The organism is Pseudoalteromonas sp. SG45-3, from assembly GCF_014164075.1.
In the GTDB taxonomy this organism is placed as follows: Bacteria; Pseudomonadota; Gammaproteobacteria; order Enterobacterales; family Alteromonadaceae; genus Pseudoalteromonas; species Pseudoalteromonas distincta.
This window is the reverse complement of record NZ_JACJEN010000005.1, coordinates 57672-288357: the sequence shown is the minus strand read 5'-3', so window position 1 is coordinate 288357 and position 230686 is coordinate 57672. Positions and strand designations below refer to the sequence as shown.

Here is a 230686-nt window from a genome sequence, read left to right as displayed (position 1 = left end):
ATTTGGTTTTCATGTCGTTGCCGGTTTCAAGCATGGTTTTAATCACTTTATCAAGTGATACCTTTTGCTCGCCACTGCCACGAATAGCTAAACGTGAGGCATTAATTGCTTTAATCGCGCCCATTGCATTACGTTCAATACACGGTACTTGTACTAAGCCTCCAACAGGGTCGCACGTGAGGCCTAAATTATGTTCCATACCAATTTCTGCTGCGTTTTCTACTTGCACAACATTGCCACCAACAATTTCTGTTAATGCGCCTGCAGCCATTGAGCATGCAACGCCCACTTCACCTTGGCAACCTACTTCAGCACCCGATATAGAGGCATTCTTTTTATATAAAATACCAATAGCAGCAGCCGTTAATAAATAACGTGTGGCTATATCGCGGTCTACTTCTTTCACAAATGTGTGATAGTACATAAGCACAGCCGGTAAAATACCCGCAGCACCATTAGTTGGTGCGGTAACTACACGGCCACCTGCCGCATTTTCTTCGTTTACGGCAAGGGCAAATAAATCAACCCAGTCCATTGCACGAAGTGGGTCGTTACTGACCTCTATATTTAGTTTTAAGTATAGGCTTGGCGCACGGCGCTTTACTTTTAAGCCGCCAGGTAAAATACCTTCGGTACGCATACCACGCTCAATACAGGCCATCATTACTTTCCAGATATGAAACAGCGTGTCTTTTATTTCATCTTCAGTGCGCAGTGTTTTTTCGTTCTTCATCATCAAGCTTGAAACACTAAGCCCTGACTCTTTACACATCTCTAGTAGCTCTTTTGCGCTACTGAAAGGAAAAGGAGCTGGGTTTTCTTCTCTAATATCGAGGGCCGCCTGTTTTTCGTTTTCAAACTCTTCATCAGTAACAATAAAGCCACCGCCAATAGAGTAATATACTTTGCTGTAAACTTTTTCGCCGTTGTTTGAGGCGATAATTTCCATTGCATTAGAGTGCTTAGGCAGCGTTTTGCGACGATGAAAAACAATAGCGCCTTGTTTTGGAAACTTAGCTTTGTGTGTTTTGTTTAGATAAATAACCTGATCTTTTTCGATGGTCGCTAAAATGTCGTCGACTAAATCGGCATCTATAGTTTCAGGGTCATAACCGGCTAAACCAAGAATTACGGCTTTACCCGATCCATGGCCAACACCTGTTTGTCCCAAAGAGCCATAAAGCTCTACTTTAATATCGGTAACATTTGCTAATAATTGTTGTTCTTGTAGGTCATTAACAAATAAGCGTGATGCGCGCATTGGGCCAACGGTGTGTGATGACGAAGGGCCAATACCAATGCTAAACATATCAAATGCACTGATCATAATGTGTGTCTCTACTTTGTTTTATCAGCACGAAGCTGCTCTTTGAACGGTCGAGCATGATAACGTGGAATTGTGATTGTGTAACTACTAATAACGAAGATTTAAACTGGTAAGGCGAGTTGTTTTGTAAAGTTTTTTATAATGCTTGCAGTCGCACCCCAAAGTAAACCATGTGGGGTTTTAAAACCTTGCAAAATAACCGCTTTCCCAAATCGTTGAAAAGGTAAGGGTTGCCAATTAGCTTCGTTATTTAACTCAGTGACCGAGAGTAAAAAGCTCGCTTGTACTTCATTATAGTCATTTTCCCAGGTGGTGCCTTTATTAAGTAAACCCACATAGGGGCTAATACTAAAACCCGTTAATGTTGAATACTCAGGTAAGTGACCTATTACATTAACGTTGTTTTGGGCAATATTTAGCTCTTCTTTTAGTTCGCGAAGGGCTGTGGTGCGAAGGGTAATGTCGCTTACTTCAAACTTACCCCCTGGCAAACAAATCTCCCCAGGGTGATGGTGTAAATAAGTAGGGCGTTTACACAGTAAGATATGTGCATGATTATCTATATCAATAATTGGCAGCATAACAGCGCTAGCACGTTTTTTACGCGTGTCTTTTAACTGGTTTGGCGCAGCTGTAGGGCTTAACAGAAACCGCGCCATAATGTGTTCACTATTCAAAGCGATCTACTGTTTTAATAAAGGGAGGATTTTATTTACTTTATCGTAAGTTTCTTGATATTCCAATTCGACTTTAGAATCAGCTACTATTCCGCCGCCTGCCCAGCAGTAAATTTGCGCTTTGTGGCACACCAAGGTACGAATAGTGATACTCGTATCCATATTTCCACATGCACTTAAATAACCAATTGAACCACAATAAATGCTGCGGCGATGTGGTTCTAGTTCTTCAATTATTTCCATCGCTCTAATTTTGGGCGCACCGGTGATTGAGCCACCCGGAAAAGCCGCTTTTAACTGATCGACCGCTGTTTTGCCTTCATCAAGTTCTGAGGTTACCGTGCTTACTAAATGATGCACTGCCGGAAAGCTTTCAATAGCAAAAAGGGAAGGGACGTGGACGCTGCCAGGTTTTGCCACTTTGCCTAAGTCGTTACGCAGTAAATCAACAATCATTACGTTTTCAGCGCGATCTTTAGCTGATGCTGCGAGTATTTGGGCTTGGCGTTGATCCTCCAGCGCATCCGCTTTTCGCGGCAGAGTGCCTTTAATAGGTTTGGTTTCTACAACGTTATTATTTACAGATATAAAGCGCTCAGGGGAAATTGATAAAATTGCCCCTTGAGGGTGATTTATAAAGCTCGAAAATGGCGCTTTATTTGCCTCACGCAGTTTAATATAAGCCGCCCAAGGGGAGCCTTCAAACTGAGCGTTAAAGCGCTGCGCTAAATTAATTTGGTAACAATCGCCACTTTTTAGATACTCCTCAATTTGGGCAAACTTTGCAGCGTATTCCGTTTCGCTCATATTTGATTGCCAGTCGCTGTTTAGGGCAAAGGACTGCGTATTAACTTGGGAGTTAGCGTGTGTATTTAAGTATTGCTCATAAAGCGCTAATCGATCGGTGTTTGGCTGCGATACATAAAACCAGCTTTGTTGCTGCTTGTCGTAAAGAAGGGCATCTAAGTAAAGACCAATAGCCATTTGGGGAAGATTAATATCTTCAATAGCACGAGTGGGGATGTTTTCAATTGTACGCCCTAAGTCGTAGCCAAAGTAGCCAAGCCAGCCGCCGTTAAAGGGTAAATCGTAATCGGCTTTTGTTTTAGCAAGATGCGAAAGCTCATTATTCATAATTTCAAAGCAGTTATCACTACTTTCTATATTATTTAAAAAGCTTTTATTATTTTTTACTTCAAGGGTACTTTGCGGCTCAATAGCAACAATATCAAAACGGCTGTTTATATGATTACTATTTGCAGAATCTAATAGAATTGCATAAGGCAAATGTGAAAAATGCGCAAAAACGTCAATGCAGTTTTGTGTTATGCCTAATTTAATACAATTTTTTTTATTGTTTAGCATTTACTGCCCCTTTAAGAACTGGCTCGAAACGGGCTGGGAGGGTATCATAAGTCAAATTTTTTGGCAGCACTAAGCTGCAAAAAACAGTGCAAACCACCGTCACCGGTTTGATTTAGATTACGCGACAACGCGTAACGGTAACTTAAGGAACCACTATGAGTACAATTTGTCAGCAAGACTTTATTGATAGCATTGAAGATGCATTGCAATATATTTCGTTCTATCACCCACTTGATTTTGTTCAAGCTCTCGAAAAAGCGTACAACAAAGAACAAAGTAAAGCGGCTAAAGACGCCATTGCACAAATTTTAATTAACTCACGCATGTCGGCTGAAGGCAAGCGTCCACTTTGCCAAGACACCGGTATTATTACCTGTTTTGTTAAAGTAGGTATGGATGTTAAGTGGGATAAAACAGATTTAACCGTTCAACAAATGGTTGATGAAGGTACTCGTCGTGCATATTTGAATCCAGATAACCCTTTACGTGCATCTATTGTTGCAGACCCTGCTGGTACGCGTAAAAATACTAAAGATAATACGCCTTCGGTTGTGCATATTGATTTAGTAGCGGGTGGAAAAGTAGAAGTAATGGTTGCGGCTAAAGGCGGCGGCTCTGAAAACAAAAGTAAAATGGTTATGTTAAACCCGTCAGATGATGTTGCTGCATGGGTAGAAAAAACACTACCAACAATGGGTGCTGGTTGGTGTCCGCCAGGCATGCTAGGTATAGGTATTGGTGGTACGGCTGAAAAAGCAGCAGTAATGGCTAAAGAGTCGTTAATGGATCCGGTTGATATTCACGAGTTAATAGAACGCGGCGCAGAGACAACTGAAGAAAAACTGCGTTTAGAAATTTTTGATCGTGCTAATAAATTAGGTATTGGCGCACAAGGCTTAGGCGGTTTAACAACGGTTGTTGATGTTAAAATTAAAACAGCACCAACGCATGCAGCTTCAAAACCTGTAGTAATGATCCCAAATTGTGCGGCAACTCGCCATGTACATTTTACACTTGACGGTTCTGGCCCTGCTAATTTAAAAGCACCTAAGCTAGAAGATTGGCCACAAGTAACATTTGAAGTGGGCGAAGGCACACGTCGCGTTGACTTAAATACACTGACTAAAAAAGATGTTCAAGAATGGAAAATGGGTGAAACCGTTTTACTTTCGGGCACTATTTTAACAGGTCGTGATGCAGCGCATAAACGTTTGCAAGATATGATCAACTCAGGTGAAGGTTTACCTGAGGGCGTAGACTTTGATAATAAATTTATTTATTACGTAGGCCCTGTGGATGCGGTACGCGATGAAGCAGTAGGTCCTGCTGGCCCTACAACAGCCACTCGCATGGATAAATTTACCGATATGATGCTAGAAAAAACAGGCATTGTAGGCATGATTGGTAAAGCTGAACGTGGCCCTGCGACTGTTGAGTCTATTAAAGAGCATAAATCAGTTTATTTGATGGCTGTAGGCGGCGCAGCTTACTTAGTATCTAAAGCGATTAAAAAAGCGCGTGTTGTAGCTTTTGAAGATTTAGGTATGGAAGCTATTTACGAATTTGAAGTAGAAGATATGCCAGTGACTGTTGCAGTAGACAGTGAAGGCGCCAATGCGCATACACAAGGCCCTGCTATCTGGAAAGCTAAAATTGAAGAGCTTGATAGCAAGCTAAAATAACGTACGTTTTGTGTTTTTAAAAAGCGAGCCTAGTGCTCGCTTTTTTGTTTTTTTAAATAGGGTTATTAGTAAGTTTACAGCTCTGACCAGTTTGCGAAAAAGCTCACTTTTTACTGAAAACCTATAGGCAGCGGTACGTAGCGGCCAGGTAGCACTTGTATATTAAACTTTACATGCAACAATTGTATTACGTTCACGTAAACGTAAGTCGGTGTGGTTCTTATATTTATAGTATTTAAAACTTAAAAATGACGGTTTTGTAAATTTTTTATCTATATAAAAGTTTTAATTAGGTTATTTAATTTAAGCTTAATGTTTTCATTGGTTTTATCATCTGTGAGTATAGCGAACACGTATATGAAGTGATAAAGTCTCGGCAATTTCCAGCGCGCATACCCTCTCACGGGTTAACTATTTCGGAGTATTTTAAGTGGCTGTGTTTAATCGAGTTGAATTTGATAACCATGAACAAGTGGTTTTTTGTTCTGATGAAGAGTCGGGTTTAAAAGCAATTATTGCTGTACATAATACCAACCTAGGTCCTGCAGTTGGCGGATGTAGAATGTGGGATTATGCGAACGACGAAGATGCTGTTTATGACGTGCTACGTTTATCAAAGGGCATGACTTATAAAAATGCAGTTGCGCGCTTACCCTTTGGTGGTGGTAAATCTGTAATTATAGGTAACGCGAAAGAAATTAAATCTGAGCAATTATTCCGTGCATTTGGCCGCCAGTTAGAGCGATTAAATGGCAGCTATTACTCAGCAGAAGATGTAAACATCACATGTGCTGATGTAGCTATCATGAATAAAGAAACTAATTACGTACTGGGTCTTGAAGGTAAAAGCGGTAACCCATCGCCATTTACAGCATACGGTACGTTTTTAGGAATTAAAGCAGCGCTACAGCATCAACGCGGTCATCAAAATTTTGCAGGTGTGAAAGTGGCTGTTCAAGGTTTAGGTGCTGTTGCTTATGGTTTATGTAAACATTTACATGATGCGGGCGCTGAGTTGTTTGTAACTGATATTAACCAAGCTGCCATTGACCGTGTAGTAAGTGATTTTGGTGCAACTGCGGTTGGCATTGATAACATTTACGACTTAGATGTTGATGTTTATGCACCTTGTGCATTAGGTGCAACCGTTAACGATTTAACGATACCGCGTTTAAAAGCGACTATTATTGCAGGCTGTGCTAACAATCAGCTGGCAGAATCTCGCCACGGTGAAGTTATTCGTGAAAAAGGCATTTTATATGCACCAGATTACGTAATTAACGCCGGTGGTATTATTAATGTTTATTACGAAACAGCGCCAGATGGTTACAGTGCAGCAGCGTCTAATAAACATGTTGAAGGTATTTTTAATACGTTAACTGAAATCTTTGCCCGCAGCGAAAAAGAGCAAAAATCAACGCATTTAATTGCTGACGAATTAGCGCAAGAGATCATTAAAAACGGTCTGTAATTTAAGTTCTAATTTATATAAGGGTGTGCAATTGCACACCTTTTGTTTATCTGTAAGTTAATGCAATTGTTACTGAACAGCGGTACACTTTATTTTTAATTTTGTGCGGCAAATTATGACTCCCTCAACTTCTCTCATGCAGCCTATCGATTTAGATAATTGGCCTAGAAAGCAACACTTTGAATTATTTAAACACTTTTCTCAGCCTTATTTTAATGTGTGTGTGCGTTTAGATGCTCAAGCACTTTACGACTATTGCAAAACCAATCAATTTTCTTTTTTTCAAGCATATGTATATTGCACCTTAAAAGCGTGCCATGAGTACGATTCAATAATGCTACGTATAATAGATAGTAGGCCTTGGTTACTTAACAGTGTTCGCGCAAGTGTGGTTGAGTTGTCTGAAAACGATACGTTTGTTTTTAGTTATTTTAACAGCGCAAGCGATTTTAAAGAGTTTGCATATCATGCAAGTGACGTAAGCAAAAAAGCGAAATTACAGCCGTTATTTTCTGATGCATTTGCTCAAACAGAAGGGCAGGCCGACTTAATTCATATATCTGTTTTGCCGTGGCTGAATTTTAGTGCGTTTTCGCATGCATTTAGTGAAGGGGAGAGTTTAGGCATTCCTAAATTTGTATTTGGTCAGTTTGATAAACACACAGGTACAATACCTTTAGCTATCGATGTACACCACTCATTAATGGATGGTTTGCACGTAGCGAAATTTATAAACACATTGCAGGGTACATTTGACTCCTTTTGCAAAGGTTAACTTTAAACACGTCATTTAACGGCAGTGCAAGCAGTAATTAACCTGAACTCTGGATAATAAATCTATCTCAAGCAGCTATTTTTAGCGCTAACTGCGTTGAATTTACTTGCAATAGGCCCGCTATTGACGCGTAAATTCGCCTTGTTTTCACTAAAAATCTCTGGCTAGAGAAAATAAATTTAAATATCACCATGATCCAATACATTAGTAAATCTCTTAACCAAAGTTCAGGTTAAGTAATCTATAAGCAATGCGATGTGAATTACTTTATATTCAAATACATAACCTTATATGCTTGAAAAGCACATGTGCTGGACATATTTATATACCATACCTTAGCTCAGGAAATCCCCATGATAAATGGACTGTTAATTGTTGTTTTAATTCTTTTTGTGGTGATTTTCTGGCGTTGGCCATCAATTCAAAACCGATTATGGCGCAGTAAATATAAAGACTTTGCTTTAAATTCACAGCAAAAAGATATTTTACTGCGTTGCATGCCCATCTATAAAAAAATGACCGACGCTGACAGAGAAAAGTTAGAGCGACATATTACGTGGTTTTTAAACGAAAAACGCTTTGTCGGTTGTGATGGCTTAAGGCTAACGTCTGCAATGAAGTTAATTGTAGCCGCCGATGCGTGTGTATTAGTGCTTAATAAACCGTGGCCGTTATATAGAAATGTAAAAGAAATTTTATTATACCCAAGTGCTTATTATGCTCCGCAATCAACTCGCGATAGTGCAGGACTTGTGAGTTACCACAATACGGTAAGACTAGGCGAGTCATGGCCTGGCGGCACACTTGTACTCAGTTGGCATGACGTGCTTGAGGGTAATCGTTTACCAAGCGATGGACATAACCTGGTATTTCATGAGTTTGCGCATCAACTTGATCAGGAAACAGGTAAAACAACGGGTACGCCCATTTTAAAAAGCTCAGCAGATTACAAAGAGTGGGGCCGAGTATTTAGCCGTGCTTTCACCCAGTTAAAAAGCCATGTTGCTTATAGCATGCCACACGTTATTCACAGCTATGGCGCAACTAATGAAGCTGAGTTTTTTGCTGTACTCACCGAAACTTTTCTCGAAAAACCCGCAGAGCTTCGCCGATACGATCCTGAAATTTACAGTATGTTAGTTAATTACTATCAATTTGACCCTATTGTTTGGCATTAAACCTACATAAACCGCGCTTTATCATATAACGCTGGCAAGTTGCGTTTGTTTTTGTTGCAATCATGTGAAATAGTTTTTACTGCAACAATAACAAGCGAGAAACGCATGAAAAAAATGCTTCATACAGTATTAGCATTGTCGGTGTCATTAGCGATAGGGCAGGTAAATGCCGCCGAAAAAGACGAACAAAAATGGCAAGTAGATTCACCTAAAGGACAATTTGTTGACGCTGCAATTAGCGTTGAGCAAGGCACATGGATGAATATAGATGTTAGCCCTGATGGTAAAACCGTGGTGTTTGACTTACTTGGCGATATTTACACTATGCCAATGAGTGGTGGTACAGCTACAAAGCTCACCTCTGATATTGCATGGCAAATGCAACCTCGTTTTAGTCCTAGCGGCAAAAGTATTGCGTTTACCTCCGATCAAGGTGGTGGCGATAACATTTGGATAATGGACTTAAATGGCGAAAACCAACACGCTGTTACCGATGAAACCTTTAGATTACTAAATAGCCCTGCATGGAGTCCTGATGGCGACTACTTAGTTGCGCGTAAACACTTTACAGCTAGCCGCTCATTGGGAGCAGGTGAAGTGTGGTTGTATCACAAAGCGGGTGGCAAGGGCGTACAGCTTACAAAACGCGAGAACGATCAAAAAGATTTAGGTGAGCCAATGTTTTCACCTGATGGTCGTTATGTATACTTTTCGCATGATGCAACACCCGGTAAAACCTTTCATTATTCAAAGGATTCTGTAGCGGGCATTTATAAAATTAAGCGCTACGACCGTGAAACGGGTGAAATTGAAACCATAATCGATACGATGGGCGGTGCTATTAGGCCTACACCGTCACCTGATGGAAAAAAACTGGCTTATATAAAGCGTGATGATTTTCAAACTAGTCTTTATTTATATGACTTAACCAGCGGTGAGCACACTAAGCTTTACGATAAGCTTGAGCGAGATATGCAAGAAACATGGGCTATTCATGGTGTATACCCAACCATTGCATGGACACCAGATAACGAAGAACTGGTGTTTTGGGCTGGTGGCACAATTCACAAGCTAGATGTTGCAGAGAAATCTGTTAAAACCATTCCTTTTAAAGTGCAAACAAGTAAAAAAATTCAAAAAGCGGTGCGCTTTACACAAAACTTAGATACTGATGAGTTTGATGTAAAAATGCTGCGTAATGTGCAAGTAAGCCCAGATGGCGAAACGGCAATTTTTGAAGCGCTTGGACATATTTATAAACGTGATTTAGAGTCGGGTAAAATTAAGCGTTTAACAAAGCAAACAGATCATTACGAATTATTTCCACAGTACTCTCGCGATGGTAAAAAAATAGTTTACACCACATGGGATGATAACAAACAAGGGTCAGTGAGAGTTGTGTCTGCGCGCAGTGGTCGTGGTGATACAGTTACTAAAGAGCCTGGCAAGTACGTAGAGCCAACGTTTAGCCCAGATGGTAAAACGGTTGTTTATCGAAAAGCCACTGGCGGCAGTATTCTAAACCCTAAGTGGTCACTTAATCCGGGGGTTTATAGCGTAAGCGAAAAAGGCGGTAAAAGTGAGCTTATTTCAAAAAGTGGTTATCAACCACAATTTGGAGATGCAAACGATCGCGTTTTTATAATGAGTCCTTGGCCAAAACCAACGCTTAGCGTAGTTGAGCTTGAAAGTAAAAAAGTTCGCAAACTGTACGAGTCAGAACATGCGACAGAATTTAGAGTATCACCAGATGGGCAATACCTCGCTTTTGCTGAGCGATTTAAAGTATTTGTAACGCCGTTTGTTCAAAGTGGTAAAACAATTAATATTGGGCCTAAAGACAGTCAATTTCCAATAGAGCAGTTATCGGTACGTGCTGGTGAAAACATTAGCTGGAGTGCTAAGAGCAACACGCTTTATTGGACATTAGGGCCTGAGCTTTATCATGCAAGCCTTGAGGGGATGTTTGCCATTAACAAAGCCGAAGATGCCGACTTTAAGGTGAAAAGTGGCGATAATATCGGTTTCAGTAAAAAAATGGCAGAGCCTAAAGGCATGATTGCGCTCACTGGTGCAAAAATTATTACTATGGACGGCGAAAAGGTTATTGAAAATGGTGTTATTATCACCGATGGCAAGCATATCAAAGCAATTGGTACAGCCAGCGAGATAAGCATCCCTAAAGGTGCTGAGGTTATTGATGTAACAGGCAAAACAATTATGCCTGGTATTGTTGATGCTCATGCACATGGCTCGCAAGCAAGCGGTGAAATTATACCTGAGCAAAACTGGAAAAACTTTGCAGGTTTAGCGCTGGGTGTAACTACAATTCACGATCCATCAAACGATACCTCTGAAATATTTACCGCAAGCGAAATGCAAAAGGCAGGCATGATTGTTGGCCCGCGTATTTTCTCAACGGGTACTATTTTATATGGCGCAAATATGCCAGGTTATACGTCGCATATTGACTCGTTAGACGATGCTAAATTTCATTTAGAGCGCCTTAAAAAAGTAGGGGCGTTTAGTGTTAAATCGTATAACCAGCCACGCCGAGAGCAGCGCCAACAAGTTATTGAAGCAGGCCGTGAACTTAAAATGATGGTTGTCCCTGAAGGTGGCTCATTATTACAACATAACTTAAGTATGATTGTAGATGGACACACAGGTATTGAGCATTCAATCCCTGTAGAGAACATATACGACGATATAAAGCAGTTATGGTCGCAAAGTGATGTTGGTTACACACCAACACTTGTAGTGGCTTATGGTGGCATTTGGGGTGAGAACTACTGGTACGATAAAACTGATGTGTGGAATCACCCGCGTTTAAGTAAATTTGTGCCAAAAAATCAATTATTACCACGCTCTATGCGCCGCATTAAAGCGCCCGATCATCACTATAATCACTTTAATAACGCACGCGTTGCTGCTGAGCTGCAAGACCTAGGTGTATTAGTTAACTTAGGTGCGCACGGTCAGCGTGAAGGCTTAGGTGCACACTGGGAGATGTGGATGTTTGCACAAGGCGGAATGGCACCGCTTGAGGCAATACGTGCATCAACACTCGATCCGGCTAAGTATTTAGGACTTGATAAAAACGTAGGCTCGCTTGAAGTGGGCAAACTGGCTGATTTAATGGTTATAGATGGCGATCCGCTTAAAAATATTCGAGATTCGGATAAAGTAGATTACACCATGATCAATGGTCGACTATTCAATGCAGAGACAATGAATGAAGTGGGTAAAAAAGAACGCGAACCACTTTATTTTGAAGAACTGTAATTTATTTTAAACTTTGTTAAAGCGGCTACATAGCCGCTTTTTTTAGCCTTACACAACTTATAAAGCTTTATATTTTTGGCAAATAATGGATATAAAAAAACCGCTTAACGCGGTTTCTTTTAAAAATCATAAATGTTGATTAAACAACACCGCGCGGTAAGCGACAGTCATGATCTTTACGAGCTAAAATTACAATCCAAAGTTCTTCCGCTGTGTAACCTTCTTCATTTTCGGTAACAACAGTGAATGGCGCTTTTTTCTGTGCTTTAACAGGAGCAGCTGCTTTTGGTTTTTTCGTTTTAGTTGTTTTACCAGAGTTTAATTTTTTAGTAAGCTCTGCTACGTCAGCTAGGCGTAAATTTTTACCGCCATCAATGCTGTACCAACCAGGTTTGGTTGTGATTTCAGGTTTTTTACCATTGGCAGTTTCGTACGCTGCTTCAAAGGCAGATAACACTTCTGTTTTGTCTAGTTTGCTCATCAGAGACCCTATACGTTGTGAACACAGATAAAGAAGAGGTATTTATACCTATTTTAAAACAGTTTTTCAATTTTTTGCGATTTTCCTTCCATTTTAGGCCTATAAACGCCAAAATTTGCACAAAATTCAGTGCTAAGTAAGGTAAGTTGTATGCAACGTAGAGAATTTAACCAACTCCTAAATGACATTTTGAAACCTCATTTAATAAAAGATTTTTGCCCAAATGGTTTACAGGTCGAAGGTACAAACGAAATTAAAAAAATTGTGACGGGTGTAACCGCAAGTCAAGCTTTAATAGAAGCTGCCATTGAGCAACAAGCAGATGCTATTTTGGTTCATCATGGTTTTTTTTGGAAAGGGGAATCTCAACCAATAACGGGTATGAAAAAGCGTCGCATAGGCGCACTACTAGCAAACGATATTAATTTATTCGGCTATCACTTACCACTCGATATTCATCCAGCAGTTGGCAATAACGCACAACTTGCAAAGTTATTAGATATTGAAATTGAAGCAGGGTTAGAGCCAACTTCAAATAGCGTAGCAATGAAAGGGCGTTTAAAAACACCATTAAGTGGTGAAGATTTTGCAGATAAAATTGCAAAAGTGCTTAATCGAACCCCGCTCACAAGCTTAGTACGCTCAGCTAAAATAGAAACCATTGCACTGTGTACTGGTGGTGGGCAAGGATATATTGACTTAGCAGCAGAGCAAGGCATTGATGCTTATTTAACGGGTGAAGCATCGGAGCAGACAATTCATAGTTCTCGTGAGCAAAACATTGATTTTTTTGCAGCTGGGCATCATGCAACAGAGCGCTATGGTGTAAAAGCACTAGGTGAGTTACTTGCTCAAGAGCATGGTTTTGATGTGACATTTATAGACATAGATAACCCAGTTTAATTAGGCTATATAAGTTACAGCGCCTCTGGATCTATCCAGCGGCGCAAACTTATCCATATATTTCCTACTACTTCGTGACTGTATTGCGTAACCACAAGTAAAGCATGAGCATTGGGAATAAACTGCTTGCTCCATGGAAGTGCAGCAAAATTATGATAATCTGTGGCTGCGGTAACTACTTCAATACCTTGAGCATTAAATAAGTCTTTGGCACGGGGCATGTGCAGTACAGATGTTACTAGTGCAACTTTAAAGTCGACTAATTTTGATGCCAGTAATTTAGCTTCTTCACCTGTATCCATTGCTTTTGGATTTTGGAAAATACGGCTATTATTAACGCCTAAACTAATTGCCGTTTGATACATAAGCCCGCTATTAGTGGTATTTTTATAACCCCCGCCTGAAACGATAAGCTCTGCATTAGGGTAGTGTTTCGCCAGTTTTACACCTTCGACTAAGCGCGTTAGCGCACAATTACCTAATTGATTATTTGAACTTAAAGCCGAATTTGGGTTTATATCGCAACCTAGTACAACTATTTTGTCTATTTTTGGATGCTTTAGAGTATTAAATGCAAGCGACGCTGGTTCATTATTTTGGATAATTAAATTGGCGATAAAGGGTGTGCTCAATGCAAGTAATACAATTAAGCTTAAAGTAGACAAGAAGAGAGCTGATTTGCGGCCTTTAAATGCCAGTAGGAGCATCAGGCACGCAAATAAACCAAATAGAGGCAGTGGCATAAGTAAACCACCAATCATTTTTTTAATAACAAACATAAGAGTTAAACGCTGTAGAGTTAATTACAGCGATATTACTTATTATATTGATGATTATCGACCGTTATTTAGCTTACATGTATTTAAAAAGTGACGATAAACAGGGTTATCTTTCATGTCTTTTTTCATCGCTAAATACATAGGACGAGTAAGGCCAAGAGCGCCCAGAGGAATTGATTTAATTAAGCCTTGGCTTTCATAAGGTGTAACTAGCCAATCAGGTAAAGCGGCAACGCCCATGCCGGCACTTACTAGTTGAAAAATAAGTAATCCTTGGTCAACCGTTTTTAATGTACCGTCAAAACGTGCATTTTGAATGAAATGCTTAAATATATCTTGGCGTTCTCGCGGGATAGGGTATGAAATAATAGTTTCGTTTTTTAAATCAAGCGCTGTTACATACGCTTTTTTAGCAAGTTCATGATCCGGTGCCACAATAAGCTTCAATTTAAAATCAAATAAGTGCGCGTATTCTAATGTGTCGGGTTCGCGTATGTCAGACGTTAAAACTAAATCGAGCTCATCGCTTAGTAAGTCAGGAATAGCGTCGTAACTAAAGCCACGTTCATAATCAATTTTTATATCAGGCCAAAAGTTATTAAATTCTTTAATAGTAGGTAATAACCAATGAAAACATGCATGGCATTCCACGCTCAAACGTAGTTGAGAAATAGGCTGGTTTAAGCTTTCTTTTAAACGACATTTAGTCGCTTCCATTTTTGGCAATATTTCGTGAGCTAATTCAAGTAATAGCATTCCCTGAGGGGTAAAGCGGACTGGTTGAGTTTTACGCTCAAATAATTGGCAATCCAATTTATTCTCTAAATCTTTGATTTGATGAGATAAAGCAGACTGTGTCAAAAATAACTCTCGTGCTGTATTAACCAAAGATCCTGTTTCTTTTAGGGTTGCTATGGTTTTTAAATGTTTAATACCAATCATCTTTAAAAATTCTCATGGGAAAAGTGAGTTCAGCTCAGATTAATTACATACTACGCCTATATAAAAAACGTTTCAACGTCTAGATGGCTAAAGTTATGCGTTTTATTGCAGTTTATTGCTATGAATCGTGAAAATATTAGAGTTAGTAATGATAAAAGTCATTTGAAAACTGGTTTGATGAGTTTTAGATGAGTTTGCTTCATGTTGTATTTTAAATATAACGATTGCTGTGCGTTTTAGCTCAGCGTGAGTTTTAACCATGCTGATAACGGTATGAGGTGAGGTTTGTTGAATGCTTACTTTAGATTGTGCTTTAAAAAATAGAGTCGTTTTGCCTTATAGCTTAAGTTTAGCCCAATGGGAGAGTATATGCGTAATACCTAAGCCAGCGACCTACTCGCTGGCTCTTTTTATAAGGGTTTATTAATTAGTAATATGGCTTCTTTGGCAGTAACAGGTTTTGATTTTAAAAAGCCTTGACCATAGTCGCACGCGGTGGATTGCAAAATAGTTAATTGCTCAACTGTTTCTATTCCTTCAGCTACAACTTCAAGTTTTAATGATTGCGCAAGTGATAAAATGGCTTCAACAAGTGGGTTAGTAGAATCCTGTAGATGGTCAATAAAGCTTTTATCTATTTTTAAAATATGAATAGGCAGTTGGTGCAAGTAGCCTAGTGCTGAATAACCTGTTCCAAAATCATCAAGACATAATTTTACTTTTAAAGGTGAAAGACCTTCAATTATTTGAGTGGCGAGTTCTAGATTTTCTATTAAGCCAGATTCGGTAATTTCTAAGCATAAAGAACCAAGAGGTAATTGGTACTTATTATAAATGGAATGTATTTGCGCTACAAAATCGAGGCTTGCAAAGTGTCGTGACGATACATTAACGGTGACTTTTAAAAAGCGATGGCCTTGTTGGTGCCAATTTGAAATATGCTGGGCCGCCAAATCAAGTAAATGTAAATCAAGATTTATAATTTGCCCTGTAGTTTCAGCTATCGGTATAAAGTCATTAGGGGGTACAAACCCTTTTGTAGGGTGATGCCAACGAACAAGTGCTTCAAAGCCGATAACTTCACTGGTAGTAATTGTGAAAATTGGTTGAAAATAAAGTTCAAACTCGTTGTGTTCAATACCGTGTTGTAAGTCGTTTTCTATATCGGCATGGGTTTTAAGTTTTTTACGCATCGTGTTATTAAAAAACTTTACCTGACCACGTCCGGTTGACTTAGCTTCATACATAGCGGCATCGGCTTGTTGCAGTAATATATAAGCTTTGTCGTTTACGTTATCTGTATAGGCAACCCCAATACTCGTTGATGCTTGGAGTAAGTGGTTATCTATATTTAAAGGTTTTGATAATGCGTTTTTAATGCGGTTTAAAGCTTCATTAACTTGGTTTTTATGCGTGATGTTTTCCATAAAAATTGCAAATTCATCGCCGCCTAAACGTGCAAATGTATCCGTGCTTCGTACTGTACCTTTAATCAAGTCGCATATTTTTATAAGGAAGTGGTCCCCAACTTCATGCCCGAGCGAATCATTAATACTTTTAAAACGGTCAAAGTCTAGATACAACAGGGCATGGCTAGTACTCTTTTTAGCACGCGTTAAACGTAAAATAGCATGTTTTATACGTTCAATAAGTAGTGAGCGGTTAGCAAGGCCTGTAAGCTCGTCATGTAATGCTTTGTGCTCAAGTTCTTGGCGGGCTAATTGCCTATCAATTGCCATACTTATTTGGCGACTTACATACGTTAGAAGAGTACTATCGTGTTCGTTGTAATGCAGTGTTTTATCGTAGCTTTGTACAACGATAACCCCGCTTATACGATCACTTGTTTGAAATGGAACACCTAACCAAGACTCAGATTGCCGACCTACCATTTTAAAATCACCGTTATTAATGTGACTTTGAAAGGCATTTTTGTTGAGTAATAGGGTTTGCTCTGTTTTTAGAAGGTAATATGAAGCGGTGTCTTTAAGTTGTTCTTTAGATATTTTTTGATGGGTTTTAGTGTTTATACCTTCTTCGACTATATAAACGAGGTCAAGTATATCTACTTTTTTGTCGTATAGAGCGATAAAAAAGTTATCGGCTCGAAGTAAGTTATTTATGATTGAATGCAAGGCTTTAAAAAATGTATCTAGGTCATTCGCTTTGTAAGTTAGGTTAGCTATTTGTAATAAGCTGTTTTCTAATTTTTGTGCATTGTTGAGTTGCTCAACTGTTTTTTGTAAGTTGTTTACTGTATTAACCTGGTTAATCTTGGCACTGAGTAAGTGAGCAACTGTTGTAAGAATTTCAAGGTGTGCATTGGTAAAATAACCTTTGATTGGGTGCTCACAATCAATAACACCTAAAACTTGTTCTTTATATATAAGGGGAACACATAGTTCTGATTGAGCAGGGCGTTCATCAGCGATATAACGGCTGTCTTTCGTTACATCGTTAATAATTACCGCTTTTCCGGTCGTTGCAACTGCGCCCGTTATACCTTCACTAAAACGTATTATTTTACGTTCCGCTTGATATTTGTCCCGCGCGTGTGCAATACCCATTGATGCAACTTGGTTTAATGTATTTGCATTATTGTCAGCTAGATATATGACACAATCAACAAACCCTAAGCGATTTACAACGTGTGTTGTAACATACTCAAACAATTCTTCTAATGTATCGAGTTGCAATAGACTAGATGAAAATTGATTAATGATACTTAGTTGATCAGTTTTTATCTCAAGCGCTCTAGTCGCATCAGTTTTATAAGACATAGGCAATTTATATTATTCTTGTTATTTTTAAATTCACAGTTAAGTTAACCTAATCTTGGGTTTTTGTACAAATTAAAGCGATGAGTGGTTTCAATACTCTGTAAAGTTTTAATATAGCGAGTTTTAATTAATCATAAATCATTACAATAAGCTAATAGCATTGAATTTGCTCATTGTGCTTTTAAATAGTACCTCAGTAATTTTATCCATATAAAAACTTTATTTTTAATAAAATCTTTACTCGAAAACATCATATGCCTATGATCGGATAAATTCAGCCGTGGAACAAAGTAATGACAAGTAATAATACAAACTCTGTAACAACCCTTACTATCACTCGCCCTGATGACTGGCATGTACATTTACGTGATGGTGACCAGTTAAAAGACACTGTACGGGATATTAGCAGGTACATGGGCCGCGCTATTGTTATGCCAAACCTTGTTCCGCCAGCAACGTGCACAGATACGGCATTGTCGTACAGAGAACGCATTATGTCTGCAAATCCACAAGGCAACTTTGAGCCATTAATGGTTTTGTATCTCACGGATAAAACTACACCAGATGAAATAATAAAAGCTAAAGCGACAGGTAAAATAGTAGCAGCTAAGCTTTACCCTGCTGGCGCTACCACTAATTCTGACTCGGGTGTTACATCAGTAAAAAATATTTATCCAGCTTTAAAGGCAATGCAAGAAGTAGGCATGTTGCTGTTAGTGCATGGGGAAGTGACAGATTCGTCGATTGATATTTTTGACCGTGAAAAAGTATTTCTGGATACAATTTTAGGAGATGTAGTAAATGACTTTCCTGAGCTTAAAATTGTACTCGAGCATATTACGACTAAAGATGCAGTAGAGTTTGTAGTTAATGCACCTAGCAATGTAGCGGCAACAATTACAGCGCATCACTTGCTTTATAACCGCAATCATATGTTAGCGGGTGGAATTCGCCCACATTATTACTGTTTGCCAATTCTCAAGCGTAACATTCACCAGCAAGCATTAATGGCTGCAGCAATAAGTGGAAATAAAAAATTCTTCTTAGGAACTGACTCTGCACCACATTATAAAGATAAAAAAGAAGCAGCTTGTGGGTGTGCTGGTGCATACACGGCTCATGCCGCTATTGAATTATATGCTGAAGCATTTGAGGATGCAGGAGCTTTGGACATGCTTGAAGGGTTTGCAAGCCACTTTGGCCCTGATTTTTACGAATTGCCGCGTAATACAGATACAATTACATTACAAAGAAAACCGTGGAAAGTACCTGCAAGTTATACATTGGGCGACTCTGAAGTTGTGCCTATAAAGGCTGAAAATACAATGGATTGGTCTGTCGAATAACCAATAATATATTTAAATCTAAAGCCGCTTAATTTTTAATGCGGCTTTTTTGTTTGTGCTTTTGATATTATTGAAGCGTAATTCGACGACAGGGTGGTTGTAGGTGGCTTTTGATCTCGCTTACAGCAATAAATATTACAATAATACTTATAGTTTTTTGCTTGTAAATTAGTCAGTTAAAGGCGATTTAAAACAAATTTATATTTTTAAGAAATAATTCCTAATTAATAGAGCGAAAAAAAATATAATGTGTTAATCTTACCTTGCTTTGAGTTTTTATGTATTGAATTTACGGATATTGTGCTGCGTTTAAGGTTACCGGTTAGGTTATTACTTGTTCCTGTACTGTACCTCCATATTTTTGAGCATTGACTCAGGGAGGATATTGCCATAATAATATGGCTGAATTTTAATTATTGACTTACAGGAAAATTTAGTATGTCGGTTACTGGTAAAGTAAAGTTTTTCAACGAAGCTAAAGGCTTTGGTTTCATTGAACAAGAAAATGGTCCTGACGTGTTTGTACATTTCAGCGCAATCACTGGTTCTGGTTTTCGCACTCTTAGCGAAGGTCAAGCAGTGACATTCAGCATCAAACAAGGTCAAAAAGGCCCTGAAGCTGAGAACGTAGAAGCAGCATAATTTATTATGTGAACTCTAGTTCATCTTGGTGAAGCAGGTTTCTGTTTCACCATAATTCCCCTTCCTTAAATCTATTTATTTCACACCTCAAATTCTCCTTTTTTTAAACTTAAAAAACTACTCAAACATTCTATCTTTGCAAAGCTAAACAACTAATAATCTAACGGACAAAACAATCCTCTAATACTTTTAAAAACCATTCATAAGAATTTATTCAATGGGCCTGATACCAGCTTAAATAAAATCGATGCTCAATATCAATCCATGCAAATTCTGTTTCAAGCTTACTCTGTGTGACGAAGGCTACTCATTGATAAGGGCTTCTAGGTGCTTCTATTACTTTATTATGTGAACGTAAAGCTTCATTTATAGTGTATTACTAATAAAGTAGGGTAACTCTTCATGATTAACTTAATTACTGAATTAACCTTAACGTTAAAATAGTATTAAAGAATACTTTAAAGCGGTAAATACAACCTGTTTAATTATCAAAAGCTTTTATGCTGCTAAAAGAAATGCATTGTTGAGTTTATTATTACTATTTATGGAAAAACACGTTTTAAAATAGTTTTAAAAGTAACGTATATAAAGCGTAAGTATCCGATATTAAATATTATCCAGTGTTGTTTTTTTGTGCGACAAATGGTTTGTTTTTTCAGATGAAGTGTAACTGAGGCGATAAAACACGATAAAATCGTGTAAAAAATAACTTTTGTTATATCAATTTATATTTTTTTTAGTTTTTTTTCAGTGCGAATTCAGCTTTAGCTAAATGTTGCAATAATGTTGTTTTATGTCAGTGCAATGCGAATAAATACACCCCTTAAAAGGCTTTAATAGAAATATTAAGAAAAAGCTTCGTTGCAATAATGTTAACTGTTGTGGGCTGGTACTTTCGTTTAAGCATTAACTTAGCTATTTATTTACTGAGATTAGTAAACATCAAGTTGACAGCGCTAATTGCATTTAGCATTATTGGAAGGTTGATATCTATTAAAAGATATCAGGGTTGTTCTCCTCGGAGGATAATTAAATTATAAAAGTAACATTACTTAATTGGTTGGGAACTATGTCTGTTAAAATCAGAAAGAGTCTTGTAGCAACTGCGTTGGTTGGCGCATTTGCATTTGCAAGCAGCAATGTGATTGCAGATCCTTTGAATGACGTGCAAAAAGCAGGTCAACAAATTCAAAAGGCTGCGGTTAAGTCTCAAACTAAAATTGACAATGTATATGGTCAAACTCAGGAGCTAATCGCTGAGTACCGTAGCGTTGTTGATGAGACTGAACTTATGAAAGTGTATAACGATCACGTGTCGCGCTTGGTTGATAGCCAAAACGCTTCAATTGAATCGTTTGATCGTCAAATCGCGACTATTGATAACACTAAACAAAACGTTGTGCCTTTGATGTATCGCATGATCGATACGCTTGAGCAATTCATCAAAGCGGACGTTCCATTTAATCTTGAAACGCGTTTAGGACGTGTTGAAAGACTACGTGAGATCATGGTTTCTGCGTCTGTAACGACGTCTGAAAAATTCCGTCAAGTACTTGAAGCTTACACTATTGAAACAGCATACAGCTCTCTTGTATCTGCTTCACAAGGTACTCTAGAAGTTGATGGTAAAAGCATTAACGTTGATATCGGTCAGTTAGGTCGTATCACTTACGTTGCTCAGTCTTTTGACTTGAAACATGCTTGGGTGTGGGATAACAACACTAAACAGTGGAAAGAATTAGGCGAAGAATACCTAAAACCTGTTAAAGAAGTTATTCGTATGGCGCGTAAGCAAGCGACATTAGAACTTGTTAAACTACCTATCTTTGGCGCGGAGTAATCAATAATGAAGAAACTATTTAAAGGTTTTGCTGTTGCAGCAGTACTAACTGTTTCTGCAGGTACCGCGCTTAATGCACATGCAAATACTGGAGCTCTAGATAAAATTCTTGAGCAAGTAAAGCAAGAGCGTATCTCTGAAGGTAAAATCAATAAGCAACGTGAGCAAGAGTTCTTATCAGAACGTGCTGACAAGCAAGCATTACTTAACAAAGCTAAAAGCCAACTTGCTTCTGAGAAGTCTCGTGGTGAAAGCTTAGCTAAGCAATATGCACAAAACGAAAATACGCTAGCTGAAAAAGAAGCAGCTCTTCAAAGTGCCCAAGGTACTTTAGGTGAGATGTTTGGTGTTGTACGTCGTGCAGCTCAAGATGCTATCGGTTCTATCGAAGCGTCACTAGTTAGTGCTGAAAAACCAGGTCGCGCTGAAATCTTACGTTCGTTAGCAGCTGCTAAAGAACTTCCTACAGTTCGCGAACTTGAAGAACTTTGGATTTCACTTCAAACTGAAATGACAGAATCAGCTAAAGTTTCAACTTTTGAAACTGAAGTTGCTGGTCTTGACGGTAACCCGTCAATGAAAAAAGTAACACGTATCGGTAACTTTAACTTAGTTACAGACGATGGTTACTTAATTTATTCACCAGAGACTAAGTCTATCCAGCCTCTAGGTAAGCAACCAGACGGTTATATCTTAGACGGTATCACGGCTCTAGAAAATACATCACCAGATAACTACGCTGGTGTTTACATAGATCCGACTCGTGGTGCTATCTTACGTATCAACACTCAAAAAGCGACCCTTATGGAATACTTCCATCAAGGTGGTGTAGTTGGTTATATCATCACGGCTTTACTTGGCCTAGGTATGCTAATTACTCTAATCCGCTTTGTTGACCTTACACTTACTACTAGTAAGATTAAGAGCCAGCTTAAAAATGTTGCTACACCGAATACAAATAACCCACTGGGTCGTATTCTTAAAGTGTACCATGACAACAAGAACCAAGATGTTGAAAACCTTGAGCTTAAACTTGATGAAGCGATTCTACGTGAAACGCCACGCATTGAAGCTGGTATCAATATAATTAAGATTCTTGCTGCAATCGCACCGTTACTAGGTCTACTAGGTACAGTAATCGGTATGATCTTAACGTTCCAAACAATCACATTGTTCGGTACGGGTGATCCGAAGATCATGGCAGGTAACATCTCTCTAGCACTTGTAACTACAGCGCTAGGTCTAATTGCTGCATTACCACTAATTCTACTTCATGCTCTTGTAGCTGGTCGTAGTAAGTCGGTATTACACATCCTTGATGAGCAAAGCGCGGGTATCGTTGCTACTCACGCGGAGAAGGAGAAAGCCTAATGCTAGTCCTGATGGAGATATGGGAATCTATCAGGGATTTTGTTGGCACAGGCGGCCAGGTTTTATACGTGGTCGCGATAGCACTCTTTCTTATGTGGGTTTTAATGATTGAGCGCTATTGGTTCCTACTTGCAGAATTTCCTCGCACAGCGAAAGAAATTGTAGCAAAGTGGGATGCCCGCCAAGACACTACGTCTTGGTACGCACACAGAATCCGTGAAGCATGGATTTCTGAAGCGTCTGAAAAATTAGATCAGCGTATGTTGTTGATTAAGACATTAGTAGCTGTTTGTCCTTTAATAGGTTTACTTGGTACTGTTACTGGTATGATCTCGGTTTTTGAAACCATGGCCAACCAGGGTACGGGTAACGCACGTTTAATGGCATCAGGTATTTCAATGGCAACAATCCCAACAATGGCTGGAATGGTTGCGGCACTATCTGGAGTATTTTTTAGCTCACGTCTTGAGACAAAAGCTAAAATGGTGAAAGCCAAACTTATTGATAGTATGCCTCATCACTAGAGAGAGAATTAAATATGGCACGTAAACAACGTTTTCGTGAAGAAGAAGAAGCAGCGGTTGATATGACGCCAATGCTTGACATCGTATTTATCATGCTTATTTTCTTTATCGTAACTACATCGTTCGTTAAAGAGGCTGGTATCGAGGTCAATAAACCTAAAGCGGCTCAAGCTACTAAGCAAAAAAATGCTAACATTTTTATTGCTATTCGTAGTAACGGCGAGATCTGGATTGATAAACAGCAGGTTGATGTTGAACGTATTTCAGCAAAAATCGAAAGTTTATTAGCAGAACAACCTACTGAAGTTGTAATTTTGCAAGCTGATAAAGAAGCAAAACACGGCGTAGTGGTTAAAGTTATGGACCAGATTAAAGCGACGGGTGATAACCTGAGAATTTCAATAGCTGGAGATCAGTAATGATTCGTTTTCTGTTTTCACTGATTGCAGGTGGGGCAGTTACTTTCGGCTTGTTCTACTTCATGGCATTCCTCATCTCTGGTGGGGCTGACCGTAATACGGAACAAAAAGAGCAGATCATAGTCGAAATAATGACGAATCCGCCTGAATCTAAGGTGCAGGAGAGGAAGCGTGTACCGCCTCCTCCTCCGCCACCGCCAAAGCAGCCGCCTAAACCGCAGCCGCCACAGCCGGAAAATAATAATCCAAATCCTGGTGCTATGTCATTTAATATGGGAAGCATTGATGTTGGTAGTTCGGCAGGTGGACTAAGTGGTCCTGGTGCATTTGGACGAGATGGTGATGCGACACCTATCGTTCGTATAGAACCAAAATATCCAACGCAAGCAGCACGTGATGGTAAAGAAGGTTGGGTTCAACTTTCATTCACAATTGATGAGCTAGGTGGAGTAACTGACGTTGAAGTAATTGACGCAGAACCGAAACGTATCTTTGACCGTGAAGCTAAACGTGCACTGCGTAAGTGGAAGTACCGTCCTAAGATCATTGACGGAAAACCACAGAAACAACCAGGTTTACAAGTTCAATTAGACTTTAAACTTAACCAAGGCAACTAAGGAGGCGAGTAATGAGAAATTTTTCTAAAGTAACTGCTCTTGCAATTCTTATGTCTGTGTCGGGTGCTACTTTAAGTGCATCTGTTTTAGCAGCGCCGGATTACGCAAAGATTGAAGAGCGTAAAAAAGCAAAAACTAAAATCATGGGCGAGCGTACTGGTAAAAAAGTAATTAAAGCATTTGATTTGTACAACGAAGAAAAAGTTGATGAAGCAATTGTTTTGCTTAGAGAAATCGAGCCTTCGAATGACTTTGATAAAGCGACCGTAAATCGTTACTTAGGTAGCATGTACGCTCAAAAAGAAAAGTATGACGAAGCGATCAAGTACTCTAAGCAAGCCGTTGCACCTGATGTTTTAAACTTTGCTGATCAAGAACAAACTCTTAAGTTGTTAGGTGACTTATACGCTGGTACAGAAAAGTTCCAAGAAGCTAAAAAAGCATATGTAGCTTGGATGGACTTTACCGGTGAAGAGGACCCTACGGTTTATACACGTATTGCTCAAGCTAACTATCAGTTAGAGCAATACCGTGATGTTTTTGAACCAGCAGATAAGGCAATAAAACTTCAAAAAGAGCCTAACAAAGGCCCTTACCAATTAAAACTTGGCGCATACTTTGAGCTTAAAGATTATGCAAACATGGTTAAAATTGGCGAAGAAATTGTTCGTGTATGGCCTGATGATAAAAAAGCTTGGGTTAGCTTAGGTAAATATTACCTACAAACTGAAGATTATTCTAAAGGTTTAGCAACTATGGAAGTTGCATACAAGAATGGTTACTTTGAAAATGAAGTTGAGTATAAAGTCTTATCTAACTTTTACTCTCTAAATGAGATCCCTTATAAAGCAGCTGTAACGCTAGAAAAGGCCATTAAGAGTGAAAAAGTAGAACGTACAAAGCAGAATGTTAGCGCGATTGCGAGTAATTACCATCGTTCTAAAGATTTAGAAAAAGCTGCTAAGTACTACGAAGATGCTGCTAAATTTGATGACGACGCTGAGCTTTACCGCAAAGCAGGTTCATTACTTTTACAATCTGAAAAATTCAGTGCTGCTATTGTTCGCTTGAACAAAGCATTAGAGCTTGGCTCTGACAAAAAAGGCACAATTTATTCAGATTTAGCTGAAGCGTATTACTACCAAGGTAAGTATAAGCAAGCATATGCTGCAATTACTAAAGCTATGGATGACCCTCGCACACGTAAGTTTGCAAAAGGTTGGTCTACATATATTAAAGATAAAGCCGCTCGCAACGGTGTTAAAATTTAATTTTAATTAGCTTAAGCAACTTATAAAAAGCCCCTCTGGGGCTTTTTTTATTGGAACTACTATGTATAAAAAGCTCTTTTTATCATCACTACTGTGCCTATTTTTAGCTGCATGTTCAAAGCAGCCTCAACCTTATGAGTCGTTTGAGGACGCACAAGTCGCTTTAAAAGCTTTAAACATGGCGCTTGTACAAACAGGTGCTACTAAAGGCAATAACATTGAAAAAGATCAATTGGTTTTCTCTGATGCTTACTTAACAAAACGCCATACTATTTATCAGAGCCTAATGGGTATGGAGCTTAATCTAAATCAAATTGCGCAAGTAAACTATTTGGTAATTGCAGAGCGTTTCCCTGAACGCTACTTTAATTGGCCAGCCCAAGTAAATGTTTTAGAAAACATGCTCGCTTTTGAAGGCTCAAAAAACACACCGGATAATGTTATTACTTGGCTCAAGTTAACCCAAGATACCCTAGACAGTGCTCAACAAAGCAATTTAAAGCTGAACAAGGTTGAACTTACATTGTTACAAAGCTATGTATTAAGTGCGATAGCAAGTAACCATGTTCAACCAGCGCTTAAAAGCCATATAAGAGCTTTTAGCGATTATTTAGCTAGTTATAAGCCAAGAGGAAGTGTGGGTCTAAGAGGTCTGCCAAATGGCACTCAGTGGTATCAGAGCAAACTTAATTACTTTAGTGGCGAAGTACATTCACCGTTAGAATGGGTTACTCTTTTAAACGAAAAAATAAAAGTATTAGATCGTGTTGCATTCGACAGTAAGCTGCCAACTTCTCACCAAAAATCGTTTTTAGTTCAGTATTTATCTGATGAAAAATTAATAGAAGGCTTAGATTGGCAGGCTAACTATCAAGACTTACCTGCAATGGCGAGCGCTATGGATATGTCTAATAAAGATAAAACATTGATGCTTGCGATGATGGAATCAGATATAGGTATTCACTACCATGCGTGGACTTTGCCTCAAGCAAAGGTAAACCTTATAAAGCGCCTACAAATTAGTCCAGAAGAGGCCCAGTACTTGGTTGAAGATATAATTCTCTACCCAGGGCAATCATTTAGCTTTATACAACACATTATATAATGATTTGAAAGTGCGCTTATTGTGCGCACTTTGTACACCGTTGAGTTGCGGGGTCTAGTTCAAGTGACTTAGCTGATATTTTTTCTTCACAATCACAGCAGTAGCCATACTGGGCAATTTCTATTTGACTTAGTGCGGCTTCTAGTTTGGTCATGCGACTGATTAAAAGTGCATACTCAGGGCCTAACTTCTCTGCTGCGCAGTCTAACCATTCATTATTTGCTGTATCAGCTAAAATTTGTATTAAATGGTGATGTGCAGGGTAAGCTGATTTAGAAAGCATGGTTAATATATTTAATTTAACTTGTGCTATTTCATCGTTAAGTCTTTTTTGATGATGCATTATCAGTACAACCTTATTAAATGGGCTTTACGTTATTCTGATATTATCTAGAGTCTTTAAGTTAGTCGTTATGATTTGAATCAAGTTGAGGTGCTTTGGCATATTTATTTAATACGCTCGCCACATCTTCTTTACTTTTTAAACGTCTGATTTCATCAAACAAATCGATAGCTTGCGGGTACTGGCGTTTTAGATAACCAAGCCATTGTTTAGTACGTGAAGCAAAGTATTTTTCATCCTTCGCGGGGTCTTGATGAATAGCTGAGTGAATTAAGTGATAAATAATATGCTCCCACTCAAGGCTATCATATTGCTCATTATTTACATGAGCTTTAATTTTTTTTGCTAAATCAGGGTGCGAAAGGGCGCCACGACCAAGCATTAAATCAGTGCACCCACTTCGTTTTTGACAAAGCATTGCGTCCTCTACTTGCCAAATTTCACCATTGGCAACAACGGCAATATTCTTACCTTTTATTATTGGTGGAATTTTTTCCCAATAAGCTGGCGGGTTATAACCATCTCGTTTGGTTCTGGCGTGAATAGCTACACTATTTGCACCTGCACTTACCACAGCATCAACAATTTCTTGGCTGTTACTGTCATCATCAAAGCCTAAGCGAATTTTTGCACTTACTTCATGTTTATCATCTACAGCATCTCGGACTGCTTTAATAATCGTATACATATGGTCAGGGTCTTTAAGCAGTACAGCCCCCCCTCGGCTACGATTAACTGTTTTTGCTGGGCAACCAAAATTTAGGTCGACCCCATGGGACCCTAATGCGATTGCTCTTATTGCATTTTCGGCTAACGGATTTGCTTCTTGACCGAGTAATTGAACACGCACAGGAGTACCTGCTCGTGTAAATCCATTATTATGTAGTTCAGGGCAAAATCGATGAAAAACTTTGTCAGGTAAGCATGTTTCAACCACTCTTACAAACTCTGTAACGCACAAATCGAACCCACCAATGTCTGTGAGTAATTGGCGCATTTTAAAATCAACGACACCTTCCATAGGTGCTAAAACAAGTTTCATAAAGAGATTAATTTTGATAAAAAACTGGAGGCATAGTTTACCTGTAAATCACACATTGATAAATCTGTAATTACCGCCCATATTTGATGTATAAATTGCAAAAGTAAATATTATGAAAATAAATGAAAGTTTTTATTTTTGTACGGGTCTACTTAAGCATACAAGCAATTTAAAAATACATTTTTATTGCTGAGATTTACAATCCTTGATTAAAGAGAGTCATAAAATGAATACAGTTAAAAAAAATACAATCGCGTTAACTTTAGGTGCAGTAGTAGTTGGCTCTGCAAGTTTTGTATCTGCAGATGTACAAGCTAACCCATTTGAGTTTCAACAACTAGTAACAGGTTACCAATTAGATGCTGCAGAAGGTAAGTGCGGTGAAGGCAAATGTGGCGGTGACGCAAAAGATAAAAAAGAAGGTAAATGCGGCGAAGGCAAATGTGGTGGCGACGCAAAAGATAAAAAAGAAGGCAAATGCGGCGAAGGCAAATGTGGCGGCGATGCAAAAGGTAAAAAAGAAGGTAAATGCGGCGAAGGCAAATGTGGTGGCGACGCAAAAGATAAAAAAGAAGGTAAATGCGGCGAAGGTAAGTGTGGCGGCGATGCAAAAGACGCAAAAGCTAAAACAGAAGGCAAATGTGGTGAAGGTAAATGTGGCGGCGACGCTAAAAAAACTAAAAAAGAAGGTAAGTGCGGCGAAGGTAAATGTGGTGGCCGTTAATATCTTATTCTAAATAAGTTATGCTAAAAGGGCCCTAAGGCCCTTTTTTGTTAAGTTAGAGGTAGTTATGATACAAACTCAAAGTAAAGATTTTGGGATGGTGGGCCTTGGCCTACGACGAGAAATGCTTGATGAGCTGCTTGAGCATGTACCTAATCAAGTAGACTTTTTAGAAGTTGCGCCAGAGAACTGGTTAAAACTGGGTGGACGCTTTAAAAAGCAATTTAAAACATTAACCGATGCTAATAATTTTGTGTGTCATGGATTATCACTGTCTATCGGTTCTCCCGAACCTCTTGATGTTGAATTTGTTAAGTCTTTAAAAGTGTTTTTTGAAGAGCACAATATAAAAATTTTTAGTGAGCACTTAAGTTACTGCTCCGGTACAGGGCATATGTATGACTTAATGCCCATTCCATTTACACAAGATGCCATAGCACATGTTGTACCTCGCATTAAACAAGTTCAAGACATACTAGAGCAGCAAATTGCGATAGAAAATGTTTCCTATTATGGTGCTCCTGGACAGCAATTATCAGAGCTTGAATTTACGAATATTATTTTAGAGCAAGCTGACTGCAAGCTTTTACTTGATGTGAATAACATTTATGTTAATTCGATAAATCATGGCTACAACGCGCAAGCATTTTTAACTGGGTTACCCTCTAATCGTATAGCCTATGGGCATGTTGCTGGCCATTATAATGAGGCTGATGACTTAATTGTTGATACACATGGCGCTGATGTGATTGATCCTGTTTGGGAGCTACTCGATAAAGCATACGAAGTGCATGGCGTATTTCCAACCTTGCTTGAGCGCGATTTTAATATTCCTACCATGAATGTTTTAACCAAAGAGTTAGATATAATTCATGATCTACAAGCTAAACACTTTGATTCAACTGTTTCAAAACAACGAGCTTAATATAAGCCTTTATCAACATTAAAAGAGTGCCTAGTTATGAGCTTTATTGAAATACAAAACGAATTTATGGCGCATATTCGCGAGCCTCAAAAAAATAAAAAGCCCAGCGGTATCGAAGACAGGCGTATGGCTATTTATCGCGACCTATTTTTTAATAACATTGAAGGTTTTATATCATCAGGTTTTCCGGTATTAAAAACGTTATATACCCAGAAGCAATGGCAAGCCCTCGTACGCCAGTTTTTTAGCGAATATGATTGTCATTCGCCGTACTTTTTAGACATAGCAGGGGAGTTTATTAATTACTTATCAAGTGATTATAAAATGAAAAAATACGATCCCGTGTTTATGCTTGAGCTTGCCCATTATGAATGGGTAGAGCTAGATGTATCCATTGCACACGAAGATGAGCAAGAGAAAAAATTACAAACAACAGCGCTCACTAGTTCAGCTTTATATTTATCGAAAACGGCAAGAAATTTAAGTTATCAATTTCCGGTTCAAAATATTAGCAATCGCTTTAAACCAAAAGAGCCATCACCTCAGCCTAATTATTTTGTTGTATATAGAGACGAAAATGACGACGTTCAATTTCTGGCTACGAATGCGATGACAGCTTTGCTATTGTCAATCATAGAGGCAAGCGAAGGCGCGACATTTGACAACGTCTGCCAACAGGTATTAGCTCATGCACCACAATTTAATGCAGAGCAAATTACTCAAGGTGCACTGGTTACTCTTAATGCTATGGTTGAACGAGGGGTAATTGTGACAAAAAATCAAGACTAAGGTCTTTATTGATGATTTTACATCGTCTATTATGGCAGCCTTACTTGCCGTGCTTAATAAAAGGTTGTACCAATGTCAGATGATAAAGACTTTAAAGATCCGTTCAACGCTACTTACTTTCTTGCTTTTTTAGCTGTATTTGCAGGGATTGGTTGTTTAAATGCAATATTAGGCTGGATCACTAGCTTAACGTAAAATGTATAGCGTTTATTAAGGCTGTTGCTAACTTCAGCCTTGAACCACTTTATTTTAATTACCCCTTCCATATTTAATACTTCTTTTATAATAACGCCAAACTCGCAATTAAAGGTTAGTTAAGGTTATAATCACCTGCTTTGTAATATAAACAATTGAGCAGTTAAAATTATGACTCAAGTAACACCAGCAATTATCAAAAACAGCATAACTACAATTGCTGATTATCCAAAAGCGGGCATTATGTTTCGCGATGTAACCACTTTAATGGCAAATCCAGAAGCCTTTAAAGCAACTATTGACGCGTTTATCGCAGAATATAAAGATCAGGGCTTTACTAAAATCATAGGCACAGAATCACGTGGTTTTATTTTTGGTGCGCCATTGTCTTACGCGTTAGGCATTCCGTTTATTCCAGTACGTAAACCAGGTAAGTTACCACGCGAAGTTATTCGCCAAGATTACTTACTTGAGTACGGTGAAGACACGCTAGAACTGCATGTAGATGCAATTGTACCTGGCGACAAAGTATTACTAGTTGATGACTTATTAGCAACTGGTGGCACAATTGAAGCCACTGCTAAGTTAGTTAATAAACTAGGTGGCGAAGCCACAGATGCAGCATTTGTTGTATCACTACCAGAACTTGGTGGCGAGCAGCGCATCAAAAAAATGGGTATTAAAATCCTAAAATTGGTTGAATTCGAAGGCGAGTAATCGATGAGTTATCAGGTTCTAGCGAGAAAATGGCGTCCTCAAACCTTTCATGAATTGGTTGGGCAGTCTCATGTTAAGCAAGCGCTTGTAAATGCGCTTACGCAAAATAGACTGCATCACGCTTATTTATTCACTGGAACCCGCGGTGTAGGTAAAACCACCATTGCACGTATTTTTGCTAAAAGCTTAAATTGCGATGAAGGTATATCTGCAAATCCGTGTGGACAATGTAGCAGCTGTTTGGATATAGAAGCAGGGCGCTACATTGACCTACTCGAAATAGATGCGGCTTCTCGTACAAAAGTAGAAGACACTCGCGAAATACTTGATAATGTTCAATATGCACCAACGCGTGGACGTTATAAAGTATACCTAATCGATGAAGTTCACATGCTTTCTAAGCACAGCTTTAATGCGCTTTTAAAAACGCTTGAAGAGCCACCAGAGCATGTGAAATTTTTATTGGCGACCACCGATCCTCAAAAACTACCAGTTACTATTTTATCTCGCTGTTTACAATTCAATCTAAATGCCTTGTCGCAAAGTGAGATTAAAACACAGCTTGAACACGTACTTACTCAAGAACAGCTTAGCTTTGATACCGATGCACTTAGCATTATTTCAAAAGCCGCTGATGGCAGTATGCGTGATGCGCTTAGCTTAACCGACCAAGCTATTGCGCAAACAAATGGTGATATTAATAATCAAGCAGTACAAACAATGCTTGGTTTAATGGATACTCATTATAGCCAAAGCTTGCTTGCAGCATTACTTGCACAAGATGGCGCTGCGCTAATGGATGAGATTGCGCAGGTGGCAAGTCGTAATCCTAATTATGTGGCATTGCTTGATGATTTAATTGCACTTACGCATTTGACCCAACTAACCCAGTTAGTGCCAGAAGCGGCAGGGCTAGATGAAAAAAATGTAGATTATATTGCTCATGTTGCACAACATACGAGCTCACAACAAATTCAAATTTATTATCAGTTACTGTTAAATGGTAAAAAAGATTTACAATGGGCACCAGAGCCTCGCTTAGGTTTTGAAATGATTATGCTAAGATTATTAGCATTTAAGCCTACAGACGCGCAACAAACTGTACACACAGCAAACGAAGAGCCGGCCCCAAATAAACAAGGCCGTGCAAATGCACTGCGAGATATATTAAATAAAAATAAAACATCGCAAAACACCGTAGCTGGCCAAAGCAGTGCTCCAGTAAATAATATTAAGCCAGTTAGCAATGCAGAGCAGCCTAAAGCCGTTGAGATAGAGCCTTCAGCTAACGCAGCCGCTCAGTCATCAAATAATGAAGTCGTGCAAAGTAATAATGAGCCTGCCCAAGTTGCAGTAGAGCAACCGGTTCAACAAAGTGAAAACGCTTCAAAGCAACAGGCTTTAGCTAAAGAGCAACCACAAACCAATGTTGTTTCAGATGCTCAAGCCCAGCGACAAAGTGAAGATGAAGCTTATATGCTCCATAGTGATGCTGAACAAACGCTGGCCTCGCAATTTGACGATATAATGAGTAGCGCTGTAGATCAGGGTTTTAACCCTGCACCTACTGCAAACTCAGAGTCTTCACCAGAGCCCTTAACAAATCACAATGCAAGTACGCCAATAGCTGAACAAGAAGCGCAGGCGCAATCTGCCATTGCTCGTATTTTACGTGATAGAAACATATCCGGTGCGGGTAGGTTATCAAGCAAGAGTACAAGCACCTCTGCAAATAATGTAGCAGCGCAGCCAAACCAAGCACCCGCTAAAAAGCCAGAGCATCACGCAAGAATGCCTAAAGCTCAAAGTGTTAACCAAGATAGCACCGCTGAAAATACAAACGAGCTCAACAGCGTTACAAACGTAGCACCTAGCGATCCCCCACCTTGGGTGAATGATAGTGCAGATGCAAGTGAAAAAAAGCATGAGCTCCCACTAACAGGGAGCGAAAGCCAGGCACATGGTCACGCTAATACAAAACCAGCACGAAAAGTTGATTTTAAAGAAAAGCATCAAACAATTACCGAAAATCTAGCGCCAGAGCTACTTGAGCAAATAAACCCTCAAAAAGTACCTGAAGCAGCGCCCGAGGAAATTAGCGTTCCCGTGCCTGATGATTTTCAAAGTCCAATTAGTGAAATTAGATTTGCACATCAACAAGATGAATGGGCTTATTTAATTAAACGTATGGGACTGGGTGGTCGTATGCGCCAATTTGCGTTGCATTCAATATTTACCAAGCAAGGCAACAGCTTACATATAGACGTTGATGAATCACAAAAGCATTTAGATACACCGATGCTTCGCCAAAGATTAGATGCCGCATTGTCGAGTATTTATGAGCATAACGTGTCGTTAAGTATTAATTTTGCTAAGGGAGTTATTGATTCTCCTTATCTTATTCAGCAAAAAATAGATGCAGGACGTCAACAACAAGCAATCGATGTGATCACATCGGATGAAAACATAGTACAATTTCAGCAAGTATTTAGCGCCGAAATTGACGAAAACAGTATTCAGGCATTGTAATTACTTACAATCGCCCTTATGTTCATGTTAATTAATGTATTAAAAGAAAGAGAGAAAGTTATGTTTAAAGGTGGAATGGGCAACATGATGAAGCAAGCGCAGCAAATGCAAGATCGCATGCAAAAAGCCCAAGACGAAATCGCAACTCTTGAAGTTGTTGGTGAAGCTGGTGCAGGTTTAGTTAAAGTAACTATGCTTGGTAACCACAATGTACGTCGTGTTCAGCTTGATGAAAGCTTGATGGAAGACGACAAAGACATGATTGAAGACTTACTTGCAGCAGCATGTAACGATGCTGTTCGCCGTGTTGCAGAAGAAACACAAGAGCGTATGGGTAAAGTAACTGGCGGTATGCAATTACCACCAGGTATGAAAATGCCGTTTTAAGTCAATAATGCAACTTTCAGATAGTTTAAATCAGCTTATAGAAGCACTGCGCTGTCAACCTGGCATTGGTCCAAAGTCAGCGCAACGTATTGCTTTTCACCTGCTTGAGCGCGACCGAAAGGGAGGCACTCAGCTGGGCAATGCACTCACTAAAGCAATGACCGCCATAGGGCACTGTCAGTCTTGTCGTACTTTTTGCGAACAAGCTCAGTGCGATATTTGTTTAAGTACAAAACGCCAAGACAGCGGTATATTATGTGTTGTTGAATCGCCTACTGACGTACTTGCCATCGAGCAAACAGGTCAGTATTTAGGTCTATACTTTGTATTAATGGGTCACTTATCGCCAATAGACGGTATTGGTCCTAAAGAGATTGGCTTAGATGTTTTAGAGCAAAAGCTTGCTCAAGGCGATATTAATGAGGTTATTTTAGCGACTAACCCTACGGTTGAAGGCGATACTACCGCACATTATATTGCTCAGCTTTGTCATAAATACAAAGTAGGCGCTTCACGTATTGCCCATGGTATTCCTGTGGGAGGTGAGCTTGATTTAGTAGATGGTAGAACACTTATGCATGCCTTTAGCGGCAGGCGCCTAGTTACTCAAGACTAGCTCTAAGTCACTATTTGAAAACAAATTACCAAAGCCTACATGATTAAATCATGTAGGCTTTTTCGTTTTTAAGGTAAGCTTAAAAACAATCTAATTTATTTTTGGGCTATGTCTCTAATTAGTAAGGAATACAATGAAAGATAACCAACCCTATCAAGGTGCATTACTCGGTAGTAAGCGTTTTTTACCGCTTTTTATTACGCAGTTTTTCTCAGCGATAAACGATAACGTGTATAAGCAATCAGTGCTTATTCTATTAATATTTCAGGCTGCAACGCTTGCAGATGGCGCACTTTATTCAAATATTGCTGCTGGGTTATTTATTCTTCCGTTCTTTTTATTTTCAGGGATGGCAGGGCAGCTTGCAGAAAAAACAGAAAAATCAAAATTGATTAGAATCGTAAAACTATGTGAAATCCCTATTATGGTTGTTGGGGCAGTTTCTATTTTAACTCAGTATGTGTGGCTAATGTTAGCCACCGTATTTTTAATGGGCGTGCAAAGTACGTTTTTTGGTCCATTAAAATATTCTATTTTACCGCAGCACGTAGCACCGAATGAATTAACAAAAGCGAATGGTTTGGTTGAATCAGGCACGTTTGTGGCGATACTAATGGGTACAATTTTTGGCACTTATTATATTACTCAATCAGTAGGGCCTACGCTTATAAGTATTGCAGTATTAGTATTGGCCGTGATGGGTTATGTGAGCAGTCGCTTTATACCCACTAGTGAAGCAAACGAGCCTAACTTAAAATTTACCTATAATATATTTTCATCGACAAAAAACGTATTTTCAGCACTTAATTCGCAAACAGAATCGGTTGGTAAATCAGTACTTGGGATCAGTTGGTTTTGGTTAATTGGTGCCATCGTTTTAACGTCCCTACCAAATTATGTAAAACACACAATGGGCGGCGATGAACTGGTTGTAACTAGCGCGCTTGTTGTGTTTTCACTAAGTATTGCTATTGGTTCGTTACTGTGTGAAAAGCTTTCTCGCTCTCGAATAGAATTAGGAATTGTGCCTTTTGGCGCTATCTTAATTACCTTGTTTTTATACTTACTGAGCCAAGAGCCAGCCATTAGCTCTTATTTACCTCAACACCCTGAGTTAATGACGCTTCAGGAGCTATTAAAAACAGGCGATATGGTGTGGCACTTTGTATGGATGGCAGGCATTGGTATTGGCTCTGGTTTTTACACTGTACCGCTGTATGCGCTTATTCAACAGCGTACTGAAGAGTCGAGTCGCTCACGAGTTATAGCGGCTAACAATGTATTAAATGCACTGTTTATGGTGGGCAGTGCTGTTTTAAGTATTGTAACGCTGTCTGTTTTTCAGTGGAGTATTTCAGAGTTGCTACTGTTACTTGCTGGGCTAAACTTGCTTATCTCTGTTTATATTTATACCAAAGTACCAGAGTTCTTTTTACGATTTATTATATATATTTTAGCTATTTGTATGTACAGAGTGCGTACAAAAGGTGAAAGTAATATACCTGATGCAGGCGCTGCGGTTGTCGTGTGTAATCATGTCAGCTTTGTTGATTGGATGTTTATTTTAGCCGCATCACCAAGGCCTATCCGGTTTATGGTATTTGCCCCTATTTATTATTCGCCGGCCCTACATTGGTTATTTAAAATGGCTAAGGCTATTCCCATTAACAGTGAAAAAACCAATCCAGAAGCGTTTAAAAAAGCCTTTGACGAAGTAGCTGCTGCGCTTAATAAAGGCGAACTTGTTGGTATTTTCCCTGAAGGAAAACTAACCAGTGACGGCTCAGTGGATATTTTTCGCCGTGGAATCGAGCGCATTATTGAGCGCTCACCTGTGCCCGTTATTCCTGTGCACTTAGGTGGTTTATGGGGCAGCATTTTTAGTCGTAAAGCTAAGTGGCAATTGCCTCGATTAAAATGGTCTTTGGTGTCGGTTGCAGTCGGTGCCCCGATTGCTGCTGATAAAGTAGTAGCAGATGATTTACGTGAAAAAGTATTGGCTTTAAAAGCGCTTCATTCAAAAGATAGTGACTAATTTAATGATTAACTTAATGGCTAACTCAACATCGCAAACACCTTCAGAACAACCCATTATAGTTGATGATTTTGTAGCCCCTAAGTGCGACGGGTTTATTGAAATATTATATCAAGATGACGATATTTTACTGATCAATAAACCCAGTGGACTATTAAGCTTATCAGGTAAAAATCCGCTTAATTGGGACTCAGTGCATTACCGCTTAGTAAATGGTCAAAAGGGCTTAACAGCTGCATTTGCAGAGGCTAAGTTACCGCATCGGCTAGATTTGGGCACATCGGGCATTATGATTGTTGGGTTAAACGCGATTGCGTCAAAGCACCTTAATAAGCAATTTCAAGCGCGTACTATTCAAAAGCGTTATGTAGCCATGTTAGAGGGATGCTTGGCTGTTGATGAAGGGCAAATTACTGCGCCAATTGCAAAAGATAAACTGCTTTTTCCGCGTGTTAAAATTTGCCAATCGACAGGTAAAACAGCGCTGAGTGAATATAAAGTACTTGAGCGGCTCAGGCAGCCGTGCAGAACCTTAGTGCAATTTACACCTATTACTGGGCGTACCCATCAATTACGAATACACAGCCAGTTTATAGGGCACCCAATTTTAGGCTGTGATTTATATAAAAGTGCGCAAAGTGAACATATGGCACGGCGGTTACAATTACATGCCAGCGATTTATATTTTGAACATCCAACAACTGGTGAAAAGATTCATATTAATTGTCCGCATTCGTTTTAAACAAATTAATGGTTCTTTGTTTTCGTTTCACCTTTTTTAAATTTTTCCCTTGAAGTTCTAACACCTCACCCCATATTAAGTGCATAACGCAGACACTTTGCAAATTGGAGATATATAAATGACTGCAGCACAAAAAGAAACATTAGGCTTTCAAACAGAAGTAAAACAATTATTAAACTTAATGATTCATTCTCTTTATTCTAATAAAGAAATATTTTTACGTGAGCTTGTGTCAAATGCATCAGACGCAGCAGACAAGTTACGCTTTTTAGCATTATCTCAAGGTGACCTTTATCAAGGTGATGCCGATTTACGTGTTCGTATTAGTGCAGATAAAGAAGCAAATACAATTACCATTTCAGATAATGGTATTGGTATGACGCGCGATGAAATCATTAGCTCATTAGGTACTATTGCAAAGTCGGGTACTGCTGAGTTTTTCAAAAACTTAACGGGTGATCAAAGTAAAGATTCACAGTTAATTGGTCAATTTGGTGTAGGTTTTTACTCTGCATTTATTGTTGCTGATTTAGTAACTGTTCGTACACGCAAAGCTGGTGAAACAACCGCTTATGAGTGGGAATCTCAAGGTGAAGGCGAATACACACTTCAAGAAATTGAAAAAGAAGGCCGTGGTACCGACATTATTTTACATCTTCGCGATGAAGAAAAAGAATTTGCTGATGACTGGCGCCTACGTAGTATCGTTACTAAATACTCTGATCACATCTCAACGCCAGTACAAATGTTTAAAGCAGAAGTGCCAGAATCTGAAGGCGAAGACGGCGAAAAAATTCCAGCAGTACCAGGTGAGTGGGAAAGCATTAACCGTGCAACTGCATTGTGGACGCGTGATAAGTCAGAGCTTTCTGATGATGAATACAAAGAGTTTTACAAGCATGTAAGCCATGATTGGGAAGAGCCACTTAGCTGGGCACATAATAAGGTTGAAGGTAAAACTGAATACACTAGCCTTTTATATATTCCTAAAAAAGCACCTTTCGACTTATGGAACCGTGAACGTCAAAGTGGTTTAAAACTTTACGTACAACGTGTGTTTGTAATGGATGATGCTGAGCAATTCATGCCAAGCTACCTTCGCTTTGTAAAAGGCTTACTAGATTCAAACGATTTACCACTGAACGTATCTCGTGAAATTCTACAAGACAACAAAGTAACGCAAGCTATTCGTAAAGGGTGTACATCGCGTATTATTAAAATGCTTGAGCGTATGGCTAAAAACAAAGCTGACGATTACCAAGTATTTTGGAATGAGTTTGGTCAAGTAATGAAAGAAGGCCCAGCTGAAGATGCTGCCAATAAAGAAGCTATTTGTAAGCTACTTCGTTTTTCTTCGACACACACTGATTCACAAACACAAGATGTGTCGCTTGAGCAATATGTTGAACGCATGAACGAAGGCCAAGACAAAATTTACTACGTAGTAGCTGATACATTCACCGCTGCGAAAAACTCACCGCATTTAGAGATTTTCCGCAAAAAAGGCATTGAAGTATTACTACTAAGTGACCGTGTTGACGAGTGGATGATGAGTCACCTAACTGAATTTGCTGATAAGCAACTACAGTCGATCACACGTGGTGACTTAGATTTAGGTAAGCTTGACGACGAAGAAACTAAAAAAGCGCAAGAAGAGTCTGAAAAAGAAATGGCTGGGCTTGTTGAACGTATTAAAACAGCACTAGGTGATGACGTTAAAGAAGTGCGCTTTACGCACCGCTTAACAGATTCTCCAGCATGTGTTGTAAGCGACGACAACGACATGAGCTCACAAATGCAAAAGCTAATGGAGTCTGTTGGTCAAGCAGCCCCTGAAGCAAAACCTGTGTTTGAGCTAAACCCAGAGCATCAACTTGTTAAGCACTTAAATGACGAACAAGATGAAGATAAGTTTGCGCAGTGGTCACACGTTTTACTAGATCAAGCGCTACTTGCAGAACGCGGTACACTTAAAGATCCAACAGGATTTGTTACTCGCTTAAATAAATTGATGCTTGAACTAAGTAAATAAGCTAATAGCTATTTACTCAGTTAATAAAGTATAAATTATGTACTTTAAATAAAAGGGAACGTGTGTTCCCTTTTTTAATGCCCTGTAAACACCCCAACGGCTCATCAATTAGTATAAGTTGCTTGAGTATCGGCGGCGCTTGTGGAAGAATTCAGGCTTTAAAATAAATATCCATACTAGGGGACAATAATATGCGCATTATTCTTTTGGGCGCGCCGGGTGCAGGTAAAGGTACTCAAGCTCAGTTTTTAATGGACAAATACGGTATTCCACAAATTTCTACTGGCGATATGTTACGTGCGGCAATTAAAGAAGGCACGCCACTGGGTCTAGAAGCAAAAAAAGTAATGGATGCTGGTCAACTAATTTCTGACGATATTATTATTGGTTTAGTTAAAGAGCGTATTACTAAAGCGGATTGTGAGAAAGGTTTTTTACTTGATGGCTTCCCGCGTACAATCCCGCAAGCGGATGCAATGAAAGAAAATGGCGTAGTGGTTGATCACGTTATTGAATTTGACGTGGCTGATGAAGTCATTGTTGAGCGTATGGGCGGACGTCGCGTTCATCCTGGTTCTGGTCGTGTTTACCACGTTGTTTATAATCCACCAAAAGTGGAAGGTAAAGACAACGAAACTGGCGAAGACTTAATTGTTCGCGCTGATGATACTGAAGAAACAGTACGTAAACGTTTAGGTATTTACCACGAGCAAACTATGCCATTGGTTGATTACTATCAAGCAGAAGCGGCTGCTGGTAATACTCAATACCATAAACTAGATGGTACACAAGCTGTTGAAACTGTTAGCCAACAACTTGGTGAACTTTTAGGTTAATTATAAAAGCACATTAAAAAACCGCCAATTGGCGGTTTTTTGTTTTAAGGCTATTTAGCATTGCTTAATTAGTGCTACTTAATGGACTTTACAATGTTTTAAGTTTCTCAATTACGCTGTTGTATTCTGGTTCAGTTGAAAGGCTACTAACTAACTGTTTATAAATGACGTTATGGCTTTCATCTAAAATAAAGACTGTTCGCGTTAGTAAGCCCATATCTTTAATAATCAATCCGTATTTCTGACCAAAATCACGCCAAACAGAATCTGATAACGTAGTGATTTTATCGATATTTTCAGCTTTGCAAAAACGCTTTTGAGCAAATGGTAAATCAGCACTAATTGTTAGCATAACTACACTTGGGAATTGTGAGGCTACTTTTTCATTAAAGTGCTTAGTTTGCAGGCTACAAATGCCGGTATCTAGGCTGGGTACTACACTTATTAATACAGCTTGGCCTTTATAATCCTCAAGTGTCACTGGAATAAAGTTGTCATCAACAACTTTAAAGTTTGGCGCACTATCTCCAATTGAGATACCTTGACCTAATAAAGTGACTGGTTTGCCTTGTGCGGATACTTTTCCTGCATCAAGTGTGTTTTCTGGATAGTCGGCTGCAATAGCCACAGAACAAAATGAACTCAAAGCAAAGGCAAGTGAACGTAACATAAGGTATTTCCTTTTAAATTAACGCAATGGGCGTCAGTGTATTATACTGGGCTTTAGTTACCAAGTGATTAAACCTGCTTAATAGAGTGGGTATTAGCTCTGAAATATAAAAATTGTAACTATGCTAAACTTTGATTAACATGAAGTTACAAAAGATATCTTCAATAATAAAAATAAAAACCATCATAAAATGATTTTAATGCTCATTACTGGTTTAGAAACAGAGAGATAATATGTCAACATCGGTATTAATATGTGATGACTCGAAATTAGCTAGGCGTCAGCTAGCTCGCTCATTACCTGAAGATTGGGACATTAAAGTTGAATTTGCACTTGACGGCGTTGATTGTATAAAGCAAATAAAGTTAATTGAACCAGAGATACTTTTTCTCGATTTAAACATGCCAGAAATGGACGGTTATGAAGTTTTAATCGCTATGAAAGAACAGGGGCTTAATATTCTCACTGTTGTTGTCTCTGGTGATATACAACCAAGTGCACACCAAAGAGTGCTTGAGCTTGGTGCTATCGATTTTATTCAAAAACCATGTTCTCCCGAAAAACTAGCCAGCATAATTGAACACCATGGGATTAAAGATAAAGCCATGCGTGAGCGTCTCTCTCATTCGCTAGGAGAGCAAGTCGACCCTGATGTTCGGGATATATACCAAGAGCTAACTAACGTTGCTATGGGGCAGGCTGGGGATTTACTTGCACGTCTTCTTAATGTATTTGTAGAGTTACCAATTCCTAATGTGAATATTTTGGAAGTTAATGAACTCGATATGGCGCTGCAGTCTATAGATAATAACGCAGCTACATCGGGTGTGTGCCAGGGCTTTATTGGCGGTGGTATTTCGGGCGAGGCGCTATTACTTTTAAATGATTCAAGCTTTAAAGAAATAGCTTCTTTGATGAACTATGACGGCGAGTTAAACGATAAAGTTGAACTTGAGTTGCTTATGGATATTAGTAATATTTTGATAGGCGCGATTTTAACGGGTCTTTCAAAACAGCTCGATATGTCATTTAGCCAAGGGCACCCGATTGTACTTGGCCAACACAGAGATGTATCTGAGTTGGTTAAATCAAACAAGTCACGTTGGCAACGCACCCTTGCAATAGAGATTAGTTACGGTATTGAAAACCATGATATAAATTGCGACCTCATGCTGTTATTTACTGAAGATTCACTTAAAACTTTGAAATACAAAGTTGCTTACCTATTAGAAGATTAAGTTATGGCCGCTGATTTAGAAATGAATGAGATCCATTGGTTAATGGATATGTTTAATACCGTTGATGTAGGCCTTGTGGTACTCGATAGGGATTATAAGGTGTGTGTATGGAATGGTTTTATGGAAAACCATTCAGGGCTTCTACCAAGCGCAGTAAAAGATAAAGATCTATTTGATTTATTTCCTGCAATAGACGAAAAATGGTTTAGAAGTAAATCTGAGTCGGTTTTTGTTTTAAAAAACCGCTCTTTTACGATTTGGGAGCAGCAGCCATACATTTTTAGGTTTAAAAATTATCGACCTATTACTGGTAAAGCTGATTACATGTATCAAAATGCGACATTCATCCCTCTTACCAATACGATGGGCGAAGTTAGCCACATTTGTATTATTTTGTATGATGTAACAGATGTCGCGGTAAATAAAAAAGAGCTTGAAGAGTTAAATAAAAAATTAGAACAAGTAAGTCAAACAGATAGCTTAACGCAGCTTGCAAACCGTGGACACTGGGAAGGTACGCTACGCCAAGAGTTTTTAAGAGTTAAGCGAAGTGGTGGCTGTAGTACATTATTAATGTTTGATATTGATCACTTTAAAAAAATAAATGATGAATATGGTCATAGCTGTGGTGATGAATCGCTTCGTCACTTATCTAACTTACTACGTACGACGCTGCGCGAGACTGATGTTGCAGGGCGCTATGGCGGTGAAGAGTTTGCAGTGACATTGCTTGATACAGATAAAGAAGGCGCTTTTGTATTTGCTGAGCGTTTAAGGGTATTGATTGAAACTAACCCTGTTAAGTATAAACACTTTGAAATAACAATGACGGTAAGTATAGGGCTGGCTGGTAGCAGTAATGATTTTAAAAATCATGAGCGCTGGATAGAGGCTGCAGATAAAGCACTGTACCAGTCTAAAAATACAGGGCGAAATAAAGTAATAGCCTACGAAGATATAAAAAATGACGCTTAAGCGTCATTTTTTATATCCAGAATTTAGGGTTAAATAATACCGTATTTTTTTACAATCTGCTGAGCAAATCCAATCAGTATGGAAATTGTATTGCCCTTCATTATTGTGTTGTGTGTCGAGAGTCATCTATTGGGCATTGACCAATCATTGAAACCTCACCAGAATTTGACTCTTGCTCTAGTTTTACTTTAAAGCCCCATAATCTGTAAAGATGCTTAAGCACTTCCTCGTGCGAGTTTGCTAAAGGAATATTGTTATGAGGTACATAGCGTAGGGTTAATGAACGGTCACCTCTAATATCAACATCATACACTTGAATGTTAGGCTCATGATTACTTAAATTGTACTGCGCTGAGAGTGCTTCTCTCACTGCCTTATAGCCGTTGTCGTTATGTATTGCGCCAATTTCTAGATGGGGATTATTAGTATGGTCAATAATAGTAAATAATTTAAAATCACGAATTAACTTAGGCGATAAAAACTGGCTAATAAAACTTTCATCTTTAAAGTTTTCCATTGCAAAATACAGTGTATCTAGCCAGTTACTACCTGCATATTCAGGAAACCAGCGTTTATCTTCTTCAGTTGGGTGTTCACATATTCTGCGAATATCAACCATCATATTAAAGCCTAAAGCATATGGGTTAATGCCTGAATAATACTTACTGTTATAAGGTGGCTGATAAACTACGTTGGTGTGGCTTTGTAAAAACTCTAACATGAAAGAGTCGGTGAGCTTTCCCTCATCATATAAGTGATTAAGGATGGTGTAATGCCAAAAAGTTGCCCAGCCTTCGTTCATTACTTGAGTTTGCTTTTGTGGGTAAAAGTATTGCGAAATTTTACGAACAATACGTATCACTTCACGTTGCCAAGAATCGAGTAATGGGGCATTTTTTTCAATAAAATACAAAATATTTTCTTGAGGTTCAGAAGGGAAATGGCGAACTTTCTTTTTGGTTTCTTGCTGTTGCTCAGGAATAGTTCGCCATAATTCGTTTACTTGCGATTGAAGGTAGTCTTCGCGCTCTTGTTGGCGTTTTTGCTCTTCAAATAGCGATATTTGTTGTGGACGTTTGTAGCGATCGACCCCGTAATTCATTAATGCATGACATGAGTCGAGTAGGGCTTCTACTTGTGTAATACCATGCTTTTCTTCACAGCGGCTTATGTAGTTTTTAGCAAATACCAAGTAATCAATAATTGAACCTGCATCGGTCCAGGTTTTAAATAAGTAATTACCTTTAAAAAATGAGTTATGTCCGTAACACGCATGTGCCATTACAAGCGCTTGCATAGGTAGGGTGTTTTCTTCCATTAAGTACGCAATACAAGGGTCTGAATTTATCACTATTTCGTAAGCGAGACCCATTTGTCCGCGCTTATAATTTTGCTCTGTTTGAATGAACTTTTTACCGTACGACCAATGACTGTAGCCAATAGGCATACCAACGCTTGAATAAGCATCCATCATTTGCTCTGCGGTTATCACTTCAATTTGATTAGGGTAGGTGTCTAACCTGTAGTGAGCTGCAACACGGGCAATTTCACCTTGGTACTCATCTAATAAATCAAAGGTCCAATCTGGGCCATCACTCAATCGTTTATCATTCATAATACTACCTCGCTTTTGGCTATGCAGAGTTTTGCTGTTGACGACCTTTTTTAAATAGCTCCCTAAAAATTGGGTAAATATCTTCAACGCTTTGAATATGCTGTATGGCGAAATTATTATGGCTGTGTGTTATAGATTCATATTCGCGCCATAGGCTTTGATGAGCACGAGTGGTTATTTCAATATAAGCAAAATAGCGTACTGCGCTTAAGAGCTTATTACGTAATATTTCACCACACTGCGGCGTGTCATCCGCCCAGTTATCGCCATCAGAGGCTTGTGCGGCGTATACATTCCACTCATTTGCGTGATAACGCTCTTTTATTATTTCGTTCATTAATTTAAGAGCGCTCGAAACAATGGTACCGCCAGTTTCTTGGGAGTAAAAAAACTCTTGTTCGTCAACTTCTTTAGCCTGTGTGTGGTGGCGAATATAAACAACTTCTATGTCTTTATAGCTGCGTGTTAAAAATTGATAGAGCAAAATATAAAAACGCTTTGCCATGTCTTTTGTTGGCTGATCCATTGAGCCTGACACATCCATAATACAAAACATCACGGCTTTGCTGGTGGGGTGAGGGCGCTTTTCGTAATTACGAAAACGTAAATCGTAGTTATCAATAAACGGAACCGACTTAATTTGCACTTTTAATGCTGCAATTTCTTTTTGTAATAAAGCAATTGCCGCTTTATCGTTATGTGGACCAGCAAGCAGCAGAGCAAGTTGTTCTTCGAGCTCTTTTAAACGGCGTTTTTTACCTGCACTCATGGCAACACGCCGTGCAAGCGAGCCTTGAAGAGAGCGTACAATGTCAATATTACTTGGCATGCCGTCGCTACAAAAACCTGCGCGATGGGTTTTCATTTGCACTAACTTATCAAGCTGGTTCTCTTGTAAGTTAGGAAGTTCTAGATCTTCAAACAGTAAATCAAGGTATTCATCTTTTGATATTGAAAATACAAACTCATCTTGTCCCTCGCCCGAATCGCTGGCGTCACCTTCACCGGCACCACCGCCTTGTCCGCCTTTAGGGCGCTCAATTTTATCACCTGTAGAAAACTGATCGTTACCAGGGTGAATTTGTTCTCTATTCCCGCCTTGCCCTTGATGAAATGTAGGTTCGCTGATATCGCGTTGTGGAATAGAAATACTCTCACCAGAGCTTGAATCGGTAACGCTGCGTTTGTTAATCGCATCTGAAACCGCTTCTTTAATTTGTTTTTTATAGCGCCTAATAAAGCGCTGGCGATTAAGCGTACTTTTATTTTTTCCGTTTAAACGCCTATCTATAAAATGCGCCATATTGACCTCCTATATACTACGACTATGAAGGTTATTGCGATTTTCTAACCCGTAAATACCACTCAGAAAGCAAGCGAACTTGTTTTTGTGTATAGCCTTTTTCGACCATACGGTTCACAAAGTCTTCGTGCTTTTGCTGATCCTCTGCAGACGTTTTAGTATTAAACGAAATAACAGGGAGTAAATCTTCGGTATTAGAGAACATTTTTTTCTCAATCACCGTGCGTAGTTTTTCGTAGCTTGTCCATAGTGGGTTTTTACCGTTGTTGTGTGCACGGGCACGCAGTACAAAGTTCACTATTTCATTACGAAAATCTTTAGGATTAGAAATACCCGCTGGCTTTTCTATTTTTTCAAGTTCAGCATTTAGCGCTGCGCGGTCAAATAGTTGCCCTGTATCGGGGTCGCGATATTCTTGGTCTTGTATCCAAAAATCTGCATAAATAACATAACGGTCAAAAATATTTTGTCCGTATTCTGAGTACGATTCTAGATAAGCGGTTTGCAGTTCTTTACCTATAAACTCGACATATTGTGGAATTAAATAGCCTTTTAAAAAGCTTAAATAACGCTCTTCTATTTCACTTGAAAATTGCTCGCGCTCTATCTGTTGCTCAAGCACATAGAACAAATGCACCGGATTTGCAGCAACCTCAGTGGTATCAAAGTTAAACACACGGGACAAAATTTTAAACGCAAAGCGGGTAGAGAGCCCCGTCATACCTTCATCAACACCTGCGTAATCACGATACTCTTGATACGATTTTGCTTTAGGGTCGGTGTCTTTTAGGGTCTCGCCATCGTATACCCGCATTTTAGAATAGATACTTGAATTTTCTGGCTCTTTTAAACGTGATAGCGTCGTAAATTGCGCCAATGTTTTGAGTGTACCCGGTGCACATGGCGCGTTGTATAGCTCGCTGTGCTCAAGTAATTTGTCGTAAATTTTAATTTCTTCAGTCACACGTAAGCAATAAGGGACTTTTACAATATAAACACGGTCTAAAAATGCTTCGTTGTTTTTATTGTTTTTAAAGGTTTGCCACTCAGACTCATTAGAGTGAGCGAGGATCATGCCATTAAAGGGCAGGGCGCTAATACCTTCTGTGCCGTTATAGTTACCTTCTTGGGTGGCGGTAAGTAAAGGATGCAGCACTTTAATAGGCGCTTTAAACATTTCTACAAATTCCATCAGCCCTTGGTTAGCTAAACATAAAGAGCCAGAGTAGGCGTATGCATCAGGATCGTTTTGGGCAAAGTGCTCAAGCTGGCGAATATCGACCTTACCAACCAGTGCTGAAATATCTTGGTTGTTTTCATCTCCTGGTTCGGTTTTGGCAATGCCTATTTGGTTTAAAATAGAAGGGTAGCGTTTAACCACTCTAAACTGGCTAATATCACCATTGAATTCTTTTAAGCGTTTGCCAGCCCAAGGCGACATAATGGTTTTTAAGTAGCGCGGTTTAATACCGTATTCTTTGCTGAGTACGTCTGCATCTTCGATAGGATCAAACAAGGAGAGGGGGTGGTCGTTTACAGGAGACCCTTTAATTGAATAAATAGGCACTTGTTGCATTAAATACTTTAGTTTTTCAGCAATGGATGATTTACCCCCACCAACAGGTCCAAGTAAATAAAGCACTTGTTTGCATTCTTCAAGCCCTTGGGCGGCGTGTTTTAAATAAGAGACTATTTGCTCAATGGCGTCTTCCATACCATAAAAATCAGCAAAGGCAGGGTAGCGTGCAACTACTCTATTAGAAAATAACCGGCTTAGTCGTGCATCCGTTGCGGTATCTACCATGTTTGGTTCGCCAATTGCCATGAGTAGGCGTTCTGGTGCGCTGGAGTAGGCAGACTTATCGGTTTTACAAATCTCAAGAAATTCAGCGATACTGTATTCTTCTTCCTGTGCCGCTTCGTATCGTGCTTGGTAATGCTCAAAAATCGTCATAATAACCTCCGAAACCCGCTGTAAAAAGGTGCTTACCTTTTAAAGTCTAGTCACGAATGTATATTTTTGTGCAATAAAATTAAAAATTTAAGTGAAAAAAGATCATGTTACTAAAAGCGTTTTATTAAATGATGAGGCGCTTAGGTGTGATAAACAACAAACAAAAAAAGACGCCTAAGCGTCTTTTTTACATTAGCGTTTAAAGGCTAATTAAGCGAAGTTAGCGTTCGCGAATTCCCAGTTAACAAGCGACCAAAAACCTTTAAGGTAATCTGGACGAACGTTACGGTAATCGATGTAGTAAGCGTGTTCCCATAAATCCACTGTAAGGATTGGAGTAACGCCATCATCAGTTAATGGTGTAGCAGCGTTAGATGTATTAACGATGTCTAGTGAACCATCAGCAAGCTTAACTAACCACGTCCAGCTTGAACCAAAGTTATTTACTGCTTTGTCATTTAATGCATCTTTAAACGCATCAAAAGAACCCCATTTAGCGTTGATTGCATCAGCAACTGCGCCAGTAGGCTCGCCGCCGCCGTTTGGAGATAAGCTGTTCCAGTAAAAAGTATGGTTCCAGATTTGTGCTGCGTTGTTAAATACGCCGCCTTCTGATGAACATACGATCTCTTCTAGAGATTTGTTTTCAAACTCAGTACCAGGGATTAAACCATTAAGCTTAACCACGTAAGTGTTGTGGTGTTTGCCATGGTGAAACTCTAGCGTTTCTTTTGAAATATGTGGCTCAAGTGCGTCGATTGCATATGGTAGTGACGGTAGTTCAAATGCCATTTTTTTATCTCCATCTTCTTTGGTTGATAGTCCATTTGGTAATACGTAATGCCTGTTGAAACAGAGCAGTTACCTATACCAAGCGGTAATATAGTGTTACTATAATTGTTGAGTATTTTACTCAAGTTTAAGCAAACAGCAATGCTATTGCGAAAGACTATTTCAATTGCGGCTTTATTTGCCCATTTTAAGTTATATATTTGTGGTCACGATGAGTTATTTTCAAGACCTAAATATATTTAGCTATCGTTACTTTGAGGTTGTAGATGGAAACCATTGATAAAATTAAACAGCAAATTTCAGAAAATCCAATAATCCTTTTCATGAAAGGGTCACCCAAATTACCAAATTGTGGTTTTTCTTCACAAGCATCGCAAGCGTTAATGTCATGTGGTGAACCATTTGCATACGTTGATATTTTACTTAATCCAGACATTCGTGCTGAGCTTCCAGCATACGCAAATTGGCCAACATTCCCACAACTTTGGGTAGATGGCGAATTAGTTGGTGGTTGTGACATTATTATCGAAATGTTTCAACGCGGTGAATTACAGCCGTTAATTACAGAAACTGCTGCTAAATATAAAGAAGCTGACGCAGAGTAATTTATTACTCAACCTGAACTCAGGTTATTAAGCTCTTTAAACACAAAGCCACTTTTTAAGTGGCTTTGTTGTTTTTAACTCTTATGAATTTACGAATAAGGAAGGCTCACTTGTACGTTTAAGCCGCCCTCTATTTTGTTATGTAAACTTATATGCCCTTGGTGCGCTTCTGCTATTTCTCTGCATAAAGCTAGCCCTAAACCACTCCCCGTACTTTTTGTAGAATAAAAGGGCACTAAAGCATTTGCCATTACTTGCTCGCTCATTCCTTTGCCGCAGTCGCTTACATTTATAACACATGCTTGGGGTACAAACTCGACCTGAATATGTATTTCACTGGCGTTGGAACCTGACTCGTGTGAATTTTTTAATAGGTTTATGAGCAGCTGCTCGAGTTGTGTTTGATCAGCTTGTAATTCATTGTGTGAATTTTTTATTTCGTAGCTAAATTGCCAGTGGTTTTTTAAATTATTGAGGGTGTTTTGCCAGTTAACTAGCGTTTTTTGTGGCTGCGGTAATTTAGCAAACTTGCCATAGCCTTGTACAAATTCAGTTAAGTGACTAATTCGCTCATCAATAGTTGCAAATACACGGGCAAGACGAGGCTCATCAACTTTATTTGCGAGCAATTGTGCGCTGTGTAGCATGGATGACATAGGGCCGAGTGAATTATTTAATTCGTGGCTAATAATGCGTATTACTTTTTTCCACACCGCAACTTCTTGGCGACTAAGTTCACGGGTTAACTGTTTAAATATATATAAATGATGCTTTTGATTATTGAGTAAAAACTCCCCAGTGGCTAAATGCCAAGTTTGCGAGTCTTGATTCTCTATTTCTATATTAAAGAGGCCATCAATACCGTGCTCTATAGCTGCTACTAATTGCAGAGGCGAATTTTCGAGTAATTTACTTAGTTGCATACCTTCAAGGCGAGTTGCGCTATTAAATAAACTACGGCTAATTAAATTACTAAATACCACCGTATTATTATCATTGACCAGTAATAACGCTTGCGGCGAGCTTTGCAATACTTTATCAAGCATTAACTCGCGCTGGTAAATCCATTGTTTTTCTTGGCGAAGCTGTTTTGCGGTTTGATTATAAAGTTGGCATAGTTTTCCAAGTTCATCATTACTTTTATACGCTAGTAAGCTGGAGAGCTCACCATCTTTAAAATTAAGTAATCCTGTTTCAAGCGATTGCATGCCAAGCTTTATTGGCTTGGTGAGAGTTCTTGAAAGCAGAGTGCTAAATGTAAGCGTTAGTAATATTAAAAACAGAGTGTAGTAAATATCAAAGCCACTTAGCGCGGCAATAATAACAATAGGCAGCGCGCTACAAAGCCCGCAAATTAATACAACCTTTTGGCTTAGGGTAAAGTTGCTAATAATGTTTGGCATTAATAATCAATACCCATTTTTTGTAATCGACGATAAAGCGCTTGTCGGCTTAAACCAAATTCACGGGCCACTTTGGCTATAACACCTTGATGAGCGCGCATTGCGTGTTCTATTTCCTGTTTGGTCGGCTCTGCTTTTGCTTCTTGTTGAGCAGTGACCGGTGACGATAGTGCAAAGTCATCGACTGTAAGCGCACCTGTAGGTTTTAGTACCGCTACACGCTTACAAGCGTTTTCTAGCTCTCGAACGTTACCTGGCCATTTGTAGTGTTGAAGTGCTTGCTCTGTGTTTATAGTCAGCTCTCGGTGAGGTAAAAAATGGCTAATAAGTGCTAAAACATCATCTTGTCTTTCGCTTAGGGAAGGCACATTGAGCTCAATTACATTAAGGCGATAATATAAGTCTTCCCTAAATCGACCTTGCTCAATTGCTTGTAGTAAGTTTTCGTTAGTGGCCGATATAACCCGCACATTTACCTTTCGTGTTTGTGTTGAGCCTAAACGTTCAAACTCGCCGGTTTGTAGTACACGTAGTAATTTTATTTGTCCTGAAAGTGGTAAATTACCAATTTCATCTAAAAATAACGTACCGCCATCAGCTGCTTCAAATCGACCAATACGTTGTTTGGTTATCCCCGTATATGCACCGGCTTCAGCGCCAAAAAGCTCGGCTTCTATAAGTTCTTGCGGTAGTGCACCGGCGTTTACCTTAATAAAAGGCTGCGATACAAGCGGGGAGTTTTTTTGAATAATATGCGCAATACACTCTTTGCCACTACCATTAGGGCCTGTAATTAATGCAGATATATCAGATTTAGCCACTTGAAGCGCCATAGTAACCAGTCGTTCCATCGCAGTACTTTTAAATATTAGCCCAGCAAGGTCTGCATTTTTAAATGTACCTTCACGTTCTTGTTGATGGCGATTATGCGTCGCCATTATTTTTTTAGCACTGCCTAGCTCTATTAAATTACTGATACAAACTAGTAGTTTTGCATCATCCCAGGGTTTTGGTAAGTAATCAGCAGCACCGGCTTTTACAAGCTCAATGGCGGTGGCAAGTTCGGTCCAGGCTGTAATAAGTATAATAGGTAGGTGTGGGTTTATTTCTCGTAGTTCATAAAACAACGCTTTACCTTCTTCGCCAGAGGTGGTGTCGCTGGTAAAGTTCATGTCTTGAATTACAAGCTCAATTCGTTGATAGCGAACTATTTGCAGAGCATCAAACGGATTTGTTGCAGTGACTACCGAAAAGTCGTGGATCTCGAGCAACAATGAAAGTGCGTCGAGTACTGCTTGGTTATCATCAACAATGAGTATTTTATGAGTCATAGGTTATTTTTATAATTTTTTGATGGCTACACTGCCTTACTAAGCAGTGTAGCATAGTGATTTACATATAATTAAATAGTGCGAGTTGCAATACTGGGCGAAATATTGGCAGCGCGTTTAGCCGGCGCTAATACTGCAAGTAAACTCATTAAAAATACGGCAATGGCGGTAACGGCTATATAACTTGGCGGTAGTGCGGCTACAGAAAAATACTGCATTAACATTTTCCCAAGTAGTATTGCTGTTACTACACCTAAGGCTAAACCTAGGCTACAAATTAATGCATTTTCTACTAAAAAGTAGCTAACAATAGCTGACTTTCTTGCGCCAAGTGCTCTGCGTGTACCAATTTGCTTAGTACGTTTGCTAATATTAAATAAGGTTAAGCCAAAAATACCGAGAGCGGTTATAAGCACTAAAATAGTGATTAATACTATGAGCATGCGCATCATAAGGCGATCTTGAGCGGTATACTCATTTTTTAATTCATCAAGCCCTTTAATGTTGTTAATAACGCGTTTGCTGTAATTTTCGAGCATGGCATTTTCTATTTCTTTCATTACAGCTGCTCGCTGACCAGGCTTAGTACGAACGGCAACTTGTGCATAACTTGCTGCTTTAATATAAGGAATTAACGCAAGATTATCGGGTTTACTGTCTTTGAGCCACGGGCCTTTCATTTTTCCGATCACGCCAATAATTTTAAGTGGTAGGTCGCCAAAATAAACTATTTTTCCTAAACCATCTCCATCAGGGTAGAGCTCATCAAGTAAGGCTTTAGTGACTATAGTGACGTTGGTGCGCTTTTGTGTAATTTCGTTTGTAACGAGCACTTCATCTTCGGTAAAGTTTCGCCCTGCAATTAAGTTAACGCCGTAGGTATTAATTGCGTGGTCATCTATAAAAAAATAAGCGGTCCTGACACTTAGGCCTTCTTGTGGGGCAGGTTTTAAATTAAAGCTCGAAGCGCTGCCACTCCCTGATAGTGGAATACTACTGCTTAATGCGGCATCGACCACGCCTGGCATTTTTCTAAGCATGCTTTCATCAAGCTCAAACTGCTGACTTAAGTTAATATCAGTACCAAAGGTCATTACATTAAACTTAAATATATCTTGTTCAGGGTAGCCCGTTTCTTGGTTTAAATAGCTAATTCTATCTTGAATAATAAACGCAGCGTTACTGACTATAGCTGTGGTAATTGCAATTTGAATTAGCAGTAATACAGCGCCCACCTTTGAGCGGCATAAGGCGTTAAATATAGGTTTTATTTCTAACATTGTGACATTCCTTATTGGCTCTTAAGATAAATAGCAGGATTGGTTTTACACACTAACCAAGCTGGGTATAAACCAGCTAAAATGCAGGTTGTAATTGCAATCAATGGGGCGCTCAATAGCATGGTTAAATCCATTGTCGCTAAGTTTTCATAGTAGTCGTAGCTTTGCCCTACGCCCATTAAGCCAAGTTGTGCTAGTACAATTCCTAGCATGCCACCTATAAAGCCAAGCATGGCGACCTCAACTAAGTGCTGTAAAAATATTTGCCTTTTACTAGCACCTAATGCGCGTCTTACACCTACTTCTGGCGCTCTGCGTAAAAACTTAGCTAAAAGTAAACCTAAAATATTGGCTAAGCAGACACCTAAGAACATAAAGCTCAGGCCCACTAAAATTTTATTGTCTTCGGTGACGACGTTGTTATATTGCATCCATTGGTTTACATCGCGAAGTTTATACTCAAGTTCTTTACGATTAAATCGTCCACGTTTATGTTGTTCTTGCATATAGGCTAATAAGTAATTTTGATAGGCTTGTTTTTGTGCAAGCGTATTTAGCTCTGCCCAAAACTGGATCCATACTTGCTCAGATTGCAGTTTATCTGCAAAGGTTGGTGTGTTTTCGTGTTTCCATCCATTGCTATTGCCCCAACTTACGAGCTCTTTTGTCTTTATTAAGCTAAAGGGCATAAATAACTCTTCTACTTGATTAAATGCACCGTTATTTAAATCATAATATTTAATATTGAGAGGCCAATGTTTAATAACACCAACTACTTGATAGCTTGCATCATCTAAGTAAATCAGTTCTCCGACAGAGTTTTTTCCAGCAAATAGTTTATCGTTTATCTCTTGGGTAATAACAACCACAGGTGCGGCAGAGTCTTCTTGCTCTTTGCTCCAAGCCCCCCCGTATAAAAATGACAAATTAAACATGCTAAAAAAGTCAGGCGTTGTCATGCGAGCATTACCTATAAAAGGTTTTATTTTGTCGGAGTCTAAATAAACTGAAAAGCCGGTACGCATCATAGCCACTTTTTTCTCTGACGTGGGTGCGTTTAATAAGTTCTCTGCATCTTGATAGGTCAGTTGCAGTGGCATGTTATCTTCTGTCCACCACGTACTACCATCGTCCATTGTTTGTAATTGCACACTGTAAAGTTGGCTGCTTTTTTCAGGGATAGGATCGGCTGACATCATGTGATAAACACTAAGGCTGGTCATTGTTATGCCTATACCTATCGCAATGGCAAGTACCATTAAAAAGCTAACCAGTGGGGTGCGCTTGAAGCTGCGCCAACTTAAATCTAAATAATGAATAAACATTAGTTAAACCCCCGTTGCTATTTTTATAGTTTGCGAGCCCTGATAAAGCGTAAAGTCGGCAAGTTGCCCATCAACTACTTGAATATTACGCGGAGCACGGCGGGCTAATTCGCTATCATGCGTTACCATTACAATAGTGGCACCGTCGCGATTGATTTGTTCAAGTAACTCCATAACTTGGCGAGCCATTAAGCTGTCAAGGTTACCTGTTGGCTCATCGGCAAGTAAAAAACGAGGTTCACCAGCAAGCGCACGAGCTATTGCCACACGTTGTTGCTGGCCACCAGAGAGTTGTTGAGGTAAGTGTTTAGCGCGAGATGCTAAACCAACTTGTTCAAGGCATTGCTCAATTCGACGTTTTCGCTCATTTGCTTTAATCCCTCTGTAGCGAAGAGGAACTTCTATGTTTTCATATAAATTTAAATCGGGGATCAAATTAAAGCCTTGGAATATAAAGCCAATTTTTTGATTACGTAAATCAGCACGTTGGTTATCGTTTAGGCTGCCAACATTAACGCCATCTAACAGGTACTCACCTTCGTTAAAAGGCTCGAGCATACCTGCAATATTTAAAAAGGTTGTTTTTCCTGAGCCGCTAGGACCGGTAACAGCAATAAATTCGCCTTCGTTTACTTGCAGGTTAAAGTCTCGAAGCGCATGGGTCTGTACCATTTCTGTTTGGTATACTTTACTTACATTGTTCATTTGTAACATGGTTGTTCCTAATTATTTTTAGTGTTGGTTGAGAACGTCTGTTTAATTTAATAAAATCGTATCGGCTTGCTTAAAGTCGCTGTAGCTTGAAATAATAATTTCATCGTTTTCTTTAACACCGCTTAAAAGTTCAACCGCATTAATGCTGGTGGCGCCTATTGTAATAGGTATGCGCTTTGCAATATTGCCTTCTACCTTATAAGCAAAAATTCCGCCTTGCTGCATAAAAGCGCCGCGTTTTACCTGCATTACACCTTCTCGGTTGTCGAGTAAAATACGTGCAGTTAAGCGTTGGTTTTGACGAATGTTGTTAGTAACACCTTTAAATCGGACGCGTGCTGTTACTTCACGATTATTAACTTCTGGTGATATGGCGGATAAATTCCCCACCACTGTTTCATTGCCTAACTTAAGCTCTACTTCCATACCGAGCCCTAATTCGTTTGCGTAACTTTCAGGTACTTGAAGTTCCGCTTCAAAATTACTTAAGTCGACGAGAGTCATAAGAGGTTGGCTTTGCGTCACTGCGGCTTTTTGTTGCACTAATAGGTTACCCACGATCCCTGTAACGGTAGCTTTAATAGATAGGTTGCTTACTTTTCGGATTAAGTCATCAACAATAAGTTGTTGGCGGGTTACATCACTTTTAGCAGCTTGTAGTTCAAAAGCGAGCGTGTCTTTGGCAAGCAATACCTCTTGCTGCGCATGCTTATAGGAGAGCTTAGCACGTGATAAATCATCAACTGCTTTTTCAAGATCAATTTGGCTAATTAAGTGCTTTTGAATTGATAACTGCGCCCGGCGATTTTCGCGCTCAGCGGCGTTAAGCTCAACTTGTGCCATATCGAGTGTTTTATTTAAAGTGAGTGTTTGGCGTCTTGCTTGCAAATGCTGCCTTTGCTGCTCGCCTTGTAGTCGTTTAAGCACAGATTCTTGTTGCTTTAATTCGTTAGTTAACTCAGGGCTTTGTAGCAGGGCAAGTGTGTTGCCTTGCTTTACTGTATCGCCGGCCTTTACTTTTAAATCTATAAATCCACGTTCTGGACTGTAGATTTTAGGAGCATTAGCAGCAACAATTTTACCACTGGCGGCAATGTCTCGAATGAGCGCTTTAACATGTACTTTTGCAACCTGTACTTTTGAGCGGCTAATAGAGCTTTTAGCGCTATGGTTAGTTAAAAAAATATAAGCAACTGTAGAGACCACAATGAAAACAATCGCAGTGATTATCGCGTATTTTTTATAGCTTATAGGTGCCTTTACTTGTACGTCTTGTGCGCTGGTATCTTTAATCATTTAATTCCCCCTACATTGCTTTTATGTATTTTTCGCACAGCAGTAATAAAGCTGCTGTGCAAATGGCGGCAATAGGAGAGAGCAAAAATAAGCTTAGAGTAAACATGGTAATTCCAATTAGCGATTATATGTAAAGCTATACGATTAATATGCCAACTATTATCACATTGATATTAAAGTGTTTTTTGTTTTTTGTTCATGAAAATGATGTCCGCGGACAGTTTTTATGTCCGCATCGGACACCGCTTTAAATAAAAATTCACTATTAATGTACAAAAAAGGACATGAACTTTCATAACTATACTAATGAGCAGCAATAATCGGGGATGTTAAGCCATTAAAGTAATGAAATAGCATAAAACTATCTAAATGTTAACTGAATAGCCCTTCATTTGTTGAATACTTATTCACTTTTGCTCGCCTTTACGTTTACGTAAGCTGCACCTTTGGGTGCTTGTGTTTTTTACAATATGTTAAACTTGACACCAGTGTCATGAAAAAATAGTGGTTAAAATAACGCTAAATGTTAAAAATAATGATAAAAAGAAATCTTGCTATGAAGTGAGAAATATTCAAGAATGTGAATATGTATTCAAAGTGCTATTGACTCTATTTAAGATAGAGGCTAGTTTTGTCCGTCTGTTAGCAAATCGTCGAGCAGTTCATCCACGCTAACAGTGCAGCAAGGGGAGGGGTCTATGTTATACGACTCAAAGTTAGAAAAAGAAAATTGTGGCTTTGGCTTAATAGCCCAAGTTAATGGTCAGGCTAGTCATAGGCTTATTCGTACTGCTATTACGGGGCTTGATCGCATGCAGCACCGTGGCGGTATATCTGCCGATGGTAAAACAGGTGATGGCTGTGGTTTATTATTACAAAAACCAGATAGCTTTTTCCGTGCAATTGCCAGTGAACATAATTGGCACTTAGGCAAAAACTACGCAGTGGGTATGATATTTTTAAATTCAGACCCTGTTTTAGCACAAGCTGCAAAACAAATACTTAGCGAAGAATTAGAAAAAGAAACGCTAAATATTTTAGGTTGGCGTGTTGTACCAACCGACCCATCTATGTTGGGTCCTATTGCTGTACAGCAATTACCAGGTTTTGAACAAATTTTTGTTAGCGCGCCAGAAGGTTGGCGTTCTAAAGACTTAGAGCGTCGCTTATATGTAGCACGCCGCCGCGCTGAAAAGCGCATTGTTGATGATGAAGCTTTCTATATCGCAAGTTTATCTGGTTTGGTAACTATCTATAAAGGCTTAATGATGCCTGCGGATTTACCTAATTTTTACCTAGATTTAGCTGATATTCGTATGACGAGTGCGATTTGTGTTTTCCATCAGCGCTTTTCTACTAATACTCAGCCGCGTTGGCCTTTAGCTCAACCTTTCCGCTATTTAGCACACAATGGTGAAATTAATACTATTGAAGGTAACCGCCAGTGGGCACGCGCACGTTCTTATAAGTTTGCGTCACCGCTTATTCCTGACTTACAAAGCGCAGCGCCGTTTGTAAACGAAACCGGTTCTGATTCATCAAGCCTAGATAATATGCTTGAGCTATTTTTAGCTGGCGGCATGGATTTATTCCGCGCTATGCGTATGCTCGTTCCGCCTGCATGGCAGAAAAACCGTGCAATGGACGACGATTTACGTGCATTTTACGACTTTAACTCTATGCATATGGAACCATGGGATGGCCCGGCAGGTATTGTTATGTCGGATGGTCGTTTTGCGGCGTGTAACCTTGACCGTAATGGACTTCGCCCAGCACGTTATGTAATTACACAAGATGGTTTTATTACGCTTGCATCAGAAGTGGGTATTTGGGATTACACTGCCGATGAAGTGGTTGAAAAAGGCCGTGTTGGTCCAGGTGAATTATTAGTTATTGATACTAAACTTGGCAAAATCTGGCACTCGGATGAAATCGATCAAGATTTAAAATCTCGCCATCCTTATAAGTCATGGCTTGAAGAAAACGTTAAACGTTTAGTTCCATTTGAAGAACTTACTGAGCAAGACGCTGGTAATCGCTCATTTGATGACGAAACGCTAGCTAAATATCAAAAAATGTTTGGTTATACCAACGAAGAGCTAGATAGCGTTATTCGTGTAATGGGTGAAAACGGCCAAGAAGCGACAGGCTCAATGGGTGATGACACGCCATTTGCTGTGCTTAGTGAAGGGCATCGTTCACTTTATGATTACTTCCGCCAAAAATTTGCGCAAGTAACAAATCCACCTATCGATCCACTACGTGAAAACCATGTAATGTCGCTTGCAACCTGTATTGGTAGTGAGCAAAACGTATTTAACGAAACAACAGGCCACGCTAAGCGCCTACAGTTTGATACACCAATTTTAATGTACGCAGATATGCAGCAGCTATTAAATGCTGATGAAGCGCACTACAGCTACTGTAAAATTGATATTACCTACACAGTTGAAGAGGGTTTAGAAAACGCGGTTACGCGTATTTGTGACCAAGCACAAGAAAAAGCAGCTGCGGGCTGTATCATGCTTATTTTAACTGACCGTAACTTTGATGAAATAAATTTACCAATTCCAGCAGCTATGGCTGTAGGTGCGGTACAAAAACGCTTAGTTGATAACAACTTGCGCTGTGAATCAAATATTATCATTGAAACTGGCAGCGTGCGAGATGCGCACCAATTTGCTGTGCTATTAGGTTTTGGTGCTACGGCAATTTATCCATACCTTGCGTATGAATCGTTAGTTGCGATGAGCGACAGCAAAATTATTGATAAGTCGTATTGCGAAGTGACCCTTGCTTATCGTAAAGCCATTAATAAAGGCTTATACAAAATTATGTCTAAAATGGGCATAAGTACGGTTGCGTCTTATCGTTGTTCAATGTTGTTTGAAGCGGTGGGATTATCTGATGCGATTATTGAAATGTGCTTTAAAGGCGTTGCAAGTCGCATACAAGGTGCATGTTTTACCGACTTTGATGACGATCAGCAAAGTTTGCACAAACTTGCTTTAAGTAAGCGTAAATTATTAAGCCACGGTGGTTTATTTAAGTACGTTCACGGTGGTGAGTATCATGCTTATAATCCAGATGTTATTCAAACACTGCAAAAAGCGGTTCGCTCAGGTGATTATAAAGACTACAGTGCGTACGCTGATTTAGTTAATAATCGTCCAATTGCGACTTTGCGCGATATGTTAGCGCTTAAATTACCTGAGCAAGGTATAAGCATTGATGAAGTAGAGTCTGCAGAAAACCTATACAAGCGTTTTGACTCAGCAGCAATGAGTATTGGTGCGTTATCACCAGAAGCGCATGAAGCGCTAGCAATTGCAATGAACCGCTTAGGTGGTTGTTCAAACTCGGGTGAAGGCGGTGAAGATAAACTGCGTTATGGTACAGAAAAAAACTCGCGTATTAAGCAAGTCGCTTCAGGTCGATTTGGTGTAACGCCTCATTACTTACGCAGTGCTGACGTTATTCAAATTAAAGTAGCGCAAGGTGCAAAACCAGGCGAAGGTGGACAATTACCAGGTGAAAAAGTAACGCCGTATATTGCTAAGCTTCGTTATTCGGTACCAGGTGTTACGTTAATTTCGCCACCACCGCATCACGATATTTACTCAATTGAAGATTTAGCACAGCTAATTTTCGATTTAAAACAAGTAAACCCTAAAGCACTTATTTCTGTAAAACTTGTTTCAGAGCCAGGTGTGGGAACCATTGCAACAGGTGTTGCTAAAGCATATGCCGATTTAATTACTATTTCTGGCTACGATGGCGGTACAGGCGCAAGCCCACTTACTTCTGTTAAATATGCGGGTAGCCCATGGGAGCTTGGACTTGCTGAAACACAGCAAGCACTAGTTGAAAATGGCCTTCGTCATCGCATTCGCCTGCAAACAGATGGTGGCTTAAAAACAGGTTTAGATATTATTAAAGCGGCAATTTTAGGTGCTGAAAGCTTTGGTTTTGGTACTGGTCCAATGGTTGCCCTTGGGTGTAAATACTTACGTATTTGTCACTTAAATAACTGTGCGACCGGTGTTGCAACACAAGATGAAACACTTCGTCAAAAGCATTATCACGGCTTACCAGAAATGGCGATGAACTACTTTAAGTTTATAGCGCAAGAAGCGCGTGAAATTATGGCTAGCCTAGGCGTTGCAAATTTAACTGACTTAATTGGCCGTTTAGATTTATTAGAAGAAATTGAAGGCAAAACTGCAAAGCAGAAGAAAATTGATTTATCGTCTGTTATTGCTCAGCCGAACAACCCAACTGGCGAAACGCTTTATTGTAGTGCGCCTAACAGTTCGCATTATCTAGGTAAGTTAAACGAAAGTTTATTAGCTAAAGCGCAAGAGGCAATTGATACGTCAAGCGGTATCTCGCTTGTGAGTCGTATTTGTAATACTGACCGCTCTGTAGGTGCAATGCTTTCGGGTTATATTGCTGATAAACACGGTAATCAAGGTATGGCGGCAGACCCCGTAGCAATTGAATTACACGGTACGGCGGGTCAATCGTTTGGTGTTTGGAATGCCGGTGGTCTTGAAATGACATTGGTTGGCGATGCTAACGATTACGTAGGTAAAGGCATGGCAGGCGGTAAGTTAGTTATTCGTCCACCACTTGGCTCATCTTTTGAAAGCCATAAAGCAACCATTGCTGGAAACACATGTTTGTACGGCGCTACAGGCGGAAAACTGTTTGCAGCGGGTTGTGCCGGTGAGCGCTTTGCAGTTCGTAACTCAGGTGTGCAAGCGGTTGTTGAAGGTGTAGGTGACAACGGTTGTGAATACATGACCGGTGGCGTTGTGTGTGTACTTGGTAATGTAGGTGTTAACTTTGGCGCGGGTATGACTGGTGGTTTTGCTTATATTTTAGATGAGCGAAATGATTTTGAAAAACGCATTAATCCAGAGCTTGTAGAAATAGTAACACTAGACGAATTAACGTCGCATCAAGAACATTTACGCGGCTTAATTGCTGAGCATTTAGAGCTTACGGGTTCGTGCAGAGCAGAAAGCATTTTAGCTAACTTTGAACTGTACTTACCGATGTTCAAATTAGTAAAACCAAAATCAAGCGACGTAAAAAGTTTACTCGGGCATCGCGCTCGCAGTAGTGCCGAACTACGTGTTCAGGCGCAATAAGGGGGCAGTATGAGCGAAAATGTATATCAATTTATAGACGTGCAGCGTGTAGACCCACGCAAAAAACCAATCTCGTCACGTAAAAAATCTTTCGTAGAAATTTACGAACCCTTTTCAGAAAATCAGGTTAACTCACAAGCTGATCGTTGTTTAGATTGTGGTAACCCGTATTGTGAGTGGAAGTGCCCAGTACATAACTACATTCCACAATGGTTAAAGTTAATACGCACAGGTCGTATTATAGAGGCAGCAGAGCTTTCTCATCGTACAAATAGCTTACCAGAAGTGTGTGGGCGTGTTTGCCCACAAGACCGCTTGTGTGAAGGTTCGTGTACATTAGATGAAGAGTTTGGTGCGGTTACAATTGGTAATATTGAAAAATACATTACCGATGAGGCATTTAAAATGGGCTGGAAGCCTGATATGTCTTATGTAACTTGGACCGACAAAAAAGTAGCTATTATTGGTGCAGGCCCAGCTGGTTTAGGGTGTGCTGATATTTTAGTTCGTAACGGCGTAAAACCAGTAGTGTTTGATCGTCACCCAGAAATTGGCGGACTACTCACGTTTGGTATTCCTTCTTTTAAACTTGAAAAAGAAGTGATGCAAAAGCGCCGTGAAATTTTCACTGAAATGGGCGTGGAGTTTAAGTTAAATGTTGAAGTAGGTGTTGATATTACGCTTGATCAAATTTTAGCTGATTACGACGCCGTATTTTTAGGAGTTGGTACGTATCAAAGTATGCGTGCAGGTCTTGAAAATGAAGATGCACCAGGTGTTCACGATGCACTCCCGTTCTTGATTGGTAACACTAACCGTGTAATGGGCTATGACGAGACTAAGCAGCCGTGTATTGATATGGCTAACCAAAAAGTAGTTGTACTTGGTGGTGGTGATACAGCGATGGACTGTGTGCGTACGTCTATTCGTCAAAATGCTGCAAAAGTAACGTGTGCTTATCGTCGTGATAAAGAAAATATGCCTGGTTCTAAACGTGAAGTTAAAAACGCCAAAGAAGAAGGCGTTATATTTACCTATAACGTTCAGCCTAAAGGCATTGTATTGAGCGATAAAGGTAAAGTAGCTGGCGTTAGAATGGTTAAAACTAAATTAGGCGAACCTGACGCAAATGGCAGAAGTCGTGCTGAAGAAGTACCTGGTTCAGAGCATGTGATAGAAGCTGACCAAGTTATTATGGCATTTGGTTTCCAGCCTCACAAAATGGATTGGCTAGAAAAATACGATGTAGAAATAAATCACTGGGGCGGCATTAATGCACCAGAACAGGGTGAATTTACACATCAAACAACGAACCCTAAAATATTTGCTGGTGGCGATATTGTGCGTGGTTCAGATTTAGTGGTAACCGCTATTTTTGAAGGACGTAATGCTGCAGAAGGTATTATGGATTACTTAAAAGTTTAATTGTTCGTATTAATAAAATAAATAAGAAGCAAGCCAACTGGCTTGCTTTTTTTATTTTTTTATTCGAATGTAATGTCAACGTAGTTAGCCACAAACGGTATTATATTAATATCACCTGTAGCATAGCTTTCTTTAGCGACACCTTGAGCTTTTACCTTTAGTGTAACTACCAAGAGGGATTATTATGCTTTAGTGTGGGTGAGCTTGTTTCGAGCTAAATACGGATGCTTAGGGCATCTATTAAGCAGCCTTGAGGGTTAATTCATACATCAAACTTTACGCTTTACTTAACCAACTCAAGGGGGCAGGCATTTACTTATAGCAACTCGAGTTTTTTGGATTTTCAGTAGTACTAGCTAACGTTATTTGGCCATAATCTGTAGCTTCTTTTGTTGCTTAATATGCTATAACTCTTGTTTGCATCGTTGTATAAATACTTTGATTTGAAGAGTTAATTGATTGGTTGCTTGGCTCAATACATATATACAGCACCGTTAATACCATCTTTAACTACGTGTGTTATATCACTACTATTACTCAGTACTATTAGTGCGGGTAGTGTGGGAATAAAAAAGTAAACTTATTTATTTTTTAACTCTTAATATTATTGCATTATCCCTAACAAAGCTAAGTAATGGTTAAAGTATTCGCTTTTATCAACCCGAAATAACTAATCTTAAGAGTTGATTTAAATATAAAGTTGGTTCATTATCGCACGCTGTTTACGGTTTGCTTACTTTTTGTCTACAAGTAAGCTTTTATATATTAATAAAATAAATAGAAATTATGTACGAATATTCAAACAAGTCGGAAAGGAAACTCATTGTTCGATTCTTCTCTTCAATAGGGTTTATAGCAACGTTTTCTATGGCTAGCTTAGCATTTATTAATAGCAGTTATTTATTAGCGTGTACCTTGGTTGTTTCTTCGTTTGTTTATTTATTGGCATTTAGCATAAGTAGGGGAGTAGAGAAGTCAGGCACTGTAATTTTATACAACCTTTATGCACTAATGTTTTACCTAGTCCTCACTGGTGGAGCACAAGGAACAGGGCCTATATGGATATTCATAGTGTCTCCAGTTACTTATTCAATACGCGGACTTAAGCGAGGTACATTTGATATAATTTTGTTTTTATTAGCGATTGTTTTAGGCTTTTACTGCGCTGATACATTCAATATATATGACTATAGTCCGGAACAGTTTCCTATCAGAATCATACTCGCTTTTATAATTGTCGCGTCGCTGAGTGGCTACTACGAGTTTTCAAGAGAAAAATACAGCAGTAAAATAATTGCTTTGAGTCAAAAGAATGAATTTTTAGCAACTATAGATCCACTCACCAACCTGCCAAACCGTCGCTATACCATGAATAAGCTTGTGGCTTTTAAAAGTGAGCTAAAAGATAATAATACTCCTTTTGTAATTTTATTAGCTGATGTAGATAATTTTAAAAAAATTAATGATCAATTCGGCCATGATTTTGGCGATGAAGCACTTATTCAGTTAGCTAAAACCTTTGATAAAAGTATTCCAAAAAATGCGATTGCATCACGTTGGGGCGGAGAGGAGTTTTTAATTGTTATTCCAGATGCAACAGTTGAGCAGGGGGAGCAAGTTGCAGAAAAAATACACAACGCCCTTAAAGCTTCAGTTGTGAGCTTATTTTCAGATAGTACCAATATTACGCTAAGTATTGGTGTTATCTCTGCAAGTGCCGAACGCTCAATTGATCTTGATATCAAGCGTGCTGATGAACTACTTTATAAAGCAAAAGCGCAAGGTAAAAACAGAACGTGTTCTTCTTAAAAGTTTATCTACTTTAATCCATTGAGAACGAATCAAGTGATGGCTTTATTTTAGCCTTTCTGCGCTTTACGCTCATGTAACACATTGCATTACAGGCAATCTGCATTGTAATTAATAGCCAATAACTGATGCCTAAGTCACTTAGGTTATTTATTTTTTCGCTAGTAAAGTAATAGGCTACGGCGATTATCTGAAGAACTAAAAAGCTATTTAAAAACCACAGTAAACGCTGTTTAAAGTAAGTATGCTTATATTTACTAAAAATAATTAAACAGCTGCTTAGCGCTAATAAAAACCAACTTAAAATGATACAAAAATAAACTAAAGTACTGTGCATTATTTAATCCTTCAAAGCTCTATTAACCAATATTAGGCATGGGCCATTATTAGTTCTTTAGCATTTGCTTTAGCTGTTTTACTGATATTATCACCACCAAGTAAGCGAGCTATTTCATTAATACGACCATCTTTATTCAAAGGCAGCATATGAGTGAACGTTTCGCCTTGTGCTATTTCTTTAGCTACAAAAAATTGTTGGTGTGCGCTACTAGCAACTTGCGGTAAATGGGTAACACAAATCACTTGAGTAGACTTACCTAACTGGCGCAATAGTTTGCCTACGGCTGATGCTGTAGGGCCAGAAATACCTACATCAACTTCATCAAAAATAAGCGTTGGGGTTGTTACTTTTTGGGCAATAATTACCTGTATAGCAAGGCTAATTCGCGAAAGCTCACCACCTGAGGCTACTTTAGCTAACGGCTGAAGTGGTTGCCCCGGATTAGTTGATACTAAAAACGACACATTATCGTACCCTAAGCTATTAGGTGCGCGGCTACTCTCTTGAGTTAAAGCTATTTCAAATACACCGTTTTCCATCGATAAATTAGCCATGCTTTCACTTATTAGTGTGTTAAGTGTATTAGCATACTCATAGCGACTTTTACTTAGTTCATCGGCAGCTTGCTTATAACTAATTAACGCGCTTTCTATTTCTGACTCTAGTTGCTCCAGACGATTACTATTATTACTTATTGACTCAAGCTCCTGAGCAATCGATTGATGAAACTCAACTAGCTGCTGTGGTTTTATGTGATGCTTACGCGCTAAATCCATCGCACCGCTTAGTCTATTTTCTACTTCACCTAAACGAGCAGGATCTAAATCTGCTTGCTCAGTATAATTTCGAACTTCACGGCTTGCTTCTTCAACTTGTACTGCGGCTTCACTAAGGAGGGCTGCTACGCCTGCTAAGCTTTCGTCGTATTGAGCCAGCTCAGCGAATTGTTGGGCACTGTGCTGCAGCATTGAACAAGCATTTTGTTCATCACTTTCATATAAGTATTGTAATTCACGTTGGCACGATTCTAATATTGTTTGGCTGTTACTAAGTTTGTAATGCTCGGCCTCAATTAAATCAAACTCACCTTCTTGTAAGGCAAACTCATCGAGCTCTGCAACTTGGTATTCTAACAATTGTTTTTGCGCTGCTTGTTGCTGCTGTTGTTGCTCTAAATGTTTAAATTCTTTTTGTAAGTTAGCAAACTGTTTATAGTTGTTATTTACATCATTTACTAAGTGGTGATGCCCTGCGTAGGCATCTAAAAGCTGTAACTGATGCTCAGCTTTTAATAAGTGTTGGTGGGCATGTTGTCCATGAATGGATATTAAATATTGACCAAGTTCTTTTAATTGTGATGCGGTAACGGCACTGCCATTAATGTAGCTTTTACTGCGTCCATTTTTGCAAACAACACGACGCAATAAACATTCATTATCGTCATTGTTTAGCATATGTTGCTCTAAAAACGATTGAGCTAGCGGTAAATCTGTTAGGTCAAATTGAGCGCACACTTCTGCTTTATCAGAGCTTGGGCGCACTGCTGATGCTTCAGCTCGTTCACCTAAACATAATGATAGCGCATCAATAGCAATAGATTTACCAGCACCTGTCTCGCCAGTGATCGCGGTCATACCGCTGCGCCATTCTGTGCTTAAATTACTAACAATTGCAAAATTTTTAACTTCTAAACCAATTAACATACTGTTTATCCATCCAGTCAATTAACTGTTAATTTATACAGTGTTTTGGTTTTTTGCAAATTAATTTTTTATTATTTATGCAACGCTTACATCTTGAGTAAATTGTGTATCAGAAGTTTTTGGAGAGGTATCAATTTGATCATCAACAATATCAGTAGCTTGTATGATGTCTTCGGTTTTAAGTAGCCCGATAAGTGGAGGTAAAGTATTTAGGTAAAAACCCTTATTGTATAAAATTCCTTGCTGAGGTAACTCAGATACAAAGTACTGTATATTATCAATCAATGGCTGGATTATATTCGTTTGATTAGTTTTAATTAACTCGTTGGACAACGTATTAATTAGTAGGTCAGCGGTATCTTCAAGTTGTTGCAAATTCTCGTCTGTATGCGATTGCACAACAAAAAAATTATTTACAATAGCTTGAATACGAGGAACGTATTTTGGGCGAATTATTTTAGCATCAAGAAGATTATTAAGCTTTGCTTTAAGGCGTGAATTTACATGCGAAACACGTTCATTAAATAGCTTTTTTCTAGCTTCGATTGCTTTTTTGCGATTACTCTCAATTTTGAGGTAACTGTATAAAAGTGTAATTAATAGCAGTAAAGCAAAGAATACTACATAAGTCATTGCTACTCGTTCCTAAATTATTTGATTATTATTTTAAGCCGCCATTTTGCTTTATAGTACTAAATTTGGCAATAAAATTAGTACAAACGACTACCCCAATTTAGTTTTGTACGTAAAACGTTGTAGTACGAGTAATTTTTTGGATGAATTAAGCGCAATTGTTTATCCGCTTTTTTAATTACTACCTCATCGCCGGGTAATACGGCAAGCACAACATGGCTGTCGCAACTTACCTGTAGGCTATCTGTATTTTCTAAGCTTAGCTTTAAGCGTACTTCGTTATCGGCATCGACCACTAAAGGTCTGCTAGATAAGGTATGAGGAAACATAGGCACTAACGATATTGCATTTAGCTCTGGCGTTAAAATTGGCCCGCCACCTGAAAGTGAATATGCCGTAGAGCCAGTAGGGGTTGATACTATTAAACCGTCAGAGCGCTGAGAAAACACAAAGTCATTATTTATAAAAGCTTCAAACTCAATCATATGCGCTACTTTATCGGCATGAAGTACCGCTTCGTTAACGGCAGAATTTGCACTCTTTAATTCGTTGTGGCGATATACTTCTACTTCTAATAAAAAGCGTTTTTCTTCAAGGTACTCACCACTGAGGACTTGCTCTAAGCTCGCTTCAAACCCTTCAGGGTTTAAATCAGTTAAAAAGCCAAGGTTACCTCTATTTACTCCAATTACAGCAATGTTAAAGCGCGCAAGCACGCGTGCAGCACCAAGCATGTTACCGTCACCGCCTACAACAATAGCTAAATCGGCTTGTTCTCCTAAGTCGACTAACTTAACAAGTTTGTCATGCGGGATATCGTCTAATTGACTCCCTGTGCGTTTTTCTACTATTACCTCAAAACCAAGCGCAAGTAAAAATGTATGTAAGCGCTGAAGGGTAGCAGCGGCTCCCGGGTGATTAGGTTTGCCAATTAGGCCTATGGTATTAAAAGGAGAGTCCATAATGTACGCACAAAAAGATTTAGTAATTGTAGAGTAACTCAAAACAGAAGTGTTTGAAAATACAGATTATAGCAATATTATAAACCTTCAATTTTATTCGCAGTCAGTTAACTGCACGACTTGAAAAACAACTAAACGCCCCGATATCTCTTTCATGCAACAAGATGTAGATACCATGAAACTAAACTCACGAGATCAGCAAATTTTTTCAGCTGTTATGAACATGTACTGTAATGGTGAAGGCTTGCCTGTTCCATCAACAAAAATTGCCAAGCTCAAAGGCATGGCAGTATGCTCGGCTACGGTTCGTAATGCTATGGCTCGCTTAGAAAAAGTGGGGCTATTGTATTCACCTCATACATCTGCAGGACGAGTGCCCACAAATGAAGGGTTTGACTATTGGTTTGACGAGTTTTTTCCACTCGCTGACATTGCTAATTATTGGCAACCAGAGCAATCACAACTCGTTGAACTAGCACATGGTTTGAGCCAAAAATACCAAATATGTTGTTGTGTTGGTTTACCACAAGTCAGCTCGCAGCAAGTGTTTAGAGTAGAAGTGCTTGATTTTGATTCTACCGACTGGCTTATTCTATTAATAGACAGGGCTGGGCAGAGCCACAACATTTGTATTGATAAACCTCATGATTCGTCAGACTCTGTTCGTTATCAGTTTGCAACATGGTTGAATACCGTATTTAGCCAACAAACTCTTATGGAGGGTTTGTATCGTATGCAGGCGATGGCAAATACAGCGCCTCGAAATTGTCATGATTCGCTTAATCAATGGACGCGACAACTAAGTCAAAAATTAGGCTCAGATAATAGTATTGTAGTTGGCGAAAATTACCTCTATAAACAAATCGATTGTGAGCAAAGTTTAAATATTGGTGTTTCGTTTTTAAATTATGTAGAAGATAAACTCGCTTTTAAAAACGGTGTATCGGTACTTAATAGCGAAAAATTGCCTTTTACTGAGTGTGATGAATTGATCGTAATAAGCGTGCCGTACTTTCAAAATCAAGAATACCAAAGCCGCTTTTGTATAATTTGCCCTAAATCAGCGCAAATCGAAGAAATAATTCGAGAATTTAAATTAATTGAGGCATCTAACTCTTGAATCTTTTTATTCAATCCCCATAATTACCGCAGTTGTAAAGAATTGGAGCACGTATTTTATGTCTGAGCAGACACAAAACCCTGAGCAAGAAGTAGAATTAAACGAAGAAATTTCTAAAATGCAGGCTGATGTAGAAGCAGCAGTAGAAGCCGCTGATCAACATGCAGAAGAAGAGCAAAGCCCTGAAGCAGAAATAGCTATGCTATATGCAGAGCTTGAAGCTGCTAAACAAACTATTGCTGATCAAAAAGATGGTGTTGTTCGTGCTGCAGCAGACGTAGACAACATTCGTCGTCGTGCAGCACAAGATGTAGAAAAAGCGCATAAATTCGCACTAGAAAAATTTGCTAACGAATTACTACCTGTAATTGATAATCTTGAGCGTGCTATTGAGTTTTCTGATAAAGAAAATGAGACTTTAAAGCCGTTGCTTGAAGGTATCGATATGACAGTTAAAAGCTTTAACGATGCTGTTGCAAAGTTTGGTGTTGAAATTGTAAACCCACAAGGTGAGCAGTTTAATCCAGATTTTCATCAAGCAATGTCAATTCAACCAAGTAACGATGTAACACCTAATACAGTACTTGCTGTTATGCAAAAAGGTTACACATTGAATGGTCGTTTATTACGCCCTGCAATGGTTATGGTTTCTAAAGCTGCTGATGCTTAACTAATTTAAGGTTATTAGCTTTGATAAAAATGCCTCATATTGAGGCATTTTTTTTGTCTTTTTTATAGTGAATTAACTGTACGAGCATAGTAAGCAAAACAGCGCTAAACATTAAACTTGAAAACGGCACTGCGCTTTTTGCATGCATAATAGCGAGTAGCGGGCCAACTAATGCGCCACTGCCAAAACGAAGTGTGCCAATTACGGCCGTTGCCGTGCCTGTGTTTTTTTCAAACTTCATTAATATTAGCGAGTCAGCATTACTTGCAGTGACGCCTAAGCTCATCATTAATGGCGCAATAGCAGCCACAATATAATAAAGTGATAAATGCAATAAGCTAAATGTTAACAAAGCCAGCCCCGATACAAATCCAAATGTAAGCCCAATATAGAGCATTTTTCGAGAGCCCAGCCTTGGTACAATTCGCGTATTTAAAAAGTTACCAAACATCAGCGCCATTACGTTAAAGGCAAATAACACACCAAATAACTGTTCTGACACTTCATATAAATCTAAATAAATAAATGGTACTGAGGTCAAAAAGCAAAAAAATCCAAACGATACAAACATAGAACTGAGTATGTCGGCACGTGCATCTTTATTACTGAGTACTGTTTTATAGCTATCAAAAAATAGAGCGAGACCCTTTTTTTCGTTTTTGTGAATAGGAATATCAATTAGATACACTTGCACAAACGCCAATATTAAAAAGCTATACCCAGCAAGAACCAAAAATATGGTTGACCAAACAGAAAATCCTAAAATAAACGAGCCAACAGAGGGGGCAACTAACGGCGCTACCATCATAATCATCGACACATACGACATTCCCTTAGCTGTATTTTGCTGATAAATATGGCGAATAATACCCGGTACTACTACCGTTGCTGCCGCTCCCGTAAATGCTTGCACTGCTCGAAGAGTCCAAAAAGCATGGATTTCGGTGGTAAATGCCAGTGCAAGTGAGCTTGCACCAAATAAGGTTAAGCCGATACGTGCAAGCTTACGGCGGCCAATTTGATCGGCAATGGGGCCAAAAAATAGCATCCCTAATGAATAGCCTGCTAAGTAAATACTCAACGATATTTGTACATTGGGCATATTAGTGTGTAAATCGTTTGCAATTACCAGCATGGCAGGTAAGTACATATCTATCGCCAATGGCGTAATCGCCACGATACTGGCTAATAAAGGCAATAAAATACGGGTATTAAAAGACGAGGCTGAGGCGTCCATGTGTAAACTCAACAATCACTAAAAACAAGGGTTATAGTGTAACAGGGCATTGTATTTGGATAAACTTAGTTTGCCCGCTAAGTTTATCGTCATATTGCTTTTTTTTAATATAACGGTACATAAAGCAAATATTTTAAATTGGTACTGTGTTTGCTATTCTACAAGCAATAAAAAATTCATTACTTAAGAGAATTATCATGAAAAAACTAGTACTTGCAGTATTAGCGACAGCCGTTTTAGCCGGTTGTAAAACGTCACCAACAGGACGTACTCAAATAGCGCTTTACTCAGATCAACAAATGAGTGAAATGGGTACTGCTAGCTTTGCAGATATGAAAAAAAGCCAACCAATTAATAAAGATGCTAAAACAAATTCTTATGTAAATTGTATTGCTGAAAAAGTAGTCGCTGTATTACCAAAAGAATACGCGTCGCAAAATTGGGAAGTAGTGGTATTTGAAGATGAATCTGCTAACGCTTTTGCATTACCTGGGGGTTACATTGGGGTTCATACGGGCTTACTAAAAATAGCCACCAATCAAGACCAACTAGCAACAGTACTAGGGCACGAAGTAGGGCACGTAATTGCTGAGCATTCTAATGAGCGTGTTTCACAAAGCTCTATTTTAGATACCGGTATGCAGCTTGGTAGTGCTGCACTTGAAATGGGTAATATTCAATACCGTAACGAAATTATGCAAGGCTTAGGTTTGGGCGCACAATATGGAGTTGTTTTACCATTTAGCCGCTCTCACGAATCAGAAGCCGATACTATAGGTCTGGATTTAATGGCACAGGCGGGGTTTAATCCACAAGAGTCGGTTACACTTTGGGAAAATATGAGTGCAGCGGGCAGCGGTACAACCCCTGAGTTTTTATCTACTCACCCAGCGCCAAGTAACCGTATTAAAAATCTACAAGCGCAAATGAGTAAAGCACTTAGCGAGCAAAGCACTGCTAAAGCACAGGGTAAAAACCCACAATGCACACTGTAGTTAAGCGCTTTACTATCTGAAGTAGTGTACGTTTAGTATTAATGCGTAATTAAAATAAAACCCCTGTAAGTATTTTACCTACAGGGGTTTTATTTTAGTTTTTAAGCGTGGTTATTCAGCAGCAAGTGCTTGTTTAAATACATTTTTAAAGCGTTCGAAATCTTCAATGTGCGGCAGGTGCCCTAAATTATCCAGTTCAAATAATTGTGCGTCAGGGATAAGTGTTGCAGCGTGTTTGCCTAATTTATCATATCGACCAAGCTCGTAATCAACACCGTCTTTTTTCCAGTTACGGCCAGGGCCGGTTCTATCGCGTGTACCAATAATTAATTTAACCGGTACTGCTAAATCTTTAAATTCGGTTATTACAGGTTGAGTGAAAATCATATCGTATGTTTTTGCATTTACCCATGCCATTTGTTCTTTATCTGGGCCTTGTATTTGCCCTGTTATAAAGTCGGTTAGGGCTGAATATGTGGTATTCCACTTACCATCGTAGTAATTTTTTTGTTGGTATTTTCTTACGCCTTCTGGCGTTTTTGAAAATTCGTTTTTATAGAAAAAATTTGTATCTTTGTAATCAACATACTGCAGGTAGTTTTCAAGCCCAATAGGGTTAAGTAAAATTAATTTACTAGTTGTGTTTGGGTACATTAGTGCAAAACGACTCGCTAGCATCCCACCCATAGAGTGCCCTAATACAATTGACTCTTTTATATTAAGTGAGTCCATTAACGCATGAGTATGATGAGCAAGAGCCGCAAATGAATACTGGTAATTAGTTGGTTTAGATGATTTTCCAAAACCAATTTGATCAGGAATTAATACGCCGTAGCCTAAAGATTGCAGGTATTGCGCAGTGGTAGTCCAGTAATCTGCATTAAAATTTTTGCCGTGCATAAGCGTCACTGTAGGCATGTCGGATTTGGTAGGCTTTAAGTAAATATACGCCATTTTAAGGGACTGTTTTTGTGACTCAATGTTAAAGTAATTTACTTTAAAGTCGTACTGATAACTGCTTAAAAGTGCATCATAAGAAAGTGAAGAGGTATCTTGCGTTGTGCTCGCTAATGCATTGTTTGTTAATAACAATAAAGTAGAAAAGCAAATAACTTTAATCGACGACATTTGGTTACTCCAATTAAGGACAAATAATATGAGCTCTAATATATAAAACTCAGAATAATTCATTATAGTAACCAAACATTAAGTACTATTCAATTGAGGCTTTGTCATGCTCAACGTTGTTTAATTTGGAGATGAAAAAAGCGAAGCTAAAAGAGAGCTTCGCTTATTAATGTAGGGTAAAACGAGTATCGTTAAAGCTTAAAACGTCCACTCAATATGGATTTGTGGCACTGACTCAGTGACTTCAGTACCTAGTTTATTGTGCCAGTATTGTAATTCCATACCCAACAGTAGTGTGTTTTCTTTCATTTGAAGAGCGTGGCCCATATCCCATACTAAAATAGGCTGTGCGAGTATCCACGCCTCTACATCGTTACCAAATTCATCTTCACGTTCTGCAATGTATTCAGCGTGGCCTTTAAAGCTAAATTTTTGTGAGCCAATAGTGAAAGGGTATTCAAAGGCAACATCAAGCATCCAGCTATTTGTTTCAATAGGAGCCCCGCCTTTTGCTACACCTTCACTATCGTCAATGTAAGCTGTGAATAGCGTTTGAAAAAAGTTAAACCCAGGTACATCCCAGCTTAATTTAACACCAGGCAAGTATTTCATTACTTTAGCGTCGCCAGCAACGTTAATACCACCGGTAAGGCCCACATCTAATAATGCGCCTGCGCCAATTTTTTCGCCGCTAATGGCCGATAAGCTTACCGTTGAATACCACTCACCATAAAAATCAGCATCTTGGTAACCATCATCGGTATCGTCTTTACTGTAATCGATAAAAAAGAAGTTATCGCCGTAATCGTAACCCGATGCATGTTGAACCGAGTAAACAGTGGTGTTTGACTCTTGCTCAGTGAATGGGTTTTTTTGGTTGCCATTATTAATATGTAGTGCTGTGCTGCTCCAATTAGCCGCAAAAGCAGAAGACGATAAAGCAATTGATGTAAAAGTAACGAGAGGAAGTAATTTTTTAAATTTCATATCTGTATTTAACTATAATTTTAGTGACACGCGAAGGCGCGCATTATAGCAAAAGTGATTGATATGTAGAGTATTATTTTAACATATGTTGCAGCTTACTTATTAAGCTGCAACATAGTGTCGGTGTTTAAACTATGCTTTATTACGGCGTAAGCAAATAACTGCAATGGCTGTAAATGCTAAAATAAAGCAGTAATAAGAAGACGTTGATACTTCCCACGGGCTAATTTTAAACGTAGCACCTAATAACAATGCTTGGGCACCGTATGGCAATGAACCCTGTGTAACACAGGCAAATATATCAAGTAAACTGGCAGAGCGTTTACCGCTTATTTCACCGTCATCTGCTAGCTTTTTAGCAATAGGACCCGCGACAATAATAGACACTGTGTTATTAGCAATACATACATTACTTGTTAAAACTAACGCAGCGATACCTAATTGATCTGCCACTTTACGGTGCCATTTTGCAATGATTTTAGTAATCGCTTGAATTTTTTGAGCAATGTAATCAAGACCACCGTTGATACGAATAAATTCAGATAAGCCACCAATAAACATAGAAAGTAAAAATATTTCCTGCATATCAGTAAAGCCTTTGTAAATGTCTTTTACAAAGCTTGCGCCTTCGTAACTTCCTGTAAAGCCCATTAATGCGGCAAAAATAATACCGCTAAACAACACTACAAATACGTTCAAGCCAGCAACTGCTAACACTAAAATAAAGGCATAAGGAAGTACTAACCAAATATCATAGTCTTTAGTTTCAACTACTTGTGCAGCAGGTGTTAAATAAAACAACAGGGCGATTGTTAGAATGGCTGCAGGGACTGCAATTTTAAGATTTTCTTTAAACTTGTCTTTCATTTCACAGCCCTGCGTGCGCGTAGCTGCAATAGTGGTGTCTGAAATAATAGATAAGTTATCGCCAAACATAGCGCCAGATACAATCGTACCGGCCATTAATGCTGGATCTATACCCGTTTTAATTGATACCGCATAAGCGATAGGGCCAATGGCGCCAATCGTACCCATTGACGTTCCCATTGCAGTAGAAACAACGGCCGCAATTAAAAACAAACCAGGGAGCAATAACGAAGGTGGAATAAGCGATAAGCCTGCATTTACTACCGCATCTACACCACCGGTTGCACTTGCCACAGCCGAAAAAGCACCTGCAAGTAAGTAGATTAAACACATGGTAATAATATTGTTGTGTCCGGCACCTTTAATAAAGGTCTCTACACATTGGTTTACCGTGCCTTTATTTAAAATAAACGCAAGCATGATGGCGGGCAATATAGCAACAGGTGCAGGTAGTTGGTAAAAAGCATAATCAACCCCTTGCGATTGCAAATACAAACCTGAGCCTAAAAATAGCGCTACAAAGGTAAGTAGGGGAAGTAAAGAAAGTATTGCTTTGTTTTTATTAAATGATGGCTGCATCATAATCCTCATAACCAGTAAAATTTATCACAGCCAAAACTCCTCTTTTAGCTGAATTTAGCAGTACAACTTTTTATTTTAAAAAGTTGTTAGCCGCAGCGTCCGCAAGCCAAAGACCAAATCGACGCGAAAGAGAAGTTTAAATGTATAGATGGCTAAAGTAAACTGGTATTGTTATTATTATTAAATTAAAAGGTCACCTGACTATTGCATGACTTTTAGATAATATCTATAAAGCAACGCGATTTTCAGCGATTAATATTTATCCAACTGCATAAAAATACCCACCTGCGTATTTTGCAATGTCCGGATATATAGCTAATAAACGGATTCAAATAAAATTAGGTAAAAACCATGACTACAAATCGAATAGGTGTTTTTGGTGCTAACGGCAGAATGGGCTTAGCCCTATTAGAAGCCGCGACAATTAAAGAGCAAACACAACTTACAGGCGCATATGTTCGTAGTGGTTCATCGCTATTGGGCATTAATGTAAATCAAGTAAATAGCGCAGCCGATAACAGTGTTAGCTTTAGCGACGAAAGTACAATAGATGATGTAGATGTTTTAATCGACTTTACGCTGCCAGCGGGTATGAAAAACCATTTAAAAACAGCTGTTGCACAAAAAATTCCTATGGTAATTGGCACAACAGGTTTAACAAATGATGATATGGCGCTATTACACGATGCCGCTAAACATATCCCTATTGTATTTGCGCGAAATTACAGCGTAGGTGTCAATGTATTACTTAACCTTGTGCAAACTGCAGTGACTAAATTTGGTGACGATTTAGATATCGAAATATTTGAAGCGCATCACCGTCATAAAATAGATGCACCATCGGGTACTGCACTGGCAATAGGTGAGTCAATCGCGCAAGCGAAAGGCTGGGATCACGACGAGGTTGCGGTATATGACCGAAGCCAAGTAGAAACAGCGAAATCTCAAAATGAGATTGGTTATTCTGTCCTAAGAGGGGGCGATATAGTAGGTGAACATACCGCATACTTCGCTACAATGGGCGAAAGGCTTGAATTAACACATAAAGCAAGTTCGAGAATGACGTTCGCTCTAGGTGCTATAAGGGCTGCAAGCTGGTTAAAAAACAAACCTGCTGGACTTTATGATATGCAAGATGTGCTAGATCTTAAGTAGTTTAGTTACTATTTTAACTGTTTGGGTCTAATTTCACCTACAGTGACTTATTTGTAACAATTAACCAAATAATGTTAGACCTAAATAGCAACTTCATGTAATATGCAGCCAATTTGCCAAAAATTACTAAATGCGTGTTTCCAATTATACCCAAGTGGCTAGTAAATCCAGGGTTTCAGTGGGAATGAAAATAGTTTTAGGCAAGAAAAATGATTGAAGGTTGAATGCTTTACATCTGCATCATTTAAGACTGCGTAAAACAATTTAAGCTCACAAAAATCTGGTTTTGACGATCCCTCTGGGTATTGGCGGGGTGTTAAGCAATTGCTTACTCCCGTTTTTTACTGTTAGGAGGTTTAACTTGACTAAATCCGCTCTGTTAGTCCTAGAAGACGGCACAGTGTTTCGCGGTACTGCAATCGGCGCTGACGGCATGTCAGTCGGTGAAGTGGTATTCAATACGTCTATGACTGGTTATCAAGAAATTTTGACTGATCCATCATACGCGGAACAAATCGTAACTTTGACGTACCCACATATCGGTAATACGGGTACCAACAGCGAAGACGAAGAAGCGAATCAAATTTGGGCTAAAGGCCTAGTGATCCGTGATTTGCCACTGCTAGCAAGTAACTTTCGTAACGAGCAATCGTTAGATGATTACTTAAAAGAACGTAATATTTTAGGTATTGCGGACATCGACACCAGAAAGCTAACTCGAATTTTGCGTGATAAAGGCGCACAAAACGGGTGTATTGTTGCCGGTGACGAGCTTGACGAAAATAAAGCGTTACAAGCCGCGCAAGCCTTCCCAGGCTTAAAAGGTATGGATTTAGCAAAAGTTGTCTCAACCAAGGAAAATTTTGAGTGGCGCGAATCAAGCTGGACATTAGGTGAAGGATTTAAAACCCTTGACGCTGCTGATGAAAAGTTTCATGTTGTTGCCTACGACTTCGGTGTAAAACGTAATATTTTACGTATGCTTGTAGACCGTGGTTGTAAACTTACAGTAGTACCAGCGCAAACTTCAGCCGCTGACGTACTTGCTTTAAACCCTGATGGTATTTTCCTATCTAATGGCCCTGGTGATCCTGAGCCTTGTACTTACGCTATTGAAGCCATTCAAGCCTTTTTAGAAACCGACACACCTATTTTTGGTATCTGTTTAGGTCATCAGTTATTAGCCCTTGCCTCAGGTGCTAAAACAGAAAAAATGAAATTTGGCCACCACGGTGGTAACCACCCAGTTAAAGACCTAGACCGTAATGTAGTTATGATCACAGCTCAAAACCATGGTTTTGCAGCTCAAGAATCAAGCCTACCAAGTACGCTTCGTGCCACGCATAAATCGTTATTTGATGGAACGCTTCAAGGTATTCATCGTACTGATAAGCCTGCGTTTAGCTTCCAGGGTCACCCTGAAGCAAGTCCAGGTCCACATGATGCAGCACCATTATTTGACCACTTCATCGATTTGATGCAAGCGCGTAAACACTAATTTAACTGGAGTAATAATGCCAAAACGTACCGACATAAAAAGCATTCTTATCTTAGGCGCAGGCCCAATTGTAATTGGTCAAGCTTGTGAATTTGACTACTCTGGTGCTCAAGCGTGTAAAGCACTTAGAGAAGAAGGCTATAGAGTTATATTAGTTAACTCAAACCCTGCAACTATCATGACCGATCCTGAAATGGCCGATGCTACCTACATCGAACCAATTCACTGGGAAGTGGTAGAAAAAATTATTGAAAAAGAAAAGCCAGATGCAGTACTGCCTACAATGGGTGGTCAAACAGCATTAAACTGTGCACTTGATTTAGACAAGCACGGTGTATTGGCTAAGCACGGCGTTGAGCTAATTGGCGCAACGGCGGATGCAATCGACAAAGCAGAAAACCGTGAACGCTTTGACGTAGCAATGAAAAACATTGGCCTTGAATGTCCTCGTGCTGAAATTGCTCACTCAATGGAAGAAGCTAAAGATACAATGAGCCGAATTGGCTTACCATGTATCATTCGTCCTTCTTTCACCATGGGTGGCACCGGTGGCGGTGTTGCTTACAACATGGAAGAGTTTGAAGAAATTTGTGAACGTGGTTTAGACTTATCGCCAACAAACGAATTATTGATTGATGAATCACTGATTGGTTGGAAAGAGTACGAAACAGAAGTTGTACGTGATAAAAACGATAACTGTATTATTGTTTGTACCATTGAAAACTTTGACCCTATGGGTGTTCACACTGGCGATTCAATCACCGTTGCACCAGCGCAAACGCTAACCGACAAAGAATACCAAATTATGCGTAACGCCTCTATGGCGGTATTACGTGAAATTGGTGTAGAAACTGGCGGTTCTAACGTGCAGTTTGGTATTAATCCTGAAGATGGCCGTATGGTTATCATTGAGATGAACCCACGCGTATCACGTTCATCTGCACTTGCATCAAAAGCAACGGGTTTCCCAATTGCTAAAATTGCTGCAAAGCTAGCAGTAGGTTATACGCTTGACGAGCTTCAAAACGATATTACTGGCGGTAAAACTCCAGCATCTTTTGAGCCTTCAATCGATTACGTTGTAACAAAAATTCCTCGCTTTAACTTTGAAAAATTTGCCGGTGCTAACGATCGTTTAACTACGCAAATGAAATCAGTTGGCGAAGTAATGGCGATTGGTCGTAACCAACAAGAATCATTACACAAAGCATTACGTGGTCTTGAAGTGGGCGCAACAGGTTTTAACCCAATAGTTGCACTTGATGACCCTAAAGCGAAAGAAAAAATCATCCGCGAATTACGCGAACCAGGTGCTGAGCGTATCTGGTACATTGCCGATGCAATGCGCCATGGTATGAGCGTTGATGATGTTTATGAGCTGACTAAAGTTAATCGCTGGTTCTTAGTACAAATAGAAGATATTTTAAAAGACGAAGCAAAAATTGGTGAAGTAGGTATGGCTGGTTTAAATGCCGACTTCCTACGTAAACTTAAACGCAAAGGTTTCGCAGATCCACGTATAGCTGAAATTGCTGGTGTATCTGAAGCTGAAATTCGTAAAAAACGTCACTTATTAAACATCGTGCCAGTATATAAGCGTGTTGATACGTGCGCCGCAGAATTTAGCTCAGACACAGCTTACATGTACTCATCTTACGATGAAGAGTGTGAAGCAAACCCAACAGATAAAGACAAAATCATGGTTATTGGTGGCGGTCCTAACCGTATCGGCCAAGGTATTGAATTTGATTACTGTTGTGTACATGCCTCGCTTGCGCTTCGCGAAGACGGCTATGAAACCATTATGGTTAACTGTAACCCTGAAACGGTTTCTACCGATTACGATACATCTGATAGATTATACTTTGAGCCAATTACACTTGAAGACGTACTCGAAATCGTACGTGTTGAAAAGCCAAAAGGCGTTATTGTGCAGTACGGTGGTCAAACACCACTTAAATTAGCACGTGAGCTTGAAGCGAATGGCGTGCCAGTAATTGGTACTTCACCTGATGCGATTGACCGTGCAGAAGATCGCGAACGTTTCCAACAACTTGTTGAGCGTTTGAACTTACTTCAGCCAGAAAATGCAACAGTAACTTCAACTGAAGAAGCACTACTTAAATCAGTCGAAATTGGTTTTCCACTAGTTGTACGTCCGTCGTATGTACTAGGTGGTCGTGCAATGGAAATTGTATACGATGAAGACGATTTACGTCGCTACATGACCGAAGCTGTATCTGCATCAAACGAAGCACCTGTATTACTGGACCGTTTCTTAGATAACGCAATTGAAGTTGACGTTGACGCAATTTGCGACGGTGAGCAAGTAATTATTGGCGGTATCATGGAGCACATTGAGCAAGCCGGTGTTCACTCTGGTGACTCAGCATGTTCATTACCAGCACATTCTTTATCGCAAGAAGTGCAAGATGTAATGCGCAAGCAAGTAACAGATATGGCGCTTGAGCTTGGTGTTGTTGGCTTAATGAATACACAGTTTGCTGTAAAAGATGGCAAAGTGTACTTAATTGAAGTTAACCCGCGTGCCGCACGTACTGTACCGTTTGTATCAAAAGCAACCGGTGTAGCGCTTGCAAAAGTGGCGGCTCGTTGTATGGCGGGTCAGTCTTTGGCAAGCCAAGGTATTACTAAAGAAGTGATCCCTCCTTATTACAGCGTTAAAGAAGTTGTTTTACCATTTGCTAAGTTTCAGGGTGTGGATCCAATTCGTGGCCCTGAGATGCGCTCAACGGGTGAAGTGATGGGTGTTGGTGATACTTTCGCCGAAGCATTCGCAAAAGCACAATTAGGTGCAAGCAACACTTTACCACGCGGTGGTCGCGCGTTATTATCTGTTCGTAATAGCGATAAGCCACGCATTGTTGAATTAGCCAAGATTATGACCGACTTAGGTTTTGAACTTGACGCAACGGGTGGCACGGCACAAGCTCTTGAAGAAGCTGGCATTGAAGTACGACGTGTAAACAAAGTATATGAAGGCCGCCCGCATATTCTTGATTATATCAAGAATAAAGAGTACAGCTATATCGTTAATACCACCGAAGGTCGCCAAGCGATCGAAGATTCGAAGGTGTTACGTCGTGGTGCATTGCAAAATAAAACCAACTATACGACAACCTTGAACGCGGCTTTTGCTAACTGTACTGCTAACAAAGCAGATGACCGTAGTAAAGTGACGTCAGTTCAAGAGCTACACCTGCGATTGAACTAAGGAAATGTGCCAAGGCCAACTAGGGCCTTGGTGTTAAGTGAGAAAAGTATGCAATCAATTCCGATGACAGTTCGTGGCGCAGATTTACTGCGCAAAGAGCTTAACGAATTAAAAACAGTTACCCGTCCAAAAATTATCGCCGACATTGCTGTTGCGCGTGAACACGGTGACTTAAAAGAAAACGCTGAGTACCACGCTGCACGTGAGCAACAGGGTTTTTGTGAAGGTCGTATTCAAGAAATTGAAGCTAAACTTTCAAATGTTCAGATAATCGACGTAACTAAAATGCCAAATACGGGCAAAGTTATTTTTGGTACTACCGTAACTATAGTAAATGTAGATACGGATGCTGAAGTAAAATACCGTATTGTAGGCGATGATGAAGCAGATATTAAAAACAACTTAATTTCTGTTAATTCACCGATTGCACGTGGCTTAATTGGTAAACAAGTAGACGATGCAGTGTCTATCCAAACGCCAAAAGGTATCGTTGAGTACGAAATCATTGAAGTTGAGTATCTTTAACGCATAACTCACTTTAACGTTTTAAATAAAAACCGATGTATTTACATCGGTTTTTTTATGCCTTAAATAAATCACTATACTGATAAGGGTGTTCATATTGCATAAAGAGTGAGCATGATGATATAGGTACATAATCACTTCATTAAAAGGAACACTCAATGGCTAATATACTTTACCCAGCGCCTTTAAAAGTAGGCTCTAAAATTGCTATTTGCTCGCTTTCATCTGGGCTAAAAGAAAAGTATCACGGACGCTTAGATATTGTTATAAATGGACTACAACAACGAGGGTATAATGTTGTTGAAGGCGAGTTTTTACGTCAAAACAAACCACGCGAACAGCTTAATGCTAAAGCGCATGCTAAGCAGCTAATGGGTTTTTTATTAGATGATGAAATAGATGCGATTATGCCGCCAATGGGTGGTGAGCTGGCAATGGAAATACTGCCACTACTTGATTTTAACGCCATTAAAGAAGCAAAGCCTAAGTGGTTAGTTGGTTTTTCTGATGTGAGTACTATTGCATGTGCACTCACTGCTAAGTGCCAATGGGCAACCCTCCACAGCGCTAATCTTATGCAGTTACACCCAGATGAAAAAAATCCGTACAGCTTACAAATATTTGAAACTCTGACCTACGAAGCCGGTAGTAAGTTTGAGCAAGGTCCTTCTTCTTTATACCAAAAAAATAAGCCTAATTACGCGCAAAACCCGAACGAATTACTCAGCCCGAGTGAGCCCACAAACTGGCAATGTTTAAACTACACAGATAAACGTACCATAGAAATGTCTGGTCGGTTATTTGGTGGGTGTTTAGATACCGTAGGTTTATTGCTCGACTCGCCATTTTTAGCGCTGCATGAGTTTAAAAAGAACAGTGCGCCCGAAGGGCTTATTTTATACCTCGAAAACTCAGAACTTACACCAACAACCGTTGCACGATTTTTACTGTCATTAAAATTAGCCGGTATATTTGATGATATCAATGGCTTGGTTTTAGGGCGAAGTGAAATAACACAAGGTCATTACGATGCCTTTGATTATCGCCATGCGTTAGATGTAGCGCTAGGTGGGTGTTTATTTCCTGTAATTTTTGATGCGGATATAGGGCACGTTCAACCTAACTTAAATTTGGTAAATGGTGCTACCTGTACGCTAGTTGCTGATATAAACGAAGGTATAGTAGATCGCGCATCGTTAAATATTCAACTTTCGTAGTTTTTATTGTATTTAGTTTTGAAAAACAAATAAATACAAGCGTATAATATGCCTACAGTAAGTGCTAATGCTTACTGTAAATTCTCAGGGCGGGGTGAAATTCCCCACCGGCGGTATGTTTAATATTTTTTATGACTTAAACGAGCCCGCGAGCGCTTTATTTAACTTATTTTAGGTTAAGTAAAGGTCAAGCAGATCTGGTGAGATGCCAGAGCCGACGGTTACAGTCCGGATGAAAGAGAATATGGCTTATTATACTAAAACCAATTTTATTAAAGACATGACCGTTGTATCGCGTTAAGTGAGCTATTTTCTTTGCGCTATAATTAGTCACTAATTTAATGTTATTGGTATAACAGTGTGCGCTGCATTTTGCTGCGTGCTTTTTGTTATTTTATTTAAGCTATTTTGGTAGTGATCGCTTTAAATTTAAGTGATGTATTACTGATCCTTTCACAGTCCTGAATCTATTATTTTTATTTGGAATATAATGATGATTCAGTCTCTACTTACTCAATTCGGCGAAAGCCATACCCGCGTACAAAGCGCCATCACTGCACTACAGCAAGGCCAAGGCGTACTTGTTGTTGATGATGAAAACCGTGAAAATGAAGGCGACTTTGTTTTTTCAGCTGAGCATTTAACGACTTCTCAAATGGCCGAAATGATCCGCGAAGGCAGCGGTATTGTTTGTTTATGCATGGGGGATGAGCGCATTAAACAGCTCGACTTACCGCAAATGGTAGCTAACAATACGAGTCAAAATAACACCGCTTATACAGTCACTATTGAAGCTAAGCATGGCGTAACAACAGGTGTGTCTGCTGCTGATAGAGTAACTACTATAAAAGCAGCGACAGCGGATAATGCAAAACCAAGTGATTTATCGCGCCCAGGGCATGTATTTGGTTTAAAGGCACAAACGGGTGGCGTATTAATGCGTCGCGGTCATACCGAAGCATCCGTTGATTTAATGCAACTTGCCGGCTTAAAACCATTTGGCGTAATTTGCGAACTTACTAATCCCGATGGTTCAATGGCGCGCTTACCTGAAGTGAGTGATTATGCTAATAAGCATAATATGACCGTGGTTTCTATTGAAGATTTAGTGCAATACATTCAAGCTGCGCAGCTTAAAGTAGGTTAAATTACTATTTTATCAGCCTTAGATATATTAAAAGCACGCACCTGTTGCGTGTTTTTATGGGCCTAACTTGCTCTTAAAATATAATAATCACTTGTTTTTATTTACGTTATTTAAGAAGCTTAGCGAAGGAATTGCACTTTCTGTAGCCGCTACATACAGTACTCTATAAGGAATTACCCCATTAAAATAGATTATTCTAACTATACACTTGAAGAATTGTTCGATGTAAAAGCTAATATAGATAAAGATAAATACACTGAGAATTTCAATGCATTAATGGCTGAATTTTTAAAAAGAGAAAACGAATTAAAACACTATAATGATGCGATAGAAAAAGAGGCTGAGGCTAAAAAAATATTACGAATGACCAGCTGCTCTAATAAAAGAATAGCGGGTGTGTTTTTATTTGGTTTGTGTATCAGTTTACCCTTATTGTTGTTCGCTGAACTGTCGATTTTAAGCACGATTAATCAATTTTACAGCGTGGTACTTTTACTTATGGTGGGGTTACCTTTATTGCATTCTTTTCGTTATGGCTGGACACTATCTAAATACGGTATAGTGACTGTAACCGACGATGTGTTTTCCTTCACTGTAATGCAATTTTTTTATAGCTGTACTTTTTGTTCAATACTTTTGCTTACCATATTAAGGTGGCCTTAACAGTTACTGCAGCACATTAGTACAGAGTAATATGCTTGGATCCTTTACTGAATATGAGTTGTATTTATAAATGTATAAGCGAAAAAATAGCAGCTGATATAAACCAGCTGCTTGGTTTGAAAAATTATAAAACTTGAATAACTTGCTCTTTAGCTAAACGTGATTTAGGTAATTTGGCATTATAATCTTCTGCGTCATCATGGTAGCCAAGCACTAAAGCTACATCACAAATGTAACCATCTATCTCTTTTTCAAAAACTTCGCCAATCAGCTCGGCATCTACGCCTTCCATTGGAGTTGAATCAATCCCTAAGCGTTCTGCTGTATGCATTGTATTACCAAGCGCTATGTAAGTTTGTGCTTTAGTCCACCTCGAATAATTGTTATTTTTTAAGAAAACTTCCAGACTTTATTTGAGAGGCTAATTAAAGTGTGTGACATTACATGTTAACTGTCAGTGCTAACGTTATAGTATAAGTGAAAGATAGTACGGCTTATTTTGCTTTTGTAAGCGAGTTAATGCCATGCTATATTGACGTTAACTTATATAAAAGGAATTAATAATATGATCGTTAAATTTAATAAACTTTGGTCTAATCATCCATATCCTGACGCACCTTGTGATAAATCTCTGTTTGGAAATCAATGCGCTATTCGCATGGGGGTTGCGCTAGAAAAGTCAGGAATAGATACTTCGTCTTTTGATAGTATGTATCCTCAACGCCGGTGCTACCCTGGTTTAAAGCATAGTCCTAGACATATCTTGGCAGCTCAGGAGCTTGCAAATTGGATTGACTCTCCTCGTAGCACTGCATTTGGTACTAAAAAAGTAATTAAAGGGGGCGCTTTATCCAAGTTGAAAGATAAAAAAGGAATTATATTTATAATGAATGGCTGGGGTAATACTGATCACATTGACTTGTGGGATGGGGAGTACCTAAAGGGTGGTAACACAGATTGGCTGAATTTAGGTGATGAGATCTGGTTTTGGGAAATTTTAGTATGAGAAATAAATTAACATTTAGCTCTATGTTACTTTTATTTTCTTGTTCAAATATAAACGCTGGCATACTTTTAGATGCTGAAATTTGCGAAGTTTCAATGGACAATAATAGTGAAAAACTACAGTTGTCACCTCCATGCTCATTAGTCAAAACTGAAAATGGCAAGAAAAATTTTTTTCAATTTAATGAAAGTAAAATTTATATTATTTCTGGAGCCCCGGCTAAATTAGAGAAATTAAAAAGATGGTCAGTAAAAGAGAGTGATAGATGTTCACTGGAATATCAGGCTGTTATAGTCGTTAGTAATAAATTTTCTCTATCTAAACTGAAAGATAAAGGTTTAGTGTGTCCTGATATTGGTTTAGATGAAAAGTTTTATCAACAATTTGTCCAATATTAATCTATGAAAGAGTAGTACAGTTTTCTCGCTTACTCCATATACCTTACGGATTATAAAAAACCACTTATTATAATAAGTGGTTTAATTGAAAACTGTTATTAATATAGTATTACTTATAAAACCTGAATAACTTGCTCTTTAGCCAAGCGAGATTTAGGTAGCTTAGCATTATAATCTTCAGCGCTATCGTGATAGCCAAGTACTAATGCGACGTCGCATACGTAACCATCAAGTTCTTTTTCAAAGACTTCGCCAATCAGCTCGGCATCTACGCCTTCCATTGGAGTTGAATCAATGCCTAAACGTGCAGCGGCATGCATAGTGTTACCCAGTGCAATGTAAGTTTGTGCTTTAGTCCACTCTTCATTAACGCCTTGCTCATCAGTATTCATATCAACAAACGCATAAGCACCAAAAGCTTGTTCGCGATTTTCTGCTTTAGTACGGCCATTTTTAATATCTGCATCAATAACTTGTGCGTAGTCATCGCGGGTATATTTAGGATTGTGAGCGAATAATATTATATGCGAAGCTGTTTTAATATGTGGCTGGTTAAACGCAAATTTATTAGCAAATGTACTATGCATACGCTCTTTAGCCTCATCTGATTCAATTACGATGAATTTCCAAGGCTGCGAGTTAATAGATGATGGAGATAGGCGCATAGCTTCGTAAATAACGGCTAAATCGTCTTGAGATACACGTTTCGTTGCATCGTAACGTTTTGCTGTGTAACGCTTTTCTAAGTCATTAAGAATAGGGTGAGTCATTAGTTTCTCCATTGAGTAGGTGTTTTACCAGTATTTACTATGTTGAGTCAGTTTTAGTAAAAACAAACCCTTTTAAAAATTTATTACAAAAATAATATCGTGTTTTTAAATCACTCTACTTATTTGATTCAATTGATATCTACGTAAAGTAAGGCCTATCAATATAGCTAGGTACGGATAGTAGTGGGTTATTACAATATGATAAACAGGTATATGGTTGAATCATTATCAAATATTATTAGGTAATAGTTTCTTTAATAAATATAAATACAGCCATAGCCACCCAAAATATTGGCTGAAGACACCAATTACATTGGTGCCTTCAATTAATTCAGGCTGCGCGTGTTTAGTGTTTATGGAATTAAAAACCTTCCAACACTATTTTGCCAATAGAGCGACCTTCTTCAAGTTCTGCGTGTGCAATACGCAGGTTAGCCGCATTTATAATGCCTAAATTTTTACCAATCGTTGTTTGAATATGGCCCTGATCAATTAACTCAGCAACATGATTTAGTAACTTGCTTTGCTCAATTAAATCTTTGGCATTAAACATTGAGCGGGCAAACATAAATTCCCAATGTAGCGATAAGCTCTTCATTTTTAATTTACTCACATCTAATGACTCAGGATCGTCAATCATTGCAATTTTACCAAATGGTGCAAGTACCTCCGTATACGCTTCAAAGTAAGTATCAGTACTGTGCAGACTTGCTACATGTGTTACCGATCCAATGTTTAATGCGTCAATTTGAGCCGGTAATGGTTTTGTATGATCAACAACATAATCTGCGCCTAGTTTTTTAACCCATGCTTGTGAGCTTTCACGCGATGCAGTGGCAATCACTGTTGCACCAGTAATCGCTTTAGCAAGCTGGATAAAAATAGAACCAACGCCGCCTGCGGCACCTGTTACTAAAATAACTTCGTCTGATTTTGTTGTTGCATCAGCTGATTGTTTTACAATGTTTAAATGCTCAAATAATAATTCGTACGCTGTTATTGCAGTAAGGGGTAATGCAGCAGCTTCAGCATCGTTTAAGCTTTGTGGTTTGAACCCTACAATGCGCTCATCCACTAATTGAAATTCTGCATTACTACCTGGGCGGGTAATATCACCTGCGTAGTAAACAGCATCGCCAGGTTTAAATGCCGTTACAGCATCGCCGATGGCAACAACTTCACCAACAGCATCCCAACCAATAACTTTTATTTCACCATCAGCAGGGGGCATAGATACACGCACTTTGTAATCTGCTGGGTTAACTGCAATAGCTTTAACTTTAATTAATAAATCACGACCTGTTGCAACTGGCTGTGGTAATTCAACATCAATTAACGATTCAGGATTATAAACAGGAAGAGATTTTTTATAACCAATGGCTTTCATAATAAGTGTCCTAATTTGTTTACATATAAGGTGCAAGCCATGCTTTGGCTAGCTGATGGATATATAGTAGACCTTGCTTTAATATAGATAAACCGCATAATTGTTGAATCATTATCAAATATAAATAGATAATATGAACATAGAAGATTTAAAACTTATTTTAAAAGTAGCTGAGTTTAGAAGTATTACGCTCGCAGCTGCTAAGTTAGATATGCGTACAGCCACAGCAAGCGCGGCTATTAAACGTGTTGAGGCAGCCCTTGGTAGTGAGCTATTTGTTCGTACAACACGTCATTTAAGGTTATCGGCTGCTGGGGAGCGCTACATACCACAATGTGAGCAGGCTTTAGCTGTACTTGAGCTTGCAAAGCAAAATCTAAAAGGTGAGCACGACGAAATTGAAGGCGAGCTGCGGGTTGCCCTTTCATCTGACTTAGGCCGTAACTTAGTGATCCCATGGATTGATGAACTCATGGACACTTATCCAAAGCTAAGTTTAAGAACGCATATAAGTGATAGTAATATCGACTTTTACCGTGACTCAGTTGATATAGCGCTTCGTTATGGCTCGCCTAATGATGCTAGCGTTTATGGATTCAAAATTTGTAACGTACCGCGCTTGTTATGTGCAACTGACGAATATCTCTTACAGAACGGGGCTCCCATGCATCCCGATGATTTAGCGTCGCATCAAGGTTTGTTTTATCAGTTGCAGGATATTATAAATAATACGTGGGAATTCACCGATGGTGAGTCAAAATATAAAGTTAAAATGAATGGCAGGCGCGCCTCAAACGATGGCGATTTAGTAAGGCGCTGGTGCGTTGCGGGTAAAGGCTTGGCTGTAAAATCAGCCCTTGATATAGCCGATGATTTACTCAATGACAGGGTGGTTACTGTAATGCAAGATTATCAACATGTTAATGGTGAACTTTGGCTTATTTGCCCAAGTAGGCAGTCAATAACCCCAGCGGTGCGTTTACTACGTGATGCATGCAGAGCAAAATCCCAAGCTATTTTGCAGCAGTTGGTAAATAAAGGAATTATTGATAAAAGCGTACTGAGCTAATTTAGGAAGAGTTATGCAAGTTGATGATATTAGAGTTTTTATTCCCTGTAAAAGCTATGAACAATCTCAGCGCTTTTATAAAGCGCTTGGATTTAAGATTGAAGATGCTTCAAATGATTTATGTGTGTGTACCTTTGGCGAATGTACGTTCTTTTTACAGCGTTATTATAATAAAACGTTTGCTGAAAACTTAATGCTGCAACTTTGTGTGTTAAATATAGATGAAGCATACGAACTCATTAGTAACCTAAACGGTTTTGACATCCGCTTTGAGGGTATAAAACAAGAATCTTGGGGTAGCGTTATTTACTTATGGGGACCATCGGGTGAGCTTTGGCACGTAACTGAATTAAATTAAAAATAAAAAGGAATAAATATGAAATTTAATAAATATATAATCATTTTGATGGCGGCCTTACTTGCTTCTTGTAGCTCGTTTATGAGTAACAATACAGGTAAAAATACACAATCTAGTAGCTTAATGGATTTTTTATATCCTGATCAACAAAGCCGTGCTACCTATAAACCTGAAATACCTGTTTTAAAACTCCCTGTTACCGTCGGAATTGCATTTGTACCGTCTAAAAACTGGCAGCCAGACGGGTTAGAGACCCAAAACCAAGTCGAATTACTCGAAAAAGTAAAAAAGTCATTTCTTCAATATGATTACATTGACCGCATTGAAGTTATACCAAGCACCTATTTAAAGGGTGGTGAAGGTTTTGCAACACTCGAGCAAGTAGGGCGACTTTACGATGTAGATTTAATCGCACTGGTTTCATATGATCAAATTACGCAATCTTATGAAAATAATGCAGCCTTACTTTATTGGACAATAGTGGGTATGTACGTTATTCCAGGCAATGAAAATACAATCCAAACCTTTGTGGATACAGCTGTTTTTGATATTAAAAGTAGAAAAATGCTATTTAGAGCACCTGGTATAAGTAAGCTTGAAAAAAGAACAACAGCAATAGGTATTGATGAAACGTTATCTGAAAAGTCGGCTGAAGGTTTTAATCTAGCGGTTAGTGATATGAGTACTAATTTAGATGCAGAACTAGCAAGGTTTAAAACACGTGTTAAAGAAGAAAAAATTGCAAAAGTCGAAAATAAAGATGGCTCCAGCAGCGGTGGCTCTTTGAGTATTTATTTACTCGTTTTGTTGTCGTTATTAGTTATGCGTAGCAGAAAAGTTTAAAGCAAAAAATAGCTAAGTACTTTAATAATGCCACCTACTTTGAGCCGGTGGCATTATTTTTTATTCGCTAACTTAGCTTTTTATTAAAAAAGTCAACGGTACGTTGCCATGCAAGCTCAGCATTGTCTTTATCATATCGACCAGTAGAGTCATTATGAAATCCATGATTTGCCCCTTTATACATGTGCATAGTGTACTCAACGTTATTAGCTTTTAAATCTTGTTCGTACTGTGGCCACGATGCGTTTACACGTTTATCCAGCTCACCTAATTGAATCATTAATGGAGCTTTAATATTTTTACGTAAACTTTCACTGGCAGGAGTGCCGTAAAAAGGCACTCCGGCGCTGATTAAATTACTATCTACAGCCGCTAAATAGTTAACAATGTAGCCACCAAAACAAAAACCAACAGCGCCGAGTTTACCGTTACTGTTGGCATGCGATTTTAAAAAGTGCGCTGCGGCTATAAAATCGTTTTGAATTTTAGCGCGGTCCATGGTTTTTTGCATAGCGCGTCCCTCATCATCGTTACCAGGGTAGCCACCCAGTGGAAAGAGCGCATCGGGTGCAAATGCAATAAAACCTACCTTCGCTAAGCGTCTTGCTACATCTTTTACGTATGGGTTTAATCCACGGTTTTCGTGTATCACAAGCACAACAGGAAGTTTACCTTCTATGTTTTTAGGGGTTGCTAAGTAACCTTTGCCTTTACCGTGCCCGTCTGGCGAATCGAATTCTTCGTACGTTGCTTTAATATCATCGTCATTAAACGACACTTGTTCAGCCAGCGCGTAATTAGGTAATAATGCTGATGTAAGTACAGCCATTGAAAAACCAAGTGCAGCAAGCCCCCCGAGTTTTTTCATAAAAGTACGACGGTCCATTAAACCGTGGGCGTATTCGTCATACCAATCAAAGGCTTCTTGAGGAATGTGATCAGAGGGAGATGTATTCATGGCTGTTCCTTAATTTTATTATGTTATTTAAATACCATAACGTATTAGGAATAAAAAACGAGCAATATTTTCTCTCAATTATTAGGACTGTTGCCAAAGCTATCCGTCAAGCAAGGAAAGGAGCACATTCCTTTGTTGTTTGGATATTAAAGAAACCATTTTGATGTGATTTAAATCTTTTACCTCATAAATACTCACTTTTGGATTATTAAGAGTAAGCAACCCATTATATGGACTCACTTTGTCTGCATTACTTGAAAAGATGTAAGTTTGCCTAGCATGAGGGTTCTTATTTAGATTACTTAATATAGCGAGTTTAGTAAGAGGTACTTCACTTTTTTCAATTATCTTAACGGCAACTTCATTTATATAATCATCGCCTAATAGTTTGCTATAAATAGGGTGTGATAAGTTAGCAATTGTGTTTAGTGCGGCCTCAAAATTAATCATTGGGGCATAAAGTATATGCTTACTAATGTTCAGCTTAGATGCCAACTCAACTCCCGCAATTGCGCCCATTGAGTAACTAATTAAGGAGATATCAGTGTAGTTTTCTTTATTTACATAATTGATTAACACATCAAGAGAGTTTAAACCAAATCTAAACTTATCGTATTGATTACTAGCGGGCATCACTATTACATTTTTTCCCGTAATATGACTAAGCCATCTTGCTTGCATGGTGTAAATCAAACTGTCTACGCCATATCCCGGAAAGATAATTAAAAGTCCGCTACTTGAATTACTTGGTAAATTATCTGAAGTAAGTTGGTATTCAAAAACATCATCTTCAGTGCTTCCTTCAACAATCAAACTTAACGAAAGTTTATTACCATCGAGTAGGTAGCTTTCGATATCCTTAGGTGAGATAAATCTAAAATCAAGACAATCTACTTCGCTGCTACAGTAATGGGTTTGTACTCCAGATAAAGCGATAGAGCTCTCAAATTCTTTAGGGAGAACTTTCTGCGGAGGCTTAGTTATTTGATAAGCAATATAGCTCTGGCACCCGCTTAAAAAAATAACTAAAGAAATAATCAGTATGTATAAGCGCATTAAAGTCCCTTTAATTTTCAAGCTAAAATTTTTTGATTAATTAATGCCTGATAGGCCTTGGTCAATACCCAGCAAAAACTCTAAACCTACAAACGCAAACGATATTGCAACGGCGCCTAATAGCATTAAGTTGCGGTTATTCTTTTTGTAGCCAATTGTGGTTAGTACAGCAAATACAGTAAATAAAATAAGTTGAAGTGTACCCATTATTATTCCTTTTGAGGGTTATATTTATAGAGTTAAATTATCAGTAAGGTAAAGACTTGGCAAATAGGTGAATATCATTTTTAAGCTAAAAATAAAAAGCTCGACATAATATGCCGAGCTTTTTTGGTTGGGATGTTACTTAATTTAGCTGTGAGTAGGCGCTGGTTGGGCATCTACTAGTGGTGGCTTGCCACGCATTTTACGTACTAATCGTTTAGCATCTTCTAGTGCGACATACTGGCACGGTATAAGTATCAGTGTAATTACTGTGGCAAATAACACACCAAAAGCAAGTGATACAGCCATCGGGATAACAATTTTAGCTTGTAAACTCGTTTCAAAAATAATTGGCATTACACCAATAAAGGTAGTGATTGAGGTGAGTAATATTGCTCTAAAGCGACGAGCACCGGCTTGCATTACAGCATCTTTAATTGCAACACCTTCAGCGCGGGCTTTGTTTACAAAATCAACCATAACGAGGGAATCATTTACGACCACACCCGCTACAGCAATAATGCCAAACATCGATAAGCTACTCATGGTCATACCTAAAATCATATGGCCAAACATAGCGCCCACTACACCAAACGGAATAACCGACATTATAATAAGTGGCTGCGAGTAAGAGCGAAGTGGAATCGCTAATAAAGCAAATATAATCATCATTGATATACCAAAGTCACGAAGCTGTTCTGAAGCGCTATCCATCTCTTCTTGAATGCGCCCAGCTACATCACTTGTAACGCCAGGGTAGCTTTTAAGTAATGTTGGTAAGTATTCATCACGAATTTCTTCTGCAATTGCAAATGGTTCGGCTTGGTCGGTATTTACCGCAGCCCATACGTTTACAGTACGTTTAGAGTTTTCGCGGCGAATACGGTTAACACCGTCAACCAGCTTAACTTCGGCTATTTCACTTAGCGGTACTTCAGCGCCTGTAGGCGTAATAATACGCACACTTGCTATGTCACTTATTGAGTTACGTTCGTCTTCTGGATAGCGAATCATGACTTTAATTTCTTCGCCTTCACGCAATATTCGCTGCGCTTCTAAGCCGTAGTAACTAAAGCTAACTTGCGACGCTACATCAGCAAGCGTTAAACCCATGCTGTAAGCGAGTGGTTTCAAATCAAGTTGCACTTCGTCGGTAGCGCTTTGCATTGAATCGTTTACGTCGCCAACGCCTTCCATTGTTTGTAATTTGGCTTTTAATTTACCAGCCACTTCTTTTAGCTCGTCAGCATTTTTGCCTTCAAGTTTAAAGCTAACGTCGCCATCATCTCGACCGCCATTCATTATACTGTCTTGAATGGTCATGGTTTTAATGCCTGGTAGGGCGGGCATTTGCTCGCGCCATAATGCACTTAGGGCAAAGGTGTCGATAGGGCGTAAATCAGGCTCTACCAAAATGGCCATAATATTTGCTTGCGTTCGTCCGCGCAGGCTTACCGATAAATCGCGGATCATCGGTTTACCGTATTGCTCTTGTAGTTGCTGATCGACCTTTAACAACACGCTTTCTATTTTACGTGCAGTTTCAAGCGTTGCTTGCTCAGATGAGGCAAGGTTCATTTCTATATCAATACGCGGAAAGTCGTGCGGTATTTTAGGGTTTGGTACAAACTTAACTAAACCACCTGCAAACATACCTGCGCTTACAATAAGCAAACACATAAAGCCAACAATTACGGTATAGCGGTAGTGAATACAGCGGCTAACAAAAGGAAGGTAGTAGTTATTCACAAAGCCTTTTAAACCACTATCAATTACCATACGTAAGCGATGTAATAGGTTTTTAGGATTTGGTTTACGTGGGTTCATTGCTGCAATATGCGCAGGTAAAATTAGTTTTGATTCAATGAGTGAAAAAATCAAACACAAAATAATAACGCCACCAATTGCCTTAGAAAAAGCAGCGCCAGGGCCTGTTGCGAGTGTTTGAGGTAAAAATGCCGCAATAGTTGTTAGTACACCAAAGGTTGCTGGCATCGCAACGCGTTTAACACCGCGTACTACGTTATCAAGTGTGTGGCCGTATTTTTCTATTTCGGCACTGGCTGACTCGCCCACAACTATGGCGTCATCAACAACAATCCCGAGTACAAGTATAAAGGCAAAAAGAGAGGCTAGGTTAATTGTTACATCTAAAAAGCCAATAGGCATAAACAAAAAGGCGCCCAGAAAAGACACCGGTAAACCCATCATTACCCAAAATGCTAAGCGTAGCGGTAAAAATAGTGCCAGCACTATCATTACTAACAAGCCACCCCAAATCATGTTATCGACCATCATATCGAGTCGACCTTCAAGGTAGTAAGTTAAATCAACAATAGGAGAGAGCTTAACGCCTGCAGGTAAAAGTGGCTCTTTAGTTGCCATGTAGCTTTTAAGTACTTTTGCTACATCGGTAATGTCTTGATCTTTTGATGCGTTTACTTCAAACGAGAGTGAATTTTTACCATTGTATTTTGAATATTGTAGACCTTCTTCAAAGCCATCATTAATCGTTGCTACATCGCCTAAATAAATTTGTGCGCCATCAGCAAGGGTAATAAGTGGCAGTTTTTCAAACTCAAAACCACGGTAGGCTTGTTTTTCAACACGCATCGAAATATAACCATTTTCAGAGCGTATTTGTCCCGCCGACATATTTGCCGAAAAGTTTTGCACCGCGCCTGCAATATCTCTAAATGTTAAGCCGTACTCGCGTAGTTTATCAGGACTGACTTCTATACCAATTTCGTATTCTAAGCCGCCGTTAAAATTAACAAGATTCACGTGAGGCAGTGCTTGTAACTCGTCTTTTATATCGTTGCCAAGCTCTTTTAACTGGTAGTTACTCATGTCGCCGTAAAGCGCGAGTATCATTACCTCTTGCTCAAACTTATCGCGGCGCACAACAGGGCGCTCCATTCCCGCAGGAAAGGTGTTTATTGAATCAACTTGTACTTTAATTTCATCAAGTACTTCTTGTGGGTTATATTGCTCTTCTATTTCAATCCACGCTTGTGAAAAACCACGGTTAGAGTACGTAATTAGGCGTTTAATGCCTTCAATACCTTCGAGGTTTTCTTCAACTTTTATGGTTATGCCTTCTTCAACCTCTTGCGGGGCTGCACCTGGGTAAACTGCTTGTACGCTTATCCAGTTGCTTTCAAACTGTGGGAACATTTGTTTGCGAATGGTCATTGCCATTAAAATACCGCCCACTAATATAAATATCATTAGTAGGTTGGCTGCAACGGGATTTCGGGCAAACCATGCTATTAACCCTGTTTCACGAGTGTTCATGATTATTCCTCTTTCAGCGCAAGTTGAGTTACATCAGTTTTATCAGGCGCAATATCTTCAATTTTTACTGCCATACCTTCAGTTGGGTATTCAAGCGCTGAGGTAACAATTTGCTCGCCATTGTTTAACCCTTGGCTGGCTATAATCATGCCGTTTTGTTCGCGTATAATATTGAGGGTTTTAAACGACAATGTTAAATCGTCATTTAAAATTACAATTTTATTATCTTTAACTAAGTGGTGCGCAACAATAATTGCGTTATCAAGCGGGCGGCCTTCAATGGTAGCGTTAATGTACGAACCAAAACGAAGAGGACGCGTTTTATCGCCATAAGGTGTTGCAAGTTGTGCAACCAAGTAGCTCATACGGCTTGTTTGATCAACCACACCTTCGGTGCGAATTACTTTGGCTTGCCACATTGTTTGTTTACCTGCGTATTCTGCGTTAAATGTAACATTTGAGCCTACGCCGCCATTTTTTAAATATTGCAGTTCTTGATCGGCAACCGGTAAACGTACCTCTGCAACTGAGGTTGCGCTTAGTGCGCCAAAACTATTACCTGGGTTTACTACTGAACCCAAGCTAATTGTGCGCTCATTAATAATGGCATCATAAGGGGCTTTAATATAAGTACGCTCAAGATTGCGGCTAGCACGCTTAACACTTGCTTGAGCAGAGCGGTAACGCGCTAATTTTTCTGCCAGCTGTGGTTTTCGTAAATAAAGTTCTGATGCGATAGCGTCGCTTGAGTCTGACTTAATGCGCTCCCACTCAGCTTGAGCGACATGTGCTTGCGCGCGTTCTATTTCAAGTGCTGAGCTTGCTTGTGCTAAACCCGCTTGCGCTTCAATAAAGTCTGCTTCGTAATCATTTGCATCAATTCGTGCTAAAATATCGCCTTGCTTTACAAACGCGCCTTCTACAAATTGATCTGATACCGAAATAACTTGCCCGCTAACTTGTGCTATTAGCTCGGTACGATATTTTGGTTTAACAATGCCGTACGATTTAACATCGAGCGTTATAGAATCTAAAAGTACGCTTTGTGTTGCTACTAAAGGACGTAAATCTTGCTCTGGCTTTTCTTCAGGTGGCTGTTTCATCATCTTAAAGGCTATAGCTAGCGCAATGCCGCCTGCTAAAACAGCGATTGGGAGTATTATTTGTTTTGTAGTAGCCACAAGGCATTCCTTCATAATTGGTGGTGACAGAGCAATAATACGCAATAAAGTGTTTACAAGCTGTTTTAAGATGTAACAAAGCATTACATATGTGTGTTACAACTCGCTATGCGACTAATTAAGTTCCTAAAAAGAAATTAAAGTAAGTGTTTTTTATTCAGAGGAAATTATGAAAACCGAATCGATGAATTGCAGGCTAGGCTGCGGCGCATGTTGTATTGCGCCAAGTATTAGTTCGCCTATTCCAGGTATGCCAAATGGTAAAAAAGCCGGAGAGCGCTGTATTCAGCTAGACGAACGTAATTTATGTAAGTTATTTGGTGATGAAAGTCGGCCTAAAGTGTGTAGCGATTTTAGCGCCACGTTTGATGTGTGCGGGTCAACAAACGCGCAAGCCCTAGCGCTTATTACAGAGCTCGAAGAGCTCACTTAGTGAGCTATTAAAATACACATATATTTACACTTATTTATTACTGTGTTTTTATTTTAAGTAATTAAAAGCTGCGCTTTTCACGCGAGCAAGCTCTGCGTTTACCGCCAAAGTGTAGGCTTGTGTTTGTTTTGTAGACGTGAAGCTTGCTTACGTGACAGGCAAAGCCTGTAAAACTGATTTATTCACAAAGAGGGGAGGAGGCGCTGCGCTTTTAGAGGAGGAGATTAATTTAAAGTAATAGTTGGCTTTTGTTTTTCTCATTTACTCCTAATTCTTTTCTCTTTGTGTAATATTTTTTCCTAAAAACTGCACTTTTATATAAATAAACACAGCGTTTACAAACCAAAGTATAAATTGAGTTCGTAAACGCTGGCTTTATTTTCTACCAGCTATACGTTGCGCTTAACGTATATTGCTCACCGCGCCCAGGTGTACCTGGTATTTCTTCAAACGACTCATCCCATAAGTTATCTGCCGCTAAGGTGATAAATAAATTACTCACCTGTGGCGGCGTTATTTTAAGCGTTAGCTGGGTAAATAACGCGTTGTCATTGCCGTTTCTAAGTGAATTTTTGTGTTGTGTACGCCATTCGTTATCTATTCTAAATTCTAAAATATCAGTTGGGTTGTACACAGCGCCAAGTGTTAAACGGTGATCAGGAAAGTTTAACGCGTAAAAGCTGGCATCAATATCGGCTGCGCCGTAGTTTTCTGATTTATGTAAATAGGTGTAGCTTGCTATAAGCTTTGCTGTATCAAAGTGCTTAGTCGCTAAAAATTCAACCCCTGCAGTATCAATATCTACTGGGTTTGCAAAGCGCGCTGAGGTTGAATCAAAATTAAAGGTCCAATCGGTCAAGTTATTATCTTTTCGATAAAAAATAGCCGAGTTTAACTGCCAGCTTTGTTCTTCAAGTAATAAACCTAGCTCCAAGTTTGATGTGGTTTCGCGCTCAAGGTTGTAGTTACTTCTAAATAACCCGCCAGAGTCGCTGCCGCCAATGGCTGTGTAGCCTGCAACTTGACTCGCCTCTGCGTACGATAAATAAAACGTGCGCTCAAGACCTTTGCTGTTTTGTGTATTAAGCGTTATATCACCAATAAGTGACAGTTCAGAGTCGTCTCTATTTGTATCGTCAAACGCAGCACCTAAACGAAATGTAAGTTGTTTATTATCCTCAAGCGCCATTTTGTATTCAGGCAATACGCTTAATTTATAATACTTACGAGAGGTAAAGTTGTTTTCAAGCGTGGTAGATTCAATTGAGTCGTCAATAAACTGTGTAGAGTAATTTATTGCCAGTGCATCGCTTTGTGCATGGCGACCCGAAAGTCCAAACGATTTAACTTCGCTTTTATGAAAAGCTTCAAATGCACTAGGATTTTCGCGCGAGTAAATATAGTGATCGTCATGGGTACGATAATAAGCAGATACTTCAAAGTTGCTGTTATCAGCGTAGTTTTGCTTGTGATTAAGCATCCAAAGACGGGTTTCTAAATCTTCAGTTTCGTTAACGCCAAAAGGGGTGTACAAGTTAGGCCAGCCAAAAAACTTATCTTGTGAGCCAAAAAACAAATCTGTTTGGCTGTGCTCGCTTGCTAATTGCACGCGAGCTGAGGCGCGCGAAAAGTCATGATCGCCATTATCAATGGTGCCATCACTTTGCGAATGAGAATACTCACCTTCAAAGCCCAGAGTATAGTTAGCTAAGCTATCAAGTTGTGTGTTTTTAGCAGCGTGAATACTTTGCAGATTAAAGTCGTTTGTACCAGTACCAAGGGATACACTACCGCCGGTAATAATCGGTTTCCAACCAAACGAAACTGTACCTACAGAGCTATTCATACCGTAAAGTGCGTTATCGGCACCAGTTAAAACATCTGGGCCGCTTAGCATTTGCGGTGCAATGGGTATTTCAGCAAAATAATGCCCAGATTGCGGGTCAAGTAGAGTAGCGCTTCCTACTCTAAAGCCGGTGTTTTCGAAAATACCGCCGCGTATAGTTACATCAGCCTGCGCCTCAGCCATATTACGCGATTGAAGGTCAACACGAGGGTCATATTCTAAATTAGAAATAGGCGAGTCGAATGTACCTACTGGCAACTTATTTGCAGTGGGTGAGGCCTCAACCGTTATTTTCTCGATTGCCGACTCATCAGATAGCGTATTAGCATTAGCAAATGCAGTAACGCTGCATAATATTGCAGGTATTATAAGGTGTGGTGTGCGATTCATGTGTTTCTCATCATTTTTTATTTGTAGCTGCGGTTACAATTAATTTCAAAGCTTATATTTGAGCATGATAAAATAACTAAATGTAACAGCAGTCATTTTGTGCGCGATTGTACATTAATTTGCTAATAACTGCATTTGATAACCATTTACGTAATACCGACTTTATTAAAAACATGGTCATTCTATCGTATTAAATAGCGCACTCACTGCGTTAAAAATTATTTATATAGAACAACTATATGTCATAATTTTCGCCTTGTTATTGCGCTATTTTCTTGGCGCTATAATAGAACACTATTTTAATGCAATCGGTATAATTACTTATTAGGTAACATTTATAATGGATACTAAAGAATATAATACTATTTACTTTGCTGGTGGCTGCCTGTGGGGCGTACAAGAATTTTTAAAGCACTTACCAGGCGTAATAATTACTGAAGCAGGTCGCGCTAATGGTACAAGCAAAACCACTGACGGCGAATACGATGGTTATGCCGAATGCGTAAAGGTCATTTTTGATTTAAAAGTCGTTAGCCTAAATAAGCTGTATGATTACTTTTTTGAAATTATTGACCCATACAGTATTAATAAACAAGGGGATGACGTAGGCCCTAAATACCGCACTGCCATTTATAGCAAAAACCAAAGCCATTTAGATGCAGCAAGCAATTATATAAACAAGCGCAGTGATGCCGATAAAATTGTGGTAGGGGTAGAGCTGCTAACTAACTACGTGCCAAGCGATCCTGAGCATCAAGACCGACTAACTAATCACCCTGATGATTACTGCCATATACCGCTTGAGTTACTGCATAAGTATAAATCGTAAATTTAACACGGTGTTTTTTTGTAGACGTGCAGCTTGCTGACGTGACGAGCGCAGCTCGTAATTTAAGATGGAATATAGCGCTATAAAGTAATTAGAAGCTATCGCTTCTCGCGCAAGCAAGCATAGCGCCTACAGGTAAAGTTTAATCCGGTATTTTGTAGACGTGCAGCTTGCTGACGTGACGAGCGTAGCTCGTAATTACTTAAGTCTGTAAGTCCCAAAAAACAAGCACCCACAAAAAAGCTCACAAACCTGTGAGCTTTTAAAACTAAATTTTAATTTACTGCTGCTTTTGTGGCGGGAAGTTACTTAAAATTTCGCTCACTGTTTTATTAATTGATGCTTCACGTTGTTCTGGCGATTGGTTTTTCTTTAATCGGCCTTCTTTTGCGCCGCGCCATACTAGCTGGTTAGATTCACGGTCTACAATATCAATAATCAGTGTGCCCACTTCGTATTCACGCGCGGTTGTGTCACGTTGAAAACCAGTACCCCAATAACCCCAATGCGGGCGGTAGTTTACATTAAATGTATCTACTTCAAGCTCTTTATCTACCGATGCATGATAGTTAACAAGTACATCAGCATTTGCTGCATCAACTAAGCTCATACCTAGTGTTTGGCTCAGTTCTGCGTTAACGGCAGTGCGAACACGTTTTTCCATTAGGCCATTAATTTGGTAATTATTTGTGTCTTTAGTTAGGCTGGCGTTTTCTACCCAAGCAAATGTTTTAAAATTACTAAAGTTGGCTGATTTATCGTAATCCCAATCAGGGGTTTGTGTACAGGCTGTAAGTAGTGCTAGCGCTGCAACAATAAGTATATTTTTCATTACGTTTGCTCCAATAAAATGCATTAATTTAAAATAACACACATAGTTTAAATGTGTATTATTTAAACGTCCTATATTTTAGTTTAGTTGGTTTGCCTTAACGGCCAATTAATTGTGTTCAACTTCAATCCAATCTTTTTCATCTACCCAGTTTTGTGCACCGTCTTTTACCGAGCGAATCGGCACAATGTAGTCACAACTTATTTGCGGCTTAACTGAGGCAAATATAGGAACAAAACCAAAGCTTAGTGCGGTTTCTATAATTGCTTTTTGATTTTGTGGGTCAATGTCGGCCGCTTCATCTATGTAAATAGGTATACGGTATAGGTTTTGTTCCTGATCGCTTAATAAGTAACGAATAAACAACATGCCACACAATAACTTAATCGTAATACGTGTGCCGTTTGAACCTGCAGAATCTATTTTTTCAAAGTGTTCGGTTTCACCTGCGCGGTTAACTACTTCAAATCGAATATCAAATAAATCGGTAAGTGTTAAGCCCGCTTTATCTGATGCGAGTTTAATTAAGTGATCTTTTGCTTCGTTTACCGCACTTTCGCTATAAGGTTCTTGGCTAAGTAAATCAAGCGTGTCACCTTGCTCAAACTGATGCGACGTACTGATAATGGTATCGATACTATCAACCAGCATTTTGCGAGGTATTACGTTAATTTTAAACGCTTGCAGGTTTGAAATTCGGTGCTGGCTTATGCCTTTATTAAAGCTATTCATTTCGCGGCGAAGTCGGTCTAAATCTTCTCGCAAGCCTTTAATAGTTGCGGCCACTTCGGTAAGCGCAACGCGTGCTTGGCGCTCAACAGCATCGCGTTCGTTATCAATATTATGAAAGGCGCTTATTAGCTTTTGGTATTTAGTGTATTCATCATTTTCGTTGTCGAATTTAGTAATACCCGCGTTATATACATGCAAATAGGTATTACGCACGTTTATGTCAAAATTACGCAGTTCTTGGCAGTCTTTATTAAAATGATGAACAAGGTCGCTTAAGTTATCAAAGTCGACCGTAATATCAATCATGTATGGAGTTACTTTACCGCTGTATAAATCAAGCGTGTGATCAATTCGCTCGCTCTTAACTTGGCGTAATCGCTCAGTTTGGCGATTAATTTGCTCTTGTTTCGATTTAATTAACGAGCGACGATCGGCAATTGAGCCACTATTTTTTTGAATATCTTGCAAGTAGTCGTCAACTTGTTCGCGCTCAGCTAATAACTGCTCTTTTAGCATGGCTTGCGCTTCAACCGACTGCTGCATTACCTCAAACTGCTCTAAGCGTTTTAGCGCGCCCTCGAGGCTCATAAGCTCATCGTATAACGCGTCTTTTTCTTTTTGCTTGTCGGCAACGTTTGCAGCAACATCGCGCTGTTGCTTAAACTCTTTAAGTGAATGCTCAAGTGCATTTAACTGAGCGGTTAATTGCTCTTTGTTTTCGCCGCTTTGCATTTGCACAGGCGAGAGCTTTTTAAGCTTAATGCTCGCACCTGGTAGCGTTAATACGCCGCCTTTAACGTTTTCACTTAACAGCGATAAAAATTCCCCAAACGCGTCTTCGTCATCAATGGTTATATCGCCATTAGTGGTGGTCGCAAATGAGAGAATATCAGGGTTTAAAATCCGCGATATTTCCTCTACTTCTTTTAACGAGAGGTCTTCGCGCATACGGGTAAACAAATTAAACTCAAGGTTTTTAAGTTGTAGCTTTAAGCTCTTAATTTGTTTTTGTGTTTCGCTGATGCGGTAGTCAAGCGTGTGCAGGCTTTGCCCTTGTGCGCTAGTTATAGAGTGCGAAAGCGACTCGTAATCTTGCTTTAACTGAGTCAGGCTGGTTTTAAGGGTGGCTTTATTTACTAGTTCAAACTCGCTTTTAAGCGCATCGTAATCTAAAAACCACTGCTCAATTTGAGTTTGTCTGCGCTCTATATCACGCGATTGCTGTACGTATAGGCTTTGTTTTTGCTCAAACTCGTGTTTTTCGTGCTCTATATCTTCAAGGGCTATACCCAGCTCATTAAGTTGCGATTCTTGATAGGTATCAAAATCAATCAGTGCTTGGTCAATTTTAGGTGCGTATGCGGCTAATTTACCTTTAAGCACGGTTTGGTTTTCAAGCATTGATTCAAGCGCTGCTATTGGCTCTTGCATTGACTCAAGGGCTTTTAATTCGCGTTTTGAGCGGTTTACTTTATCAAACGAGCGACGCCATACTTCATAAAAGTCGACCTTAGAGTTTGACATATGGCGTTCAAACACGCGTAGCATAAAGCGTTTTACGTCGCTTGCGCCCAATTTATGTAAGTTAAGAATACGTCTAAATATTTCTTTATAAATAGAGGAGTCTTGGACATTATTAAGCGGGATCATTTTTAGGTTAATATCGCCGTCAAATGGGGTTGCGCCGCCAGTCAATAGCGCATTTAACTCTTGTGCTTTAAGCTCAATAGGGTTGTAGTTAAGCGATTTTAAATGGTTGAACAGCTTGGTAAATTTAATAATAGTTTTACCTTGCGTGTACAGTTCTAAATCAAGCTTTCCTTGATAACAAAAGTACTGATGCGCGTAACCGGCAATTTTACCAAGGCCTGCAACTCCAATTACTACCGAGCCATGAGGCAAGTTAGCTTCTAGTAAAATGTAGGACTGATCGGATGAAAAATAAAACTTACGGGTTTCATCTAAATCGTGTCCGTCCCATTCTGTTAAGCGCAAATCGTTAATAAGCGGAAACTGCAGGGCGTTAATAACCGAGCTTTTACCGGTGTTATTGGGCGCGCAAATAGAGCTGCTTTTATCAAGCGGGATCACACATTTTGCATAGCCTGCGGTGTTAAGTAGGGCGAGTTTGCTTAGTCCGTATAGATTTTTCATTCCTCGTCCTCTGTAATGTAGGTTTCTTCGTTTACTTCCATGAGTGCATCTATGTAGCGGTGAATTGGCGCTTGTAGCATAAAGCCGCCTTCTACTTCACGGGCTAAACCTAAGCGCACCATGCGCAGGTAAACGTCTTTACGCAAATCCGATCCCGAAAATATCTCAAGCTGATCAAACAAATGTTTGTTAATTTGCACCAGCGTTTGCATAAGCTCTAAATCGTTTACGTCGTCAAACAATGCGCGCATTGGGTCTTTACCCGTATTGGCGTAGTGCTCAATTAAAATGTAAATGGTGAGCGCGATAGCGCGAGATATTTTGCCCATATTTGGCGTACTTTCGTCGCTACCAAAATAATAAAAGCCACGGCTGTCGTGTTTTAAATCGTTACCTAGGGCGGTAAATAGGGCGGTGTAGTCTTCTATGTGTTGGTCAAGCTCTTGCCACATTACGTTGTCTTGCTCGCAAATGTGATAACCCGCTACTAATTTTTTATTAATGGCTTGTAGATGGGTTAGCTCGTCTAAGTTTATGTGTGTCATGGTTTATTTACCTGCCTTTGAATCTGGCTGAGGCTCTGAATTAAATGGATATAAAGAAAAGTGCTGACCGGCAATTTTTACGCGGGCTTTTTCATCGCTTTGAATTATTTTAATATCGCTGTCGCTGACTAATTTTTGATACAAAAATAGCATTTCGTCGGCATCGAGATCTGGATAGCTTTCGTCTAAAAATTGCAGCAAGGGCTGCGGCTTTTTGCGTTTTTTATTAAAGCGCTTAGCAAAGCTGGTTTTAACATCGTTGTAGTCAGGAATATTAGGCGTAACAAATGCAGGCACGTCTTGCTGGTCAGGCAATTGGTATTCTTCGTGTTCAAATTCAACCAAGCTTGCCATGTAAGCCACAATATGGCGTTGCTGACCAAGCGAATATCGCTGCGCGTCGCTCACAAAATGTGGCTGCACAGCACTTAGCATGTTGTCTACGCCATTTTTACGTACAAGCCCAAGTACTTTGGCTGCTTGGCGAGTAATTAAGTTATTACGGCGTAGCTCCTCGCGCAGTGGCATAAGCATATCGGCACTTTTACGTAAGCTTTCTCGGCCCATTAAATGCATTTCGAGTATACGGGTACGTAATTGCTCCAGCATACGTTTGTCGTTATACGCTTTACCTGAGCGCTCAATGTGCAGTATTTGCTTACTTATTTGCTCTTCAATGAGGGTAAAACACGCATGAAATTCACCACGAATATCAACCATTTCAAGCATTGGCTCTATGTATTCGTCAAAGGCTTCTATTACCGCTTTATAACGCTTTTGCAGCGATTGCACTGCATTATTTGATTTGGCTTGTTCCACAATGTTTAAAATAGCGTTTTCGTTGTGCGTATAGAGCTTCATTATTTTACGCACCCGATCATCCATAATGCGGCTGTAGCGGCGCAAATCGTCAAAGTCTTCTATTTCGCCAGCGTTATCTAAGCGGTTACCTAAACGAGCTAGGTCCTCTACTAATACGCTAATTTCTTGCGCTAAACCTAAATGCTCTTCTTGCAGTAAAAAAGTAGCAAAATCAGCAATAGCACGATTTATTTCAAGCTGAGAGGATTTAGCCAGTGGAATTAAAATATCTTGGTTTAACAAACGATTTGTTTCTTTATAAATGCGTTCGTTTGACCACGTAGACTGCTTTTGCTTAATCGCGTTTTGTACGTCTTTTAGGCTAAAGTCAGCCATTTTAAAACGTTTAAATAATAGCTCTAATACACCCCAATGTTCGGTTATGGTGTTTAGCAGCTTTTTAGCTGGGATCATAAGGGGTTACAACATCCTAGTATTTTATTATTGAGTTCTTTTAGAAGACTCATTATTACGTATTTTTAATTAATCTTGTTTGTATATAGTATTCGTTTTTAAGACCATTTAATAATAGTTTTTGCATAGAGGCAGTGCTAAAATTCGCGCCGAAAATAGGCACATGAAATGGAATGTTATTTGTGTGTTCTTTAAAACTATATCAAAGGTTGTTTAACTACCATGGTTTCCTCGATTATTCTAACCCTGATAGCGATTGCATTTTTACTGATCGTTATAGAAGATATAATCCATGTCAATAAAGCTAAAACCACGCTGTTTTTTGGTACGCTTTGCTGGATTCTTCTTTTTATATACCCCCTACACGGGCAAAGCCCCGATACGATTCAACATCTTTTAAATGAAAATATTTTAGAAATTGCCTCGCTATGGCTATTTTTAATGGCTGCAATGACCTTTGTCGCGTATTTAAATTCAAAGGGGTTTATAGAAAATATTGTGCACCGTGTTATGCCAAAAAGTATTAGCGAAAAAAAGCTCATGTTTTTGGTGGGTGGTTTTGCGTTTTTGTTTTCGTCGATTTCAGATAACGTAACAGCGACGCTTATATCGCTTGCGGTTGTTATGTCGTTAAAGCTTGAACCTAAAAAACTCATTAAATACGCCACGCTTATTGTGTTTGGAGTTAACTCAGGTGGGGTATCGCTAATAACAGGTGACGTAACCACACTAATGATATTTTTAGATGGCAAAGTAACCATTGCTCATTTATTACTACTTATAGCGCCAGCACTTGCAAGCGTTATGCTGCTTGCCGCGTTACTGTCTATAGGTATGAAAGGGCGTGTTGAGTTTGCTAGTGCAGGTAAAACCCGCATTGAAAAAACCGACATAACCATTGCTGTTATATTTTTATCTACCGTAGTGAGCACACTTACGCTGAGTGTAATTTACAGCGTACCGCCTCTATTAACCTTTTTGTTTGGCTTATCAGTGATGTTTTTAGTGGCGCAATTTTTAATGCGTAAAAAAGACATAAACAAAGACATAATCGATTTTGTTCGCGATATAGAATACGACACATTATTGTTTTTTGTAGGCGTACTTTTACTTGTAGGTGCACTTAAAGAAATTGGTATGTTGAGTAAATTTACCGATCTATACACGGTAATGGCACCAGAATACGCAAACTACTTAATGGGCATATTATCAGCTGGGGTCGATAACGTACCGCTTACCGCTGCATTATTAAAAGCCAATATAGTAATGAGCCAACAACATTGGTTGTCGTTTACGTATGCAACGGGTGTGGGCGGTTCAATGCTTATTATTGGTTCGGCTGCGGGCATTATTGCCATGAGTAAAGTTAAAGCGCTTACCTTTATGAGCTACTTGCGTTTATCGCTGCATTTATTAATTTGTTACACGGTTGGATATGCGGGCTCGTATTACATGGGCAGTTTTATTTAACTCATAAATTATTAAATGCTTGACAGCTAGACGTCTAAACGATAACTTTCAAAGCCCCGCTACTTAGTGGGGTTTTGTTTTATTAGCCACTGGTTAATAAAGCATTCAGAAGAGGTGCGATACTTAGGTACTTAATGTTAGGCGACGAAAGCCGATGATCATTAAGGAGGGAAGTACTCGCCGAGGGAAATAATGGTACGTCGTCATTGTTTTTCGGTTTATGGGGCTGAATCCTCAAAACTGTCACCAATATAGGTGGAGAGCTTCTGGCAGTGGACTTATCTTCAAGCATTCCTTTGCCAAGTTCTTCTTGTTTTATTGCGGTTTGGATACCGCGAAAGGAGACTAAATGACTACCCAATCAGTGCCACAAACAGTATCAGGCGCAAAATCAGATTACATCGTTGCCAAATTTGGTGGAACAAGTGTTGCAAATTTTGAAGCGATGAGTCGCTGTAGCGAAATTATTGTTGCAGATAAAAGCGTACGTATTGTTGCCGTGAGCGCCAGTGCCGGCGTAACTAATCACTTAGTTGCACTGTGTAAATCAAGCATTACTCCTAGTGAGCGCCAAGAACACATAAATGGCGTGCTTGCTATTCAACAAACTATTATAGATGAATTATCGCTAGATGCCGATTTAGCGGTTGGCTTTAACGAAACCCTAAAAGCATTTCAAACATTGGCTCAAGAGCCACTAACAACCGATCAGCAACACGACGAGCTACTTAGCTTTGGTGAGCGTTTATCGTCGTATTTGTTTGCTCAGGTACTGCGTTTACAAGGTTTAAATGCCGATCGCTTTGATGTGCGCAAGGTGCTTAAAACCGACAGCCAATTTGGTAAAGCAACGCCCAATGTTGCAGCCACAGCGCAAGCTGCTAAAGAGCATTTAATTCCGTTATTAGACGCTCAAGTAATTGTAACTCAGGGATTTATTGGTAGTGACGAATACGGTCACACCACAACGCTAGGACGTGGTGGTTCAGACTACAGCGCTGCATTACTAGCTGAAGCGATTAACGCTAAAAGTGTGCATATTTGGACCGACGTAGTGGGCATTTTTAGCACCGACCCGCGTTTGTGCGCAAAAGCGACGCCTATTGCACGCTTAAGTTTTGACGAAGCCGCTGAAATGGCAACCTTTGGCGCAAAAGTATTACACCCAGCAACTATTTTACCAGCGAGTCGTAGCCACATTAACGTGTTTGTAGGTTCTAGCCGCGAGCCAGAGCGTGGCGGTACGTGGATTGAGCGCGAAAAATCGCAGCAACCAGGTATACGCGCAGTAACCCAACGTAAAAACCAAATATTGCTTACGCTTAAAAGCCCAGAAATGCTACTAGCAAGCGGCTTTTTAGCACGCGTATTTACACTATTAAGTGAATACAATATATCGGTAGATTTGGTAACTACATCAGAAATCAGTGTGGCTATAACGCTTGATAACGCGCAAAACGCCTCGCGCCCAGAGCTTGATCAAAAATGCCTAGATAAGCTTGCAGAGTTTTGCCATGTTTCGGTAGAAAACAACCTAACATTGGTGGCACTTATTGGCTCTGAGATTCAATTACGCCAACACGAAATGAACTTAATGAGTGTACTAAAAGACTTTAACATTCGATTAATTTGTCACGGTGCTAGTAAGCACAACCTGTGCTTTTTAGTAGAGCAAACTGAGTCAGATAACGTAGTACAGTCTATTCATAGCCGTTTATTAGAAAATGATTTTGCTGCGTAAATAACGGTTATTCAGGAAAATTACCCAGTAAAATCACTTAACAAAATTGATTAATAAAGTCATTTAATAAAAAGCATCGCCAGTCGATGCTTTTTTTATGCACCACACTCACATCAAAACAAACATTACTGTCATTGCTATCAGCTACAGTAACGCGATTACTGCAAGCACTCAGCTTTGCACTATGTAATTCGTCAAACACATTAGGGCTAAGTAACTTTGCAATAGGGCGGCTGGTGGCTTTAGCAAATGACTCTTTTAATGTCCAAATTCTAAAAAACGTATCTGCTTGGGCTTGGGTATTAGTGGGCTTGGTGATAAGTGTAATTTCATCATTATGATAAAAATGCTTAGCGAGCTTTTCAAATGGGCGCTTTAGGCTTACTTTTTCAATATCAAAACCAAACTCACTTTTATCAAAATTTAGTGCGACCCCAACTAAACCATGCGAGTGTGAAATACAGGTATTTATAACATCACCACTTACATGTATTTGCAGCTTTGAGCTTGCTTCGTCAAATTCGGTACTCATTTTATTAAGGGCTACGTGCGCATGTTGTGGCTGCGTTACTTTAATAAGGTGTTTTAACAATAACCGCGTTGCTAAATACTCTTGCTTAGCTTGTGGGCTTTTACGGCGGTTTATAATAGTTAATTCAAATGGGCTTAAGCAATCGGGCAAATTAAAGTCACTAAGCTCAAGTGTTTTAGCATTAAATAATAAAATACTGTTACTCGCAAAAGACAAATTTGCCAATTGAGTTGAAGTAATACTCAAGGCGTTTTTAAAAAAGTGTTCAGTCATAAAAGCCCTAAAGCAAAAGAAGTCGCTGATATTGTGAGCGGTTAACGCCACTAATAAAGGCTGGGTACAATTTTATTACTCAGCTGGCATGAAATATGGTTTAATTCACAATAATCAAAATAATAACAGATTTGTAGATGTATGGCACAAGTGCGTGATGGGTTTCAAAGCCGACTTGGTTTTGTTTTAGCCGCTGCTGGCGCAGCAGTGGGTTTGGGTAATATTTGGGGTTTTCCTACGCAAGCGGCCAACCATGGCGGCGGTGCTTTTTTACTGGTTTATTTTATTGTTATATTTTTACTTGCGCTTCCTGCGCTGTATACCGAACTTTATTTAGGTCACAAAGCACAAGCTAACCCGGTAAAAGCATTGGGCGATGCATGGCAAAGCACTAACCGTAAAGTAGGTGCAGCAGCCGGTTACATAGGCCTTGCAGGCGCAGTTGTCATGCTCAGCTTTTACTCAATAGTAGCAGGGTGGATGCTCTCCTATGCTATTGAGCCCATAACCACATTTTTAGGTTTTACAGGCGCAAGCGAATTTTTACATAGCGACTCAGTGCTGCGTAATTTTGTATTTACGCCGCTTATGCTTATTTTAACTGCCAGTATTATTTTAAAAGGTGTTAAGTCGGGAATCGAAACGTGGTCGCGCCGTTTAATGCCACTGCTGCTCGTATTGCTTGTTGGTTTAATTGCTTACATTGCAACACTCGATGGCGCAAGTGAAGGCTTTGCCGCATATTTAATTCCTGATTTTAGCCAAATACTCGACCCTAATTTAATTATTGCCGCAATGGGGCAAGCGTTCTTTTCGCTCTCACTAGGTGTGGGCTGTATGATGATTTACGGCTCGTATTTACAGCCAGATGCTAATTTACCAAAGCTCACCGCCGGTGTTGCACTACTTGATACTGGCGTTGCTTTTTTAGCGGGATTACTCATTATTCCTGCTATTTATGTGGCGCAGCACAACGGTGTTGAAGTATTTAGTGGTGGTAAACTGATTGGTGAAGGGCAGCTAATTTTTGCTATTTTACCTGAGCTATTTAGCACCATGGGCGAAATTGGTTTATTAGTTGGTTTATTATTTTTTGTATTAATGTCTATCGCATCGGTTACGTCAACTATATCGACGACTGAAATTCCGGTAGCGTTTTTAGTCGAAAACCATAACGTTAGTCGCACCAAAGCAACGTGGGCAGTGAGCGCCGTTGTACTTGTGTGTGCAAGCGCAATTATACTAAATTTTGATTGGTTATTTGGCTTAGTCATTATGCTATTTACTCAATACCAATTACCGCTTATGGGTTTATTTTACTTTATTACGGTAGGTTGGATGTGGCAGCGTGGTAATAAATTACATCAAGCAACAACAGGCGTACATTACTGGTTTGCTCAGTATATTCGTTTTGTTTGCCCAATATTAATGACCTTGGTATTTGCAAACGTTGCCTTTGGTTAATTTTATTTAAACCCTAAAATAAATTAATAAAGCGAAGTGAGTTTTAAGCGCACTTCGCTTTTTTTATGCCTAAAATTTAGGTATAGCCAAAAATTTTATAAAACCTCATTAGTTAAAGGCCTATCTTCACTTACTTCAAGCGCGTTAAGTAGGGTTGTGTTTGCTATCTCGGTGAGTGCTTCTTGGGTAAAAAAGCCCTGATGCCCCGTTACTAATACATTTTTAAAGCTCACTAAGCGCGAAAATATATCGTCTTGGTTTATTTCGTCACTGTGGTTTTTAAAAAACAGCTCCGACTCTTGCTCGTAAACGTCGAGCCCTAGATACCCTAATTTTTTAGTTTTAAGTGCATTAATGCACGCTTTGCTGTTAAGCAGTGCACCGCGAGAAGTGTTAATGAGCATAACGCCGGTTTTCATTTTACTAAATGCCTCATCATCTATTAGATGATGAGTTTGTTCCGTTAATGGGCAATGCAAAGAAATCACATCGCTTTGGCTAAGCAAGGTGTCTATATCGGTAATTGTATAATTGCCAGGTTGCGCGTATGGGTCGCACACTAATACTTTAGCGCCAAAGCCATTTAAAATGTTACACAGCGCAAGGCCAATTTTACCGCAACCTACAATACCCACGGTTTTATTGTGCAAGTTAAAACCAAGCAATCCGTTTAAATCAAAATTGTCTTCGCGTACGCGGTTATACGCTTTATGGGTTTTACGGCTAAGTGTTAGCATAAGTGCAATACAATGCTCGGCTACTGCTTCTGGGCTGTAAGCCGGTACGCGTAATACTTTAATTTTGTGTGCTTTTGCTGCAGGTAAATCAACATTGTTAAAGCCCGCGCAGCGCAGCAAAATAGTTTTTATACCTTGGCTTGCCAGTTGCTCAATAACGGCGGCGTTTACGGTGTCGTTAACAAACACGCATATGGCATCAAACCCGTTTGTTAAAATGGCCGTTTGTTCGCTCAGGGCTTGCTCAAAATACGTTATTTTTATAGCGCTGTGATCGCGTGTACTTTGTTCAAAAAAAGGCAGTTCGTACTTTTGAGTACTAAAAAAAGCAATGTTCATGGTAATAGCCTCGACGCTTAATAAGTATCAATACAATAAACTACTTTATAAACCTGTGCTTTAGTAACACGCATTTTATTGATTTAAATTAAGCCTTAGCTGGCGTAAACAAAGGTATTTTTGATGCTACCTTTTTACCACCTCTTGCAGCGCTTAACTTTGCAGCTTGCAGTAAGTTGCTTTCTATTACTTGTTTAAGTGTTTCGGGCTTAGTACGCGGTGCATAGCGTGCAACAAGTTGCCCTTGTGAGTTAATTAAAAACTTAGTGAAATTCCACTTAATTGCACGATTTTGCGAAATACCCCGCGTATGCGACTTTAAATAATTAAACAACGGATGTGTTTCTGGCCCGTTTACCATTACCTTACCAAATACCTCAAACGAGATATTAAATTGATCTTGGTAAAAGTCTTTTATGGCTAAATTATCAAGCGGCTCATTTTGGCCAAACTGGTTACACGGAAACGCTAGCACAGTAAAACCATTGCTTTTGTATTGCTGGTAGAGCTTTTCGAGTGCGTTTAATTGCACCGAAAAATTACACTTACTCGCTGTATTAACAATAAGGACGGTTTTGCCCTGTAACTGGCTAAGAGGAAAATTTTCGCTGTTATAAAGTGGTGCATTAAATTGATAAATACTGTCCATAGGTTACCTACTTACCTTTCCCGTTAAGGAAATTTTATAAAGACTTTCATTCGCTTTTTTATCGACCGGTTGACATAATCGAGGTCTAGTTTCTAAGTTATCAGTTAAATAGGTCATTTTTATGTCAATGAAAGTCGCATTTATAGGTTTAGGCGTAATGGGTTACCCAATGGCGGGGCATTTAGCAAAAGCAGGGCACAGCGTATGCGTTTATAACCGCACTCAAGCTAAAGCTCAAACGTGGACTGCAGAACATTCAGGAAGCTTTGCACCAACCCCGCGCGAAGCTGCCAACAATGCCGACATTGTATTTATGTGTGTTGGTAACGATGACGACTTACGCTCAGTAGTGTATGGCGACGACGGCGTGTTAGCGGGCATGCTGCCGCACACTGTTTTGGTTGATCACACCACAACCTCTGCTGAAGTAGCACGTGAAGTGGCTGCAAAAGCGGCTCTGCAAAATATCGACTTTATAGATGCGCCTGTATCGGGCGGACAAGCTGGCGCCGAAAACGGCGTATTAACGGTTATGGCGGGTGGCAGCGAAGCCGTATTTGCTAAAGTGCAGCCAGTTATGGCGGCGTTTAGTCGTTTTAGCCAATTACTAGGCGGCGTTGGCTCGGGACAACTTTGTAAAATGGTTAATCAAATTTGTATTGCTGGTGTAGTGCAAGGTTTAGCCGAAGGCTTACATTTTGCCAAGCAAGCTGGGCTTGATGGCGAAAAAGTTATAGAAACCATTTCTAAAGGTGCAGCCGGTTCGTGGCAAATGGAAAACCGCTACAAAACAATGTGGGCGGGTGAATATGAATTTGGTTTTGCCGTAGATTGGATGCGTAAAGATTTAGGCATTGCACTCGATGAAGCTAAAAACAATGGCGCTACTTTACCAATGACCGCAACGGTCGATCAATATTACGCCGACGTACAAGCACTTGGCGGCGGCAGATACGACACCTCAAGCTTACTAGCACGCATTGAAGCGCTACATAAAAAGTAACGCTGTAGACGCGAAGCTTGCTTGCGTGACGGGCAAAGCCCGTAAAGTGACTTATTCACAAAGAGGTTATGAGGCGCTGCGCTTTTAGAGGCAGTGATAGATAAAAAGATTGTTGTTGGTCTTTATATTTTCTCATTTACTCCTCATTCGCTTCTCTTTGTGAAATAGATTTTGCTTTGTTTTAAGTGGTACAGATATTTATAAACAAAAACGCGACGCTTTATTGCTAAAGCGTCGCGTTTTTAATGCGTTATATAAACAAACTTAAAGCAAATTACATGCTTTGAGCGTAGTTATACAGCGCCTTTAAAATTGTAAGATTTTTTTCGCTGTCGTCATGTTCATGCGCTAGGTTTTCAAGGGTGATCATAAAATCTTGCGCGTTAATTGATGGTTGATCTTCCCCGTGCATTAGCTTGTTTTGGCAATACTGGCGCCATTGGTCAAGCTCTTGCTGGTTTAGCGTTTCAGGCCAGTTACGGGCGCGGTATCTAAACAACAATGTATTAAACTTTTTATCTTCAAAGTCTAACTTCAACCCAGCTAACTCATCTGGTTTTGCATCACGAATAATCGCAAATTTAGCTTTATCGGCATGGCTTGTAAAACCATCGTAAAGTAAGTAGTCAACGTTAGTAGTTGCACTGTAATCGCCTTGCTCGTTAAACACTTCGGTTACTTTATCACGAAGGTCGGTATTGGCTTTTAAAATAGCTAAGTTAGCTAAGCACTGCTCGCGGTTAATCCCTAGGCGGGTGGCGTTTTCAGGCAATAACGTTTTAGCTGGGGCTAAAATAGGGCACTTGTTTAAATGCACTAGTTTTAAGCCAACAGGTAATTCACCCTCGGCTAAATCTACACGTTTGGTGTATAAACGTTTGCGTAATTCTTCTACGTTTAAATCAATGAGTACTTGCGGGCTTTGGGTTAAATCAAAACAAATAACCGCGTTTTTATTTACCGGATGAAAGCTCATTGGTGCAACCCAGCTTGTACAGCCTTGTGTTGCAGGTATGCGCGACGTGGTATGCACCAGCGGCGTCATGTTAAATACATCAACCAATTCAGCAAGGGCTTTTTTGCCACGCAAACCAAAAAAGAAGTTATATAGCTTTGGCTGTTTTTCTTTTATTAGCTTACCCAATGCAATAGTGGCGGTTACGTCGCTTAGCGCATCGTGCGCTGCGGCGTGTTCAATACCATTGGCTACCGTTAAATGCTCTAGCTTAAAGCTTGGGCTGCCGTCTTCTTTTAACGGCCATTCAATCCCTTCAGGGCGAAGCGCATAGCAAGCGCGTACTAAATCAATAATATCCCAGCGACTATTGTTATTTTTATATTCGCGCTCGTACGGGTCGTAAAAGTTACGGTAAAAGCTATAACGGCTTACTTCGTCATCAAACCGAATACTGTTGTAACCCGCAACACAGGTGTTTGGCACGCTAAATTCGGCATGAATTTTTGCTATAAACTCAGCTTCAACCAGGCCTTTTTTCATCGCCACTTGTGGCGTAATACCCGTAATTAAACATGCCTCAGGGTGAGGCAAGTAATCCGCTTGCGGCTTACAATATTCAATAAGCGGCTCGCCAATTATATTTAAATCAAGATCGGTACGAATACCCGCAAATTGGCTCGGCTTATCCTTTTGAGGGCTCGCCCCCCAAGTCTCGTAGTCGTGCCAATAGATTGTTGCTTGATTTTGCTCTTGATATGCCATGCTGAAAACCCTGAGTAGTTAACTTAAAAGCGCCTAAATACGCGCCAAGTTACTAAAATAATGAATTATTTAGATTATGGCATATGGGCGAGGGAGTTTATAGGTTTGGGTGAGAAATGATGTTCACGGAACTTTGGAATAATACGTCAAGCTTGAGTTTTGTTCCCATATTGCATTTAGTTACCAAAATGACACTATTTAAGCAGGAGTATTAAAATCATTTTAAAGGAATAAATTTAGCATGCCTTCTAATACAAAAGAGTACGTAACCGTTCAATAGTTAGAGCAAGACCTTCTCACCGTGACTGGTAATCCCTCAATTGCTAAAAACCAAGCTACTCAATATGCTATTTACTATCGAGGCGAAATTATTGATTCAGCACGTTATAAAAAAGGGCTTATAAGTAAAGATGACTTAATACTTAGTAGGCATGTACGGTGGGAGCATAATAAGCGGCACAGTATTAAACTAAGTAGAAATATGATTGCAGCAGTTAGGGAAAGAGGTGAAAATATGGCGGCTCACCATATAGTCGCTTGGGACGATCCCCGAGCTTCAAAGGCTAGGCTTAGACTAGCAGGCTTTGGAATCGATATTGACCATGAAGCAAATGGAGTATTTCTTCCTAGATTTGCTAAACATACTCCAATGGATGCAATGCCTAAGGCTGAAGCACATACAAAAACCCACACAAGCGAATATTTCTTAAACGTAGAAGCTTTACTTACCGATACTATAGCTGAAGGTTTAGGGCGCACAGGTGTAATAGAGTTACTTAGAGATATTAGCGACGAATTACAAAGCGGTGATTTCCCACTACATGAAGAATTATCAAATATGATACCAAGGTAATTAAATGAAAGAATTTAATAAAGTTTATGCTGTTAGCGTTGATGCTGGTGAATATTTGCTGTTACAAGAAACAATGTTCGAGCAGTCAATACAGTTAACAAGCAACGATATTTATACTTTTAACGGCAACTCAAAAGGTGATGACTGGCGTGTTGTAGATGTTGATTGGTTAATAGTCGAAGGTGAAACTCCTACTAATAAACCCGATGTAGCAGGCTGGGGAGCAATGGCTTTCGTAATTCCAGCACCTTTAAAAGGTATGTTTGAGCCAACACTTAGAGAATGCTGTGAATTTTTACCACTAAATCTTAATGGTGAAGAATGGTTCGCGTTAAATATTCTAGAGCAACAAGACGCAATTAACCAAGAGCACACAGAGTTGAACATGAAGAATGGTCGTGTAAATAGAATCAGGCGCTTTAAAAAACTCGCTTTAAGCAAAAATGCTATAAAACACGGTGGGTTGTTTAAAGTGAAAGGAGCTGGAATATTTACCTTTTGTACGGATGAAGAAGGGGGCTTATATGACTTGGTTAAAAGCCATAATTTAAAAGGCCTAAAATTTACAGAAGTTAATATAATGTAAATACGCTATCCCAAAACTAGCGGGCTGTTATGATTGCTGATTAGTTTACTTCTTAAGTAAACTAATCCATTAACCTATTTGGTCCATGTCATTAAAGGTACTTGTATGGTTTTCAGCATCACTGATAACCCAACTAAAAATAAGGTTCTTAAACTTTTGTAAATTAGTAATTTGGCATTAGACTAAAGTCTATAAGTTAATTTTCTTCACTTATTAGGTTTGTTTTAATCGTTTGTCGATTTTGTGTTAATTCTCTAAAGTTCAGTTGTCGGCAACAAGCACGGCTTAACCAACAGGACTACGACCATGAAACTTACTCTTATCAAAACTATCGCTCTTAGCTCACTACTTACATGTTCAGCTGCTGCAATGGCTGAGCAAAGTGATTACAAATTAATGGTTATTGAAACTGCAACAGCGCCACAGCCACTTGAGCAATCATTTAATAGCTGTGCACTGAATGTTAAGTCAAAAAATTACGCTGAGGCTGAAGCAATTTGTACTAAAGCAATTGCGCTTTTAAAAGACGCAGATGGCCCTAAATTTAAAGTGCGCCAACTTACGTCATTCGCATTAAGCAACCGTGGTGTTGCACGTTTAAAAGCGAACAACGACACTGCTGGCCTTGCTGATTTATACGAAGCAAACCAAATGTCGACAAGTACAATGGTATCGCACAACTTAACTCGCGCTAAAGAAGAGCTTTCTTTATAAGCACTTTATAAACGCTTTTATAAAGTGCTTACCAAAAGCATGTTATAAAATAGCGAGAGTAAAAAAACCCATGTTAGGTTAATTCCTAACATGGGTTTTTTTGTTTTATTTAACGCGTGAGTTAATACTTTAAATACGTTAACAGAGTAGGGTGTGTATTTATAATTAATATTTTGGGTATGCTTGTTTAGGCTACACGAATATAATGCGAGATAACCGTATAAAAATAATAACCCTTCTGCTTTGCTTATTTTGAGCAAGGCATCATTAAATAAATATTGAGATTTAAACCATGGCACCAGGAACCAGCCTAAGCGTACTTGAAATAAGTGCGATATTTTTATCAATTACCGCGTTACTCACCTATGTAAACCATCGCTTTATTGGCTTGCCGACAACCATTGGCGTTATGGTTATTTCGATGCTTTTATCTATCGGCGCTATATTTTTGGGCTTTTTAGGGTTTGATGATCTTATAGATTACGAAGTGAGCTTGCTCGATCAGTTAGATTTTACTGAAGTTTTGCTCGATGGCATGCTCTCTATGCTACTTTTTGCTGGGGCGCTACATGTAAATGTTAGCGATTTAAGGCGCTATAAATTGCCAATAGGTATTTTGGCCTGTGTTGGTACGTTGCTATCAACGGTTATTATTGCTGGTGCGCTTTATTTAGTGCTTCCTTTGCTTGGTTTTGATTTAGCATTTATTTGGTGTTTACTGTTTGGCGCATTAATTTCGCCAACCGATCCGATTGCGGTAATGGGAATTTTACAATCTGCGGGGGCGCCTAAAAGTATTGAAACCGTGATTGCAGGTGAATCGTTGTTTAACGATGGTATAGGCGTGGTTATTTTTGTGCTTTTATTGGGTGTTTTATCAAGTGGTGATATTCCTACAACTTATTATGTAGCACACACGCTGGCGGTTGAAGCCGGTGGCGGTATTGTTTTTGGTTTGGTATTAGGTGGTATTTTATATTACTTACTTAAAAGTATTGATAGTTACCAAGAAGAAGTACTACTTACTTTAGCGGGCGTTATTGGTGGTTATGCACTTGCAAGCCATTGGCATTTGTCAGGCCCACTTGCAATGGTAATGATGGGGTTAATGGTGGGCAATCATGGTCGTAGTATGGCTATGAGCGACAAGACACGCCATTACGTTGATTTATTTTGGGAACTGATTGACGAAATTTTAAATGCCATTTTATTTGTACTCATAGGGCTTGAAGTCGTCATGATTGCATTTTCGAGTAATTTGTTTATTGCTGGTGGCTTAACTATTTTTATCGCGTTACTCGCACGTTTAATTGTTGTGGGTATAACAACCACTACATTTAATAAGCAATTAGAGTTGCCATCTGGTGCGTGGAAAGTTTTAACCTGGGGTGGCTTGCGTGGTGGTATTTCGGTTGCACTGGTATTGCAACTACCTGATGGGAACGAGCGCGATATTTTATTGGCTCTCACTTATGCGGTTGTGGTGTTTTCTATTTTAATTCAGGGTTTGAGTATTGGTAAAGTAGCCAAAACTATCCGTTAAATATAATTTTTTAAAAGGCGTGTGAAATAGCTGTATTTCACACGCCTTTTATTTTTCTTATAAAAAAAAGGGCAATTAAAACGTAAAGCTGAGCTGCACACCGCTGTAAATATGTTCTTGTGCTTCCCAGTAGTCGCCATCTATTTGGCGTGCTCGAGTAAATACTTCTATTTTAAATGGCTTAAAGTGATAACCCGCTCCTATACCTGCGTAACCGTCTATGTCGTTGTTCGATTTTTCTATTTGGTAGGTGTTATCGCCTCTATCGTTTTTAAAGGCGAGTTCGAGCAGATCTAAGCCAAGCTCGGCGTATATAAAAAAGTCATTAAAATAACCAAGCTTCATGCCATTGTCCCACGTTATAAATTCTTCTTGCTCGCCTTGTTTATTATCGATTACTGCCGCGCCAATTGCGCTGGTAAAAACAACACCAAAGTTACTGTAACTTTGTTTGACCATCATTTCTACACCCGCAGATGTAATGCTGCTATCGCCATTAAATTCTGATTTTATAAACATACCGGTGTTAGGCATGTCATTACCGAGCAAAAGCCTTGCGTTAACATTTTGGCTAAATGATAAAAGCGTGCTTAATAAAACAAAAAGAGAAAGTATGTGTTTCAAAAAAGTTAACCCATTAATGATGAAAAGTTACCAGAGCTGTAATTATAAATACATGACTTAGTATTGCATGTAATTAAATGTATAAATTTGTTTGATAGTTACTCAGCTATGCCAAAGTAAGGTGTTTAAAATAAAACCAACTAAAAAAAAGCATAAATAATTATATACATTTTAAAACGTAAAGTAGCGATTTTAGGCACGATTGTTGGTGCGTAAGTTGTTTAAATATATAGAAAAAGTTTAAACGTATTAGACTAAGGTCTATAGGTTAATTTTCTTCACTTATTAGGTTTGTTTTAATCGTTTGTCGGAGTTGTGTTAATTCTCTAAAGTTCAGTTGTCGGCAACAAGTACGACTTAACTTACAGGAAATTAATCATGAAATTTACACTTATCAAAACTATCGCTCTTAGCTCACTATTAACATGTTCAGCTGCTGCAATGGCTGATCAAAGTGATTACAAATTAATGGTTATTGAAACTGCAACAGCGCCACAGCCACTTGAGCAATCATTTAATAGCTGCGCATTGAATGTTAAGTCAAAAAATTACGCTGAGGCTGAAGCAATTTGTACTAAAGCAATCGCACTTTTAAAAGACGCAGATGGCCCTAAATTTAAAGTACGCCAACTTACGTCATTTGCATTAAGCAACCGTGGTGTTGCACGTTTAAAAGCGCATAACGATACAGCTGCACTTGCTGATTTATACGAGGCATCAAAATTGTCTAACAGCTCAATGGTATCGCACAACTTAACTCGCGCTAAAGAAGAATTATCGTTATAAAAAACCTTTATAACGTGTTTTATAAAGCGCTTACTAAAGCATGATATAAAATAGCGAGAGTAAAAAAGCCGATGTTGGGTTAAACCTCAATATCGGCTTTTTCGTGCTTATTAACTTTGTATTGTGTTATACCAACCCGCAATAATACTTAATCATTTTGCGGGGCTAAACGTGTCGCTACCTGCGTTAAAAAATTCTCATTTAGAACAACCAAATAGCGAATTTTTTGCCTAGCTATCAACACGTTTTTCCATCCTCAAAATAGATCACTTAATTAAGCGAATTGGTATTATTAAAAAATAAAAAAATGTATTTTGCTATTTATTGTTTAGTGATTTTCATGGTTTTTAACTAATTGTAATTACTAAGTATTTTTACAAGTGTTAGACTAAAGTCTATAGGTTAGATTTATTCACTTATTAGGTTTGTTTTTATCGTTTGTGGTAATTGAGCTAACACTCTAAAGTTTAGTTGTCGGCAACAAGTACGACTTAATTAATTAGGAATATAATCATGAAATTTACACTTTTAAAAACCATCGCTCTTGGCTCATTATTAACTTGCTCAGCTGCTGCAATGGCTAATCAAGGTGATTATAAATTAATGGTTATTGAAGACTCTGTAACTGCAGCACCCGCATTTGAAAAGTCATTTAATAGCTGTGCTTTAAATGTTGAAGCAAGAAACTACGAAGAAGCAGAAGCTATTTGTACACAAGCAATTGCATTGCTTAAGCAAAGCCATGGTCCGCGTTTAAAAGTACGTGAACTTACATCGTTTGCATTAAGTAACCGTGGTGTAGCACGTATTAAGGCTCAAAAAGACACTGCTGGTATTTCTGATTTATATGAAGCGGTTCAAATTTCTAAAAACTCACTTGTAACACATAACTTAACTCGCGCTAAAAAAGAGTTATCTTTATAAGAATGCTTGTATCAAGCGCTTATAATTTAGCGAGAGTATAAAAGCCCATATTAGGTAGCACCTAATATGGGCTTTTTTGTATGTTTGAATAACCGTAGTTACCTATAAACACACTTCTTTTAATAAAACAGTTTTACTGAATAATAGTGTTTTTAAAGGTGATTTTTAGAGTCTTACGTTACTAATTTATATTGGTAAGTACTTGTTACCTAAAACATAGATCTATAAATATAGAAACATAGGTAAAAATATAGTTTTTTAGCATGATTCAACTGTGCAGTAAAACGGGATTGTTTTATTTAAGCTGTTGTTTTTAATTGATAATAAAACCTAATGTCTTTGACTTTAGTCTGTTTTTATTTAAAAATCGAAGTAATATATATTTTATAGCATTGACGCCACGTGGATGCTAATCACTGTTTTGTGATGAATAGCTAGATATGACTTTTGTTTTATTTTTAGTCCCACCTCAATCTTACTAAAAATTAAACAGGGAATAGAGTAGTTATTAACTTGCGCAATAAAAATAAAAAGCGCAAATAAAGGGATTTAAAAATGCAATTTAAACTAAAAAAAATAGCTGCCTTGTTATTCGGGGTGGGTATTAGCCTTTCTGTATTTGCTGAAGATATAGAGCTATACGTAAACCATAATGTTGAAACCGACGAAAAACCACGTGTAATCATTGTTTTTGATACATCTGGAAGTATGAAAAACTTTTTACCCAACGGTATTAGAAAAGTAGATGCCGGCATCAGTGCAATGAGTCAGTTGGTTACTGATAATAGCTCTATCGATTTTGGTTTGATGCGTTTTAAAAATGATAATGGCGGCTATATTATGGCAGGTCTTGGATCTCCCCATTCTACAATTTTAAGCCAAATTCACAGTTTACCAGCGGCTGGTAGTACCCCAGTTACAGAAACCCTATGGGAAGCCTACTTGTATCTAACAGGTCAGAAAGTGTACTACGGACAAAACTCAAATGAGCGGGATTTTTCTGCTGAAACTGGTTCGCTATATTACGACAATAACTCTCGATACATATCACCATTTACCCAAGCAGTTGGTGCCGATGTACGTTGTGATAATTCAATCAATTTAATTTTGATGACTGACGGTGATCCTCAAAGTGATACTAACCGAAACGATGATATCAAATCATTATACAAATCTACTTTTGGCTCAAATCCTTCTAAAACAAGTAATAGTTATCTAGCCGCTTTAGCTCAGATAATACATGGTACAAGAGATGTTGAAGTTGACTTGTACGATACTACGCCAGAGGTTGCTGATACCGGACGCGTTTTTACTATCGGTTTTGGTAGTGGCATGAGTACAAATGGTAAAAAGTTATTAGAAAAAACCGCTTTATTGGGCGGCGGCGAGTACTTACATGCAGATACATCAACTGAACTTTCTGAAGCGCTTAATAATACAATATCGAAAATACGCGAAGTTAACGATAGTTTTTCATCACCTACGGTAGCAAGTAATAATGTTGACCAAACACGTAGCCGAGAGTCAATTTACTTTGCGATGTTTTACCCAGAAACAGGCGCACGTTGGAGCGGGAATTTAAAAAAGCTAAAAGTGTCAGGCGCAAATATAGTCGATTCAACTGATCAAATAGCCCTTGATGAAAATGGGTTAATTGATGAGAAAGCGCGAACATTTTGGCTGCCAACTAATAAGCCTGCAGATGGGAATTTAGTAGCCCAGGGTGGCGTAAATTTACTTTTATCAACTTTAGACCCTGATAGCCGTAAAATCTACATAGATAAAACGGGCAGTATTATTGATTTTACTTTTGATAAAGTACAAACCATTTTAAATTTAGCGACAGGTACAGTTACCGATCTTGCCCCTGATTTGATTCCTAATATCGGGCTAACTTTACAGGAGAGTGATATTAGCTGGGCACGAGGGGTTGATGTTGACAATGAAGATGGTGATAACTCATCAGTAGATCAGCGAATCAATATTTTTGGCGACCCTTTGCATTCAAAGCCGGTATCTATAGATTACGGCGATGGAAGTATTCACATACTTGTTGGTACTAATGCCGGCTTTTTACATATGTTTGAAGACAAAGGCGATACTGTTGAAGAAAAGTGGGCTTTTACACCTGCAGCCTTATTAAAAAACATTCCTGCTTTGCGTAGTAATCTTGCAAATACAAAAGTGTATGGCATGGATGGGCCTATAAGTGTGTTCTTTAATAATAAAGGCTCAAATAGCGAAGGGTTAAACGATGGTGTTATTAGAGCAAGTGATGGTGATGAAGTGTGGGCATTTGCAGGTATGCGCAGAGGCGGTAAAAATTACTACGCGCTTGATATAAGTGATCCTAACGAACCTAAAAAATTATGGAATAAGCCTATTGTTGGTGGCTCAGAAGAATTTAAATATTTAGCGCAAACATGGTCTAAGCCTCAAATTGCATACATTAAAGCCTTTGGTGAGGATCCATTGCTAATATTTGGCGCAGGCTACGATACAAACAAAGATAATGCGATTAGAACAACAGATGAAACCGGACTAGGTATCTACATTGTTAATGCTAAAACTGGCGAAAAGGTATGGGCGCTGACTCCAGATGAACATGGTTTTACCGGAGAGCACAGTATTGCAGCGGATGTAACTACGCTTGATTCAGATTACGACGGGTATATCGACCGAATTTATGCAACAGATACTGGCGGTAATATTTGGCGAGTAGATATTCCTAGTGAAGATGAAGGTGATATTACCCATTTTAAACTTGCAGAGCTTGGCAGTACATTAGCGTCGCAAGACAGACGTTTTTTTTACAAACCATTAGTTGCTAGAACGCTGTTTAGTAAAGTTACTAAAACCAATTATGGTGGTGAAATGATCACCACCCGTTTAGATACCCCGTACGACGCAATAGTTATAGGTAGCGGAAATCGTTCAAACCCACTTGCTACTAATGAGCAAGATCAGTTGTATATGATCCGTGATGAAAACACCCTAACAAAAATATTTACTGAATTTCCAGCCCCAATAGTGCCAGATGATTTAATGAAAATGAATGAAGACCCATTTGGTAACGCACTTGATGACGTTGATAAATTTGTTAATCTTGAAGTTAAGTTAGCCGAATTTAAAGGGTGGCGATACGAATTAGGGACGGGTGAAAAGTCTCTTGCTGCAGCAACAGTCGTTGGTGGGGTTGCGTACTTTACTTCCTTTACGCCTGCATCTTCATCATCAACACAAAACCAATGTTCGTTAACGGGTGGCGGTGGTTCGCTTTATGCCTTTCATTTGCATTATGGAACGAAGGTTTATGACGATGTGAAATTTGCAACAAGTAATGATGTACCAGATACACCGAAACTATTTTTTGGGGAAGGCCCGTCGTGTGCAGATAATGATGCGGATGGTAAGTGCGATTGGGATGATGCAACGGATGTAACGCAAGTTAGTCAGTTTTATTTAATAGGCCCTGGGGTTAAAGGTTCTGATAAGCCGATAAAAGCTATTGAAATACTTGGGCCAAATTTAAATGTTGAAGGTGGAAAAGTTAAGCTAGTAAATGGCGCTGAACCAATTGGTTTTGGCTTTAAAACCCAACAAACATATATTTATAAACGCGAAGAAAACGATACTCAGGCACTTTAAAAAACACAATGCAATAAACATAAGCCACCTTAGTTAGGTGGCTTTTCAATTTTAAGAGCAAATCAAAAATGCTAATGGTTTGCTTATATAATTGGTTTAGAGTTTTCGAAGGGCTCTAAACCAACTCATGTATAATACACATTCATTTACAAAATACTGCCTATCACTCAAGCCCTTTAGATTGGGTGCCTGTAGTCCATATTGGTTAATAATAGCTGGCATTTGTTATATTTAATTAACAAATGTAAGAGCTAAATATAACATGCTGTGTCACTATATAGGTACAGGGCATGTTAACTTGTTGCCATCCCCCCATAAAAATTCAATAAATTTCTGTTGTTTAAATTTATACCAACCTGCATAAATCTTTGAGTAATTTAACAAATTAAATTGCACTATAACGTCGTTAAAATTTTATTTAGAACAACTAGATACAAAAATTTTTGCCTCGTTCTAGCGTAATTTCTTAACGTTAACTAGAACCCATATATAAGCAGATTGGCATTACTTATTTTGTATTAAAGTAACTTATTTAATTTATAACAATATGATTTTTAATAATAATTAAAGTGCAAAAAAGGAAGTCTTTGTATGTTTTTTAAAAAAAGTCAGTTAGCTATTTCATTAGCGTTTACGCTAGGCCTTGTTGGATGTGGTGGCGGTGATAAAGCGGCCGTTGTAGAGCCAGTTATAGCTAAGCCAGATCCTATAAAAGTAGACCCCGTAGAAGTTAACACTATCTCTCTTACAGGAAAGGTTATTGATGGTTATGTATCTGGTGCAATAGTATGGCTGGATATTGATGGCGATGGTACTTTTGATGAGCAATCAGAACCTTCTGTAGTCTCTGAAGAATCGGGTAATTATAGTTTTAATTTTACAGAAGAGCAGGCGCTGTGTGTGCCGTATTCAACTATGTATGTTGATGTACCAGTTGGCGCAATTGACGAGGATTTAGGGGAGGTAACACAAGCGTATCAAATGTCATTTCCACCCTCAATTGAGGCTTTAACTGATGAAGATATTCGAAATATATCACCTTTAACAACCGTTATTTGGGAGCAGTTGAGCCTGCAATTCCAAAAAAGTGGTAACAATAATTTAAGTTGTGATGCACTTAAAGAAAATACTGAGTTACTTGCAAACCTTCAAAGCGAAATAACAAACGTAATGCAAAACTTGGTTGCGCATTATAATTTGTCGACAGAGCAAATTTACTCAGATTTTATCGCTACTAACGACAGCGATGCTTACGACAGAGCACAAGCAATTGTTAAGGGACTAAAAGCGGCCTATAAATTCAAGCAAGAGCTAGATGCTCAGTATCCTGATGCAGAAGAAGTAAGAGCAGTGATTTACCAAGACACAGCAAAAGATGCAGAGTATGGGTTTGAAAATGCATGGTACCGCGACAAAGTTATTTTTGCAGGCGCTGAACTTATTTATGAGCAAGTAAAGCTTCAAAATACAGACGAACTCGACAAAATTGACGTTATTTTGTCTCGATTGGATTCAACAGATACGCCTTGGGGCGAAGAATCGTTAAATGGAAAATTAACAGTTAGAGACGATGTTTACATTAACGCCGATCGTACTTACCGATGCTCTAGCATTGAGAACGTTAGTTTTGAGCAAAGCAATGTGCTTTATGGCGTTGCTAATACTAGCCCATCGGTTAACTTCCCAACAGCAGATGAATGCGTTAGTGCTAATTTAGATACACCGTTCGAGCGAGGTTTTAGCATTAGCTATACTGAGTCAGGATCGTTTTACCAAACTGACTTTGCCTTTAGAGAGGAAAATGCCGACTTTCAAACATTATCTGATTGGGTAAATGTTAAAGACAAAGCTACTGACTTAGAAACTCAAGATTTAGTGACCGTACTCGCTGCTATGCCCTATGAGTTTGATGACGAAACATCTATTGATGCTAGCTTTTGGCGTAAATACAAAACCACAGACAACGTACGTATTATTAAAACAATTGAAGGGCAATGGTTTAGAGATACCCGCCGAGAAGATGGAACAATGCTGCATGAGTGCAGTGAAAATGGTGTTGACTGGGTGCAATGCGAATAATGTAAAAAGCACTTTAATAAATATTAGTTTAATGCCAGTCAGTTAATAACTGACTGGCATTTTTTTGTTTGAAAAAGCTTACTTTTATGTGCGGTTATAACTGTATACCTGATGAACTTTATTTTTAATCTGTTTTTTACTCGGGTTTACTGTAAAATTACTGGGTTAACATTTGTTAAGTGATGCTTACAATTGTTATTGCTCATTAAGTATTTAAACTAATTTAAGTAGAGCTTATGATTTTTTATATTATAGGGTTAAGTTTACTTGTTATTATTTTATGCGTTGCACTTTATGTAATTTACAGCAACGTACATAAAAGTCGGGTAAGAAAATCCAAGGAATACAACGTACTGTTTGATAAAGACACGATAGTTGATGAACTAATCACTCAACTAACAGAAAAAAATCAAACACAAGAAAACCAAGATAAAACAGCTAAAGGTAAAGAAGAAATCCTTGCAACATTTGTTGAGTTACATCGCTCTGGTAGCTTTTGCGCACATTTGAGTGAACAGGAAATTATTTACTTTGTTAAAAAGAAATTAAACATGGAGAGTAATAAAAATGGATAGCGAAAAAGCAGTCCCAGCAGTAAAAAGTGACTCATTTATGAGTCGATTTGGTCGTCGTAATGTAATTATAGTGTCATCAATTGTTGTTGTATTGGTAGTGATAGCAACCCTTACATCGCAAGTTGTTTCGTGGAATGAAGCAGATGAGCGTTTAGTACATCAATCGGCTTTTACAGGTAACTTAACCGTAATAAATCAAGCCGGCCCTTACTTAAAAGCGTTTGGTAGTACATCTGCTTATAAAAAAGTAATTTCGATTAACTTTACGGGCGATGCCGGTGCAACAGCAAGCGCAATTGTACCGCTAATACCAATTCGATTTTTAGATACCACAACAGGTGGCGCACGAGGTGTCTCTCGTTTTAGATTACCAGGCAATGTACCAGCAGCAGAGTCGGGTGCTCTACGTGGTTTACTTAAAATACACGAAGAGTTTGGTTCACAAGAAACATTAATATCTAATTTATTAATGCGTGCAACCACCGAAAATGTAAAAGCGTCGGCGCGAATGATGTCGGTAGAGCAACATTACTCTGGTGGTAATGGTCAATTAAGCCAAGATTTTGCAGATCAATTAACCAACGGTATTTTTGTTACTGAGCAAATTATTAGTACAGGTGAGCGCGATAAATCTGACGACTTAGGTAATTTAAGTAAACAGCAACGTGTCACTATTAATATTAAAATGGATGATGAGGGTAATACACTGCGTAACGCACCCATTTTAGGCGCTTACGGTATTACAGTAGTTGATGCCAGCATTATTGATATTGACTACGAAAGCAAAGTAAATGCTCGCCTTGAAGCCCAAAAGCAGGCTGCTGCTGATGAAGCGCTAGCGCGTCAAAACCTTAAAAAAGCAGAGCAACAAGCGCGTACTGAAGTGGCTTTAGGTGAACAAGCAATTGCTAAGCAACGTGCTGAATCTGAAAAGCTAAAAATAAAAGAGCAAATTGATGCTGAACGAATTAAGGCAAATGCCATTATTTCTGCGCAGCAACGAGTGGCTGTAAAAGCGGAGCTTGCGAAAGAGCAAGAAGAGATTCTAAAGCAACAACGTTTAGAAGCATTAGGTATGGACGTTTTAGCTGAGGCTCGTTTAAGAGCTAAGTCTGCTGCACTTGATCCAAAGTATGTATTTGATGAAACACTAAAAGCAGAAGTTAAAATTCAAACCGCTTTATTTACAAGCTTAGGTAATAGCCGTTTAGTGCCTGAAATTGTAATAGGCGCAGGCCAAGGCGAGCAAAGTAATGGCTCTGAATTTATGCGTTTATTAGCCGCCGATGCTGCATTAAGTCTTAAAAAGCGTTTAGAAAAAGAGAAAAAATAAACGATTAGTTAAGTATTGCACAAACAATAAAACGTTGGCTGATTCGCATTGGCCAGCGTTTTTTATTGCGTAAATTTTGTTATTGTATGGTGCGGCTTAGCTTGTGAAAACAAGCTTTTTAAATTATGAAATAAAAGAGTGAGCAGTACTTATGGACCCCAGTAATCAGTTTATTTTAGATTTAGGACAAGAGCATATTACCATCCAGCGACGATATGAAGCGCTGGGAGCGTTTAACGATTTTTTGATAGCTGTTTGGTTTTTAATTGGCAGTTTTTTCTTTTTAAATGACTCACTAATAGAAAGTGGCACATGGCTGTTTATAGCGGGCAGTGCTCAATTGCTTATAAAACCTATTTTGAAATTGATCAGCTTAGTACATGTTAGTCGGGTATTTCATTCAAATAAAACTTCATAAATAAAACACCATAAATACGACTCATGATGAGTTCAGTTATTATGGTGTTTTATTTACCAGTATAAGTTATTTAAATATCAAGGATAGAAAAAGTGAAAGTACTTAAGTGGATTGCAATTGGAATAGCTACTTTATTAATAGTAGGCTTACTAATTCCCGAAAAAATAATGATTCCGGTACAAGGTGCCACAAGTAAAGATTGGAACCATAACACGTTTTGGTACGAGCCTTGGGGTAGGTCGGGTGTGCACAAAGGAATTGATATTTTTGGCACAAAAAATACTCCCGTAGTTGCCTCAACAAGCGGTATTGTTATATTTGCAGGTGAGTTAACTCGTGGTGGTAAGGTGGTTGCGGTGCTTGGGCCTAAATGGCGCGTGCATTATTTTGCACATTTAAATAACTACTCGGTAAGTACAGGTGATGTAGTAAGCATAAACAGTCAAATCGGCTTACTGGGCGATACCGGAAATGCCGCAGGAAAACAGCCTCATGTGCATTATTCTATTTTATCGTTAGTGCCCATGCCGTGGCTTTTTACAACGCAAAACCAAGGGTGGAAAAAGATGTTTTTTTTGAGCCCACATAAAAAACTCACTGCTAAATAATAGTTTTAGCTGTTAAATCAAGATGTTTAACAGCTAGAATTAGTTAATAAGCAAGCGTGTATTTAAGCTAAAAATTAGCCTGCAACTGGGGTTTTACCCGCGCGAATATTTTTAATGCTTTTAATAAACATATAAATACAGGTAGTGATTAAACAGCCTGCTAAATAAAACACAATACCGTTGGGTGCATCAGATAAATTTGCAGCAAGCATAGGGCCAAATACCGACCCAATACTGTAACTCAAAAGCATTACCTCAGTTGCAGATACTATTTTTGCCATTGGTAATGAGTCGCACGCAAGTGTTATAGCAATCGGGTAAAGTGCAAAGCTGCATGCGCCTAGTATTAAGTAGCTTACTATTAATCCTGCTAAAGTGTTTGCTTGTAGTATACCCACAGCACCAGCTGCGCCTACTAAACAAAACATACCCATCAATAAGCTTTTTTCAAGCCGAGTAGATAAGTAACTCACAAGCGGCTGCACGACCATGCCGCCTAAGATAATAACCGCCATAAGTGTTCCTGTGTACTGAGCTTGATCAGCTTGTGCTGCAATATAGACCGGCATTAAGCCGTAAATAGGGCCCAGTAATAAGCCCGATGCTAAGCATCCGAGCATAGCTGGGTGGCTTAATGTTTTTATTTCTTTTAGTGGTAGTTTTTCAAGGTGCTGTTTTTCGGGCTGACCTTTGGTTATTAATAAAGGGGCTAAAATAGCTAAAAATAATAACGAGGCTACAAATAAATAAGGCGTTGAACCTTCGGTGCCAAGCGGCCCTATAGCAAGTTGACCTACGGCGCTGCCCCCATAAAGTGAGGTCATGTATAAACCCAAACGTTTAGCCCGCGACTTTGCTGTGTTGGTCATTAATAACCAAGACTCAACAACGACAAACACACCGGCAACAGCAACACCTGCTACAAATCGTGCAATTAACCAGTTAACGGTATTTGGCAGTGCAAGTTGTGCAAGCACGCTTGCTATTAATAGGCTTAAAAATAATATAAATGCGAAGCGATGACCCATTTTTACCACAATGCGCTCTATTGTGGTGGCGCCAATAAGTAAGCCAAAGTAAAAAATGCTCGCAAGCCAAGGCGCTAGGTTTTCATCAAGTTTAAATGCAGGTAACGACAGCGGAATAAGGCTCATTAAAAAGCCTGATGCAATAGCAAAAAATGACAGCCCGATAACGGGTGCTAAAGGGTTATTAGAGGTGCTTGTGGCGGCTGATTCGGCCATTTGTGTTTATCGACTCATCAAGGTAAATAACCACTGTTTTAAAGTTTGAGAGGTTACTTTAATAATAAAATTTGCGCGAATTTAGAGCCAAATTAAAAATAAGTAAAGTGATATTTTATTAAATAATATAAATAAATTTAAAACGATCTTTTTGGTAAATTATCGGATCTATTATGCTTTTTATTGTAGTGTTTTTATGTAGATATTGTTTTATATTTGTGAGCATTTATGTCTGAATAGAGTTTTTTGTAATGCAAGCAGATAGGCACATATCGCATGCTGCACGTCACTTTTTAAAGTTTGCGCAGCAGCACGTAGAGCAATATTTAGATACGCAGTGGGTACGTAATGAGTTACATAAATTAGATTTAAATTAGATTTAAATTAGGTTTAAAGTTAATTAATATCCGGTGTTGAGTCTCTTAAAATAAGCTTTGGCTGAAACACGTGTTTTACTGTTATGCCGCTTTTTTTATAAATGTCTTTAAGTACTAAGTTAGCCGCAGCTCGGCCCATTTCGGGAACTGGGTTATCTATAGTAGTCAGTGTTGGGTAGAGGTAATTGGTAAAAATTACGTTATCGAACCCAATAATGGCTAAATCTTTTGGTAGATTAAAACCGTGTTCGCGGGCGTATTTCATAGCACCCGATGCCATTTCGTCATTGGCACATACAAGGGCGGTTATTTGCGCTTTATTTTGAATAAAATGCCTTAAGCCGTCGCTGCCGCCGGTTTCTTTAAAGTCGCCTATGTAAAATAAGTTTTCGTCAAAGGTTAGGTTGTATTCTGCCAGAGCTTGTTTGTGACCTTTTAAACGATTTGACGCGTCTTCTTTAAACTGCGGGCCTGCTATGTACGCAATGTTTTTATGACCTTTGTTGATCATGGCTTTAGTGGCTAAGTAGCCGCCCATTACGTTGTCGAGGCTAATGCAGTTTTCTTCAATTTCTTTAACGTAGCGGCTCATCAAGTAAATAGGGGTTTTGCCTTTACTTAACTCAATTAGATACTCGTTTGATACCGCTTCTACGTGGGCAATAATAGCGTCGCAATTACGGCCTATTAAAAATTCAAAGCCGCTTTTTTCTTTTTTCTCGTCACTGTGCCCAGGCGTAATAATAACGTGTTTACCCGCAATACGAAGGTGCTCTTCAATGGCTGACATCATTTGACCAAAAAACGGACCATCCAACTCAGAAACTAGAATACCGACGCTGTTTGTAGTGCTAGACGCCAAAGAGCGAGCAATAGAACTTGGCTGATAGCCTAGCTCTTTCATTGCTTCTAATACCTTTTTTTTAGTTTTTTTGCTTACGTAGTCGTTGTCGTTAAGTACCCTTGAAACAGTTGATAAAGACACACCTGCCATTTCTGATACTTGATAAATTGTCGCCATTTATGTCCTAGCTTATATGTGTTTTTACTCGCGCTTTATAAAAATATAAAGCGCGAAGAGTCATTAAAACTTAATTTACACATTACTGCGTCTAATTGCTAAGTCTTCTGTTATTTTTTGCGTCATCGCTGAGGTTAGCGGATAAATAAGCATCAATGCGGCACCTAAAAAAGCAAATGCGGCAGGTATCCAGCTCATAAGTAACTGCATACCAGGTAGGGCTTGAGTAATTGTTAGCTCATCCATGCCGTTATAACCGTAGCCTGCAAGTACTACTAATACTAATGCACCTGCAAAACCACCACCGGTTTTTTGCACAAACGTACCCGCAGAATAAATAAGCCCTGTTGCGCGGCGTTTGTTTTTCCACTCGGAGTAGTCGGCTGAATCGCCAAGCATACTAAAGAACAATGTTGGCATCATGGCGGCAAAAAATTCAGCAGCACAACCAAAGGTAAATACTGCTACCAGGTTATCGCTAGGTACCCAGTAAAATGCAGTAGTGAGTAACCCGCTTAGCATTAATGATGCAATAAAGAGGTTTCGTTTACCCATTATTTCAGCCAGTTTACCTGTGGTAAGTGCGCCTAATATAGATACAATCAATAAGGCAATAAAGTATTGCCCAGCCATGAGTTCATTGGCTACGTGGTACTTAAAGTAGTACGCAATTACGCCGTATTTAATGCCATTAAACATCATGGTTAAAAAACCAATGCCGAGTAATACCAGCCAAGGTTTGTTGGTCAGAAGATCAACCATGTCGCGTTGTGAGCCCGTTAAGCTTTGCTTATCTTTATTGAGTAATTTTTTAATAACGAATGTCATTGCAGCCATAACAAGGGCAAAAAATACGCCGCAGTATAAATCGCGGTAATAAAAAAACAGGGTGGTAGCAAGCAAAGGTAGGATTATAAATGGCAGGCTTTTGGTTAAATCAAACAACTCTGATTTTAAATTCCCTTCATTTGAGGCGTGCGGTGTTACACGCTCTTTGGTAGTCGCAAACGTTATAATCATTAAAATAATAAGTAAGCTGGCAAATAAGTACATAGTAAGCTGATAGCCTTTGGCGTTGTCGCCGCCACCAAAAAATGCCACTAGCTCAGGTAAAAAACCCATAACCAATAAGCCACCCGTAAACGCACCTGCAAACCTAAAACCAGAGAGCTTTGTGCGCTCTGTGTCGTCGGGTGTCATAACGCCCATAAGTGCCGAGTAGGGTACGTTACTTACAGTGTAAGCAAGCGTTAAACCTATGTAGGTTACGTAGGCATAAATAAGTTTGTTGGTGGTGCTAAAGTCGGGGGTAGTAAAACACAACACCATAAACAAGCCCAAAAATGGTGCCGAGTAGAGTATCCATGGGCGAAACTTACCAAAGCGCGACTGCGTTCTGTCGGCAATCATACCCATAATAATATCGGTTACGCCATCAGATAGCCTTACCACTAAAAACAACATGGCAGCGGCAGCCGCCGATATGCCAAATGTATCGGTGTAAAACACCGCTAAATAAGCAAGCGCGCCGCGCCACACTAAGTTAGCGCCGGCATCGCCCATGGCGTAACCGACTTTTTCGTATAAAGGGAGTTTGTTCACTGTGTGTGTTCTTATTGTTATAAGCCGAAAAATTATCGGCTAGTTATTAGGTTACTGTACGCTTTACCGCTGGCTTTAACAGTTCGTTTTTGTGTGTTGTAGTCTACGTGTACTATTCCAAAGCGCTTTAAATATCCTTCTGCCCATTCAAAGTTATCCATTAGGCTCCACGCAAAGTAACCATCTACTTTTACGCCTTGCTCAGTTGCGTTATGTAGGGCATTTAAATGCTCGTGGTAATATTCAATACGGTCGTTGTCTCTCACTTCACCGTCTTTAAATTCGTCAGCCATGGCTGCGCCGTTTTCGGTAATATAAATAGGCGGTAGGGTGTATTTTTCGTTTAACGATACAAGTAATTCTGTCAGCGCTTTAGGATAAATTTCCCAGCCTATATCGGTCATTGGCGCTTTATGTGGCAGCTCATGGTAAAAGTCGGTTTCGCTTGCTTGATAATGCATGCGGGTATAAAAGTTAACCCCTAGGTAATCTAGCGGTTGAGCAATTATTTCCATGTCGCCATCTAAAATATCTGGGCGGTGGGCTTTAGGTAATTGCTTAATAATATCAGGGTATTTACCTTGCATTACAGGCTGCATGTACCATTGGTTTATATAGTCATCAGCAAATGCAGTGGCTTTTAAATCGTCTTCACTTTGGGTAACTGAGTAACAAGGCGTAAAGTTAAGTACAATACCGTTTAGTGTATTTGGGCTATTTTTAGCAAGTACTTGCATAGCCAAACCGTGACCCAGTAATAAGTGGTGCGCGGCTTTACGACCAAATTCGCGACCTACTATGCCAGGCGCATGTACGCCTATTTCGTAACCTAAGTAAGAGCTGCAAAAAGGCTCGTTTAAGGTGGCGTAAGAGTGCACACGTTCCCCAAAAGCTTTGGTAATTAAATCTGTGTAATGGGCAAATTCGTAAGCGGTGTTACGGTTTAGCCAACCGTCTTCATCTTCAATATGTTGTGGTAAATCCCAGTGGTACAGCGTTACAAAAGCTTTAATGTTACGACGGTTTAGCTCATCTAAAATGTCGGTATAAAACTTAACGCCTGTCGGGTTTAAGTGACCGCTTTTAGTCATTACGCGCGGCCACGAAATCGAAAGTCTGTAAGCGTCTACACCTAATGATTCAATTAAGTTTATATCGTCTTTCCAGCGAGTGTAGTGCTCGCAGGCTACATCGCCATTTGAATTGTCGACTATTTTGCCTTCTTTACTGCAAAAGGTATCCCAAATACATGGCAAGCGATCAGCTGCGCCGCCTTCAATTTGAAATGAGGCCGTAGCTACACCATAAGTAAAATTTTTGGCTAAAAGTGGTGAGCCACTAGGTAAAGATAATTGTTTCATTAAGAGAAAACCTCTGCTTCTTTTTTGGTAAAGTTTGCTTTGTATAGAGCGTATATTAAATTCATTATTGGAAGCGCTTCCATATTTAATTTGATTAATCACTAAGTATGGTATTTAATAACTTTAAGGAAGCGCTTCCATATTTAGGTTAGTGGCTATTGTTAAACAGGTCAATAGTTAAATTTAAATAACAAATAGGCACTCAAAAAATCACACTGACACAACACAGGGCTATAAATATGAAAAAAAGCTTAAACACTAACAGGTTACACATGCTCCCTATTTTAATAGGAGGATTGTGCGTTTTAAGTGGGTGTAACAAACAAGAGATTAACGCAAATAATAGGCAAAGCGCCGTAGTCAAAAAGGCTGAGCATGAGCAAGGTGATTTATCACTTTGGCCAACGCTTAAAAGCAAAGTAGTTAAAACGCCTGAAATTGAAAATACGATTGCACAGTACTTAAAAACAATGACGCTTGAGCAAAAAGTAGCGCAGATGATCCAACCTGAAATTCGCGATATTAGTGTTGAAGACATGCGTAAATATGGTTTTGGCTCGTATTTAAATGGCGGTGGCTCGTTCCCAAATGCTAATAAGCATGCAACGCCTGCAGATTGGATTACGCTTGCTGAGAGCATGTATAAAGCATCGGTTGATGACTCAATTGATGGCAGTAAAATTCCAACCATGTGGGGCACCGATGCCGTACATGGACATAATAATGTGATTGGTGCGACGTTATTTCCGCATAATATTGGTTTAGGTGCTGCTAATAACCCCGCATTAATTGAGCGAATTGCAGCAGCTACTGCAATAGAGGTAATGGCAACAGGCATAGATTGGGTGTTTGCACCGACTGTTGCGGTTGTGCGCGATGACCGATGGGGCAGAACGTACGAAGGCTACTCAGAAGACCCTGCAATTGTACGTGAGTATTCAGCCGCAATTGTAAACGGATTGCAAGGCAGAGCCGATGAAGACTTTTTAAGTGATAAACGCGTAATTAGTACCGTTAAGCACTTTTTAGGCGATGGCGGCACAGTAGATGGTGACGATCAAGGCGATAACATTGATAGCGAAGAGGTGTTATATAACATTCATGCGCAAGGTTATATAGGTGGCTTAGCCGCAGGTAGTCAGTCGGTTATGGCATCGTTTAATAGCTGGAATGGTAAAAAAAATCACGGCAATAAATACTTACTTACCGATGTATTAAAAACAAAAATGGGTTTTGATGGCTTTGTTGTAGGAGATTGGAACGGACACGGACAAGTTGCAGGCTGTACAAATGAAAGTTGCCCGCAGGCTGTTAATGCGGGGCTTGATATTTTTATGGTGCCAACGGGTGCTTGGAAACCACTTTATGAAAATACAATTAAACAAGTAAAAGCGGGCACAATAACAATGGCGCGAATAGATGACGCCGTAGCACGTATTTTACGCGTTAAATTACGTGCGGGTTTATTTGATAAGCCAAGCCCTGCAAATCGAAAATATTCAGGTAAATTAAAACTAATAGGTGCGCCAGCACATCGCGATATTGCCCGCCAAGCGGTACAAGAGTCGCTAGTACTGCTTAAAAACAACAACCATTTATTACCGCTTAACCCATCAAGCAACATACTTATAGCAGGCGATGCGGCCGATAACATAGGAAAGCAATCGGGCGGTTGGAGTATTACGTGGCAGGGAACTAATAATCAAAATGCAGATTTTCCTGGGGCAACGTCTATTTATGCAGGGCTAAAAACGCAAATAGATGCCGCTGGCGGTAACGCTATTTTAAGCCCAACGGGTGAGTTTAATACCAAACCCGATGTAGCCATTGTTGTATTTGGTGAAGAACCATACGCAGAGGGACATGGCGATAAAGACAACCTTGAGTTTGAACGTAACAATAAACGCTCTCTTAAAATATTAAAAACATTGAAGCAGCAAAATATACCGGTTGTTTCTGTGTTTATATCGGGCAGACCAATGTGGGTTAACAGCGAGCTAAACGCGTCAGATGCATTTGTAGCAGCATGGCTTCCTGGCACTGAAGGACAAGGCATTGCAGATGTTTTATTAGCGGATGCAAGTGGGCAGGTACGATACGACTTCAAAGGTAAATTGTCTTTCTCATGGCCTAAATCGCCACTACAAACCGCAGTAAATAAAGGCGATGCTGATTACTCACCATTATTACCCTATGGCTTTGGTTTAACGTATAAAGATGAAAGTACGCTTGCCAATAATCTAAATGAAGACTCAGGTGTTGATATTAGTAACCTTGCACCGTTATCTATATTTAATGGCAGTTTTAAAACACCGTGGCGTTTGTTTTTAAATTCAAACAGCGAGCAGCACCAAGTAGCAAGTAATAGTGTAAAGCTTGGCGGTATTACTTATCGCACTGAAGACAAAGCGATTCAAGAAGATGCGATGCAATTTAATTTTGATGGCACTGCACCCAGCTATATCGAAATTAATAGTAACTTTACCGAAGACAAAGTGGCCTACATTGAAGCAAATTCGGCCCTTAGCTTTAGCTATAAAGTAAACCAAATACCTAGCTCACAAACATACCTTGCAATGAAGTGCGAACAAGGCTGTGGCGGCGAGCTTGATATTACCCGTGATCTTGAAAATGCTGATTTAAATACATGGCAAACCATGAGCATAGATTTAACGTGTTTTGCTAAAAAGGGTGTTGATTTTGCCAGAGTAACCAGCCCTTTTATTATTAAAACGGCAGGCGAGCTTAACGTTTCAGTTGCAGATATTAGCTTTGAACCACAAGGTGCTGAAACAGCAAAAATAAAGTGTGAGTAGTAGAGTGCTTATAAGTTAAGTTTATTGTGTGTTGTCTCAAAGCCCTTAGTAATAAGGGCTTTTTTTAAAGAGGATATTTATGCTGGGCAATACTGCTTTAAAAACTCATGATGAGGCGGTAATTGGCTAACGCGCTGTTCTATTTGCTGTTTAATACCGTGTAAAAAACGGGTGAGTTCTTCATCACTCATCATGCTGGCTATTAAGTGATGTTGATTAGGCTCAATACCTTGACCAAGCATAACTTGCACCCACGAATCGACTCTAAAAATGTCGCCATCGTCTAAAAATACACGGCCGGTTTGCTTAAACAAATCAATTTTATGCTGAAGTGTTTTTGGCACCTCCATGGCGCTACAGTGTTGCCAAAACTCACTGTCATCGCGATTAGTTACTTTGTAGTGCAGCACAATAAAGTCGCGAATATTTTCAATTTCGCTTTTAAGCTGTTTGTTGTATTCGTCAATGGCGTGATTAGTTATGCCATTAAACGGAAATAAACGCATAAAGCGAATAATACCCGACATAATTAAGTGAATGCTGGTGGACTCAAGTGGCTCTACAAAACCGCTGGCAAGGCCAAGCGCTAGGCAGTTTTTGTTCCAACCTTTTAAGCGGCGCCCTGTTTTAAATTTAATAATACGTGGCTCTGTAAGCGCCTCGCCCTCAATGTTATTTAATAATAGCGCTTTGGCTTGTTCGTCATCCATATATTGGCTGCAATATACTAATCCGTTACCTACACGGTTTTGCAGCGGTATACGCCATTGCCAGCCGCTTTTGTGGGCAATAGATCGGGTAAGTGGTAATACGGTCTCGCTGGTTGATTTTGTTTGCACCGCAATGGCGCTATTACACGGTAGTAAATGCGACCAGTCTTCGTAGCCAGTATGCAATGCTTGCTCTATTAATAAGCCTCTAAAGCCAGTGCAATCAATAAAAAAATCGCCGTTAATGTGCTCGCCATTATTTAAAATCAATGATTCTATATGGCCCGTTTTAGGGTTTTTTACTACTTTTTGTATTTTACCTTCAACGCGTTTTACACCCAGTGGCTCTGAAAATTCACGTAAAAACTGCGCGTAACGCGTGGCATCCATATGGTAGGCATAGTTAATAGGGTTTTGCTGATTAAACGCAAACTTACCGGCTTTAGCCGCTTGCAGCTCGTAGCAGTAATCGCCAAATGGGTTGTTTATTCCAAGTGCTTTACCTTGCAGCCAAAAGTGATGAAATTCACCCGCCCAACATTCTTTGCCCGTTGCGCCAAATGAGTGAATATAATGCGTGTTTTCATCGCCCCAGTTTTCAAAGCTAATACCTAATTTAAAGCTTGCTTGAGTGGCTTTCATAAATGCTTGCTCGTTTATACCCAGCAATTTATGAAATGTACGAATAGGCGGAATTGTTGCTTCGCCAACACCTACAGTGCCAATATCGTCAGATTCAACAAGGGTTATGTTTATATTGTTACCAACTAGTTTAGCAAGTGCCGCTGCGGCCATCCAACCTGCAGTGCCGCCTCCAGCAATTACTACGTTTTTAACAGCGTTTGTTTTAGTCATTATGTGGCTGCCCATTATTTGATAAAAGATGATTTAAAAGCGCGCGATTACTTGGCAGTCCATTTAAGCACTGCGCTATTTTTTCGCGATTTTGCTGATAATAGTAATCCCCAGCGCGTGGGTCGTTAAATGTATTTTGTGCAGATACTGTTTGTGTATCAAAGCCCATGCCATATAAAACGTATTGGTAACTGCTTGATGAAAACACTTCTTCGTTTTCAATAAAATCAAAGCGGCTAGGGGGCTGAAATTGCCAAAGTTTAAGTAAGTTTTGCAGGCGCTCGGGCGCGGTATTTAAATTACCAATATCTTGCCAATAGGGAGTGTCGTCGCGCTCGCTTAGTACATAATGAAGTTTTAAAAATTCAATAACGCGCTGCCAACGAGTGCTAAAGCGGCTGTTAAAACGACTTGCAAGCTGGCTCATGTGGGTGCGGTTTTGCGGTAGTTGCTCGCTTATCATGCTAATTGAAAGTTCAACCATAGCAAGAGCTGACGCTTCAAGCGGCTCTAAAAAGCCAGCTGACATACCCACGGCAACACAGTTTTTAATCCAAAATTGTTCCCTGTAACCAGGGCTGAATTTTAATACACGGTAGGTAAGTTGCTCAGCTTGTTGCTCACTGGTGCTTTTGGCTATGTAGCTTTTTAGTGTATTTGTTGCGCTTTCATCACTTTGATATTTACTACTAAATACATAACCTGTACCACGGCGTGTTGGCAGGGCTATATCCCAAATCCAGCCGTTACTTTGCGCTGTAGATAGCGTAGCAGAGGCAATTGGTTGATTGATGTGTGCATTAGGTATTTGCGCCGCAACAGCGCTGTTATTAAATAAAATATGATCTTGCGCTATAAACTCACTATTAAAATTCTCACCAATTAAACGAGCACGAGAGCCTGAGCAATCTATAAATAAATCACCTGTTATATCGCCATTATTATTTGTTTTTAATGAAGCAATATAGCCATGTTCGTCGTTAATAACCTCGGTTACATCGTCAATAATATGTGTAACGTTTAGATTTTTAACACAGTGATTTTTTAAAAACTCAGCAAATTTACCCGCATCTAAATGATAGCCATAGTTGGTGACCGCTGCATATTCGGGTGTTTGTAATTGCTTTGGTGCAAGTGCTGCTTGGCATACAAAGCTTTGCATATTAACAACGTCGGCAAATTTTTGATCAGGTGCAATGCGTTGCCAACTGGCGTGTAAATTAGTGTGCTCGTAGCCTTGTGGATTCATAAAAGGGTGGTAGTAGTTTTCTCCCTCGCTGAGGTTGCGCCAATTTATAAATTTAGAACCTTGCTTAAATGATGCGTCGCACTGGGTTATAAAATCAATTTCTTTAATGCCAATGCGCTGCAGCGTGTTACGCATTGACGGCCATGTGCCTTCGCCCACACCCAATATAGGCACGTTTGCCGACTCCACTAACGTTACATTAAGGTGCGGGTGTTCGGCGGCTAATAAGCCTGCGCTTAGCCAGCCGGCAGTACCACCACCTAAAACGACTATTTTTGTTATTGGTTTGGTCATGAGTTAACACCCTAAAGTTGATAACAATTAAACTAGCATTAATACTGTTTTAAATACAAAAAAGCCGCTAGTAAAAACTAACGGCTTTACTTTGTATTACCTTTAGAAGTTGTAACGCATACCAATATTGTAACGTGCACCTAGCTGTTGTAGGTTCCACAATTGTGCTGACGTACGGCCATGTTCGCGGCTGTTTTGTTCAGTAATGTTAAGGCCTTCAACAAAAAACGATAGTTGTTCGCTGTAGTTGTACGCAACATTAAAGTCGATTTGATAATATTCTTCAGTAAAGCCTGGCTCGTTTACGTATCGAGCTGCGCTATTTAAAAACTTATCACGCCAGTTGTAAGCAATACGTGCTTGAAAATCATCGTTTTCGTACATTGCAATAAAGTTAGCTGTATCGCTTAAACCCACTAGTGCAAATTGTGTTGTAGTAGGGTCAGCGTTTACATCAAAGTCTATGTCGCCATTAACTGTGGTGTAGTTTGCTTGCACACCAAAACCGCTTTCACCAAAAAAGTGCTGAAAGGCAATTTCAAAACCATCAATGGTGGCATTTTTATTGTTGGTAGGTACTTGCGCTGTAAATTCTAGTAATGGGTCATCGCTGTTAGCAATTACATCGTAAGCGGCTTCAAACTCTTCGTAGGTCATAGAGTCAAAATCAACGCCATTTTCTGTTGCGGCAACCATTTGAAATAAGTTTGAATCGGTTAGAGCAAGTCCGCGAGATTCTAGCTCAGCAATGGCAGCTTGTGCGCGAGGACCCGCTGTTGCATCGCGTAATCCGTAGTAGTTTTGCGTCATTGGTGTTAAACCAATAAAGTTTTCGATGTCTTTAGTGTAATAACCTACCGACACATAACTTGTTTCTGCAAAGTACCACTCAGCCGATACATCAATATTATCTGATTCAAGCGGCACTAAACCAGGATTACCCGTTGACGCTGTAGCCGGTGAAGAACCCGCTAAAAGAGTAGGGGCACCTGGTACACCAACAGTCGCTGCTGAACTTAAGTTATCGTAAGTTGGGCGAGCAATTGTCGTGCTATAAGAAAAACGCGCTTTTACGTTTTCAATTACTTCTATGTCAAAGTCAAAGCTTGGTAAAAAGTGATCGTAGCTAGATTTAAGCGTGAAATCTTCTTTAGCTGAGCCAAAACGAACATTAAAGTCGTTATTACCTTCCCACGCTACTGCGTTAGGTAAATCGATATTAGCCGTTGAGGTAATGTCGGTAGACTCTTGGCGCGCGCCAATAACAATGTTGTATGGCATATCGCCAATGTAACCATTGTAAGTAAATTGCACAAACGCAGCGGTTATGTCTTCTTCAATGGTGCGGTTTGTTGCAAATGCGCCATCGGCTGCAAAGTTAAAACCGTATTCTTCACCTGCCCAGTAACCAATTTGAGATGCGCTGCCAGTATAACCTTGGTCGAACGAGCCCGATGTATCGTAGTCGTCAAACTCAGCTAAAAAGTTTGTTGGGTTTAAGTAGCCATCAGGTAGTTCGCCTGGGTTTTCTATACCCCAGTTACCCATTGTATTACGTGTAAGTGATTGCAGTGAATGGCTTTCCATAGAGCGAGACTCTATACCAAAGTCAATTGCGCCGTTTTCAATTTCGTATTTACCATGGATTCTAAATTCTGTGATTTCAGATTCTTGGCGAGCAAAGTTAGAATCTAAAATAGACGTACCCACATCAGAGGCATCTAACGTGTTATTACAATTTAGGTTATCTCGGCGGCAATCATCAAAATCGATACTCATTGATGGAAGCTCGCGGCTAAAATCAACTTCTTGTGCGTTAACTACGTTTGCGCCTAAGCCTGCGTTTACCCAGCTGCCGTAAGGTGCATCTGGTTTGCTAGTGGCTTTTGAATTGTGCGCATCAAACATAAAGCTCAATTCTGAATTGAAATAGTATTCAACGTTTAAACCAATAGAATCGTTTTGGTTAACTTGGTTTAGCTCTTGAAACGCTAAACCTAAATCGCGTGTTTGCTGATCGCGACGTTCTTCTCGGTAATAAATAGGGGTTTTTACCGTGTTGTCGTCAAATGTTAGCGCGCTTTTGTAGTTATCCATCCAAATTGATTGCTCAGCACGGGCTTCGAATAAATCTTGCTTAGAATATGTGTAATCAAGCGTGGCTGTTAAATCATCAATTGGGCTGTATTGCAGCGTTAATTGCGCGTTTGTACGAGTACGTTCTCTGTCGGCAATGGTGTAGCGCAAATCTGATGGCATTGAATAAAGCTGGCCAACGGCGGGTGCATTAGTTAAAACAATATCGTCTGCAGCTTGTGGGATTGTGCCGTCAAAAGCAGATGTGTTCCATTGATTTACAAACGCACCTGTTGATGAGCTATCGCGCTGTTGCATGCTTGCAGTTAACGAGGCACCAAATTTAGCTTCACTGTCGGTCCAGCTAATTAAGCCCGAAAGCTCAGGTGTTATGTCATCACCAACGCGGTTTGTTGAGTCGTGTAATGCTTTTACGCCAATGCTTGAAACAAAGCCTGGGTTATCAAGTGGGCGAGCCGTATTAATATTAATTGTTGCGCCAATACCACCTGATGCAATGCTAGCTTTACCCGTTTTATATACTTCAACCGATTTAACGCTATCAGACGCTAAGTTTGCAAAATCAAATGCACGAGAGCTGGGTGTACCACCGCCTGCAGGCAAAGATGCCGCCGGCATTGTACGCCCGTTTAGGGTTACCATATTGTAGTCGGGGCCAAAACCACGAACCGTTACTTTAGAGCCTTCACCATTTGAGCGATCAATCGACACACCCGTAATACGCTGTAGCGACTCGGCTAAGTTGGTATCGGGGAATTTACCAATATCTTCAGCTGATATAGCATCTACAACACCAGCGGCGTCGCGTTTTAAACGAGTCGACTCTTTAATACTGCTTTTAAAACCAGTAACTTGGATTACTTCAACATCTGTATTTGCTTCTTGTGCATATACAGGCAAAGAGATTGATGCACCTAAAATCAGAGATAGGCTGGTCGCTATCTTTGTTTTTCTTACAATATGGTTGGACATTCGGTTTCCCTCGCGCTTTTATCATTATTATTAACAGCTTGTATGGGGCTGTTATTGTGTAGTTATAAACATTGTCAAATGTGTGGAAGCGCTTCCAGAAAGGTCTGTTTAACTAGAATTTGTGGAAGCGCTTCCAGAAATGCTAGTTTATATTTTGAATAGGGTCAACTGTTGTTTTAATAAAATGAGACTAAATTGTTTTTAAAATGTATGTTTTTTGGATTTAATTTTATTTAAATTATAAATTACAATTGGTTATAAAAAGCCGTTTGAAATAGTGCTGTAACAACATTTTATTATAAGAAAACCAATTATTGATTAATTTAGTTATTTACATATTTTTATAAGGTGTTTAAATCAGCTTTAAATACTAGCTAAAATTAATAAATCGGCCGTTGGTCACTCAACAAAAAATAGGTACATTTGCTAACTTAGCGAAAATGCCGATGTAGTGATTATGTACAACGCAATTGATGAAAACGCATCAAGCGGCGGTTCTATCTCAGTTTATGAATCGGTCATTAAAAACCAGTAGTTGTTTAAAAAATCGTTAATTAAATCACTAAAAAGTAACGTAGTTTTTGCAGAAGATGGTTTAAAAATAAACTTATAAAGTATTGCGCATAAGGTGTTGCGAGTCGCTAGTTTTATCGCTATTTTAAAGGCTCTCTCATAGATGGATTTTATTATGCGCATTAAATTTTTAGCGAGCTTTTATTCTTTCTTCTTGTTTGCTCTGTTTGGTTGTGACGACCAAAGTATGGCAATTCAAGGTAGTCCTCAGCTAAATAATAATGTAAGTAACTCACCCTCTAATCTCAAAGTAAACACGCCTTCAGCAGCTCAAACACACGAACCCGCTTTAGTGGTCGGTATGCTAGCAACACATTGTAATAGTAATGAAGCAGCCTACATTAACGCAAAAATGCATAAAGTTGTGCGTAACCCAGATGAAAATACAGCCTACAAGTTAGAGCCTACCGATAAAGTGCTTTCTATTTGCGTTGCAAAAGATGACTCATCGCTTAGTTATCGATTTGGTAAAGTTAATGACATAGGGCTTGAAAAAGAAGCAACACCAGATGCACCATTTGGTAGTTACTACAGGCAAGTAGGGCGTATTGGCGAGAGTATTTTATTTTTTAGTAACGGCGAATATCACTACTATATTATTAACTCAGGCGGTATGGGCAGCGGTGTAACCGTTAATGTTTATAAAAACGATACATTAATAACTGAGTTGTTTTCGGGTAATGATCCTTACGATGATTTTGTTATAGCAACCGATTTAAATTTCCCTAAAAAATTGGTTATCGAAAAACAGCCATTTAATAAGCAAATGCAGTAAATAATGACTCCACAGCAGCAAAACGTAATAGAGCAAGGGCATTGGTTTAAAAACCGTAGCGCTTATTTAAAAAGCTTTTTACTAACGCAGGGCAAAACGCTCTCGCTAAAGGCTCAGCAGTCATTATTTTTGCGAGGTGATAAGCACGATGGAATTTATGCAGTGCTTAGCGGCGTGGTGCGTATTAGTGGCGTAAGTAACGAAGGCAAAGAAGCCGTATTGAGCTTTATTGATTCATCACTGTGGTTTGGCGAAGTTACCTTGTTTGATGGTGGCCTGCGCACTCACGATGTATATGCACAAACTGATGTTGTGCTTTTTTACGTGCCCCAACGCGCGCTTGAACAGCTATTAAACGAACAGCCACAATATTGGCAAGAGTTTGGTTTATTGCTGGCACAAAAGTTACGCCTAATGTTTACCTCAATGGAAGATCACGCATTACTAAGCGCTGAGCAAAAAGTATGCAATCGACTTTTAATGCTTAGCGAACATACAGAGCACTTAACACCGCTTGTTTTATCTCAGCAGCAACTTGCTGATATGACCTACCTAACGCGCCAAACTATTAATCAAATACTGCAACAGCTTGTTAGCTTACAAGCTATTAGTTTGGGGTATCAACGCATAACTGTTTTAGATAAACAAAAGTTACAGGCCCGTGCTACACAAGCTTAAATAGAAGCTGCTTTATTTAGTTGGAACCAAAATTGCTACATAATATGTAATGCAACAATGGATTTGAGCTAATGACTACAATAACCTTTAAAAATCAATATAGTAATTATAACTCTCCAACAGTAAATAAAGCGGCAGGTTCAAGCGAAGTTGCGGCAACTAATACCCTCCCTAATGAAAAACCAAATGGTGTTAAAGGCATAAGCTCAACGCCTAAAGATCAAACGTTTTTAGAAAGTGCCCAAGAAGCGCTGGTTTATCAGCGCTTAGGTGTAAACAAAGACAAAATAGACGAGCTAAAAGCGACAATAGAAGAGCTCATTAAAGAACAGCAAAGTGAGGGCGCAGACCCTAGCGCAATTGCTGATAAAATAGAGGAACTTCAAAAAATGCTTGAGCAAGAGTATCAAAAAGGGCGCGAGCGAACGGATATGCAAGGTGAGCATGAGCCGGGTAAAATAATTTCTGCATTTGTTTAATTTACAAAATGTCGGATACCTGACATTGTTGTTGTGTCTACTTTTGCTAAAGTAAGTTTTATATATAAAAATAAAGGCAAAACAATGAAAACACTTCAACAGCAGCTTGGTAAATATGGTTTATATCATCGTTCTAAGCGTAATGTACTAACGCACTTTATTGGTATTCCGCTCATTGTATTTGCGGCGTTGTGTTTACTAGCACGTATTCAAATCCCCCTTGGTAGTGTAGTAATTGATGGCGCACAACTTTTTGTATTAGCGTCGGTTGTTTATTATTTTATGCTAAGCTTTTCGCTTGGCTTTATTATGGCCGTGATATTTACTTTACTCCTTGTTGCTGCTCAGCCTATTGCGGCAATGGCGTTTTGGCCTTGGTTGAGTATTGGCGTAGGTGTGTTTGTATTTGGTTGGGTATTACAGTTTATTGGGCATTATTACGAAGGTAAAAAACCGGCGTTTGTAGATGATCTAATTGGTTTAATTATAGGCCCTTTGTACGTAACTGTTGAACTACTATTTTTAATGGGTTTTTACAAAACATTAGAAGATGAAGTAAACGCGATAGCAGGTCCTACAAAGGCGTAAAATACTTTACTAAGTACCTTTATAAAACCTAATAAATAACAATAAAAGGGCAGATAACGCATGCAATATAATAATAAAACCGTGTGGATCACCGGGGCATCGTCAGGTATTGGTAAAGAGCTTGCTATACAATTTGCCGAGCTTGGAGCGCGCGTTATTTTATCGGCGCGCAATGTAGATAAACTAAACGATTTAAAAGCAACGCTTAAAGGCGAAGGGCACTTAGTTATGCCGCTGGACTTAGCTCAGCCAGAGCATGTACTGAGTACAGTAACAGCAAAAATGAACGATCTTCCTGCAATAGATATTTTAATTAATAACGGCGGCGTATCGCAGCGCAGTTTATTTTTAGAAAACGATTTTAACGTGTATCGCCAATTAATGGAGGTTAATTACTTTGGCTTAATTGCACTTACTAAAGCTGTATTACCTACTATGGTGGCAAGGCGCAGTGGTTCAATTGTGTCTATTAGTAGTGTGGCGGGTAAAGTAGGTTCAAAATTTAGAACGGGTTATTCGGGTTCTAAATATGCGGTGGTTGGTTTTATGGATTGCCTACGTGCAGAAGTAGCACAACATAACATTCATTGTTTAACAATTTGCCCAGGCTCTATTAAAACAGCAATTGCGCATAATTCACTAAACGAGCAAGGCATAGCGCAAAATAAACCAGAAGAGTCGATAGAAAATGGGATGGATGTAAGCGTAGCGGCTTCAAAAATGATTCGTGCCATTAGCGATAAAAAAGACGAAGTGATTATTGGCAAAGGTTTAAGTGGTTGGGCGCCCACAATTAAGCGCTTTTTTCCTACTTTGTTTAATCGCATTACTGCAAAAACAAACTATAGGTAGCGTCGTTTATTTCAAAGGCGTAAAATGCCGTAAATTTGATCAATTTAGAAAAGGATTCTAAATGAAGTATTTATGGCTGAGCCTGTTTTTTATTGTATTAATTTGGTCTGGTATTAACCCAAAAGATCAATTTACATGGCTGCTTGAAGTTATCCCCGCAATTATTGGTTTAGTGCTGCTAGCAAGTACCTATAGTCACTTTAAACTTACTCCTATTTTATATACATTTATTTTAGCGCATTGCATTGTGCTGATGATTGGCGGGCATTACACCTACGCCGAAGTCCCTTTGTTCGATAACCTATTTGGTAGCGAGCGTAATAACTACGACAAAGTAGGGCACTTTTTTCAAGGGTTTGTACCTGCACTACTAGCACGCGAAATTTTACTGCGCAAAAAAGTAGTAAATGGTAGAGGCTGGTTAATCACCTTTGTTATTTCGGTATGTTTGGCATTTAGCGCCTTTTACGAATTAATAGAGTGGTTGGTTGCAGTGTTAAGCGGCGAAAACGCAGAAGCATTTTTAGGCACGCAAGGTTACGTGTGGGATACCCAATCAGATATGGGACTGGCGTTATTTGGGGCTATTTGCTCGTTGTTAATGCTTTCAAAAGTACACGACAAACAGCTTAAAAACGTTAAAGATTATCTATAGGCTATAGGAACGTTAAAGACTATATAGAAACGCTTATAAAATATTAATAAAAGACTATTAACTTATGACTGCAAACACTAGTGATTACTCAATCAGCACAGATAAAAGTAAACTTAACTTTAACGTTATTTATAACTTTATTGCTAATAGCTATTGGGCCAAAGGCATTCCTAAAAGCGTGATGCAATCGGCTATTGATAACTCAATGTGCTTTGGTGTTTACAGCGCTCATAACGAGCAAGTTGGATTTGCCCGAGTAGTTACCGATAAAGCAACCTTTGCCTATTTAGCCGATGTATTTATTGCCCCGCACTTGCAAGGTAATGGGCTGAGTAAGTTACTTATTAAAACAATAGTAGAGCACCCTGAGCTACAAGGGCTCAGGCGCTTTTTATTAGCAACTTCTGATGCACATGGTCTTTATGCACAATACGGGTTTAAACCGATAGACAACCCCGCACTACTAATGCAAATAAATCCTGAGAATGTGTATGGTGATAGTAAGTAGAGAGTACTTTCTAAAGTGGGGTTATTATTTTTATGATTCACTATATAGCTAATTAGTAAGCTGTTTTTTGATGTTATAAACTTTTTGGCGGTAGATATTAATACTCTTTTAAATACGATATTTTTTCTTCATTGATAGAGCATAAGAAAGTACAAATAGAGCCACCCACCAAGCAGCAAATACCCACAATCCAGGCTTAAGTTCACACCATTCTTTAATGTTAATAACACCATATATAAACAAACCTAGAGAGATGAGTGGTAAAATAAATAAGGAGTAAAAAAGATATTTAATAAAGTTTGATAGAAGTTTTTGATACAGTTTATGCTCATTATCAGAGCGAAACTCGATCATTAAAAAAATACATTGTGAAGATATAAGCAAAAGTATTACTTGTAATAAACACCAGCCTAAAGCCGCCAAAATTGCGATCCATTGCATTGTCATTTTCGTTTTCCTTACCTTTTTACTTTAACAGATTGCTATAAAGCTATTGGTATATTTTACCTTTGTGTTTTAACCAACCACCAACATGATATCCGTTGGGATCTTTATGAGTCCAGTGTACTACGGCCACTTTTTTATTCCACTCATACTCTCTATAAAATTGAACATTATCACTTTTCGAAATCAATTTAATTTTTGGGGCTAGGTCAATGTTATGTGCGATTAAAATAGTAATGCTGAACTTAATTTAAGAATAAACTTTTGATGACGCCAGCCTTTATTATCGACGTTTAATATAGGAATCTTTTCGTCAACGACTGAGCATTAACGGATGAATATCAAGCGTCTTAGCAACCTTCTTTATCAAGACATCGTCTCGTAAGCTTAGTTCGACTGCTTTGATTTTGAAATTAACTGGGTAAAACCGTGTCTTTCTAGCTTGAGTATATCTAGGCATTTTAGTCTCCTCATAGTGATGAGGAGGTGTCCACTAAAACGGGTGAGGAGCAGTCCTTGTTGATTTGCCTTGTTATATGTTTATTTGCTGGAGTAGTGCTCAATAGAGTTCCTAAGCATATCCTCATACATTTCAATATACTCTGTAATATTAGCTTCGAGGTTGTTTGGGGATGATTTATCAAGAATGTTTTGAGCATTGTAGCAAGCGGTAGCAAATAGCATTGAAGAGCTTGCTTGAGACATTGAAGTCTCAGTTTCAACTTCAATCGCTTTTTCTAAATACCGGCCGACTACTTCTTCAAATTTTTCATCCATACTCTGAACATTCCCTAAACATATAATAGCTTTATCAGAGGACACTTTCCTCTTTTTATGAGCAAAGTATGTCCTCTTAGTTATTTTTAATAGTAATAGCAAATCTTGTAACACATTGCCAGTTATAAACTTTCAGGCGGGTTGTTCTTTTAATGATATGCACAAATGAGGAAAACGTCCTCATTTTTTGACTTAGGAGGAAAAACGCCAGTACTGTACGTAAATGTAGCAATTACATATTTAAAATGAAAGCTAAAAGCCTTTTTAAATGATTTAACAGCCACTAAAAAACGGCGGCGATAATGCAAGTAACCGCTTTAAGTACACTTGTTTGTGTAAGCATATTATAAAAGGTGGTTTACTGGTGGTGGAAGTTGTAAAAACGAGGTCATTAATTATTTAGCTTTTTTTGCCTCTAGAGTTTCTATTTCACTCCAGATTTTTTCGGCTTCTGCACTTAACATGGCGAAGCTTTTAATGTCGCCTTTTCTTTGTGCCTGCATGCCTTGCTCTAGTTTTACGTCGTATTCTTTACGCAGTTTTTTTACGGGATCAGGCTTTAAAAATGAAAACATTAGTATTCTCTTAATTTATTAAATTATATGTATTTAGTGTACGCATTAATTGGCTTAATAGTTCTTTGTTTGGTGAAAATGTTTACTTTGCGCTTTAAAAGCGCAAAGTAAACGCAGTGTAATTTTGCGTGCCAGTGCTAGTGCTTACGTTTCTGGCTCTAGGCGTTTAATACCTTGGCCATCAATACCTAAATAAATAAAACCATCACTGCCTTGGGCTAAGCTGCGTACTCTGCCTATTCCATCGAGTATTTTATATTGCTTAACAACCTTACCCTTTGAGATTTCCAATGCGCTAATAAATGCAAATTTCATTGATGCTAATAATAGCTTACCTTTAAGCTTTGGGTATTTATCACTCGTTACATACAACATATCGGAAGGGGCAATTGAAGGGGTCCAGTGTAATACGGGCGATTGCATGCCGTCTTTTTCTTTAAGGTCTGTAAACTTGGTACCGCTGTAGTTAACGCCATAACTTACTAAAGGCCATCCGTAGTTAGCGCCTTTTTTTATTATATTAAGCTCATCGCCGCCGCGTGGCCCGTGTTCGTGAGACCATAAAATATTATTTTGATTATCAAACCACATGCCTTGTGGATTACGGTGTCCATAAGACCATACCGCATGTTTTGCATTTTTTTGTTTAACAAACGGATTATCACTTGGGATATTACCATTTTCGTGTAAGCGATAAATTTTACCGCCGTCCCGCGTGAGATCTTGCGGGTTTATGTCGCGCGAGCCGCGATCGCCAATTGAAAAATAAACATAACCTTCATTATCAAACACAATACGACTGCCATAGTGTTGGCCTTTAGTGCTGTTATGCTCGCCTTTGTATAGCAATTGTTGATCAGATAACTGCGTGTGATCGCTATTTAGCTTGGCGCGCATTAAGGCGGTGTTACTTCCGCTTCCTTTGCCCTCACTACTTGAGTAACTAAAGTACAGCCATTGGTTTTGCTTACTATCGGTGTGTAGTGATAAATCAAGTAATCCACCTTGGCCATTAGCGCCAATGTCGGGAAGCCCTGAAACCTTAGTTAATTTAGTGGTATTTTTAGGTAATAAAAATAAGGCTCCACTGCGCTCAGATATTAGTAAATCACCATTAGCTAAAGGCTCAATAGCCCAAGGTATAACTACACCTTCTGCCGCTGTTACTGCGTTAACGCTAAGCGATAAAGTATCGAGCTGCTTATAGTTTTTTACGTAATCGCTTTTTGCATGCGCGGGTGCGTTAGTAGCAAATATAGCAACGGCTAAGCCTGCACTTATTAGTTTAGGGAGTGTGTTTTGTGACATTAAATTTATCATTATGGCTTCCAAAATTAATCCAATCTTACATAACCTTAACATGGCATAAATAAATTTGTTAAGTGCTGAGTTGAATGAAAAATGCACACTTATATATTTTAAAATTACCTCTTCACAGGAAATTGTTTTAGCAAATTGCGCTAATAAAAATTGAATAATTACTCTATTGGGGTTGAAAACTTGAAATTTGAGCGTACACTTGTGCGCTGAAGTTTGGGCGTACACGTGTAAGTTCAAAGCAATTAAGATTTGATAGAGATTTAACCATGATGACTCAAGTATTAAACCAATTTTCAAAATGGTTTTTACACCATCAAAGTTTTGCAGGCTACATAGAGCCCGTAATGCAGGTGTTTAAACCTGCTTGGCGTGCAGGGCAGTTTAGAGCGCAAGTAGTTAGTACAGCTGTACTTGATGGCGGTTTTTTAAGTGTGCAACTTAAGCCAAGCAAACAATGGCAGGCGCATACGTCAGGGCAGCATATAAGTTTAACGGTTGAAATTAATGGGCGATTATTAACACGCGTTTTTACCGTGGCCTCAAGCGCTAAGCAATTTAAAAATACAGGTTTGGTGCGCTTACTAATCAAAACAAATGCGCAAGGGCGCTTTACAGGCTTACTAAGCAGTGCATTAAAAGCGGGGTTGTGGTGCAATATTTCTGCGCCAAGCGGCGACTTTGTATTTAAAAACACACACACGCCAGCCACTTTTATTGCAGGCGGATCGGGTATAACACCTATGCTGGCTATGCTTGATGATTACTTAAGCCAAACTACACAAAAAGTGTCGTTAGTGTATTACGCAAAAGCTACTGAGCATCAATGTGTTGATGAGCTAAGTGAGTTGGCGGCGCAGTTTGAGCATTTTTCGTTTTTATTATTAACGCGTGAGCAATCAAGCGATATAACCAGCAATATTAAGCCGTGGGAAAATCCAGACATTTACTGCTGTGGTCCTGCAGCATTTATGCAAACGGTGGGCGATTTTGCTAAAACGCATAAGCTAAATTACTACCAAGAGGCCTTTGGTTTGGCGCTGCCTACCTTAAACGACGACAGCCAATTTAATGTAAAAATTAACGCCAGTGCCCATGTTGTATCGGGCAACGATGTTTTACTACCCCAGTTTGAAGCAAAACAATTGCCGGTTAAACGCGGTTGCGGTATTGGTATTTGTCATCAATGCCAATGTATTAAAAAGTCAGGCGTGGTACGTAATTTAAAAACAGGTGAATTGAGTGACAACGGCGAGCAATTAATACAACTTTGCGTAAGCCAACCTGTTAGTGATTTGGAGTTACAATTATGAAAAACATTAACTATGACATGCTCGCAAGCGAGCTAGATGCCATTAAAATGGACACCCTTGGCAAAGTTGGCCAACAAGATGCTGACTATATTCGCTCTGTTGTGCGCAAACAGCGAGTGTGTGAATGGAGCGGGCGAATTTTGCTAATGCTTGGTTTTATTCAGCCATTATTGTGGGTTGCAGGTGTGTTGCTATTAGCGCTTGCTAAAATTTTAGACAATATGGAAATTGGCCACAATGTAATGCATGGTCAATACGATTGGATGAACGACAAGCAACTTAACTCACAACATTATGAGTGGGACATAGCGTGCGATGGACAAAGTTGGCATCGCGTTCATAACTTTGAACACCATACGTATACTAATATTATTGGTAAAGACAGAGACTTTGGTTATGGCTTGTTGCGTTTAAGCGATGATTTCAAGTGGCGTTTTAAAAATGTATGGCAGTTTTTTACGTATATTAATTTAAGTGTGTTATTTCAGTGGGGCGTGTCGTATCACGAGTTAGCTGCAGAGCGTGTTTTTATTGGTAAAAAGAAAGAAAACCGCGAAGGGCTTGTATCGCACTCTACATTAAAGCAGCGCTTTTTTAGTAAAGGCGCTCGCCAGTTAATTAAAGATTATGCGATATTTCCGTTACTTGCAGGCCCTTTATTTTTATGGGTATTGGCGGGTAATTTAGTGGCAAACTTAATCCGTAATTTATGGACATCAACCATAATATTTTGTGGTCACTTTACTGAAGAAACGCAAACCTTTAAACAAGAAGACTGCGTAAACGAAACACAGGGACAGTGGTATTACCGCCAAGTACTGGGCTCGTCTAATATTAAAGGGTCGCATTGGTTTCATGTTTTAACAGGGCATTTAAGCTGCCAAATAGAGCATCACTTATTTCCAGATATGCCGTCTTCGCGCTATCAAGAAGTTGCACCGCAAGTACAATCTGTTTTGCAAAAACACGGTATTGATTACCATACGGGTGGCTTTTTTAGGCAGTATACGTCGGTATTAAAACGTATTATTAAATACTCGTTTAAATAAATTATTTGTTTTAAAAAATCGATCTATGTAACAGCATAGGTCGATTTTTTTGTTTATAGCACCCAAAGCGGTTGATTAGTAAACAGCACTTGCAAAAAATTCTCATAGTTAATTAAAAAAGCCTTACTTTAGCTATGGTTAAATAGCGTGTGATTGTCATACAATGGAGGGAAATAGACCACACAAGAGAGATTAAAATGGCCGCATTTGGTACCGTGTTTATGCCGCAGATGATTCAAGCTCGTTTTTCTGATAATAAATGGAGCGAAAGCTCAATTGTCCCTTCCGATAAACTTGAACTTCATGCTGGTGCGCACGTTCTTCATTATTCAAGTACATGTTTTGAAGGCTTAAAAGCCTTTCGCCATGAAGATGGTTCTGTTTATCTTTTTAGAATGGATGCAAACATTGCACGCATGCAACAAAGCTCAGCGCTATTAAGCTTACCGAGTTTTGACAGCGATATGCTAAAAACGATGATTATCGATATTATGCGCGAATACGCAGATGAAACGCCATTACCGCCGGGCTCTATGTATATTCGCCCAACGCACATTGGTACTGAGGCGGCAATTGGTAAAGCAGCAGCGCCATCAATGAGCTCGCTTTTGTACACGCTACTATCGCCAGTAGGAGATTACTTTGCCGGTGGTGCAACTGCACTGCGCGTACTGCTTGAAGAAGATGGTATGCGCTGCGCTCCGCACATGGGTATGGTAAAAAGTGGTGGTAACTACGCCAGTGCTCTAGCACCTATTAGTGCTGCACGAACTAAGTATCAAGCTGATCAAATTTTATTTTGCCCAGGTGGCGACGTACAAGAAACCGGTGCTGCTAACTTTATACTTATTGATGGCAACGAAATTATTACTAAAGCGCTCGATAGCACGTTTTTACATGGTGTAACGCGTAATAGTATTTTAACCATAGCCAAAGATTTAGGTATGACGGTAAGCGAGCGTAACTTTAGCGTTACTGAGCTATTAGAGCGTGCTGCTAAACCAGGTACTGAAGCGGCGCTTTCGGGCACTGCAGCTGTACTAACTGCTGTGGGTACATTTATTCATAACGATAAAGAGTACAAAGTAGGTACTGGCGAGCCAGGCCCAACGACTGCACGCCTTCGCCAAGCATTGAACGATATTCAATGGGGTAAAAGTGAAGACAAGCACGGCTGGTTAACTAAAATCTAATTATAGATTTATCAGCAACTCGCATTAAAAAGCCACCTAATCGGTGGCTTTTGTGTGTTTGGTTACTTTAAGCTGCGCTTATTAAAACTTCATTTCTATTTTACCGTACACGTAGCGTCCGTTAAATCCATACGGCGAGAAGCTAGAGTAAGCAAATAAACGTGAGAAGGTGGTTACATCGTCAACATTTTCACGGGTTGCATCTGGGTAAACATCAAAAATGTTATTAGCCCCTAAGCTCAGCGATAAGTTTTCGCTAAGCGAGTAGGCGACATCTAAGTCGGTTATCCATTTAGGCTTAAGCACTTCGTTACGTTCTGGGATATCTGAAGGGTCTTGAGTTTCGCCGTAACGCGTTGTTCTAAGCGTGGTGCGTATGTCGTCGTTAGTCCATGTTGCGCTTAAGTTGTACTTATTACGCGGTGTGCTTACTTCAAAACGACGTAGCTCAGTGCCTGAGAACAAGTTGTCTTGATCAAACCCAGCACCTTGCAGCTCTGCTGGTGGGTCGATAATATTTGTTACTTCATTTTTACCGTAGTTGTAACCTAGGTTAAAGGCTAAATCGCCATAACCATCAGTTGCTACATTATAAGAGGCAACCACATCAACACCACGGGTTTTACTGTCAATTGCATTTAAGAAGAAACGACCTTGGTTAGCGCCTGTGCCTTGAAGTAAATCGGCAATAGCATCGCCCGATAAGTTGTTTGATAACACAATGCGGTCATCAATTAATATTTGGTAGTAATCAACCGATAAGCTGAAATTAAAGTCGGTAGACCATGTAAAACCAACGCCGTAGTTAGTAGCTTCTTCTGCATCAAGACCAGGTGAGCCCAGTGCTTTTGCTACATCGCTGCTTGGTGCGAACGTACCTGTTTCGGTTGGTTCGCCATCAACAAATACAGTGGCCACTGAGGTAAAGTATTGTTGCTGCAAAGAGGGTGCTCTAAAACCAGTTGATACAGAGGCGCGCAGCGCTAAGTCTTCAGTTAATGAATAACGAGTCGCAACTTTACCGTTAAGTGTATCGCCAAAGTCTGAGTAATCTTCATAACGGGCGGCAACCGCTAAATTCCAATCGTCGGTTAGGTAGGTTTCAAGGTCTATATACAAGCTCACGTTATGGCGGCTATTGTCGCCCTCTGATTCGGGTGTAAACCCCGGGAATACTTGTGCGCCCGCTGCGCCAAATGGGCCATCAACTGGGTCGGTTACTGCGCCTCCTGGGCCAAATGTGCCTTGTGCATATGAAGCTTCTTCGCCTGCATCTATTTGGTATCCTTCGCGGCGATACTCAGCACCTACAGCTACACTTACCGAGCTTTCTAAAAAGCTGACGTCTACTTCGCGACTAAAATCAACGTTTAAGGTAAGTTGATCGTAAGTAAGTGTTCCTGCATCAAAGCTTGTTTGGCTAGTCGGGCCGTATGAGGTATTTAAACTATTTATTACACCAAACTCAAATGCATCTTGACCATATACGGCAGATACATCGTAATTCCATTCACTTACAAAACCTTTAGCGCCAAGTGCCAGTGAAAAGTCATCTATGTCTGAGGTGATAACAGGTAAAAAGCCATCAGGGTATACTTCTTCTATATTACGGCTATCGCTTGCACGGCGATAAAAACCACCGCCTTCGCCTTCGCGTTTGCTGTAAGAGCCAAACGAATATAAATCGACCTCATTTGTTAACTGGTAACCTGCGTTATAAAACACTGAAAAGTCTTCTACATCGCCATTACCAAAGTTATGGTTATATCGATTTACGGTAAGTTCACGTGGGTCGAGAGAGCCATCATCTAATCGTGCGTAGTTTTCACGATTATCGTAGTCAGAGCGGTTAGTTGAATGGCGGTCGCGGTATTCTGTTGAAATGTTTAAAAAGCCATTATCGCCAAGTTCAAAACCCATATTACCTTGCAGCGTTAGTGTTTGGCCGTCTGTTAAAGAGCGATCGCCCCCTTCAGTAAAGGCTAAATTACCATCACTGCCTTCAGATACAGACTCAAGCTGTGGTACACCGTCCATTTCGGTTACGTTAGCACCATATATAGCCGCAACTGAACCACCGCTGCTGGCACTTTTAAGCACAATATTAATAACACCGGCTATAGCATCAGAGCCATATTGGGCTGCTGCACCATCACGTAATACTTCAATGCGGTCGATAGCATTTGCTGGAATAGCATTTAAATCAACTGATGATGAACCACGACCCGTTGAGCCATTTAAGTTAAGTAATGCATTACTGTGGCGGCGTTTACCATTAACAAGCACTAAAGTGTGATCAGGTGCTAAACCACGAAGTTGAGCAGGGCGTACATGGTCGCTACCATCAGTAAGTGATGCTTGCGGGAAGTTAAAGCTAGGTAATAAATTGCTAAGTAGGGCATTCGTTTCAGTAAAGCCTGAATTTTTAAGTGCATCTGCACCAATTATATCGATGGGTACTGCACTGTCTTCTACTGTACGGCCTAATCGGCGAGAGCCAATTACGCTTATTTGTTCGATGTTTTCTTCTGCTTTGGTTTCTTGCTCTGCAGCATTTACTGAGAGCGAACCAACTAGTGCAGCTGATGCACTCATGGCGAGTAATATTTGTGGTACCGACTGCTGTAATTTTAATAACGGTTTTCTATTCATGCTGTATTTCCCCATACCCATTGAATTATTTTAGTTTTTTACAAAAAGATAAAGATTAAACCTCTTTGTTACCTTGAACATATACTTAATTAACAAAGTCAGTCAATTGAATAACATTCAATTAATTTAAGGTTTTTTATAATTACATTTGGTTGTTTTTTATAATGACCATTGTTTTAGTTATATAGCGAAGGTGATTGCTAAGTAATTGATGGATAATGAATTATATTTAAAAATTAAATTTAACGTTTAATTAACTGGTAAGATGAGGTTGGTAGATTTAACTAATTATTTGTAGGAAGCCATTTTTATTGGGCTGGCAATAAACAACTGTTGAGCTATAAATATTTTTAAAAATATAAAATAAAAATACACCCATTAAATGTTAACTAAATTAACATTTAATGGGTGTATTATAAATTATGTACTACTTATTAGAACCTATACTTTAAAGCATGAAGTAATTTTGTTTTTATAAGTAATTGGTATAAAAAAGAGTGCTAGAAATAGTGTTAAAATTTAATTTTTCCAATAAGTATGTCTTTAAACATTACCCAATCTCCCCACAAACTGTAAAAAGGGTGTTTAAAAGTAGCAGGGCGGTTTTTTTCAAAAAAGAAATGCCCGACCCACGCAAACCCATATCCAATAACAGGTAATAGCCACAATAAACTGTAGTGTTGTTTTAATAATGCTATTGCGATTACAACAAGAACGAGGGTGCTTCCTATAAAATGTAAGCGGCGGCAAGTCACGTTGCGATGCTCTTTTAAATAATAAGGGTAGAAGGCTTTAAAGCTTTTAAACGTGGGGTTTGTACTTTGCATAGTGTGCTCTTTTATTGTTTTTTATTTTAATGAGGGTAATGCTATTAAAGCGTAAGTTTACATTTGTTTACAGCGATAAATGGCGCTTAACGCATCTATATAGACAAAAGGGCTAAAAGTTAATAGCTTAGGCGCACTATTAATAAATAAGAATGGAACTCGGGATGTTTAAACATACTCTAGCGTGTGCTGTAATTGTAGCGCTTAGCGGCTGTTCAGAGCCAACTAATACGGTAACTCAAGAAGAAGTAAAAGCACCTATGAAGCAAGTTAACGCAGTTATATACCCAGAAACAAAAAAAGGCGATGTAGTAGATACCTACTTTGAAGAAACCGTTAGTGACCCATATCGTTGGCTTGAAGATGATATGAGCAGCGAAACTGCCGATTGGGTTAAAACGCAAAACAATTTAACGTTTTCTTATTTAGAACAAATACCTTATCGCGATAAGTTAAAGCAGCGCCTTGAAAAACTAATGAACTACGAAAAAATAGGCCCTCCTTTTACTGAAGGCGATTACACCTATTTTTATAAAAACGATGGCCTGCAAAATCAATATGTTTTGTACCGTAGTAAAGATGGCGGCGACGTAGAAGTATTTTTAGACCCAAACAAGTTTAGTGAAGATGGTACGACGTCTATGTCGGGTTTATCGTTTTCAAAAGATGGTTCATTGCTCGCGTATCAAATATCTGAAGGTGGCAGCGACTGGCGTAAAATTATAGTTATTGATGCACATACTAAAGAGCAAGTTGAAGAAGCGCTTGTTGACGTTAAATTTAGTGGCATTGATTGGTTAGGTAACGAGGGCTTTTATTATTCAAGTTACGAAAAACCTAAAGGCAGTGAGCTGTCGGCTAAAACAGATCAGCATAAAGCGTATTACCATAAGCTAGGTACTGCACAATCTGCAGATAGTGTTGTATTTGGTGAAACTGATGAACAAAAGCATCGCTATGTAGGCGCTGATGTAACTCATGACGGCCGCTACTTACTTATTTCAGCTAGTACGTCTACTTCAGGCAATAAGCTGTTTATAAAGGACTTAACAAATAAAAACAGTGAGTTTGTAACGGTTGTAGGAAATACTGATTCAGATACATCAGTTATTGATAACGAAGGCAGCAAGCTGTTTTTAGTTACTAACCTTAATGCACCAAACAAAAAAGTAGTGACGGTTGATGCAAGTAACCCAAGCCCTGAAAATTGGGTTGATTTAATTCCTGAAACCAAAAACGTACTAAATCTTACAAAAGGCGGCGATACCTTTTTTGCCAACTACATGGTTGACGCGATTTCGCAGGTAAAACAGTACAACAAAAAAGGCGAGCTAATTCGCGAAATTACATTGCCAGGCGTGGGTACAGCACGTGGTTTTGGCGGTAAAAAAGATCAAACAACGCTTTATTATTCGTTCACTAACTACAAAACACCAGGTACTACTTATACGTTTGATGTAGCTACGGGTGAATCGGGTGTTTATCGTAAGTCGGCTATTGATTTTAATAGTGATGATTACACGTCTGAGCAAGTGTTTTACACATCAAAAGACGGCACTAAAATACCGATGGTAATTACCTATAAAACAGGCATTAAGCTTGATGGATCAAACCCTACAATTTTATACGGTTACGGTGGTTTTAATATTAGTTTAACGCCAAGCTTCAGCCCCGTTAATGCAGTATGGCTTGAGCAAGGTGGCGTATACGCCGTCGCTAATATTCGCGGTGGTGGTGAGTACGGTAAAGACTGGCACAATGCAGGCACTAAATTGCAAAAGCAAAATGTGTTTGACGATTTTATTGCCGCAGCTGAGTATTTAAAAGATAAAAAGTACACGTCTAAAAAGCGCTTAGCACTTCGCGGTGGCTCTAACGGTGGTTTGTTAGTTGGCGCAGTAATGACGCAGCGCCCAGACCTATTCCAAGTTGCTCTACCTGCAGTAGGTGTACTTGATATGCTGCGCTACCATACATTTACTGCCGGCGCTGGCTGGGCATACGACTACGGCACCAGTGAGCAAAGCAAAGAAATGTTTGAATACATTAAAGGTTACTCACCACTTCATAATGTAAAAGCAGGTGTTGAGTATCCAGCGACTATGATCACAACTGGCGATCATGATGACCGAGTTGTTCCTTCGCATTCGTTTAAGTTTGCCGCTGAGCTTCAAGCAAAGCAAACGGGTAATAATCCAATGCTTATTCGCATAGAAACCAATGCTGGGCATGGTGCAGGTACACCAACGAGTAAAACAATTGAGCAGTACGCTGATATATTTGGTTTTACGTTATACAACATGGGCGTAGAGTCGTTATAAAAGCGCTTTAACAAAATAGCTAACTTTAATAGCTGAGCAAAAAGGCCGAGTAAATTAAATTTACTCGGCCTTTTCAATGTTAGCAGTTAGCAGTTAGCTACTGCATAGGTGAAAACAATCGTTGGTATGTTTTATAGGCGTACTCGTCGGTCATTCCACTCAAATAATCGCAAATTATACGCATCCCTTGGTTTTGCTTTTGCGCTTCTATGTATTGTGCTTGTGTTGTTTCGGGCAATAAACGCAGCGGATCGCTAGCAAAAGCGGTAAATAACTCTATTAGCAAATTTTGACCTTTAAATTCTATTTGCTGCATTTCGGGGTCACGTATTAAACGTTGAAACACAAAATGCTTAAGTATTTGCAATACACTGTCGTATTGGGCATCTAATTTAGCGGTGTACTTTAAAATAGGGCATTCAAAGTTATCGTTTTGAATATCCAAATGTATATGAATAATAAAGGTATTAACCAGCTCACCTATGGCATCTTTTCGCTCATAATCATTTTTTGAAAACAAGCGCTGGGTCAGCGATTCAAGCATGGCGTTTAGCCAGTCAAAGTTTAGTGCTTTTAAATGGGGCAGAGCATGGGTTTGCCAATCGTCTAATGTGAGTACGTGGGTTGCAATGGCATCTTCTAAGTCATGTACCGCGTATGCTATATCGTCGGCATGTTCCATTATGGCGCTGTCGAGCGATTTATACGTTGTTTTAGCGCGGTACTTATCAATAGCGGCATGGTTACCTAGCAATGTTTTATCGTTTTGACTCAGTGGTTCTACTATCCAATTGAATATGGCTGCATCGTCGTTGTATAACCCTTTGGCAGGGCGCCAATCATCTGCTTTTATAAATGCACGACCGGTTGTGGCATCGGGAATGGTATGCCAAAGCGTATTAATAAACGCGGGGTATTTTATAAAACCTAATAAAGTACGACGAGTTAGGTTCATACCGTGCCCATTACTATAGGGCTCAAGTTTTGCAACTATGCGCAGTGTTTGTGCGTTACCTTCAAAACCACCGTGATCGCGCATCATGTAATTTAGCGCTATTTCACCACCATGACCAAAAGGCGGATGGCCAATATCGTGCGCCAAACACAGTGTTTCTAGCAGTCCAGTTGATGGAAAGTGCGTAAAGTCGCTATGTTGCGCTTTTAAATGGCGCAATATGCCGGTACCAATTTGCGATACTTCTAAAGAGTGGGTAAGGCGAGTGCGGTAAAAATCGTTTAGGCCAATACCCATAATTTGGGTTTTAGCTTGCAAACGCCTAAATGCTGCGGCATGAATAATACGCGAACGGTCGACCTGCCACGGCGAGCGGTTATCGTTAGGACGATGTTTATATTGCTCTATTATTCGGCTTTGCCATTGTTTATCCATACTGCTTACTCACACATAGTTAATATTATTAAACTTTGCTCAGTATACCCATGGACTTATAAATTGCGAATGAACAAATGCACTACATAGGCTCTGTTTTATCTAAAACCCAAATCCACTGCTGAAAATTCAACCGTAAAAGGTCATCAAACCCCAGTTATTCGCGTTTATAAAGTGGCTTAGGTATAATGCGCCTTCGTATGCTTGTGTATTAACCATGCATAGTTGTTGTTTCAAAGAGAGAATACATGTTAAAAACGATTTTTAAGCTTTTACTAACCGTGTTTTTTGTATGGGCGCTTGCATATCCGTTTATACAAAATGATGATGTTGAGCTAGATGAACAAACGTCAGAACAACCAAAAAAAGTGAAGAAAAAAGAAAAACCATTACATAATGTAAAACTGCCAAAGTTTTCAGAATTTAGTGATGTTAAAGAAAAAAAACATGCATTTTTTAGCTTTATTCGTCCGCACGTTGAAGCCGAAAACAAAAAAATATTACAGCAACGCGCTAAGCTTGAAATAGCACGCATGATGCTACAAAACGAATTACCTTTAGAAAAAAAGCAAAGCAAAGATATTGCAGCAATATTAAAGTCGTACGGTTTACCAACCACCATTGATACGCTAATACTTACGCAAGCACTACGCCGTGTTGATATAATTCCTAAAGAATTAGCGCTTATGCAAGCTGCGAATGAATCTGCGTGGGGCACATCGCGTTTTGCACGTATTGGCCTTAACTTTTTTGGTCAGTGGTGTTACACAAAAGGTTGCGGCATGGTACCAAAACGCCGTAATACTGGAGCTGCACACGAAGTTGCTGCGTTTAAATCGGTAAGAGCTGCTATAAACTCTTACTTTAAAAACATAAATACGCATCCTGCTTATAAAGATTTGCGCGCAATACGTGAAAACTTACGTCTTGAGCAAAAACCAATTTTAGCGACTGAACTTACACATGGTTTAATGTCTTACTCTGAGCGCGGTGAAGCGTATATAGAAGAGCTAAACACGATGATTAGCCAAAATAGAGCCTACTTTGATGAATAAATACATTTTTAATTGCACCAACGCCATTGCGTTAGTGCTGCTGGGCATGAGTGCATTTAATGTTAATGCAAGAGAATTTGTTATGTCGTATGACGGTTTTTATGACCGATTAAAAGTTGTTAACAAAGGCGACTTTCAATATGCGCGAGTTAATTTTTATATAAGTGATATAGCAACTAATGAAGCGTGTGCCATTAAAAGCGGCACTATTTTAACTGAAAGAAACGAGTACCCACTTAACTTCACCGATAAAGCACAGCTATTATTACCGTTCGATAAGCAACTTGATACAGATAAAGCCGTCATTGTGGTGCAGCCACAAAATCCAGATCATGATTGCCAATTAAAACTTCAAATAGAAGCAAACGAACTTGAAGATTTAACGTTTTCAAAGCAGTCGTTATATACCATTAACGAAGAACTTGATGAGCTGTTAACTGATTTATCGGGCTTTTTTGTAAGTAAATTAATGTGGTTTTTATTACCAGAGCAAAAGGGCGTAGCGGTTACATTTAAAAGCCCAATGCAATTTGATGATAAGAGCATAACGTGTGAAAAGTCAGTGTGTTATTTTGCAGTTAAAGATAGCTGGGAAGATGATAGCGCAGTGCTTGGCGATATATCGAACGTTATTAAAGTAACGCCTTGGATTGTTAAGTAGCTCACATACAAAAAGCGGCATTTAGCCGCTTTTTTTGTACCAAAATCAGTACTCTTTTTTAGTCTTTGGTTTTTATTTAATAAGTGGTGCTGATGAATCGCGCTGCATTAAAGTAGGTTCAAAAAAGCGATTTATAACGAGGTTTTTATTTTGATATACGTCTTTAAGCACTAATTTAGCTGCCATTTCGCCCATTTTCCCGACCGGATTATCTATGGTCGTGAGTGTAGGGTATAGGTAGTTTGCAAAAATAACGTTATCAAATCCAACAATCGATAAATCAATTGGTAAGTTATAACCGTGCTCTCGTGCATACTTCATGGCACCGGAGGCCATTTCGTCATTGGCGCATACCAGTGCAGTAAAGCTAAGTTTTTCATCAATAAAATGTTTTAAGCCTTTACTACCGCCGGTTTCGTTAAAGTCCCCAATGTAATAAAGCGCAGGATCAAATTTAATACCAGCCTCTGTGAGTGCTTGTTTATGACCCTCTAAGCGGTTAAAAGCATCGGCTTTAAACTGCGGACCTGCAATGTACGCTATTTGTGTATGGCCTTGATTTAATATCGATTTAGTGGCTAGGTAGCCACCTAATTGATTATCTAGGCTGATACAGTTGTCTTTTAATTGCTCTACGTAACGGCTCATTAAATAAACGGGCGTAGAGCCTTTACTTAGTTTTATTAGGTAGTCGTCTGATACGGCTTCAACGTGCAAAATAATAGCATCGCAGCGTCTGCTAATTAAAAACTCAATGCCTTCTTGTTCTTTGTCTTCTTCACTGTGCCCGGTGGTAATAATAACGTGTTTACCCGCAGCACGAAGCTCCGACTCAATACCTGCCATCATTTGGGCAAAGAAAGGACCATGTAACTCAGACACTAAAATACCGACACTGTTAGTACAGTTAGAGGCTAAAGATTGCGCTATTGAGTTAGGCTTGTAGCCAAGCTGCTCCATGGCATCAAGCACTTTTTGTTTGGTTTTATCGCTTACACGGGTATTTTTGTTCATCACGCGAGAAACGGTGGCTAACGATACGCCCGCAAGCTCTGAGACTTGATAAATTGTTGCCATGTTATTTGTTCACTCGCTTATCCTTAACTACTTCGGCTAAATAATACCTTAGAGTATATATCTTAACTAGCTGTTAGTTTAGATTGAATATTTTCAACAACCTGATTAGTCAGTGTATATTTTTTCATTATGTAGGCAACAAATAAAGATCCAAAAGCAGGTAACACAGTAAATGAAAGTAAAATACCGTGTTGAGTATCAAGTGTTTGTACTACATCGGCCTGATAACTGTAAAAAGATAACAACCAGCCTGCAATTGCGCCGCCTACCGCCACGCCCATTTTAATAAAAAATATGACGCCTGAATAAACTAAACCCGTAATGCGTACACCTGTTTTTTCATGCCCGTAATCTATGGTGTCGGCCATTTTTGCCCACAACAAAGGGGTTGCCATATCTAAAAAGAATTTCCATAAAATAAAGGCAGTAAATGCGAGTACTAATTGATCTTTACTAATAAAGTAACTAAAACCACAAATAGCGGCGGCAATAACTTGTAAGCTTATATAGGCTTTTATTTTACAAAAGCGCTTTGCAAGCGGTTGAGCTAAAGCACACCCTAGCATGCTTGCTGCAACGCCTAGTGTCATAAATAAGGTGATTAAATCGTCTCGACCTAAATAGTATTTTACGTAGTAAACAGCAAGCGTAAGCCTTAATACTTGACCGGTAAGTAAAAAAAACGCAGCTAAGCAAAGTGTTCGCCATTGATCGTTTTTAATTAATGCTTTAACACTTTGGGCAAAAGGAATGTTTTGCTCTTTTGGCTGTTGTATACGCTCTTTTGTGCCTAAAAAACAAAGTAAAAAAAGTACAAAGCCTAAAATGCTCATTGCAGTCATGGTGTATTGATAGCCCTTAGCTGCATCGCCTTGGCCAAAGTACTCAACCATTGGCATAGTACAACCCGCTACTATTACGCCGCCTAACATACCAAATACAAACCGGTAAGACTGAATAGTCACGCGCTCTTTTACATCTGCAGTAAGTACACCGCCCAATGCACAATAAGGAATATTGATAGCGGTGTAAGCCACCATAAGTAGTGTGTAAGTAGTAAAGGCGTAAATTATTTTATCGGTGCCTTCTAAATCAGGCGTAGTAAACGCTAAAATACTAATAATGGCAAAAGGAAGCGAAAGCCAAAGTAGGTAGGGGCGAAAGTGCCCCCAGCGCGTATGTGTTTTGTCAGCAAGGTTGCCCATTAATGGGTCGGTTACAGCATCAAAAATACGTACTGCTAAAAACATAGTACCGACAACAGCGGGTGATAAACCCACTACGTCTGTGTAGTACAGCATTAAAAACATCATAACTGTTTGAAAAATAATATTACTGGCGGTGTCGCCTAAGCCATACGCTATTTTTTCTTTTACACTGACCATGATTATTTATCCCGCTTTATACTTGTTTTTAGTTATGGGTATGCTCTTATCTTTTAGAGATGAGTTCTTTATAAGCTAAGCCACTTTTTTTAATAGTGCGTTGCTGGGTTTTATAATCTACATACACAATACCAAAACGTTTTAAATAGCCTTCAGCCCATTCAAAGTTATCCATTAGACTCCAAGCAAAGTAGCCATGTATAACAACACCTTGTTCAATTGCATTATGAACCGCGTTTAAATGAGTATTATAATAACTTAAACGGTCTAAGTCGTTAACTGCACCATTATTATACGTATCGGGCATTGCTGCACCATTTTCGGTTATATAAATAGGCGGTAAGGTGTATGTTTTATTAAGCGATACGAGCAGGTCGGTGAACGATTGCGGGTAAACTTCCCATCCCATATCAGTCAACGGACCTGTAGGTGCAATGGGTTCATAAATGTCAGTAGGATGCGCCTTATAAACTTGGCGGGTATAAAAGTTAATGCCTAAGTAATCAATTGGCTGAGAAATTAATTCCATATCACCTGGGTGTATTTCTGGTAAATGATCCTCAGGTAGTTGGTTAATTATATCAGGGTATTTACCGTCCATTATTGGTTTCATGTACCACTGATTTAAATAGTCATCAGCGTATTTTGCACTGTCTATGTCTTGTTGAGTATCTGTAAGCGGGTAGGCGGGTGTAAAGTTAAGCACAATGCCGTTTTGAGTATCAGGCGATGTTTTATTTAGCACGTTCATAGCCAGACCATGAGCGAGTAATAAGTGATGAGCTGCTTTTTTACCATACTGCTTGCCTACTAGACCTGGGGCATGTATGCCAATTTCGTAACCCAAAAATGCGCTGCAAAAGGGTTCGTTTAATGTAGCGTAAGAATACACTCGTGTTCCAAATGCGTTAGTAATTAGTTCTACGTACTGCTCAAATGCATAAGCTGTTTTTCTGTTAAGCCAGCCGCCTTCATCTTCAAGGTGTTGCGGTAAATCCCAGTGATACAAAGTAACAAAGGCTTTTATATTTTTTCGTTTTAGCTCATCTAAAATATCAGTATAAAACTTAACGCCTACAGGATTTAACTTTCCGTCTTGAGTCATAACGCGAGGCCATGAAATAGAAAGCCTGTAAGCATCAACACCTAGAGACTCTATTAAATCTATGTCTTGTTGCCAATTGTTGTAATGATCGCAGGCAATATGACCATGTGAATTATCAGCAATTTTACCTGCAGTACTACAAAAGGTATCCCAAATACACGGTAAGCGATGCTCATACCCGCCCTCTATCTGAAATGATGCTGTTGCTACACCATAAACAAAGTCTTTTGTTAATAGAGGTGAATTAAATGGTAATGATATTTTTGTCATTGGTTACAAACCTTTTTGAGAACTTAATTGCACGCTTAGCGCCTATTTTTACTGACTTTCAGCGGTTACAAAACATTATTAAAAATAAAAGTTGTTGAAATATGTAACATGTTCGTATTTAATTAGCCGTGAAAGCGCTTACATTTTTAGATTAATGTTAATTAATCTTCAGGTCAACTCTTTAATACTGCGCCTTAGCGGGGTTTGTATTAATTACTTACTGAAGATCAATTTATAATAATAAATTGCGGAGAGCACATGGCTAGTTCAGCACCACTGACATCACACACACAGTCGCAAAACCACCAAGATAAAAACTATGGTTTTGCACTTACATCTTTAACTTCACTATTTTTTATGTGGGGTTTTATTACCTGCTTAAATGATATTTTGATTCCGCATTTAAAAGCGGTTTTCGATTTAACTTATGTTCAAGCAATGCTTGTGCAGTTTTGCTTTTTTGGCGCTTACTTTTTAATGTCACTTCCAAGTGGTTATATAGTTAAAAAGGTGGGCTATAAAAAAGGCATCGTGATTGGATTATTAATTGCAGCAGTCGGGTGTATATTATTTTACCCAGCAGCGTCTTTACATAGTTACCCTGTATTTTTATTCGCTTTATTTGTACTTGCCAGTGGCATAACGTTATTACAAGTATCTGCAAATCCTTATGTAAGTTTGTTGGGCTCACCAAAAACTGCGTCATCTCGACTTACGCTTACCCAAGCTTTTAATGCATTAGGTACCACTGTTGCGCCATCATTTGGTGCTCTGTTAATTCTAGACTCAGCGTCAGAAGCCTTTTTAACACCGGCTCAAAATGCAGAGTCAGTTCAACTTCCTTACCTCCTTTTAGCTGCAATGCTTATTTTACTAGCCGGTATTTTTGCTTGGCTTAAATTACCAGACATTATGAGCGAGCAAAAAGCAGAAGCCGAAAAATCAGATGCAATTGAAGGCAGTGCTTGGCAGTATCGCCATCTTGTATTAGGTGCTGTGGGTATATTTACGTATGTAGGCGCCGAAGTGGCAATTGGTAGCTTTTTAGTAAGCTTTTTAGCACAAGAAAATATAGCAGGGCTAAAAGAGAATGTTGCAGCTCATTACATCACTTATTATTTTGGTGGTGCTATGGTTGGGCGTTTTATTGGTGCTGCTGTAATGCAAAAACTACCCGCAGGTAAAGTACTTGGCTTTAACGCAACCATGGCTATTATTTTAGTCATTATTGCCATGAGCACGTCGGGTCAATTAGCAATGTGGTCAATACTATTGGTTGGTTTATTTAATTCTATTATGTTCCCAACTATTTTTAGTTTAGCGTTAAATGGACTTGGTAAGCATACCGCTCAAGGCTCTGGTATTTTGTGTTTGGCGATTGTAGGTGGTGCAATAGTGCCACTTTTACAAGGTGCGCTTGCTGATAGTGTGGGTGTTCAACTTTCGTATGTTTTACCTATTTTATGTTACATATTTATCGTGTTCTATGGTTTAAGCGGTAGCAAACCAGTTCATGCGCAGGAGACTCTATAATGAAAACCCCTTTTACACTTAATAAAATAGCCTTAGCAACATTAATTGCATCAGTAGGTACTTTATCGGCTTGTTCAAACGACGCAGTGACATCGGTTGAAACTAATGAAACGTTATCTAAAACAGCGCAAATTTGGCCAAAACTTAATATTGCCGTTAAAAAAGATGCCGATATTGAAGCTAAAATAGTTAACTATTTAAAAGCCATGACACTTGAGCAAAAGGTTGCTCAAATGATTCAGCCAGAAATTCGTGATATTACCGTTGAAGACATGCGTAAATATGGCTTCGGTTCATACCTTAATGGCGGTGGCGCATTCCCTAATGGCGACAAACATGCAACACCTATGGACTGGGTAGCCTTAGCAGAGAGCTTTTATCAAGCTTCTGTCGACGACTCAGTTGATGGCAGTAGTATCCCAACTATGTGGGGCACCGATGCAGTACATGGCCATAATAATGTAATTGGTGCCACGTTATTTCCGCACAACATTGGTTTAGGCGCGGCGAATAATCCTGATTTAATCGAGCAAATAGCATCGATTACTGCAGTAGAGGTAATGGCTACGGGTATTGATTGGGTATTTGCACCCACAGTTGCCGTAGTGCGCGACGATCGCTGGGGAAGAACCTACGAAGGTTACTCAGAAGATCCAAAAATTGTACATGATTACTCAGCAGCCATAGTAAATGGCTTACAAGGTAAAGCCGATGGCGACTTTTTAAGTGACAAGCGTGTAATTAGTACCGTTAAGCACTTTATTGGCGATGGCGGCACCGTTGATGGAGATGATCAGGGAAATAATATAGACAGCGAGCAATCGCTATTTGATATTCATGCCCAAGGTTACGTAGGTGGTTTGTCGGCGGGTAGTCAATCTGTTATGGCATCTTTTAATAGCTGGAATGGCGTTAAAAATCACGGCAATAAATACTTACTTACAGATGTATTAAAAACACGTATGGGTTTTGATGGTTTTGTAGTGGGTGATTGGAACGGCCATGGGCAAATTGAAGGCTGTACTAACGAAAGCTGCCCAGAAGCGGTAAATGCTGGCCTTGATATTTTTATGGTACCAACAGGTGCGTGGAAGCCGCTATATGAAAATACAATTGCACAAGTAAAAGCAGGTAAAATAAGTATGAGCCGCATTGATGATGCGGTTGCACGTATTTTACGCGTTAAGTTACGCGCTGGGTTATTTGATAAACCAAGTCCGGCTAAGCGTCTTTACTCGGGTAAAACAGAGCTTATTGGCGCGCAAGCTCATCGCGAAGTAGCACGTCAAGCTGTGCGCGAATCGCTTGTATTACTTAAAAATAAAAATAACCTATTACCTATTGCAGCTAATCAACGCGTACTTGTTGCAGGTGATGGTGCCAATAACATAGGCAAACAGTCGGGTGGTTGGAGTATTACGTGGCAAGGGACTAATAATAAAAATGCAGACTTTCCTGGAGCAACGTCAATTTACAAAGGGCTTGAAGAGCAAATATCTGCAGCAGGTGGAAGTGTTACTTTAAGTGCTGATGGTACGTTTGAACAACGTCCTGATGTTGCCATTGTTGTATTTGGTGAAGAACCTTACGCAGAAGGGCACGGCGATAAAGATAATCTAGAGTTTGAGCGCGGAAATAAAAAGTCATTAGCACTTTTAAGCTCGCTAAAAGAGCAAGGCATTCCTGTTGTATCTGTGTTTATTTCTGGTCGCCCTATGTGGGTGAACAGCGAACTTAACGCATCTGATGCGTTTGTGGCTGCATGGCTACCTGGTACAGAAGGTGCGGGTATTGCTGATGTGTTATTAAAAGCGGCAGACGGCACCATCCAAAATAACTTTAAAGGTAAGCTATCGTTTTCTTGGCCTAAATCGGCGGTACAAACTGCGGTTAATAAAGGCGATGAAAATTACGATCCATTACTTCCTTATGGTTTTGGTTTAACGTATGGCGATAAAAATGTGCTAGCTGACGACCTTGATGAAGACTCTAAACTTGATAACTCAGGGCTTACGAGTATGGATATACTTGTTGGTGCACCTGTAGCGCCATGGCGCTTATTGTTAAAATCGGGCGATGAGCTTTTAGATGTATCGAGTAGTACGCATGAATTTGGTGCAATTAAATACCGTACTGAGGACAAAACAGTACAAGAAGACGCGCGCCAATTTAACTTCAGCGGTGCAGAAAAAGCCAGTGCTGAAATAGTAACGAGCTTTGCAGAAGATACCATTGCCTACGTTGAAGCAAACAGTGTGATTAGCTTTGATATTAAATTAAACGAAGCACTAACGAGCGATGTAGCCCTTGCTATGACTTGTTCTGGTGAGTGTGGTGCAAGCATTGATTTAGCAAACGTAGTTGATAAAACTATTGAAAATAAATGGCAGTCAGTATCAATCGATTTAGGTTGTTTTGCTGATAAGGGTGTTAATTTTGCAAGCCTAACAAGCCCATTTAGCTTACACAGCAATGGTAAAGCATCAATTTCTGTAGCTAATATTCAGTTTGTACCAAATAAAGCGGACGAGGCTACGCTGTCTTGTAAGTAGTTTATTAACTCTATTGTGTGTATACCAAAGCCCTTCTAATGAAGGGCTTTTTTTATGGATAGATGTTAGCTAGATAAAATATGGTAGTTTAAATATAGTTGTTTTTAATGCGCTTATAAGTCACTTAAAAGCAATTAACTTTTCGTGAGTAAGTTTTTTTCATCAAAGGTTACTACTTTGTCTCGGCCAGTTTCTTTAGCTAAGTAAAGGCGTTTATCGGCATAAGCGAGCAGTTCTTTTATAGTTGCATTCCCATTAATTGCATTACTTACCCCAGCGCTTACGGAAAGTTTTATATGCTGATTTTCATGATAAAAAGCTTGAGTGCTTATATTCTTTCTTAATAGCTCAGCATCACTTTTTGCTGCACCAAGGGTGTAATCAGGTAGTAAAATGGCAAATTCTTCTCCGCCAATTCTGGCACTAATACCTACATTTAAAAATTGCTTTTTAATAAAGTGAGATATCCACTTAATTGCGTGGTCGCCCGCTTCGTGACCAAACTGATCGTTTACACGTTTAAAAAAATCAATATCGAGCAAAATAACAGACACATTTTTGTCTATATTTTTAGGATCACTTAGTGCTTCTTTACTTTTTGTAAAAAAGCCACGGCGATTAAGTAATTGGCTTAAAGTATCGGTGTTAGCAAGGCTTGAAAGTGTATGCTCTGTATTAGAAGCCAGCAGGTATGGCAATATTAGTGCGCTACAAGTGGCCAAAATTAAATGACTACTTAAGATAAGTTGCAGTGGCTCTATGTAGTTTGGCGAATTAATACTAAAAATAGATATTGCCAATAGTGTTGTTTGTATGAGCATTAAAATGCTGTGAATTGAAAAACAAACTATCAGCGCTTTTTTTTGCAAAGTGGCTACAAAGTTCATCTGCTTAATAATATATGCGGAATATAGGTATAAAACCGAAATAATTAAGCTTGTCAGCATTTGCCCTGCAGGGTCTGAATATATGGGTAATAAAGCAACCCCCGTTAATCCAAGGAGACAATAAAGAGGTTTTAAGTTTAGTGCCTTACTGTGCTTATATTTATTTAACCCAATAATAATTAATAATGGACTTAGTAATATAAAAATATCAGCCAAATAGTGTGTAATAAAAGGCGTGTCTATTACTAACTTTAAACAGGCAAGTAACTCGGCAAATGCAAAGGTAATGCATGCTAGGCCAAATAATAAAAATGATGTTTGTTTTTTAAAGTTATGTACGGATAAAAAAAACAAGCCTATTAATACGTTAAGAATAAAAGAGAGACTGATCACAGTAGGCAGGTGTAGCATTTAAGATTCTCTTTTATTAAAGATAGGCGTGGTTGGTGTGGAAAACTTGCTGATTATTATGTATTAATGTTTAAAGGTCAATATGGGTAAAAAGTAGTAATTTACCCATATATCTAATTTGAAAGGGATTTTAACTGAACGAATATTAACGCCCGCTAAACCAAGCTCTCTAAAGCCGATTTTATATCAGGATGATGAAAACGATAATTGTTAACGAGTGCCTTTTTAGGGATTACAAATTGCCCCGTTGTTAGTAAGTCTGACATTTCACCCATTAATAGTTTAAGTACTGGGGTTGGCATAGTGATAAATGCAGGTCGAGAGAGCGCCTCGCCTAAGCTTTTACTAAATTGAGCATTGCTTACAGGGTTGGGTGCTGTTGCGTTAACAGGGCCTGATATTTCTGGGTGTTTAATAATAAAGAGTATTAGCTGAATCATATCGTCGATGTGTATCCACGACATGCCTTGCTCGCCATTACCAATCGGGCCACCCAGGCATAATTTAAAAGCAGGTAACATTTTTCCAAGTGCACCTCCTTTTTTAGCTAAAACAATACCCGTTCGCAAAAGGCATACTCTGGTTTGTTCTGATTGGGCGAGTAGTGCTGCATTTTCCCAGTCTTTACAAAGCTGGTGGCTAAATTCATCGTGTGGGCGTTCAAAAGTTTCATCAATAGGATTACTATTTTGTCGACCATAAAAACCAATTGCACTGCCAGATATAAAAGTATGCGGGGGTATACTACAGGCTTTAATCGCTTGACTAATTTGCTGTGTAATATCAATACGACTGTTTCGTATTATTTGCTTTTGTTTGTCGCTCCAGCGTTTATTTACAATCGGCTCGCCAGCGAGATTAATAACGATATCAACAGTGTTAAAGTCAACATCACTAATGTCACTTACGGCTTTAACTTTGTGGCCTAATAATACGTTTGCTTTAGTTGGATTGCGGCTAAGTACAGTAACAGTATTATGATGAAGTAAAAAAGGGCATAAGTGCTTACCAATTAATCCGGTCGCGCCAGTTATAAATATATGCATTATTCATCCTTACAATAAAATAGAAGCAAGTGATTAAAAAACATACTCGCTAGCAAACAGCTTTGCAAATTTATACGTAAAACAGGCTTTTATGATCACTTCGTAATTATTTCATTTAATTACCTTTTGCCTTACACTGGGACGATATAGTTAATAAAAGGATTAATAAATTGGCAAGTTTAACTGGAGTAAATAAAAGCTTAATAGTTTTTGCTTCCTTAGTAGTGGTCCTCGCTGGAATAAAAGCCGCGAGTGTAATTATTATTCCGTTTATTTTGGCGGCATTTATTGCCATTATTTGTAACCCGCTTATCAAGTTTTTTGCGCGCTACAAAATTCCTAAAGGCATTGCTGTTATGTTGGTCGTGCTGATTATAGTTGGCTTAGGGGTAAGCCTTGGCGGGCTTGTAGGGCAATCTATCAACGACTTTTCTCAGCAGCTTCCTGAGTATAAAACACAACTTAAAGAAGAGTTTGTGTGGCTGGTCGATTTAGCATCTCAATACAACATACTGATCAATAAAGATCAGTTAATTAATATGTTCGACCCTGGCAAAATGGTTGATGTGGCCACTAATATGCTCACTGGGTTAGGTGGCGTAATGGCAAACATGTTTTTAATTATTTTAACGGTTGTTTTTATGCTGTTTGAAGGGCCAATGCTGAGCAAGAAAATACATATGGCACTTGAAGACCCTGATAGTAAAATGAAGCAAATTGACCGCTTTTTAGAATCTATTAATTCATACTTGGCAATTAAAACGCTAGTAAGTTTAGGGACGGGTATTATTGCTGCGTTTTACTTATGGATTTTAGACGTTGACTACTTTGTGCTTTGGGGCGTGTTGGCATTTATGTTCAATTACATTCCAAATATAGGTTCAATTATTGCGGCTGTACCAGCTGTATTACTTGCCCTTATTACTCAAGGCCCATTAGTGGCAGGACTTGTTGCTGCAGGGTATTTAACAATAAATACGGTAATGGGTAATATTGTAGAGCCTAAGTTTTTGGGCAAAGGGCTGGGTCTTTCAACGTTAGTGGTGTTTTTATCATTAATATTTTGGGGCTGGTTATTAGGCACTGTGGGTATGCTTTTATCTGTACCATTAACAATGATTGTAAAAATAGCCCTAGAAGCCAGTGCAGAGGGCAAGTGGGTTGCCACTTTACTGGGCAGTGGTGAAGACGTTACTAAAAATAACTAGCATCTATAACCATCAAGGGCTGTAAAATTAAAACCCTTGATGGTTAAATTATCAATAAATACAGGGCTATTAATTAATAAACGATTTAATAGCGTCATCCACTGCGTTTATTGCGCCTTCTAAATATCCCGCTTCTTGTTTTGCAAACTCACTCGCTACAAAATGAATATTGAGGTTACTTAATTGCTCTTCCAAGTTTGAAAAATCAAATTCTGGGTGCTGTGAAGGCTGAGTTTGATCGTCTTTATTAGCTACAAATTTATCCTCTGCCCAGTCTTTAATAAAGTATCCGGTTGCCTTTTCAGCATCCTTACCATAAAAGTAGCTGAGCTGTTGGGCACAGGCTTGAATTAATTGCTCTTGAGTTACTTGGTTTCGTGATAAGTAGGGCACACCTATAAAGCCAAATAATGCGGCGTAATTACTATCCTCAGCACTGGCATCGTGAATCTCGACCATAGGGCCTACGCGGCTAAAGCTTTGCCCAGATAAGTTTTTATCACGCCAAAATGCATGTTTAAAAGTAGCTATAAACTTGGCTTGTCCTGCCATCCATGTAGGTACGCTGCTAAGGCGGTTTATGAGTGTTGGAGTCGCCCATAGTTCAGGTGTTAAATGCGTTGTAACCATACGAGGAGGAATTGCTGAAATTAATTTGCCAGTAGTAAAGTGCTTTATATTGCCTAAGTGATTAACCGTAATTAGCCAGTTATTATCACCTTTTTTAAGCTCAGTGACATTATGTTCTAATAATATTGAATCAGGATTAAGCTGCTCATATAAGGTAGTTATTAAGGTATTCATGCTGTGTTTGAGTCTAAATAGTTGCATATCTCCAGCACCTGCAATTTGTTGAGGTTGTTTGGAGTTAGGTGCTTGATATAACACATCACCTTTATTGTATTGCTCAAATATACTTAAGTTGAGTGACTTTATTAGCGCTTGAATTTTTGGTTGGTGGGGAAATATCCACGTAGGACCCAAATCAAAACTAACATCGTTTTTTATTGGTGATTGCGCGGCAAAAATTCGGCCACCCAATTGCGATTTAGCCTCTAATAATAAGTACTCAATATTAAGTAGTTGTAATTTATACGCACTGTATAAACCAGCAAGTCCGCCACCGATAATAATTACTGGTTTAGTCATCTGTTTATCCATTAGTTTTTAGCAATCTACTAGTAGGTAGTTTGTTTTGATATGAATAAATTGTCAAGTAAGCTAAAGGGAGTGAGTAAAGAAACGTAACTAGTTTAGTGTGCTTAAGTTACGTCAAAATGGGTGTTTTAGTGATTCTGTAAATTGATTTATAAGCTCAATTTCACACAGTTTATAGCTAATGGCTGCGGTTGTCGCATTAGGAAGTTTTATTAAGTAACGCCATTGGCAGGCACTCTCAAGGTACTTTTCATTATTTTTAATGCTGCGCATAAATAACGGCAGCACTTGCGTATTGCCTGTGCTTTCTTGTGACTTAGTTAGCTCATATTTACGCTTTTGTATCCAACTGCCTTGTGCTTGTTTTGCTTTATCAATTTGGCTATCTAGGCATTGAATATATCGCTTAGCTTCATCGGTTGTTGCTTTGGCGGCTAAAGTACATGTCTCATCTGCAAAGCTGTATTGGCTTGAAGCTAATAACACAATGGCAGTTAGTTTTAATAAATAGTTACTTTTTGTCATTGTAATTAAACTCTAAAATAAATTGAGCGCCGCCTAAGTTATCAGCTTCTGTAATGGTAAGTGTACCGCGATAGGACTTAACCAAGTCAGATACAATTGCCATCCCTACGCCGTGTCCGCTTTCGTATGTATCCAGACGAGTACCCCGTGTAAGTAGAGATTCACGTTTGTCCTCTGGCACGCCAGGACCATCATCGCTAATTCCAATACATAAAGTTTTGCTTTGAATAACTTGTATTGCTACTTGTGAGCGACACGCTTTACAGGCGTTATCAATCAAGTTACCGAGTAATTCCATTAAATCTGTTTGATCGCCTAAAAAATAATCTTTTTCGGTTACAGTGCAGCTAAAAATAATATCTTTATCACGATATACTTTTGCCATAGCACTGAGTATTGAATCGAGTACTGGCTTAATAGGGGTTTGTTTTTTCCACGTGTCTGATGCACCGGTTGCAGCACGCTTTAATTGGTGCTCGATCATCACATTAATTCGGTCGAGTTGTTCTTGTGCATCGGCATCGTTTGCCAATGGACTTGATTTTAATACAGCAAGCGGCGTTTTGAGTGCATGAGCAAGATCGCTCAATGAGGCTCTATAGCGCTCTTTTTGGCGTTGTTGCGACTCAAGTAGCAAATTTAGGTCTGCTTTTATTGTTTGCAGTTCTACAGGGTAGAGGCCTTTAATTTCTTGAATATCACCCGATTCAATCGCTTTTATTTCTTTATCGAGTCGTTGGAGTGGGCGAGCGCTCCAAATGAAACCAATCGCCATCAGGCCTGCGATTGCAATCCCCATGATAAACATCCAATCTACAAGGGTTTGCTTAAAGCCATCCATTAAACGAAGTAGAGCGTCGTTACGTTTAACTAATATAAAGCGAGCTTGTTCTGATTGATCTATGTTGTTTAAAATTACAGTCAGGCTAAGTTGCCAATAAGCGGTATTATTATATTCTACACGCCTAAAGTCGGCAGCACCTGCTTTGGTCTCTATTTGCTGAGGTACATAGTTTAAATTTACAGCCGACTCTGAGTTCCAAACCGGGTCATCATCGCGGTAGATCATTGCGTAGGTATCAGAATTTAATCTGTTTAACTCAGGCGCTAAAATAGTGCTGGGCATAATAATACCATGCTCAGTAAAATCGACTTCAGATATTAGCGAGTAAAGCTGTGCTTCGAGGGTTTTTTCTGTCGCATCAACAAGTGAAGCGTAATACGCCTTACCAATTGAATAAAATAAGATAGGAAGTGCGACTAACAAAACAAAGACAAGGATAAATCCTTGCCTTATTTTTAACGATATTTGCGGTATTACCACTGGCTTTTAAGCCTGTAACCACGCCCACGTAGTGTTTCTACTGGGTTTAGTACGCCTTCAGGGTCAAGCTTTTTACGCAAACGTAGTACAAATACTTCAATTACGTTTGAATCAAGGTCGAAATCTTGGTCGTAAATGTGCTCAGTCAGTTCTGATTTAGAAATTACTTTTTGCGGATTTACCATTAAGTATTCAAGTACTTTATATTCGTAAGCTGTCAGGCTAAGTTCTTTGTCATCAACCCATACTTGTTGTGAACGTGTATGGATTTTAATTGGACCTGCAGTCATTTCTGGATTTGCTTTACCAGCACTGCGACGAATTAATGCATTACAACGGGCAATAAGCTCTTCAACATGAAATGGCTTAGTAAGGTAGTCATCGGCACCTGCATCTAAACCTTCTACTTTATCTTGCCAGCGATCGCGCGCGGTTAAGATTAAAATAGGGATTGTAATGCCTTGTGCTCGTGCTTTATTAATTAGCTCAATACCGTCTATTTTAGGTAAACCTAAATCAACTACGGCCATATCAAGCGGGTATTCTGTAATGTGGAAAAGACCTGCTTCACCATCGTGGCATAAATCCACGCTGTAACGTTCTTTTTCTAAGGCATTACGTAGGTTATCTGCTAAATGTAAATCGTCTTCTATAACTAAAATTCGCATTTTTAATCCTTTTTCACTTCGCCGGTTTTTTTATTAATATGTAAATCAACGACGTGGCCGTCAGATTTGAGTATTCGTACGGTATAAAAATCTGTTTTTTCGGTAATTTTTAAGGTCTTACCGCCAATTGTTTTCTTTGCGAGTATTACGGCTTTCTTTTTGTCCACCTCAGCATGAGATGCTTGGGTGGCGGTTGCTGCTTGACTAAAGTTAGCTAAGCTAACACAAGCAATAAAACCGAGGCTTAATAATACGCGCATAATGGAAAACTCCTAGACCAGACTCACTTAGTTTAATTAACTAAGTTACTAAAATTCAAGTAAAAACGGTAAATTCGTTTTTATCCTGATAATTTTAATTAAAAACCTGTGAACAAACCCTGAATTACAGTGCAACGCACGCTCTAGGGTTTAATACTTTTTAAGCAGGAAATACCTTTTTAAAGGGTTTAACAATTGTATTTTCATAGATGCCAGCGGCAACGTAAGGGTCTGCTGCTGCCCACTCTCGAGCTGCTTCAATTGACTCAAACTCAGCAACAACTAATGAACCGGTAAAACCTGCTTCTTTAGGATCTTCACTATCGACTGCCGGAAACGGACCTGCGGTAAGTAGACGGTTTTGTGAATCAAGCTCACTAAGGCGTGCTAAATGTGCCGGGCGTGCTGCTTTTCTAAGCTCTAAGCTGTTTTCAACGTCTGTTGAGTGAATCATGTACAACATAAGGAATCTCATAAAAATTGTTAAATTTGATTAACGCAATACTACCACAGCGTTGAAAATTGGTGAATTAAAAGCGTATTTACACAGGTTTACACTTCGATTTTATTTTTAAGCTGTAATTGCTTGAAAATCTCTGTGTAACACTGGTAGAGTCGCTGAAATATACAAAATAATAAAAAGGTTTTATGCATGAGCGAAAATAGAGAACGATTTAGTTCCCGCCTTGGATTCATAATGGCAGCGGCCGGTTCAGCTGTTGGTATTGGTAATTTAGTTGGTTTTCCGGTTTCTGCTACTAAAAATGGTGGTGGCGCATTCTTATTAATTTACGCTTTATTTGTCATATTCATTTGTTTACCAGTCATGATGGCTGAAATGGCAATGGGTCGTAACGCTCAAAAAGATCCACTTGGTTCGTACAAACTATTATCTAATAACGATAAAAAATGGAAGTTAGCTGGGTTTTTTGCGGTGCTTACACCATTTATGATTGCTGTATTTTATATGGTGATTACGGTTTGGATCTTTGGTTATTTAACGCAAACAGGCCTCGGTAATTTAGATTTACTTGCAGATCCTGGCCACTTTGGTGTTTTTATTAATAGTTACACTGTGTTTGGTTATATGGCTGTTGTGGTTATTATCGTTAACTTAATTTTGTTAGGTGGTGTTAAACAAGGCATAGAAAAAGCCGCCAAATTTTTAATGCCCGCTTTATTAGTTATGCTACTAGCTCTAGTTACTTATGTATTAACGCTTGATAACGCAATGGCCGGTGTTAAATACTACATTATTCCTGATTTTTCTAAGATGAGTGCAAGTGTACTTAATGGCGCATTAAGCCAAGCGTTTTTCTCGCTATCGCTGGGTATGGGTATATTAATGACTTACGCGTCGTACATTTCTAAAAAAGATGACATTGTAAGCAGTGCTAAAATGGTCGCTATTACTGACTCACTCGTTGCGTTTGTAGCGGGGCTAATGGTGTTGCCAGCGATATTTAGCTTTGACCCAAATACAGACCCATCAGCACTTTCTGATTCGTCCGTATCAATGATTTTTGTATACCTACCTAAAATATTATTAGCACTGCAAAATGATATTGGTTATGTAGGTGCGTCTATTGTTGCGTTCTCATTCTTCTTATTAGTATTTTTTGCAGCGATTACTTCACTTGTTTCAATAGTGGAAGTCCCGACTGCAACACTAAGTGATCGTAAAGGTATTAGCCGTAAAAAAGCACTGGGCATCCTTACACTTTCAACCGGTGTACTTACTATTTTATGTACAATGTCGTTTGGTATGATTGACAGCCTTACATCTTTCACCAGTTATGGCGGCGTTAGTAAGAGCTTTTTTGATATTATTGTTGATGTATTTTACGACACAATTTTACCGCTTAATGGCTTAATGGTGTGTTTGTTTGTAATGTACCGCTGGAAAAAAGCACGCTTAACACAAGAGCTAAGCTTAGGTTCGCCTAATTATGCGGGAAGCTTGATGGAAAAGTACGTTAACTTTTCACTTTCAACGTTTATTCCTGTCATTCTAGCTGTAATATTTATAAATACAGTGGCGACTAAGTTTTTTGATTTAAAAATATTTGGTTTTTAATAGGCCTCTTTAAAAGCTTATTGAATAATATAATGCCGCTCAGTTAAGCTTAGCGGCATTTTTTATAGGCGTTTTTTACAGGTATCTGGTCTAACTATTATACCAACCTGCATAAATCTTTGATCAATTTAACGAATTAAATTGCACTATAACGTCGTTAAAAATTTTTTATTTAGAACAACTAGATACAAAAATTTTTGCCTAGTTCTCGCGTAATTTTCTTAACGTTAAATAGACCCTATATATAAGCAGATTGGTACTAAAGGGATTTAAAATGAATAAAATTATTATTGGGTTTGCTTTTGCTATTTCATCATTTGGCGCATTTGCACAAAGTACTGATGATTGGCCAGAAGGCGGTGCAATGCACACGGGCAATACTTATAATTTAGAGGGCAATAGGTACAAAACTAAAATCAGTAAAATGATGGATGAGATCTACCCGCAACTAACTGATGATTACCAAGTAGATGCAGTTAAAGCTCAAATAAAAGCATGGGAGCAATATATAGACGCTACATGTAACGTAGTTGGCATAGCAACGGGTGCCGGAGGCTCTTGGCCCTCAACGTATAGTGTTAAATGCGAAAGAAGCCTAAGTTATGATAGATACTTTGCGACTAAAAATGCGCTGAAGTGTGTTAATAGGTTGAGCAAAGAAGAGTTTGTAGGACGTAGCGAAAAGTTAAACTGCTTAATCCAGACTCTAAACATAAAAATATTTTAAATTAGAGTAGCGCTACAGCTAAATTATACAGTTAGCTGTAGCATGTTAGGCTTTATAACACCTCAATACTTTATAGCAACTCAATACTTACTGTTGCGCCTTTTTCGATATTGCCGCTTTGTGCTGGCACTACAATTAAGCAGTTAGCTTTACTAAGCGACGAAAGTACACCCGAGCCCTGTTTATTAAACGGGGCAACCATCAAGTCACCTTGTTCGTTAATTGTTGCAGTACCGCGTTGAAAGTCAGCTCTGCCAGGGCGCTTTTTAATAACGGATGTAGTAACAGCGTTAAAGCGCATTTTAGGATTTACTTCACCAAGCCCCGACAGTTTTTGCAGTGCAGGCTCTACTAACTGATTAAATGTAACAGCAGCCGACACAGGGTTACCTGGCAAGCCAAAAAAGTAACTGTTACTTAGTTTACCAAAGGCAAAAGGTTTGCCTGGTTTCATGGCTATTTTCCAAAAGTGAATTTCGCCAATTTCGTTGAGCACTTCTTTAGTAAAGTCGGCTTCTCCAACCGATACGCCGCCTGAGCTTATTACGGCATCGGCGAGTTCATTCGCTTTTAAAAATGCATTGGTGATGAGTTCTTTGTCATCAGGGATTATTCCTAAATCGATCACGTCGATATTTTTTTGTTGCAGCGCACTAATAATAACAGCGCGGTTACTTTCAAAAATAGCGCCTTGCTTAAGAGGCTGACCAGGTTCAATTAGCTCATCGCCTGTAGAAAGCACGGCTATTTTTAAGGTTCTTACCACGTCTATATTGGCTATTCCTAAAGATGCAAGTAACCCCACATCAACGGCTTTTAATTTATCGCCTGCTTTTAAAATAACATCGTCTATTGCAATATCTTCGCCAGCAAAACGCACGTTTTCATTTAGCTCTGGTTGCGCGGTAAACGTAATTTTATCGCCATCTACCGAGGCGTTTTCTTGCATTACAACGCCGTTAGCGCCTGGTGCAATGGCAGCGCCGGTCATTATTCTTACGCATTGCCCTGGGGTAAGCGTTTTTTCAAAAACTTGCCCCGCAAACACGCTACCTACTTGTGTATAGGTTAAGCTTTTATCTGAAATACATAGCGCATAGCCATCCATTGCGGAGTTATCATGAGCTGGTACGTTTATAGTTGATTTAACATCGCTTGCTAAAACGCGATCAACGCTTTGCATTATAGTGATGGTTTCAACGTCTTTAACTGGCGTTATTGAGCCAAGTATATTTTGTATTGCAGTTTCAATTGGCAATAAACCGGGTGCATTGCAAACATCGTTCATATATATTGCTTACTTAAATCATTTTATTTTGAAACAATACTTATAATGTCAAAGCTTTACAATACATGGTTGGGTTATTTTTTGCTTATCGCATGCATGCTTTCGTGCGGCGTAAACGCAAAAGAAACGCTGCAAGTAGCCGTAGCGAGTAATTTTAAAACTGTATTGCAAACCCTACTAAAAAAATCCCCATTACCTAATGTTGACGTGAAAATATCAGCCGCTTCTAGCGGTGTTTTATATTCGCAAATAGTGCATGGCGCGCCATTTGATGTGTTTTTATCGGCTGACGATTTTCGACCGCAATCACTTATTAAAGAAGGTTATGCCGATCAAAGTAGTTTAATCACTTACGCGTTAGGCGAACTTGCTTTGTGGCAACCAAAAGCTGAAAAAGTAAATGATAAAGTAGCTATTGCTAATCCGCGTTTTTCACCATACGGGCGTGCCTCAGAGCACTACGCTAATAACCATTTTAAAAAGCCAGTAAATTATGTGTATGGTAATAATATTACGCATGCGTTTCAGTTTGTGCAAAGTGGTAATGTAGGAGTAGGGCTGGTGGCTGTTTCATCACTAAAGGCGGCTTACAGTAACACGCAAGATCAAAAATATTTAGATTATACCGTGCTGCCTACCAATCAATATCCCGATATAATTCAACAAGGCGTTATTATTAGCTCGACTAAAAAGCATGCTAGCGCTAAGCAACTTATGCAATTTTTAATGGCAGAAGCTACGCAGCAGCAGTTAATTGAATTAGGTTACAGAATAAAGGACAACAATGCTTCAAAGTGATTTAACCGCGCTGTGGTTAACTATAAAACTTGCCTTTATAACCGCAGTGCTCCTTCTTGTTTTTTGTATTCCGGTGGCTTACAAGCTCGCTGGCTATAACGGTAAATTTAAACCATTTTTAGAGGCATTAATTGCAATGCCTTTAGTGCTGCCGCCTACGTTATTAGGGTTTTACTTACTTGTTTTATTTTCGCCTGATCACGCTTTTGGGCAGTTTTGGTTTTGGCTAACGGGTACACAGCTTGCGTTTAGTTTTCAGGGTGTGGTTATTGGCTCGCTTTTTTATTCGCTGCCTTTTGTTATGCAGCCACTTGTGGCTGGGTTTAAGCATATTAATCAAACCTATAACGAAGCTGCCATTGCGCTTGGGTTAAGCCCGTTTAAACGCTTTGTGCATTTAATTATTCCGCTTTTAAAACCCAGTATTGGTAGCGCATTTGCTTTAGGCTTTGCGCATACATTGGGTGAGTTTGGTTTGGTATTAATGATTGGCGGTAATATTCAGGGGCAAACACAGGTGGTGTCTATTGCGCTTTATGACCATGTTGAATCGTTAAATTATACGGCAGCGCATCAGCTTTCACTTATTTTACTGGCTATTTCGTTTGCCTGTTTAGTGCTGTTATTTAAGTTTAATAAAAGCATTGTAGGGGTTAAGCAATAACATGATAAAGTTAAGCCTTTTTAAAGCACTCAATAATTTTGATTTAGATATAAACCTTGATCTTGAGTCGTTTAATGTACTCGGTGTTTACGGGCCTTCTGGCTCGGGTAAGTCAACATTACTGCGTTGTATTAGCGGTTTAGAGCCTGCAAAAAGTGTTCATATTAATAATCAGCCAGTGCATGAGTTGCCAAGTGATAAACGCGGTATAACGCTTCAGTTGCAATCGTGCCCGTTGTTTCCTCATTTAGATGTGGCAGGTAATTTAGCGTTTACACAAAAACACTGCGAAAATAAGCAAACCAGCTTAACGCTTCAATACGTTGTTAAAACACTTGAATTACAAGATTTACTAAATCGTGATGTACAAAGCTTATCGGGTGGCGAGCGCCAGCGTGTAGTATTTGCGCGCACTTTGCTTGCCGGTCAAAAATTTATAATGCTTGATGAGCCTTTTAGTGCGCTTGATTGGTCATTGCGCTTTAAAACACTTAATAAACTCAATGAGTTAGCCGTTAAGTTTAATATTAAATTTATAATAGTAAGTCACTCATTAAAAGAGCTGCTATTTTGCAGCGATACCCTTATTCAGCTTGATAAAGGTAAGGTGATAAACCAAGGTGCAAGTGCGCACGTTGCAAAAGCTATTTACGCAAACGACAGGCAAACACCGCTGAGCTTAATTAATTACGATGTGGTTAAATTTGATAAAGACTACGGGCTATATCAACTGCAATTACAGCAAAGTGAGCAACCGCTTTTTGTGCTTCCTGCACTTGTCGATAGCAGTAATAAGCTAATTATAGAAAGTGAGCAAATGTCGTTTAGTGCGTTAAAGCCTGAGCAAACAACGCACAGTAATGTTTTAAGGTCGGTATTAACTCAAGCTGAGCTTATTAATAATAAGTGGCAGTTAACGCTTAATGTAGACGGGCAAACTTTGTTTGGCTTGGCTTCAAGACGAGTGTGGGACAAAAACGACTTTAAAGTGGGCGATGTGCTTTATACAACAATCAGTAATCTAGAATAACTAAATGCTGCACACCGCACATTGACTATTTTTAGCAATTTTAAAACGATTAAATTCCATGCTTAAACCATCTACCAGCAATAAGTGTTCGCTTAAGCCGCTGGGTAAACCAGCAAGCATTTTTAGCGCTTCAGTTGCCTGAATACTGCCTATTAACCCCACAATAGGAGAAAGCACACCAGATTCAGAGCAGCTTTGTGTTTGTTCACTAAAAAATTGCGATAAACAACCATAACAATGACTATTTTCATCCATAGTAAAACACGCGACTTGTCCTTCCATACGTATTGCAGAGCCTGACACTAGCGGAACTTTAGCTTTAAAACAGGCGCTATTAAGTGCATTACGCGTTGCTAGGTTATCTGAGCAATCAATCACTATATCAATGTTATTAAATAGCTGTTCTGTAGAGGTATTTACATCAAAAAATGCCTCAATGGTGTTTATATCTATTTCACTATTAAGTGCGTTAAGCTGTTTTTTTGCAGCACTGCATTTTGAGCTACCAATATCACTTTCTTTATACAGTATTTGCCTTTGCAGGTTGGTCACGTCTATTTCATCGTTATCAATTAAGGCAAGTGTGCCAACGCCAGATGCCGCTAAATATTGACTTACCGCACATCCAAGCCCACCCACACCAACAATTAAAGCATGCGATTGCCATAGTTTCTCTTGTCCGTCTATATCAAGCTGCGGCAGCATAATATGCCGAGAATAGCGTAGTTGCTGTTGGTACGTTAACGGTGCTTTTTGCATTTTTAAATATCTCATACTTTTTTTGAACAATACCAATTTGTTAAATCCTAGAGCAAGTAGTAACGCTTTTTATTTGCACTGTAACAGCCCTTACCCCCTCACTCATATAGTGCAACTATAACGCATTAAAATAATAAATGCATATAACTAGCTGAAATATATGGTTTTTAATTAGTGGCTCAGTAATTGCTGTGTTTGGTTAACTAAAATTTAACAAAGTTTGAGCTACTACTCATATAAAAGAGTGGGGCATTTATAAAACAATAATACGTTTACGAGGAAATAAACATGCAACCGAGTTCTGGATTTAACTTAATATCCTTTAAAGGAAAAATGAAAGTATTACATCTGAGTTGGATGGTCTTTTTTGTGTCATTTTTTGTATGGTTTAACCATGCTCCTTTATTAGGTGCAATTGCGGGCTCGCTTGGTATTACCATGGCACAAGTTAAAACATTACTAATTTTAAATGTAGCGTTAACTATTCCTGCCCGTGTTGTGGTGGGTATGCTGACCGATAAATTTGGTCCCCGGATTGTTTATGCCGCGCTACTTATTACCTGTAGTATTCCGTGTTTTATGTTTGCTATGGCAACCACATTTGAACAAGCCGCTATAGCGCGTTTTGCGCTAGGCTTTATTGGTGCTGGCTTTGTTGTGGGCATTCGTATGGTGAGTGAATGGTTTCCTGCTAACGAGCTGGGCATTGCAGAAGGTATTTATGGCGGCTGGGGTAACTTTGGTTCAGCAGCAGCGGCTATGTTATTGCCAATTATTGCACTTATGTTTGGTGGCGAAGATGGTTGGCGTTACGCTGTAGGTTTAACGGGTGTATTAAGCGTTATATTTGGTATTATTTGGTACTTAAATGTAACCGATACACCAAAAGGCGGTACATACTTTAAGCCTAAAAAAGTAGGCGCAATGGAAGTAACCAGTAAAGGCGACTTTGTATTATTTCTTATTATGAAAATCCCTATGTATGGTGCACTAGCATTACTTACTTGGAAGCTTTCACCAACCGGTGCTAACCTAATTTCGGCTAACTTTGTACTTGCCGTGTATGCTTTTTTAGTTCTGCTTTATATTTACGAAGTGTATAAAACCTTTGACGTAAATGGTCATATTTTTAAAGAGCCTGTACCTGAGTCGCATCGTTATGAGTTTAAGCAAGTGGCTGTTTTAAATATTTTATATTTTACAACTTTTGGTTCTGAGCTTGCGGTTGTATCTATGTTACCGCTATTTTTTATGGATGTGTTTGCGCTTGATATGGTGTACGCGGGTATTTTAGCCTCAGCTTATGCATTTATGAATTTAGCATCTCGGCCAGGTGGCGGTTGGATTTCAGATAAATTAGGTCGTCGTATAACACTTATTGTACTTACGACAGGTCTTGCTGTTGGTTATTTTGTAATGGGCTTGGTTGATGCATCTTGGCCTTTATGGCTTGCAGTTGTTGCGGCTATGGCGTGTTCGTTCTTTGTGCAAGCTGGTGAAGGCGCTGTATTTGCCGCAGTACCGCTAATTAAGCGTCGTTTAACTGGGCAAATAGCTGGAATGACAGGTGCTTACGGTAATGTAGGTGCAGTAGTGTACTTAACGGCATTGTCACTTGTTGATTATCAAACTTTCTTTTTCATTATTGCGGGTAGTGCATTACTTGGTCTAGCTGCACTGTTTTTTATGAGAGAACCAGATGGCCATATTACCGAAGTAAATGAAGACGGCACCGTTGAACTTATTTCAGTGACTTAAGGCATTATTGACTATGTTTGATGAAACACTCCACGCTAAATCGCTAAAAAATGAACTCAACGTTTCATTTGGCGGGCACAGTGCTAAAGGGTTAAAAGCAGAAAACCAAGATGCGTTTGCAGCTCTCAATACCAAAGCGCAAGAAAAAGAGTCTAAAGGCGTTATTGCCTGCTTAGCCGATGGGTGTTCATCAGCAAAAAATGCTAAACAAGCGTCTCAACTTTCGGTTACTCATTTTATAAATGAGTATTTAAATACCCCCGAAAGTTGGGCGGTTAAAAAGTCAGTGTCGAAGGTGTTAGCAAGTTTAAATCAGTGGCTTTATTCGCAATCGGTTAATTACAATCACTTAGGTCAGCGTCAAGCCGATTGGATGACGACTTTTACAGCACTTATTTTAAAGTCGGCAACGGGTTATATATTCCACTTAGGTGATACGCGTATTACTCGCTTGCGAGGAAATAAAATAGAGGCAATAACACGGGATCACAAAGTAAACGATACGCTAACGCGTGCTCTTGGCGCGCAACTTCATCAAGAAATAGATGTATACGAGGTTGACCTAAAAGCAGACGATATTTATATATTAACCTGCGATGGCGTACACGATGTGCTCCCAAGTAGTGATATAGCTAAATTAATTAACGAGTACACTAATTTAGAAAATGCAGCTAAAGCAATTACCGAACTTGCATTAGCACGAGACAGTGACGACAACGTAAGTTGTTTACTGGTAAAAGTAGAAAATATTGCCGAGCAAAAGTTAGATGAACTTTACCATTCGCTAACACGACGAAAAATTCCACCTGCGCTTAATGTTGGGCAAAAAATTGATGATTACACGGTTATTCGTAAATTACATGCCAGTAGTCGCTCGCACATTTATTTAGTGCAACAAGCGCCCGATATACCGCCAGTGGTTTTAAAAGCACCTTCGGTTAATTTTGAAGACGATGTGCACTACCTTCAAGGCTTTATAAGAGAAGGCTGGGTAGGGCAACGCATAAACCATTTAAACGTGATGAAGGTGCTAAGTACGCAATCGCAGAGTCGTTTTTTGTATCATATTTGTGAGTACATGGACGGGCAAACACTCAGTGATTGGAAGCACGACGTGCCGCACCCAGAAATAACCCAAGTACGCAGTATTATTGAACAAATAGTACATGCACTAAGGGCGTTTCAGCGACTCGATATGGTACATCGTGATTTAAAACTCGATAATGTAATGATAGATGCGCACGGTAAAGTAACGCTAATAGATTACGGCACAGTAAGTGTTGCGGCTATGGACGAGTCGGTTAAACAAATTGCGGATGATTGCCCGCAAGGCACTGCCGACTACACCGCACCCGAAACACTTATTACTATGCACGCCGATTTTAAAAGTGATTTGTTTTCACTTGGCGTGATTGCATATGAGTTATTGTGCTCAAAATTGCCTTATAAACCACTGCCACTTAACCACGTAGCGCCAAAAGATTACAGCCATTGGCATTACACAAGTATTCGTAAATACAGAGCCGATATTCCGTTTTGGTTAGATCAAGCCCTTATGAAGGCGCTTGCCCCTAAACCTGAGCTCAGATACCAAGCTTTTTCTGAGTTTATAAACGATATCAACAAACCTAATCCTTATTTAGAAAGTACCGCTAATAAAAGTTCAATAATGAAACGCGATCCAGTTATGGTGTGGAAATGTATTTCGCTGTGTTTATTTATTGCTTTGGTATGTGTATTAATAATTAAAACTTAGAGAACCAAAATGCTTAATTACAAGAACAACTTACCTATTATTTTTATACTGGGTTGCGTCACTGCGCCTTTAATAAGCCAAGCTGCGCAAACTGATCTTGATTTTAGACTGCGTTTTGAAAGCGTTGATCAAGAAAATGCTCTAAAAGATGCAAGCGGCTTAACACTTAGAACCCGCTTAACGCATCAAACAGACGAGGTGAATGGTTTTTCAGCACTTATTGAAGTAGAAGACACTCGCAGCCTATTGGGCGTAGATGATTACAACAATACAGTGGGGAAAAACACTAATTATTCTGTTATTGCAGACCCAGAAAACACCGAGATAGACCAAGGTTTTGTTAAATATGCCCGCGATGGTCTATCGCTAAAAGTAGGGCGCCAAATAATAGCTCTTGATGGGCAGCGTTTTGTTGGGCACGTAGGTTGGCGCCAAGACAGACAAACCTTTGATGCCGCGACCATTAATTACGCATTTAATAACATAGATTTACAGTACAGTTATTTAAATAAGCGTAACCGCATATTTGCTGACGATAAAGACATTAAATCGTCCGATCATTTAATTAATGCAAGCTTTAAAACAGACTACGGTAAAGTGGTTTTATACAGTTACTTATTAAGTGACGATGCACTACAAGACGACAGTTTAGATACTTATGGCGTTTCTTTTAACGGTAATAAAACCCTAAACGACATAAAATTTTATTACAAAGCGGAGTATGCAACGCAGTCTGCTTCAACAAGCGTGAGTGATTTTGATGCCGATTACTATGCACTTGAAGGCGCTGTCGATTTAAATGGGTTGGGCATAAAAACAGTAACATTAAAAGTTGGCATAGAGTCACTTGGCTCTGATAATGGCGATTACGGGTTTGCAACACCGCTTGCCACGTTACATAAATTTAATGGTTGGACAGATACGTTTTTAAATACACCCACACAAGGTTTGGACGACACTTACATAAGCTTAAACGGTAAAGCGTTTGACGGAAAATGGCTGGTGGCTTATCACAGTTTTGATGCTAATGAGCAATCAAATGGGGTTGACGATTTAGGCAGTGAACTAAACGTACAATACGTTAAACCTATTAATAAACAATACGCAGTAGGTGTTAAGTATGCTGATTACTCAGCGGGCGATACTGCTGCTAATAAAGTCGATACTCAAAAATTGTGGGTATGGATGAGCGCTAAATTTTAACCCTCTCTATCTTCTAATATTCACTTGTAATTTATAGCGACACACGATGGTGCAATTGCACCATCTTGTGGGACTTTATGCTTTTCACCTCTGCACCAATGTAGGCAACTTGCTGATTTTAAATACTTATATATTTGGCTTACATATTGCTATAACAAACCTATAACAAATTATTCGATTTCAATTTTAGTCAATTACTAAAATAGGTATCACTTTAAGGTGGGTAAATGTTAAGCAAGCAGCGTGTTGTAGTGGTAGGAAACGGAATGGTCGGGCACCATTTTGTGCAACAGCTAGTTTCTCAAAATCAAGCTGATGAGCAATTTGAAATTACGGTACTTAGCGGTGAAGACCGTTTAGCGTATGACCGCGTACAACTATCCTCTTTTTTTAAAGGCAAAACCGCAGACGACCTCGCACTTACATGTAATAAAACCTATGACGATTGGCAAGTACGCTTTCATACTCATTCTAAAGTGGTTGATATAAATCGTGATACGCAAACTGTAACGACCGCTAAAGGGGAATTGTTTGAATACGACAAACTTGTGCTTGCTACAGGTTCATTCCCATTTGTACCGCCTATACCGGGTAAAGATCGCGAGCATTGCCTTGTTTATCGCACCATTAACGATTTACACGCAATAAAAAATTCAGCCCACGGCAGCAAAGTAGGCGTGGTAATTGGTGGCGGTTTACTGGGGCTTGAAGCTGCAAACGCATTAAAGCAATTGGGTTTACATACTCACGTAATAGAATTTGCACCGCAACTTATGGGTGTACAAGTTGATGCTGGTGGCGGTCGGTTACTAAAAAACAAAATTACGGATTTGGGCGTTACTGTACATACAGCGGTAGCAACTGAGGAAATAGTAGAAGGCGAAAGTTGCCGTTATAAAATGTGTTTTAAAGGTGGCAAAACCCTTGAAACCGACATGATTGTATTTTCGGCAGGTATTCGCCCTTATGATAATTTAGCCCGCGAGTTTAATTTAGAGATAGGTGAGCGCGGCGGTATTGTAATTAATAACCACTGCCAAACGAGTGATAAAAACATATACGCTATTGGTGAATGTGCACTGTGGAATAATTTTATTTTTGGCTTAGTGGCACCTGGTTACGCCATGGCTAAAATAGCAGTTGGTCATATTTTACAAGATACGCAGCAAGGTTCCTTGCAAAGTACTGGCTTAGACAATAAAGCCGATGAATTTAGCGGTGCCGATATGAGCACTAAGCTCAAATTAATGGGTGTTGAAGTAGGCTCTATTGGCGATGCACATGCAAGAAGCGAAGGTGCAATAAGCTATTATTTTGAAGATCAACCCAATGGTATTTATAAAAAAATAGTCACCAATTCACAAAGTAATAAGCTGATTGGCGCGGTACTTGTTGGCGATACCAGCGATTACGACAATTTGCTGCAATATCATTTAAACGACATTGAACTTACCACCGCTCCCGAAGCGCTCATTATGCCCCTTGCCGGCGACATAGCAGAGCTAAGCGCCGATGACTTGCCTGATGACGCCATTATTTGCGCTTGTCATAAAGTAACTAAACACACCATTGAACAAGCAGTCGCTAAAGGCTGCATAGATTTGGCAAGTGTGCAGCAAAGCACCAAAGCCAGTACAGGCTGTGGAGGGTGTGAAAAGCTCGTTCAAAATGTAATAAACAGCGCGCTCGCTAAGGCAAGTAACACTATTAACGTAGTTACCCTTAATGAGCCTGTAAAACAACCTGCATAAATTAAAGCACACTAAAAGAGAGCAGTATGACAACCGCAAACACATCACCAACTATAAATAAAACGAGTTTAAAACAAACAACATGTGCTTACTGTGGTGTAGGGTGCGGTGTTGATATTTCACTTTTTAATAATGTGCCAACCAAGCTTGAAGGCATGCGAGAGCACCCCGCAAACTTTGGTCGTTTATGTGTAAAAGGCACGCATTTGCTAGACACCACAGGCAGTGATAACCGCTTAACGTCGCCCCTCATTAATAATAAAGCAGCCACGTGGGATGAAGCAACCGACCACGTTGCCAATAAATTTAACGACGTAATACAAAAGCACGGACCCGATGCGGTGGCATTTTATGTGTCAGGGCAGTTACTTACTGAAGATTACTACATCGCGAATAAATTAATGAAAGGCTACATAGGCTCAGGCAATATTGATACAAATTCGCGCCTGTGTATGTCATCTGCTGTGGCAGGTTACAAACGCGCTTTTGGTGAAGACGTAGTGCCGTGTACCTACGAGGATTTAGAGCAAACTGAGCTGCTTATTTTAATTGGCTCAAATGCAGCGTGGACTCATCCGGTTTTGTATCAGCGAATGGAACGTGCAAAGCAGCTTAATCCAAATATGAAGGTGGTGGTTATTGATCCACGTAAAACTGACACAGCTGAGCTTGCCGACACATTTTTAAATATAAAACCAGGCAGTGACGCCGCACTTTATAACGGTTTGCTTAATTATTTAAATGAGCATAACCACCTCGATAAGCAATTTATTGCTCAGCACACAAACGGCTTTGAAAGCGCACTGCAAGAGGCAACAAAATGGAGCTGCGAGGCAGTTAGCGACTTTTGCGATATAGCAATTGAGCAAGTCACTGAGTTTTACGCGCTATTTGCTAACAGCCCAAGTGCGATTAGCTTTTATTCAATGGGTATAAATCAATCAAGCTCGGGTGTAGATAAATGCAACGCCATTATCAATGCTCATTTAGCCTCAGGTAAATTACTTAAGCCAGGCAGTGGTCCGTTTTCGATTACGGGGCAACCCAATGCGATGGGCGGCCGCGAAGTAGGTGGTTTGGCTAATCAGTTAGCGGCGCATTTAGATATTGAAAACGAAGCGCATCAATCACTTGTACAACGCTTTTGGCTCTCGCCAACTATTGCTAAAAAAGCAGGTAGTAATGCTATTGATATGTTTGATGAAATAGCCGCAGGCAAAATCAAAGCAGTGTGGATAATGGCAACAAACCCAATGGTGAGTTTGCCCAATAACGCCGCTATTAAAAAAGCATTAGAGACCTGCGAGCTGGTGGTTGTATCTGACTGTATTGCAAAAAGTGATACGTTAAAATTTGCCGATGTTGCTTTTCCATCAACCGGATGGGGCGAAAAAAACGGCACAGTAACTAACTCAGAGCGCAGAATATCAAGGCAGCGCCCGTTAGTAGCGCCTTATTCAGGAGCTAAAAACGATTGGCAAATTATGTGCGAAGTCGCTAAAAAAATGGGCTTTGAAGGGTTTGATTTTACAGATCCAAGTGGCATTTTTGAAGAATGGGCACAATTAACCGACTTTGGAAATAATGGCAGCCGATTATTAAACCTCTCTGGTTTAGTTGGGCTCACAAAAAGCCAGTACGATAACTTAAAACCCATAATGTGGCCTGTTGTTAAAAATCAGCCTTATAAAAACGGTCAGGTTTTTACAGATAACCAATTTAGCACCGCTGATAAAAAGGCGCGTTTTATACCTATAACGCCGCAATTACCTGTGCAACAAACATCAAGTGATTATCCGTTTGTAATGAACTCAGGACGTATACGTGACCAATGGCATACGATGAGCCGCACGGGTAAAAGCACTGCGCTTTCATCGCATATTACACGCCCGTACATTGAAATTAATCCGCTTGATGCCAGTAAATTAGCAATTAAACAAAACGATTTAATAAGCGCGATTGCCCAAACAGGGCAGGTTACCGCGCATGCAAAAGTAACCGATTCGGTGCGAAAAGGTGAATGCTTTATGCCTATTCATTGGAATAAGCAATTTGCATCATCCGCAACAGTAAGTGGGTTGTATCAATCGGTAGTTGACCCTCTATCTGGTCAGGCTGAGTGCAAACACGGTGCTGTTAATATAGTTAAAGCACCCTTTGTGCAATATATGCAGCTGTTTGCTAAAAACGAACTTGTTATAAACAGTGATTTTTGGCTCAAAGTTAATGCAAGCAATTGCTTTAATTACCAATTGGCGCTTAATGAACCACAAAGTGATTTACTGTATTACTGCCAAACCTTGACTGGTTTACAAGGGCAGTGGTCGGCTATGAATACAGCAAAAGCCATGCATGTGCAGTGTATTCAAAACGATCAATTAGCGTTCGTAGGTGTTATTTCTAATGAGCAAAAAGAAATATCACTTGAGTGGATAAACCATTTGTTTGCAGAGCCATTACTGACCTTTACACAGTTACAGTCTTTGCTTTATGCAACCCCAGATGAAGAATTTACTCAAGGCGTGCAAGTGTGTAGCTGCTTTAAAGTAAGAGAGCAGCCAATTATAAACGCCATTAAAAACGGTGCAAACACAGTCGAGCAATTGGGGTCTGAACTTAAATGTGGGACGAACTGTGGTTCGTGTAAAACGCAATTAAGCCAATTAATTAAGCAACATGCTACGCAAAAAGCGAACAGTATTAATGTTGCGGTTGAAATGTAAACAAACAAGGAAGCATATGCTTAATGATCAATTTGGTCGGCAGTTTAACTATTTGCGCCTCTCAATAACCGATGTATGTAATTTTAGTTGTAGTTATTGTTTACCAAACGGATATCAGTGCGATACGCCGCGTAATTTTTTAAATAAAAACGAAATTAGCACGCTAGTAAATGCGTTTGCAGAGCTAGGTACTAAAAAAGTACGCATTACAGGTGGCGAACCGTGCTTGCGAAACGACGTAACCGATATTATAAAACTCTGTAAAAACACGCGCGGCATAGAAAAAGTAGCCATTACTACCAACGGATTTAATTTATTAAAGAAAATTGATGAATTTGCAGAAGCAGGGCTTGATGCGCTTAATGTCAGTATTGATAGTTTAAATCCAAGTATGTTTAAACTCATAACAGGGCACGACAAACTTAACCTTATTTTAAAAGGAATAGAACGCGCGGTAGATCTGGGCATAAAAGATATAAAAATAAATGCAGTGCTTGCAAAGCAGTTTAATAAAAACCAATTAAAGGATTTTTTAGCGTGGGTAAAGCACCACAAAGTTACAGTTCGCTTTATAGAATTAATGGAAACCGGTGACGGCGCAACATTTTTTGAAGAAAACCACTTAAGTGGGCAAACGGTTAAAGCCCAATTACTCGACCAAGGTTGGTTACAAGTCGTTAGGGGGAAATTAAATGGACCCGCTGAGGAGTTTTGTCATCCTGATTACGAGGGTCGTATTGGTTTAATAATGCCGTACAGTAAAGACTTTTGTAAAAGTTGTAATCGCTTAAGGGTGTCGGCGCTGGGTAAATTACACTTATGTTTATTTGCAGAGCAAGGTATAGATTTACGCGAACTACTCAACGAGGACGATACTGCAGCGACCGTAAAGGCAATTCGAGCCGCTATGGGCAATAAAGAAATAAGCCATGAGCTGGATAAACGCTTAACAGGTGCGACAACTCACTTAGCCATGTTAGGCGGCTAATATGGAAGCTAATATAAAATCTAATATGAAAGTTAAGCGAGATTTTACAGGCGTTGTGCTTGCTGGTGGTAAGTCATCAAGAATGGGCACAGACAAAGCCGATTTAGTTTTAAAAAATAAAACGCTATTGCACAATGCGTGTGATTTATTAAAAGACGCAGGCGCTAAAAACATACTTATAAGTCGCAACGTTACAAATCCAGTCAAGTCATTGAACCATTATTCACCGAGCGATTATCCCTCAGAAAAGTACGTTAAAGATATATACCCAAATAGTGGACCCCTTGGCGGAATTTATTCCACATTAATAGCCACTGAGCACGACTTACTTATTACTGCGGTAGATATGCCTCTACTTACGAGTAGTTTGTTAAGCATAATTGTGCTGGCTTCTCAGTCAAATAACGTACAAAGTGTGAGCAATCAATTAAATCAGTCACAAATACATGCTTGGCACTTTGAAAATGAACCACTACCGCTGTATATTCGTAATACAAGCAGTGTAAAAAATCATTTAAAACACATACTCACAAACGCAAACAGTCATAAGTCAATAAAACAGTTTACCCAAAGTATTGGTGTGCAAACGCTTTTATGTAATAAAACGCATGCATTAATAAACACCAATACGCCGGCGCAATTTAAAGCTGTAAATGAGCATTTTGACCAAAGCATTAATCAATTAAGAAGAACATTATGAGTCACACAACTGAGTCACAAATTGTATTAAACATTGCCGTAATGACGGTAAGCGATACACGCGATGAAATTACTGACACCTCAGGTCATTACTTAATTAAAGCGCTAACTGAAGCTGGTCATCACTTAGCTGATAAAGACATAGTTAAAGATGACGTTTACCAAATGCGTGCAGTGGCATCGCAGTGGATAGCCGATGACACCATTCATGCTATTTTAGTGACTGGCGGTACAGGTTTTACTGAGCGCGATTCAACACCAGAGGCATTTGCGCCGCTGTTTGATAAAAGCGTAGACGGTTTTGGTGAGCTATTTAGGCACATATCGTACGGCGAAATTGGTAACTCAACTATTCAATCTCGTGCACTTGCAGGACTTGCTAACAACACCGTTATTTTTTGTATGCCAGGCTCTACAGGCGCATGTAAAACAGCGTGGACAGGCATTATAAAAGATCAACTTAACTCAATGCATAAACCATGTAACTTTGCACCGCACATTACTATTGGTAAAAAGTGTGAATCGCGTGAGCAATAGTATGTTAAGCCACGTTGACGAAAACGGCCAAGCGAATATGGTTGATGTATCGCTCAAGGACGTAACCCTGCGCGACGCCTCAGCTGAAGCATTTATTAGCATGAGTAAGCTTGCCTTTGAGCAAGTAATGCTTAATCAAAACAAAAAGGGCGATGTGTTAGGCGTGGCACGTATTGCGGGTATTCAAGGCGCTAAAAAGTGCGCCGATTTAATCCCGCTTTGTCATCCGCTTGCACTTAGTAAAGTCGCTGTTGATTTTGAACTTGATGAAGCAAACAGCCAAATTAAAATAACCAGCTACTGCAAACTTGCAGGTAAAACGGGGGTTGAAATGGAAGCGTTAACAGCGGTATCTGTGGCTAGCCTTACTTTGTTTGATATGTGTAAAGCAGCCGACCCACTAATGGAAATTAGCGGCATGCGCGTTACTCAAAAAGCAGGGGGCAAAAATGGTAGTTGGCAACGCGATTAATCCAAACGATGCAATATCTAGCGCCCAAAATGTAGAGATATTGTTTTTTGGGCAACTAAAAGAGCGGTTAAAGTGCAGTAAATTAAGTCTTGAGATTACGCAGCCGCTTACTATTTCAGAACTTAAATTAAGATTAGTTAGCCAATATCCGCATTGGCAACCGTGGCTGGAGGAGCGTGAGCTACTTGCAGCGCTTAACCAAACTATGTCATCAAGCGACGAAATAGTGAAAGCCGGGGATGAGCTTGCCTTTTTCCCGCCGGTTACAGGTGGCTAATGAGCATACATATTCAAGTACAAACCGATGATTTTAATGTAGGTGACGAGCACAATACGCTTTGTAGTAATAATAAAAGCGATGGCGCTGTTGTCACCTTCACAGGTTTGGTAAGAGAGTTCAGCAGTGGCGATAACGTTACTGCACTTGAGCTTGAGCACTACCCTGGTATGACCGAGCAACTTCTTCAATCTATTGCAGAGCAAGCACAAACTCGCTGGCAACTGGCGCGAATATGCATTATTCATCGCGTTGGTTATTTAGCCCTTGGTGATCAAATTGTGTTTGTTGGCGTAACGTCCCGCCATCGCCAAGCCGCGTTCGAAGGCGCACAATTTATAATGGATTACTTAAAAAACCACGCCACGTTTTGGAAAAAAGAGCACTTTAAAGACTCATCAAATTGGGTTGAGTTTAAACAAAGTGACAAACAAGCGCTGGATAAGTGGGAAAAGTGATGCAGATATTTCATTACTTGTGCTCTACAGAGGTTATATAGCTCTCAGTTTGCGTGTGAAGTCTGCGTTTTTCGTGTTATAAATCAGCAATATTAGATTGTTAGCTCGACCCAAGTATGGAAGACATATGCGCACATCAAAAATGTTATATTTTACAATATTATTACTTGTTCTACTTTCAGCTTTTCTTGCTGTATGGGTATATGATTTAAAAGAAGGTAAAGATTTACTAAGCTTCACCATATCAACAGTAAGCTTTTGTATAGCCGTATTAGCTTTATTTATTACTGTTAGAACATATACATCAATTGATAGTGTAAATAATATTAGCAAAATGGAAGGTAACATTTTAGATAATGAAAATTACGTAACCTCACTTCCAGAGTTAATTAATCAGTTTAAGTCCCAAAATGAAAATACACTAGAGAAAGAAATTTTTGACTCTATTGAGCATAAACTAAAAAAAGAGTCAGAAACCGCCGTTCTTTTTGCCGATACCCTGCAATATATAATCGACCTAATTGTTTTATTTCCAGCTGTTTTTAATGCATCAGAAACTAACAAAGTACTTTATAAAAAGCGTATGGATACAATTTTGTCAGAAGTTGATAGGCGCTGTGAAATATTGCACTCGGTGAGTAAAGGTAATTCAATTCAAATAACGGAAACGATAATGCTATTTAAAGCTGTTGTGTCTTACCAAAGTTTTGTAGCTGATGATAATTTTAATATTCATGCAGACTTACTTCATGTGAGAGGTCCAATTCTTCGTAATCCAGTTACAAAAACCATTTACCATAATTACCTAGGTTTGTATTACAACAAAAAAGGCATGCATTTATTACGAGAGTCGCTAAATATGAACTCTGTAGATATTTTGTCGATTGATGGTTTAGAGCTGGCTCAAAAAAATATTAATACCATAGAGCCATCAATACTTGAAGAAGTAAGTATGTATCTTAAATCTGCCGCTGAGCAGTTTGATAAAGCACTTAAAGTATCTAGCGAAGATGTTATGTGGCCTGGTTTTATTAATTACAATAAAGCACGTACGGTATATTTTTTAGCTTTACTATCAAATAGCGAACTTAATTGGTTAGATATTCTCGACGAAGCAATAGAGTCTCGCAGCAGGTTAAATCGACTAATTGACGAAATTTTAATGATAGACAGATCAAAATCAGCCAATATTGTTAGCACACATTTAAGAGAATTTTTTCTATATCAAGAAGAGTTAGCACGCACAGTAAAATTGAATATTTTACTGTCGAATAATCTAACCAGACAAAATAATGCACCTATTATATATAAAGGGATTAATATCTCTGATATATCAAACGAAAAACTAACTGACTTATTTGTTTCAATACAAAAGTTTTCTACAGTTAGTATTTACCAAGAAAAAATCATAAGTCGACTTAAGAATAACCTCGCTGTGACAAACTAACAAAGCTTCAGCGAGAAAGTAGGGGATATACTATTTTTACGGCTTTTTTCTCATCATAAAAAAGCCACCTACCGATGCATGAAAAGTCATAGCAAGAATAAATGGCTCTTTATTAAAATGTTTTTTGGACTGAGCTTATTTTATTACACTTTTCCTATGCTCAAATCAGGCATTAAATTGAGCCTGTTATGGATAGCATGATGGATGAAAGATAACTTAGTTCGCACCGCTTGAGTTAGTACAAATGGGTAGGCATCGGCAAGTCCCATGCTGCGATTTAGTGAATTTAGAATGATCGAAAATTCCATCCAAGTATCTAAAATAGCATCAATCGATGTTTGTGAATTAAAGTAATAAGCACTTTGTGGCAATCTAAGCTCGTCTGCTTCATCTAATTCAAACTCATTACCCGTTGTTGAGCCTGTAATTGAAAAGTTTTTGGCTGTTTCTAAAGTATCGATAATATGCATGTAATGCGCCCATGTTTCCGCCCAGTCTTCATAAGGGTGCATAGTAGCGTATTCACTGATAAAGGTTTCATGCCAGTTGGCTGGCGCGCCTTGCTTGTAATGAGTATCGAGCGCTTGCTGGTAATCTAATTCGTCATCACCAAAATATTGCTTACATAAAGCATGTTTTTTTGGTGAATTTGCGATTAGTTGATCAAAATAATAATGACCGAGTTCATGGCGAAAATGGCCAAGTAAAGTACGGTAACGCTCGCCCATTGCTATTTTAGCTTGAGAGCGTGCTACGTCGTCTGCCTCGGCTAGGTTTATAGTGATATGCCCGCAATCGTGTCCTGTAAATACAACGTCTTGACCTATAATAGGGCTTACAAAGTGATCGCTTACGTTACGGTCTGCTATAAAATCGAAGCTTAATCCGCTTTCAGGTTCTTGAATCGTTGTATTTAAAGGGAGTGATAATGATTTTAATGTATACAAAGCGCGACGTTTTGCTGTCTCCATTTTTTTCCATAATGGAATATGTTCAACAATACTTAAATCGGGCACCGTTTCATTAAAGCGGCACGAAAAACACAGCACTTCGTCTTTATCGGCAACAGGTATAAAGGTGTCTAAATTAACCATACCATTGCATACGTGATACTGAGCGTTGTTATCACATTTTTTATAAAAAACTTCAGGCGCTTCTGCTTTGTAAAATAACCCCGATTGCTCATCAATTTCATAGGGTTCAACTTGGTCGAACTCATCATCAATACCCACGGTTCTGCCGCAAGCCAAACAATGGCTGCTTTCAAAAAATAAAATAAGTTGATCTGTGCAATTACATTTAAATGTTTTCATATGTTACCGAATAAAAAAGAGACCGTATAAACCACTTTTACTTAGCGCTATGCTATTGGAGGATAGTGGTTAAATCCTTTTTAAAAGTTCAGACTTTTTAATATTAAATTCATCATCACTCAACGCATTAGAGTCGCGAAGTTGTGCTAACTTTTCAATAATTTGAAGTGTTTCGTCTACCGAGTATTGTCCCACAGTATTATTAGCCGGTGCTTCAACTTGGTTTGGTGTTGACGATGCAAAATTCGGCTGCGTTCCTTGCTGCGTAAAATCTTTTTGTGGTTCTGGAGGCGTTGGCGTTTGCCCTGAAATTAATGGCAGGGTATTTACATTAATTGTCCCCCACTGACTGTTAAATGTAAGAGAAGTATTATTGCCTTGCTGTTGGCTTACACCACCAATATTATGATCTAACGTGTCGTATACGCTCACTTGTCCATTTAATTCAACGGCTAAGCGATTAGGGAATATAGCGTAGCGAATATTATTTTGCGCACCACTGCTAAATGGGCTGCCTAGATTACCTGGCCACCACTGATTGCTGCCAGGCGATCCTGCAGGAATAACCGGAAATATTTGGTTATTGCTCAATATATTAGCAAGTTCGTTGCACAAGTTATCAACGGTTGATTTTAAACCGTTGTTAAACATGTCGCCAACCATTGTCATTCCGCCACGCATCCATTGACCAGAACCACCAAGTTCTGGGCAATTAAACTGTGCCATTGAGCAACCGCCATTATTAACGCTAACTAACATGTGAATTACTGCATCGTGACTGAGGTTATAACGAGATGCTATACCATTAACTAAGTTTTCACCGACATCTGTTAGCTTTTGCATAAGAGAATATCCTATTAGGTAGATTGGGTTGATTTAAAAAATCTTAAATACGCTAGGGCGTGTTGATTTTTGGGATTGAAATTTGTTCAATCTAGGGGCGATTTAATCGCGGCGCGAGGTTTGTACCCTAGTGGGCTAAGTAAAAACCGAGCAACAAAGAGTCAATCGTCCCTAGAAAGAACCCAGGGGCAGCGCATGTTTGGCATTTATGCTGCGTTATCGCCTATGTATGGGGAACAACCACACATCATAGACTCTGCCTTGCTTAAATACCAAACACACTGCTGCAAATTCAACCACCAAAGAACAACACGCCCTAGTGCTGCATTACCTTTAGCTTTGATGATAATGAAAAATTAACAGGTTAGTGAGGTGTGCTGGTTTTTCAAATTGGACGTGTTCTGTTTTGTTTGAAATTAAAACACACCACTGCAAAACTAATCTTTAAAGTAAGCATCTATGTATTAAAGTTGCTTGTTTTATCTCATCGAGATCGTTAGTTTTACTGTAACGTAAGCGGTTAAAAATCGATCTAGTATAGCACCGTTACTTACTTTAACAGCAGCTTTATTGTGAACTATTTCTTACTATTTAATGATTGTTTTTAATGATTTTTAAACTCTAAATAAATACTTTTAATTATAACCGTTTAGCGGTATAAATAACGGAGTAAGTATTTTTAAAAATTAACTTTATTTTTTTATTTCAATATTTTAAATTAATTAGCTTTAATTGTAAGTTATTTTAAAGCACTATTTTGGTGCGTTTTCTGCACCATTAAAAATCTAAAATTGATGGTTTAAATTACACTAAGTTTACTATTTATTGAATAGGTGTGTTTTTCCTATTAATTAGGTCAAAACCTTTATGCATAACGTTGCTTTGTGCAAGAGCCGCGAGTGGATGAACAGTACTACTTAAGCAAGTCTTTTGGTATAAAAATTGCAAAAGTGAATTAGTCCAAATAATATTTTCAGCGTTATATTGTGGCCATACATTATTAAAGGGGAATTAATAGATGACAATTACAGTTGGGATTTCGCACCATACTCAGTATAAATACGACCGGTCAGTTAATATGGGGCCGCATATATTCCGATTACGTCCAGCGCCACATAGCCGTACAAAAATTAAAAGCTATTCTTTAAAAATAGTACCAGAAGATCATTATATAAATTGGCAACAAGACCCTTTTGGTAATTACCAAGCAAGGGTGGTTTTTAACAAACCAACCACCGAATTTAGTTTTACAGTTGATTTGGTCGCCGAACTAACGGTTATTAATCCTTTTGATTTCTTTTTAGAAGATTACGCCGAAAACTTCCCGTTTGTTTACGATGCTATTTCAAAGTCAGAACTCTCTCCTTATTTAAAAAAACGCAAAGCCAGTCCAAAATTTAAAGAATTAATTGAATCTTTAAACCCTAAAGAGCCGCTTAGAAGCGTTGATTTTTTAGTGGCTGTTAATCAAGCTATTTATGAGTTAGTTGGTTATGGCATTCGTTTAGAACCTGGCGTACAAACACCGAACGAAACAATAAGTAAAAAAACAGGTTCGTGTCGTGATTCTGCTTGGTTATTAGTACAATTGTTTCGTCATTTAGGGTTGGCATCTCGATTTGTATCGGGTTACCTAGTACAGCTAACCTCAGATCAAAAATCACTAGATGGCCCAAGCGGTCCAGAAGAAGATTTTACCGATTTGCATGCATGGACCGAGGTGTATATTCCGGGTGCAGGTTGGATAGGGCTTGATCCTACCTCGGGTTTATTTGCTGGTGAAGGTCATATTCCATTGGCGTGTACGCCAGAGCCAAGCTCGGCAGCGCCGGTAACCGGCGGTATAGATGACTGTAAATCTGAGTTTAGCTTTTATAATAAAGTAACGCGTGTACACGAAGACCCACGTGTTACTAAGCCATATTCTGAGGCGCAGTGGGCGGCAATTAACCGTTTAGGTCAGCACGTTGACAATGTTTACAATGAAGAAAACATACATTTAACCATGGGCGGCGAACCTACGTTTATTTCTATTGACGATATGGAACATCCTCAGTGGAATACTGATGCCGATGGTAAAGAAAAAAGAATATTAGCTCAAAATTTATTTGTAGAAATGAATAAAGTATACACAAAAGGTGGCTTTACTCATTACGGACAAGGTAAATGGTATCCGGGTGAGCCATTACCACGTTGGCAATACGCATGTTATTGGCGCAAAGATGGTGAGCCTTTATGGCAAGATGCTGCACTATTAGCCGATCCTAATAAAGATTATAAATTTGATCATACCGATACTAAAAAGTTTGCTGATAAACTGTGTGACTCACTTGGTCTTGAAACCAAGGCACTTACTACGGCTTATGAAGATATTTTATATCACATGTGGCAAGAAGCCTCATTACCTACCGAAATAAAGCCAGATCAACCAGAACTTCTCCATGCAATGAGCCGAAAAGGCTTTTTAGCTAAAATGGATAAAGGCATAGAAAAGCCTGTTGGCTATGTTCTACCTTTAAAATGGAACGATAGCAAAAACTGCTGGCAGTCGTGTACGTGGGAGTTTAAACGAGGCAATTGTTTCTTATTACCTGGTGAATCCCCAATGGGGTATCGCCTACCTTTAGACAGCCTTGAGTGGAGCGGCAATATTATTGACCGCGACCCGTTTGATATTCCAGAAAATTTTACCAAAGCTAAAAAGCTTAAAAAGGGCTTTATTGGTAAAGAAATGGTTAAAACTGCGCTTGTAATGGAAGTGAGAGAGGGGCGTTTATATATATTTATGCCACCAACAAGTCATTTTGAACATTACATGGGTTTAATAAGTAGTATAGAGAGTGTGGCTAAAGAACTTAAAATGCCGCTTGTTATTGAAGGCTATAGCCCACCTAAAGATAGCCGCGTAGAAAAATACGCTGTAACGCCAGATCCAGGTGTTATTGAAGTAAATATTCATCCTTCAACATCGTGGGATCAATTAGTCAGTCGAACCACAACGCTATATGGTTTAGCAAAAGAATGCCGATTAGGTACCGATAAGTTTATGGCAGATGGTCGCCATACTGGTACTGGTGGTGGTAACCACGTAACGCTTGGTGGCGAAACACCTGATCAAAGCCCATTTTTACGCAGACCTGATATTTTAAGAAGTTTTATTACCTATTGGCAGCATCATCCTGGTTTGTCGTATTTGTTTTCGGGGCTTTTTATTGGTCCTACAAGCCAAGCACCGCGAGTGGATGAAGCCCGTGATGAAGTTTTATACGAGCTAGAAATTGCCTTTTCACATATGCCCGAAGGTGAGGTGCCTGAGCCTTGGTTAGTTGATAGGTTACTGCGTAATTTATTGGTGGATTTAACGGGTAATACACACAGAGCAGAATTTTGTATAGATAAGCTCTATTCACCCGATTCAGCCACAGGTCGTTTAGGGATTGTAGAATTTAGAGGCTTTGAAATGCCTCCACATTCACAAATGAGTTTAGTGCAAATGCTACTGTTGCGTACTTTACTTGCTTGGTTTTGGAAAAAACCTTACCACAAGCCATTAATACGTTGGGGTACAGAGTTACACGATAAGTTTTTATTACCACAATATGTAGAAAACGATTTAGCTGAAGTAAGCCGCGATTTACAACAAGCAGGTTTTCAATTTCAGTTAAGTTGGTTAAATCCATTTTTTGAATTTAGGTTTCCGGTATGTGGCACGCGAGAACTTGATAACGTTACACTTGAGCTTAGAACCGCAATCGAGCCATGGCATGTACTGGGCGAAGAGGCGAGTGCGTCGGGTACGGCGCGCTATGTAGATTCGTCATTAGAAAGAGTACAGATAAAAGTACAAGGAACAATGAGCGACCGCTATGTTGTAACGTGTAATGGTCGAAGAGTGCCGCTTAAACCGGTTAAAGGTAAAGCAAAAGATGAAATGGTCGCGGGTATACGATACCGAGCTTGGCAACCACCTACAGCGCTTCACCCAACTATTGGCGTACATGCACCATTAGTTTTTGATTTAATCGATACGTGGGAAGGACGTTCAGTTGGAGGCTTTGTATATCATGTGAGCCATGCTGGTGGGCGTAATCCTGAAACGCTACCGGTTAATGCATTTGAAGCCGAAGGGCGCAGGGTTGCAAGATTTTGGGAGCATGGGCATACACCATCTTTACTTGCATCAGCAGAACCAAGCTGGAGCCCATCGGCGGTTACGCATAGTTTTCAATCGGCGCAAAGCGCAAGTGAATACGTAGTGCCTGATGAAGAAAGTAGTAATCCTGATTATCCAAATACCTTGGATTTACGCAGGCAGCCTAACTTTAAATAATAATTGATAGTTGTGTCATTCCACTTTGAAATTATTTAAAGTGGAATGACTAAATATTTTTAAAGCATCATTATGAACACGGCTATTTACTATAAATTGGAGCGCTTTCAGCTTGTATATTAACAATAACGCGATGCCGGAATTGCCTGAGTGGTTGTCTTTATACCTTGATAAATCACATGGACATGATGAACTAGCAAACCACAGTGGTTTAAACCCAGACCATTGGGATACTTTATTTAAGCGTTTAGCTAGTCTAACAGCAGATGATGTTAGTAGCCGCGCTACAGAAATTAGCCAATTGCTACAAAATGGCAATATTAAAAATGAAAGCAATAAGCAGTGGCACTTCGACCCATTGCCATTTATGTTATCTAAAGCCGATTGGGCATTGCTCGAAGAGGGAATAAAACAAAGAACCCTTTTATTAAATAAAATTCAGCAAGATATTTACGGTGACCAAACATTATTAGTCGATGGTCATATTCCTGCAAAGCAGCTTTTTCAAGACCCTAATTACTTACGCGAAGGTTTTAGCTTACCTAGTAACGAATTAACACTATTTTTTACTGCATTAGATGTTTACCGCACGCCAACAGGCGAATTTAAAGTATTAAGCGATCATTGTCAGTGCCCGTTAGGCTTAGGGCTATTAATTAAAAGCCGTATTATTGCAAGGCGTGTAATGGCTGAAGAATTTGCAGAATGTAATGTTCAGCAAATTAAAGAATTTTTAAATTTATTCCAAGAGGGTATTAACGAATATACCCATTATATGGATGACCCACGAATTGTAATCCTTACCCAAGGAATTGATGACCCTAACTACAACGAGCATGCATTCCTATCTACCTACTTTGGCTATACATTAGTACAAAGCGCCGACTTAACCGTACGTGGTGGTGACGTTTGTTTAAAATCGTTACAAGGCTTGGGTAAAATTAATGTCATTTTACGCTGGGTTTCTGATCGTTGTATTGACTCTTTAGAGCAAACTGAATATTCACTTCATGGTATTCCGGGCTTATTACAATCGGTTCGACAAGGGTCGGTTAAGGTTTTAAACCCGTTTGGTAGCGGTGTGCTCTCGTCACCTTCAATAAAGTGCAACTTAGAAAAGTTATCGCAGCAAATTTTAAAACAACCCCTGTTGTTAGGTGAGCCAAATTATTTAAGTGTAAAAGAAGCGCAAGCCGTTGATTGGAATAACCTCGAACTACTATCTGCTATAGACCCTACACTCAAGTTAGATGGAGTGTTAGACGAGCAAGAAATAAAGCTACTTATTAGCAAAGAACCCGATAATTACTTTTTCCAAGAAAAACCTTCTTTTAGCAGTGCACCATTTTGGCATGACGGGCAATTAATCTCCAAGCCAGTGGTGTTTAGGTGTTATGCATTAACCACTGAAAATGGCGTAGAAGTACTTCCTTCAGCACTGTGTTTTTCGAACGAAAAAAGTAACAACCCAAGAGTATCTGGTTGGATCAAAGATACATGGATAAATACAGCCGATAGAGTTGATTTAGGCGAGCATAATCCACCGGTGCCAATTAGAAAAAGAATGGATGTAACGCTACTCGAAGGGGTTATTTCGAGCCGTACGGCTGAGCACCTTTTTTGGTTGGGCCGATACTTAGAACGCTGCGAAAACACCATACGTATATTGCGTATTTTTATAGACAAGTACACCGAATTTTCTGTTTACCCAGATTCAATACGAAAAAGTATAGTTGCACGGCTTTCTAATGCCATTAGGTCGCAATATATTGTTTATCCCTATATAGAACCTGATTTAAAACTAGATGGCATTGATGTAAATCTGTCTAAAGAAACTGCTTTTCAACTCCTTGCAGACGAGCAATGCGCTGGCAGTATTATTAATACATTAAAGTACATTGCTAATGCGTCGGTGCAAATTCAAGAATTACTATCTCATGATAGCCGCCGAATAATTGATGATATTAATGAGCAAATTAAAGTATTTAAAAATGTAAATATTAATATTCCAACGCGTGCAATGCAAAGCAGCCTAGATAGAGTTATAGGCTCAATTATGGCTTTTAATGGCTCGATTACAGATTGTATGCCAAATAGTAATGGCTGGTTTTTACTCGAAATGGGCAGAAGAGTAGAGCGTAGCTTACAAATAACATCATTAAGTGCGGCTTTATTAACCAAAGAGTTAGACGAGCCCGAAGAGCTTGGCTTACTTGAAGCAGTACTAAGTTGCCAAGTTAGTTTAGTTACGCATAAGCGCCGATACAGAATGTATCAAACCATTGGTACAGGACTTGAGCTATTACTTTTAGATGCTGAATACCCACGTTCTTTATTATTTCAGTTAGAGGAAATTAATAAGTTGTGTAAGCATTTACCCACAAAACGCAGACAAGGTGTAATTGCGGCACACGAAAAAGCAATTTTACTATCTAAAACAAGTTGTTATGTAACTGAGAAAGATTACCTACAAAAAAGTGAAAATAGACAACGTAACCAGTTAATCGAATTTAACCATAATACGCGTATGAACTTAGATACATTTTGTGATGTATTATTACTACAGTATTTTTCTCATACCCAAACGGCAAATAAATTGAACTGGACTAATATTGAGCAAGCTCAATCGTGAAATATAAAATAAAGCACTCGACTACATACAACTATTCAGACTTTGTTAGTTTGTGTCAAAACCAAGCGCGATTAACGCCAAAAACGAATCGCGGGCAAATATGCCACAGTAGTCGTATAGAAATTGAACCTACTCCGACTTACTTACAAACATTTACTGATTATTTTAATAATCAGGTAACAGCGTTTGAAATAGCAATACAGCATAAAAAACTTAAAGTAACGATGATCAGCGAGGTAGAACTGTTAGTCGGCGCTAATAGCAATTTAGAGAGTGTTGATATTACTTGGCGAAAAGTACGTGATTTATTGGTTAAACCAAATACGGCAGAATTATTAAAAACGTCTGAATTTGTACTACCTTCACAACTTATTCCAATAGATAAAGGAATTAAGGAATACGCATTAATTTCGTTTGATGCACACAAAAATATAATTTCTGCATGCAAAGATTTAATGGCACGGATTTTTCATGAATTTCATTATGATCCTGGTTTTACAACAATTAGTACGCCTTTGAGCACTGTTTTTGCACAAAAAAGGGGCGTTTGCCAAGACTTTGCACACTTTGCGCTTGCATGCTTACGTAGCGTAGGGTTAGCAGGTCGATACGTAAGTGGGTACATAGAAACCATGCCGCCAGAAGGCGAAGAAAAGCTAGAAGGTGCAGATGCAACTCATGCATGGTTTGCGGTATTTGTGCCAAACTTTGGCTGGGTTGATTTTGATCCAACAAATAATGTTTTACCACGCGATCAGCATATTACTCTAGCCGTAGGGCGAGACTTTTCTGACGTAACTCCTTTAAAAGGAGTGGTATTTGGTGGCGGTAGTCAATTGCTCGATGTAGCGGTTGATATGATTCGAATGGAATAGCAGTTTAACTACGTCATATATGATGATGGATAAGGTGAAAGAGTGTATGAAAATTGATTGGAAAGCGTACCAAACAAAAGGTTTCTTTGATGAATTAATTGATGCACAAGGAAACGTTAGATCGCATGGAACACAATTAGCACAATTTTTTGCTAATTTATCGGGCGAAGAATTAGTAAAAGCCAGAGCGGTTGCTGATTTAGCAATTAAAGAAATGGGTATTACTTTCACGGTTTACAACGAAGGTAATATGATTGATAGAGCCTGGCCGTTTGATATTATACCGCGTACCATTGGCAAAAAAGAATGGCAAAGCGTAGAGGTTGGTTTAAAGCAACGTGTTGAAGCGCTTAACCTTTTTATAGATGATTTATACCACGACCAAAAAATAATAAAAGATGGTGTTTTTCCAAAAGGGTTACTAGAAAAATCAGTTAACTTTCGCGAGCAATGCGTGGGAATAAACCCGCCAAATAAGATATGGGCGCATATTTGTGGCTCAGATTTAGTACGCGATGGTAGTGGTACAATGTATGTGCTTGAGGATAACCTGCGTGTTCCTTCTGGTGTATCTTATATGCTTGAAAATCGCTCTGTAATGAAGCGTGTATTCCCTGAATTATTTGAGCAAGTATCGATTTTACCTGTTGATGATTACCCTTCACAATTATTTGATATGCTAGCGGCAATGTCGCCTCGTCCACAAGATAAACCAGAAGTCGTGGTACTTACTCCTGGGGTATTTAACTCCGCTTATTTTGAGCATTGTTACCTTGCCCAAGAAATGGGTTGCGAACTGGTAGAAGGGCGCGATTTAGTTGTTGAAAAAGATGACTGTGTATACATGAGAACAATCACAGGGCTACAACGAGTTGATGTTATTTATCGTCGTATAGATGATTTATTTTTAGACCCAGAAGCCTTTTTACCAGAATCCCAACTTGGCGTTCCTGGATTAATGCGTGCTTGGTCTAAAGGTAATGTGGCTTTAGTTAATGCACCAGGCGCAGGTGTTGCTGATGACAAAGTAGTTTACGCCTATGTACCTGAGATGATTAAGTACTACTTAGGCGAGGAAGCTAAACTTGCTAATGTCCCAACGTTCAAATGTTTAGATCCGAAAGAATGCGACCATGTGATTAAAAATATCGATAAGCTTGTTGTTAAACCTGCAAATGAATCTGGCGGATATGGATTATTAATTGGTCCTAAATCGACTAAAAAAGAACAAGAAGCGTGTATTGCTCAAATTAAAGCGGACCCACGAAATTGGGTAGCTCAACCAACATTAGATTTATCAACAGTACCAACATTTGATGGTAATAAACCAGATGGTCGACATACCGATTTAAGACCGTTTATTTTATCATCAGGTAAAGATACGCAAGTTACCACTGGTGGATTAACGCGTGTTGCTATGGTTAAAGGCTCTTTGGTGGTTAATTCATCACAAGGTGGTGGCAGTAAAGATACTTGGATTGTTGACGAAGAGGCTAAATAATATGTTATCAAGAGTAGGCGAAACTTTATATTGGGTATCTCGATACATTGAGCGCGCGGAAAATGTGGCTCGTTTAATCAACGTTAACAATTTACTGATGATGGACTTACCCAAAGGCGTATGTACCGGCTGGGAGCCATTAATTGATATTATTGGTGTGCGTAAAGCGTATTCAGAAAACCATACTGATTTTACTGAACAAAAAGCATTAAGGTATTTACTTGTTGGTAGTGATAACAGCTCGTCAATTTTAAACTCTATTACTTCGGCACGAGAAAGCGCGCGTACAATTCGCGATGTAATACCGCGAGATGTATGGGAAGAAATTAACTCTCTTTATTATTATGTAAAAGATAATCAAAAAGAAGGGATAACAAAGCGCGGACGTTTTGATTATTTAAAAAAGATTATAGATTCAGCCCATCAAATATTTGGGGCGTTAGATGCCACAATTAATCATGATCAGGGCTATGTTTTTATCCGCTTTGGTTCGATTATAGAGCGCGCAGATATGACATCGCGAATTTTAGATATTCGCTCTGCTACGTTAATTACTAATGAAGAAGAAGTGAAGCCGTTTGATAATATTCAGTGGATCAGTTTATTGCGTTCGTTAAGTGCTTATCAAATGTATCGCCAAGAAATGGGCGTTAGAGTACAGCGTGCTGATGTAATAGAATTTGTGATGCACAGCAAAGTATTCCCACGATCTATTTTATTTTGTATGAATGAATTAAAAGCATTGGTTTTACCTTTGCCAAACTCAACAGAAATTATTAAATCAATTGATGATGCAATTGTTGAGTTAGAAAATAAAGACGTACGAGTACTTAAAAATGGTCTGTTGCATGACTTTATCGATGAAATACAAATAGACTTAGCTGGAATACATAACGGACTGGCCGAAACGTATTTTTTAAAACAAGCAGAATAATAAAAACTGTATATTGTGAGATGACTGCTTAGTCTTAAGCGGTCATTTTTTTGCTTAAATTTATTTATAATAATTTTAAAACCTGCATAATTAATCTTTACTTCCTCATCCGTTGGTATCGCAATGAAAATCATCTCGACTAATATCTCTAAAATTAAAACTCTTATTCATAATGGTAAAGAGGTGAAAACGGGAATATTCAAAACGCCAACTAACGAACCTGTTGTTATTGAAAAGCTAAATATTATAGGGGATGAGCAAGCTGATTTAGTTAATCACGGCGGGGTTGATAAAGCGGTTTACGCGTTTTCGCACAATCATTATGATTATTGGAAACAAACCCTCGAGAATGATGATTTGGCAGTAGGTGCCTTTGGCGAAAACTTCACGATTTCTGACCTTGATGAAGCGAATATACACATAGGTGACCATATTCGAATTGGTACTGCATTACTTGAAGTAAGCCAGCCTCGTGTGCCTTGTTTTAAATTAGCTATCGCCCTTAATAATAAAAACAGCCTTAAACTGTTTACGCAGCATTACTGCACTGGCGTGTATTTTAGGGTACTAGAGCAGGGCGTTGCAAAAACGGGTGATAGTGTTGTTATCGAGAAGAAAGCCTCGCACGACATATCAGTAAAAAAACTGTTCCAGGCTTTTTTTGATAAAAAATATCCAGATCATGAAAGTGTATTATTAGCAGCACTCGAATTGCCGGAGCTTGCTCTTGAGTGGCAAACTAAAATTAAAAAGAAGCTTTGTATTAAAAATGAACTAAGTTAAGCGTAAATTGTTATTTATAGAGGAGCTAGTAAAAAAGATAAAACCTGCTATACCTAATGTGATAAATACTATAATTATTATAGTGTTATTAAAAAACTGTTGGGTTAGTAGCTAAAATAGGTGTCGTATATGAATATCTCCAGAAAACTGATGCTTATTGTGATTTTAACAGCTGCAGAGGTAAGTATTACTGTTTACTCAGCTTTTGAAATAGCTAAAGGGGCCAAGTTTCACCAACTTAATTTTCTTCACTTAAAATATACTCATCAACTTACTAAGTCAGTTAAAAAAATAGAAAATGATCTCCCCATAGATATAAATACCATTGAGTCAGATATATTGTTAATTAGGCAGCAACCAATTGACTGTATTGAAGAAATAAATCCATTAAATTATGCTGTTATGAAATTTATTAACACAGAGCAAACTTTAACAATTTGTGAAAAAGATATAGAAATTGCGGATAAAACACTACTGTCAGTTACTCAGTATGAAAAAGGTGAACTCAGTAGAGCTGATTTTTTACTAAACCTTAATGTTGCACTTGTCAGCTTTAACAAACACTCTGAGATGTTTGAAGAACCAATCAGAAAAACAGTATCGTTTATACTAATGACGTTAATTCCACTTGTTATCGTCATATCTTTTTTTAATATTATTTTTATAAGTTACCTTTCTCGTACTATATCCAGCTCTATTCGAAATCTTACCCTGCTCTTATCAAGTAAACCCGAAAGCAATATTAACCTAGATGATGAGCTTGATATAAAAACGTCGGGTGAATTAAAAGCACTCGTTATCGCGGCCAGGCAGCGGATTAAAAATGATCTTTTAAATATTGAAAACAGTATTGAACTCAAAGAGATTATAAATAGCCAAACAGCCTCCCTGCAGCAAGCAAATGACGAACTTGCACAGTTTGCTTATCGAGCTTCTCATGACCTGAAATCACCGTTGTCAGGGGCTAAATCCCTAGCGCATTTTGTTATTGAAGATATAAAAGCAGGAGATACTGAAGAGGCAAGTCGAAATGCATTGGTTATCTATCAACAAATGGAAAAGTTAGAGACACTTGTTGTTGATATTTTACTATTAGCTAAAGCTGAAATTGGTAGTGAAGATAGAGATGTAATTGATTTTAATCAGTTGATTATTGATATGAAAGAGCGACTCACTTGGCTTATGAAAGACAACCCTTGTAAGCTCGAGACAACAATTAATCTATCAGTACCTATAAAGTCAGAAAAAGCGCGTTTTTCTCAAATTATTGAAAACTTAATTTCAAACGGGTTGAAGTATTACGATAGAAACAAAGACTCCCCTTATGTCCGCTGTGATATTTTCAATCAGCAAGAGACGTTTTTTATTACTGTTACAGATAACGGAATGGGAATACCACAAAAGCATCAAGGTGAAGTGTTTGATATGTTTAAGCGGTTTCATGCACAGACGAGTACGGGCTCTGGTTTAGGGATGGCGTTGGTTAAAAAACATATTGAGTACTTAAACGGTGAAATATCACTGCAAAGCTCTGATAAAGGCACAACATTTAAAATAGTCATACCATTGGATAAGCTAATATGACAAAAATTAAACCCCCTATATTAATTGTCGATGACAACGAAGTTGACCGGTATATTCTTAAAAGGCTAATAAAAGAAGCCAAGTTAGATCTTACAATTTTTGAAAAAAAAGATGGTCAAGAAGCATTAGAATTTTTAGAAAATTATGAATCTAATAGAATAAAGTACCCTGATGGATTTCCTCCAATTCTTATATTTTTAGACATTAATATGCCAAAAGTTAATGGCATTCAATTTTTAGAGAAGTTCTCTAAACTCAGAAAAATGATAGAGATAAGCTCGTGTGTAGTTATGATGTTTAGCTCATCTGAAAGAGAAGAAGAAAAAAAGATTATAATGTCACACGACTTTGTAAAAGGTTACCTTGTAAAAGGAAGTTTTCAGGCAGCAGAGTTAAAAGAAAAAGTCATGGCTGTTATTGGTCAGCATTTAGATAAATACAGCTGATGTGCATGTATTTTAAGTTTTAACCTATTAGGCTGTGCCAATTGAAGAGCCTTTAGTTTGAGTATGTGGCTCAAACCAAAGGTTTTTAGCTTAAAGTTATATAGGTGTCTGATTTAAGCTTCAATTTTACAGAGGCTCAAAATAACCTATTTATTTAAGGATGATTTTTTACAATAGCCATCGAGTATCAAGTTAATCTCGTTTGCAGGCATAGGTTTTGAAAATAGAAAACCTTGCAAGTAGTCTATGTTTAGTTTTTTACATAGCTGATGTTGGGCTTTCGTTTCGATTCCTTCAGCTACCACAAAAAAATCTAATTTTTTTAGCATTAAAGATAAACTCTCGATTATTTTTAATCGCTTATTATTTTCTCCATCCAACGACTGCATGCTTTTGTCTAATTTTACTATATCAATAGGGTAAGATATTAGATGAGATATGGATGAGTACCCCATACCAAAATCGTCCAAAGCAATCCTAAATCCCTTATTAGACAAAGAAGTTAATATCTCAATCACTTCTTTACTATTTTCCATAAAAGCTGTTTCTGTTATTTCAAGAATAATACTGTTGGTTTTTAAGTTGTATGTTTTGACTGTCTCTAATAAATAGCTCTCTAAAATCTCTTTTTGTAGCTGAATAGGTGAAATATTGATAGATAGTGTTAAGGGAGTTTCATAGCTTTGCTGCCATAAAGATAACTGCTCTAAAGCGCTCGTAATTATCCATTTTCCAAGAGGGGCTATTAATCGGCACTCTTCAGCAATAGGAATAAATTCATCAGGAGTATAATGAATGGTTGTACCTGGCCAACGGATAAGGGCTTCGACACCTGTCATTATTTGTGTTTTTGAACAATAAACAGGTTGATAAAATAGCCTAAAGTTTTTTTCCTCTATATGCTCTTTTATACTATTTTGAATATCTACTCGGCGACTAAATTCGTACTGATATTGCTCTTTGTAAAAGCTAATTCTACTTTTACCACTTTGCTTTGAGCGATACATTGCAATGTCAGCACATTTTAGCAGTTCATGAGATTCAGTAGCATCATTTGGGTATATGGCACTTCCAATGCTAACACTGCAATTTAAAGTTCTGCCTTCATGCAAAAAGGGTTTAGAAACTTCTGCTAAAATTCTATTTGCTATCATACCTATTTGATTAATATTGCAAATTCCACCTATTATAACTGCAAATTCATCGCCTCCTAAGCGTGCAAATCCTTCATTTTGCCTCAGGCAACTATGAATCCTTTCTACTGTTTGTATTAAAATTTCGTCGCCGACACTATGGCCAAGCGTATCATTAATATTTTTGAAGTTATCTAAATCTAAAGCTAGTAACGCCACGCAGTTTTTAGCACGTTTATTGTTAGCTATCATTACTTTTAGTATTTCTTCAAAATGATATCGATTAGACAAACCAGTAAGCTGATCCCGTTCTGCCATATGCTTTACAGCAAGATAACTGTTGTGCATACGTTGTTCTGCCTCGAAGCGTTTTTTGGCATATATAAGCGCTTTATTTAAACTATCCCTCGTTATATCACCTTTTGGTAAAAAGTCTTGAGCGCCTGCTTCTATACACTCAATAGCCAAAGCTGAGTTCTCTGAGGAGCTAATCATGATAATTGCGGTGTTACCGAGTTTAGGCTTTGCACGCATTTCAATTAGCATTTCAATGCCATCTTCTTTAGGCATATTATAATCGAGTAGTATTATATCAAAGTGCGTGTCTTCAATGACTTTCAAGCCCTCGGATACGCACGTTACTTCGGTAATGTCATGATGATGAGAGCCATCAGAAATAAGCATTTTTTTAATTAATTTGCGATCAACTAAGTCATCATCAACAATTAAAATATTCATAAGTTCCTTCTAAGAGCAGCTAAACTATGCTCGTTTATAATTGATAATTTCATAGTTAAACTTTGGGCCAATAAATAGTAAATGTACTGCCAAGCTTTCCATCGGAGGCTACTTCAATTTTGCCCCCATAATTGATAATGAGCTTATTGGCAATACAGAGTCCGATGCCGCTCCCTTCAACGTCATCTCGAGATTGTAATGTCTGAAATAACTTAAATATGAGTGAAAAATATTTAGGGTTAATTCCTGGACCATTATCTTTTATTTCAATAATGTAATATTGATTAGAGGGGATAAGTGAAATGTCGATAACCGAGTGCTCTTTATTGTTATGTTTTATTGCATTACTAATAAGGTTTTGAAAAACAGCTTTAAAAGGGATCAGTGGTATATCGAGTACTTCGTTATTGGCGTGTATATCTACAGTGACAGTTTGTGGAACTTCTAAAATTTGTTCTATATCTTGATAAAGACTTTCTAAAGATATGTTTGCACGAGTTGAATCACAGCTATTTATTCTCGAGTAACTTAGTAAATCTTCTAGCAGTACTTGCATTCTATTAGCCCGGCTGAGCACAAGCTGAAAGTTTTCTAGGTGCTCCTGGGGGAGTAAATCTTTGCAATCATCATAAACCCATTCTAATAAACGTTTTATAGCATTTAATGGCGACTTGAGATCGTGTGAAGCAATACTGGTAAATTCATCAAGTTCATCGCTCATTTTTTGTAATTTTTTAATTAAGCGATCTTTTTCAGTTTCGTCTTTCTTGTTTTGCTCGCAAATTGTTGAGTTAAACTTAGCACTGTTTATTTTATCTAATAAGTTTTTACGTTGGACTAACTGATTTACAAAGTTTTTTTGTAAACTATTTAAAATCGATTTTTCTTTTTCTGTAAGTAGTGAATCACTTGCTCGCTCGAATATCAACCATCCAAACTTAAGACCTGAGGGCAAAATGATAGGCGATATAACTCTGAATATTTTAGGGTTAGACTCGATAATCGATTCACTAAAAACGTCATTAGGTAGTTGTTCTTTAGCTACTGTTATTTCTGAACCTGATTTATATAGCTCGACAGCACGTTGAGGCAGATTAGCAACAATAGAAAATGAGCTCGCATCAAAAATGTTTAAAATTAGCTCAGCAATGTTTTCTATGTTTGTTTGAATGTCATTATCAAGAGAAGTTGTTAATTGTTGCTCATCTATTAATGATACACCTTCTATATAACTTTCTACATTGGGCATTCAAACTCCTACAACAGTATTAAATATACCTCATTAAAATGAGGTGTAACAAATGATTAACTTATTGTAGTTGATTATTTTAAATGCGTTGAATAATTTGCATTATTAATAGACTTCAAATTAGGGTTTTACCTTATTATAGTCAGCAGGTTATGAATCAATTTCAAAATAAGGCAAAACTCAATCTGGGTGTGAAATTTGTAACTTAATAAATAACTATTATTTAGGGTAGTGGTATTACTAAAGATCAACATGCCCAAGTAAAAACAGCATATTTAATCGCTCATTTGTACAATTGTTTGCGCTACGCTAAATAAGGTTTTATGCGTATCCATTGCTTGTTTTTGTAGCTGTTTATGGGCTTGCTCTTCGGTGAGCTTTAACTGCTCAATAAGTATGTACTTGGCTTGGTGAATTACCTTTTGCTCACTAATAACTTTTTTAGCATCAAGTAACGCTTGGTTTATTTGTTTTATATGCTGGCTTTGCTCGATAATTAAATCATACATAGTTTTATTACTGTTGAGCTTATCGGCCGCTATATTTTGGTTTACTTCTGGCTCTGGTTGCTTAATGGCTAATTGGCCAAAAGTAGGGGCTATGTGTTGCTCTGCCATATTGTTAAGTACTTGCTTATTTGTATTTAAACTACGTTGAGCACAGGCTATTTGCATTGCTGCAGTATCAATTAATTGATCTGCTATATTTTGTTCAATTTTGTGCATTATATCTATGCGCGTAGTGGTTACTTCGTACCATACTTCGCTTAGTTGCGAGAGCGGTTGAGCATTCTCGTCATCGAGTTTTTGCAGTAAACTTCTAAGTTGCTCTACCTGATTATTAACCTGATGTGTTGTTAACGTGGCAAAGCATTTTAAAAGGTGCGCATCGGCGTACTCATTAAAAAAGTCAAAGCTGTGGTTTTGCTCTTGTTCAAAATGCGCGAGTTGTTGTTTTTGCTCAGTGGTAAATTTACTCGCTGCAAATGCTTGTGCACCACAGGCGCGCTCTTGTCCTGCGTACTCTTTACCTTGCATAAAATTGAAAAATGCGACTAACAAACGCGTTATTTTAGGATCGCTTGCGCCATCTGCTGCCTCTAAAATAATATTGAGTAAACTAGCAATTAACTGAGTGAATGACTGCGTAGCATGCACTGCACTAATGTTTTGTTGTGCTATTTGATTGCGTAGTTCGGGCAATGCGTCAAGTGTTTGCAGGCTATAGGTAATTAAATTAAATAACCGAGTATGACCAGTATCGGCGTTGTCGTTTATAAATGTTTGTTTAAGAGAATCATAAAATGCAGTTTGTGCGCTGCTGCTTAAAGGGATTTGTTCTTGTAATTGGGTTTTAAATCGCTCGCGATTTGAGGCCAAAAAGATATTACTCATTGCACGTTCTTTTTGTAACTGATGTACAAAATCGCCTAACTTAGTAAGCGAGGCACAACTGTTTTGTAATTGCTTTAGCGCGTGTATTTCTTGATACTTAGCCGCTAATAAAAACTGTTTTGTGAGAGGGTTGCTTGTCGCCATTGGTATTATTCCACACTTTTTTGTTTTTAAAGTGCAACCACTGTTCCAATCATTAATAAATTTCATCATTGAATTTAAAATCAAGCTAATACAATTGCTTAAAGTATTATTTTTATTTGTCACTGTGTTTCTATAATTTAACTTGCCATTACTTTTAACTTATTTGGTGCATTTAAGTATGTTATTGCACACAACTTGAACCCAAATTAAAAACAAAAAAAGCGCCTACTCCTGGGGAGGTAGTAAGCGCGAAAAGTGCATTATTCATTTTACGTCATGCGTTAACATTTACACTGTTTAGTAACTCAGGACTAATAGCCATTTTATGATTTATTACTTCACCAATCATAATTAGGGTAGGGCCTTGAAGGTTGTGTTTAGCATGCTCATTTACTATTTTCTCAAGCGTACTGGTAATTACTTTTTGCTTAGTAGTAGTGGCATTCTCTATTAGTGCGATGGGTGTATTACTTGGCCAGCCCACTGATTGCAAACCGCAGCTTAGCGTTTGTAAGCGCGAAAGCCCCATATAAACCACTAAAGTGGGGTTGTTGTTTGCAGGCATAAACGCGTAATTTTGCCAATGAGGTTGCTTGTTAGGATCGGCAAACTGCGCTGTTAAAAATGTAACACTACGCGCTACATCGCGTGCAGTGAGCGGAATACCCGTATAAGCGGACGTAGCACAAGCCGTTGTCACACCCGGAACAATCGCAAAATTAATATTATGCTTAGTTAGCGCATCGGCTTCTTCGTTAATACGTGCAAATATACTCGGATCGCCGCCTTTTAAACGCACTACGTTTAAGCCTTGTTGTGCGTATTTAACCAGTAATTCGCAAATGTTAGCTTGGGTCATCGAATGCTTACCAGCACGTTTACCTACAAATACTCGCTGTGCTTTTTTAGGAAGCGTTTTTAATAAATCATCGCTTACTAACCAATCGTATAAAACAACATCGGCGGTATTAATTAATCGCTGCGCTTTTACCGTAATTAGCTCTGCGTCTCCTGGACCCGCACCAATTATATAAACATTGCCGCTTTTAGCACTGCGACTATTTGAGCTCGTTAACTTAGCAACAAGCTTATTTAGCCACACGTTTTCAATACCCGAAAAATAAGACAGTACACTCATACTATTCCCTTAAGCCACTGCTGTTGTAACTTTTGGTTCAGCGCTTATAAATACACTGCCGTCTTCAATTTTTGCATTAAAAACAGGTAGGTGTATTGCTTCTGCTTCTAAACATTCGCCTGTTTCTAGGCAAAAGTGTTGCTTATATAAAGGCGATGCGACAACTAATTTATTGTCGACTGAGCCAATAATGCCACGCGACAATACATTGGCTTTGCCAATCGGGTCGTAGTTGCTAATGGCAAACACAGCCGTTGGATTTTGTGGAATGTAAAAAATAGCCACTTGCTGATTATTAACTAATGCGCATACGCCGCTATTAGCCACTAGGTTGTCGATTGTTCCAATATTATGCCAAGACATCAGCTTGCTCCTGTTCAACTTCCATTACTGGAATACGGTTTTGTGTATTACGTTGCTCACGTTTTTCGGCTTCTGTAGCAGGGCGAATTTGGTTACGCTCTTGCACAAACAAAATGTTGTCGTCGGTTTCGGGGCTATTAACAAACTGGCGGAATCGTTTGGCAGCATCTGGGCTTTCAATCGCTTTTTTCCATTCACACGCATAGGTTTGTGTAATTAATTCCATTTGCGCTTCTAGCTCGTCGCAAATGCCTAAGCTGTCGTCAATTACTACGCTTTTAAGGTAGTCTAAACCGCCTTCAAGGTTTTCCATCCATACCGACGTACGCTGCAATTTGTCAGCCGTTTTAATGTAAAACATAATTACGCGGTCAATGTATTTAATTAGTGTTGGCGTGTCTAAATCGGTCGCAAATAAATCAGCATGGCGAGGGCGCATACCGCCATTACCACACACGTATAAGTTCCAGCCATTTTCGGTGGCTATAATGCCAATATCTTTACTTTGTGCTTCGGCGCATTCGCGGGTACAACCCGATACCGCCATTTTAAATTTATGCGGTGCGCGTAACCCTTTGTAGCGGTTTTCAATTTCTATTGCGTGTCCAACGCTATCTTGCACACCATAACGACACCACGTACTACCCACACACGATTTAACAGTTCTAAGAGACTTACCATAGGCATGACCGGTCTCAAATCCGGCTTCTATAAGTCGCTCCCAAATAACAGGAAGCTCTTCTAAACGCGCACCAAATAAATCAATACGTTGACCACCAGTGACTTTGCAGTACAGGTTAAAGTCTTTGGCTACTTGTCCAATTACAATGAGTTTGTCGGGTGTTATTTCGCCGCCAGCAATACGCGGTACCACAGAGTACGAACCATCTTTTTGCATATTTGCTAGGTACGTATCGTTAGTGTCTTGCAAACCAACATGAGCGGGCTCTAAAATAAAGTCGTTCCATGTTGAGGCTAAAATAGAGCCAATGGCAGGTTTACATATTTCACAGCCATGACCGCTGCCGTGTTTAGTTAGTAAGTCATCAAACGTTTTAATGCTTTCTACTTTTACCATGTGCAGTAGTTCTTGGCGTGAATACGCAAAGTGCTCACATACATGGTTGTTAACTTCAACACCACGACTTGCTAATTCGTTATCAACAACTGATTTTAGTAACGCAGCACAACCGCCACAGCCGCTTGCTGCTTTAGTGCATGATTTTACCGAGGCTAAATCGCATGAGCCGCCATCAATTGCACCTACAATGTCGCCTTTACTCACATTGTGACACGAACAAATAGTGGCGGTGTCGGGTAGGGCACTGCCCGATAACGACGGCGCGCCGCCGCTGTCTGGTAAAATTAAACACTCAGGGTTTTCTGGTAAGTCCATGTCGTTAAGCATGTACTGCAATAAAGTATCGTAGTCGCTGGTATCGCCAACTAGTACAGCGCCCAGTAATTTATCGCCTTTTTCACTTAGTATGATTTTTTTATAACAGCCGCGAATAGCGTCTTGGTATATAAGCTCTTTACAGTCAGGCGCTTTTGCATGAGCGTCGCCAATTGAGCCTACTTCTACGCCTAACAACTTAAGTTTTGTGCTCATGTCAGCACCTAAAAACTCAAGCTCGCCACCACTTAATTGACTCGCTGCAACGCGCGCCATGTTGTAACCCGGTGCAACTAAACCAAATAATTTTTTGTCCCACAGGGCACATTCACCAATGGCTAAAATATCAGGATCTGACGTTTGGCATTGGTTATTAATAATAATACCGCCGCGTTCACCAAGCTCTAAATCAGCAATTTTGCCGAGTTGGTCATACGGGCGAATACCGGCAGAGAACAAAATTAGGTCTGTTTCTAAAAATGACTCATCCGAAAAATTTAATCTAAAGCGACTCGTTTCGCCTTTTACTATTTCGCTGGTCGCCTTTGATGTATGTACCGTTACGCCAAGTTTTTCTATTTTATTTTTTAGTAGCGTACCGCCTTGCCCATCGAGCTGAACAGCCATAAGTTGTGGCGCAAATTCAACTACGTGGGTATCAAGCCCCAGTTGCTTAATGGCGTTAGCGGCTTCAAGCCCCAATAAACCACCGCCAATAACTACACCACTTTTACTTACAGCTGCACTGGCTTTTATTTGTTCTAAATCTTCTAATGTGCGATACACCAAACAATGGGGTTGGTCGTTACCTTTTATAGGCGGCACAAATGGGAACGAACCTGTAGCGAGTATAAGTTTGTCGTACGGGTATTGCTCACCGGTTAATGTGGTCACTATTTTTGCTGATCTATCAATGTCTTCAACCCACTGGCTGGTATGCACATTAATATTTAGTTGTTTATAGTTGTCGTGAGTGGTAAGTGCTAAATCGGCGGCTGTTTTGCCATCAAATACACTTGATAAATACACGCGATCGTATGCAAGATTTGCTTCTCCGCAAAGTACGGTAATGTCTGCGTTGGCATCGCTTTGGCGCATTTGCTCAACAAAGTGGTGTCCGACCATACCATTACCAATAATGAGTATTTTTTGCGAGGTTTGCATATGGCATTCCTTAAAGTGACGGTTTAAATACAAATAACAAAAAAGCCCGCCACAAATACGCATTAAGCATAATTGTGTGCGGGCTTCTTTGCCGATGGTTGCTAATAGCTATAGTGCCAACAACCTAAATTTTTGCCGTAAATAAAACTGGCTTGTTAATAGAGTGTTTGCAAAAACATAGCCAGTTTTTTAAGTTGTTGTTTAAATAGTATTTAATGTTTTTTTAGAGTGAATGAAAAACCCGTTTTGACATATGTTGGTGCGCGCCTGGCACTAAGAGGGTGCAAGTATTGTCATTGTATTGTGCATTATCAGTCAATAAAACACCCATTATCATTCATTGTGTATTGAGTTAAATTTAGCCCATAAAATACGCACACGAATTACAAGCAAAATGATAAACACAAATTCAATAGATGATTCCCCTTTTCACGAAGGCGAGTTGGCAATACAAGACAAACTCGGTAAACGAAAAATAATGGCAACATTTAGCAAACGTGGCGTGCGCTCATTTATGCCAGAGCAGCATAGAAAGTTTGTGACTCAAAAGGTTACGTCGTTTATTCAGTTTTTATTTGAAAAGTTTGAAGCTAAGCCAAAAACCAAAAAGCCTAAAATCAGTTAAGTGATTTTAGGCTTTTTGGTGCAGGTTATTAAATTTATTTTAAAATAACCACAGGCACATCGCTGTTCTCGAGCATTTTAATGGTGTTACTGCCCACAAAAAACTGCCTTAGTTTAGAGTGCCCAAATGCACCCATTACAATTAGTTCTACATTATTTTGTTCTTTATATTGCATTAACGAGTCAAAAATATTGCCCTCTAAAAAGCTTGCCGACACTTCAAAGTCCATACTGATAAGCTTGTGCTGTGCGTTAACAAATTTTTCTTCAAGGTCTTTTTCGTTATTTTTAATACTCACTAAATGACAATGCAAACCATGTAACAAGCCGCCATCAATCACTTGTTGTAGCGCTTTGTCGGCTGTTTCGCGGCCGTCGTACGCAATCATAAATGATTTAGGTTGTTTAAATGTTTCAGGAATAAGCAAAATAGGTTGTGTTGCATTGCGCACTAAGGTTTCTATATGTGAGCCCAGCACCGCGAAGCTATTACTATGTCCAGCACCATTTTGGCCAATAACAATAAGGCGTGTATCGTCTTTTAAGTCTATAACGGTATCGAGCAAATCACCGTGGCGCTTAATTAGTTCAAAATTAGTAACACCTGCCGATTTAGCATGCTCACTTACTGAATTTAATAATTCGTCAGCCATTTTTAAACTTACTTTGCAGCGTTGTTCGTCAAGCTTAGTCATTTCATCAAGAAGTGTTGACTGTGCACCAAGCCCAATACTACCAGAGTAGTCGCCGATATTAGTTTGCTGCGTTTTTTCAATTGTATGCACAAAGCTAATTGGTTTATTTAGCTTTTTTGAAGCCCAAATAGCAGCATCGGTTACATTTTTAGTAATGGCTGATCCATCTACATAGGTAATTATTTTAGTCATTGCATTCTCCTTAATGTCCGCCAAGTAGTTTTTCGACTTCTTCAGGGTTGTTATGCACACCAAATTTATCAATTACAGTTTCGGTTGCGCTATTCATACCAATAATACTAACCGTTGCGCCTTCACGCCTAAATTTAATAACCACCTTGTCGAGTGACGATACACCAGTTATATCCCAAAAATGTGCATGGGTTAAATCAATTACCACGTTAGAAACCGCATTTTTAAAATCGAACGATGCAATAAATTGCTCAGCTGAGGCAAAAAATACTTGGCCAACGACTTCATAGGTTATTTTATCGTTGCTTTCATCATGCTTGGTTTTAACCACCATAAAGCGACCAATTTTATTGGCAAAAAACAACGTAGCTAACAACACACCAACTAAAACGCCAATGGCTAGGTTATGCGTTGCAACAACCACAATAACGGTGGAAATCATCACTACATTTGATGAAAGCGGGTTCTTTTTTAAATCCTTAACAGATGTCCACGAAAACGTACCAATCGATACCATAATCATTACCGCAACTAAGGCTGCCATAGGAATTAACTGCAGCCATTCATCTAAAAACACCACCATGATGATTAAAAATGAGCCTGCAATAAAGGTAGAAAGCCTGCCGCGACCACCCGATTTAACATTAATAATTGATTGCCCAATCATAGCGCAACCCGCCATACC

At 39.1% G+C, this 230686-nt stretch carries 192 protein-coding genes, 3 pseudogenes and 2 riboswitches (2 of these 197 only partly in view); of the genes and pseudogenes, 110 read left to right on the top strand and 85 right to left on the bottom strand.

Going from position 1 to position 230686, the window contains the following annotated elements:
- From H5126_RS08850 to pabB, 3 genes are all read right to left on the bottom strand, one after another.
- Positions 1 to 1327, bottom strand: partial view of an L-serine ammonia-lyase gene (locus H5126_RS08850; RefSeq protein ID WP_182720091.1) — the 5' portion only. Its footprint begins 50 nt before the window's first position; only the first 1327 of its 1377 coding nucleotides appear in the window; it begins with the start codon at positions 1325 to 1327; its stop codon lies beyond the left edge, outside the window.
- Positions 1328 to 1428: 101 nt separating this feature from the next.
- Positions 1429 to 2004 (bottom strand): CoA pyrophosphatase, encoded by a 576-nt coding sequence (locus H5126_RS08845; RefSeq protein ID WP_182720090.1) that lies wholly within the window; start codon positions 2002 to 2004, stop codon positions 1429 to 1431.
- 6 nt (positions 2005 to 2010) lie between these two features.
- A complete protein-coding gene (gene pabB / locus H5126_RS08840; protein WP_182711550.1) occupies positions 2011 to 3369 on the bottom strand; it encodes an aminodeoxychorismate synthase component I in 1359 nt (452 codons plus the stop codon).
- A gap of 155 nt (positions 3370 to 3524) precedes the next feature.
- Between pabB and H5126_RS08835 the strand changes: the two genes are divergently transcribed.
- The 5 genes from H5126_RS08835 (at position 3525) to H5126_RS08815 (ending at position 11760) form a co-directional block, all read left to right on the top strand.
- Positions 3525 to 5051, top strand: coding sequence for a fumarate hydratase (locus H5126_RS08835; RefSeq protein ID WP_165742758.1), 1527 nt, complete (start codon positions 3525 to 3527; stop codon positions 5049 to 5051).
- Between the two features lie 430 nt (positions 5052 to 5481).
- Positions 5482 to 6522 (top strand): Glu/Leu/Phe/Val dehydrogenase, encoded by a 1041-nt coding sequence (locus H5126_RS08830; RefSeq protein ID WP_024595520.1) that lies wholly within the window; start codon positions 5482 to 5484, stop codon positions 6520 to 6522.
- 136 nt (positions 6523 to 6658) lie between these two features.
- Positions 6659 to 7297: a CatA-like O-acetyltransferase gene (locus H5126_RS08825; protein ID WP_182720093.1), complete on the top strand. Its 639-nt coding sequence runs from the start codon at positions 6659 to 6661 to the stop codon at positions 7295 to 7297.
- 353 nt (positions 7298 to 7650) lie between these two features.
- Complete coding sequence (locus H5126_RS08820; protein ID WP_002961680.1) at positions 7651 to 8475, top strand: M90 family metallopeptidase; 825 nt, start codon at positions 7651 to 7653, stop codon at positions 8473 to 8475.
- 105 nt (positions 8476 to 8580) lie between these two features.
- Entirely contained in the window at positions 8581 to 11760 is a 3180-nt protein-coding gene (locus H5126_RS08815; protein WP_182720089.1) for an amidohydrolase family protein, read from the top strand.
- 139 nt (positions 11761 to 11899) lie between these two features.
- Here the strand turns inward: H5126_RS08815 and H5126_RS08810 are convergent, their stop codons facing one another.
- Positions 11900 to 12241, bottom strand: a complete 342-nt coding sequence (locus H5126_RS08810) for a hypothetical protein (RefSeq protein WP_002961684.1) — start codon at positions 12239 to 12241, stop codon at positions 11900 to 11902.
- Positions 12242 to 12391: 150 nt separating this feature from the next.
- On the opposite strand from H5126_RS08810, the gene H5126_RS08805 reads away from it, so the two are divergent.
- Positions 12392 to 13144, top strand: coding sequence for a Nif3-like dinuclear metal center hexameric protein (locus H5126_RS08805; protein ID WP_182720088.1), 753 nt, complete (start codon positions 12392 to 12394; stop codon positions 13142 to 13144).
- Between the two features lie 14 nt (positions 13145 to 13158).
- Here H5126_RS08805 and H5126_RS08800 read toward each other — a convergent pair whose 3' ends face one another.
- From H5126_RS08800 to H5126_RS08790, 3 genes are all read right to left on the bottom strand, one after another.
- Positions 13159 to 13923, bottom strand: coding sequence for a YdcF family protein (locus H5126_RS08800; protein ID WP_182720087.1), 765 nt, complete (start codon positions 13921 to 13923; stop codon positions 13159 to 13161).
- Positions 13924 to 13977: 54 nt separating this feature from the next.
- On the bottom strand, positions 13978 to 14865 hold the full coding sequence (locus H5126_RS08795) for a LysR family transcriptional regulator (protein ID WP_002961689.1): 888 nt from the start codon (positions 14863 to 14865) through the stop codon (positions 13978 to 13980).
- 410 nt (positions 14866 to 15275) lie between these two features.
- A complete protein-coding gene (locus H5126_RS08790; protein ID WP_182720086.1) occupies positions 15276 to 17645 on the bottom strand; it encodes an EAL domain-containing protein in 2370 nt (789 codons plus the stop codon).
- A 293-nt stretch (positions 17646 to 17938) separates the two neighbouring features.
- On the opposite strand from H5126_RS08790, the gene pyrC reads away from it, so the two are divergent.
- The 9 genes from pyrC (at position 17939) to H5126_RS08745 (ending at position 26780) form a co-directional block, all read left to right on the top strand.
- A complete protein-coding gene (pyrC, locus tag H5126_RS08785) occupies positions 17939 to 18991 on the top strand; it encodes a dihydroorotase (RefSeq protein WP_182673530.1) in 1053 nt (350 codons plus the stop codon).
- A 438-nt stretch (positions 18992 to 19429) separates the two neighbouring features.
- Entirely contained in the window at positions 19430 to 19633 is a 204-nt protein-coding gene (locus H5126_RS08780) for a cold-shock protein (protein WP_002961702.1), read from the top strand.
- A 1069-nt stretch (positions 19634 to 20702) separates the two neighbouring features.
- Positions 20703 to 21473 (top strand): DUF3450 domain-containing protein, encoded by a 771-nt coding sequence (locus H5126_RS08775; RefSeq protein WP_024590812.1) that lies wholly within the window; start codon positions 20703 to 20705, stop codon positions 21471 to 21473.
- A gap of 6 nt (positions 21474 to 21479) precedes the next feature.
- Positions 21480 to 22844: a MotA/TolQ/ExbB proton channel family protein gene (locus tag H5126_RS08770; protein ID WP_002961707.1), complete on the top strand. Its 1365-nt coding sequence runs from the start codon at positions 21480 to 21482 to the stop codon at positions 22842 to 22844.
- The gene (locus H5126_RS08765; protein ID WP_002961709.1) at positions 22844 to 23368 is read left to right on the top strand and encodes a MotA/TolQ/ExbB proton channel family protein; all 525 of its coding nucleotides are present in this window, start codon (positions 22844 to 22846) and stop codon (positions 23366 to 23368) included. Before H5126_RS08770 ends, H5126_RS08765 begins: the two co-directional genes overlap by 1 nt.
- 14 nt (positions 23369 to 23382) lie before the next feature.
- On the top strand, positions 23383 to 23787 hold the full coding sequence (locus tag H5126_RS08760; protein WP_002961710.1) for a biopolymer transporter ExbD: 405 nt from the start codon (positions 23383 to 23385) through the stop codon (positions 23785 to 23787).
- Positions 23787 to 24404, top strand: coding sequence for an energy transducer TonB (locus tag H5126_RS08755; RefSeq protein ID WP_024603667.1), 618 nt, complete (start codon positions 23787 to 23789; stop codon positions 24402 to 24404). Before H5126_RS08760 ends, H5126_RS08755 begins: the two co-directional genes overlap by 1 nt.
- Before the next feature lie 11 nt (positions 24405 to 24415).
- The gene (locus H5126_RS08750) at positions 24416 to 25675 is read left to right on the top strand and encodes a lipopolysaccharide assembly protein LapB (RefSeq protein ID WP_002961712.1); all 1260 of its coding nucleotides are present in this window, start codon (positions 24416 to 24418) and stop codon (positions 25673 to 25675) included.
- Positions 25676 to 25736: 61 nt separating this feature from the next.
- On the top strand, positions 25737 to 26780 hold the full coding sequence (locus H5126_RS08745) for a hypothetical protein (RefSeq protein WP_182720085.1): 1044 nt from the start codon (positions 25737 to 25739) through the stop codon (positions 26778 to 26780).
- A 16-nt stretch (positions 26781 to 26796) separates the two neighbouring features.
- Here H5126_RS08745 and H5126_RS08740 read toward each other — a convergent pair whose 3' ends face one another.
- On the bottom strand, positions 26797 to 27123 hold the full coding sequence (locus H5126_RS08740) for a conjugal transfer protein TraR (RefSeq protein WP_182720084.1): 327 nt from the start codon (positions 27121 to 27123) through the stop codon (positions 26797 to 26799).
- A 61-nt stretch (positions 27124 to 27184) separates the two neighbouring features.
- The gene (locus H5126_RS08735) at positions 27185 to 28165 is read right to left on the bottom strand and encodes a tRNA-dihydrouridine synthase (RefSeq protein WP_182720083.1); all 981 of its coding nucleotides are present in this window, start codon (positions 28163 to 28165) and stop codon (positions 27185 to 27187) included.
- Between the two features lie 226 nt (positions 28166 to 28391).
- Between H5126_RS08735 and H5126_RS08730 the strand changes: the two genes are divergently transcribed.
- The 12 genes from H5126_RS08730 to adk all read left to right on the top strand — a co-directional run bounded on the left by H5126_RS08730 (position 28392) and on the right by adk (position 40692).
- Positions 28392 to 28889, top strand: a complete 498-nt coding sequence (locus H5126_RS08730; protein WP_024596351.1) for a hypothetical protein — start codon at positions 28392 to 28394, stop codon at positions 28887 to 28889.
- A gap of 67 nt (positions 28890 to 28956) precedes the next feature.
- Positions 28957 to 29814 (top strand): DUF692 domain-containing protein, encoded by an 858-nt coding sequence (locus H5126_RS08725; protein ID WP_024596352.1) that lies wholly within the window; start codon positions 28957 to 28959, stop codon positions 29812 to 29814.
- Positions 29815 to 29850: 36 nt separating this feature from the next.
- Positions 29851 to 30603, top strand: coding sequence for a DUF2063 domain-containing protein (locus tag H5126_RS08720; RefSeq protein WP_182711557.1), 753 nt, complete (start codon positions 29851 to 29853; stop codon positions 30601 to 30603).
- A gap of 72 nt (positions 30604 to 30675) precedes the next feature.
- Positions 30676 to 30798, top strand: coding sequence for a hypothetical protein (locus H5126_RS21490; protein ID WP_002962301.1), 123 nt, complete (start codon positions 30676 to 30678; stop codon positions 30796 to 30798).
- Between the two features lie 171 nt (positions 30799 to 30969).
- Positions 30970 to 31515 carry an adenine phosphoribosyltransferase gene (gene apt / locus H5126_RS08715; RefSeq protein ID WP_002962303.1) on the top strand — a complete coding sequence of 182 codons (546 nt, stop codon included), beginning with the start codon at positions 30970 to 30972 and terminating at the stop codon, positions 31513 to 31515.
- Between the two features lie 3 nt (positions 31516 to 31518).
- Complete coding sequence (gene dnaX / locus H5126_RS08710) at positions 31519 to 34044, top strand: DNA polymerase III subunit gamma/tau (protein ID WP_182720082.1); 2526 nt, start codon at positions 31519 to 31521, stop codon at positions 34042 to 34044.
- Between the two features lie 60 nt (positions 34045 to 34104).
- On the top strand, positions 34105 to 34431 hold the full coding sequence (locus H5126_RS08705; RefSeq protein ID WP_002962306.1) for a YbaB/EbfC family nucleoid-associated protein: 327 nt from the start codon (positions 34105 to 34107) through the stop codon (positions 34429 to 34431).
- A 7-nt stretch (positions 34432 to 34438) separates the two neighbouring features.
- On the top strand, positions 34439 to 35047 hold the full coding sequence (gene recR, locus H5126_RS08700) for a recombination mediator RecR (RefSeq protein ID WP_002962308.1): 609 nt from the start codon (positions 34439 to 34441) through the stop codon (positions 35045 to 35047).
- 133 nt (positions 35048 to 35180) lie between these two features.
- Positions 35181 to 37082 (top strand): MFS transporter, encoded by a 1902-nt coding sequence (locus H5126_RS08695; protein ID WP_182720081.1) that lies wholly within the window; start codon positions 35181 to 35183, stop codon positions 37080 to 37082.
- Positions 37083 to 37086: 4 nt separating this feature from the next.
- The gene (locus tag H5126_RS08690; RefSeq protein ID WP_182720080.1) at positions 37087 to 37824 is read left to right on the top strand and encodes an RluA family pseudouridine synthase; all 738 of its coding nucleotides are present in this window, start codon (positions 37087 to 37089) and stop codon (positions 37822 to 37824) included.
- Between the two features lie 118 nt (positions 37825 to 37942).
- Positions 37943 to 39856, top strand: coding sequence for a molecular chaperone HtpG (htpG, locus tag H5126_RS08685; RefSeq protein ID WP_024596357.1), 1914 nt, complete (start codon positions 37943 to 37945; stop codon positions 39854 to 39856).
- Positions 39857 to 40047: 191 nt separating this feature from the next.
- Positions 40048 to 40692, top strand: coding sequence for an adenylate kinase (gene adk, locus H5126_RS08680; RefSeq protein WP_002962321.1), 645 nt, complete (start codon positions 40048 to 40050; stop codon positions 40690 to 40692).
- Between the two features lie 88 nt (positions 40693 to 40780).
- Here adk and tpx read toward each other — a convergent pair whose 3' ends face one another.
- Positions 40781 to 41362 (bottom strand): thiol peroxidase, encoded by a 582-nt coding sequence (tpx, locus tag H5126_RS08675; RefSeq protein ID WP_182695637.1) that lies wholly within the window; start codon positions 41360 to 41362, stop codon positions 40781 to 40783.
- 233 nt (positions 41363 to 41595) lie between these two features.
- Between tpx and H5126_RS08670 the strand changes: the two genes are divergently transcribed.
- Both H5126_RS08670 and H5126_RS08665 read left to right on the top strand, forming a co-directional pair.
- Positions 41596 to 42600 (top strand): response regulator, encoded by a 1005-nt coding sequence (locus H5126_RS08670; RefSeq protein ID WP_024590825.1) that lies wholly within the window; start codon positions 41596 to 41598, stop codon positions 42598 to 42600.
- A gap of 3 nt (positions 42601 to 42603) precedes the next feature.
- Entirely contained in the window at positions 42604 to 43575 is a 972-nt protein-coding gene (locus H5126_RS08665) for a diguanylate cyclase (protein WP_024592692.1), read from the top strand.
- 100 nt (positions 43576 to 43675) lie between these two features.
- Here H5126_RS08665 and H5126_RS08660 read toward each other — a convergent pair whose 3' ends face one another.
- The 4 genes from H5126_RS08660 to H5126_RS08645 all read right to left on the bottom strand — a co-directional run bounded on the left by H5126_RS08660 (position 43676) and on the right by H5126_RS08645 (position 49239).
- On the bottom strand, positions 43676 to 45190 hold the full coding sequence (locus tag H5126_RS08660; RefSeq protein ID WP_182720079.1) for a SpoVR family protein: 1515 nt from the start codon (positions 45188 to 45190) through the stop codon (positions 43676 to 43678).
- A 19-nt stretch (positions 45191 to 45209) separates the two neighbouring features.
- Positions 45210 to 46493 carry a YeaH/YhbH family protein gene (locus tag H5126_RS08655; RefSeq protein WP_007375849.1) on the bottom strand — a complete coding sequence of 428 codons (1284 nt, stop codon included), beginning with the start codon at positions 46491 to 46493 and terminating at the stop codon, positions 45210 to 45212.
- Between the two features lie 31 nt (positions 46494 to 46524).
- The gene (locus H5126_RS08650; RefSeq protein ID WP_182720078.1) at positions 46525 to 48447 is read right to left on the bottom strand and encodes a PrkA family serine protein kinase; all 1923 of its coding nucleotides are present in this window, start codon (positions 48445 to 48447) and stop codon (positions 46525 to 46527) included.
- 210 nt (positions 48448 to 48657) lie between these two features.
- Positions 48658 to 49239, bottom strand: a complete 582-nt coding sequence (locus tag H5126_RS08645) for a superoxide dismutase (protein ID WP_002960323.1) — start codon at positions 49237 to 49239, stop codon at positions 48658 to 48660.
- Positions 49240 to 49505: 266 nt separating this feature from the next.
- On the opposite strand from H5126_RS08645, the gene H5126_RS08640 reads away from it, so the two are divergent.
- Positions 49506 to 49844, top strand: coding sequence for a Grx4 family monothiol glutaredoxin (locus tag H5126_RS08640; protein ID WP_004335359.1), 339 nt, complete (start codon positions 49506 to 49508; stop codon positions 49842 to 49844).
- 89 nt (positions 49845 to 49933) lie between these two features.
- On the opposite strand, the gene H5126_RS08635 is transcribed toward H5126_RS08640, so the two are convergent.
- From H5126_RS08635 to H5126_RS08610, 6 genes are all read right to left on the bottom strand, one after another.
- The gene (locus H5126_RS08635; RefSeq protein ID WP_182720077.1) at positions 49934 to 51247 is read right to left on the bottom strand and encodes a PAS domain-containing sensor histidine kinase; all 1314 of its coding nucleotides are present in this window, start codon (positions 51245 to 51247) and stop codon (positions 49934 to 49936) included.
- Positions 51247 to 52578 (bottom strand): sigma-54 dependent transcriptional regulator, encoded by a 1332-nt coding sequence (locus H5126_RS08630; RefSeq protein ID WP_182720076.1) that lies wholly within the window; start codon positions 52576 to 52578, stop codon positions 51247 to 51249. Before H5126_RS08630 ends, H5126_RS08635 begins: the two co-directional genes overlap by 1 nt.
- A 71-nt stretch (positions 52579 to 52649) precedes the next feature.
- The gene (locus H5126_RS08625) at positions 52650 to 53858 is read right to left on the bottom strand and encodes an ABC transporter permease (RefSeq protein ID WP_182720075.1); all 1209 of its coding nucleotides are present in this window, start codon (positions 53856 to 53858) and stop codon (positions 52650 to 52652) included.
- Positions 53859 to 53869: 11 nt separating this feature from the next.
- A complete protein-coding gene (locus tag H5126_RS08620) occupies positions 53870 to 55183 on the bottom strand; it encodes an ABC transporter permease (protein WP_182720074.1) in 1314 nt (437 codons plus the stop codon).
- A gap of 3 nt (positions 55184 to 55186) precedes the next feature.
- A complete protein-coding gene (locus H5126_RS08615; protein ID WP_024597400.1) occupies positions 55187 to 55897 on the bottom strand; it encodes an ABC transporter ATP-binding protein in 711 nt (236 codons plus the stop codon).
- Positions 55898 to 55939: 42 nt separating this feature from the next.
- Positions 55940 to 57193 carry an efflux RND transporter periplasmic adaptor subunit gene (locus H5126_RS08610; protein ID WP_182720073.1) on the bottom strand — a complete coding sequence of 418 codons (1254 nt, stop codon included), beginning with the start codon at positions 57191 to 57193 and terminating at the stop codon, positions 55940 to 55942.
- 698 nt (positions 57194 to 57891) lie between these two features.
- Between H5126_RS08610 and gltB the strand changes: the two genes are divergently transcribed.
- The 3 genes from gltB (at position 57892) to H5126_RS08595 (ending at position 65583) form a co-directional block, all read left to right on the top strand.
- Positions 57892 to 62349 (top strand): glutamate synthase large subunit, encoded by a 4458-nt coding sequence (gene gltB, locus H5126_RS08605; RefSeq protein WP_004335377.1) that lies wholly within the window; start codon positions 57892 to 57894, stop codon positions 62347 to 62349.
- 9 nt (positions 62350 to 62358) lie between these two features.
- Positions 62359 to 63774: an FAD-dependent oxidoreductase gene (locus H5126_RS08600; protein WP_182720072.1), complete on the top strand. Its 1416-nt coding sequence runs from the start codon at positions 62359 to 62361 to the stop codon at positions 63772 to 63774.
- Between the two features lie 786 nt (positions 63775 to 64560).
- Positions 64561 to 65583, top strand: coding sequence for a GGDEF domain-containing protein (locus H5126_RS08595; protein ID WP_404936429.1), 1023 nt, complete (start codon positions 64561 to 64563; stop codon positions 65581 to 65583).
- Between the two features lie 13 nt (positions 65584 to 65596).
- Here the strand turns inward: H5126_RS08595 and H5126_RS08590 are convergent, their stop codons facing one another.
- The 4 genes from H5126_RS08590 to nadK all read right to left on the bottom strand — a co-directional run bounded on the left by H5126_RS08590 (position 65597) and on the right by nadK (position 69221).
- On the bottom strand, positions 65597 to 65920 hold the full coding sequence (locus tag H5126_RS08590) for a hypothetical protein (protein WP_182720070.1): 324 nt from the start codon (positions 65918 to 65920) through the stop codon (positions 65597 to 65599).
- Positions 65921 to 65952: 32 nt separating this feature from the next.
- Positions 65953 to 67626, bottom strand: a complete 1674-nt coding sequence (recN, locus tag H5126_RS08585; RefSeq protein WP_182711572.1) for a DNA repair protein RecN — start codon at positions 67624 to 67626, stop codon at positions 65953 to 65955.
- A gap of 75 nt (positions 67627 to 67701) precedes the next feature.
- On the bottom strand, positions 67702 to 68259 hold the full coding sequence (locus H5126_RS08580; RefSeq protein WP_182720069.1) for a hypothetical protein: 558 nt from the start codon (positions 68257 to 68259) through the stop codon (positions 67702 to 67704).
- Between the two features lie 77 nt (positions 68260 to 68336).
- The gene (nadK, locus tag H5126_RS08575; RefSeq protein ID WP_004335384.1) at positions 68337 to 69221 is read right to left on the bottom strand and encodes an NAD(+) kinase; all 885 of its coding nucleotides are present in this window, start codon (positions 69219 to 69221) and stop codon (positions 68337 to 68339) included.
- Between the two features lie 154 nt (positions 69222 to 69375).
- On the opposite strand from nadK, the gene H5126_RS08570 reads away from it, so the two are divergent.
- On the top strand, positions 69376 to 70341 hold the full coding sequence (locus H5126_RS08570; protein WP_024604215.1) for an HrcA family transcriptional regulator: 966 nt from the start codon (positions 69376 to 69378) through the stop codon (positions 70339 to 70341).
- 58 nt (positions 70342 to 70399) lie between these two features.
- Positions 70400 to 71011: a nucleotide exchange factor GrpE gene (grpE, locus tag H5126_RS08565; RefSeq protein ID WP_024597391.1), complete on the top strand. Its 612-nt coding sequence runs from the start codon at positions 70400 to 70402 to the stop codon at positions 71009 to 71011.
- Positions 71012 to 71045: 34 nt separating this feature from the next.
- Here grpE and H5126_RS08560 read toward each other — a convergent pair whose 3' ends face one another.
- The gene (locus H5126_RS08560; protein ID WP_182197406.1) at positions 71046 to 72248 is read right to left on the bottom strand and encodes a Bcr/CflA family efflux MFS transporter; all 1203 of its coding nucleotides are present in this window, start codon (positions 72246 to 72248) and stop codon (positions 71046 to 71048) included.
- A gap of 197 nt (positions 72249 to 72445) precedes the next feature.
- Here H5126_RS08560 and H5126_RS08555 point away from each other — a divergent pair, with 197 nt between their 5' ends.
- Entirely contained in the window at positions 72446 to 73243 is a 798-nt protein-coding gene (locus H5126_RS08555; protein WP_004335391.1) for a M48 family metallopeptidase, read from the top strand.
- Between the two features lie 111 nt (positions 73244 to 73354).
- On the opposite strand, the gene H5126_RS08550 is transcribed toward H5126_RS08555, so the two are convergent.
- From H5126_RS08550 to H5126_RS08540, 3 genes are all read right to left on the bottom strand, one after another.
- Positions 73355 to 74371 carry an alpha/beta fold hydrolase gene (locus H5126_RS08550; RefSeq protein WP_024597205.1) on the bottom strand — a complete coding sequence of 339 codons (1017 nt, stop codon included), beginning with the start codon at positions 74369 to 74371 and terminating at the stop codon, positions 73355 to 73357.
- Positions 74372 to 74569: 198 nt separating this feature from the next.
- A complete protein-coding gene (locus H5126_RS08545; protein WP_024604219.1) occupies positions 74570 to 75358 on the bottom strand; it encodes a nucleoside-binding outer membrane protein in 789 nt (262 codons plus the stop codon).
- A gap of 132 nt (positions 75359 to 75490) precedes the next feature.
- Positions 75491 to 76804 (bottom strand): Na+/H+ antiporter NhaC family protein, encoded by a 1314-nt coding sequence (locus H5126_RS08540; RefSeq protein ID WP_004335396.1) that lies wholly within the window; start codon positions 76802 to 76804, stop codon positions 75491 to 75493.
- Positions 76805 to 77158: 354 nt separating this feature from the next.
- On the opposite strand from H5126_RS08540, the gene dapB reads away from it, so the two are divergent.
- From dapB to H5126_RS08505, 7 genes are all read left to right on the top strand, one after another.
- Positions 77159 to 77962, top strand: a complete 804-nt coding sequence (gene dapB / locus H5126_RS08535; RefSeq protein WP_182720068.1) for a 4-hydroxy-tetrahydrodipicolinate reductase — start codon at positions 77159 to 77161, stop codon at positions 77960 to 77962.
- Positions 77963 to 78323: 361 nt separating this feature from the next.
- Positions 78324 to 79460, top strand: a complete 1137-nt coding sequence (gene carA, locus H5126_RS08530; protein WP_004335400.1) for a glutamine-hydrolyzing carbamoyl-phosphate synthase small subunit — start codon at positions 78324 to 78326, stop codon at positions 79458 to 79460.
- A gap of 16 nt (positions 79461 to 79476) precedes the next feature.
- The gene (carB, locus tag H5126_RS08525) at positions 79477 to 82695 is read left to right on the top strand and encodes a carbamoyl-phosphate synthase large subunit (RefSeq protein ID WP_039487473.1); all 3219 of its coding nucleotides are present in this window, start codon (positions 79477 to 79479) and stop codon (positions 82693 to 82695) included.
- Between the two features lie 48 nt (positions 82696 to 82743).
- Positions 82744 to 83220, top strand: coding sequence for a transcription elongation factor GreA (gene greA, locus H5126_RS08520; protein ID WP_004335404.1), 477 nt, complete (start codon positions 82744 to 82746; stop codon positions 83218 to 83220).
- A 158-nt stretch (positions 83221 to 83378) separates the two neighbouring features.
- Positions 83379 to 84437 (top strand): S66 peptidase family protein, encoded by a 1059-nt coding sequence (locus tag H5126_RS08515; RefSeq protein ID WP_182720067.1) that lies wholly within the window; start codon positions 83379 to 83381, stop codon positions 84435 to 84437.
- Between the two features lie 76 nt (positions 84438 to 84513).
- A riboswitch (FMN riboswitch) is annotated at positions 84514 to 84685 on the top strand.
- 245 nt (positions 84686 to 84930) lie between these two features.
- A complete protein-coding gene (gene ribB, locus H5126_RS08510; RefSeq protein WP_182720092.1) occupies positions 84931 to 85584 on the top strand; it encodes a 3,4-dihydroxy-2-butanone-4-phosphate synthase in 654 nt (217 codons plus the stop codon).
- Between the two features lie 276 nt (positions 85585 to 85860).
- The gene (locus H5126_RS08505; protein WP_096792863.1) at positions 85861 to 86247 is read left to right on the top strand and encodes a hypothetical protein; all 387 of its coding nucleotides are present in this window, start codon (positions 85861 to 85863) and stop codon (positions 86245 to 86247) included.
- Positions 86248 to 86371: 124 nt separating this feature from the next.
- Here the strand turns inward: H5126_RS08505 and H5126_RS08500 are convergent.
- Positions 86372 to 86623, bottom strand: a pseudogene (locus H5126_RS08500) (NAD(P)H-dependent oxidoreductase); the annotation flags it as partial.
- Positions 86624 to 86812: 189 nt separating this feature from the next.
- Between H5126_RS08500 and H5126_RS08495 the strand changes: the two are divergent.
- Together H5126_RS08495 and H5126_RS08490 are read left to right on the top strand one after the other, a co-directional pair.
- Positions 86813 to 87253, top strand: coding sequence for a T6SS effector amidase Tae4 family protein (locus H5126_RS08495; protein WP_232525520.1), 441 nt, complete (start codon positions 86813 to 86815; stop codon positions 87251 to 87253).
- Complete coding sequence (locus H5126_RS08490) at positions 87250 to 87651, top strand: hypothetical protein (RefSeq protein WP_096792864.1); 402 nt, start codon at positions 87250 to 87252, stop codon at positions 87649 to 87651. Before H5126_RS08495 ends, H5126_RS08490 begins: the two co-directional genes overlap by 4 nt.
- 113 nt (positions 87652 to 87764) lie before the next feature.
- On the opposite strand, the gene H5126_RS08485 is transcribed toward H5126_RS08490, so the two are convergent.
- A complete protein-coding gene (locus tag H5126_RS08485) occupies positions 87765 to 88421 on the bottom strand; it encodes a nitroreductase family protein (protein ID WP_182715806.1) in 657 nt (218 codons plus the stop codon).
- Between the two features lie 361 nt (positions 88422 to 88782).
- Positions 88783 to 89808 (bottom strand): zinc-binding alcohol dehydrogenase family protein, encoded by a 1026-nt coding sequence (locus tag H5126_RS08480; RefSeq protein WP_182720066.1) that lies wholly within the window; start codon positions 89806 to 89808, stop codon positions 88783 to 88785.
- Between the two features lie 133 nt (positions 89809 to 89941).
- On the opposite strand from H5126_RS08480, the gene H5126_RS08475 reads away from it, so the two are divergent.
- From H5126_RS08475 to rhlP, 3 genes are read left to right on the top strand one after another with little or no spacing between them, the layout of a single operon-like run.
- Positions 89942 to 90877 (top strand): LysR family transcriptional regulator, encoded by a 936-nt coding sequence (locus H5126_RS08475; protein ID WP_138489302.1) that lies wholly within the window; start codon positions 89942 to 89944, stop codon positions 90875 to 90877.
- 13 nt (positions 90878 to 90890) lie between these two features.
- Complete coding sequence (locus H5126_RS08470) at positions 90891 to 91235, top strand: lactoylglutathione lyase (protein WP_182715803.1); 345 nt, start codon at positions 90891 to 90893, stop codon at positions 91233 to 91235.
- Positions 91236 to 91253: 18 nt separating this feature from the next.
- Entirely contained in the window at positions 91254 to 92078 is an 825-nt protein-coding gene (gene rhlP, locus H5126_RS08465; RefSeq protein WP_182720065.1) for a rhombotarget lipoprotein, read from the top strand.
- Between the two features lie 67 nt (positions 92079 to 92145).
- Here rhlP and H5126_RS08460 read toward each other — a convergent pair whose 3' ends face one another.
- From H5126_RS08460 to H5126_RS08440, 5 genes are all read right to left on the bottom strand, one after another.
- Positions 92146 to 93036 (bottom strand): dienelactone hydrolase family protein, encoded by an 891-nt coding sequence (locus tag H5126_RS08460; RefSeq protein WP_182715802.1) that lies wholly within the window; start codon positions 93034 to 93036, stop codon positions 92146 to 92148.
- A 99-nt stretch (positions 93037 to 93135) separates the two neighbouring features.
- A complete protein-coding gene (locus tag H5126_RS08455; RefSeq protein WP_024599523.1) occupies positions 93136 to 94092 on the bottom strand; it encodes a hypothetical protein in 957 nt (318 codons plus the stop codon).
- Between the two features lie 36 nt (positions 94093 to 94128).
- Entirely contained in the window at positions 94129 to 94299 is a 171-nt protein-coding gene (locus H5126_RS08450; RefSeq protein ID WP_182715800.1) for a hypothetical protein, read from the bottom strand.
- A 144-nt stretch (positions 94300 to 94443) separates the two neighbouring features.
- Positions 94444 to 97593 carry an efflux RND transporter permease subunit gene (locus tag H5126_RS08445; protein WP_182720064.1) on the bottom strand — a complete coding sequence of 1050 codons (3150 nt, stop codon included), beginning with the start codon at positions 97591 to 97593 and terminating at the stop codon, positions 94444 to 94446.
- 2 nt (positions 97594 to 97595) lie between these two features.
- Positions 97596 to 98774 (bottom strand): efflux RND transporter periplasmic adaptor subunit, encoded by a 1179-nt coding sequence (locus H5126_RS08440; protein WP_024597428.1) that lies wholly within the window; start codon positions 98772 to 98774, stop codon positions 97596 to 97598.
- Between the two features lie 169 nt (positions 98775 to 98943).
- Between H5126_RS08440 and H5126_RS08435 the strand changes: the two genes are divergently transcribed.
- The gene (locus tag H5126_RS08435) at positions 98944 to 99207 is read left to right on the top strand and encodes a YkgJ family cysteine cluster protein (RefSeq protein ID WP_008134548.1); all 264 of its coding nucleotides are present in this window, start codon (positions 98944 to 98946) and stop codon (positions 99205 to 99207) included.
- Positions 99208 to 99589: 382 nt separating this feature from the next.
- Here H5126_RS08435 and H5126_RS08430 read toward each other — a convergent pair whose 3' ends face one another.
- The gene (locus H5126_RS08430) at positions 99590 to 101443 is read right to left on the bottom strand and encodes a TonB-dependent siderophore receptor (protein WP_182720063.1); all 1854 of its coding nucleotides are present in this window, start codon (positions 101441 to 101443) and stop codon (positions 99590 to 99592) included.
- A 340-nt stretch (positions 101444 to 101783) separates the two neighbouring features.
- Between H5126_RS08430 and H5126_RS08425 the strand changes: the two genes are divergently transcribed.
- Positions 101784 to 102272 (top strand): peptide-methionine (S)-S-oxide reductase, encoded by a 489-nt coding sequence (locus H5126_RS08425; protein WP_182720062.1) that lies wholly within the window; start codon positions 101784 to 101786, stop codon positions 102270 to 102272.
- Between the two features lie 280 nt (positions 102273 to 102552).
- Here the strand turns inward: H5126_RS08425 and H5126_RS08420 are convergent, their stop codons facing one another.
- The 4 genes from H5126_RS08420 to H5126_RS08405 form a co-directional block, all read right to left on the bottom strand.
- Positions 102553 to 103104 (bottom strand): DUF4136 domain-containing protein, encoded by a 552-nt coding sequence (locus tag H5126_RS08420; protein ID WP_024595193.1) that lies wholly within the window; start codon positions 103102 to 103104, stop codon positions 102553 to 102555.
- Between the two features lie 108 nt (positions 103105 to 103212).
- Positions 103213 to 105990 (bottom strand): ATPase, encoded by a 2778-nt coding sequence (locus H5126_RS08415; protein WP_182720061.1) that lies wholly within the window; start codon positions 105988 to 105990, stop codon positions 103213 to 103215.
- Positions 105987 to 106535: a condensin complex protein MksE gene (locus H5126_RS08410; protein WP_024605891.1), complete on the bottom strand. Its 549-nt coding sequence runs from the start codon at positions 106533 to 106535 to the stop codon at positions 105987 to 105989. Before H5126_RS08410 ends, H5126_RS08415 begins: the two co-directional genes overlap by 4 nt.
- A gap of 3 nt (positions 106536 to 106538) precedes the next feature.
- Positions 106539 to 107810: a hypothetical protein gene (locus H5126_RS08405; RefSeq protein ID WP_182720060.1), complete on the bottom strand. Its 1272-nt coding sequence runs from the start codon at positions 107808 to 107810 to the stop codon at positions 106539 to 106541.
- A gap of 222 nt (positions 107811 to 108032) precedes the next feature.
- Between H5126_RS08405 and nhaD the strand changes: the two genes are divergently transcribed.
- Both nhaD and lysC read left to right on the top strand, forming a co-directional pair.
- On the top strand, positions 108033 to 109280 hold the full coding sequence (gene nhaD, locus H5126_RS08400; RefSeq protein ID WP_024595197.1) for a sodium:proton antiporter NhaD: 1248 nt from the start codon (positions 108033 to 108035) through the stop codon (positions 109278 to 109280).
- Between the two features lie 101 nt (positions 109281 to 109381).
- Positions 109382 to 109554, top strand: a riboswitch (Lysine riboswitch).
- 75 nt (positions 109555 to 109629) lie between these two features.
- Entirely contained in the window at positions 109630 to 111021 is a 1392-nt protein-coding gene (gene lysC, locus H5126_RS08395) for a lysine-sensitive aspartokinase 3 (protein WP_182758520.1), read from the top strand.
- 37 nt (positions 111022 to 111058) lie between these two features.
- Here the strand turns inward: lysC and H5126_RS08390 are convergent, their stop codons facing one another.
- Positions 111059 to 111826: a 4'-phosphopantetheinyl transferase superfamily protein gene (locus H5126_RS08390; protein WP_182721502.1), complete on the bottom strand. Its 768-nt coding sequence runs from the start codon at positions 111824 to 111826 to the stop codon at positions 111059 to 111061.
- A 141-nt stretch (positions 111827 to 111967) separates the two neighbouring features.
- On the opposite strand from H5126_RS08390, the gene H5126_RS08385 reads away from it, so the two are divergent.
- Complete coding sequence (locus tag H5126_RS08385) at positions 111968 to 113290, top strand: sodium-dependent transporter (protein WP_182721501.1); 1323 nt, start codon at positions 111968 to 111970, stop codon at positions 113288 to 113290.
- A gap of 95 nt (positions 113291 to 113385) precedes the next feature.
- On the opposite strand, the gene H5126_RS08380 is transcribed toward H5126_RS08385, so the two are convergent.
- Positions 113386 to 114366 carry a 2-hydroxyacid dehydrogenase gene (locus H5126_RS08380; RefSeq protein WP_182721500.1) on the bottom strand — a complete coding sequence of 327 codons (981 nt, stop codon included), beginning with the start codon at positions 114364 to 114366 and terminating at the stop codon, positions 113386 to 113388.
- A gap of 88 nt (positions 114367 to 114454) precedes the next feature.
- Entirely contained in the window at positions 114455 to 115015 is a 561-nt protein-coding gene (locus tag H5126_RS08375) for a glutathione peroxidase (protein ID WP_024595202.1), read from the bottom strand.
- Positions 115016 to 115136: 121 nt separating this feature from the next.
- Between H5126_RS08375 and H5126_RS08370 the strand changes: the two genes are divergently transcribed.
- On the top strand, positions 115137 to 116018 hold the full coding sequence (locus H5126_RS08370) for an NAD(P)-dependent oxidoreductase (protein ID WP_182721499.1): 882 nt from the start codon (positions 115137 to 115139) through the stop codon (positions 116016 to 116018).
- A 274-nt stretch (positions 116019 to 116292) separates the two neighbouring features.
- Here H5126_RS08370 and sbcB read toward each other — a convergent pair whose 3' ends face one another.
- The gene (gene sbcB / locus H5126_RS08365) at positions 116293 to 117738 is read right to left on the bottom strand and encodes an exodeoxyribonuclease I (RefSeq protein WP_182721522.1); all 1446 of its coding nucleotides are present in this window, start codon (positions 117736 to 117738) and stop codon (positions 116293 to 116295) included.
- A 301-nt stretch (positions 117739 to 118039) separates the two neighbouring features.
- Between sbcB and H5126_RS21485 the strand changes: the two genes are divergently transcribed.
- From H5126_RS21485 to H5126_RS08345, 4 genes are all read left to right on the top strand, one after another.
- Entirely contained in the window at positions 118040 to 118591 is a 552-nt protein-coding gene (locus H5126_RS21485) for an AHH domain-containing protein (protein ID WP_310736028.1), read from the top strand.
- 4 nt (positions 118592 to 118595) lie between these two features.
- Complete coding sequence (locus H5126_RS08355) at positions 118596 to 119177, top strand: hypothetical protein (protein WP_182721523.1); 582 nt, start codon at positions 118596 to 118598, stop codon at positions 119175 to 119177.
- A gap of 306 nt (positions 119178 to 119483) precedes the next feature.
- Complete coding sequence (locus H5126_RS08350) at positions 119484 to 119891, top strand: hypothetical protein (RefSeq protein ID WP_101162764.1); 408 nt, start codon at positions 119484 to 119486, stop codon at positions 119889 to 119891.
- 292 nt (positions 119892 to 120183) lie between these two features.
- On the top strand, positions 120184 to 121434 hold the full coding sequence (locus H5126_RS08345) for a sodium:proton antiporter (protein WP_182748609.1): 1251 nt from the start codon (positions 120184 to 120186) through the stop codon (positions 121432 to 121434).
- A gap of 75 nt (positions 121435 to 121509) precedes the next feature.
- Here H5126_RS08345 and H5126_RS08340 read toward each other — a convergent pair whose 3' ends face one another.
- Positions 121510 to 122058 carry a hypothetical protein gene (locus tag H5126_RS08340; RefSeq protein WP_182721429.1) on the bottom strand — a complete coding sequence of 183 codons (549 nt, stop codon included), beginning with the start codon at positions 122056 to 122058 and terminating at the stop codon, positions 121510 to 121512.
- A gap of 378 nt (positions 122059 to 122436) precedes the next feature.
- Between H5126_RS08340 and H5126_RS08335 the strand changes: the two genes are divergently transcribed.
- The 8 genes from H5126_RS08335 to H5126_RS08300 all read left to right on the top strand — a co-directional run bounded on the left by H5126_RS08335 (position 122437) and on the right by H5126_RS08300 (position 132429).
- Positions 122437 to 122844 (top strand): hypothetical protein, encoded by a 408-nt coding sequence (locus H5126_RS08335; protein ID WP_002963253.1) that lies wholly within the window; start codon positions 122437 to 122439, stop codon positions 122842 to 122844.
- 513 nt (positions 122845 to 123357) lie between these two features.
- The gene (locus tag H5126_RS08330; RefSeq protein WP_004336087.1) at positions 123358 to 123768 is read left to right on the top strand and encodes a hypothetical protein; all 411 of its coding nucleotides are present in this window, start codon (positions 123358 to 123360) and stop codon (positions 123766 to 123768) included.
- Positions 123769 to 124323: 555 nt separating this feature from the next.
- Positions 124324 to 127416, top strand: a complete 3093-nt coding sequence (locus tag H5126_RS08325) for a pilus assembly protein (protein WP_182715785.1) — start codon at positions 124324 to 124326, stop codon at positions 127414 to 127416.
- 591 nt (positions 127417 to 128007) lie between these two features.
- A complete protein-coding gene (locus tag H5126_RS08320; RefSeq protein ID WP_182721430.1) occupies positions 128008 to 129495 on the top strand; it encodes a hypothetical protein in 1488 nt (495 codons plus the stop codon).
- Between the two features lie 236 nt (positions 129496 to 129731).
- Entirely contained in the window at positions 129732 to 130070 is a 339-nt protein-coding gene (locus H5126_RS08315) for a hypothetical protein (protein WP_024595217.1), read from the top strand.
- Complete coding sequence (locus tag H5126_RS08310) at positions 130063 to 131403, top strand: SPFH domain-containing protein (RefSeq protein WP_002961828.1); 1341 nt, start codon at positions 130063 to 130065, stop codon at positions 131401 to 131403. The genes H5126_RS08315 and H5126_RS08310 overlap by 8 nt, the downstream gene beginning before the upstream one ends.
- A gap of 151 nt (positions 131404 to 131554) precedes the next feature.
- Positions 131555 to 131821 carry a YrhK family protein gene (locus H5126_RS08305; RefSeq protein ID WP_165742813.1) on the top strand — a complete coding sequence of 89 codons (267 nt, stop codon included), beginning with the start codon at positions 131555 to 131557 and terminating at the stop codon, positions 131819 to 131821.
- Positions 131822 to 131913: 92 nt separating this feature from the next.
- Entirely contained in the window at positions 131914 to 132429 is a 516-nt protein-coding gene (locus tag H5126_RS08300) for a M23 family metallopeptidase (protein WP_182721431.1), read from the top strand.
- A gap of 74 nt (positions 132430 to 132503) precedes the next feature.
- Here H5126_RS08300 and H5126_RS08295 read toward each other — a convergent pair whose 3' ends face one another.
- A complete protein-coding gene (locus tag H5126_RS08295) occupies positions 132504 to 133673 on the bottom strand; it encodes an MFS transporter (RefSeq protein WP_182721432.1) in 1170 nt (389 codons plus the stop codon).
- A gap of 242 nt (positions 133674 to 133915) precedes the next feature.
- Between H5126_RS08295 and H5126_RS08290 the strand changes: the two are divergent.
- Positions 133916 to 134050 (top strand): annotated as a pseudogene (locus H5126_RS08290) (LysR family transcriptional regulator); the annotation flags it as partial.
- Between the two features lie 19 nt (positions 134051 to 134069).
- Here the strand turns inward: H5126_RS08290 and H5126_RS08285 are convergent.
- The 3 genes from H5126_RS08285 to H5126_RS08275 all read right to left on the bottom strand — a co-directional run bounded on the left by H5126_RS08285 (position 134070) and on the right by H5126_RS08275 (position 138034).
- On the bottom strand, positions 134070 to 135071 hold the full coding sequence (locus tag H5126_RS08285) for a LacI family DNA-binding transcriptional regulator (protein WP_007583313.1): 1002 nt from the start codon (positions 135069 to 135071) through the stop codon (positions 134070 to 134072).
- A 75-nt stretch (positions 135072 to 135146) separates the two neighbouring features.
- Positions 135147 to 136673, bottom strand: coding sequence for an MFS transporter (locus H5126_RS08280; protein ID WP_182720433.1), 1527 nt, complete (start codon positions 136671 to 136673; stop codon positions 135147 to 135149).
- 32 nt (positions 136674 to 136705) lie between these two features.
- Positions 136706 to 138034, bottom strand: coding sequence for a GH1 family beta-glucosidase (locus tag H5126_RS08275; RefSeq protein WP_182720434.1), 1329 nt, complete (start codon positions 138032 to 138034; stop codon positions 136706 to 136708).
- A 239-nt stretch (positions 138035 to 138273) separates the two neighbouring features.
- Here H5126_RS08275 and H5126_RS08270 point away from each other — a divergent pair, with 239 nt between their 5' ends.
- Positions 138274 to 140850: an exo 1,3/1,4-beta-D-glucan glucohydrolase gene (locus tag H5126_RS08270; RefSeq protein ID WP_182720435.1), complete on the top strand. Its 2577-nt coding sequence runs from the start codon at positions 138274 to 138276 to the stop codon at positions 140848 to 140850.
- A 77-nt stretch (positions 140851 to 140927) separates the two neighbouring features.
- Here H5126_RS08270 and H5126_RS08265 read toward each other — a convergent pair whose 3' ends face one another.
- From H5126_RS08265 to H5126_RS08255, 3 genes are all read right to left on the bottom strand, one after another.
- Positions 140928 to 142415, bottom strand: a complete 1488-nt coding sequence (locus tag H5126_RS08265; RefSeq protein WP_182720436.1) for a tryptophan halogenase family protein — start codon at positions 142413 to 142415, stop codon at positions 140928 to 140930.
- A complete protein-coding gene (locus tag H5126_RS08260; RefSeq protein WP_182720437.1) occupies positions 142408 to 143958 on the bottom strand; it encodes a tryptophan halogenase family protein in 1551 nt (516 codons plus the stop codon). The genes H5126_RS08265 and H5126_RS08260 overlap by 8 nt, the downstream gene beginning before the upstream one ends.
- 102 nt (positions 143959 to 144060) lie before the next feature.
- On the bottom strand, positions 144061 to 147027 hold the full coding sequence (locus H5126_RS08255) for a TonB-dependent receptor (protein ID WP_182720438.1): 2967 nt from the start codon (positions 147025 to 147027) through the stop codon (positions 144061 to 144063).
- Positions 147028 to 147703: 676 nt separating this feature from the next.
- Here H5126_RS08255 and H5126_RS08250 point away from each other — a divergent pair.
- The 7 genes from H5126_RS08250 (at position 147704) to H5126_RS08220 (ending at position 152135) form a co-directional block, all read left to right on the top strand.
- Positions 147704 to 148375 carry a hypothetical protein gene (locus H5126_RS08250; RefSeq protein ID WP_182720439.1) on the top strand — a complete coding sequence of 224 codons (672 nt, stop codon included), beginning with the start codon at positions 147704 to 147706 and terminating at the stop codon, positions 148373 to 148375.
- A gap of 3 nt (positions 148376 to 148378) precedes the next feature.
- A complete protein-coding gene (locus tag H5126_RS08245) occupies positions 148379 to 149053 on the top strand; it encodes a Crp/Fnr family transcriptional regulator (protein ID WP_182711610.1) in 675 nt (224 codons plus the stop codon).
- A gap of 71 nt (positions 149054 to 149124) precedes the next feature.
- Positions 149125 to 149532, top strand: a complete 408-nt coding sequence (locus H5126_RS08240; protein ID WP_182720440.1) for a hypothetical protein — start codon at positions 149125 to 149127, stop codon at positions 149530 to 149532.
- A gap of 84 nt (positions 149533 to 149616) precedes the next feature.
- The gene (locus H5126_RS08235; protein WP_182715776.1) at positions 149617 to 150120 is read left to right on the top strand and encodes a DUF962 domain-containing protein; all 504 of its coding nucleotides are present in this window, start codon (positions 149617 to 149619) and stop codon (positions 150118 to 150120) included.
- A 60-nt stretch (positions 150121 to 150180) separates the two neighbouring features.
- Entirely contained in the window at positions 150181 to 150972 is a 792-nt protein-coding gene (locus tag H5126_RS08230; RefSeq protein WP_182720441.1) for an SDR family oxidoreductase, read from the top strand.
- A 61-nt stretch (positions 150973 to 151033) separates the two neighbouring features.
- Positions 151034 to 151627, top strand: coding sequence for a DUF2238 domain-containing protein (locus tag H5126_RS08225; RefSeq protein WP_182720442.1), 594 nt, complete (start codon positions 151034 to 151036; stop codon positions 151625 to 151627).
- 64 nt (positions 151628 to 151691) lie between these two features.
- Positions 151692 to 152135, top strand: coding sequence for a GNAT family N-acetyltransferase (locus H5126_RS08220; RefSeq protein WP_182720443.1), 444 nt, complete (start codon positions 151692 to 151694; stop codon positions 152133 to 152135).
- Positions 152136 to 152243: 108 nt separating this feature from the next.
- On the opposite strand, the gene H5126_RS08215 is transcribed toward H5126_RS08220, so the two are convergent.
- The 6 genes and pseudogenes from H5126_RS08215 to H5126_RS08190 all read right to left on the bottom strand — a co-directional run bounded on the left by H5126_RS08215 (position 152244) and on the right by H5126_RS08190 (position 155251).
- Positions 152244 to 152582, bottom strand: a complete 339-nt coding sequence (locus H5126_RS08215) for a hypothetical protein (protein WP_024597909.1) — start codon at positions 152580 to 152582, stop codon at positions 152244 to 152246.
- Positions 152583 to 152625: 43 nt separating this feature from the next.
- The gene (locus H5126_RS21705; RefSeq protein WP_232007048.1) at positions 152626 to 152769 is read right to left on the bottom strand and encodes a DUF3465 domain-containing protein; all 144 of its coding nucleotides are present in this window, start codon (positions 152767 to 152769) and stop codon (positions 152626 to 152628) included.
- A 126-nt stretch (positions 152770 to 152895) separates the two neighbouring features.
- Positions 152896 to 153039 (bottom strand): annotated as a pseudogene (locus H5126_RS08205) (IS3 family transposase); the annotation flags it as partial.
- Between the two features lie 80 nt (positions 153040 to 153119).
- Positions 153120 to 153356: a DUF3144 domain-containing protein gene (locus H5126_RS08200; RefSeq protein ID WP_024600116.1), complete on the bottom strand. Its 237-nt coding sequence runs from the start codon at positions 153354 to 153356 to the stop codon at positions 153120 to 153122.
- A 395-nt stretch (positions 153357 to 153751) separates the two neighbouring features.
- The gene (locus H5126_RS08195; protein WP_007375469.1) at positions 153752 to 153931 is read right to left on the bottom strand and encodes a DUF6435 family protein; all 180 of its coding nucleotides are present in this window, start codon (positions 153929 to 153931) and stop codon (positions 153752 to 153754) included.
- Positions 153932 to 154075: 144 nt separating this feature from the next.
- Complete coding sequence (locus tag H5126_RS08190) at positions 154076 to 155251, bottom strand: PQQ-dependent sugar dehydrogenase (RefSeq protein WP_182720444.1); 1176 nt, start codon at positions 155249 to 155251, stop codon at positions 154076 to 154078.
- A gap of 266 nt (positions 155252 to 155517) precedes the next feature.
- Here H5126_RS08190 and H5126_RS08185 point away from each other — a divergent pair, with 266 nt between their 5' ends.
- The 3 genes from H5126_RS08185 to H5126_RS08175 all read left to right on the top strand — a co-directional run bounded on the left by H5126_RS08185 (position 155518) and on the right by H5126_RS08175 (position 158803).
- Positions 155518 to 156561, top strand: coding sequence for a flavin reductase family protein (locus H5126_RS08185; RefSeq protein ID WP_182720445.1), 1044 nt, complete (start codon positions 155518 to 155520; stop codon positions 156559 to 156561).
- On the top strand, positions 156558 to 157610 hold the full coding sequence (locus H5126_RS08180; protein ID WP_182720446.1) for an acyl-CoA desaturase: 1053 nt from the start codon (positions 156558 to 156560) through the stop codon (positions 157608 to 157610). Before H5126_RS08185 ends, H5126_RS08180 begins: the two co-directional genes overlap by 4 nt.
- 191 nt (positions 157611 to 157801) lie before the next feature.
- Complete coding sequence (locus tag H5126_RS08175; RefSeq protein ID WP_257983256.1) at positions 157802 to 158803, top strand: branched-chain amino acid aminotransferase; 1002 nt, start codon at positions 157802 to 157804, stop codon at positions 158801 to 158803.
- Between the two features lie 81 nt (positions 158804 to 158884).
- Here H5126_RS08175 and H5126_RS08170 read toward each other — a convergent pair whose 3' ends face one another.
- Together H5126_RS08170 and H5126_RS08165 are read right to left on the bottom strand one after the other, a co-directional pair.
- On the bottom strand, positions 158885 to 161455 hold the full coding sequence (locus tag H5126_RS08170) for a TonB-dependent siderophore receptor (RefSeq protein ID WP_182711618.1): 2571 nt from the start codon (positions 161453 to 161455) through the stop codon (positions 158885 to 158887).
- A gap of 512 nt (positions 161456 to 161967) precedes the next feature.
- A complete protein-coding gene (locus H5126_RS08165) occupies positions 161968 to 162282 on the bottom strand; it encodes a DUF962 domain-containing protein (RefSeq protein WP_182720447.1) in 315 nt (104 codons plus the stop codon).
- Between the two features lie 164 nt (positions 162283 to 162446).
- Here H5126_RS08165 and H5126_RS08160 point away from each other — a divergent pair, with 164 nt between their 5' ends.
- Entirely contained in the window at positions 162447 to 164603 is a 2157-nt protein-coding gene (locus H5126_RS08160; RefSeq protein ID WP_182720448.1) for a prolyl oligopeptidase family protein, read from the top strand.
- 97 nt (positions 164604 to 164700) lie between these two features.
- Here H5126_RS08160 and H5126_RS08155 read toward each other — a convergent pair whose 3' ends face one another.
- The gene (locus H5126_RS08155) at positions 164701 to 165993 is read right to left on the bottom strand and encodes an anti-phage deoxyguanosine triphosphatase (RefSeq protein ID WP_024595429.1); all 1293 of its coding nucleotides are present in this window, start codon (positions 165991 to 165993) and stop codon (positions 164701 to 164703) included.
- Between the two features lie 248 nt (positions 165994 to 166241).
- On the opposite strand from H5126_RS08155, the gene H5126_RS08150 reads away from it, so the two are divergent.
- Both H5126_RS08150 and H5126_RS08145 read left to right on the top strand, forming a co-directional pair.
- Positions 166242 to 167048: a glucosaminidase domain-containing protein gene (locus tag H5126_RS08150; RefSeq protein WP_024606443.1), complete on the top strand. Its 807-nt coding sequence runs from the start codon at positions 166242 to 166244 to the stop codon at positions 167046 to 167048.
- Positions 167041 to 167709, top strand: a complete 669-nt coding sequence (locus H5126_RS08145; RefSeq protein WP_259413286.1) for a DUF2987 domain-containing protein — start codon at positions 167041 to 167043, stop codon at positions 167707 to 167709. The genes H5126_RS08150 and H5126_RS08145 overlap by 8 nt, the downstream gene beginning before the upstream one ends.
- A gap of 72 nt (positions 167710 to 167781) precedes the next feature.
- Here H5126_RS08145 and H5126_RS08140 read toward each other — a convergent pair whose 3' ends face one another.
- The 3 genes from H5126_RS08140 to H5126_RS08130 all read right to left on the bottom strand — a co-directional run bounded on the left by H5126_RS08140 (position 167782) and on the right by H5126_RS08130 (position 171546).
- Complete coding sequence (locus H5126_RS08140) at positions 167782 to 168786, bottom strand: LacI family DNA-binding transcriptional regulator (protein WP_182696452.1); 1005 nt, start codon at positions 168784 to 168786, stop codon at positions 167782 to 167784.
- 62 nt (positions 168787 to 168848) lie between these two features.
- Positions 168849 to 170171, bottom strand: coding sequence for a glycoside-pentoside-hexuronide (GPH):cation symporter (locus H5126_RS08135; RefSeq protein ID WP_182720449.1), 1323 nt, complete (start codon positions 170169 to 170171; stop codon positions 168849 to 168851).
- A gap of 46 nt (positions 170172 to 170217) precedes the next feature.
- Positions 170218 to 171546 carry a GH1 family beta-glucosidase gene (locus tag H5126_RS08130; protein ID WP_182696454.1) on the bottom strand — a complete coding sequence of 443 codons (1329 nt, stop codon included), beginning with the start codon at positions 171544 to 171546 and terminating at the stop codon, positions 170218 to 170220.
- Between the two features lie 258 nt (positions 171547 to 171804).
- Here H5126_RS08130 and H5126_RS08125 point away from each other — a divergent pair, with 258 nt between their 5' ends.
- Complete coding sequence (locus H5126_RS08125) at positions 171805 to 173079, top strand: sugar MFS transporter (protein ID WP_182720450.1); 1275 nt, start codon at positions 171805 to 171807, stop codon at positions 173077 to 173079.
- On the top strand, positions 173079 to 175631 hold the full coding sequence (locus tag H5126_RS08120; protein ID WP_182720451.1) for an exo 1,3/1,4-beta-D-glucan glucohydrolase: 2553 nt from the start codon (positions 173079 to 173081) through the stop codon (positions 175629 to 175631). The genes H5126_RS08125 and H5126_RS08120 overlap by 1 nt, the downstream gene beginning before the upstream one ends.
- Before the next feature lie 134 nt (positions 175632 to 175765).
- Here the strand turns inward: H5126_RS08120 and H5126_RS08115 are convergent, their stop codons facing one another.
- Entirely contained in the window at positions 175766 to 176929 is a 1164-nt protein-coding gene (locus H5126_RS08115; RefSeq protein ID WP_182720452.1) for a GGDEF domain-containing protein, read from the bottom strand.
- 155 nt (positions 176930 to 177084) lie between these two features.
- Positions 177085 to 177975, bottom strand: a complete 891-nt coding sequence (locus tag H5126_RS08110; protein ID WP_182692544.1) for a TIGR01777 family oxidoreductase — start codon at positions 177973 to 177975, stop codon at positions 177085 to 177087.
- A gap of 170 nt (positions 177976 to 178145) precedes the next feature.
- On the opposite strand from H5126_RS08110, the gene H5126_RS08105 reads away from it, so the two are divergent.
- A complete protein-coding gene (locus tag H5126_RS08105) occupies positions 178146 to 179183 on the top strand; it encodes an AI-2E family transporter (RefSeq protein ID WP_024595420.1) in 1038 nt (345 codons plus the stop codon).
- Positions 179184 to 179252: 69 nt separating this feature from the next.
- On the opposite strand, the gene H5126_RS08100 is transcribed toward H5126_RS08105, so the two are convergent.
- The 6 genes from H5126_RS08100 to H5126_RS08075 form a co-directional block, all read right to left on the bottom strand.
- On the bottom strand, positions 179253 to 180332 hold the full coding sequence (locus tag H5126_RS08100; RefSeq protein WP_182720453.1) for an FAD-dependent oxidoreductase: 1080 nt from the start codon (positions 180330 to 180332) through the stop codon (positions 179253 to 179255).
- Between the two features lie 123 nt (positions 180333 to 180455).
- Entirely contained in the window at positions 180456 to 180866 is a 411-nt protein-coding gene (locus H5126_RS08095) for a hypothetical protein (protein ID WP_182720454.1), read from the bottom strand.
- Positions 180853 to 182190, bottom strand: coding sequence for an ATP-binding protein (locus H5126_RS08090; RefSeq protein ID WP_024606453.1), 1338 nt, complete (start codon positions 182188 to 182190; stop codon positions 180853 to 180855). Before H5126_RS08090 ends, H5126_RS08095 begins: the two co-directional genes overlap by 14 nt.
- Positions 182184 to 182858 carry a response regulator transcription factor gene (locus H5126_RS08085; RefSeq protein ID WP_007375447.1) on the bottom strand — a complete coding sequence of 225 codons (675 nt, stop codon included), beginning with the start codon at positions 182856 to 182858 and terminating at the stop codon, positions 182184 to 182186. The genes H5126_RS08090 and H5126_RS08085 overlap by 7 nt, the downstream gene beginning before the upstream one ends.
- A 2-nt stretch (positions 182859 to 182860) precedes the next feature.
- Positions 182861 to 183118, bottom strand: a complete 258-nt coding sequence (locus H5126_RS08080; protein WP_024594903.1) for a PepSY domain-containing protein — start codon at positions 183116 to 183118, stop codon at positions 182861 to 182863.
- A 160-nt stretch (positions 183119 to 183278) separates the two neighbouring features.
- Positions 183279 to 183581 carry a YciI family protein gene (locus H5126_RS08075; protein WP_182720455.1) on the bottom strand — a complete coding sequence of 101 codons (303 nt, stop codon included), beginning with the start codon at positions 183579 to 183581 and terminating at the stop codon, positions 183279 to 183281.
- A gap of 189 nt (positions 183582 to 183770) precedes the next feature.
- Between H5126_RS08075 and H5126_RS08070 the strand changes: the two genes are divergently transcribed.
- Positions 183771 to 185195: a sodium-dependent transporter gene (locus tag H5126_RS08070; protein ID WP_024599116.1), complete on the top strand. Its 1425-nt coding sequence runs from the start codon at positions 183771 to 183773 to the stop codon at positions 185193 to 185195.
- A gap of 274 nt (positions 185196 to 185469) precedes the next feature.
- Positions 185470 to 185922, top strand: a complete 453-nt coding sequence (locus H5126_RS08065) for a hypothetical protein (RefSeq protein WP_024599117.1) — start codon at positions 185470 to 185472, stop codon at positions 185920 to 185922.
- Between the two features lie 70 nt (positions 185923 to 185992).
- Here H5126_RS08065 and glp read toward each other — a convergent pair whose 3' ends face one another.
- Positions 185993 to 187210, bottom strand: a complete 1218-nt coding sequence (gene glp / locus H5126_RS08060) for a gephyrin-like molybdotransferase Glp (protein WP_182720456.1) — start codon at positions 187208 to 187210, stop codon at positions 185993 to 185995.
- A 45-nt stretch (positions 187211 to 187255) separates the two neighbouring features.
- Here glp and modA point away from each other — a divergent pair, with 45 nt between their 5' ends.
- From modA to H5126_RS08045, 3 genes are read left to right on the top strand one after another with little or no spacing between them, the layout of a single operon-like run.
- Positions 187256 to 188008 carry a molybdate ABC transporter substrate-binding protein gene (modA, locus tag H5126_RS08055; protein ID WP_182720457.1) on the top strand — a complete coding sequence of 251 codons (753 nt, stop codon included), beginning with the start codon at positions 187256 to 187258 and terminating at the stop codon, positions 188006 to 188008.
- Entirely contained in the window at positions 187995 to 188672 is a 678-nt protein-coding gene (gene modB / locus H5126_RS08050) for a molybdate ABC transporter permease subunit (RefSeq protein ID WP_024609792.1), read from the top strand. The genes modA and modB overlap by 14 nt, the downstream gene beginning before the upstream one ends.
- A gap of 1 nt (position 188673) precedes the next feature.
- On the top strand, positions 188674 to 189702 hold the full coding sequence (locus tag H5126_RS08045; RefSeq protein WP_182720458.1) for an ATP-binding cassette domain-containing protein: 1029 nt from the start codon (positions 188674 to 188676) through the stop codon (positions 189700 to 189702).
- Here H5126_RS08045 and moeB read toward each other — a convergent pair whose 3' ends face one another.
- Positions 189703 to 190461 carry a molybdopterin-synthase adenylyltransferase MoeB gene (gene moeB, locus H5126_RS08040; protein ID WP_182720459.1) on the bottom strand — a complete coding sequence of 253 codons (759 nt, stop codon included), beginning with the start codon at positions 190459 to 190461 and terminating at the stop codon, positions 189703 to 189705.
- Positions 190462 to 190749: 288 nt separating this feature from the next.
- On the opposite strand from moeB, the gene H5126_RS08035 reads away from it, so the two are divergent.
- The 12 genes from H5126_RS08035 (at position 190750) to H5126_RS07980 (ending at position 204530) form a co-directional block, all read left to right on the top strand.
- Entirely contained in the window at positions 190750 to 192219 is a 1470-nt protein-coding gene (locus H5126_RS08035; RefSeq protein WP_182720460.1) for a NarK family nitrate/nitrite MFS transporter, read from the top strand.
- 13 nt (positions 192220 to 192232) lie between these two features.
- Positions 192233 to 193975, top strand: coding sequence for a bifunctional protein-serine/threonine kinase/phosphatase (locus H5126_RS08030; RefSeq protein WP_182720461.1), 1743 nt, complete (start codon positions 192233 to 192235; stop codon positions 193973 to 193975).
- Between the two features lie 9 nt (positions 193976 to 193984).
- Positions 193985 to 195178, top strand: coding sequence for an alginate export family protein (locus H5126_RS08025; protein WP_182720462.1), 1194 nt, complete (start codon positions 193985 to 193987; stop codon positions 195176 to 195178).
- 227 nt (positions 195179 to 195405) lie between these two features.
- On the top strand, positions 195406 to 196929 hold the full coding sequence (locus H5126_RS08020) for an FAD-dependent oxidoreductase (RefSeq protein ID WP_182720463.1): 1524 nt from the start codon (positions 195406 to 195408) through the stop codon (positions 196927 to 196929).
- Between the two features lie 26 nt (positions 196930 to 196955).
- Positions 196956 to 199652 carry a nitrate reductase gene (locus H5126_RS08015; protein WP_182720464.1) on the top strand — a complete coding sequence of 899 codons (2697 nt, stop codon included), beginning with the start codon at positions 196956 to 196958 and terminating at the stop codon, positions 199650 to 199652.
- A gap of 16 nt (positions 199653 to 199668) precedes the next feature.
- Complete coding sequence (moaA, locus tag H5126_RS08010; protein ID WP_182720465.1) at positions 199669 to 200640, top strand: GTP 3',8-cyclase MoaA; 972 nt, start codon at positions 199669 to 199671, stop codon at positions 200638 to 200640.
- Between the two features lie 25 nt (positions 200641 to 200665).
- Complete coding sequence (locus H5126_RS08005; RefSeq protein ID WP_404936430.1) at positions 200666 to 201340, top strand: molybdenum cofactor guanylyltransferase; 675 nt, start codon at positions 200666 to 200668, stop codon at positions 201338 to 201340.
- On the top strand, positions 201337 to 201876 hold the full coding sequence (gene moaB, locus H5126_RS08000; RefSeq protein ID WP_182720467.1) for a molybdenum cofactor biosynthesis protein B: 540 nt from the start codon (positions 201337 to 201339) through the stop codon (positions 201874 to 201876). Before H5126_RS08005 ends, moaB begins: the two co-directional genes overlap by 4 nt.
- A gap of 1 nt (position 201877) precedes the next feature.
- A complete protein-coding gene (moaC, locus tag H5126_RS07995) occupies positions 201878 to 202348 on the top strand; it encodes a cyclic pyranopterin monophosphate synthase MoaC (protein WP_007375236.1) in 471 nt (156 codons plus the stop codon).
- A complete protein-coding gene (locus H5126_RS07990) occupies positions 202326 to 202625 on the top strand; it encodes a MoaD/ThiS family protein (RefSeq protein ID WP_182720468.1) in 300 nt (99 codons plus the stop codon). The genes moaC and H5126_RS07990 overlap by 23 nt, the downstream gene beginning before the upstream one ends.
- Complete coding sequence (moaE, locus tag H5126_RS07985; RefSeq protein ID WP_182720469.1) at positions 202625 to 203083, top strand: molybdopterin synthase catalytic subunit MoaE; 459 nt, start codon at positions 202625 to 202627, stop codon at positions 203081 to 203083. Before H5126_RS07990 ends, moaE begins: the two co-directional genes overlap by 1 nt.
- A 127-nt stretch (positions 203084 to 203210) precedes the next feature.
- Entirely contained in the window at positions 203211 to 204530 is a 1320-nt protein-coding gene (locus tag H5126_RS07980) for a hypothetical protein (protein ID WP_182720470.1), read from the top strand.
- 143 nt (positions 204531 to 204673) lie between these two features.
- Here H5126_RS07980 and H5126_RS07975 read toward each other — a convergent pair whose 3' ends face one another.
- Positions 204674 to 205843, bottom strand: coding sequence for a putative zinc-binding metallopeptidase (locus tag H5126_RS07975; protein WP_182720471.1), 1170 nt, complete (start codon positions 205841 to 205843; stop codon positions 204674 to 204676).
- A gap of 69 nt (positions 205844 to 205912) precedes the next feature.
- The gene (locus tag H5126_RS07970; protein WP_182720472.1) at positions 205913 to 206686 is read right to left on the bottom strand and encodes an SHOCT domain-containing protein; all 774 of its coding nucleotides are present in this window, start codon (positions 206684 to 206686) and stop codon (positions 205913 to 205915) included.
- Positions 206687 to 207704: 1018 nt separating this feature from the next.
- On the opposite strand from H5126_RS07970, the gene H5126_RS07965 reads away from it, so the two are divergent.
- The 8 genes from H5126_RS07965 to H5126_RS07930 all read left to right on the top strand — a co-directional run bounded on the left by H5126_RS07965 (position 207705) and on the right by H5126_RS07930 (position 219771).
- Positions 207705 to 211016: a DUF2126 domain-containing protein gene (locus H5126_RS07965; RefSeq protein ID WP_182720897.1), complete on the top strand. Its 3312-nt coding sequence runs from the start codon at positions 207705 to 207707 to the stop codon at positions 211014 to 211016.
- A 112-nt stretch (positions 211017 to 211128) separates the two neighbouring features.
- Complete coding sequence (locus tag H5126_RS07960) at positions 211129 to 213648, top strand: circularly permuted type 2 ATP-grasp protein (RefSeq protein WP_182720896.1); 2520 nt, start codon at positions 211129 to 211131, stop codon at positions 213646 to 213648.
- Positions 213645 to 214523 (top strand): transglutaminase family protein, encoded by an 879-nt coding sequence (locus H5126_RS07955; protein ID WP_182695782.1) that lies wholly within the window; start codon positions 213645 to 213647, stop codon positions 214521 to 214523. Before H5126_RS07960 ends, H5126_RS07955 begins: the two co-directional genes overlap by 4 nt.
- Before the next feature lie 46 nt (positions 214524 to 214569).
- Positions 214570 to 216024, top strand: a complete 1455-nt coding sequence (locus H5126_RS07950) for a circularly permuted type 2 ATP-grasp protein (RefSeq protein WP_182720895.1) — start codon at positions 214570 to 214572, stop codon at positions 216022 to 216024.
- Between the two features lies 1 nt (position 216025).
- Entirely contained in the window at positions 216026 to 216958 is a 933-nt protein-coding gene (locus tag H5126_RS07945) for an alpha-E domain-containing protein (RefSeq protein WP_007585221.1), read from the top strand.
- A 123-nt stretch (positions 216959 to 217081) separates the two neighbouring features.
- Positions 217082 to 217741, top strand: coding sequence for an MOSC domain-containing protein (locus tag H5126_RS07940; RefSeq protein WP_182720894.1), 660 nt, complete (start codon positions 217082 to 217084; stop codon positions 217739 to 217741).
- Between the two features lie 129 nt (positions 217742 to 217870).
- Positions 217871 to 219325, top strand: coding sequence for an ATP-binding protein (locus H5126_RS07935; RefSeq protein ID WP_182720893.1), 1455 nt, complete (start codon positions 217871 to 217873; stop codon positions 219323 to 219325).
- Positions 219322 to 219771: a response regulator gene (locus H5126_RS07930; RefSeq protein WP_024596059.1), complete on the top strand. Its 450-nt coding sequence runs from the start codon at positions 219322 to 219324 to the stop codon at positions 219769 to 219771. Before H5126_RS07935 ends, H5126_RS07930 begins: the two co-directional genes overlap by 4 nt.
- A gap of 146 nt (positions 219772 to 219917) precedes the next feature.
- On the opposite strand, the gene H5126_RS07925 is transcribed toward H5126_RS07930, so the two are convergent.
- The 6 genes from H5126_RS07925 to nirB all read right to left on the bottom strand — a co-directional run bounded on the left by H5126_RS07925 (position 219918) and on the right by nirB (position 228490).
- Positions 219918 to 221642, bottom strand: coding sequence for a GGDEF domain-containing response regulator (locus H5126_RS07925; protein ID WP_182720892.1), 1725 nt, complete (start codon positions 221640 to 221642; stop codon positions 219918 to 219920).
- Between the two features lie 55 nt (positions 221643 to 221697).
- A complete protein-coding gene (locus H5126_RS07920) occupies positions 221698 to 222891 on the bottom strand; it encodes an ATP-binding protein (RefSeq protein ID WP_182720891.1) in 1194 nt (397 codons plus the stop codon).
- 275 nt (positions 222892 to 223166) lie between these two features.
- Positions 223167 to 224429: a nitrate- and nitrite sensing domain-containing protein gene (locus H5126_RS07915; RefSeq protein WP_024606321.1), complete on the bottom strand. Its 1263-nt coding sequence runs from the start codon at positions 224427 to 224429 to the stop codon at positions 223167 to 223169.
- Positions 224430 to 224703: 274 nt separating this feature from the next.
- Entirely contained in the window at positions 224704 to 225567 is an 864-nt protein-coding gene (cobA, locus tag H5126_RS07910) for a uroporphyrinogen-III C-methyltransferase (protein WP_182720890.1), read from the bottom strand.
- A gap of 9 nt (positions 225568 to 225576) precedes the next feature.
- A complete protein-coding gene (gene nirD, locus H5126_RS07905) occupies positions 225577 to 225930 on the bottom strand; it encodes a nitrite reductase small subunit NirD (protein ID WP_182693842.1) in 354 nt (117 codons plus the stop codon).
- Positions 225917 to 228490, bottom strand: a complete 2574-nt coding sequence (gene nirB, locus H5126_RS07900; RefSeq protein WP_182720889.1) for a nitrite reductase large subunit NirB — start codon at positions 228488 to 228490, stop codon at positions 225917 to 225919. The genes nirD and nirB overlap by 14 nt, the downstream gene beginning before the upstream one ends.
- Positions 228491 to 228884: 394 nt before the next feature.
- On the opposite strand from nirB, the gene H5126_RS21475 reads away from it, so the two are divergent.
- The gene (locus H5126_RS21475) at positions 228885 to 229115 is read left to right on the top strand and encodes a hypothetical protein (protein ID WP_259413598.1); all 231 of its coding nucleotides are present in this window, start codon (positions 228885 to 228887) and stop codon (positions 229113 to 229115) included.
- A 34-nt stretch (positions 229116 to 229149) separates the two neighbouring features.
- On the opposite strand, the gene H5126_RS07890 is transcribed toward H5126_RS21475, so the two are convergent.
- Positions 229150 to 230001 carry a universal stress protein gene (locus H5126_RS07890; RefSeq protein ID WP_024596346.1) on the bottom strand — a complete coding sequence of 284 codons (852 nt, stop codon included), beginning with the start codon at positions 229999 to 230001 and terminating at the stop codon, positions 229150 to 229152.
- 10 nt (positions 230002 to 230011) lie between these two features.
- A protein-coding gene (locus H5126_RS07885) for a SulP family inorganic anion transporter (RefSeq protein ID WP_182695775.1) crosses the window boundary here: on the bottom strand, positions 230012 to 230686 show its end. The gene runs 816 nt beyond the window's last position; 675 of the gene's 1491 nt are visible here — the last part of the coding sequence; its start codon lies beyond the right edge, outside the window; it ends in the stop codon at positions 230012 to 230014.

Coding starts and splice junctions, on each gene's coding strand:
- pabB (WP_182711550.1), bottom strand. CDS start 3,369: ATGCTAAACAATAAAAAAAATTGTATTAAATTAGGCATAACACAAAAC.
- H5126_RS08835 (WP_165742758.1), top strand. CDS start 3,525: ATGAGTACAATTTGTCAGCAAGACTTTATTGATAGCATTGAAGATGCA.
- H5126_RS08825 (WP_182720093.1), top strand. CDS start 6,659: ATGCAGCCTATCGATTTAGATAATTGGCCTAGAAAGCAACACTTTGAA.
- H5126_RS08820 (WP_002961680.1), top strand. CDS start 7,651: ATGATAAATGGACTGTTAATTGTTGTTTTAATTCTTTTTGTGGTGATT.
- H5126_RS08815 (WP_182720089.1), top strand. CDS start 8,581: ATGAAAAAAATGCTTCATACAGTATTAGCATTGTCGGTGTCATTAGCG.
- H5126_RS08810 (WP_002961684.1), bottom strand. CDS start 12,241: ATGAGCAAACTAGACAAAACAGAAGTGTTATCTGCCTTTGAAGCAGCG.
- H5126_RS08805 (WP_182720088.1), top strand. CDS start 12,392: ATGCAACGTAGAGAATTTAACCAACTCCTAAATGACATTTTGAAACCT.
- H5126_RS08800 (WP_182720087.1), bottom strand. CDS start 13,923: ATGTTTGTTATTAAAAAAATGATTGGTGGTTTACTTATGCCACTGCCT.
- H5126_RS08795 (WP_002961689.1), bottom strand. CDS start 14,865: ATGATTGGTATTAAACATTTAAAAACCATAGCAACCCTAAAAGAAACA.
- H5126_RS08790 (WP_182720086.1), bottom strand. CDS start 17,645: ATGTCTTATAAAACTGATGCGACTAGAGCGCTTGAGATAAAAACTGAT.
- pyrC (WP_182673530.1), top strand. CDS start 17,939: ATGACAAGTAATAATACAAACTCTGTAACAACCCTTACTATCACTCGC.
- H5126_RS08780 (WP_002961702.1), top strand. CDS start 19,430: ATGTCGGTTACTGGTAAAGTAAAGTTTTTCAACGAAGCTAAAGGCTTT.
- H5126_RS08775 (WP_024590812.1), top strand. CDS start 20,703: ATGTCTGTTAAAATCAGAAAGAGTCTTGTAGCAACTGCGTTGGTTGGC.
- H5126_RS08770 (WP_002961707.1), top strand. CDS start 21,480: ATGAAGAAACTATTTAAAGGTTTTGCTGTTGCAGCAGTACTAACTGTT.
- H5126_RS08765 (WP_002961709.1), top strand. CDS start 22,844: ATGCTAGTCCTGATGGAGATATGGGAATCTATCAGGGATTTTGTTGGC.
- H5126_RS08760 (WP_002961710.1), top strand. CDS start 23,383: ATGGCACGTAAACAACGTTTTCGTGAAGAAGAAGAAGCAGCGGTTGAT.
- H5126_RS08755 (WP_024603667.1), top strand. CDS start 23,787: ATGATTCGTTTTCTGTTTTCACTGATTGCAGGTGGGGCAGTTACTTTC.
- H5126_RS08750 (WP_002961712.1), top strand. CDS start 24,416: ATGAGAAATTTTTCTAAAGTAACTGCTCTTGCAATTCTTATGTCTGTG.
- H5126_RS08745 (WP_182720085.1), top strand. CDS start 25,737: ATGTATAAAAAGCTCTTTTTATCATCACTACTGTGCCTATTTTTAGCT.
- H5126_RS08740 (WP_182720084.1), bottom strand. CDS start 27,123: ATGCATCATCAAAAAAGACTTAACGATGAAATAGCACAAGTTAAATTA.
- H5126_RS08735 (WP_182720083.1), bottom strand. CDS start 28,165: ATGAAACTTGTTTTAGCACCTATGGAAGGTGTCGTTGATTTTAAAATG.
- H5126_RS08730 (WP_024596351.1), top strand. CDS start 28,392: ATGAATACAGTTAAAAAAAATACAATCGCGTTAACTTTAGGTGCAGTA.
- H5126_RS08725 (WP_024596352.1), top strand. CDS start 28,957: ATGATACAAACTCAAAGTAAAGATTTTGGGATGGTGGGCCTTGGCCTA.
- H5126_RS08720 (WP_182711557.1), top strand. CDS start 29,851: ATGAGCTTTATTGAAATACAAAACGAATTTATGGCGCATATTCGCGAG.
- H5126_RS21490 (WP_002962301.1), top strand. CDS start 30,676: ATGTCAGATGATAAAGACTTTAAAGATCCGTTCAACGCTACTTACTTT.
- apt (WP_002962303.1), top strand. CDS start 30,970: ATGACTCAAGTAACACCAGCAATTATCAAAAACAGCATAACTACAATT.
- dnaX (WP_182720082.1), top strand. CDS start 31,519: ATGAGTTATCAGGTTCTAGCGAGAAAATGGCGTCCTCAAACCTTTCAT.
- H5126_RS08705 (WP_002962306.1), top strand. CDS start 34,105: ATGTTTAAAGGTGGAATGGGCAACATGATGAAGCAAGCGCAGCAAATG.
- recR (WP_002962308.1), top strand. CDS start 34,439: ATGCAACTTTCAGATAGTTTAAATCAGCTTATAGAAGCACTGCGCTGT.
- H5126_RS08695 (WP_182720081.1), top strand. CDS start 35,181: ATGAAAGATAACCAACCCTATCAAGGTGCATTACTCGGTAGTAAGCGT.
- H5126_RS08690 (WP_182720080.1), top strand. CDS start 37,087: ATGATTAACTTAATGGCTAACTCAACATCGCAAACACCTTCAGAACAA.
- htpG (WP_024596357.1), top strand. CDS start 37,943: ATGACTGCAGCACAAAAAGAAACATTAGGCTTTCAAACAGAAGTAAAA.
- adk (WP_002962321.1), top strand. CDS start 40,048: ATGCGCATTATTCTTTTGGGCGCGCCGGGTGCAGGTAAAGGTACTCAA.
- tpx (WP_182695637.1), bottom strand. CDS start 41,362: ATGTTACGTTCACTTGCCTTTGCTTTGAGTTCATTTTGTTCTGTGGCT.
- H5126_RS08670 (WP_024590825.1), top strand. CDS start 41,596: ATGTCAACATCGGTATTAATATGTGATGACTCGAAATTAGCTAGGCGT.
- H5126_RS08665 (WP_024592692.1), top strand. CDS start 42,604: ATGGCCGCTGATTTAGAAATGAATGAGATCCATTGGTTAATGGATATG.
- H5126_RS08660 (WP_182720079.1), bottom strand. CDS start 45,190: ATGAATGATAAACGATTGAGTGATGGCCCAGATTGGACCTTTGATTTA.
- H5126_RS08655 (WP_007375849.1), bottom strand. CDS start 46,493: ATGGCGCATTTTATAGATAGGCGTTTAAACGGAAAAAATAAAAGTACG.
- H5126_RS08650 (WP_182720078.1), bottom strand. CDS start 48,447: ATGACGATTTTTGAGCATTACCAAGCACGATACGAAGCGGCACAGGAA.
- H5126_RS08645 (WP_002960323.1), bottom strand. CDS start 49,239: ATGGCATTTGAACTACCGTCACTACCATATGCAATCGACGCACTTGAG.
- H5126_RS08640 (WP_004335359.1), top strand. CDS start 49,506: ATGGAAACCATTGATAAAATTAAACAGCAAATTTCAGAAAATCCAATA.
- H5126_RS08635 (WP_182720077.1), bottom strand. CDS start 51,247: ATGCCAAACATTATTAGCAACTTTACCCTAAGCCAAAAGGTTGTATTA.
- H5126_RS08630 (WP_182720076.1), bottom strand. CDS start 52,578: ATGACTCATAAAATACTCATTGTTGATGATAACCAAGCAGTACTCGAC.
- H5126_RS08625 (WP_182720075.1), bottom strand. CDS start 53,858: ATGTTAGAAATAAAACCTATATTTAACGCCTTATGCCGCTCAAAGGTG.
- H5126_RS08620 (WP_182720074.1), bottom strand. CDS start 55,183: ATGTTTATTCATTATTTAGATTTAAGTTGGCGCAGCTTCAAGCGCACC.
- H5126_RS08615 (WP_024597400.1), bottom strand. CDS start 55,897: ATGTTACAAATGAACAATGTAAGTAAAGTATACCAAACAGAAATGGTA.
- H5126_RS08610 (WP_182720073.1), bottom strand. CDS start 57,193: ATGATTAAAGATACCAGCGCACAAGACGTACAAGTAAAGGCACCTATA.
- gltB (WP_004335377.1), top strand. CDS start 57,892: ATGTTATACGACTCAAAGTTAGAAAAAGAAAATTGTGGCTTTGGCTTA.
- H5126_RS08600 (WP_182720072.1), top strand. CDS start 62,359: ATGAGCGAAAATGTATATCAATTTATAGACGTGCAGCGTGTAGACCCA.
- H5126_RS08595 (WP_404936429.1), top strand. CDS start 64,561: ATGTACGAATATTCAAACAAGTCGGAAAGGAAACTCATTGTTCGATTC.
- H5126_RS08590 (WP_182720070.1), bottom strand. CDS start 65,920: ATGCACAGTACTTTAGTTTATTTTTGTATCATTTTAAGTTGGTTTTTA.
- recN (WP_182711572.1), bottom strand. CDS start 67,626: ATGTTAATTGGTTTAGAAGTTAAAAATTTTGCAATTGTTAGTAATTTA.
- H5126_RS08580 (WP_182720069.1), bottom strand. CDS start 68,259: ATGACTTATGTAGTATTCTTTGCTTTACTGCTATTAATTACACTTTTA.
- nadK (WP_004335384.1), bottom strand. CDS start 69,221: ATGGACTCTCCTTTTAATACCATAGGCCTAATTGGCAAACCTAATCAC.
- H5126_RS08570 (WP_024604215.1), top strand. CDS start 69,376: ATGCAACAAGATGTAGATACCATGAAACTAAACTCACGAGATCAGCAA.
- grpE (WP_024597391.1), top strand. CDS start 70,400: ATGTCTGAGCAGACACAAAACCCTGAGCAAGAAGTAGAATTAAACGAA.
- H5126_RS08560 (WP_182197406.1), bottom strand. CDS start 72,248: ATGGACGCCTCAGCCTCGTCTTTTAATACCCGTATTTTATTGCCTTTA.
- H5126_RS08555 (WP_004335391.1), top strand. CDS start 72,446: ATGAAAAAACTAGTACTTGCAGTATTAGCGACAGCCGTTTTAGCCGGT.
- H5126_RS08550 (WP_024597205.1), bottom strand. CDS start 74,371: ATGTCGTCGATTAAAGTTATTTGCTTTTCTACTTTATTGTTATTAACA.
- H5126_RS08545 (WP_024604219.1), bottom strand. CDS start 75,358: ATGAAATTTAAAAAATTACTTCCTCTCGTTACTTTTACATCAATTGCT.
- H5126_RS08540 (WP_004335396.1), bottom strand. CDS start 76,804: ATGCAGCCATCATTTAATAAAAACAAAGCAATACTTTCTTTACTTCCC.
- dapB (WP_182720068.1), top strand. CDS start 77,159: ATGACTACAAATCGAATAGGTGTTTTTGGTGCTAACGGCAGAATGGGC.
- carB (WP_039487473.1), top strand. CDS start 79,477: ATGCCAAAACGTACCGACATAAAAAGCATTCTTATCTTAGGCGCAGGC.
- greA (WP_004335404.1), top strand. CDS start 82,744: ATGCAATCAATTCCGATGACAGTTCGTGGCGCAGATTTACTGCGCAAA.
- H5126_RS08515 (WP_182720067.1), top strand. CDS start 83,379: ATGGCTAATATACTTTACCCAGCGCCTTTAAAAGTAGGCTCTAAAATT.
- ribB (WP_182720092.1), top strand. CDS start 84,931: ATGATTCAGTCTCTACTTACTCAATTCGGCGAAAGCCATACCCGCGTA.
- H5126_RS08505 (WP_096792863.1), top strand. CDS start 85,861: ATGGCTGAATTTTTAAAAAGAGAAAACGAATTAAAACACTATAATGAT.
- H5126_RS08495 (WP_232525520.1), top strand. CDS start 86,813: ATGATCGTTAAATTTAATAAACTTTGGTCTAATCATCCATATCCTGAC.
- H5126_RS08490 (WP_096792864.1), top strand. CDS start 87,250: ATGAGAAATAAATTAACATTTAGCTCTATGTTACTTTTATTTTCTTGT.
- H5126_RS08485 (WP_182715806.1), bottom strand. CDS start 88,421: ATGACTCACCCTATTCTTAATGACTTAGAAAAGCGTTACACAGCAAAA.
- H5126_RS08480 (WP_182720066.1), bottom strand. CDS start 89,808: ATGAAAGCCATTGGTTATAAAAAATCTCTTCCTGTTTATAATCCTGAA.
- H5126_RS08475 (WP_138489302.1), top strand. CDS start 89,942: ATGAACATAGAAGATTTAAAACTTATTTTAAAAGTAGCTGAGTTTAGA.
- H5126_RS08470 (WP_182715803.1), top strand. CDS start 90,891: ATGCAAGTTGATGATATTAGAGTTTTTATTCCCTGTAAAAGCTATGAA.
- rhlP (WP_182720065.1), top strand. CDS start 91,254: ATGAAATTTAATAAATATATAATCATTTTGATGGCGGCCTTACTTGCT.
- H5126_RS08460 (WP_182715802.1), bottom strand. CDS start 93,036: ATGAATACATCTCCCTCTGATCACATTCCTCAAGAAGCCTTTGATTGG.
- H5126_RS08455 (WP_024599523.1), bottom strand. CDS start 94,092: ATGCGCTTATACATACTGATTATTTCTTTAGTTATTTTTTTAAGCGGG.
- H5126_RS08450 (WP_182715800.1), bottom strand. CDS start 94,299: ATGGGTACACTTCAACTTATTTTATTTACTGTATTTGCTGTACTAACC.
- H5126_RS08445 (WP_182720064.1), bottom strand. CDS start 97,593: ATGAACACTCGTGAAACAGGGTTAATAGCATGGTTTGCCCGAAATCCC.
- H5126_RS08435 (WP_008134548.1), top strand. CDS start 98,944: ATGAAAACCGAATCGATGAATTGCAGGCTAGGCTGCGGCGCATGTTGT.
- H5126_RS08430 (WP_182720063.1), bottom strand. CDS start 101,443: ATGAATCGCACACCACACCTTATAATACCTGCAATATTATGCAGCGTT.
- H5126_RS08425 (WP_182720062.1), top strand. CDS start 101,784: ATGGATACTAAAGAATATAATACTATTTACTTTGCTGGTGGCTGCCTG.
- H5126_RS08420 (WP_024595193.1), bottom strand. CDS start 103,104: ATGAAAAATATACTTATTGTTGCAGCGCTAGCACTACTTACAGCCTGT.
- H5126_RS08415 (WP_182720061.1), bottom strand. CDS start 105,990: ATGAAAAATCTATACGGACTAAGCAAACTCGCCCTACTTAACACCGCA.
- H5126_RS08410 (WP_024605891.1), bottom strand. CDS start 106,535: ATGACACACATAAACTTAGACGAGCTAACCCATCTACAAGCCATTAAT.
- H5126_RS08405 (WP_182720060.1), bottom strand. CDS start 107,810: ATGATCCCAGCTAAAAAGCTGCTAAACACCATAACCGAACATTGGGGT.
- nhaD (WP_024595197.1), top strand. CDS start 108,033: ATGGTTTCCTCGATTATTCTAACCCTGATAGCGATTGCATTTTTACTG.
- lysC (WP_182758520.1), top strand. CDS start 109,630: ATGACTACCCAATCAGTGCCACAAACAGTATCAGGCGCAAAATCAGAT.
- H5126_RS08390 (WP_182721502.1), bottom strand. CDS start 111,826: ATGACTGAACACTTTTTTAAAAACGCCTTGAGTATTACTTCAACTCAA.
- H5126_RS08385 (WP_182721501.1), top strand. CDS start 111,968: ATGGCACAAGTGCGTGATGGGTTTCAAAGCCGACTTGGTTTTGTTTTA.
- H5126_RS08380 (WP_182721500.1), bottom strand. CDS start 114,366: ATGAACATTGCTTTTTTTAGTACTCAAAAGTACGAACTGCCTTTTTTT.
- H5126_RS08375 (WP_024595202.1), bottom strand. CDS start 115,015: ATGGACAGTATTTATCAATTTAATGCACCACTTTATAACAGCGAAAAT.
- H5126_RS08370 (WP_182721499.1), top strand. CDS start 115,137: ATGTCAATGAAAGTCGCATTTATAGGTTTAGGCGTAATGGGTTACCCA.
- sbcB (WP_182721522.1), bottom strand. CDS start 117,738: ATGGCATATCAAGAGCAAAATCAAGCAACAATCTATTGGCACGACTAC.
- H5126_RS08355 (WP_182721523.1), top strand. CDS start 118,596: ATGAAAGAATTTAATAAAGTTTATGCTGTTAGCGTTGATGCTGGTGAA.
- H5126_RS08350 (WP_101162764.1), top strand. CDS start 119,484: ATGAAACTTACTCTTATCAAAACTATCGCTCTTAGCTCACTACTTACA.
- H5126_RS08345 (WP_182748609.1), top strand. CDS start 120,184: ATGGCACCAGGAACCAGCCTAAGCGTACTTGAAATAAGTGCGATATTT.
- H5126_RS08335 (WP_002963253.1), top strand. CDS start 122,437: ATGAAATTTACACTTATCAAAACTATCGCTCTTAGCTCACTATTAACA.
- H5126_RS08330 (WP_004336087.1), top strand. CDS start 123,358: ATGAAATTTACACTTTTAAAAACCATCGCTCTTGGCTCATTATTAACT.
- H5126_RS08325 (WP_182715785.1), top strand. CDS start 124,324: ATGCAATTTAAACTAAAAAAAATAGCTGCCTTGTTATTCGGGGTGGGT.
- H5126_RS08320 (WP_182721430.1), top strand. CDS start 128,008: ATGTTTTTTAAAAAAAGTCAGTTAGCTATTTCATTAGCGTTTACGCTA.
- H5126_RS08315 (WP_024595217.1), top strand. CDS start 129,732: ATGATTTTTTATATTATAGGGTTAAGTTTACTTGTTATTATTTTATGC.
- H5126_RS08310 (WP_002961828.1), top strand. CDS start 130,063: ATGGATAGCGAAAAAGCAGTCCCAGCAGTAAAAAGTGACTCATTTATG.
- H5126_RS08305 (WP_165742813.1), top strand. CDS start 131,555: ATGGACCCCAGTAATCAGTTTATTTTAGATTTAGGACAAGAGCATATT.
- H5126_RS08295 (WP_182721432.1), bottom strand. CDS start 133,673: ATGGCCGAATCAGCCGCCACAAGCACCTCTAATAACCCTTTAGCACCC.
- H5126_RS08285 (WP_007583313.1), bottom strand. CDS start 135,071: ATGGCGACAATTTATCAAGTATCAGAAATGGCAGGTGTGTCTTTATCA.
- H5126_RS08275 (WP_182720434.1), bottom strand. CDS start 138,034: ATGAAACAATTATCTTTACCTAGTGGCTCACCACTTTTAGCCAAAAAT.
- H5126_RS08270 (WP_182720435.1), top strand. CDS start 138,274: ATGAAAAAAAGCTTAAACACTAACAGGTTACACATGCTCCCTATTTTA.
- H5126_RS08265 (WP_182720436.1), bottom strand. CDS start 142,415: ATGACTAAAACAAACGCTGTTAAAAACGTAGTAATTGCTGGAGGCGGC.
- H5126_RS08260 (WP_182720437.1), bottom strand. CDS start 143,958: ATGACCAAACCAATAACAAAAATAGTCGTTTTAGGTGGTGGTACTGCC.
- H5126_RS08255 (WP_182720438.1), bottom strand. CDS start 147,027: ATGTCCAACCATATTGTAAGAAAAACAAAGATAGCGACCAGCCTATCT.
- H5126_RS08250 (WP_182720439.1), top strand. CDS start 147,704: ATGGATTTTATTATGCGCATTAAATTTTTAGCGAGCTTTTATTCTTTC.
- H5126_RS08245 (WP_182711610.1), top strand. CDS start 148,379: ATGACTCCACAGCAGCAAAACGTAATAGAGCAAGGGCATTGGTTTAAA.
- H5126_RS08240 (WP_182720440.1), top strand. CDS start 149,125: ATGACTACAATAACCTTTAAAAATCAATATAGTAATTATAACTCTCCA.
- H5126_RS08235 (WP_182715776.1), top strand. CDS start 149,617: ATGAAAACACTTCAACAGCAGCTTGGTAAATATGGTTTATATCATCGT.
- H5126_RS08230 (WP_182720441.1), top strand. CDS start 150,181: ATGCAATATAATAATAAAACCGTGTGGATCACCGGGGCATCGTCAGGT.
- H5126_RS08225 (WP_182720442.1), top strand. CDS start 151,034: ATGAAGTATTTATGGCTGAGCCTGTTTTTTATTGTATTAATTTGGTCT.
- H5126_RS08220 (WP_182720443.1), top strand. CDS start 151,692: ATGACTGCAAACACTAGTGATTACTCAATCAGCACAGATAAAAGTAAA.
- H5126_RS08215 (WP_024597909.1), bottom strand. CDS start 152,582: ATGACAATGCAATGGATCGCAATTTTGGCGGCTTTAGGCTGGTGTTTA.
- H5126_RS08200 (WP_024600116.1), bottom strand. CDS start 153,356: ATGGATGAAAAATTTGAAGAAGTAGTCGGCCGGTATTTAGAAAAAGCG.
- H5126_RS08195 (WP_007375469.1), bottom strand. CDS start 153,931: ATGTTTTCATTTTTAAAGCCTGATCCCGTAAAAAAACTGCGTAAAGAA.
- H5126_RS08190 (WP_182720444.1), bottom strand. CDS start 155,251: ATGATAAATTTAATGTCACAAAACACACTCCCTAAACTAATAAGTGCA.
- H5126_RS08185 (WP_182720445.1), top strand. CDS start 155,518: ATGATGACTCAAGTATTAAACCAATTTTCAAAATGGTTTTTACACCAT.
- H5126_RS08180 (WP_182720446.1), top strand. CDS start 156,558: ATGAAAAACATTAACTATGACATGCTCGCAAGCGAGCTAGATGCCATT.
- H5126_RS08170 (WP_182711618.1), bottom strand. CDS start 161,455: ATGAATAGAAAACCGTTATTAAAATTACAGCAGTCGGTACCACAAATA.
- H5126_RS08165 (WP_182720447.1), bottom strand. CDS start 162,282: ATGCAAAGTACAAACCCCACGTTTAAAAGCTTTAAAGCCTTCTACCCT.
- H5126_RS08160 (WP_182720448.1), top strand. CDS start 162,447: ATGTTTAAACATACTCTAGCGTGTGCTGTAATTGTAGCGCTTAGCGGC.
- H5126_RS08155 (WP_024595429.1), bottom strand. CDS start 165,993: ATGGATAAACAATGGCAAAGCCGAATAATAGAGCAATATAAACATCGT.
- H5126_RS08150 (WP_024606443.1), top strand. CDS start 166,242: ATGTTAAAAACGATTTTTAAGCTTTTACTAACCGTGTTTTTTGTATGG.
- H5126_RS08145 (WP_259413286.1), top strand. CDS start 167,041: ATGAATAAATACATTTTTAATTGCACCAACGCCATTGCGTTAGTGCTG.
- H5126_RS08140 (WP_182696452.1), bottom strand. CDS start 168,786: ATGGCAACAATTTATCAAGTCTCAGAGCTTGCGGGCGTATCGTTAGCC.
- H5126_RS08135 (WP_182720449.1), bottom strand. CDS start 170,171: ATGGTCAGTGTAAAAGAAAAAATAGCGTATGGCTTAGGCGACACCGCC.
- H5126_RS08130 (WP_182696454.1), bottom strand. CDS start 171,546: ATGACAAAAATATCATTACCATTTAATTCACCTCTATTAACAAAAGAC.
- H5126_RS08125 (WP_182720450.1), top strand. CDS start 171,805: ATGGCTAGTTCAGCACCACTGACATCACACACACAGTCGCAAAACCAC.
- H5126_RS08120 (WP_182720451.1), top strand. CDS start 173,079: ATGAAAACCCCTTTTACACTTAATAAAATAGCCTTAGCAACATTAATT.
- H5126_RS08115 (WP_182720452.1), bottom strand. CDS start 176,929: ATGCTACACCTGCCTACTGTGATCAGTCTCTCTTTTATTCTTAACGTA.
- H5126_RS08110 (WP_182692544.1), bottom strand. CDS start 177,975: ATGCATATATTTATAACTGGCGCGACCGGATTAATTGGTAAGCACTTA.
- H5126_RS08100 (WP_182720453.1), bottom strand. CDS start 180,332: ATGACTAAACCAGTAATTATTATCGGTGGCGGACTTGCTGGTTTATAC.
- H5126_RS08095 (WP_182720454.1), bottom strand. CDS start 180,866: ATGACAAAAAGTAACTATTTATTAAAACTAACTGCCATTGTGTTATTA.
- H5126_RS08085 (WP_007375447.1), bottom strand. CDS start 182,858: ATGCGAATTTTAGTTATAGAAGACGATTTACATTTAGCAGATAACCTA.
- H5126_RS08080 (WP_024594903.1), bottom strand. CDS start 183,118: ATGCGCGTATTATTAAGCCTCGGTTTTATTGCTTGTGTTAGCTTAGCT.
- H5126_RS08075 (WP_182720455.1), bottom strand. CDS start 183,581: ATGTTGTACATGATTCACTCAACAGACGTTGAAAACAGCTTAGAGCTT.
- H5126_RS08070 (WP_024599116.1), top strand. CDS start 183,771: ATGAGCGAAAATAGAGAACGATTTAGTTCCCGCCTTGGATTCATAATG.
- H5126_RS08065 (WP_024599117.1), top strand. CDS start 185,470: ATGAATAAAATTATTATTGGGTTTGCTTTTGCTATTTCATCATTTGGC.
- glp (WP_182720456.1), bottom strand. CDS start 187,210: ATGAACGATGTTTGCAATGCACCCGGTTTATTGCCAATTGAAACTGCA.
- modA (WP_182720457.1), top strand. CDS start 187,256: ATGTCAAAGCTTTACAATACATGGTTGGGTTATTTTTTGCTTATCGCA.
- modB (WP_024609792.1), top strand. CDS start 187,995: ATGCTTCAAAGTGATTTAACCGCGCTGTGGTTAACTATAAAACTTGCC.
- H5126_RS08045 (WP_182720458.1), top strand. CDS start 188,674: ATGATAAAGTTAAGCCTTTTTAAAGCACTCAATAATTTTGATTTAGAT.
- moeB (WP_182720459.1), bottom strand. CDS start 190,461: ATGCAAAAAGCACCGTTAACGTACCAACAGCAACTACGCTATTCTCGG.
- H5126_RS08035 (WP_182720460.1), top strand. CDS start 190,750: ATGCAACCGAGTTCTGGATTTAACTTAATATCCTTTAAAGGAAAAATG.
- H5126_RS08030 (WP_182720461.1), top strand. CDS start 192,233: ATGTTTGATGAAACACTCCACGCTAAATCGCTAAAAAATGAACTCAAC.
- H5126_RS08025 (WP_182720462.1), top strand. CDS start 193,985: ATGCTTAATTACAAGAACAACTTACCTATTATTTTTATACTGGGTTGC.
- H5126_RS08020 (WP_182720463.1), top strand. CDS start 195,406: ATGTTAAGCAAGCAGCGTGTTGTAGTGGTAGGAAACGGAATGGTCGGG.
- H5126_RS08015 (WP_182720464.1), top strand. CDS start 196,956: ATGACAACCGCAAACACATCACCAACTATAAATAAAACGAGTTTAAAA.
- moaA (WP_182720465.1), top strand. CDS start 199,669: ATGCTTAATGATCAATTTGGTCGGCAGTTTAACTATTTGCGCCTCTCA.
- H5126_RS08005 (WP_404936430.1), top strand. CDS start 200,666: ATGAAAGTTAAGCGAGATTTTACAGGCGTTGTGCTTGCTGGTGGTAAG.
- moaB (WP_182720467.1), top strand. CDS start 201,337: ATGAGTCACACAACTGAGTCACAAATTGTATTAAACATTGCCGTAATG.
- moaC (WP_007375236.1), top strand. CDS start 201,878: ATGTTAAGCCACGTTGACGAAAACGGCCAAGCGAATATGGTTGATGTA.
- H5126_RS07990 (WP_182720468.1), top strand. CDS start 202,326: ATGGTAGTTGGCAACGCGATTAATCCAAACGATGCAATATCTAGCGCC.
- moaE (WP_182720469.1), top strand. CDS start 202,625: ATGAGCATACATATTCAAGTACAAACCGATGATTTTAATGTAGGTGAC.
- H5126_RS07980 (WP_182720470.1), top strand. CDS start 203,211: ATGCGCACATCAAAAATGTTATATTTTACAATATTATTACTTGTTCTA.
- H5126_RS07975 (WP_182720471.1), bottom strand. CDS start 205,843: ATGAAAACATTTAAATGTAATTGCACAGATCAACTTATTTTATTTTTT.
- H5126_RS07970 (WP_182720472.1), bottom strand. CDS start 206,686: ATGCAAAAGCTAACAGATGTCGGTGAAAACTTAGTTAATGGTATAGCA.
- H5126_RS07965 (WP_182720897.1), top strand. CDS start 207,705: ATGACAATTACAGTTGGGATTTCGCACCATACTCAGTATAAATACGAC.
- H5126_RS07950 (WP_182720895.1), top strand. CDS start 214,570: ATGAAAATTGATTGGAAAGCGTACCAAACAAAAGGTTTCTTTGATGAA.
- H5126_RS07945 (WP_007585221.1), top strand. CDS start 216,026: ATGTTATCAAGAGTAGGCGAAACTTTATATTGGGTATCTCGATACATT.
- H5126_RS07940 (WP_182720894.1), top strand. CDS start 217,082: ATGAAAATCATCTCGACTAATATCTCTAAAATTAAAACTCTTATTCAT.
- H5126_RS07935 (WP_182720893.1), top strand. CDS start 217,871: ATGAATATCTCCAGAAAACTGATGCTTATTGTGATTTTAACAGCTGCA.
- H5126_RS07930 (WP_024596059.1), top strand. CDS start 219,322: ATGACAAAAATTAAACCCCCTATATTAATTGTCGATGACAACGAAGTT.
- H5126_RS07925 (WP_182720892.1), bottom strand. CDS start 221,642: ATGAATATTTTAATTGTTGATGATGACTTAGTTGATCGCAAATTAATT.
- H5126_RS07920 (WP_182720891.1), bottom strand. CDS start 222,891: ATGCCCAATGTAGAAAGTTATATAGAAGGTGTATCATTAATAGATGAG.
- H5126_RS07915 (WP_024606321.1), bottom strand. CDS start 224,429: ATGGCGACAAGCAACCCTCTCACAAAACAGTTTTTATTAGCGGCTAAG.
- cobA (WP_182720890.1), bottom strand. CDS start 225,567: ATGAGTGTACTGTCTTATTTTTCGGGTATTGAAAACGTGTGGCTAAAT.
- nirD (WP_182693842.1), bottom strand. CDS start 225,930: ATGTCTTGGCATAATATTGGAACAATCGACAACCTAGTGGCTAATAGC.
- nirB (WP_182720889.1), bottom strand. CDS start 228,490: ATGCAAACCTCGCAAAAAATACTCATTATTGGTAATGGTATGGTCGGA.
- H5126_RS21475 (WP_259413598.1), top strand. CDS start 228,885: ATGATAAACACAAATTCAATAGATGATTCCCCTTTTCACGAAGGCGAG.
- H5126_RS07890 (WP_024596346.1), bottom strand. CDS start 230,001: ATGACTAAAATAATTACCTATGTAGATGGATCAGCCATTACTAAAAAT.